Raw genomic sequence first — 204,132 nt, forward strand, 5'->3', positions numbered from 1 at the left:
TGCCCTCTATATGGAACATATCGACAAGGCCAGCGTCTTTCCCAAGATGTGGGAACTGGTCAGGCACTATCACGGCAAGGTCAAGATGGGGATTGGCACCGGCTCACCGCGCAATCAGGCGGACTCCATCCTGAAAAGTACTGGGCTCGATGCCTATATCTCTGTGGTGGTCAGTGCCGATGATGTCACCAACCACAAACCGCACCCCGACACCTTTTTGCGGGTGGCCGAACTGCTCGGCGCCAATCCCGCCAACTGTCTGGTGTTTGAAGATACCCGGATCGGGCTTGAGGCTGGCAAGGCAGCAGGGATGGATACCGTGCTGGTTATCGAAGGTGACCTGCACCAGCGGTAAAGTACTCAGGGCAAGCAGGCAAACCGATAAAATGGTGCCATCACAGTGGCACCATTTTTTATTCACGTGAGCATAGCAGCAGCGTCAGTGCCCGGACAGAGTTGCGATCGCAGCCGGAATAGTGGCAACCGTCAGACAAAGGGCGTTGGCCTGCGCCTCATCCTGTAGTGCCTGATGAGTGCGAAGCAACTCCAGGGCTTCGGCCGGGGTATCTGCAAAGGTGGGGGCGGCGATGGCGGCAAATCCCTGTTCGACCAGTTGACGACGCTCATCGCTATAGCTGGGTGCATTAGCATCTAGATAGGTAAGCGCCTGACCCTGCTTGAAAAAGTGATAGTTAGGCATCGATTGGCCCCGCAAAAATAAAGCGCCATTCTACTCCTTTTTGTTCCGCCGCCAGCGTCAATCTGTGTCGTCTCAAGTGATCTCGTTCACATTTTTATCAACAAATTTTCACCTGTTAGGCTCCGTACAAATCCCCTCTTCACGCAGCGTCAGACAACACCCGATACCGTCACTCTGCGCCAAACAAAACGCCTCCACAAAGGAGGCGTTGCGACTGAAACAGGGTGGTTCCCGTTACATGGCATTCGTCGATTCGAAGATCTTGTCCGCCGAGGCCTCGACAAAGCCCGGATAGAGCACGCCATCGGCCTGCGGATAGCGCAGGGCAAACTCGTAGAAGCAGCTCGGGATGGTACGTACCCCATCGCTGAACGGCACCTCTGCTTTGTCCGCCATGGTGGAGGATTGCTCCAGCATCACCTGCGGATCCCCCTTCACCTCGCCACCCACACTGTTGAGGACAAAACCCGCCGCCTTGAGCGCCGCATTGACCTGATGGATGGTGTCAAAATCCTTCAACTTGTTGATATTGACCGTGAAGTGGTTGGCACGATAACCCCAGGCTGCCATCCAAGCCGCATACTCGCTCTCCGCCAGCAGAGTCTGATAATCGGCATAGGAGACCTGCCAGGGGGCACCGGTGTAGAGAAATGCCGGGGTATCGGTCAGATGATCGGGCACCTGATCGGCCAGCTTGTGGATGATGGCTTGGGCAGCCGGGGAGAGCTCTTCCACCTTCAGCTCACTGATAAACACCTTGGGAGCGTCCGGATCCTGATGCTCAAAGTGCTTGGCATAGAGCTTCTTGGCCTTGAAGACGTACTCGCCCTTCTGCTCGTAACCGAGCGCAAGAAAGTGGGCGGCCAGCTTCTCCAGCCCCAGCTTGGGCAGGTTGTAGGTACGAAACGCCACGTGATCGTTGACGATGGGCTCGCCGCCACCCAGCAGGGTGTGCACCTTGAGGGCGCTCGGCGTCACCTTGATGTAGTTGTCCCACAGATGGCTGAACAGGGTGTCGATATCCTTTTGCATCTCTCTTTCCTTTGATTGCGGGTACAGATGGGGGCACCGCTGGATGCCCCGTGTCGTTATCAGAAGCGCAGGCCGGGCGACAGTTGATCCGGCATGGCGGCTTTGCTGTCTTCGACAGAGGCAACCGGATACGCACAATAGTCAGCGGCGTAGTAGGCGCTCGCCCTGTGGTTGCCAGAAGCACCGATACCACCAAACGGCGCGGCACTGGAGGCGCCGGTGATGGGTTTGTTCCAGTTGACGATACCGGCGCGGATCCGCTTGAAGAAATGGTGCCAGTCCACCTCCTTGTCCCCCAGCAGACCGGCCGAGAGACCATAACGGGTAGCATTGGCCAGATCGATGGCGGCATCGAAATCGTCATAGCGAATGAGTTGCAGCAGCGGGCCAAAGTACTCTTCGTCCGGCAGCGCCTTGACTGCTGTCACGTCGATAATACCCGGGGAGACGAAGCCGGTACCCGCCTCCAGGTGCTTGAGGGTAAGCAGGCTTTCGCCGCCCAGCTGTTGCAGGTTGGCTTGCGCCTCAACCATACCAATCGCAGCCTTCTCGCTTATCATCGAGCCCATGAACGGCTGCTCGGCGGCGTCATAGAGGCCGACCTTGATCTGGCTAACCACCTCGATCAGTCGCTTGACCAGGGCATCGCCACGCTCACCGCGCTCGACAAACAGACGGCGCGAGCAGGTGCAACGTTGACCGGAGGTGATAAATGCCGACTGGACGATGGCATGCACAGCGCCGTCTATGTCGCTCACGTCTTTCACGATCAGCGGGTTGTTGCCGCCCATCTCGAGGGCCAGAATTTTGCCCGGCTGACCGGCAAACTGCTGATGGAGGAAATGACCGGTGCGGGAGGAACCGGTGAAGAAGAGGCCGTCGATGTCGGGATTGCCCGCCAGCGCCTTGCCGGTCTCGACCTCCCCTTGCACCAGATTGAGCACCCCCTTGGGCAGCCCCGCCTCCTGCCACACCTTGACCATGGCTTCGGCCACCATGGGGGTCAGCTCGGAGGGTTTGAACACCACAGCGTTACCCGCAATCAGTGCTGGGACTATATGACCGTTGGGCAGATGGCCCGGGAAGTTGTAGGGGCCGAACACCGCCACCACACCGTGGGGCTTGTGACGGACAAACGCCTTGGCGCCCGGCATGGCATTTTCAACGGTGCCGGTACGCTCGTCGTGGGCACGGATTGAGATGGCAATTTTGCCCTGCATGGCGGCCACTTCGGTGCGGGTCTCCCACAGCGGTTTGCCTGTTTCGCGGGCGATGGTCAGGGCCAGCGCCTCTTTCTGCTCGCCGAGCAGGTCGGCATAACGGCGCACTATGGCCAGACGATCCTCAAGGCTCATATCCGCCCAGTGGTAGAAGGCGGCACGGGCGGCCTTGACGGCGGCATCCACTTGCGCCGCGCTGGCGGCAGCCCCCTGCCAGATCACCTCGTTCTTGGCCGGATCCCGTGACTCGAACGGCTTGCCTTCACCGGCAAGCCACTGACCGTCGATAAATTGCACTAACTGGCTCATCCATTCACTCCCTGTCGCTGGCAGGCAGCCGAGGCTGCCTGTCTGATAATCGGTTTGCTTGTCCTGTTTGCCTCAGTCGAGGTCAACCACCCGCACCATGTCGCCATCCTGCACCTTGAGTGCCGCCGCCATCTTGGGCGGGATGATGGCTTCGTGCTTGTCGAGATCGACCCGGATATTGCCGTAGCAGGCGCGGTAATGTTCGAAACGGCTGTTGCAGATAAGGTGGGTCTTGCCACCGATGGGCTCGCCCACCAGCACCCGCAGCTTCTTGCTGCGGCGCACGCTGCGGATATTCTTCACGTCGCACTCGACGGTGGGGCCCGCATCGAAAATATCGACGTAACCACGGTTCACGAAGCCCTCGTCCTGCAGCATCTTGATGGCCGGGCGGGTCTTCTCGTGGGTCTGGCCGATAACGGCCCGCGCCTCTTTGCTCAGCAAATTGACGTAGATGGGGTACTTGGGCATCAACTCGGCGATAAAGCGCTTCTTGCCGATGCCGGTCAGATAGTCGACGGTGGGAAAATCCATCGAGAAGAAATGGGTTTGCAGCCACTCGTAGAAGGGGCTGTGACCGTTGGCATCGGAGACGCCACGCATCTCGGCGAAGACGGTCTCGTCAAACAGCTCGGGGTGCTCGGCCATAAACAGAAAGCGGTGCTTGGAGAGCAGGCGGCCGTTGAGCCCCTCGCGGGCACATTCACGCAAAAACAGGGTGCAAAGCTCGGAGTTGCCGGTGTAGTCGTTGGAGAGAGTCAGGGTTTCAACGACGTTGTAGATGCCGAGCTTGGGTGATGAGTGCACCACCTTGCCGATGTGGTAGTTGTAAAACGGCTGGGAGAGGCCAACCGCGGCATCGATGGCACAGGTGCCGACCATCTCGCCGGTCTCCAGATCCTCAGCCACGAAGAAGTAGAGGCAGTCTCCCTTGCCGGCGGGCTTGTCGGAAAAAGTCTGGGTAGAGGCGTCAATCTTGCGCTGCAGCAGCTCATCGTTGACGGGCAACGAGGTCATGCCGGTGCCGGACTCGATGGCGCAGGTCTTGAGCCCGGCAAAATCTTTTTGCTCGATGGGACGGATAACCAACATAAATGACAACTCCCTTTCATTGACGACAGGTGGGGTCCCGGCTCCTGCCGGGAGAGCTCCCCACCTCAATTTGGAATCAGGCGTTAACCACCTGGGCAACCGCCTTCTCGAAGCGGGCCAACCCTTCCTTGATGTCCGCTTCCGGGATCACCAGTGAAGGGGCAAAACGAACCACGTTGGTACCAGCCACCAGTGCCATCAGCCCCTGATCGATGGAGGCCAGCAGGAAGTCGCGGGAGCGCCCCTTGTAGGCATCGCTCAGGGCCGCGCCCAGCAGCAGACCCTTGCCGCGGATCTCGCTAAAGCAGTGGTATTTGGCGTTGATTGCTTCAAGGCCATCGCGGAACAGCTGTTCGCGCTGCTTGATGCCAGCCAGCACCTCCGGAGTATTGATCACATCGATCACCGCCTCGGCGACCGCACAGGCCAGCGGGTTGCCGCCGTAGGTAGAGCCGTGAGTGCCCACTTTCAGGTAAGAAGCGATTTCGTTGGTGGTCAGCATGGCGCCGATGGGGAAACCGCCCCCCAGAGCCTTGGCGCTGGTGAGGATGTCCGGCGTGACGCCCAGACCCATATAGGCATAGAGATCACCGGTCCGGCCGACCCCTGACTGCACTTCGTCATACACCAGCAAGGCATTGTGTTTGTCGCACAGCTCGCGCACCCCTTTGGCAAACTCGTCGGTGGGACGAATGATGCCCCCCTCCCCTTGCAGCGGCTCCATCACCACGGCGCAGGTGTTGTCGGAGATCACTTCGGCCAGCGCCGCCAGATCGTTGTAGGGTACGTGGGTAATGTCACCGGGCTTGGGACCGAAGCCATCTGAGTAGGCTGCCTGGCCACCGACGCTGACGGTAAAGAAGGTACGACCGTGGAAACCCTGATTGAAGGCGATGATCTGGGTCTTCTGCTCGCCAAACTTCTCGATGGCGTAGCGGCGAGCCAGCTTGAGAGCGGCTTCGTTCGCTTCGGCGCCGGAGTTGCAGAAGTAGACCTTGTCGGCGAAGGTGGCGGCAACCAGCTTCTTGGCCAGGCGCAGGGCCGGCTCGTTGGTCATGACGTTGGAGAGGTGCCACAGCTTCTCGCCCTGGGTTTTCAGGGCCTCGACCAGCTTGGGATGACAGTGACCCAAACCGTTGACGGCGATGCCACCGGCGAAGTCGACATACTCGCGCCCTTCCTGATCCCAGACACGTGACCCTTCACCACGCACCGGGATGATCTTGGCGGGCGCATAGTTGGGAACCATCACTTCATCAAACACTTCACGTGTCACTGCCAACAACTCTGACATATAGCTCTCCTTCGATTCGGCGACAGAATAATCCACCGCCCAAAAGTTAAATCCGTGTAAACGTGACGGGATTATCACAGAAATAAAGTAAAAAGTCTGTAACAAGACGGCCTATAAGGAACAATGTTCGATTGCTCTTGAGATTTTAGGCAACCGCATTGCATAACGACTCAGGGGGGCTTGGCAAGAGATAATTTGGGCAGGAGAGGGGGTGAATAAAGTGTCAGGGAAATTTTTTTTGCCTTCTCTCGAACTTGAGAAGGCGATCACAACTTTTTATGAGCGCGCCAGAAAGTTGGCCAGCAACTGATGGCCCTGCTCGCTCAAAATACTCTCCGGATGGAACTGAACACCCTCGACAGGGAGCGTCTTGTGGCGCAGCCCCATGATCTCGTCAAACGAGCCATCGGCATGCTCGCTCCAGGCGGTGATCTCGAAGCAGTCGGGCAGCGTGTCGCGCTCCACCACCAGCGAGTGGTAACGGGTCACCCTCAGCGGGTTGTTGAGCCCCTTGAACACCCCCTCATTGCGATGGCGGATGAGCGAGGTTTTGCCGTGCATTACCTGACGGGCACGCACTACGCGGGCGCCGAAGGCCTGCGCCAGCGACTGATGACCGAGACAGACGCCGAGAATGGGCAGCTTGCCAGCAAAGTGGCTGATGGCATCGAGAGAGATCCCCGCCTCATTGGGCGTACAGGGACCGGGAGAGATCACCAGAAAACGGGGGGAGAGCTGCGCTATGGCATCAAGCGTCAGTTCATCATTGCGCTTGACCACAACCTCTTGTCCCAGGGCGCCGAAATATTGCACCAGGTTCCAGGTAAAAGAGTCGTAGTTATCGATCAACAACAGCATGAGATAACCAACAGCGGAGAATTAACGATCGAGATAACGACCCTGTTCCATTTCCCGTTCACGCTGACACTCGGCCAGATAGATGGCGGCAGCAACGGCAGGGGTTTTATGGTGCTTGTCGATGGCATTGGAGACCATCAACTGCAGGGTATTGAGGTTTTTCGCCTTGCGAAATTTACGTAGCCAGTGACCTTTGTCACTCAGCTCTTCAGCAGAAATAGTTGGTTGAACAGGCATGCTTTCTCTTGGGGATATTACCCAGGTTGAAATAAAGAAATGAAACAAAATAGCCGGGCAGAAAATAAAGAAAGCCAGGCAAATACCCAGCTCTCTTCTACTACACCTTCCCAGTATGTCAGGCTCGAGGAACGAAGCCGACTACATCATATACGCTGGTCAGGGTTTTTTCAGCTCTTTCGCGCGCCTTTTGTGCGCCTTCTGCCAGAATCGCGATCAGATGGGCCTCATCCTGACGCAACTCGTGGAAACGGGCCTGGATCGGTTCCAGCAGCGCAACCACGGCTTCGGCGGTTTCGGTCTTGAGGTGACCGTACATCTTGCCTTCGAAGTGCTGCTCCAGCTCGGGGATGGAGCGACCCGTCACCCCGGACATCAGGGTCAGCAGGTTGGAGACACCCGGTTTGTTTTCCGGGTCGAAACGCACCACCGCCGGCTCGTCGGAATCGGTCACCGCACGCTTGATCTTCTTGACGATCTGCTTGGGATCTTCCAGCAGGCCGATGAAGTTGGCTTCGTTGTCATCCGACTTGGACATCTTCTTGGTCGGATCCTGCAGACTCATCACCCGCGCCCCTTCGGTCGGAATGAAGGGCTCCGGCATGGTGAATACCTCACCATAGAGGTTGTTGAAACGGGTGCAGATGTCGCGGGTCAGCTCCAGATGCTGCTTCTGGTCGTTGCCGACCGGCACCTGATTAGCCTGATAGAGCAGGATGTCGGCCGCCATCAGCACCGGATAACCGAACAGGCCGACGTTGACGTTGTTCTCGAAACGAGCGGACTTGTCCTTGAACTGGGTCATGCGCGACAACTCACCCATCTGGGTATAGCAGTTGAGGATCCAGCCCAGCTCGGCGTGCTGCGGCACGTGAGACTGGATGAAGACGGTGCTCTTCTTGGGATCGATACCGACCGCCAGATAGAGGGCTGCCGCGTCCAGACAAGCCTTGCGCAGTGCAGCCGGGTCCTGACGAGTGGTGATGGCGTGCAGATCGACGATGCAGTAGAGGCAGTCGAACTCATCCTGCATGTTGACCCACTGACGCAGGGCCCCCATGTAGTTGCCGATGGTCAGTTGACCGGAGGGTTGCGCTCCGCTCAATACGATTGGTTTAGTCATGAGAGTGTTAATCCTTGTTATTCAGCCAGCCCAGCTGCGCTATTAGACCAAAAGTGCATCGAGCTGGGCAAACTGCTCGAATACCCAGTCTGGATGAGAGTCGGCGATGGGACGGCCATAGTTGTAGCCGTATGTAAGACCCACCACCTTCATGCCAGCCGCCTTGGCCGCCAGCACGTCATTTTCGGAGTCGCCCACCATCAGGGTGCGAGCCGGGCTCACCCCCAACTCCTGGCAAGCGTGCAACAAGGGCTCCGGGCTCGGCTTCTTGACCGGCACGCAGTTGCCGCCAAGCCAGAGTTCGAAACAATCGCTGATGCCAAGGGCATCGAGGATGGGGGCCACGAAATCGCTCGGCTTGTTGGTAACGATCGCCTGCTTGTAGCCCAGGCTTTGCAAGCGACGCAGACTCTGGGCCACCCCGTCATACATCGCCAGCCCTTGCAGCAGGCAAGCGTTGTAGTGCTGGAAAAAAATCGGTCTGGCCTTGGCAAACAGCTCGGGATCGGCCTCGCGATAGGCGAGCGCACGCTGGATCAGCTTGTCGGCTCCGTTGCCGACCCAGGTACGGATCACCGCGTCATCGGCCTGCGCCAGACCGAGGTCTGCCAGAGTCAGATTGACCGCCTGCGCCAGTTGGGCGGCGCTGTCAATCAGGGTGCCGTCCAGATCGAACAGCACCAAATCAAATGCGCGCTCAGCGTGTGACATGAGCCAGCTCCGCACGCATCTGGTCGATCACCGCCTTGTAGTCAGGCTGGCTGAAAATGGCCGAGCCGGCGACAAACATGTCGGCACCCGCTTCGGCGATCTCGCGAATGTTGTCGACCTTCACCCCGCCATCGATCTCGAGGCGGATATCGCGACCGCTCTCGTCGATCAGGCGACGCACCTGACGCAGTTTGTCGAGGGTACCGGGGATGAAGCTCTGACCACCGAAGCCCGGGTTGACCGACATCAGCAGGATCACGTCCAGCTTGTCCATCACATACTCGAGGCAGGAGAGCGAGGTAGCAGGATTCAGCACCAGACCGGCCTGGCAGCCCATCTCCTTGATGAGGCCCAAAGAGCGATCAACGTGATCGGATGCTTCCGGATGGAAGGTGATGAGGGAAGCACCCGCCTTGGCAAAATCGGGAATGATGCGATCCACCGGCTTGACCATCAGGTGCACGTCGATGGGGGCCTCGATACCGTAGTCACGCAGCGCCTGACAGACCATGGGGCCAATGGTCAGGTTGGGGACATAGTGGTTGTCCATCACGTCGAAGTGAACCACGTCGGCACCAGCAGCCAGTACCTTGGCTACATCGTCACCCAGACGGGCAAAATCGGCAGAGAGGATCGAGGGGGCAATCAGAAAGTCTTTCATCAGCATCATCCATTGGCAGCCAGGGAGAAAAAGCGGCGCAATTTTAACGTAAAAGGCGGGCGAAAACGACTCGAATGCGGGGTAAATGGGGCAATCGCCTCCCCTCCCCCAGCCACCCGGGTTTTGGGGCATCGGCACGGGCGCGGACTTGCCCATAAAAAACGGCGCCCCTGGGCGCCGCATGGTCTGTTACGTCAGCGGCAGCAGTTCACTGTCGCTGGGATAGTAGCCCTGCTCGGGTTCGATGCCGGGGGGATAGAGCGCCAGCAACTCGGCCACCTTGTTGCGGGTGCCGCCGTTGCGGCTGATGGTGCGCTTGACCAGGATCTCGTCGAGGCGGGCACCGCGATAAAGCTCACGAGTCAGCTCGATATCGTGGTTGCTGATCAGCACCGGCACCCCTTTGTGAGCGGCTGTGTGACGGGCCAGTCGCGCCAGGATCGCCTGATCATCCAGGGTAAACCCACCGGAGGCATAGGTAGTGAAGCTCGCCGTAGTGGAGAGCGGCGCATAGGGTGGATCACAGTAGATAACCCAATCCTCTTCGGCACGCTTGATGGCGTCGGCGTAGCTCTCGCAGATAAAGGTCGCCTTCTGCGCCTTTTCGGCAAAGGCCCACAGCTCTTTTTCCGGGAAATAGGGTTTCTTGTAGGAACCGAACGGCACGTTGAAGCCGCCCTTCTTGTTGTAGCGGCACAGTCCGTTGAAACCGTGACGGTTGAGAAACAGGAACAAGAGTGCCCGCTCGAAGGTGGTCTCGGTCTGATTGAACTGGGTACGCAGCCGGTAATAGGCCGCCTTGTGGTTGTGCTCTGCCACAAACAGCTTGCGCGCCTCGGCAATGAAACTGTCCGGCGTCAGCTTGAGGTGGTTGTACAGGCAGATCAGATCCGGATTGATGTCGTTGAGCACATACGCGTCGTAGTCGGTGTTGAGAAACACAGACCCGGCCCCGACGAAGGGCTCCAGCAACACACGCCCGGCCGGCAGGCGCTCGGCAATCTCTTCAACCAGGGAGTATTTTCCCCCGGCCCATTTTAAAAAAGCGCGTGTTTTTTTCATGGAAATCCGGTGTGTAAGAAGGCAAGACCCAAAAAGGGGGACGATTCTACCCCCTTATCCGGTATCAAGGCTATTGCTTCAGCTCTTTTTGTACCTGTGCAAACGACTTGGGCCAGGGCTGACCTTTCAGCAAGGCTGGCGGAAGCTTGCGAATGGCACTCTTGGCCTGGGTCAGACCGGCATAATCCCCTTGCAGCACCACGTACCAGGGGCTGCCACGGAATTTGGTCTGATAGACCCATACCTTGCCCGCCAGACCATGCTCGGAGACAAACTGATCCACCGCCTTGGTGTTGCTCGCCCCCATCAGCTGAACGCTGTAGTGGTTGCGCGGCTTCTTGTTCAAGGTGGCGACCGGTGTCAGGGCCACTTTGGGTGCTGGCGCAGCAACCGGCTCGTTGCTGGCGGTTTTGGTGGTGGCAGCAGGCGTTGCGGTTGTCGCCGGATTCAGTGCTTTGGAGGTACTGGCTGGCGCCGTGGTTGCGATTGCACCACTGGGGGCTGTGCCACTCGGGTTCTTGCCGGTCAGCTCGTCCACCACGTCAGTAGGCAGTGCTCCGCTCACCTTGGGTTCGGTCATCAGCTTTTGCACGACCTCGTCAGAGATCACCACCCGACGCCCTTCGTAATTGGTTGATTCGGTGGTCACGGTTTCGCTCTCCACCGATTTGGGCAGCACTTTCGCCTCCGGCTGCCAATCTTTCACAACCCCGTTTGGATTGCTGGCTGCATCGCTGTTTTGCGCGCCTTGTGCAGCGGTATCGGTATTCGAACCGCCTGCGGTGAGGGGATCGCCTCCCGTTACCGGGATCGGCAATGCCGTGTTCTGCGCAGGATCCTGCAGTGCCGGTTTGCTTTCATTGTCAAACAGCGCAGGCAGCAGGTAGCTCAGCGCCAGCAGGCCGCCAGCGACCAGCGCGATAGCGGTGGCAATCTTCTTGACAGGCAACTCCGCCTGACGCTTCTTGGGCCTTCTGTCGGTCATGATATCCTCCAGTAACTGCATGATGGTGGACGGATGTCCGTTCGCCGTTTTCAGGATCTCCTCCACTTGCGGCTTGGGCAAGAGGGTCGCCGGGATCTTGAGCTCTTTGGCTTTCTCATACAAGAAGATGCGCTGCTCGGGCGGGCTCAGTGGCGGCACTTCCAGCTCAAGGGCTGGCATGGCACGCCCTTTGAGCTGCGGTCGTTGCGTACGACACCAGACGTCACTGCCCGAGACGATAATGGCCAGCTGATGGGGCGCCGCCAGGGTATCGTTATGACGGATGATCGCCCACAACTCTCCCAGCAATTCGGCTGGCAACTGATCGGCCCGCTCTATCAGCAGCAGCAGGGTGGCAGGCTTGCTCCCCTCCAGCATGCGAAAGAAGCTCTCCGCCAGCGCATCCTGTGGATTGAACAGCGGGCGCGCCACCACCTGTGGCAGCAACAGCTGACGCACATCCACCATCTTCATGGCAGGCGTACCAATCAGGCTTACCACCCGCACTTTTTCCGGCAACACGCCGAGCAGGGATTCGCACAGGGTACCGCGACCACAACCGGGTTTACCGGAGAGAAAAATGAAAGGGTGATTGAATTCAATCAGATGCAGCAGCCGGTCAACCAGCTGCCGCTGGGAAGGAAGTTTTAGCAGTTTATTCGTCACAACCAGACTCGATCACCGCCAGCAACTCAGCATCGGACACATCCCCCACCACCTGCGCATGGCCGATGCCAACCGGCAATACCAGACGCAGCTTGCCTTCCAGCACCTTCTTGTCACGGCGCATATGGCGAATAAAGGCGGCGAAATCCATCTCGGCAGGCGCATGAATTGGCAAATTGGCGGCCAGCAGCAGAGCGCGCACTCGCGCAACGTCCGCTTCGCTCATATCGCCACGGGCCTGCGCAGTCCAGGCTGCCAGCATGGTGCCGGCGGATACTGCTTCACCGTGCAGCCAGTTGCCATACCCCTGCTCGGCCTCGATGGCATGACCAAAGGTGTGACCCAGATTGAGCAGCGCACGGACGCCGTGCTCGGTCTCATCTTGACCGACCACATCGGCTTTGATCTCGCAGCAGCGTTTGATGGCGTAGGCCAGCGCGGCAGGTTCCAGCTGTTGCAGACGCACCATGTTCTGCTCCAGCCAGCTGAAGAAATCAGCATCCCAAATGATGCCGTACTTGATCACCTCGGCCATCCCTGCGGCAAATTCGCGGGCTGGCAAGGTACTCAGACATTCGGTATCGATAACAACTTGTTTGGGCTGATAAAAAGCCCCAATCATGTTCTTGCCGAGGGGGTGGTTGACAGCGGTTTTACCGCCGACAGAGGAGTCAACTTGGGAGAGCAGAGTGGTCGGGATCTGGATAAAAGGAATGCCACGTTGATAGCTTGCTGCCGCAAAGCCCACCAGATCCCCGATCACGCCGCCCCCCAGAGCGATCAGTGTCGTATCGCGCCCATGGTTGGTTTCAAGCAGAGCAGACATGATCTGCTCAAAGGTCGCCAGGCTCTTGTACGCCTCGCCGTCAGGCAGGATCAGGTGTTCAACCTGAAAACCCGACAGCAGAGCGGTTACCCGTTCAAGATAAAGCGGAGCAACGACCGTGTTGGTCACTATCATCACCCGCTTGCCCTTGATGGTCGATACCAGCGCCTCGGGGCGCTGCAACAACCCAGCAGCTATCTCGATGGGATAGCTGCGTTCACCCAGTTCGACCTTCAACCGTTCCATGGACGTCCTCTAGATTACATACCGATCAGCTTTACAATTTGATTGGCAACGATTTTTGCGCTCTGGTCATCGGTGTGCACAACAAAGTCGGCAACCTCTTCATACAGGGCATTGCGCTCTTGTGCCAGACGTTCCAGCACTTCGCGTGCCGGTTCTTCGGTCTGTAGCAGAGGGCGGCGTTTGTCTCGCTGTGTGCGCGCCAGCTGCTTTTCGATAGTGGTTTCGAGGTAGACCACGATGCCACGAGCAGACAACTTGTTGCGGGTTTCGCGACTCTTGATGGCACCGCCACCCGTCGCCAGCACGATACCCTGCTGCTCTGACAATTCGCCGATCACCTTCTCTTCGCGAATCCGGAAACCTTCTTCGCCTTCAACATCGAACACCCAGCCGATATCAGCACCACTGCGGCGCTCAATCTCATGATCTGAGTCGAAAAACTCCATATGCAGTTGTTCTGCCAGATGTCTACCTATGGTGCTCTTGCCCGCACCCATGGGACCTATCAGGAAAATATTGCGTTTCTCAGCCATGTCTTTTCGTTAGTAATTACAAACTGTACGACCCCGATGAATACTGGATCGGGGTACCTATGAACCTTATCTTGCGATGGATCAGGAGGGGGATTATCTCAATAGATATCGGGACTGGCAACCGCAGCCCTTACGCCCCAGCCTCATTGGGGCGTAAGGTTATATGTGTTTTACCTTCACATGTAAAGCATTCAGAAGGCGTCGGTGACTATCTTGGGCGTCACGAAAATCAGCAACTCCCGCTTTTTGTTCTCGCTGGTGGTCTTGCGGAACAGGGCCCCCAATCCGGGGATATCGCCAAGCAGCGGCACCTTGGTCACATCGCTCTTGATGGTCTGCTGATAGATGCCGCCCAGTACCAGGGTCTCGCCATTGTTCACCAACACCTGAGTGGTGATGGACTGGGCGTTGATGGAAACCGCATCACCGGTACCGGTCGGTACCGTTTCACCCTTGGTATCTTGGGTCACGGTCAGGTCGAGAATCACCCGATTATCAGGGGTGATCTGCGGGGTAACCTTCAGGCTCAATACCGCCTTCTTGAAGGTAACCGAGGTAGCGCCACTGGAAGAGGACTCCACATAGGGGATCTCGGTACCCTGCTCTATCAATGCCGGTTTCTGGTTCGCCGTGGTCACGCGCGGACTGGCGATAATCTCGGCCTTGCTCTCTTTTTCCAGCGCCGACAACTCGAGATCCAGCAAGGTGCCATCAGCCAAACGGGCAACCTGGAAGGCCAAAGTACCGGCCGCATTGGTCACCGGCAGGTTGACGTTCAACCGATCGTCTGCTGATGGCCGAGGGCTGGGATTAATTGCAGAACTGCCGTTGTTGTTACCAGAGCCATCATTCCCCTCGATGGAGCCAGACGTACTGTTGCCATGACCATCGTTTTTGGTCACCCCCCACCGCACCCCGAGCGCTTCATCAAAACCGTCATCAATGGTCACCATCCGCGCCTCGATAACCACCTGCTTGACCGGAATATCGAGGATATCAAGCATCCGTTTGATGCTGCTGATGACATCGGCGGTATCCTTGACCACCAGCACGTTGGTTCGCTCGTCCACGCTCACCGCACCACGGGGTGACAGCAACTTGGTACTTTCGGAAGAGAGCAGGGCAGCCACTTCCGAGGCCTTGGCATAGTTTATCTGCAGATATTCGGTATAGAGCGGAGCCAAATCGGCAACCTGATTGCGGCTCTCCAGCTGTTGCTTCTCGCGTGTTGCGATCTCTTCTGCAGGCGCTACCAGCAAGATGTTGTTATCCAACCGCTTATCCAGACCCCGCACCTTCAAAATAATGTCGAGCGCCTGCTCCCACGGCACCCCATCCAGACGCAGGGTAATATTGCCTGATACCGAATCTGTGGTTACCAAGTTAAGGTTGTTGAAATCGGCAATAAGCTGCAATACGGTACGGACTGGAATATCCTGAAAGTTCAATGAGATGGGCTTTCCCTGATACTGCTTGGATGCCGTGGCCGTCGTCCGCTTTTTCACCTCGATAATGAAGAGCTTGTCTGCCTGATCGTAACGGTAATCAAACTGACCATTGATCGACAATTCAAACAGGGTATCGCTGCCCTGCCGGGAGACTTCAACCTGAGAGACCGGCGTTGCAAAATCCTGCACATTGATCAGATTAAGCAAACCATCCGGCACCCGAGTGCCATGAAACTTGGCCAGTACGGTCTGACCGCGGCTGCTCACATCAACAGCGGCCGAGCTGTTATCCAGCGTGACCAGGAACTCCCCCTGGCCATCTTTGCCACGACGAAAATCCACACCGGTAACCGAGTTGAAATAGGCGCCGCCCCCACTGCTTTGATAGTTGTTGAGCACCGGCTTGCTGGCAGGCTGTGTGGCTACCGGCGTTGTCACGGGCACAACAGGCATAGACCGGGCAACGACCTGAGGATTGAGCAGTGCCGAAGGAGAGGGTGTGGCCGCAGAGGGCGCTGGCACAGGAGTAGCCGAGGTTGCGGGTGCAATCAGGGCGCTCTCACCATTGATGAGCCCGGAAGAGGCCCCCTCGCCCAATGACACCAGTAATTTGTTCCCCTGTTGCTGAACCTGATAGGGGGCCAGCTGATCGAGTGCGATCTTGATATCCAGACCTGCGCCCTTACCCTCAACCTTGATATTATCTACCCCCAGGCGCTGGATCGGCAGCGGGTTCACTTTCAGCGCCCCTACCGCACCGGGAACATGTAACAACAACTGATTGGGTTGGTAAGAGAGACGATCGGTAAAGCCCGTGACCGGCTCACTGAAACTGAGCTCCACCAGCAATTGATCGGCAAGCAGCGGATTGACCTTGATCTCCTGCAGGGTTGCCACTGCCCACGCCTGACTGAGGGCGCTGGCGCAAAACAGCAAAGCCACTTTGGATACACTCTCTATTGTTATTCTCATTGCTGTTCGTCCCTGATTATTGTTTTTCTTGCACATTGGCCATTGCCAACTGGGTTTCTCTTGTTACCCAGCACCCCTTCCCGTCCGGAATGGTTTCCAGCAAATCCACGGCAGTGTCAGTGATCTTGATGACCCGGCCCTGATCAAGCCCCATATACTGGTTGAGCCCGACCCGCATCGATTTGCCATCCGGGGTGCTGATCAAGGCCCACAACTGACCCGCCTTACCCAAAGAACCATGCATCGACAGACTGGCCAGCGAATAATTTTCCAGCACCTCTTTCTCACGATCCATCAGGGTCTGTGCACAATCCGGCTGGGCCTTGGCAGTACTTGTACTTCCGACCGTCGCCTCAGGCTGGGGAACCATGAAGGGGCTGCGCAACTCGCGTTGCTGGTAGTGCATAGGGGCAAAAGGCTTCAGCTCGGGCAAGGGCTCGATAGGTATGGGTGGCCTTGCTTTGGTCTGGGCGACATAGCTATCCATGTCCTCCTGACCACCACAGGCCGCCAGCAAGAGGGCAGGCAATAACCAGCAGATGCGTCTCATTGTTTCGGCTCCACTGTTTTACCGTTGTACTTGTAGGTCTTGGCCAGCATCGACATCGAAATCAGCTCCCCTTCATCCTTGCTCTGACCCAGAGTGAAGGAGTCAAGGATGACGATACGGGGCAAAGCGGCCATGTCAGCGGTAAACTTGCCAATTTCATGGTAAGTGCCCACGACTTCGATACGCATCGGTAGCTCTGTCGAAAACTCGTGCTTGACCTCAGGTTCCCAGTTGATCCTGTTCAATTTCAAGCCGTTGTCGGTAGCAATAAAGCTGATATCGTCCAGCAGCCCGGCGACCTCATGGGTATTGGGCAACTGCTTGAGCTGGGTATCAACCAGTTGCTCAAGCTGAACCATTTGCGCCTTGTATGCCCCCAGATTGGCAGCCAGCATCGCCTTGCTTTCAAACTGGGCTTTCAGCTCGGTCTCCTTTCCTGCTTCCTGAGTCAAACTGGCCAGTGAGTTGGCAATCACGTAGTAGTAGATGGCGCCACCGGTCAACACGCAGCAGAAAAAGATGAAGACCCCTTTTGCCCATTTTGGCCAGCTTGCTATGTCATTGATATCCAGCTCGTTGAGTTGCTGAAGATTCATTGTTGCTCCTTGGCCACATTCCCTGCAGCCGCAGCATTGTTGGCGATCAGGAACATCATGGAAAACTGGCTCAATGACACTGGCGCAACATCAGCCGCAAAAATAGTGCTTATTTTTGCCTGACCCAACCAACCGGAACCATCAATCCGCCGCATCATGCTGGCCACCCGACCATAGGCTTCGGTCTTGCCATTTACATCAATAATATTGTTCTGCATCGAGAGGGTGTTGAGGTAAACCCCATTGGGTACCAATGAAGGCAGCTGATTGAAGAGGCGGACGGGCACATTGCGTCGCATCTGCAATTGCTCGATGAGCTGCATCCGATCGATCAGCTCCTTGCGACGCTCTTTGAGCAGACGGATCTCCCCCAGTTGGGCATCCAGAATAGTCATCTCCTGAACCAGCCGCTGGTTGCGCTGCTGCTGGGCGACGATCTGGCGATCAACCAGCCAGTTGGCAAAAAATCCCAGCGCGACCGTGGCCAACACAAAAATCCCCAGCAAGGCCCCGAACTGTTTCTTTTGGCGCTGGGCCCGGGCTTCACGCCAGGGTAGAAGGTTTATATTTGACATGGTGTGAAACTCCTCAGAGCCAACCCGAATGCCGTCATATATTTAGCACCATGTACCAGCTCGGCCTCCCCTTTCGGTTTGCCAAAGAGAGCGAACAGATCCGGATGCAACACCTCGCAATTGACCTCTTCTTTTACCTGTACCAACAAACCGGGTAGCAGACTGCCTCCCCCCGTCAGCACCAGTTTTGCGATGTCGCGATAACCGGATGAACTGCAAAACAGCTGGATATTGCGCCGCACTTGCTGCAGCAGCGAGTTGATGTGGGGCATCAGCACATCCAGCTCATGGTCAACAGGCAAGGTACCTTTGGTTTTAGCCTGCTCAGCCTCATCCAGCGTCATGCCATAAAAGGAGGAGAGCGCCTGGCTGTACTGATCGCCGCCGAAGTTTTGCAAGCGGGAGTAGATCACCTCTCCCTTGACCAGCGCCGCAAAGGTCATGGCACTGGCACCGATATCTATCACCCCGATCGGCCGTTCACTCTCCTGCAATTCGGGCAGACAGGCCACCACGGCACGGCCCAGCGCATGGGCGCCCACATCCACCACCTTGACGGCAATACCGGCTTCGGCAAGGGCGCTGACCCGGCCGTTGACACTCTCGGTGCGGGCTGCGCTCAGCAGCACATCCTGACGATCTTCACTGTTGTTGGTGCTCAGCACCTCAAAATCGAGACTCACTTCATCGAGGGGGAAGGGAATGATCTGCTCGGCCTCCAGTTGCACCTGACTCTCCAGCTCCTTGTCGCTGAGGCGGGCATCAATCTGGATCACCTTGGTAATCACGTTGGAACCGGTCACCGCAGTGGCGGCATAGTCGCTGTGAGTTGGAATAAGACGCTTGAGGGTCTTGAGAGATTGGCTGACGCGCTCGATATCCTGCAATTGATAGTCAACAAGCGTCCCTTTCGGGGTGGCAATATCGGCGACAGATTCGAGATGAAGCTTGCCGGGTCGGCCACTGAGGGTAACGGCCTTGATGGTCTGGCTGCCAAAATCAATGCCCACCAGAGGGAGGAGGGATCCCTTGTTAAAAAGCCCAAACATATACACATCCATGCGTTATTTGGTTTTATTCCTGAACAGAGTGTAGGACACCCGATCAGAGGAGTGCTTCACTCATCCTAAATGCTCTAACTATCAATGTCATAAAGTTTATGCCGAAAAGTGACCCATCTCGCTTTCTTCATGGCAAGTGGCCCTCCTTGGTTATTGCTCCCCGTAGTGCTAACCTCTCGCATCCTTTTGAGGTGGGTGGCTCGCCACAGGAAAACCTCGAATTCCCGATGGCAAAAGGGCTATACTCTGCGCCCGTTGGCTAATTTTAAGACGATTGGTAGTTCTTCCATGCTGAAATGGCTCGTTCGCCTGTTTATTGTCATGATGCTGGGTGCAGTGCTGGGTGTTGCCAGCCTCATCGGTATCTACTTCTATATCAAACCCCAACTGCCCGATGTCACCGCACTGCGTGACGTCAAGCTGGCAACCCCGATGCGAGTTTACAGCCGGGATGGGGAGTTGATCGCCCAATATGGCGAAATTCGTCGCATTCCGCTGCGTCTGGACGAAATTCCGCAACCCATGATCGATGCCGTACTGGCGACCGAAGATGCACGTTTCTATGAGCACCCGGGCATTGACCCGATAGGTATCATTCGAGCTGCATCCGTCTGGGCTGTTTCCGGCCATGCCCGTCAGGGGGCCAGTACCATCACCCAGCAGGTTGCCCGCAACTTCTTCCTGAGCAATGAGAAGACCATCATCCGCAAGATCAAGGAGGTCTTCCTTGCCTGGCGGATCGAGCAGAATCTCTCAAAAGACGAGATCCTCGAACTCTACCTCAACAAAATCCCCCTCGGTTATCGCTCCTTCGGGATCGGTGCTGCGGCACAGGTTTACTTTGGTAAAGAGGTCAAGGATCTGGGACTGGACGAGATCGCCATCATTGCCGGTCTGCCGAAAGCCCCCTCCATGCTCAACCCCATCCGCTCCCCCGAACGCGCCTTTGCTCGCCGCAACGTGGTGCTGGGCCGGATGCTGGAAACCGGCAAGATCACTCAGGCCCAGTTTGACGAAGCGTCCAAGATGCCGATCAAGGCCCGTTTTCACGGCGCCGAAGTGACCCTGCACGCCCCCTATCTTGGTGAAATGGTGCGCCAGAAGATGGTCGAGCAGTTCGGTGAAGATGCTTACACCATGGGCCTACACGTCTACACTACCGTCTCTGCCGAACGTCAGCGGGCAGCCAGACAGGCGCTGCTGGATGGCGTTTTTGCCTATGATATGCGCCACGGCTATCGCGGCCCGACGGCTCAGTTGTGGAAGGCTGGCGAGACAGCCTGGGATTACGAGCAGATCGTCGCTCACCTTGGCAAGCAGCCCACTTATGATCCGCTGATGGCGGCAGTCGTGACCAAGCTCGGTGATCGCAGCGCCACGCTGGTACTGAAGAATGGCAAGGAAGCAGAGCTCGGCTGGAATGGCATCAAATGGGCTCGCTCCTTTATTACCGACGACCGTCAGAGCTATGCCCCGAAATCGGCGCGCGATGTGCTGAAAGTCGGCGCCCAGATCTGGGTGCGGGAAGAGGGCGAAGAGTTGCTGCTGGCCCAAATCCCGGACGTCAACGCCGCGCTGGTTGCCATGAACCCGAAAAATGGCGCGCTGGAAGCAGTGGTTGGCGGCTTCAGCTTCGAACTCTCCAAATTCAACCGGGTCGATCAGGCGCGTCGCCAGATCGGTTCCAATATCAAGCCCTTCCTCTATGCGACCGCGCTGGAGCATGGCTATACCCTGGCGTCGCTCATCAACGATGCGCCGATCAACCAGTGGGATCCGTCAAAAGGGCCCATGTGGCAGCCCAAGAACTCCCCGGCCGTTTATGATGGCCCCACCCCGCTGCGTCTGGGTCTGGCCAAGTCCAAGAACGTGATGTCGGTTCGACTGATGCGCGCCATCGGTCTGGATACCTATATCGACGGTCTGACCCGCTTTGGCTTCCCCCGCGACTTCATCTCTCCCCATGAGTCGCTGGCACTGGGCGCTGCCGAATTCACTCCCCTCGAGGTAGTGCGTGGTTACTCGGTACTGGCCAACGGTGGCTTCCTGGTGACCCCATACTTCATCGACAAAGTGACCGACAGTCTGGAGAACACCCTCTATCAGGCCAATCCTGCTATTGCTTGCACCACCTGCGAACAGCAGGCCGCCCCCGAGCAGAGCACACTGCCGGAGCCAACTGTTGATGGAGCCGCACAAGATGGCACGCAGCCCCCTCTCGCGCCAACCATCGCCCCGCATACCATCAGTGCCCAGAGTGCATTCCTGATCACCGACACCCTGAGCACAGCCATCTGGGGTGGCAACGGCTGGCGTGGTACCGGCTGGCGTGCAGCCCGCGACCTGAAACGTCACGACATCTCCGGTAAAACCGGTACCACCAACGAATCGCGGGATGCCTGGTTCTCCGGCTACACCCCGGACATCGTTGCTACCTCATGGATCGGTTTTGACAACCACCAGCGTGGCCTTGGCCGTGCCGAGTTTGGCGGTGGCGCCGCACAGCCTATCTGGATCGACTTCATGAAAGTCGCCCTCAAAAAGCTGCCGGAGCACAAGATGCCGGTTCCCGAGGGGATCATGACAGTGAAGATTGATAGCGAAACCGGCCTGCTGGCGACCAGTGGCGGCACCGACGAATACTTCAAGGAAGGGACCGAACCGACCCGCTATGCAGCACCGAGCTCGGATGGCAATCAGGTCTACGGTGGTGACAACCCCGATGTGGAAGGGCCTGTCTCAACCGACGATATCTTCTAAGCTGCTCTCGCGGCAGAAGCAAAACCGGCAGCCTTGGCTGCCGGTTTTTTTATTGGGCCAACTGCTTGCCCATCAGCGTAGCGATCGAGGCGGCCAGCTCGTTGAAACAGGGGCGACGCACCGAGTAGTGGCGATAGAGCAGCGAGATGGTACGCCCCGGCACAGGGTCAACCACGGGCCGATAGCTCACCCCTCCCTCATCATGATCGGCAGGTACGGCCAGCTTTGGCACCAGGGTCATGCCGCTACCGGCGGCCACCATGTTGCGCAGGGTCTCGAGACTAGTTCCCTTGAAGCGTTGATCCTCACCAATCCCGCCGGCAAAACAGAATCCCATCGCCTGATCCCGCAAACAGTGGCCATCGGCCAGCATCAGCAATTTCTTGCCCTTGAGATTGCCGAGTGGCACCTGCCTGGCCTGTGCTTCGGGGTGATGGCAAGGCACCGCCAGCCACATCGGCTCATGATAGAGCTGGATTGAACCAAACCCCTCCATCCCCGGCATCTCGGCCAGAATGACGCAATCCAGCTCCCCCTCTTCCAGCCGTTTGAGCAGGGTTTGAGTCTGCTCCTCGTAGAGGTAGAACTCCAGCTGGGGAAAACGCTCACGCAGGGTCTGGATAATGCGGGGCAACAGGTAGGGGCCCACGGTCGGAATAAAACCGATATGGATCTCCCCGGACATCGGCTCGGAGAAATGCTGACCGATGCTCTTGAGCTCGCGCACCTCCTTGAGCACCCGACGCGCCTGATGGGCCATGGCATCGCCAGCCGGAGTAAACAGCACCTTGCGCGAGGTACGTTCGATCAGAATGACCCCGAGTTCATCCTCCAGCTTGCGCAGCTGGCCGCTCAGGGTGGGTTGACTGACAAAGCAGCGTTCAGCGGCTTTGCGAAAATGTTTTTCCTCATCCAGCGCCACCAGATATTCGAGATCGCGAAGATTCATACAGCAAGAGTCCTGCCTGGAAAATGGGCCATCAGCATGCACAATATCGTCCGGCTGGACAAGTCATCCGCTCGCGGTGAACCTCTCTGGCTACCGCTCCAAAACAGAAAAGCCCGATCACCTTGCGGTAATCGGGCTGTTTGACTCGCCGAGGGATTACACCCTGAAACGGCGCACCATATCCTGCAGCTGGGTAGCCAGATGGTTCAGCTCGTTGCACGCCTGAGCCATCTGGGTGGCACCGGCGGCCACCTCTTCGGAAGCATGGCTGATATTGACCACGTTACGGTTGAGCTCCTCGCTCACCGCCCCCTGCTCTTCGGTGGCTGTCGCAATCTGGATGTTCATGTGGGAGATGCTGCTGACCGAGCCACTGATCTGGGAGATGGACTCGCCCGCTTCCCGTGCGGTAGCAACCGTGGTGTTCATCAGCTCCTGACTCTGTTGCATGGTACTGCCGGCCTGTTCGGCACGCTGCTGCAACTCGGCAATGATGGTATTGATCTGGGAGGTAGAGTCCTGAGTGCGCTTGGCCAGAGTACGCACTTCATCGGCCACCACCGCAAACCCCCGTCCCTGCTCACCGGCACGGGCCGCTTCAATGGCGGCGTTCAATGCCAGCAGGTTGGTCTGTTCGGCAATGCCGCGGATCACCTCCAGCACCATACCGATATTGCGGCTGTCATCGCCCAGTTGGCGGATCACCACCGCGGTACTCTCGATGGCACCGGCGACCCGTTCGATGCGCAGAATGGAGTCATTCACCGTTTGCGCACCAAGTTCGGCCGTCTCACTGGCCGAGGTGGCGGCACTGGCCGCATCGCTGGTGTTGCGAGAGACCTCCTGCACCGTAGCCTGCATCTCGTTCATCGCCGTTGCCAGCTGATTCAACTCATGTTGCTGGGAGTTCATATTGTCTGCCGACTGCCTTGCTACGGCACTGATCTCTTCTACCGCAGAGCTCATCTGTACAACAGAACCGGATACCTCCCCAACCAGTTTGCGCAAATTTTCTTGCATCTGCGCAAAGCCTTTCGCCAGTTGTCCTAATTCATCCTGATTGAACGCGTTCAACTCCACACGATGAGTCAAATCACCAGCCGCGACGCTACCAACAAGTTCCAGCAAGCGATTAACGGGTCGTTTGATTTGCTGACTCAAATACCATGCAATCAACACCACGAAAATGAGAGTCGCTGCGCCAGTCAAGATACTGAGGAATTTGGAGCTGGTGTATGCCTCTTCCCCTTGGGCATCCATCTCCTTGCCAATACGCTCATTTATCTCACGCAAATCCATCGTTAATTTTGTTGCTTGCTCCAGCGTGGTTCTGAGATTCCCTTGCAAAATCTCTCTTGTCTTGTCACTACTCTGTTTCACCGCCTGATATAGCGGGTCATGCGCTGTAAAAAAGGCATTTCCGGCAGTCTTCAACGCGTTAAAGGTTTGCTCTTCATCAGCAGCATTAAAAGCCAATCCGCCGTAATTAGCCGCAGCCTGCTCAAAACGTGCCTTTGAATCCATCACACCTTGTTGGGTTCGTTCAATATCCGCACTGTCGTTGTAGCCCATCGCGATCACCATAGATAATTGGAAACGCCGAGCATCAAGCAGTGCGATATGCATCTGACTTGCATAGCGAACAGAAGGGATAAGGTTCTCTGCCAATACAGTGTTTTGTTGATTGAGATACGACAGTCGTGAGACGCCATACCCGGCAAGCAGGCATACGCAAAGTGCCAGCACCGCAAAGCCAGTACTCAACTTCTGGCCTATGGACATATTCTGGAGCATAGATTCATCCTTAACTGCGTGTCATCGTTTAATGTCGGTTTTGATAGGAGCTATGTGTTCATGTTTTTGTAATTGAGCATAGCCGTAGAGCTGTGCTTTTGTAGTTTGCATAAGCACCATATATCGCTATCGACACGCAGAGAGGGCCACTTTAACTACCGCAGACTATTAACGGTTTACTCTATTGCACGCAACAGTCGTGGGATCAGCAACTCCGGCTCCCCCAGATACTGGTTGATCTCTATCCTTTCGAGTTTCCCCTCTCGCTCTATACCCAAAGTAGGATAACCCTGACCGCCCAGCCGTTTCATCCAGCCCTGGCTATCTGCCAGATGTTGCAGCAAGGGGGCCTGCAGATAGGATTGCTGGAATGCTTCGGCTGCAATCCCCTGCTCTGCCGCCAGCGTGGCGAGAAATGCCGGCTCACCAATCCAGATCCCGTCCCGATAGTGGGATTGCTGGATCCGGTGCAACATGACCAGCCCATCGCCCCCCAAGGCCGTGACGGCCAAAACCGCACGGATCGGCGGCTCGGAGTCCAGCAGACACCCTTCGCGCAGCAGCAGTTCGTTAAAGTAGCGTTCGCCAAAATGCTGGCCGGTCAGCGCTTCGATCCGCTGATCATGGGGGCGCACATAATCACGCAATGCCTCGCCCATCGGCTGACGGCGACTACCCAGCCAGAGACCGCCCGCATGCAGCTCGATCTTGAGTCCGGCCATGGTGGCTGCCGCCTGCAACAGGGGGGCGGCACCGTAGCACCAGCCACAGAGCGGGTCATAGACATAATGGAGGGTGGTTTGTTGTTCGCTCATCTTCATTCTCATTTCGATCTCGGATAAAAAACCGGGCCCTTAGGCCCGGTAAAAAAACACAGGGAAAGCAGGCTCAGTGGCTTACCACTTCATCTCGCCGGTATTGACCTTGGCACCGATGGCCAGACCATCGTCAACCGGCAGTGCCGGATAGGCCTTCTTCAGAGCCTCAATCAGCTCACCGGAGTTTTTCGCCTTGGCCAGCTCCTGTTCGAAACGCTCTACATAGTCACGGGTAAAGCTCACAGCGGCAGTGCCTTTGGGAGCAGTGCCCAAGAAGTGGCCCGGTACCACACGCTCGGGTTTCAGGGCCAGCAGGTTATCCAGCGCCTTGACCCAGTTACTGCGGGCCGCCTTGGTCTGGCTGTCGGCCATCCAGACATGCACCCCGTGGTAAACCGGCACACCACCAAAAGCAGTCTTGATGGAAGGGGCCCAGAGGTAGGCATTCGGGGTATTCATCTCTTTGATTTCAATCTTCTCGCCATCCAGCGTCAGGTGGCTTGCGGTCATCACTTGCGGCACGGTCAAGCTCTTCGGTGCCCCCTTGCCGAGGATCGGGCTCCAGTAGCTCAGCTTGGCATCCTTGGTCTGGTTGATATGGTCAACCACGTGCTGATCGGCCAGCACTTTGACATCCGGGAACGCCGCCATGACAGGCTCCAGACCGAAGTAGAAGTCGGGGTCACCGGCACTGATATAGACAGTGGTCAGCTTCTTGCCGCTCTTCTTGATCATGTCGACCAGCGCCTGACCATTTTGCACGTCGAATTGGGCATCGATCAGGATGGCCTCTTTGTCACCGGTCACCAGTGAGGAGGAGACCGGGAAGATCGCCTTCTCGCCAGGGTTGTAGACGGTCACGCTCAGGGGGGCGGCCAGTGCGGCGCCACTCAGCAGGGTGGTAGCCAGAGTCAGGTTGCGGATCAGGGTGTTGTTCATCATCTATTCCTCATTAAGTATTCGGGGGTTCATTTGATGGACACAGTGTATTGGATCACTTAAGGTGCAAATACAGCATAAAAAGCGCATCACTGTTGCACATATCGAACATATAGAGAGCCATACATGGATCGACTGACCGCATTGCGGGTCTTTGTCAGCGTAGTCGAACAAGGGAGCCTGAGCGGCGCCGGAGAGAAACTGGATATGTCGCGCGCCATGGTGTCGCGCTATCTGGCCGAGCTGGAGAGCTGGATGGGCGCCCGCCTGCTGCACCGCACCACCCGTCGTTTGAGCCTGACAGGGCCAGGAGAGGAGGCGCTGAACCGGGCCCGTGCCATGCTGGCGCTCGGCGAAGAGATGGAGCAGCTCGCCGTGAAGGGGGATGACGCCCCCAAGGGGCAACTGCGGATCACCAGCAGCTACTCCCTGTCAGAAGCACTGCTGGTCGGGGCGGCCAACGACTATCTGGCGCAATACCCGGGGACGGCCATCGACATTCTGCTGCTCGACAGAACCGTCAATCTGGTGGAGGAGCGGATCGATCTGGCGGTGCGCATCACCAACGACCTCGACCCCAATCTGGTGGCGCGCCGTCTCGGCACCTGCCACTCGGTAGTCTGTGCCAGCCCGGCCTATCTGGCCCGTCATCCGATGCCACACAAGGTGCAGGATTTGGCGCTGCACAACTGCCTCACCTACACCTACTTCGGCAAGAGCCTGTGGGAGTTCAATGGACCGGACGGTCCCGAGTCAGTGCCGGTCAGTGGTAACCTGAGCGCCAATATCTCCAACCTGCTGCTGGAAGCAACGCTGGAAGGCGCAGGGATCAGCCTGCAACCCCGCTACTCGGCCCAGCCCTATCTGGAGCGCGGGGAACTGGTGCCCCTGCTGACCGACTGGCAGCCCAAGCGCCTCGGGGTATACGGGGTGTATGCCACCCGCAAGCAGATGTCGCCGCTACTGCGCAGCTTCCTCGATTTTCTGCTAGCCCGCATGGCGGCGGATCCCATCTGGCAGGAGTAAGCACTCCGCACACCCAAACATAACGAAGGGGCCGCTGCGGGCCCCTTCTTCACTCTGATCCCTTGATTAGGCTTCAAATCCGAACGGTTCTGAGTGCGGCGCTTCCGGCTGCGCACTCTCGTCCAGGAAAATATCCCGATAAGCCACATAGATGGAGTAGTTGAGCGCCGGGATCACCACCAGCAGACCTACCAGCAACAGCACAGCGCCAAACAGCAACAAAATGGCTGAGAGCAGCCCCCACCAGAAGAAGGGCCACATATTGCGCCAGCAGCCGAAGAAGCTCAGCCGTACCGCCTGGATGATGCCGATATCGTGGTGGTAGATCAGCGCAGGAGCAAAGGTGACCCCCATCAGCACGGGAATGATGAGCAGCATACCCACCAGCAACACCAGCAGCAGCTGTTGCAACTGGCTGGCTGAGACCACCATGCTCTCGGGATCCTGCGTCAGCAGCGGGAGCAGCCCCCACATGGAGAGCAGACCGAGACAGACGAGGCCAACCAGGCTAAACAGCAGCAACACCAGCAGACCGCCGAGCATCAGCGGGGTCAACTTGTGGCGAAAACCGGCGAAGAGATCGGCAAACTGCAGCGGCTCCCCCCGATAACCCCGAGCGGCGACCGCCACCCAACCCGCGCCCCACACCATGTAGAGCAGTTGGGAGATAAGGCCACCCGCCGGCAGTTGCTCCAGCAGCATGCCCACCATAAACCAGACCAGCACCATGGCCACGCTGATCCCCATCCCCTTGTTGAAGATATCGAACCCGCTGCGAACCCAGAGCCAGCCACGACCTGTCGTGTACCGGGCCGGAGTGGTGCGCAAAGGGGGTAATCCGTTCATATCGTCTCCTCGGAGTGTCGGTGGCATCAGTGCCGGAAGCCGATTCTAGAGCCAGGGCGGGGGGCGACTCAATGGCGAAGCGGCCCGACCACGACATAAAACCTGACGCAGCTATGCACAAAAGGGGCGTCAGCCACGCCCCGCCTCTGGCTGCCCCGACTATAACGAGGCACAATCTGCCCCCTTCCCCAGCCGCGCCTGTCGTGGCCAGCGTGCCGTGATCACCCTCTAGTGATCGACGAATGCCGGACAGGGGGTTGTCATCCCGCCATCCCGGGCGTTTTAACATCGAGTGGTATCGTCATGAGAGTTGTGTATTGTCTGTTGTTGTTACTGGCCAGCCAGTCAGCCCTGGCCGAGGGTTTTATCAGTCGCCTGCTCAACCATCCGGTGCCGGGTGGCGTTGCGGTGATCCCTCTTGGCGCATCTGCCACTGCCCCCACGGCCCGCTTTCATGACAAACCCGTGCTGGTAGTGCGCGAAGACAACCAGTGGATCGCCATCGTCGGCATCTCTCTGAAAAGCACGCCCGGCGCCCAGCAACTGACTACCGGTGATGGCCGCACTCTCGGCTTCACCGTGACCCCCAAGCACTACCGCGAGCAGCACATCAAGCTTAAGAACAGCCGTCAGGTCAATCCGCTCGCCGAGGATATGACACGTATCAACCGCGAGCTGGCGGAGCAGACCCGGGCTTACCAGACCTTCAGCCCCAACCAGCCGAGCAACCTGCTGTTCGACAAGCCGGTCAACGGCCCCCTCTCCAGCCCGTTTGGCCTGCGTCGTTTCTTCAATGGCGAGGAGCGCAATCCCCACTCCGGCCTCGACTTCGCAGTGGGTGCCGGTACCCCGATCAAGTCCCCCGCCGCAGGCAAGGTGATCCTGATCGGCAACTACTTCTTCAATGGCAATACCGTCTTTGTCGACCACGGTCAGGGGCTCATCAGCATGTTCTGCCACATGTCGAAGATCGATGTGAAGCTCGGCCAGAGCCTGCCGCGTGGCGGCATCGTCGGGCGAGTCGGTTCGACCGGCCGCGCTACCGGCCCCCATATGCACTGGAACGTCAGCCTCAACGACACCCGGGTCGATCCCGCCATCTTTATCGGCGCCTTCAAGCCCTGAATCGGCAGAGCCCGTTAACAAAACATCCTCTAACAAAACAGGCAGCCCATGGCTGCCTGTCTGCTATCTGCACGTCGAACCTGATTACCTATCCGGCCAGCGCGTGGGCGCCGGACTCCCGACGCATCGCCCGCCACATCACCAACACCAGCAATGAGCTGCACGTTGGCAATGCCAGCCAGACCCCGGGCACGCCCCACAGGGTCGAGAATCCCCACAAGAAACCGCCTATCAGCACCAGCTTGCCACCGGTGAGCAGGGAGGCGATCCGGGCCCGATTGATGGCTTGGAAGTAGGTGGCCCCCACCAGCAGCAAGCCCTCCATCGGCAGCCCCCAGAAGTAGAGCCAGATCCCGAGGCTCGCCACCGGCAGCAGGGTTGCGTTGTCGCCGGCAAACAGATAGACCGCCGCCTCCGGCCACAGATAAAGCGGGAACATGGCGCACAGGGCGATCCCCAACGTCACTCCAAGTGCCAGATTGCGGATCCTCAGCACCCGCCGCCAGTGACCGGCGCCCGCGTTGAAGCTGGCGATGGGCTGGATACCCATGGCGATCCCCTCGAACACCAGATAGAAGAAGGCCTCGGTGTAACTGATCACCCCGTAGGCCGCCACATGCAGCGAAGTGCCAACCGCCAGCAACGCCTTGTTGTGCAGCGCCAGCACCACAGAGAGATAGAGGTACATCAGAAAACTGGAGATCCCGAGGCGCACCGTTTCGCCCATCAGCCGCAGATCGGGGCGCAGGGTGTCCCAGCTTATCCGCAGCTGGCTACGCGGCGTGAAGAAGTGCCACAGGCAGGCGAGGCCCGTCACCGCCTGGGAGAGCATGGTGGCCGTCGCCACCCCGGCCAGTCCGAACGGAAACACTACCATCAGCAGATAGTCGAGCAGCACATTGAGCAGACCCCCGACTACCATGATGAGAGTGACAAAGCCAGGGCGGCCATCGTTGCGCAGCAGCGAGCTGAACGCCATCGACAGCACCGCAAAGACACCCAGCCAGGCGTAGGCCTGCAGGTAGGAGAGCCCGGCGCTGAAGATCTCCCCCTCCGCCCCCATCCAGGCCAGCATGGGCTCGCCATAACGGATCCCGATAAAACTGAGCAGTGCCGAGGCCAGCAACACCATCACCAGCGCATTGCCGACGATATGGCGGGCTTTGGCCGGATTGCCCTGCCCCAGATAGAAGGAGACCAGCGACGAGGCCCCCATGCCGATCAGCGCCCCCACCGCATAGAGCACGGCGCAGATGGGATAAGCCAGCATCAGACCGGCCATGCCATCCTGACCCAGCACATGGCCAACGAAGATGCCATCGATGGTGACATAGATGCCGGTGATCAGCATGGCCGCAACGGTCGGGGTTACGTAACGCCAGAAAAGGCGAGATAGCGGGGCTGTGCCCAGATCAACAGCTGACATATTCGACTCGGTGGAGAGAAAGCGGCCGGGATCATAGCGAAACGGCAGCACGACTTCCTGTTATTTGTGTTATGAATCATTAATATAGACTGCTTTACCCGCCTCCCTGCCCTGTTTTAGGCTAGGGCCACCTCTTCTGAACGGAAACGAGCCTCATGTTGCAACGCCTGCTCACCCTCTTGCTGCTCTCCCTTCTCTTGTTGCCGCCAGCCGTGCGCGCCGACGATGCCATTGCCCAGGCCGAATCCCTGTTGCAGAGCGTGCCCAAGAGCGATACCCCGGAAAACCAGAAGCTGCGGGAGAGCTACCAGCAGGCGCTGCAATTTGCCAGAGAGGCCGAGCGTTACCGGGAGCAGAGCAAAGCCTATCAGCAGATCCTTATCGATTACCCCAAGGAGTCGGCACGGCTCAAGGAGAGCCTGCACAACTATCAGCCCGCAGCTCGCCCGCCGCTGGCGAGCCTCAAGGAGGAGGCGCTGCGCCAGGCCATAGGCTTGAGCAGCAACCGCCAGCTCAACCTGCGCAAGGAGCGGCAGGGGGTGATGGATAGTCTCAACCAGCTGGAGAGCACCGGGCAGGAGTATCACCTGCGGGTGGATGATCTGCGCAAACAGCTGCAACTGACCCGCAGCCAGCTGGAGCGACTGAGCTTCAGCAGCGAATCGGATCGCCAGCAGGAGGCACAGCTGCTGCTGACCAGAATGAAGGAGCAGAGCCTCTCCGACCGGATCCAGATGCTGGAGCTGGAGCAGCTCTCGGCCCAGCAGCGCAACGATCTCGGCAAGCTGAAACTGCAGGAGCTCAATCTGGCCATCGCCGACGAGGATGAGTGGCAAGCCAGCCTGCTGACCCAACAGAACCAGCTGCGGCGGGAGAAGACCGAGCAGGCGCTGGAGGAGAGCGAGCGGCTGCGCAAACAGCTCACCACCGACATGCCGCTGCTGCTGGAGCAACAACAGCAGAATCAGGCGCTCTCCATCCAGCTCGGCACACTGGAAGATCAAATTGAGCGGGTGCAGGATGAGCAGCGCAGCGTCGACAAGAATCTGTTTGAGCTGAATGAGCTGGTCAACTCGGTACGCGAGCAGCTGGAGTGGTTGCAGATCAGTAATGCCTACGGCGAGAACCTGCGCAGCAAACTCTCCGATCTGCCCCCCCAGTTCCCCCTCGACAAGCTGGAGTCCGCCATCGTCAGCGCCCGTATGGCCAAGTACCAGTACGAGAGCGAGCAGGATGGGCTCAAGGATACCCGCCAGCTGCGCGACAAGCTGATGGCCGAAGAGGAGGTGACGCTGGATCGGCCGCAGCAAGCTGTGCTCGACAACCTGCTCAAGGCCCGGCGCCAGCTGCTGACCCGGCTCAACGACGCCTCCGATACCCTCATTCAGGAGCAGACCCGTCTCAAGCTGCTCTACAGCCGCCAGAACAGCAAGATCGACGAGATCCGCGAAATAAGCGCCAGCCACCTGTTCTGGATGCCCGATGTTCGCCCCTTTACCCCACAGGTGATGCTCGGTATTCCTGCCGCGCTGACCCTGGCCTTCAACCCGGACAACTGGTTGCAACTGCCCTACGCCATCGCCGAAAACAGCCCGCTGAGCCTCACGCTGGCCGGTATTGGGCTGCTGGTGCTGGCCTGGAGCTGGTTCAAACTGGCCCGTCACCTGAACCTCTATTGCGACCATATTGCGCCGCGGATCGGCAAGGTAACTCAGGACAAATTCAGCCTCACCAGCCGCTTGCTGCTGCGCTCCCTGCTTGCCGCCCTCCCCTTGCCCGCCATGGTACTGATGGTGCGCGGCCTGCTCGAAGGGGCCTGGCAATACCCGTTTGCGGTGGCGGTGGCGCGCGGTCTTGGCGAGATCTGGTTTCTGCTGCTGGCGCTGGTGATGGCCCGCCATCTGACACTGGAGCGGGGGATTTTGATCCACCACTTCCGCTGGCCCCGGGAACAGGTGCAAAAGGTATGGGGGCAGTTTCGCACCCTGCTGCTGGTGCTGATCCCGAGTTTCTTCGTGCAGGGGATGGCCAACAGCTATCAGGAGCACGCCTTCTACGACTCCCTCGGCCGGATGGCCTTCATGATCGGCGCACTCTGGCTACTGCTTTTCTTCGCCCGCCTCAACCGGGAGAGATTGCCGCTCACCTGGGGCCAGACCGATATGACCAAGCCCCATCTGCTGCACCACTTCATCTGGAACAGCCTGATGCTGGCGCCGCTGCTGGCGGTGATCGGCGCCCTGTTTGGCTACTTCTATACCTCGCGCACCCTGCTGCGCCAGCTGGAGCTTAGCCTGCTGATGGGGCTGGGTTGCCTGCTGGTCTACTATCTGGCCAGACGCTGGATGCTGATCCAGCGCCGCCGCCTCGCCTTCGAGCGCGCCAAGAGCAAGCGCGCCGAGATCCTGGCTCAGCGCGGCCGGGAAGAGGGGCATGACGAACTCAACTCCGAAACCCCGGACGTGGTGGAAGAGACTGAACTGGATCTCGATACCATCAGCGCCCAGTCGCTGGGACTGGTGCGCACCCTGCTGATGCTGGGCTTCACCATGCTGGTGGTGGTGCAATGGTCGGATCTCAACTCCGCCTTCAGCTTCCTCAGCAATATCGAGGTGTGGCAGGTGAGCAGCAAGATTGGCGGCATCGAGCAGCTCTCGGCCATCACCTTGCAGGATCTGATGCTGACCGCCTTCGTCTTCATACTGACCGTGGTGACTGCCCGCAACCTGCCGGGGCTGATGGAGCTGACCCTGCTGCAACACCTCAGCCTCTCCCCGGGTACCGGCTTTGCCCTCACGACCACCAGCAAGTATCTGGTGATCCTGATCGGTGCCCTCACCGGCTTCTCCATGCTCGGCATCGACTGGTCGAAAACCCAGTGGCTGGTCGCCGCCCTCTCGGTGGGGTTGGGTTTCGGTCTGCAGGAGATCTTCGCCAACTTTGTCTCCGGCCTCATCATCCTGTTTGAGAAGCCAATCCGGCTCGGTGACACCGTCACCATTCGCGATCTCACCGGCACCGTCACCAAGATCAAGACCCGGGCAACCACCATAGTGGATTGGGATCGCAAGGAGATCATCGTGCCCAACAAGGCCTTCATCACCGAGCAGTTCATCAACTGGTCGCTCTCCGATGCCATCACCCGGGTCAAACTGCGGATCCGGATCGGCCTGACCCGGGATCCGAAACTGGTGCAACGCATTCTGGAAGAGTCCATCCAGGCATCGACCCTGGTATTGGAGACGCCGACCCCAGAGGTCTTCCTGATCGAATTCACCGACTCGGCACTGATCTACGAGATCCGCCTCTACGTCAACAACATGGATCACCGGATGCCCATCACTCACGAAGTTCACTCGCTGGTACTGGAGAAGATGCAGCAGCAGGGACTTACCCTGCCCCATCAACAGATCGACATTCACCTGAGCCGCGGCTGATCCGCGAGGTAAAAGGAGCAGAACATGCAGATTATTGCCCACCGTGGCGCCAGCGGTCTGGCACCCGAAAACACTCTCAAGGCGATAGCCAAAGCGCTGGAGCTGGGAGCATCAGCCATCGAGATCGACGTGCAGGCGGCCGATGGCGAGTTGTGGGTCTTCCACGACCGGCGGCTGGAGCGCTGCACCAATGGCAAGGGGGTGCTGACCGAGCATTCCCGCTCCTATCTGGAGCAGCTCGATGCCGGTGAAGGAGAGGTGATCCCGACCCTGTGGCAGGTGATGGAGATCATCGACGGACGCTGCGAGCTGCATATCGAGCTCAAGGGCGCCCATACCGCCGATGCGGTGGCAGCCCTGACCCGACGGGCAGAGGCCGAGCTGGGCTTTACTCCCGGGCAGTGGGTGGTTTCTTCCTTCCATCACCCGGAGCTGGCCCGATTTGCCGCCTTGCGGCCCGATATCCGGCTCGGTGCCCTGACCGCCAACCTGCCGCTCAACCTGGCGCAGTTTGCCGACGAGCTGGGGGCCTGGTCCATCAATTGCGATGTTGATTTCATCGACGCCGCGCTGGTCGATGATGCCCATCGCCGGGGACTCAAAGTTCTGGTTTATACCGTTGATTATCCAGAAGATTATGAAACGCTCTCTAGCATGGGGGTCGATGGAATCTTCACCAATCGACCAGATCGTTTTCTGGCGCAGTGAGGGGGGGATACGCACATGGATAACCACTGATTTAGGCACTAACTTTAAATAGCTGACCGGGATACAAAGAGTTCAACTTCAGCCGATAAACAGAGGCTCATAACAATAACTAGATTCCACACACACTTCAGACTGACGCTCACAAGGATGTAACTATGAACTTATCCATTAAAAACAAGCTTGTTCTGGCTATCGGGGTCATCATTCTGGTGATCACCTGCCTGCAGGTCTGGTACAACACCTCGCAACTGCGCAGCGAGACCCAGCGACTGGTCTGGAACATCATCGACGAAAGCTCCATGGCCAACGTCAAGGGGATCTCCCGCTGGGTCGACTCCCGGATCAGCATGGTTAGCACCACCAAGGAAGCATTCGCCAAAGAAGATGAGCCCATCAGTCATCTGGCCCAGTCCATGAATGCCGGTGGTTTCGACCTGGTCTATGCCGGTACCGCAGACGGCAAGATGATCCAGAGCAAACCAACCGACTTGCCCGCCGGTTATGACCCACGTCAACGCCCCTGGTACAAGGACGCGGCCGCCGCAGGCAAGCTGGTCATCACAGCCCCCTATGCCGATATCTCCACCGGCCAGCTGATTGTCACCATTGCCGAGCCGTTCCAGCGCGGCAATACCCAGGGGGTCATCGCCGGTGACGTCTCCATCAGCTCACTGATTTCGGACATTCTTGCGGTCACCACCGAGGGCACCTACGCCATGCTGGTGGACAGCAATGGCACCATCATCGCGCACCCCGATGCCTCCCTGAGCCTGAAATCCGCTACCGCTCTGGCACCGGAACTGACTGCGGCCTACATCAATCAGGTCGCCCATGACGGCATGATTAACGAGCTGGTGATCAGTGGCAAGAAAGAGGTCTACGACTTTAATGCCATTCCCAATACCAACTGGTATTACGGCATGATGGTGGATGAAGAGATCGCCTACCAGTCGGTACGCCGCATGGTTACCTCCTCCCTCATTCAGGGGCTTATCACCATACTGATCGTGGCAGGCTTCTCCTATGTCGCCATCAATAGCTCGCTGGCCCCTCTGAAAACCCTGGGCGAAGCGATTGCCGATCTCTCCCGTGGCAACGGCGATCTGACCCGCCGCATCAAGATTGAACGTGAGGATGAGGTGGGTGCGGTTGCCAAACACGTCAACACCTTCATCGAGCGGATCCATGTGATGGTGCAGGATATCTCCAACTCCTCCGGCCAACTCAACCAGCAGGCCAAGTCCTCCCACAGCATGGCGGAGAAGGCCAATCAGGGTCTGGCACGCCAGCAAAACGAGATCTCCCAGATCGCCACTGCGGTACACGAGATGTCGGCCACTGCGGTCGAGGTTGCCAGCAACGCGGAGCAGACCGCCGAAGCGGCCCGCAGCTCCTCCAGCAGTTGCGAGCATGGCAAGCAGGTGATCGCCCGCAACCAGCGCTCCATCACCGATCTGGCCACCCAGGTGGAACAGGCCTCCAACATCATTCAGGAACTGGAGAAAAACGCTCAGGAGATCAACACCATCCTCTCCACCATTCAGGGCATCGCCGAGCAGACCAACCTGCTGGCACTCAACGCCGCCATCGAAGCGGCACGTGCCGGTGAACAGGGTCGCGGCTTTGCGGTGGTTGCCGACGAGGTGCGCGTCCTGTCACAGCGTACCCACAGCTCCACCGTCGAGATCCGCAATATGATCGAAACCCTGCAACGCAATACCCAGGGGGCGGTCAGCACCATGCACGAAGGCCAGCTGCTGGCCCAGAACAGCGTGGATGACGCCAACAACGCCACCCATGCGCTGGAGCAGATCACCACCTCGATCAACCAGATCTCCGACATGGCGACCCAGATCTCCAGCGCGGCTGAAGAGCAGCGGGCCGTCACCGATGAGGTAAGCCGCAACATTCAGGCGGTGAAAGATGTCTCGGACGAACTGGCAGTGGATGCAGACAGCTCACGCCATCTCTCTGAACAACTTAAAAATATTTCGGGTGAACTGAGCAATCAGGTCGGTATGTTCCGCATTTGAGCATGAGCAAAAGGGGCCGTACAGGCCCCTTTTATTTTTCTAAATAGCGCTTAATTTTCAGTGAGTAATCTCACATTACCCGCCAAATACCCCGCCTTGAAATCCTTGTAATTCGTCTGGAATTATCAGATCACCGCCGTAGTCACCGCTGCACTTCGGATTACTTATTTCTATCCGAACAAATAAACGCCAATAATTCTCATTAAAAAATTACAATAAAAAACTTAAAATTTTTTTCGCGAGTACCTAAAAAGAGAGGTGATTCGCATTTTATTGAAAGAAAACTACGTACAATCCAGAAGTTAAAGTACTCGTAGCTAGGTGTTCAACTGCTCAGTAACACCAAAAAATGACGATAATAACGACATTTTCATCCAGGGATTTGGGTGTTTTATAGAAAAATAACCAATAAAAAGGGAATAAAACCTAGCAGTTTGACTTGCATCAAGCCTGAATTTTTTTCATAGAGCAAAATCGTGCCCAGCAAATCTATCCCTAAGGAGGCAGATGTGGATATTATCAAGACCGATGTGGCCATCATCGGTGCTGGCGGTACCGGCTTACGCGCCGCTATCGCTATAGCCGAATCACAGCCAGACTTGGACATCGCCCTGATTTCCAAGGTTTACCCGATGCGCAGCCACACGGTTGCTGCCGAAGGCGGCGCCGCCGGTGTCGTCCGTGATGACGACTCCCTCGAAAACCACTTCAACGACACCGTCTCCGGTGGTGACTGGCTGTGCGAGCAGGACGTAGTGGAATACTTCGTCAACAACGCGACCAAAGAGATGATCCAGCTGGAGCACTGGGGTTGCCCCTGGAGCCGCAAGCCGGATGGCAAAGCCAACGTGCGTCCGTTTGGTGGCATGAAGGTTCCGCGTACCTGGTTCGCCGCAGACAAGTCCGGTTTCCATATTCTGCACACCCTGTTCCAGACCTCCGTCAAATACCCGAGCATCAAGCGCTTCGACGAGCATTTCTGTCTTGATCTGATCGTGGACGACGGCCGCGTTCAGGGCGTACTGACCTTCGACATCCAGAACGGTATCACCCGCTTCATCCAGGCCAAATCCGTGATCGTGGCAACCGGCGGCGCTGGCCGTGTCTATCGCTACAACACCAACGGTGGCATCGTCACCGGCGACGGCATGGCACTGGCCTACCGTCACGGCGTACCGCTGCGTGATATGGAGTTTGTCCAGTATCACCCGACTGGTCTGCCGGGCACCGGCATCCTGATGACCGAAGGTTGTCGTGGTGAGGGTGGCGTTCTGCTCAACAAGGATGGCTACCGCTACCTGCAAGACTACGGCTTGGGCCCGGAAACGCCGATCGGCCAGCCGAAGAGCAAATACATGGAACTGGGTCCGCGCGACCGCGTTTCCCAGGCATTCTGGCAAGAGCAGCAGAAAGGCCGCGTCATTCAGGGCCCGATGGGCGATGTGGTTCACCTCGACCTGCGTCACCTTGGCGAGAAGTACCTGAAAGAGCGTCTGCCGTTCATCTGCGAACTGGCCAAAGCCTACGTCAACGTGGATCCGGCCAAAGAGCCTATCCCGGTACGTCCGACTGCCCACTACACCATGGGTGGTATCGAGACTGACAACAAGTGTGCCACCCGTCTGCCCGGCCTCTACGCCGCGGGCGAATGTGCCTCCGTCGGTCTGCACGGTGCCAACCGTCTGGGTTCCAACTCCCTGTCCGAGATCGTGGTATTCGGCAAGCTGGCCGGTGAGCAGGCAGGTGAATTTGCCAAGACTCAGAAGCATGGCAACACCGAAGCGCTGGCCGCCAAGGCCGAGGCGCTCATCAAGCAGCACCTCTCCCTGATGGACGTAGACGGTACTGAAAACCCGGCAGACATCCGCAACGAACTGGGCATGTCCATGGAAGCCGGTGTCGGTATCTACCGTACCGAAGAGCTGATGCAGGGCACCATCGACAAGATCAACGAGCTGAAAGCCCGTTACAAGAAGGTCAAGATCAACGACAAGTCCTCTGTCTTCAACACCGATCTGCTGTACGCCATCGAACTGGGTTACATGCTGGACGTGGCTGAAGCCATGGCGCACTCCGCCATCAATCGTAAAGAGTCCCGCGGTTCCCACCAGCGTCTGGATGGTTACGAAGAGCGTGATGACGTGAACTTCCTCAAGCACACGCTCTCGTTCTACAAAAATGGCGAAACGCCCTCCATCGATTACTCCGATGTGAAGATCACTAAGTCCCAGCCGGCAAAACGCGTGTACGGCTCCGAGGGTGAGAAACAAGACGAGGCTAAGAAGAATGGCTGAGATGATTGAAATTGAGATCCTGCGCTACCGTCCGGAACAGGATAACGAGCCCTGGATGCAAACCTTCCAGGTGCCATACCAAAGAGAGATGTCTCTGCTGGACGCCCTGCAGTACATCAAGGATCACCTGGACTCTACCCTGAGCTTCCGCTGGTCCTGCCGGATGGCGATCTGCGGCTCTTGCGGCATGATGGTCAACGGTGTGCCCAAGCTGGGTTGCAAGGCGTTCCTGCGCGACTATCTGCCGGGCAAGATGACCGTCGAGCCGCTCAACAACTTCCCGATCGAGCGCGATCTGGTGGTCGACATGTCCGACTTCATCGAGAAGCTGGAGAGCATCAAGCCGTACATCATCCCGAGCGAGCCGCGCAGCCTGTGTGATGGCGAGTACATCCAGACTCCGGCCCAGATGGCGCAGTACAAGCAGTTCTCCCAGTGCATCAACTGTGGTCTCTGCTACGCGGCCTGCCCGCAGTACGGCATCAACAAGAAGTTCACCGGCCCGGCGGCACTGGCTCTGGCCTATCGCTACAACGTCGACAACCGTGATGCCGGCGCCAAAGAGCGTATGCGCATCATCAGCCAGGACGAAGGCGTCTGGGGCTGTACCTTCGTGGGCTACTGCTCCGAAGTGTGCCCGAAGGGCGTCGATCCGGCGGCGGCCATCCAGCTTGGCAAGGTCGAAAGCGCCAAGGACTACATGATCGCCATGTTCAAGCCAGATTGAGAGCAGGATTGAGACCATGAACAACACTGATAGCAAACGTAAACCTTACGTCCGCGAAATGAAGAAAGACTGGTGGCTGAAGAACGCCTTCTACACCGGTTACATGATCCGTGAAGGCACCAGTATCTTCGTCTCCATCTATGCCGTTGTGCTGATGTGGGGCCTGATGCGCCTGGTTCAGGGTCAGGAAGCGTTCAACGGCTGGCTGGAATCCCTGCAAAGCCCGATCGCCATCCTGTTCCATGTCGTCGCTCTGGCGGCGTGCCTGTTCCATGCCAAAACCTGGTTCGCCCTGGCGCCGAAAGCCATGCGTATCTTCCGTGGTGAAGACCTGGTACCGGAGAAGCCGATCGTTCTCGCCCAGTATGTGGCGCTGGCGGTGGTGTCCCTGCTTGTCCTGATCATCGTGGCCTGAGGAGAAAACAATGAGACGTTCTGACGAACCAATTTACTGGGGTCTGTTTGGTGCGGGTGGCATGGTCGTTGCCATGCTGCTGCCGGTCATTGTCCTCATCACCGGTCTGCTGGTGCCCATGGGCATCATGGACGTGGAAACCATGAGCTATGACCGCGTGCACGCGTTCGCCAGCTCCTGGTGGGGTGCCTGCATCCTGCTGGTGATCATCGCCCTGCCAGTCTGGCACGGCATGCACCGTATCTACCACGGTCTGCACGATCTGGGGATCCACACCACCAAGCTGCACCACTATGTGTTCTATGGCTTTGCCTTTCTGGTATCTGCCATTACCGTCGGCCTGCTGATGGTGCTGGTACTCCAGTAATCACATCTGACTGATTGACCAAACCGGGCCTTGTGCCCGGTTTTTTTTTGCCCCGCTATCCCGCCCCTGCTTTTTATTCACTCAAAGAATTCGATAAAAACCAGATTATCGTCCAAGCACATGGCGATCACAGTCACATAACCCCAATACATTCGTCATTTGTAGCAAACCATTTTGACCACCATCAATTTAGTGACATCCATATCAATTATAATTATTCAGATTAAATAATTATTCATATGGAGCTAGCTAATGACAGACAAAACACGCTCGGTGAGCATAGGCAGTTACCTGGCACTGGCCTTCGCCGTGGTCTTCTTCTCCGGACTGTTGCAATCCGGCGAGTGGTACGGGGTATTCGATTTCACCACGCTGAACGGCTCGTTCGGTACCATGGTCCAGAGTGTCAGCGAGAATGGTGACGGCATCAAGACCGCCATGACCGACATGCGCGGCAAGGGGGGCAACGGCGCTCGCGATGGCTTCTTGTTTGCCCTGACCCTGATCCCCACCGTGATGTTTGCCCTCGGTATGATCAATGTGCTGGAACACTACGGCGCGCTGGAAGCGGCCCGCAAGTTGCTGACCCCGCTGCTGCGTCCGCTGATGGGGATCCCGGGCAACACCGGCCTCGCCCTTATCGCCTCCCTGCAGAGTACCGATGCCGGTGCCGCCATGACCCGTCAGCTCAAGGATGAAGGGCTCATCACCAAGCGTGAAACCGACGTGTTCACCATGTTCCAGTTCTCCGCAGGTGCCACCATCGTCAACTTCTTCTCCTCCGGTGCCGTGCTGTTCACCCTGACACTGGCGGACGGCAGCCCGGCGGTCAGCTCCTCCATCGGTCTGGCGGTCATTGTGATGTTCGCCTTCAAGTTTGTCGGTGCCAACCTGTTCCGGGTCTATCTCAACATGACCGAAGGCAAACACGTCGATAGCAGCAACACCCCGCAGACTCTCAACACTCAGGAGCAAGCCAAATGAGCCAGGCCAACGTCAAAAAACCCATCGTCACCGACATCTTCGTTGAGGGAGCCAAAAAGGGCTGGGTGATCGCCACTACCTCCACCGTCCCCAACGTGCTGATGGCCTTCGTGATCATCAAGGCGCTGCAGATCACCGGCGCGCTGGATGCCATGGGTGCCATCTTCTCCCCTGTCATGGCCATCTTCGGGTTGCCCGGTGAGGCGGCAGCCGTGCTGATCGGTGCCTGGATGTCGATGGGCGGTGCGGTCGGCGTAGTCATTACCCTGTTCGATCAGGGGCTCCTCAACGGCACCCACATTGCCATTCTGGCGCCAGCCATCTACCTGATGGGCTCCCAGGTGCAGTACATGGGCCGCATCCTCGGCTGCATCGGCACCGAAGGGCGTTACATCCCCATCATGGTCGCCATCTCGGTACTCAACGCCTTCGGCGCCATGCTGGTGATGAACATCCTTCTCTGACCCGAACCTGATAGTGGAGCAAGCAATGACTTTTTCTCTGGATCAATACCTGACCGAACTGGCCCCGCTGATCAATCTGGATTGCGGATCCCTGCACCAGCCGGGCATTGCGGCAGTGGCCGACCTGATGGCCGCCAAATATGAGGCGATGGGCGGCTGGCAGATCAAGCGGGTCGACTGCGGCGCAGCCGGGGTGGGACTGGAGATCCGCAACCAGCCTGATGCAGCACAGATCGATGTAATGCTGATCGGCCATATGGATACCGTCTTCCCCCTCGGCACCGCCGCCGCCCGCCCGATGAGCATCGATGGTGAGCGCGCTTACGGCCCCGGTGTCTCCGACATGAAATCCGGCCTGCTCAACATCGTCTATGCCCTGCGTGAACTGCCCCACGAGGTGCGCGATCGCCTGAGCATCTGCGTCTGCATGAACCCGGATGAGGAGATCGGCTCCCTGCACTCCAGCGACTGGCTGGCAACGGTGGCCAAACAGGCAAAACAGGTGCTGGTGGCCGAAGCGGCCCGCGCCGATGGCTCGCTGGTCAAGGCGCGCAAGGGGATGGCCCGTTATCGCATCGACTTCACCGGCAAGGCGGCTCACGCGGGCAACGAACCGCAGAAGGGGCGCAGCGCCATCACCGAGCTGGGCCACTGGATCCTGGCCATCAACGCCCTGACCAACTTCGAGAGCGGCACCACCCTCAACATCGGCATTGTCGAGGGGGGCAACGGCGCCAACATAGTGCCGGCCCATGCCAGCGCCGTGGTGGATGTCCGTTTCTGGGACAATCAGGAGTACCACCAGATCAACGATCATCTGCTCACCCTGGCCGAGCGGCCCCATCTGGACGGAGTCACCATCCAGCTGACCCGCGAGGCCCACAAACCGGCCATGGTGCCGTTAGAGGGCACCCAGGCACTGATGCAGCTGGTGGAGGAGTGTGGCGCCGAACTGGGGCTGCCGATCAGCTGGCAAGAGGTGGGTGGCGGCTCCGATGCCAACCTGACCGCCGCTCTCGGTATCCCCACTCTGGATGGTCTGGGCCCCATCGGTGCCGGTTTCCACAGTGACGAGGAGTATCTGGATCTGGCCAGCATTGCCCCGCGCATCGAGCTGCTGGTGAAGGTACTGACCCGTCTGGCGGCCTGACAGCCTCTCACGTAAAAAGGGCCAGCCGGTTTGCACCGGCTGGCCCTCTGTTTATCTGCTCCCCCTGAATGACAGCAACCCTTCGCTATTACTCCATTGGCGGCAAGAAGCGGCGCATCACCTCATCCGTATGCCCCCCTTCCTGAAATGCCACCAGCGACTGATTGAGGATGTTCACCAGCTGGTGACCGCGGGGGGAGCCCTTGCTCACCAGCAGATAGAATCCCTTGCGGCTGGGCAGGGCGAGATTGAGCAACCCGCTCTCGCTGCGGTAGATGCCAAGGCTGATGCCTGCCACCAGAGGTTCGATTTCGCTCGGCAGAAAGTCGCAGCGATCCCGCTCCAGCATATCGAGCGCCTGCTGCAACTGCTTGACCCGGCGTGGCTCCTGCGCAAGCCCGTAGGGTGTGTAGTTGTAGCCAATCACCCCGCACACCCGGGAACGATTGACCGTCTGCAGATCCGGCGGTTCGGGGTAGCGGCGCTTGAGATAGAAGAAACCGAGGTGGGTGTAGTAGAGGGGAACGCTGTAGAAGGCAAACTCGGCCCGCTCCGGCTTGTAGCTGGCATCCCAGGTCAGCTCGCACAGACCATTCTGGCGATAATCCGCCAGCTCCTGCTGCACCCGCGCCCAGGGCAGATAGCGGATCTGGTGCGAGAGCCCGCTCTGTTGCAGGGCATCGAGCACCAGCGTCGTCGCAGAACCTGTCAGGCGGCTGGTATCGGGCACCCCGTCCGTGCGCTCCCAATAGGTAAAGGGGGCCCACTCGTTGCCCTCCCCCAGACAGATCTTCACTGGTGGCTCTTGCCCCCATAGCGCGGGGGACAAGATGGCCATCGCCAATCCCGCCCACCATATTGCCGCTCGTCTCATCTCCCGCTCCCGAACTGTTTATCCCTCTTGCAGCTTAGCCCAGAAGGGATAGTGCTCACTTTGCAGGGGCACTTTCATGCCACAACGTCAGCAAATTGGCCGGAATGGCACCATAACGAAGCTGCGGCGTCTGGTGCCAGTCAGCCAGCTTTTGCAGGGCTTTCGCCAGATCCTGTGCAAGCGTACGGGTCACTCTCACACCGGCCTCCAGATAGAGGCTCTTGATCTCGAAGATCCCCTGCTGGCGATGGGCCTTGGCATCCATCCTGCCCACCAGCTTGCCGCGATGGAGCAAGGGCAACACGAAGTAACCGTACTGACGCTTGGGGGCCGGGGTATAGCATTCGATGCGATAGTCGAAGTTGAACAGCTCACTTGCCCGTTTGCGATCCCACACCAGCGGGTCGAACGGCGACAAGGCGGTAGTATGGGTTGCCTTGAGACGGCCTTCCTCTGCCTGCACCAGCTCATCAGCCAGCGAGGCATGCACAAAGGCGCCGTGCTGCCACCCCTCCACCCGTACCGGCAGCAGCTCCCCCTCGTCCGCCAGCTGATGGAGCAGGCCGTCGTATTTGCCACGCCGCAGCCGGTAGTAATCCGCCACCCAGCCGGTTTTGACCAGCCCCAGCGCCCGGCAGCTGGCGCGCACCATATCCCGCTGCGCCTGCTCGACGCTTGGCAGGTCCCGCTGGTCGCTCCACTCGGGGATGACCCGTTCGGCCAGGTCATAGACCCGCTGAAAGTTGCGCCGCTCCCGCACCATCAGCTGACCTGTGGTAAAGAGCACCTCCAGATGGCGCTTCTCCGGCTTCCAGTCCCACCAGCCATTCCCCTTCCCCTCTTTGCGTTCAAAGTCGGCCGCCCGTACCGGGCCATGGTGGCGAATGCGTTCGATAAGCTGGCCAATCTCCTGCTGATGGGTGGCGAGCCAGTTGGCCGAAAACTTCCAGCCCATGGCGACGGGGTCGAGCATCCGATGGCGCAACAGCCGGTAATCTTCGCGGGGCACAAAGCAGGCCTCGTGGGCCCAGTATTCGAAGATCTCGCCGTCAGCCAGCAGCTGCTCCAGCCAGCGCGGTTCGTACTGGCCAAGGCGGCTAAAGAGCACCAGATAGGGGCTGCGTGCCACCACCGAGATGGTATCGATCTGCAGCAGCGCCATGCGGCGGATGGTGGCCAGCAGATCGGCCGGGGTCGCCTTGCTGCGACGGGGGTCAAGCAGCCCCTGCGCCGCCAGTTGCAGATGACGGGCATCTTGCAGTGACAAATGGGTAATCGACATCAACAACCGCTCCCTGGTATCTGACCATCGCGCGCCCGGCGGATAGCCAACAAAACCGGGGGAGGCCCCACGCTGGCATGCCTCCCCTCCCTTGTGTGCCAGCGCCGCTATGAGTGGGCCGGGGGCAAGACCAGCTGATTGACCACCAGCATGATCTCTCGATAAGTGGCCTCTACCGTCTCGGGGGTCGGCTCCAGAATAAGGTCATCGGCATAGCCGTTGATGAGCGAGGTGATCTGGCGCGCCAGTCGCCGGGCATCGCCCGCCACAAACTCGCCGCTGTCGATCCCCTTTTGCAGGATCTGCTCCAGCACCTCGCGCCACGCCAGAATGATTTTGCGGTAGCTCTCGGCAAATACCGGGTCGCGCAGTGACTCGTTCCAGGCATCGAGGTAGATGGCCCAGGAGGCATCCTGACTGGTCGGCAGGTTGTCCCGCACAAAGAGCGGCAACGCTTCGCGGGCTGGCAGCGGCAACAGCCACTTCCGCTGCTCGGCTATCTCCTGATAGGTGAAACGCTCCACGGCGCAGAGGCAGAGCTCCTTCCAATCCTTGAAGTAGTGGTAGACGTGACTGCGCGCCAGACCGGTGCGCTCGGCAATATCACGGGTTGACGATGCCGCCATCCCCTTCTCTCGAAACAGGGCCAGTACGGCCTCGATGATCATCTCTTTGCGCTGTTCTGCTGATGGGCGTGCCATCTGACCTCCTGCGATATCCATCGATCTGCTTGACTTTGAGCAGTCGCTCAAACAAACTTTGAGCACTCGCTCAAAATTAGCGTTTCCGACATCTTAGGAGATAACCCATGACAACACCAACCACTTCGGCAGCCAGTTGCGACGAGCAGGCCACGCCGTTGCCACACTCGGCCGGTCGTTCGCTGGGGGCGATTGCGCGGGCCAATCCCCTCAAGCTGGCGGGCACCTTCTCGCTGGTGGCCCTCGAAAACATCCTGCTGGTGGTCTATCCCCTGTTCGCCGGCTTTGCCATCGACGCCATCGTCAAGGGGCAGTGGCTACAGGCCTCGAGCTACGCCCTGATCGTGCTGCTGTTCTGGCTGATCGGCGCCCTGCGCCGGGCGGTCGATACCCGCACCTTTACCCATATCTATGCGGCGCTGGCGGTGCCGGTGATCCTGACCCAGCGCCAGCAACAAGAGGGCCAATCTACCATAGTGGCGCGGGTCACCCTGGCGCGGGAGTTTGTCGACTTCTTCGAGAAACATATCCCGATCCTGGCCACCAGCCTGATCTCCATCGTCGGGGCGGCCATGATGCTGATGGTGATCGAGTTCTGGGTCGGCATCGCCTGCATGGGGGTATTGCTGCTGTTCGGCCTGCTGCTGCCCGGCTTTTCGCGCAAGAACCAGCTGCTGCACGAGCGGCTCAACGATCGGCTGGAACACGAGGTCAAACTGGTCACTCATGCCCAGTCAACCAGCCTCGCCCGCCACTACCGCGCGCTGGCCTGGCTCCGAATCCGGATTTCGGATCGGGAGGCACTCGCCTTTCTGGCGGTCGGCATCAGCGCCTCCCTGCTGTTCCTGCTGGCCATCACCATGCTAATGGCCCAGCCCCAGGTCTCGGCAGGCCATGTCTATGCTGTGATGACCTACCTCTGGAACTTTGTCACCAGCCTGGATGAGGGGCCCGGTCTTGCCGATCAGCTGGCCCGGCTGCGAGACATAGGTCGCCGGGTCAATACCGCCCAACCCGATGAAATGATTTGATATTTTTTATCTGTAACCGGAGTAGAAGATGAATCCGACCACCCTTTACCAACGAGCGTTGACCATGTGCATCAGCTGTTTTTTCCTCGCGGCCTGCGGCCCCAAGATGAGCGACTTTGAGCCCAACACCAGCTACTGGTTCAAGGAGAAACCGGCAGAGGAGAGCGCCCCGCTGGCGCAAGACATGACGGTGGATATCGCCATCATAGGTGGCGGCTACAGTGGACTCTCCAGTGCTTGGCATCTGGCCAAGGCCAATCCGTCGCTCAAGATTGCTATCTTCGAGGCCAAACAGGTGGGCAGCGGCGCCTCGGGCCGCAACGGCGGCATGGTATTGCCGGGCTCCGAGGTGATGGATCTCTACGAGGAGGGGGAAGCGAGCAAGCGCCACTACGATCTCACCGTCGCCAGCATGCGCAAGCTGCAGGCGCTGGTCGCCTCAACCGGCGTCGAGGCCGACCTCAAGCTAGATGGCTATGTGGAGGCGATCCTCGATGAGGAGGATATCGCCGAGTACCGCGACTACGTGAAAACCGCCAATCGCCTCGGCATCCCGCTCCAGTACTGGAACGCCGATACCACAGAGGCAAAGCTCGGCACCGATCGCTACGTGGGGGCGGTCTACGACCCCAATGGCGGTCAGGTTCACGCCATGAAACTGGTCAATGCCCTGCGCAAGGCGGTGGAGCAGGCGGGCGTCACCATCTATGAGCAGAGCCCGGTAATGGGGATCAAGGAGGGCAAGCAGATCGAGCTCAATGTAGCCGACAAGTACAAGGTGACCGCCGACAGCATAGTGCTGGCGACCAACGGCTATACCTCAAAACTTGGCTACTTCAGCGGGCGAGTATTTCCGGTTCACGCCCAGAGCGCCGTCACCGAGCCGCTCAGCAAAAAACAGCTGGCCGCCATCCAGTGGCAGAGTCGGGTGCCCTACTACGACACCCGCAACATCCTGTTCCATCTGGTATTGACCCCGGATAACCGCATCGTCATCGGTGGCGGCAATGCCGAGTACGTCTTCAACGACGGCCTCAACTACAAGGGCGACCTCAATCGGGTCAGCGAAATGATGATGACCGAGCTGGTGACCCTCTATCCGGCCCTCAAGGGGATCAAATTTGAACAGGTGTGGGACGGGGTGCTCGGCATGACCGGCGACAGCAGCGAAGCGGTGGGGGTAATGGGGGCTCACAAGAACATCTACTACGCCCTCGGCTACAACGGCCACGGCATCAACCTCTCCTTCCTGTTTGGCGACATCGTGGCCAGCCTCTATCAGGGCAAGGAGCATCCCTGGTTCAACCACGCGGAGCAGAGTCTGCCGATGTGGCTGCCGCCAGAGCCGTTCAAGTCAATCGGCGTCAAATCTGCCCTGATGTACTACCAGTGGCAGGACAAGGGCTACAAGGAGTAGCGCCGGACGAACCCGACGAGTAACAGACAAAGGCACGCCTCAGGGCGTGCCTTTCTGCAATACCGCCACATCGGCGTGGGGGAAGCTGAGCTCGGCCTGCCAGCGGGCGGCCAGCACCTGAAACGATGCCTCGGCAAAGAAGACTATGTGGGTCGGGTCGTGGCGATAGCGCCAGTTTTTAAACCGCTCGTCACTGAGCACCCGCTGAGTCTGCAACACCAGCACACCGCCCGGCTTGAGGCAATCCCACAACTGCGCCAGCACCGTGCGCGGCTCGGCAATATGCTCGATCACCTCGGTACTGGTGATGAAGTCATACTGACGCGTCAGCAACTCGGGAAAATCGGCGTAGAACTTGTCATACCCCACCATCTGGTAACCCGCCTCACGCCCCATCGCCACCAGCGCCGGGCCCGGGCCACAGCCAAAATCGAGACCACAGGCAGGCGTTGGCACCCGACTCAGTACCTCGCCAAATGCCCGCATCAGAAAGGTGCGATAACGGGGATCATCAACCTGGTTATCGTGGCCGTCGTAGACCGCCTTCTCCGCCGCCTCATCCAGATGATCCGCCTCATCCAGCCAGACCAGCTCGCACGCGAGGCAGCGATGATAGCGCTTGCCCGCCACCGGCAGGGGATAACTGCGATGGCTGGCACACAGGGGGCAGCTGACGGTGGATGACATGGCGGTTCCTCTTGGGGGCTTCCTGTTGGATAACAGCGGCGCAGATTGCCTGCCCGCTGCCTCGCTGACAACTTTTTTTGCTCCTTAAGGGTTTCTTAAGTTTGCCCTTTTACTCTCAAACCATCGCAAGAGAAGGAGTCACCCATGACCATCGAGATCCAGGCCCCCTACCGATTGTTGCTAGCCAAGTCCCCACAGCAGGTCATGGCGCTACAAACCTATATCCAGGCCGCCTACACCCTCGAGTTCAACGCCCGCATCCCCCATTTTCTCCCCTGTCTGCTGGGGCTCTATCGGGCGGACGGGACGCTGGTCGGTGCCTGTGGTCTCAATCATGCCAGTGAGGGGCCTCTCTATCTGGAACAGTATCTGGAGCAACCCATCGAGGCCGCCATCAATACCCGCCTCGGGGTCTATCCGGCACGCCACCGCATTATCGAAGTGGGCAATCTGGCCTGCAGCGAACCGGGCAATGCCCGCCTGATGTTCGCGGCACTGTGTCGCCTGCTGTGTGAAAACGCCCTCGACTACGTGGTCTTTACCGGCACTGCCAAGCTGCGCAACAGCTTTGCCCGGCTGCAACTCAACCCGGTGGAGCTGGCCCCCGCACAGGCCCATCAGGTGGGGGCCGACGCCGACGCCTGGGGTGAGTACTACCGTTGCCAACCCAAGGTGATGGTGGGCGACATCAATCAGGGGCGCGAGGTGCTGGCCCAGCGCAGCCTGCTGCTCAATCTGCTGGCCCCCATGCCTACCCTGTTTGACGATGCCGGCAAGAGCAGTGATAACCAGCCCCATCAAAAAAGGTGCGCCCAATGAGCCTGTTCGACGCCATCGCCAAACATGCCCACGAGAATCCGCAATCCCTAGCGCTGCTGAGCAGCCAGCAGCGCCTCGATTACCAGACCCTGTGGCAACAGATCCAGCGTCTGGCCAGCCAGCTGCAACAGCTCGACATCAGCCGTCTGGCGCTGCAACTGGACAACGGCCTGCCCTGGGCGCTGCTGGATCTCGCCTGCACCAAAGCCGGGATCGTGGTCATACCGGTGCCCCACTTCTTCAGCCTTGAGCAGCAAGAGTGGCTGCTGGAGAGCAGCGGTGCCGATGCGCTGGTTGGCCCGGCCCATCAGGGATGGCACTCTGCCGAGCAGCTCTTGCTAGTCAGCGGCGAACTGCCGCTCTGGCGCCGCAAACCGGCAAACCTCCCGGCATTGCCACAGGGCACGGCCAAGATCACCTACACCTCCGGCACCACGGGCCAGCCCAAAGGGGTCTGCCTCTCGCTGGCCAGCATGATGGCGGTGTGCGAATCGCTGGCCGAGCGAGTCGCGCCAGCCAAGGTAGAAAAACACCTGACCCTGCTGCCGCTGGCGACCCTGCTTGAGAACATCACCGGCCTCTATGTGCCGCTGCTGACCGGCGCCTGCAGCCGCATTCCGTCCCTCGGGGAGATCGGTTTCAGCGGCTCCAGTTCGCTCAATGCAGCCATGCTGGGGGAAGCGCTGCTGCGCTGGTCGACCCACAGTCTGGTGCTGGTGCCCGAACTGCTGCGTTTGTTGCTAGCGCTCTGCACCAGCACCCCGACGCTGGCCCAGCAGCTCAAGAGCCTGCGCTTTATTGCCGTCGGTGGCGGCAAAGTAGCACCCGACCTGATCAAACATGCCCGCCAGCTCGGCCTGCCGGTATACGAAGGTTATGGCCTCTCGGAGTGTGGCTCCGTGGTGGCGCTCAACAGCCTGGATGCTGACAAGCCCGGCAGCGTCGGCCGCCCCCTGCCCCACTGTCAGGTCACCATCGCCAGCGATGGCGAAATTATGGTGAGCGGCAGTGCCATGCTGGGCTATCTCGGCAGCAACGAACCGACTCCCGAACAGATCGCCACCGGCGATCTGGGTCATCTCGATGAAGAAGGCTACCTCCATATCACCGGGCGCAAGAAGAATGTCCAGATCACCGCTTTTGGCCGCAACTTCTCCCCCGAGTGGGTGGAAGCCGAAGCACTGCTCTGCCCCGCCATCGCCCGCATCGTGGTCTTTGGCGATGGTCAGCCCGCCAACGTGGCGCTGATCCAGCCCCTGCCGGGCAAAGAGGCGGATCTGCCCCGCCAGATCGCCGGTCTGAACCTGCGACTGCCCGATTATGCCCGGCTGCACCACTGGTTGCCGGTGGCACTCGACCAGCATCCCGGCCTGCTGACCGCCAACGGGCGCCCCCGTCGCAACGAGATTTACCAACACTTTTCCCGGCAAATCAGCCAATGCCTTACAGGAGAATCGTCATGAGCTTCTACCAGACTCTGCAACAAGCCACTGCCGAGGAGCGTGAGCATCTGTTCAACGCCCCCATTATCGAAGCCTGTCGCCGTGGCGATATCAGCCGTGATACCTATCTCGCCTTTCTGGCGCAGGCTTACTACCACGTCCGCCACACAGTTCCGCTGCTGATGGCAACCGGCGGCAAGCTGGGTCAGGAGTACGAGTGGGTGCGCGGGGCCATTGCCGAGTACATCGACGAGGAGTATGGCCATCAGGAGTGGATCCTCAACGATATCCGCGCCTGTGGCGGTGATGCCGAGGCGGTGCGCCACGGCCAGCCCGGGCTGCCCATCGAGCTGATGGTCGCCTTCCTCTACGACCAGATCCAGCGCGGCAACCCCATGGGCTTCTTCGGCATGGTGCAGGTACTGGAAGGCACCAGCGTCGCCATCGCCCTCACCGTCGCCGACCAGCTGAAAAAGGGACTCGGCCTGCCACCCCAGGCGATGAGCTACCTGAGCTCCCACGGCGCCCTGGATCAGGAGCACCTCAAATTCTTTGAATCCCTGATGGATCGGGTCGAGAGCCCGGCAGATCAGGCCGCCATCATCCACTCCACCAAGGTGGTCTACCGCCTCTACGGCGAGATGCTCTACAACCTCACCGCCACACCGTAAGTCGGCAGCGGATCAGCAGACAGCAAAAAGGGAATCCATACCATGAACCTTGAAGGGAAACTCGTGCTGCTCACCGGCGCCAGCGGTGGCATAGGTGAGGAGCTGGCGCAGGAGCTGGCGGCCCAGGGGGCACACCTGCTGCTGCACGGTCGTCGCGGCCCGGCACTGGAGCGGCTGTGCAAGTCACTGCCTCATCCCGAGCGCCATCAGGTGGTGCTCGCCGACCTCGGCTCTGCGCAGGAGCGGGCCAAGCTGTTGCAACACCCTGCGCTGGAGGACGGGATCGACATCCTGATCAACAACGCTGGCTGCAACCAGTTTGCCTGGCTGGAAGATCAGAGCTTTGAACAGGTGGAGCGCCAGCTGCAGCTCAATATCGAGGCGCCCATCCAGCTCACACGTGCCCTGCTGCCAACCATGCGCAAGCCGGGGATCATCATGAACATGGGCTCGAGCCTGGGCAGCATCGGCTACCCCGGTTACAGCGTCTACTGCGCCAGCAAATTTGCCCTGCGCGGCTTTAGCGAAGCGCTGGGACGGGAGCTGGAGGGGAGCGGCATCAAGGTGCTGCACTTTGCCCCCCGCGCCACCCGCACCAAGCTCAACTCCGAGGCCGCCTACGAGATGAATGCAGCGCTCGGCACCCAGACCGACAGCCCGCAGGAGGTGGCCGAAGAGGCCGTTATCGCCCTGTGCAACGAAACTCGCCGCAGCTGGCTCGGCTGGCCGGAAAAACTGTTCGTGCGGCTCAATGCCCTGCTGCCCGGCATCGTCGACAAGGCGCTGGCCAGACAGCTGCCGATCATCAAACGTTATGCCCGTCATCTTCAGCCAGGGACGGCTGATGCCGGCGCCAACAGTGCGCCACAACCAGACTTGTCCCGCCCGATCCCGACCAAGAAGGAGCATTAATATGAATTTTTTCCGTCAATCCGTGACCTCTTGTGCCATCGCCATCCTGCTGGGATCCACCTCAGTCATGGCCGCGAGTGATGCCCTCATCCCCATCCAGCAACAGTGGGCCGTCTGCCAGTATCAACAGAGCGGCAAGGCGAAAGAGAGCTGCCTCGAAACACTGAGCACCCAGGCCGAAGCGGCCAGCGCCAAGGAGCCTTTTCGCGCCGACCTGCTGATCTGGTCTGCCATCGTCAAGAGCACCTGGGCGGGGGCCAAAGGGGGGCTGGGGGCACTGGGTCTGGTGAAAGAGGCCAAGGCCAAGCTGGAGCTGGCGCTCAAGCAGGATCCCAAAGCGCTGGACGGCTCTGCCTACACCAGTCTGGGCTCCCTCTACTATCAGGTGCCCGGCTGGCCGGTCGGCTTTGGCGATGACGAAAAGGCAGAACAGCTGCTCAAGCAGGCGCTGGCCATCAATCCGGATGGCATCGACCCCAACTTCTTCTACGGTGACTTCCTGCTGGATCAGGGTCGCAAGGCCGAGGCCAAAACCTACCTCGACAAGGCGCTGGCCGCCCCAGCCCGCCCGGGCCGCGAAGTGGCCGATGAAGGGCGCAGAATGGAGATCCGCGATCGGCTGGCCAAGCTATAAAATCCTGATGGATCAAAGAACTATTTAAACTCTGCCCACCAGCTTGCATACTGGTGGGCAGGGTTGTTTATGCCACGGCACACCCTGGCGCTGAGCCAGATCGCGACACCCAACAAACAGGGAGAAAAGAATGCGGATCCTGCTGGTAGAAGATGATGTGATGCTGGGGGATGGTATGCAGGATGCACTGCGCCATAGCGGCTACACGGTGGACTGGCTGCAACAGGGGTTGCCCGCTCTGGCAGCCCTCAAGAGCGACGAGTTCGCCGCCCTGATCCTCGATCTCAACCTGCCCGACATCGATGGCCTCAGCCTGCTGCGCAAGTTGCGGCGTGAAGGACACCAGCTGCCGGTGCTGATCCTCACCGCCCGCGATGCGCTGGACGATCGGGTGGTTGGCCTCGATGCCGGCTCCGACGACTACATGGTCAAGCCCTTCGCCCTGCAGGAGCTCAACGCCCGCCTGCGCGCCCTGGTTCGCCGCAGCAAGGGGCAGGCTCAGGCGGTACTGGAGTATGGCGACATCCTTATCTATCCAGAATCCCAGCAGGTCACCTATCAGGGGGAGGCGGTCAAACTCACCCCCCACGAATACAAGTTGCTGCAGGAGCTGATCAGCCAGAGCGGCCGGGTGCTGAGCAAGGATCAGCTTCAACAGAGCCTCTACGGCTGGGATGAAGGGGCCGAGAGCAACGCGGTAGAGGTGCATATCCACCATCTGCGCAAGAAGTTCTACAGCGACCTCATCCGCAATATTCGCGGGGTCGGCTACATCATTCCCCAGCTCGAACAGCCAAGCCGGACACCCGCACGATGAAACGTCCCCGCTCCATTCGCCGCTTTCTGCTCACCGGTATCCTGACGCTGGTGAGCCTGAGTCTCACCATCAGTGCCTTTATCGGCTACATGGAGGCGAGCCACGAAATGGAGGAGCTGTTTGATGCCCGCCTCGCCCAGTCGGCCCGCATCACCAATCAGCTGCTGGCTCGCTACATGGCCCAGCAGGGGCAACTGCCCGCCAACGGCACTGTCTATCAGGAGTGGGAGGCGCAAAATCCCGATGAGTGGCAAAAAGACCCCAGCCTCAACCTGACCGGCGAGGATCGGGAGATCACCCCCTACGGCCACGAGTTCGAACGCAATCTCTACTTCCAACTGCTCGATGAAAAGGGCGGCTTACTGCTGCGCGCCCCCAGCGCCCCGGATCAGCCGCTGGTCACCCTGGCTATCGGCTTTGACACGGTCGAAAAAGATAATCACCAGTGGCGCACCTTCACCCTCTACAACCAGCAGGAGCAGACCTGGCTGGTGGTGGCAGAGCGGGACGACGAGCGCAGCGAACTGGCCAGCAAGATGGCCACCCTCACCATGCTGCCGCTGCTGATCACCCTGCCCTTCCTGCTGGCCCTGCTCTGGTGGCTCATCACCCGCGGGCTGGCCCCCCTGCGTCAGCTGGCCCAGGCCATCAGTGAACGTCACCCCGCCAACCTGAGCCAGCTCAGCCTCAAGATAAGCGCTCAGGAGCTGACCCCCCTCACCAACGAGATCAACCGGCTGATGCAGGCGCTGGCAGAGACCATAGAGCGGGAGAAACAGTTCACCAACGAGGCGGCCCACGAGCTGCGCACCCCGTTGGCGGTGCTGCGGATCCACAGTGAAAATGCCCTGGCTGCCGAAGATGAAGTGAGCCGCCAGCAATCTCTACACAAGATGCTGCAGGCCCTAGACCGCAGCGATCGGCTGATCCGCCAACTGCTGACCCAGGCCCGTATCGACAACCAACAGGGACTGGTACTAACCGAGCTGGAGGTGGGCCACCTGCTGCAAGGCACCCTGGCAACGCTGGCTCCCATCGCGCTCAAGAAGGATCAGCAGCTGTCGCTGGAATGTGAAGTGCCGCAACTGGTGATGGGGCAGGCCACCCTGCTCGAACTGCTGTTCAGCAACCTGATCGACAATGCGCTGCGCTATACCCAGCCGGAGGGCGAGATCAGGGTGCGGGTTCAGCGAGAGGGCAACCGGGTGAGGGTGGATGTGAGTGACGACGGCCCTGGCATTCCCGCCAGTGCCTTGCCCCGGCTGTATGAACGCTTCTTCCGGGTCAATCCCCAGCAGGGGGATGGCGTGGGTCTCGGCATGGCCATCGTCTCACGCATCGCCCAGTTGCACGGCGCCGACCTCGATGTCCACAACCGGCCGGAAGGGGGACTGGAGGTGAGCGTGTTACTCCCGCTCCCGCCGGCAAGATAAGCGATAAGTAAAGAGCCCGCGATGCGGGCTCTTTACTTTCAATGACAATCTGGCTGCACGGTAAAGGTTCGACTGGAATCCACCGGGCCCAGCTCCGCCAGCAGACGGCGGCCCAGCAGCACCGGATAGATCATCTTGCTGCGATCCCGCAGGGTGAACCACTCCTCATACACCTTGTCCCCCAGACAGATGGACATGGTCACCGTTGGCCGCTGCTCCATGCCGCCCGCCCCGCGCACCGTCACGCTGCGCTCGACCCGCCGCTCGAACTGCTGTTTGACCAGCTTGCCGCTGTCGGCATCGGTCACCACCAGCATGAAACGCACCCAGGGCTTGCCATCCCGTTTGAATCTGGTGATGGAGCGTGCATCGAGGGAAGAGGTGAGCGCCCCGGTGTCGAGCTTCATCTTCACTGCCACGCCGGTAGGCAAAATAAGCCCCTTCTCGATCCAGCCATAGCTGGTCGGGGTCTCAGCCAGCGCACTGCCACACAGTGCCAGCATCAGGGTGATCCCCACCATCATCTTGCCCATTTTACTGCCCTGCCTTGTCAATCCTGCGCCCAGATCTACCACAGTCCCATTGTGGGTCAATCCGATTTATTTCAGCTACTTGGATAATATCTGGCGGGTCAGGAGAGAGACGACAAAGAGTGGCCGAACGGCGGCCCAAGCGGGCGGGAATATCGTAGGAGAGCAAGGCACCGAACGGTGCTGGATGAAACTGGTGGTTAACCTCAGGTTGTGACGCCAAAGGCTACCACAAGGATTTACAAATTATCAGTCTTGTTCTGAAGGGATTTTTGCCTACACTGTTGTAAACCGGAGGGCCTGAAAACCACCGGTTTTTTTGCGCCTGCCGAAAATTTGCCACTGCAAAAGTGACTTTCAACAAGGCTCAATAAGGAATTTGTAATGCGTATCGAAGAAGACTTGAAGCTCGGTTTCAAGGATGTCCTGTTCCGCCCCAAGCGCTCTACTCTCAAGAGCCGTTCCCAAGTAAGCCTGACCCGTCAGTTCACCTTCAAACACACTCAGACCCAATGGCAAGGCGTACCCGTTATCGCCGCCAACATGGATACCGTCGGCAGCTTTGCCATGGCGCGCACGCTGGCCGGTTTCGAGATGATGACCGCGGTACACAAGCACTACAGCCTTGAGCAGTGGCAAGCTTTCGTCAACGAGACCGACCCGGCGCTGCTGGGCCATGTGATGGTCTCCACCGGCACCTCGGCTGAAGATTTCGCCAAGACCCGCCAGATCCTCGCCATGTCCGAAGCGCTGCGTTTCATCTGTGTCGACGTGGCCAACGGCTACTCCGAACACTTCGTCGAGTTCGTGCGCAAGATTCGTGAAGCCTGCCCCAACCACGTCATTCTGGCGGGCAACGTGGTGACCGGCGAGATGGTCGAAGAGCTGATCCTCTCCGGCGCCGACATCGTCAAGGTCGGCATCGGCCCGGGCTCAGTCTGTACCACTCGCGTCAAGACCGGCGTCGGCTACCCGCAGCTCTCTGCCATCATCGAGTGTGCCGATGCGGCCCACGGCCTCGGCGGCCAGATCGTCGGTGACGGCGGCTGCACCTGCCCGGGCGACGTCGCCAAAGCCTTCGGCGGCGGTGCCGACTTCGTCATGCTGGGCGGTATGCTGGCAGCCCACGAGGAGTGCGGTGGCGAGATCGTCGATGTAGACGGTGAGCCCTTCATGAAGTTCTACGGCATGAGCTCCTCCAGCGCCATGGACAAGCACGCTGGTGGCGTCGCCGAATACCGCGCCTCCGAGGGTAAAACCGTTCTGCTGCCCTACCGCGGCCCGGTCGAGAATGCCGTGCGCGACATTCTGGGCGGCGTGCGCTCCACCTGTACCTACGTGGGTGCCAGCCAGCTGAAAGAGCTCACCAAGCGCACCACCTTTATCCGGGTACGCGAGCAAGAGAACAACGTCTACGGCAAGGAGTAACCTGCCACAGATCGCCGTCACACGCTGACGGTTAGAAGCCAGTCAACCGGTGTGCTACCCTGCGCACCGGTTTTTTTGCATCCGGGATCCTGAGCCATGACAACTCCCCTGCCCCCGTTTGACTGGGACATCTTCTGTTGCGTCGTCGACAACTTCGGTGACATCGGCGTCACCTGGCGACTTGCCCGCCAGCTAAAACGGGAGGGGAATATTGCGGCACATGGCAATGAGGTTCAGGTGCGGCTCTGGGTGGACGATCTGGCAAGTTTCGCCCGCATCTGTCCGGGGCTCGACCCGGCGCAGGATGGCCAGTGGGTCGATGGCATCTATATCCAGCACTGGCATGAGACCCTGCCGACCGACATGACACCGGCCAGGGTGGTGATCGAAGCCTTTGCCTGCGAGCTGCCCGCCCCCTTCATTGAACGAATGGCCGAGCAGATGGCGAGCCAACCCAGCCCCCCATGCTGGCTCAATCTGGAATACCTCTCGGCGGAGAGCTGGGTCGAGGATTGCCACGGCCTCGCCTCGCCCCAGCGGGTTGGCAATAAAAGCCTCAACAAATACTTCTTCTTCCCGGGCTTTACCGCTAAAACCGGCGGCCTTTTGTGCGAACGCGACCTCATCACCGAACGGGAACAGTGGCAGCAAGATGATGCGGGACTTACCGCCTACTGGGCCAGCCTCGGTTTGCCGCCCAAGCAAGAGCACGAACTGCGGGTCAGTCTCTTTACCTACGAGAGCAATGCGCTGAAGAGTCTGGTCGAGAGCTGGTGCCAGAGCGCCACCCCCATCACCCTGCTGCTGCCGCTGGGCCGCTCGCTGCAGGATGTGCTGCGCGGCGCAGGCCTTGAAGAGGCCATCACCACCGCCAAGGCGGAGGATCTGCTCCACGCGGGCAACCTCACCATCAAGCTGCTGCCGATGACCGATCAGGCCGGTTACGATCGGCTGCTGTGGAGCTGCGATCTCAATCTGGTGCGCGGCGAGGACTCCTTCGTGCGGGCCCAGTGGGCAGCACGTCCTTTCCTCTGGCATATCTACCAACAGGAGGAGGAGGCCCATCTGATCAAGCTGGAGCAGTTCCTCGACCACTATCTTGCTGATCTGCCTGCCGATTGCGGCCAATGGCTGCGCCGCTTGAATCTGGCTCTCAACCGTGGCGAAGATTGCGGCGAACTTTGGGCCCAATGGCCCCGATATAGCGCCATTTGGCAGCAACATGGGCGAAGCTGGTCACAGAAGTTGCTCCGGGATGGGGATCTCGTCACACGGTTGGTGAAATTTTTAGAAAGCCGTATATAATCTGGCAGTTTTTATCCGTCCGTTTCACGAACAGGAATTTTTTACATGAAAACCGCACAGGAAATCCGCGCTGGTAACGTAGTCATGATCGGCACCGAGCCGATGGTGGTTCAGAAGGCTGAATTCAACAAATCCGGCCGTAACTCCGCCGTGGTCAAAATGAAGCTGAAGGGCCTGCTGAACGGCAGCGCTACCGAGACCGTCTTCAAGGCCGACGACAAGCTGGACGTTGTTCAGCTGGAACGTAAAGAGTGCACCTACTCCTACTTCTCCGATCCCCTGTATGTCTTTATGGACACCGAGTACAACCAGTACGACGTAGAGAAAGACAACCTGGGTGACGTGCTGAACTACCTGGTAGACGGCATGGAAGACATCTGCGAAGTGACTTTCTACAACGAGAAAGCCATCTCCGTAGAACTGCCGACCACCATCGTGCGCGAAGTTGAGTACACCGAACCGGCAGCCCGTGGCGACACCTCCGGTAAAGTGACCAAGCCTGCCCGTCTGAAAGGCACTACCTACGAGCTGGCTGTTGCCGCTTTCGTAGAGATCGGTGACAAGATCGAAATCGATACCCGCACCGGTGAATTCAAGCGTCGCGTCAACTAATTGACCGCTTTGAATTGATTACAAAAAAGCGAGCCAACGGCTCGCTTTTTTATTGCCTCCGAGTTGCCATCACACCGCCCGCCTTCAGAAAATTCCGCCGCAGCCGCTAACCCAGATAACCGGGGGAGCACACTATGGCCAGATTATCCTTATCACTGCTGTTATTGACCTTGCTGGCTGGCCATGGGGCAGAGGCGAGCGAGGTTGCGCCCCCCATTGCCGAACCAATGCCCCTCGACCATTGGCAAGCGAGCGACTGGAAAGGGTTGCCCGATGTAACCCGGATCGACAAGCAGACGGTGCTGTTCGCCAAACACGACAGTGAAAACTATCTGGGGCTCGCCATTTTACTGCCCGACTGGCAGCGCAGCGGCCAGCTGTGGCAACTGACTCGCGCTCTCGGCCGACTGGGCTTTGATACCCTGCTGCTGCTGCCCTCCCCCCAACAGACCGAACTGGACCCAGCCGCCGAGAAAAAAGCGAAAAACAGCGATGCATTTCGCAAGCAGTTTGCCGAGCGGATCAGCAAGCTGGCCGATGCCAAGCTGCAGGAGGGGGGCTTCAAGCTGATCCTGGCGCAAGGTACCGGCGCCGCCTGGACTGTCAACCTCATCGCCAGCGAACAGTTGCCCGCCCCCGATGCACTGGTGCTGCTCGATGGTTTCTTCCCCAACCAGCAGAGCAACCAGACCCTGGCCAAACAGGTGGCTCAGGCGGCCATCCCCACCCTGGACCTCTATCAGGAGGATGGCGGTCGCTGGCCCCTGCTGGCCGCCGAGGCCCGCAAAAGCGAGAGCCGGCGCAGCAACAAGCTCAACTATCGCCCCTACGCCCTGATGGAGCTGGAGGAGACCCCCACCCGCATTCAGGGCTGGCTCAACCATCTGGGCTGGCTCTAAACCAGCCGCCACCGTGGCGCAATAAAGCGCGCGCCAGCTCACATCTGCCTGATAAAGCCCAACCCTGCCACGGCGACGATCTGGCCCTGACCGCATCCTCTTTGGCATCATGGCCCCTCGACACCAGAAAAATGGCAGGAAGGTCCATGCAGCAGATTGTGTTTCTCGACAGCGATACCCTGGATGCGGGCATCACCCTGCATCACCCCGACTTCCCCCACCACTGGCAGAGTTATCCCAGCACGACCCCGGAACAGGTGGTGGAACGGCTCAAAGATGCCAGCATCGCCATCATCAACAAAGTACGGATCGGCGCCGTCGAACTGGCCCAGCTGCCTGAGCTCAAACTCATCGCCCTGGCCGCCACCGGCAGCGACAACGTGGATCTGGAAGCGTGCCGCGCCGCCAACGTCGGGGTGTGCAACATTCGCAACTACTCGGGCCCCTCGGTGCCGGAGCACGCCATGGCGCTGATGCTGGCCCTGTCGCGCAACCTCTTCTGCTGGCGCCAGTCGCTGCTGGAGGGGCGCTGGCAACAGAGCGGCCAGTTCTGCTTCTTCGACCACAACATCATGGATCTGCACGGCAAGCAGCTTGGCATCATCGGCAAAGGGACGCTCGGACAGGCGCTCGGCGAGCGGGCCAAAGGGATGGGGATGACAGTGCGTTACGCCCAGAGCCAGATCGGCGCCAGTCACGACGAGGACCGCTTGCCCCTCGACGAGTTGCTGCAAAGTTCGGACGTCATCAGCCTGCACTGCCCGCTCACCCCCTACACCCGCAACCTGATTGGCGAGCGGGAGCTGGATCTGATGAAACCGGGCGCCCTGCTGATCAACGTCGGCCGTGGCGGACTGGTGGATGAGGAGGCGCTGCTGCAAGCGCTGGCCAACGGCCGCCTCGGTGGCGCCGGTTTCGATGTGGCGAGCGTCGAACCGCCGCCTCCCGACCATCCCTTGATGAAGGCACTGCAATACCCCCACTTCATTCTGACCCCTCATGTGGCCTGGGCCAGCGAGGAGTCGATGCAGCGCCTCGCCGATCAGCTGATCGACAACATCAACGCCTTTGCCGCCGGTCGCCGCCAGCACCGGCTGGTGTAACCGCACGAGCGAGTAACCGCAAAATCGAGTGACTACACCATGCAAAACGGGGCCAACAGGCCCCGTTTTGCATCTTTCGCACTCACTGCGCGCACATCAATCGTCGTCGTGCCATCTGTGCTTCTTATGCTTTTTGTACTTCTTGTGGTGCTTGTGATGGTGATGATCGTCGTCATCATCGTAATAGCGATCCTGGCTCTTGTGGCCATCGCCGGTCTTGGCACCGATGGCCGAACCGCTCGCCCCGCCGACCCCGGCGCCGATCAGCTGACCGGTATCGCCACCGACACTCTTGCCGATGGCGGCACCGCCCAGCGCCCCCACAGCGCCGCCAAGGGCCGCTTCATTCTTGTTGCCCTTGTTGGCCGTCGCAGCCCCACCGGCAGCACCGCCCAACGCAGCCCCCACCAGCGCACCGGTATCGCCACCCAGCTCCTTGCCAATCATGGTGCCCGCCACACCACCTGCGCCGCCACCCAAAATGGTATTGAGGGTCTCGGAGGAGTGCACGGTCGTGCTGCCAGCCAGCAAGGCGCCCAGCAGTGCCAGTGCGCGAAGAGCACGCGAATTCATCTCCATGGGTACTCCTGTCAAACCTGATTAATATTCAGCGGCACTATACAAAGCGCCACGGGGTTCGCCAGCCAGTAGAAATGAGGGATGCGACAGTCAATGGCCGCACGGCTACTGCCAAAAATGGAAGAGTAAAATCAAGCAATTGAATTTAAAGATTAAAATCACCAAAAAGCCAAACTATTACGGCAGGGTGACCCACAATCTGGTTGTCGTGTCCCGGCACAGGCCCGCCGCGTTGGGACAAAAGCTGTCAGTCAGCAGCCTCATCCGCCAGATGCCAGCAGTCCCGGCCAGCCTCCTTGCTACGATAAAGGGCTGCATCAGCACGCTCGAAGATGGGGTCGGCAACGGGTGAATGGCAGGCGCCGCCGATACTCAAGGTGACCTGTCCCTTGTGCTCACGCCACTGCTGATGTCGCACCACGTCAAGCAGACAATTGAGCTTCTCCGCCAACTCATCCTGCGGCTGTTGCAGCAGAGCGGCAAACTCATCGCCCCCAATCCGGTAAACCGTGCTCACCCCCAGCACATCAGCAAGGCAATTGGCCACCCGACACAGCACCTGATCGCCGAAGGCATGACCCCGACTGTCATTGAGTCCTTTGAAGTGATCAATATCAAACAGCAGCAGCCAGAAGCGCTCCCCCCTCAGCTCCAGCGCGCTCTTGTGCTGCTCGAAGGCTCGCCGGTTCATGATACCGGTCAGAGGGTCCCGCAACAGCGCATCCTGCCCCTTGAGGAAGCTGGCCCTGACCTGATCGATCTCGTTCAGGCTGCGCCGCACAAACCAGGTATTGGCCTTGGAGATGGGGGGAGAACTCTCCAGATTGCGCACGATACCGGTCAGTGAACCCGACACCAGCGCCTGCTCCTGGCGGAAGATCCGCACCAGCAGACTCAGCGTGCAACACCAGATGGCAAACAGAGAGATCAATGGCAAAACCACCATCTGCAGCGCCTCATAGAGGCTGTTGCGAAACAGCACGGGCGGCAGATAGATATTGAGATCCCAGCCAATGTCCGCCAGCTCGCGCTTAAGGAAAGTGCCATGACACAACACATCCAGACCGAGCCACTGCTGGCCCTGATGCTGCTCGATGGGGTGATCTGCCAGCAGATCCATATTGCTGCCCACCACCAGCTGGCCGCTGTCGCGCAAGGTAAGATAAAGTGCAGCCTGATTGCCACCAACCGTCCGCTGTAGCGCCTGCTGCAGCGAGTCGAATGACATGTCGACCATCAGCAGCCCCAGCAGTTGCCCCTGATCGTCCCGCACCCGTTTGATCAGGCTGAGTATTAGTTCATTGGTATTGTATTCAGGGTAGGGGCCAAACCAGACGAGCTCGTCGCCCGGCATGGTGGTCACCTGATACCAGGGTCGCAGCGCCGCCTGATAACCGGGGGGCGGTAGCCAGTCCGGGTAGCTGTCGATACGATCCGCGTTCAGGTTGTAAAAGTAGATGTAGTGGTTACCTGGTTTGATCTTGTGCGCAATGGCCCAGATGGGGGAGTCGGCCAGCCCGCCGCGAGCGATCTTCTCCTTGTCGAGCGAGGCCTCCAACACTGCCAGTTGCCGCTCATTGACCTTCACCATCTCGTGGATCAGGGACGCTTCAACGGAGGATGCCATGTGGCCGAAACCGGATACCGTCATGTCGATATCCCTCAGATAGCTGGCAATAGCCATGATGATCGTCACTATCAGGATCATCAAACCAATCAATGCAGAGAGGGGGACCAGCACATAGTAGCGTTTATTGAGATACGAACGGCTCACATCACATCCGAACCATGAAAACATACGGGGATTGTGGGAGAGAAAGGAGAGTGAATCATTGATTAATATCACTTTCGCGCCCCTTAAATGACACTTCCAACACTAACGAAACGTCAAGGTTCGCAAACGAATATCAACTGACAGGAAAAACGCTAGTTACCCCGGGTTAACCCCGCTCTGCATCGTGGGTGTTATAGTCTATACCTGATTCGGCAGGCGCTGGACAAACCGTCCATCACCGGCTGCAACGCCAAGCAGAACAAGGAGATGTTATGAGCAGTCCGTTTATCGAACAGATCAAAGCACGTCGTACCATCTATGCCCTGGGCGACCAGGTGTCCCACACGCCGGAGCAGCTGACGACCCTGATCCAGGATGCCATCAGGCACAGCCCCTCCTCCTTCAACTCCCAGAGCTCCCGTGCCGTCATCCTGTTTGGCGCCCAGCACCACAAGCTGTGGGATATCGTCAAAGCCGAGCTGAAAAAGATTGTGCCGCCGGAGGCCTACGCCCAGAGCGAGGCCAAGGTAGATGGCAGCTTCCGCGCAGGCTTCGGTACCGTGCTGTTCTTCGAAGACACCGACGTCATCAAGGATCTGCAGCAAAAATTTGCCCTCTATGCCGACAACTTCCCCATCTGGTCGGAACATGCCACCGGCATCGCCCAGTTTGCGGTCTGGACGACGCTGGCGCAGGAGAAAGTCGGTGCCTCCCTGCAGCACTACAACCCGCTGATCGACGAGGCGGTACGCAAGGAGTGGAACCTGCCCGCCAGCTGGCTGCTGCGCGCCCAAATGCCCTTTGGCAGCATCAAGCAACCGGCCGGTGACAAAACCTTTATCGACGACGCTACCCGTTTCCGCGTTTTCAAATAACCGTTGAGAAAGCAAAACGCCCCCGCATCTCGGGGGCGTTTTTATTGCGGCATACAGTGTTGATGGCAATGGCTCATACCGCACGGCCACAACCCATTCTCTCCATCGCTCAGGCGGGCAGCGTCACCAGCAGGGACGTCTCTCCAAGTTCCATCTTAACCTCGCGCCAGTCGCGGATCACCGCCACCACTGCCGGATTAAGCGGCACATCGCCCCCCACCTGTACCACGGCGCAGCCTGCCTTCAGGGCGCTCTCGATACCGGCCGGGGCATCCTCGAACGCCAGACAACGAGCGGGCGAGACACCAAGCCGTTCAGCCCCCAGCAGATAGGGCTCGGGATCGGGTTTGCCATTGACCACAGCTTCAGCCCCCACCAGCAGGTTGGGCAGCGGCAAACCGGCACAATGCAGGCGGTGACGTGCAACCCGCTCACTGGCGGAGGTCACGATGGCCCAGCGCTCTGGCGGCAAGCGGCCCAGCAACTCGCCAGCCCCTGGGATAGCATCGCCGCCGGTATGCAGCATCTCCAGCTCGTCGAGCCGCGCCGCTTCCCGCTCCACATCCAGCTGCGGGGCCAGCGCCCGGATCACCTCACGCGAGCGCATACCGTGGCACATAGCCAGTACCGGCTCTGGGGCAAGCTGATGATGCTGACACCAGAGCCGCCACACCTTCTCCACATCGCCGGTCGAGCAGACTAGGGTGCCATCCATATCGAGCAGCAGGGCGGATACCGACAGGGTGATCGTGTTCATGCCACCACTCATACAGACACTCATACAGGCACCCCGGCCAGCTCGGGCAGAGAGCCAGAGAGCGCATCGGCAAAGGCCTGCTGCTGGGCGGCACGCTCATAACAGGCGAGTGCCTGCTCGGCACTGCCAGCCCACACTTGCAAGGGGCCGACCACAAAACCCTGTTGCAGCAGGCTGGCGAGCAGCTCCCCCGTCTCCGGGGCCGCCAACGGCTGAGCCAGCACCAGCGTGCCCTTGATCAAAAAAAGATAACGTTGGGTAGACATGATATGGCTCCTTGTTCCGGTTCAGAGGAGGGCGATTCCCCCCTTGCCGAGCCATTAGAACAAGGCGATTAGATAATTTATAATCAATAAATGGCCACTTTGGATAACCAATTGGAATGAAATTTGACTTGAGGCAACTACAGGCGTTTGTGACGCTGGCCGAGACCTCCAACTACCGAGAAGCGGCCAGCCGCCTCTTTATCACCCAACCGGCCCTCACCAAGCAGATCCAGGGGCTGGAGCAGACGCTGGGTTGCACCCTATTCAAGCGGGGCCGCCACGGTGCCGAGCTGACGGCGCTCGGCGCCCAGCTGCTCACTCAGGCGAGTGCGCTGGTCGAGCATGGTCGGGAGTTCGAAAGCCATGCGCTGGCGGTGGCGAGCGGGGTAGCCGGTCGGCTCAAGATTGGCTTTGGTCTGTCGAGTTTCGCGCTGGCCCCTGCGCTGGTGGCCCGCTTCAAGCAGCAGGTCCCGGAGGTGATGGTCCATCTGCAGGATATGCCCTCCGCCATCCAGCAGGAGCAGCTGCTCTCCGGCCAGTTACAACTTGGCTTTATGCGCAGACCTCAGGTGCCCCAGTTACAGGAGCACAGACTGCTGATCGACCGGCTGGTGCTGGCGGTGCCGACACGAATGACCGAACCAGACCCGGCCGCATTCGACGTCCAGCAGGCACTGACCAGTCAACCCCTGTTGCAGATGGTGGGCCACCGCTGCCCCGGTCTCAGCCAGCAGATCGCCGGTTTTCTCGGCGCCAATCGGCTGACCGGCATGGTCCAGGAGGCCGAAGATATCCAGACGCTGGTGGCGCTGGTCGCGGCGGGCATCGGCAACGCCATCCTGCCACGCAGCGTCAGCTTTATCGCAGGCCCCGATGTCACCCTCTATCCCCTCTCAGGCCCCAGCTCCGAGTGGGAGGTCAGCATGGTATGGAATCCGGACTTTGCCGACCCCATCAGGGATCACTTCGTCAGGCAGGTGATCGCCAGCCATCCCCTGCCGGTGTCGGCCACACCCGAGCGCTGAAACCAACGCTCGCTGGTAGCTAACATCGTGCCACGTCAAAACAGTGCGCCCCCATCAAGGGGGCGCATGCAGGACAAAAGCGGCAATGCGGCTCAACAGCTGGCGCAGTGGCTACGGTTTTTACCCGCCCCCTTGGCGCAATAAAGCGCCGCATCGGCCGCGGCCAGCAACGCACCTTCCCCCTCCAGCAGTTGCTCTGCCGTGTAGGTGGCAATGCCAATGCTGGCGCTAAGCTGAATATTATTTGCCACCACGATGTCGAGATCGTTGATGGCCTGGCGGATCTCCTCTCCAATCCGCTGGGCCGCATCTCGATCGGTATTGCCGAGGATCAGGGCAAACTCGTCACCACCAAAACGGCAGGGCAGATCCGCCGGACGCTGGCAGAAGGATTGCAAAAGATGGCCCACCAGCTGGAGGGATCCATCCCCCATCTGATGACCAAGATGATCATTACACGCCTTGAAGTTATCCAGATCCAGCATGATGAGGGAGAGCGGGGTATGTTCACGCATGCTGCGCCGCCACTCGTTATGCAAAAAGCTGTTGAACAGCCGCCGATTGGCCAGTCCGGTCAAGGGATCATGTTGGGAGAGGCTGGCAACTTCCAGCTCCAGCAGCTTGCGCTCGGTGATATTGATATGGGCGATGGAAAAAAACTCGGCATCAAGCCCGGGTACCGGCGCTACTCGCATCATAAACCAGCGCTGGGTGTCGGGGCTGTGGCAGGGGTATTCCAGATAGAACTTCTCCTGCTGATGACGGATGACCCGAAGGATCCCCTCCACGGCAGCCAATCCAGAGGGCTCGGATTCAGCGTCACAAGCCCCCATGTAATTGACCCCAATCCAGTTATATCCCTTGGGCATGCCGTTTTGCTCGGCAAACAGATCCCAGGCGAGATTGGTGTAATGGATCACGCCATCCCGATCTATCACCGATATCTGGTCTTCCAGCGAATCCAGCAGCGCAGCCAGATGATGGGCTCGCTCGGCGAAGTGACTCTGCCGCGTCTGTATATCATCCGCCATGGTGGCCATCCTGTGGCAAAAGTGGCATACCGCCATCTATTAACAATTAAGTCAGCAGATAGAGTAAAGCACCCCATTCCCACTTAGCCAACTGAGACCAAATTTCACCATCGAACACTATCCGGCAAAGTTTCAGGCCAGTTTCCCTGTTCCAGATAACAAGAGCGCATCATGAGCATATGTCTCTGATAAGTCACATTTAATGACCACACCACTGATTTTCACAGGGGATGCCATCTCCTTCCCCATCCATCTTGGTACCAGGGCAGTTTTGTAAAAACCAGGTTGCCTCCTCGCAGGAGGTCATCTGGGAGCAATGCTGCCGACCATCACACTGACGAATAAAGGTCGTTGTCTGTGGCGTGCTGACCGAGGTGCTGATCTCCTCCTGATTGAAAGAGGAGACCGGCAATGGCGCCATCGACTCGGCCGAGAAACGGGAATAGATGGAAAAGAGGCCGACGAGCACCAGCAGAGGGATCAATTTGCCACTCCAGCTGCTCTTGCGACGTCGATAGGGGTTACTTCTCTCTCTGGTCAAGGTAGGTCGTGGCGGCTGACTTGCCGCCCGAAACGATGGCGCCGCCGATGATGCGGCCGATCTTGCTGCTGATGATTCGGCCAAGGGCACGGCATCCGCCAACGTGAGCGGGCGATCGGGGAAAAAGACCTGTAACGCCCTTGGCTTGCCATCCTGGCCACTGCCGATCAGATAGGTGACACGCTCCCCCGGCTCTGGCACCCGGCCATCTGATTGCAACGCCGTAACATGCACAAACAGCCCTGCACTGCGTGCTCCATTGATTGCCTGCTCGGCGCCATTTTGCTCCGGCGTAATAAATCCAAAGCCGCGCGCCTCGTTCCAGCTCGCGATCCGTCCCTGATAACGCATCTGTCCATCCTTGTTGTTATCCATGTGAGCACTATCTTGCCCGACAATCATGTTGCCCAAAAGTGCTGCGGCCCGACAGGGGGACGCAGAGTCAATCTCAACACGGTGATCGGGTGCAGCCTGCGTTAAGGATCAAGCCAGCTGGGACACCTTGATGATCTCGGCGATGCGACCCAGCATCCGCAGCGAGGTGTGATGCTCGGTGGCATCTGTGGCGGCGCAGGCATCCTCCAGAATGGTGATGGCGTAGTCGCGATCGTGGCCATCTCGCGCCGCCGCCTGAATAGCCCAGCTGGTGCTCACCCCGCACAGATAGAGGTGGTCGATGTGATTGGCCCGCAGCGCAGGCTCCAGCGCCGTGCCATAGAAGGGGCTGACCCTGGGCTTGGCCAGCACCAGATCACCGGGTTGCACATCCAGATCCGGGTGAAAGTCGGTGCCTGGGTCGGTAAGCGAGAGCGCCCCCAACTGGTGAGCGCGACCAAACATGGGAGACCCCTTGGGTTGCAGCTGATAGCCGCCGTCAAAGCCCACCTTGATCAGCACTACCAGCCAACCGTGGGCGCGGGCCAGCGCCTGATTGGCATGCGCAATGGCATCCTGCTCCACCACGTGGGCTGCCGAGGCGGCAATGCGCCCGTCGGGATGGGCAATATCGTTGATAAAATCGATCACCAGCAGTGCCTTGTTCATCACCTTTGCTCCTTCGCGCATTCAGCCCGTGCTATCTGGTTTCTACCTGTCAAACCAGCCCCAGTGCATAGCGCAGCGCCATCTCCTTTAAGGGGCCAGCTTTATCCGCCAGATTGAGGGCCAGATTACGGGCCAGCTTGAGGGGGCCAATCTCGTTGCTGGACACCCCGTAGAAGAGATCCATCCCCGACTGCATCAGCAGGTTGTCGGGACGACGGCGCCGCTCGTAGCGCTCGGCCAGCACAAGTTGATGCCAGTCAGCGCCAGCACCTTGCAGCAGATCAGCCCAGCAGGCCACATCCTTAAAGCCGAGGTTGACCCCCTGCCCCGCCAGCGGGTTGATGGTGTGGGCAGCATCGCCGAGCAGCACCACCCGACCGGCGTGGTAGTCGTTGGCGTGGCGGCGCACCAGCGGGAAGCTCCCCTTGCCGGTGACGGTGAACCCGCCGAGCCGACTCGGGAAGTGGCGGCGCACTTCGGCGGCAAGCCCTTCGTTGCTCATGGCAGTGAGCACCCGGATACGGGCCGGGCTGTCATACCACACCAGGGAGCCGTGCTGACCGGGCAGCGGCAGGAAGGCGCGCGGGCCGCTCGGGGTGAACTGCTGCCAGGTGATATCTTCCTGCGCAAAGTCGGTGTCGATATTGATCAGCATGCAGTGCTGGCGGTACTCGAAGCGCGATACGCCGATACCCGCCAGCTTGCGGGTGTGGGATTCGGCACCATCGCAAGCCAGCACCCAGCGAGCCGCCAGCTCGGTGCCGTCGTCCAGAGTCAGCACAGCTTCATCTGCACTCTGGCGCAGGCTGGTCACCGCCGCCGGGGTGTGGGTCTGGATGGTGGGAAAATCCTCCATCCGCTTGAGCAGGGCGAGCTGCACCAGCCGGTTTTCGATGATGTAGCCGAGCTGGGGCAGACCGAGATCGGCGGAATTGAAGCGGGTGGCAAAACCGTCCAGCTCCCAGGTCTCCAGTCGGCGGTAGGGGCAGAGCCGCATCTGCTGCAGATGGTGCCAGGCACCGGCCTGCTCCAGCAGCGCCACCGAGGCCTGACTGATGGCGGAGACCCGCAGATCCAGCGGCTGCTCCGGCGCGTAATGCTCCGGCAGTTGGGTCTCGATGACCCGCACCGAGAGACCCTGAGCCGCCAGCAGACAGGCAGTGGCGGCGCCCACCATGCCGGCGCCGACGATGGCGATATCACACTGTTCCATACATTTATTCCTGAAAGGGTGCGTCCGGCGACAGCGCCCGGACGTGAACCGGATGGCTGCATGATAGCGCAAGGGCGGCTGATAAACAGTGAGACAAACAGGGAATTGCTGCGTCAAATCAAGGAGAAAGCTTATTGAGCTTGCTGGCAACAGGTATCGGGTGAGCACCATTGCCAGCTGGATATTAGCTAGGCAGTATCCAGATTGCGGAGTAAAATGCGCGGTCCTTTGACCATGCCGATTTCAAAACAAGTCAAGAGAAGCAATGAGCAAGAAACTTCACATTAAAACCTGGGGTTGCCAGATGAACGAGTATGACTCGTCCAAAATGGCCGACCTGTTGGATGCCAGCAATGGCTACACCCTTACCGAAGAGCCCGAAGAGGCAGATGTCTTGCTGCTCAATACCTGCTCCATCCGCGAAAAGGCGCAGGAGAAGGTGTTCCACCAGCTGGGACGCTGGAAAAAGCTCAAGGCCAACAAGCCCGGTCTGGTGATCGGCGTGGGTGGCTGCGTTGCCTCTCAGGAGGGCGATGCCATCCGCCAGCGCGCTCCCTATGTGGATATCGTGTTCGGCCCGCAGACCCTGCATCGCCTGCCCGCCATGATCAAGGAAGTGCAAGAGGGCCGTGGTGCCCAGGTTGATATCGCCTTCCCCGAGATCGAAAAATTCGACAGCCTGCCCGAACCGCGCGCCGAAGGGGCCACCGCCTTCGTCTCCATCATGGAAGGCTGCTCCAAATACTGTACTTACTGCGTGGTGCCCTACACCCGCGGTGAAGAGGTGAGCCGACCGCTGGACGACGTGCTCTACGAAATCGCCCAGCTCGCCCAGCAGGGCGTGCGCGAAGTGAACCTGCTCGGCCAGAACGTCAACGCCTACCGCGGTCCGACCTTTGATGGCGGCATCTGCACCTTCGCCGAGCTGCTGCGTCTGGTGGCCGCCATCGACGGTATCGATCGCATTCGCTACACCACCAGCCACCCGATCGAGTTCACCGACGACATCATCGAAGTCTACAAAGATACCCCGGAAGTGGTCAGCTTCCTGCACCTGCCGGTGCAGAGCGGCTCCGACCGTATTCTGACCATGATGAAGCGCCCGCACACCATCCTGGAGTACAAATCCAAGATCCGTCGCCTGCGTGCCGCCCGTCCCGACATCACCATCAGCTCCGACTTCATCGTTGGCTTCCCGAACGAGACGGACGAAGACTTTGAAGCGACCATGAAGTTGATCGAGGATGTGGGTTTCGACATGAGCTTCAGCTTCATCTTCAGTCCGCGCCCGGGCACCCCGGCCGCCGACATGCCAGACGATGTCGACATGGAAGTGAAGAAAGCCCGTCTGGCCCGCCTGCAGCACGTCATCAACAACCAGGCGATGCAGATTGGCCGCGCCATGCTGGGCACCACCCAGCGCATCCTTGTGGAAGGGCCCTCCAAGCTCGACCCGATGCAGCTGTGTGGCCGCACCGAGAACAACCGGGTGGTCAACTTCGAAGGCCAGCACACCCTGATCGGCGGCTTTGCCGACGTGGAGATCACCGAGGTGCGTCCCAACTCCCTGCGCGGCAAGTTCATCCGCGGCGAGAGCGAGATGAACCTGCGGATCGCCACCGCCCCGAGCGAAATCCTGGCCCGTCGCCCGGATAACGTACCGGACGAGCTGGGCGTTGCCGCCTTCACTCCCCATTAATCCCCTCCTCCCCATTCGCCCGGCGGATGGGGAGCGCCTTGAGACGAGGATATTTTGAGCCGACACATCTCGACCCTGAATCTGCATCTGGAGCCCGCCGACAACCAGCGCCTTGCCAGCCTGTGCGGCCCCTTCGATGACAACATCAAGCAGCTGGAGCGCCGCCTCGGCGTCGAGATCAGCTACCGTGACAGCCACTTCCAGTTGGTGGGCAAACCGGCCCAGCTGGATGCCGCCGCCGTCATCCTCAAGCACCTCTATGTGGAAACCCAGCCCCTCAAGGGTGGCAAGGTGACCGACATCACTCCCGACATGGTCCATCTGGCCATTCAGGAGTCGCGGGTGCTGGAGCAGGATGACGAACCGGCGCCGAGCATCCCCTATGGCAAGGAGGTGACGGTCAAGACCAAGCGCGGTCTCATCAAGCCACGCAGCCCAAATCAGGCCCAGTACATTGCCAATATCGTGCGCCACGATATCTGCTTCGGCATCGGCCCGGCCGGTACCGGCAAGACCTATCTGGCGGTCGCGGCGGCGGTGGATGCGCTGGAGCGTCAGGAAATTCGCCGCATTCTGCTGACCCGTCCGGCGGTGGAAGCGGGTGAGAAGCTCGGCTTCCTGCCTGGCGATCTCTCCCAGAAGGTGGATCCTTACCTGCGCCCGCTCTACGACGCCCTGTTCGAGATGCTGGGCTTTGAGCGGGTCGAGAAGCTGATGGAGCGCAACATCATCGAGGTGGCGCCGCTCGCCTATATGCGCGGAAGAACCCTCAATGACGCCTTTATCATTCTCGATGAGGCCCAGAACACCACCACCGAGCAGATGAAGATGTTCCTCACCCGGATCGGCTTCAACTCCAAGGCAGTGGTCACCGGCGACATCACCCAGGTAGACCTGCCGCGCAACGCCAAATCCGGCCTGCGCCACGCGCTGGAAGTGCTGCCAGGGGTCGATGGTCTGTCGTTCAACTTCTTCGAGTCCAAAGACGTGGTGCGCCACCCTGTGGTGGCCCGCATCGTGCAGGCTTATGAGGCGTTCGATGCCAAACAGGCAGCCGAGAAGGTGGCCGGCCAAACAAACGCCAGCAAAGAGAGCGAGCAATGAGCGTAACCCTGGATCTGCAGCTGGCCAGTGCCAGCACCGACGGCCTGCCCACCGAAGCCCAGCTGCAAGGCTGGCTCGACGGCACCATTCTCGGCTTCCAGCAGGAGGCAGAAGTGACGGTGCGTATCGTCGATGAGGCGGAGAGCAACGAGCTCAACCTCACCTATCGCGGCAAGGACAAGCCCACCAACGTGCTCTCCTTCCCGTTCGAGGCGCCGCCCGGTCTGGAGCTGCCGCTGCTCGGCGATCTGGTGATCTGCCGTCAGGTGGTAGAGCGCGAGGCCGAGGAGCAGGGCAAGCCCCTCATGGCCCACTGGGCCCACATGGTTGTGCACGGCAGTCTGCATCTGCTAGGTTATGACCATATCGAGGATGAGGAAGCCGAAGAGATGGAAGCGCTTGAGCGCGACATCATGCTGGAGCTAGGTTTTGCCGATCCTTATCTGAACGACGAAGAGTAAAGAACCGGATGGTCATCGTCTTGAAACAGCAGATGGCCATCCTTATATAACCCGAACTATTTCAAGTGTGTTCATACGAGTAACCAAGAGAGAAAATGACCGACGATCACCCTAGTACCGGCTCGCCGAAGAAAACCTGGCTCGACAAACTCAGCCAACTCTTCCAGGGCGAGCCAAAAGACCGCAATGATTTGGTAGACGTGATAGCCGATGCCGAAGAGCGCGACCTCATCGATCAGGACACCAAGGACATGATCGAGGGGGTGCTGGAGATCGCCGATCTTCGCGTGCGCGATATCATGATCCCCCGCTCCCAGATGGTGACCATCGAGAAGTCCCAACCGGTGGATGCAATCCTGCCGGTGATCATCGAGTCCGGCCACTCCCGCTTCCCGGTGATCAACGAGGACAAGGATCATGTGGAGGGCATTCTGCTCGCCAAGGATCTGCTCCCCTTCGGGTTTGGCGGCCATCACGCCAGCGAGCCGCTGCAGCTCGAGAAAATCTTGCGCCCCACGGTGATCGTGCCGGAAAGCAAACGGGTTGACCGTCTGCTCAAGGAGTTCCGTGAAGAGCGCTACCACATGGCCATCGTGGTCGACGAATTTGGTGGCGTCTCCGGTCTGGTGACCATCGAAGACATACTGGAACTGATCGTTGGCGAGATCGACGACGAGTTTGACGACATCGAGGATGAGCCGGACGAGATCCGCCGCCTCAGCAAGCGAGTCTTCTCCATCAGCGCCCTGACCGAGATCGAGGATTTCAACGACTTCTTCGGCACCAAATTCAGCGATGAAGAGGTGGATACGGTAGGCGGTCTGGTGATGCACGCCTTCAGCCACCTGCCCAAGAAGGGCGAGGAGATCGAGCTGGACGGCTACCTGTTCAAGGTGATGCATGCCGACCGGCGTCGTCTGCAGCAGTTGCAGGTGAAGATCCCCGAGCACCACGCGGCGGCGCAATCCGAGCCGCAATAGGCAGATCCGCTCGATGTGTGAAACAACGCCCCGACCTCGGGGCGTTGTGCTCTCTGCCACCGGCATCGAGGCTCGCCGTTGCCCCGCTTACAGGTTAAGATACTGGCCATTCGACCCCAGTTGCACACCAAGACGAGCACCATCGCCCGTGAGATTATCCCCCGTTACTTCCAAAATTCTGTTAAGCCTCAGTGCATTGGCCTCTGGTGCCATCGCCGTGCTGGCCTTCTCCCCCTTCGGCTACTGGCCGCTGGTGATCCCCTCCCTGCTTGGCCTCTACGCCCTGCTGGACAAAGCCACGCCGAAACAGGCCGCCTGGCGCGGCTTTGGCTACGCCATGGGACTCTTTTTGCCGGGGCTGTGGTGGATCCATGTCAGCATGACCGAGTTTGGTGGTATCCCGCTACCGGTCGCCTTTGTGCTGCTGGCCGGGCTCTCCGCCTATCTGGCACTCTACCCGACGCTCGCCTGCTGGGTCTTTGCCCGCTTCTTTGGCGGCCGTCACTGGAGCCGCTGGCTGCTCGCCTTCCCGGCCCTGTGGTTGGTGGCTGACTGGCTACGTGGCTGGGTGATGACCGGCTTCCCCTGGCTCTGGTTTGGTTACAGCCAGATCGACGGCCCGCTCAAGGGCTTTGCACCCATTCTCGGGGTGCAGGGCATCACGCTGGCGCTGTTGTTCTCCGCCTCCGCCATCTGGCTGGTGTGGAAATCCCGCTCCCCGCTCTGGCTGGCGGTGCCTGCCCTGCTGGTTGCCGGTGCCCACGGCCTGATGCAGCTCAACTGGGTCACCCGTGGCGAGCCGGTCAAGGTGGCACTGGTGCAGGGCAATATTGCCCAGTCCCTCAAGTGGGATCCCGAGGCGCTGGCCCCCACGGTGCGCACCTATCAGGATTTGAGCCGCGAGAATCAGGATGCCGACATCATCATCTGGCCGGAATCAGCGATCCCGGCCATCGAGAAGGCGATGGGCCCCTATCTGGAGAATCTGGACAAGGCGATGAAGGTGAACGATACCGGCCTGCTGGCTGGGATTATTCACTACGACGAGCAGCAACAGCGCTTCTACAATACCGTGCTCGGCATGGGTGTGCAGGATGCGGATGGCAAGGAGTCCTACTTCTACAACCACTCCAACCGCTACAACAAGTACCACCTGCTGCCCATCGGCGAGTTCGTGCCCTTTGAAGATCTGTTGCGCCCCATCGCCCCCTTCTTCAACCTGCCGATGTCCTCCTTCAGCCGGGGTGACGAGGTGCAGCCCAACCTGATCGCCAAGGGGCTCAAGTTTGCCGCCGCCATCTGCTACGAGATCATCTTCCCGGAGGAGGTGCGCCGCAACGTCAATGCCGATACCGACTTCCTGCTGACCGTCTCCAACGATGCCTGGTTCGGCACCAGCATCGGCCCCTGGCAGCATATGGAGATCGCCCGGATGCGCGCGCTGGAGCTGGCTCGTCCGCTGCTGCGCGACACCAACACCGGCATCACCATCGTGACCGAGATCGATGGCAGCATCATCGGCCAGATCCCGCAGTTTGAAGCGGGCGTGCTGCGCAGCGAGGTACGTCCCGCCCACGGCGAGACCCCCTACATGCGCTTTGGTAGCTGGCCCCTCTACGGTTTGACCGTGCTGCTGCTGGGTCTGGCGCTGGCGCTGCGTCCCAAGGCGCACCCCTGGGCCCGCGAGCTGTAATGGCCATCCGCAATCCCTGATACACAACGAGGCGCCCGCAGGCGCCTCGTTTTTTTACGACAGCTTATCACGCATCTTTTTGCAGGCAGCAGATCACATAGCCGTAGCTGCCGAGATATTGGCGGTGGATGGCCACTTCCCGGCTCAAGTCCTGCCAGGCAGCACTCTCCCCCAACTCGTCTCGATAGCGCACCAGATTGACCTCGATAGGGTCCAGATAGTTGTTCCAGGCGCTCATCGGCAAGGGAGTGTGTGACAGGCAGCGGTAGCCTGCCGCTTGTACCGTCTCAAGCAGGCCCGCCAGCGTCTGCATGGCGGGATAATCCTGCTGCCAGAATGCCAATGCCTCCTCGGGCGGGTTATCGGTCAGCCAGACCGCATCACTGAGCACGATGCAAGCCTGTGGGCTCGCGAGCAGCGGACGCCACGCCTTCAGTGCATTGGCAACCCCCATCACGTAAGCGCTCCCCTCTGCCCAGATGAGGTCGGCCGGGGCCAGATCGTCCGGCAGTGCCGCCATGTTGGCGCAGAGGGTGGAGACATGCTCAAAGCCCGCTGCACGGGCGGAGTGCGCCACGGCAGCCAGCGCCTCCTCTTCCAGATCGATGGCCACAATGGCGGCATCAGTCACCTGAGCCAGCGCCATGGTCGAGGCACCGCGCCCGCAGCCCATGTCGAGGATCCGGCGCGGCCGGATGGGCAAGGCGGCAAACTGCTGCTGGGTGAAGGCGCGATCCCCCGGCCCCCAGTAACTCATGCCATCCAGCAGCTGGATAAAGTCCTTGATGTAACGCTCATGCTCATTCATATCTTTGCTCAACCATTGCAAGTGGTAGCGATCTTTCTCGCTAAAACCCTGTTTCATCACCCACGCGAAGTAGGCCTCCGGTGCCTCGCGCTGCAGTTGCAGCTGCCAGGCCTTGAATTCCTCACCGGAGCGTGGGCGCAGCCCTGCCAAGTCCGCCAGCAGATCCCGAGCACGCTGCATCCGCACCAGCTCCTCATCCAGCTCCCTGACCCGGGCCTGCAATGCCGCCTGATCTATCTCGCCAGCCAGACAGGCGAGGCACTGCTTGAGGCTGAGACCACCTGCCTGCAGGGCCTGCACCATCTGCAGTCGCTGCAGATCCCCCTCGTCATAGTGGCGATAGCCGTTGGCGGCCCGGGTACCGGCAATCACCCCCAGCTTCTCGTAATAGAGCAAGGTTGAGCGGGCGAGGCCGCAGCGGCGGGCCAGTTCGGATATCTTCATGGCAATCACTCACAGTGCGGGCCCTCAGATGACCCGATAGAGACGAACTTAAACTGTGAAGCTATAGACAGGTCAACGCCCTTTTCCAGAGATCCGCCAACAAAAACGGCCACCCGAGGGTGGCCGTTGTCAGCGCTATCTGTGATAAAGCAACGATGCTACCGGCTCAGAGACCGGCCGCCTCCAGATGTTCCACCAGCAGCTGCACGCTGCGGTTGCCGCGCCACTCGTTGACGTCAAGCCGGTAGACAAGCCGCACCCGCTTCACCGAGGCATCGGGCCAGCGCTTGAGATCGACGCCAAAGGCGATGGCATCCACCGCATGACCGGAATCGGTTGTCAGCATCATCTTGAGGTGCTTCTCCCCCACCAGCCGCTGCTGCACCAGCACGAATTCGCCGTCGAACAGCGGCTCGGGGAAGGCCTGACCCCAGGGGCCGGAGGCGCGAATCAGCTCCGCCAGCTCGAGGTTGAGCTCGTCTGGCAACAACTCGCCATCGGTGAGCAACACCCCGGTCAAAAGCTCCGGTGTCACCAGCTCGCTGATGACCGCCTCAAAGGCCCGACCGAACGCCTCGATGTTGGCCTTGGGCAGGGTCAACCCCGCCGCCATGGCGTGGCCGCCAAACTTGCCCATCAGGCCCGGATGGCGGGTATCGAGCAGTTCCAGCGCATCGCGCAAATGCACGCCGGGTATGGAGCGGCCGGAGCCCTTGAGCTCGGTCTCGCTGCTCTCGGCAAAGGCGATGACCGGGCGGTAGTACTTCTCCTTCACCTTGGAGGCCACCAGCCCCACCACCCCCTGATGCCACTCGTCCCGGTGCAGCACTATGCCCGACGGCACCTCGCCATCGCGAAACCGGATCTGCTCCAGAGTGGCGAGGGCCTCCTGCTGCATCCCCTGCTCGATCTCCTTGCGCTCCTGATTGAGGCTGTCCATCTCGGCCGCAAGCTGGCGCGCCAGATTGAGGTCATCGCAGAGCAGACAGGCGACCCCGAGGGACATGTCATCGAGGCGTCCTACCGCATTGAGGCGTGGCCCCAGTGCAAAACCGAGGTCGGCGGCGGTGAGGCGGCGACCATCGCGGCCCGACACATCCACCAGCGCCTGAATGCCGGGGCGACAGCGCCCGGCCCGGATCCGCTGCAAGCCCTGATGGACCAGAATGCGGTTGTTGCCATCGAGCGCCACCACATCGGCCACCGTGCCAAGCGCCACCAGATCGAGATAATCCGCCACATTGGGGGCGCGCAACCCTTGCCGTTCGTACCAGCCGAGCTGACGCAGATGGGTGTTGAGGGCCGCCATCAGGTAGAAGGCCACCCCCACCCCGGCCAGCGACTTGGAGGGGAAATCGCAACCGCGCTGGTTCGGGTTGACGATGGCATCGGCGTCAGGCAGCTCCTGACCCGGCAAATGGTGATCGGTAACCAGTACCTGCATGCCGGCCGCCTTGGCAGCCGCCACCCCGGCGATGCTGGAGATGCCGTTATCCACCGTGATCAGGAACTCGGCGCCGCGCGCCACCGCCAGCTCGACAATTTCGGGGGTGAGGCCGTAGCCAAACTCGAAGCGGTTGGGCACCAAAAAATCGATGTGGCGACCGCCCATGGCGCGCAGGGCCAGCACACACAGGGCCGAACTGGTGGCACCGTCGCAGTCGAAGTCGCCGACAATCAGGATCCGTTTCTGGGCGGTCAGGGCATCCGCCAGCAGCGGCACCGCCTGCTCCATCCCATAGAGGCGCTGGGGCGGCAACAGCTGGCTGGCGCTGCGCTCCAGCAGGGCGGGATCCTCTACGCCACGGCTGGCGAAGATTTGGCGAAGCAGAGGATGCAAAGTGGCAGGCAGATGGGAATCATCAACTCGCGGACGACGACGGATTTGCAGGGACATCAATATGATCCAGTATCTTGAGCAGCTGTTCGGGGCTCTGATACCCGCGCACCAGATCCCCGTCGGAGGAGACCCAGGCCGGCAGTACCTTGACCCCCAACCATTGGCTCAGGCCAATATTTTGGATAAGGGTCTCACTACATGCCGTTTGAGGCAAATAGGCTTTTAACGGATCATTTTGCAGCAGGGGATCGCTGCACCAGTCGGCGGCCCGCTCGGCGTGATCAATCACCGGATAGAGTGCCACGCTCACCCCGGATGCCTGCAAGTGTTGCAAGGTGCCGGAGAGCTGACGACGTTTGGCATCCTGCTCGCCGAGAAACAGTGCAACCCGGTGACGCTCATCACGGGCCTTGAGCACGATGGGGGCATGAGCCACCTGCGCCAGCCCAAGTCGGCGCTGCTCGCGCATACCCGAGATGGTCAGGTTCTTCATGTCGCGAGTCATATCCAGCATGACCCCCTGCACCACATAATCCCCTTTGGCATCGCTGTAGAGCACCCCCTGTGAGGTGCCCAGCATATACAACCCCGCAATCGGGGTCGGTTCAACCAGATAGACGGGAACCCCCAGCCGGGCCGTGATGGTCTGTTTCAAGGCTTGGGTATCCATCCCCGCTCTGGCAGCAAATGTGCACAAAAGCATCATTCCCAGTAGTAAATACTTCACTTGTTTACTCACGTGGTATGAATGAATCGACCCAGCAAACTACAGCAGCGCAGCTCATCATTCAACCAGCTACTTACCAAAAAATTAATATCACTTTGTACCAAAAAAATGGCTCCCTCCGATTGCCAAGGACTCATAACGCCCGCAAGCTAGTCAGGACGACAGGAACAACGCGGCTTAGCCTCTGTTTTTCCTGACAAGAGTTCGCCCTTTGGCAAGGGTAATCAACGCGCTATCTTGTTTAATTTCGGAGGAAATAATGAGTCTGATTCAAGAGTTCAAAGCCTTTGCCGCCCGCGGCAACGTCATCGACATGGCGGTCGGTATCATCATTGGTGCCGCCTTCGGCAAAATTGTCTCCTCTTTTGTCGGTGACGTGATCATGCCGCCCATCGGCCTGATCCTGGGCGGCGTGGACTTCAGCGACCTGGCGGTCACCCTGAAGGCCGCAGAAGGTGCAACACCCGCCGTGGTCATCGCCTATGGCAAGTTCATCCAGACCATCATCGACTTTCTGATCATCTCTTTTGCCATCTTCATGGGACTGAAAGCCATCAACACCCTGAAGAAAAAGCAGGAAGAGGAAGCCGCCGCCCCGGCAGGCCCGACCAAGGATCAGGAGCTGCTGACCGAGATCCGTGATCTGCTGAAATCTCAACAGGAGCGTTAAGCCGACTCCCCAGACTGGTGTGTATGTGTGTCACGATGCCCATGGGCTATGGTTAGATAGCGTAAAGTTATATAGGCGTCGTGACTATGCAAACCTCCAATGCTGCAAACTCCAATCACAGCTTTATTCTCCGTTTTCTTTTGCTGCTTGCGCTGCCACTTGTTTTGACCACATTGGGTAGTGCGTACCTTTTTTCTGTTATGCAGAAAAACACCTTGCTAAGCACCGCCAGATTTTTTAACGATAGTACTGCGCAGCAATGGGATAACTCACTATCTTCGGTTGAGAGGCAAATAAATATCATCATTGCCGACATTACTGAGAATAATGGAGACCTTCCCCCGGAATTAAAACAACGTTATCGCGACATTTGGCAATACCTTCTTTACCCTGATGGCCCAATAAAAACCGTGTACTACATGCTTCAGGATAACAAGCATATCAATTTCTCTCTTCATCCTACCCCGATTGAGTTCAAAGAGTCGGAACGTCCATGGTACCGCAATGCTATCGAGCATCCCGGCATCAATATCTGGAGTTCCCCTTACATTGACGCGATTGAAAAAATGCCGGTCGTCACCCTTTCCCATGCTGTTTTTAATAACCAGGGGGAATTTCTTGGCGTGATTGGCATCGACCTGAACTTGAAAGTATTTTCAGCACGTATAGGGCGGATTCTGGAGAGTAGTAACAATGTTGTATATATGCTCTTTGACCGAGGCAGTAAGATGATTGTGGCTCACAGCGACCCTCAGGAAAACGGCAGTCGACTTGACCAACCATGGATTTCTGAATTGAAAGGCAGGAATGGTACCTTAATGAGTAAAAATGGTGATCTCATTTCATATCACGCCCTTCACAACAACCCATCGTGGCTGGTTATTACTGTATTTCCATTCGAGAGCGATATTTTGATTGGTGAGATACTGCCTACTATATTTATCACTCTGGTATTATCATTATCGATATTCACACTGGTTGCTATTATTTTCAGGCAACGTCTGGAGCATACAATCAGCACATTGGTACAAGTTGTTAGACAATTGCGTATCACCCCTCCAGGGCAACAAATTATTATCCCCAAGCTGGCAGGCATAGAGGAACTGGAGGATGAAATTGTAATGATTTCAGACAAAATGCAGGCCGAAACAGAAAAATCGCTGCGTGATGCATTAACCGGCGTGTACAACCGCCGTCATTTGGAAGAGGTGCTCGCAACTCTACATAAAGAAAATAGCCAATATATATTGGCGATTATCGACATTGATAACTTCAAAAAAATAAATGATACCTATGGTCATCCCATCGGTGATGCCGTTTTGAAGCGCACCGCTCAGCTCGGTAGCCAATTGCTGGAGGAACAGGCAACCCTGTGCCGCTTTGGGGGGGAAGAGCTGGTCGCTATTTTTGAACAGACGGATATTGCCAGTGCACAGCAGTTGATGGAGCAGTGGCGTATCAGCATGGGGCAACAGGATTGGCGTGAAAAGGGCTTAAGCGTCTCCTTTAGCGGTGGCATTGCCGAATCCCTGAATGATGCGCCAGACAGTGTGATGGCCCGCGCCGATGCAGCCCTTTATCAGGCTAAACAAGCGGGCAAAAATCGGCTGCAACGGGCTTAAGCGCGGGGGTGGTGCTCCCCGTGCAGCGCCTTGAGTCGCTCGTTGGCCACATGGGTGTAGATCTGGGTGGTGGAGAGATCCGCGTGACCCAGCAGCATCTGCACAACCCGCAGGTCAGCGCCATGATTGAGCAGATGGGTGGCGAAGGCGTGGCGCAAGGTATGGGGGGATAGCTCACCGTTGATCCCGGCCCGCAGGGCATAGAGCTTGATGCGGTGCCAGAAGGTCTGGCGGGTCATCATACGGGCCTGCTTGGAGGGAAACACCACATCCGAGCTGGTGCCCCCCAGCTGCAGGGTACGGGCCTCGCGGTAGTAACGCTCCAGCCAGTGCATCGCCTCCTCGCCCATCGGCACCAACCGCTCCTTGTTGCCCTTGCCCACTACGCGCACCAAGCCCTGACGCAAACTGACATGCTCGGCGGTGAGCCCCACCAGCTCGGAAACCCGCAAGCCGGTAGCGTAGAGCAGCTCCAGCATTGCCTTGTCCCGCAACTCCAGCGGGTCATCCACCAGCGGCGCACTCAAGAGTGCCTCCACTTCCGCTTCGCTTAAATCGGAGGGGAGTTTTTTCGGCAGCTTGGGCCCCTCCAGCAGCACGGTCGGATCATCGCTGCGCAGCTTCTCGCGGTTAAGATACTGGTAAAAGCGGCGCAGGGCCGAGAGAAAACGGGCGGTGCTGCTGGCCGCAAACTGGTGATCGACCCGCCAGGCAAGGTAGTGCTGGATCTCGTCCATCCCCGCCAGCAGCAGCGAGCTCCCCTGCTCGTCGAGCCAGAGGGAGAACTTCTCCAGATCGCTGCGATAGGAGCTGACCGTGTTGTCAGACAATCCCCGCTCCAGCCAGAGGGCGTCGAGGAAGGGTTCAATCAGGGGATGTGGGTCAGGCTTGCTCATGGTGCGCTGCAATCAGGGGATCGATGGCCCATTGTAACGCGCCAACTCCTTGGAAAGACAAGGCACTTTCATTGGAAAGATAAGGCACGTTTGCCACACCCCTTGCCGGGCGGTGAAGGTCGAATGGCAATCTGCTAGACTGGCGCCCTCCCCTTGCGTTACCCATCGTGTTGCCAACATGGCGCAGCCCACACGAGCATGCGAGAACGCGCCAACAGAGAGAAGAGCAATGAAGATTGGTCTGTTTTACGGTTCCACCACCTGCTACACCGAGATGGCAGCCGAGAAGATCCGCGCCCTCATCGGCCCCGAGCTGGTGGATATTCACAATATCAAGGATGTCTCCCTGCGCCGGATGGAGGATTACGAGATCCTGATCCTCGGCATCTCCACCTGGGATTTTGGCGAACTGCAGGAGGACTGGGAGTCCCGCTGGGAAGATATCGCCGACCTCCATCTGGAGGGGCGCATCGTGGCCCTGTTTGGCCTCGGCGATCAGCTCGGTTATGGCGAATGGTTCCAGGACGCCCTCGGCATGCTGCACGATCAGCTGGTGCCAAAAGGGGTCAAGCTGGTGGGCTACTGGCCCAACGAAGGGTACGAATTCGATGCCTCCAAGGCACTGATCGACGATGGCCGTCACTTCGTCGGGCTGGCCCTCGATGATGCCAACCAATATGACCAGACCGATCCGCGCATCGAGCAGTGGGTCGAGCAGATCCTGAGCGAAATTCACGCCCTGCTCTGATCTTTCCCACGTTTTGGCAAAACGACCCTGAGCGCCTGGCCCTGGCCGCCGGGCGCAGTTATCGCACCGATTCTCTCAATCGGTATCATCGCATGACGCTATAGCGACTTTTTTGTGCTGGTCTGCAACAATGGACTCGACATCCCATAACAATCAGAGCCGGATGTCGGAAGCAAACGGACAGACCAGAAAAGGATATTCTATGACTCCATTCTCCCTGTTGGCCCCCGCCATCGCCCGTGACGTGCTCGATCACGCGCTGGCGCTGGGTGCCGATTTTGCCGAGCTGTTTGTCGAGCGCAAGCGCCGCAGCCAGCTCAGCCTGCTCTCCAGCCAGATAGAGAACATCAGCGGCGGCCTCGATTTCGGTATCGGCGTGCGCCTCTGTTACGGCCACAAGGTGCTCTACGGCTACACCAATCTGGCCAGCCGCGACGAACTGCTGCGCATCGTCACTCTGCTGGCGGCCAAAGACCGCCGCGACCCCGTGGTGACCGCCACCGCCTTCGATTTCACCCGCCTGAGCGATCGCAACCCGGTGGCGCTGCCGCTCTCGGCAGACAAGCTGCTGGAGCAGAAGATCGCCTATCTGCACGCCATGGATGCGGCGGCCCGCGCCGAGAGCGACAAGGTGAGCCAGTTCTCCGGCAACGTGCTGGGCTGGGAGCAGGAGGTGGAGATCTTCAACAGCGAAGGGGTGCAAGTGGCCGATCGCCGCCACTACAACCGCATCATGGCCCAGACCATCGCCATGGAAGGAAGCGAGCAGAGCGTCGGTTACGAGGCCCCCGGCGCCCTGATGGGCTGGGAGCATGCCGATCGCATCGATCCGCGCGAGCTGGCCCTCACCGCCACCCGTCAGGCACTGGTGAAACTGGGCGCGGCTCCCTGCCCGAGCGGTACCCTGCCGGTCATCATGGAGAACGGCTTTGGCGGCGTCATCTTCCACGAGGCGTGCGGCCACCTGCTGGAGACCACCTCGGTGGCTAAGAAGGCGTCGGTATTCCACGACAAGATGGACCAGCTTATCGCCAATCCGGTGGTCAATGCGGTGGACGAGGGACTGCAAGGCAATGCCTGGGGCTCCATCAACGTCGATGACGAGGGGATGGCGACCCAGCATACCCAGCTCATCAAGGACGGCGTCTTGACCGGCTTTCTGGTGGACAGAATGGGGGCCCTCAAGACCGGTTATGCCCGCACCGGCTCCGGGCGGCGCGAATCCTACAAGTACGCCCCCACCTCGCGCATGCGCAACACCTATATCGAACCAGGCAACCACAGCCTCGACGATATGCTGGCCACCGTCGAACATGGCATCTACGCCAAGAAGATGGGGGGCGGCTCGGTACAGCCCGGCACCGGTGAATTCAACTTCAATGTGCAGGAGGCCTACCTCATCGAGCACGGCAAAATCACCAAACCGCTCAAGTCGGCCACCCTGATCGGCACCGGCCCGCAGGTGCTGAAAGAGATCTCCATGGTGGGCCGCAATCTGGCACTGGCCGCCGGCATGTGCGGCTCGGTCTCGGGCTCGGTCCCCACCTCGGTGGGCCAGCCGGCGCTGAAAGTGGACAATATCCTGGTGGGAGGGAACGCCTGATGAGCCAACTCGACATGAACCAACTGCTCACCCGCCTGCTAGGCAAGGTGGCCGACCTCGGCGCCGAGGCGGATATCATCGCCAATCAGGATAAAGCCTTCTCCCTCAAGTCAGACAAGGGCGAACTCGGTGAATACAAGGTCACCAGCAGCCAGCAACTCGGTATTCGCCTGATAAAAGAGGGTCGGGTCGGCATCGCCTACTCGGAATCCCTCGATGAGCTGGCGCTGGATGCCATGCTGCAGGATGCGCTCGATGCCAGCCGCTTTGCCAAGGTGGATCCGGATCAGCGCATCTCGGTGGCCAATAGCCGGATCACCACAGATTGCGCCGAGATCAACCAGCCCGATACCACGCCGGTTGAGGAGAAGATCGCCCTGGCCCTGCGCCTCGAATCAGACATGCTGGCCATGCCCGATGTGAGCGGCGCCCCCTACAACAGCTTCTTTGAAGGGGAGAGCCAGCTCTGGCTCGCCAACAGTCAGGGCACCCTCTGCCAGCACGGCGAGTTCAGCGTCGGCTGCTACACCTCGGCGCTGGTGGAACGGGATGGCCGCCAGTCGATGCACTCGCAGGGGCAGTATGGCCGTCGCTTCGACGAGCTGGATAGCCAGGCCCTGATCGAGCAGATCTACGCCATCGCCGATGGTCTGCTGCCCGGTGAAGCGGTGCCGAGCGGTCGCTACAGCGCCATCTTCAGTACCAACTGCTTTGCCAGCCTGTTTGGCTGCTTTCAAGGCGTGCTGTCGGGCAAGTGGGCCCAACAAGGGATCAACCCCTGGCGCAGCAAGGTCGGCCAGAGCGTAGCGTCACGCTGGCTTACTCTGGAAAGCCGGGTCTATATGCCGGGCGGCATGAACATCAAGGCGTTTGATGGCGAGGGGGCGGCCAGCTCGGATCTGCTGCTGATTGGCGAAGGGGAGCTGAAAACCCTGCTCCACAACAGCGCCACCGCCCGCCACTTTGGCGTCGCCAGCAACGGCTCGGCCGCTCGCGGTGCCCGTAGTGCCCTCGATGTGACCGCTCGCCATCTGGTGTTTGGCGCGGGCCCCCACTGCGAAGCGGAGGTGCAGAGCGGCGACTATCTGGAGCTGGTCAAGCTGGACGGCCTGCATTCGGGTGCCGATGCGGTGAGCGGCGACTTCTCCTTTGGCGCGTCAGGGTTCCTCTGTCGCGATGGAGTTCGCCTGCGGCCGGTGCGCGGCATCACGGTAGCAGGCAACTTCTACCGCCTGCTGGGCGAGCTGGAAGCGGTCGGCGATACCCTGCACCACAACGACGGCAAGGGCTTCTACGCCCCGCAGATCCGTTTTGGCGGCCTCTCCGTCGCGGGCAAGTAAACGCCCCGACGAAACCTGCAAGTAAGAAAAAGGCGCCTGATGGCGCCTTTTTGCTCGTTATCTCGTCCGCCTTGATGGCATGACTCAGGGCGAGAGCGGCTCGCGGTGATACTCGGCGCAGCCGCATTCGGGGCAGGTATCAAGCTGTTGTGGGTGTAGCACGGTATGGCGCCAGCCACACTGGTCGCACACCATGACCCCGAGCCCTACCCAATCACCCGCTTCGTAAACCCCCTTGTGCTCCAGCTCGTCGGCCAGCTCGCGCCACTCCACCTGGGCGCGGTCGGTCACATCCGCCAGCCAGGACCACACGGTGTCTTTGAGGGCCAACATAAAGGCAGACTCTTCCACCTGCGCACTATCGTCATGGCGCCCCTCGTCATAGTTGCCCAGATCCCGCTTCACGTACTCGGCGATGAGCGCCAGTTCGTCTTGGGTCAGGTCGCTGGCAGCCTCCAGATAGGCCTGCACCTTGGCAATCATCCGGTTGAGGCGCTCCCCCTGGAACTCTTCAGTCTCTTGCCACTGTTTTTGCAGCTCGGCAATGAAGGCTTCGTACCCTTTTTGACGTTTGTCCATGGCTCTAACTCCTCTACTAAACCCTGATCTGGCCCGGCTTAAGGCCCAAGGGACGCTGGCGGTTGTTGCCGCCGCAGGATATGGGTATTCTATTGCGATTTCCCAGCTGATTTATCTATTCATTTCACAGATCCGGATGTCACCAATGCAAGAGCAATACGTTCCCCAATCAATCGAACCAGCAGTGCAAAAGCACTGGGATGCCAAGAAAACCTTCAAGGCCGTGGAGAAGGTAGACAAGGAGAAGTTCTACTGCCTGTCCATGTTCCCCTATCCGTCTGGTCGACTACACATGGGGCACGTTCGTAACTACACCATAGGTGATGTGATCTCCCGTTATCAACGCCTCAATGGCAAGAACGTGCTGCAACCCATAGGTTGGGATGCATTCGGTCTGCCGGCCGAGAACGCCGCGATCAAAAACAATACCGCACCGGCGCCCTGGACCTACGAAAACATCGAATACATGAAGAACCAGCTGAAGATGCTGGGGCTGGGTTATGACTGGGATCGTGAAGTCGCCACCTGCAAGCCGGATTACTACCGCTGGGAGCAGTGGTTCTTCACCAAGCTCTACGAGAAGGGTCTGGTCTACAAGAAGACCTCTTCCGTCAACTGGTGCCCGAACGACATGACAGTGCTGGCCAACGAGCAGGTGGTCGACAACTGCTGCTGGCGCTGTGACACCCCGGTGGAGCAGAAAGAGATCCCCCAGTGGTTCATCAAGATCACCGACTACGCCGAAGAGCTGCTCAACGACATCAACAATCTGGAAGGCTGGCCAGAGATGGTCAAGACCATGCAGCGCAACTGGATTGGCCGCTCCGAAGGGGTCAACATCAGCTTCGCTATCGAAGGTCAGGCTGAGCAGCTGGAGGTCTACACCACCCGTCCGGACACCTTCATGGGCGTCACCTATGTCGGTATCGCTGCCGGTCACCCGCTGGCGCTACAAGCAGCCCAGAACAATCCGGAGCTGGCCGCCTTTATCGAAGAGTGCAAGAACACCAAGGTAGCCGAAGCAGAACTGGCCACCATGGAGAAGAAGGGCATGGCCACCGGCCTCTATGCCATTCACCCGCTGGATGGCCGCAAGGTACCGGTTTGGGTCGCCAACTTCGTGCTGATGAACTACGGCACCGGCGCCGTAATGGCGGTTCCGGCCCACGATCAGCGTGACTTCGAATTCGCCACCAAATATGGCCTCGACATCAAGGCGGTGATCAAGCCGGTTGATGGCGACGTCGACGTGAGCGAAGCCGCTTATACCGAGAAAGGTGTGCTGTTCAACTCCGGCGAGTTCGACGGTCTCGACTTCCAGGGCGCCTTCGATGCCATCGCCAGCAAGCTGGAAGGGCTGGGCAAAGGCAAGCGCACCGTCAACTACCGTCTGCGCGACTGGGGTGTCTCCCGTCAGCGCTACTGGGGTGCCCCCATCCCGATGCTGACCCTGGCTGACGGCTCCGTGGTGCCGACGCCGGAAGACCAGCTGCCGGTACTGCTGCCGGAAGATGTGGTGATGGATGGTATCCAGAGCCCAATCAAGGCTGACGCAGAGTGGGCCAAGACCACTTACAACGGTCAGGAAGCGTTCCGCGAGACCGATACCTTCGACACCTTTATGGAGTCCTCCTGGTACTACGCGCGCTACTGCTCTCCGGACTACGACAAGGGCATGCTGGATCCGGCGGCTGCCAACCACTGGCTGCCGGTGGATCAGTACATCGGCGGTATCGAACACGCCTGTATGCACCTGCTCTATGCCCGCTTCTTCCACAAGCTGCTGCGTGACGCTGGCCTCGTGAACAGTGACGAACCGTTCAAGCGCCTGCTCTGCCAGGGCATGGTGCTGGCCGACGCCTTCTACTACAAAGACGAGAAGGGCGGCAACGTCTGGGTCAGCCCGACTGACGTCAAGGTAGAGCGTGACGAGAAGGGTCGCATCACCAAGGCCATCGACAACGAAGGCCGTGAGGTAATGCACTCCGGCATGACCAAGATGTCCAAGTCCAAGAACAACGGCATCGACCCGCAGCTGATGGTCGAGCGTTACGGCGCCGATACCGTCCGTCTGTTCATGATGTTCGCCTCTCCGGCCGAGATGACCCTGGAGTGGTCCGACTCCGGCGTAGAGGGGGCCCAGCGCTTCCTGCGTCGCCTGTGGCGCGTCACCTTCGAACACGTTTCCGGTGGCGCCGTTGCCGCACTCGATGTAGCTGCTCTCACCAACGAGCAGAAAGCGGTACGCCGTGAACTGCACAAGACCATCGCCAAGGTGAGCGATGACGTGGGTCGCCGTCAGACCTTCAACACCGCCATCGCCGCCATCATGGAGCTGATGAACAATCTGGCCAAGCTCGGCAACGACGAGCAGGACCGCGCCCTGATGCAGGAAGCGCTGGAAGCTGTCGTTGTTATGCTCTACCCCATCACCCCGCACATCGGCTTCGAGCTGTGGAAGATGCTGGGCAAGGGCGACGACATCGATCACGCAGCCTGGCCGGTGGCCGATGAAGCGGCCATGGTCGAGACCGAGAAGCTGGTGGTGGTACAGATCAACGGCAAGATGCGCGGCAAGCTGACCGTACCGGCCGAGATCAGCCAGGCCGACGTCGAGAAGCTGGCGATGGCCGATGCCTCGGTACAGAAGTTCACCGACGGGCTGACCGTGCGCAAGGTGATCTATGTACCTGGCAAGCTGCTCAATATTGTCGCTAACTAATTGGCTGCCAACTGATTGGTTACCAACTGATCATTGCCAATCTGTGACAGCAAACGGATGATAACGGCGGGCCCTGCGCCCGCCGCTTTCCCTTAATGCAAAGAGGATTTTCTATGGGCACCATCTTCACCCGCTGGATGGCCATCGTGCTGGCTGGTCTGCTGCTGCAAGGCTGCGGCTTTCACATGCGCGGCAACGGCATTCCGAGCGAGCTGATGACCATGAAGGTCGTGGGCGACAACAAGAGCGACTTCTACCGGATGGTTACCACCCGTCTGAAGGCCTCTGGCGTGACCCTGGCCGACAAGGAGGGCATTCCGGTGCTCACTCTGGGCGGCGTAGGCAGCACCAGTCAGGTCGCCTCGGTCAACGCGCTGGGGACGGACACCGAATATGTGCTGGGCTTTGGTACCCAGTTCACCATCTCGGTACCGGGCAAGCCGACTCAGGTCTTCCCCATCAACTTCAACCGCAGCTTCCTCAACAAGCCGGATGCAGCGCTCGCCTCCTCCCGTGAGCAGGAGCAGCTTAACCGCGAAATGCAGGAGCAGGCGGCCAATCAGGTGATCCGGCAGTTGAGTCAGGTCAGCTTCTGATGCGGATCTACCCGGAACAATTTGGTGACCACCTCAAAGCAGGGCTTCGGCCCTGCTATCTCGTTTTTGGCGACGAGCCCCTGTTGCGACTGGAGGCCATCGATGCCATCCGTCAGGTCGCCCGCAAGCAGGGTTTCGATGAGCGCCACACCTTCGTGGTGGAACAGGGGCTGGACTGGAATCAGGTCTACGATGCCTGTCAGGCCATGAGCCTCTTCTCCGCCCGCCAGATCATCGAGCTGGAGCTGCCCGCCAAGGTGGACAAGGATCTCGCAGCCCGCATCAGCGAAATCGGCAAACAGCTTCATCCCGACCTGCTGTTGGTGCTGAGTGGCGGTCGCCTCAACCAGACCCAGATGAAGGCGGCCTGGTTCGACAAGCTCTACCAGATTGGCACCTATGTGCCGGTCAACCATCCGGAGCCCAAGTTCTTCCCGCGCTGGATGAGCGCCCGTTTTGCGCGTTTCGGCCTCAAGGCGCTGCCGGATGCCATCAACTTCATGTGCCACTCCTACGAGGGCAACCTGCTGGCCGCCAGTCAGGAGATCGAGAAGCTGACCCTGCTCTCGCCGCCCCAGCCCATCAGCGTCACCTATCTGCAAGAGACCATTATCCGCCACGCCCACTTCACCCCGTTCCAGCTGGTCGATACCCTGCTGGAGGGCAAGGTGAACCGGGCCCAGCGCATTCTGGCCGCCCTGCGGGCCGAAGGTACCGAGCCGGGGATGCTGGCCTGGACCCTCTGCCGCGAGCTGGAGCAGCTGACCGAGCTGTCGTTGACGATGCGCAACGGCCAGCCGCTGGGTGAGCACTTCAGCCGCCTGCGTATCTGGCAGAGCCGCCAACAGCTCATTCAGCAAGCACTGACCCGCCTGCCGTTTGCCAAGTTGCAGCAACTGTGGCAACTGATGGCCCAGCTGGACGATGCCCAGCGCCGCTTCGATACCGAGCAGGCCTGGCTGATGCTGCAGACCATTGCCCTCGGCTTTCGTGATGGCACCCCGCTGCCGCTGGTGATGGAGAGCAGCCCGTGCTGAAGGCGCCCATTGGTCTGCTGGGGGGCACGTTCGATCCTATCCATATCGGTCATCTTCGCCCGGCCATCGAGGCGCGCGATGCCCTCGGGCTGGCCGAAATGCGGCTGATCCCGAACCATATCCCGCCCCACCGCGCCAATCCGTTCTGCTCGAGCGAACAGCGCCTTGCCATGGTCAGACTAGCGGCAGCAGAGAACCTCCACTTTGTGGTAGATGAGCGGGAGCTGAGACGGGACAAGCCCTCTTACACCATCGATACCCTGATCGAGCTGCGTCATGAACTGCCCGATACGCCGCTCTGTTTTCTGATGGGGATGGATTCCCTGCTGAGCCTACCAAGCTGGCACCGCTGGCAGGAGCTGCTCGACCATGCCCATCTGGTGGTGAGCGTGCGGCCGGGCTGGCAACCGGATTATCCAGCCGAGGTGGCGCAGCTGCTGGCGCGCCATCACACCACAGATGCCAACGCGCTGCATCAGCGTCTGGCCGGTCATATCTGGCTGGCGGACAACCAGCCCATCGAACTGTCAGCCACCCGACTGCGAGCCTTGCTGGATGAGGGGCAAGACACCCGCTACCTCTTGCCCGAGTCGGTTGCGCACTATATTGATCAACAGGGGCTCTACCGCGCCAACCGCCGCTAGCCCCTGTCGTAATCCTGCCCCACCCGATGGGAAACGGGAGTGACCATGATATAATCCGCCGCCCTGACGCAAACGCTGCGCGCCGGAATACAGGAGAGACTCATTGCAAGGCCAAGAATTGCATGCCTTTATCATCGACAAGATCGATGACATGAAAGGCCGCGACATTATCACCCTCGATGTACGCGGCAAATCCAGCATTACTGACACCATGATCATCTGTTCCGGCAACTCAAGTCGTCACGTCAGCGCCATTGCCCACCATCTGGCCAGCGAGGCCCGCCACGCGGGTCTGGATCTGCTGAGCGTGGAAGGGCAACTGAGCGGTGAATGGGTGCTGGTAGATATGGGCTCGGTGATCGTGCATGTGATGCAGGATGAACATCGTGACTTCTACCAACTGGAAAAGCTGTGGAGCGGTGCCGCTCAAATGAATACGCAATAAGAGCACAAGTGTAACGACCATGAAGATCCAGTTGATTGCGGTGGGCACCAAGATGCCCGCCTGGGTAGAGCATGGCTTCGAAGAGTATCGTCGCCGCTTCCCCAAAGACATGCCGTTTGAACTCGTCGAGATCGGCGCAGGCAAACGGGGCAAAAATGCCGACATTCCCCGCATCCTGCAGAAGGAAGGGGAAGCCATGCTGGCAGCTGCGGGGCGCTCGCGCATCGTCACCCTCGACATTCCGGGCAAGCCCTGGACCACGGAGCAGCTGGCGACCCAGCTGGAGGCGTGGAAACTCGATGGCCGCGATGTGGCCCTGCTGGTAGGCGGGCCGGAAGGCTTGTCCCCCGAGTGCAAGGCTGCCGCCGAACAGAGCTGGTCACTGTCACCGCTCACCCTGCCCCATCCGCTGGTGCGGGTGCTGGTGGCCGAGAGCCTCTATCGGGCCTGGAGCATCACCACCAATCATCCGTATCATAGAGAGTGAGCCATGCGTCTCTGGAGTCTCACCTCTCATATTCACCCCTATCACAGAGAGTGAACAATGCAGTTCCTGCTCTTATTGCCCCCAAGGGTCTTGAGGTAAAGGCATGCTGAAACAACGCATCGAAATGCGCGATCACAGTGCCGAGGGCAATCTGTTCTTCCGGCGCACCCTGGTAGCCTACATCGGTATCGTCGTGCTGATGCTGGTGCTGCTGGGCAATCTCTATTATCTGCAGGTCGAGTCCTACGACACCTACCAGACTCGCTCCAACTCCAACCGTATCCGCGTGGTACCGGTGGCGCCGCCACGGGGCCTCATCTATGACGCCAACGGCGTGCTGCTGGCGGAAAACCGCCCGGTCTACAGTCTGGAAATTGTGCCGGAAGAGACCAAAGATCTCGAAAAAACCGCCGACCAGCTGATCACCCTGCTGGGTCTGCCAGAGGGCACCAAGGAGAAGTTCCTCGCCGAAGTGAAGCGCCAGCGCCGCTTCAAGCCGGTCCCCCTCTACGAGAAACTGACCGAATATCAGGTGGCCCTCTTCTCGGTCAACCAGCATAACTACCCGGGCGCCAGCATCGAGGCCTACCTCAAACGCTACTACCCGTTTGGTGACACTCTCACCCACGCTTTGGGCTATGTGGCCAAGATCAATACCCGTGACGTGGAGCGCCTCGAGAAGGAAGAAAAACTCGCCAACTATGCGGCCACCAAGGATATCGGCAAGCAGGGGGTGGAGAAGTATTACGAGGATGAGCTGCACGGCGTGGCGGGCTATCAGGAGGTCGAGGTGAACAACCGCGGCCGGATTGTCCGCACCCTCAAGTTCCAGCCACCTATTCCCGGCAAGGATATTTACCTCAATATCGACGTCCGGATGCAGCTCAAGGCCCAGCAACTGCTGGCCGGCCAGCGCGGCGCCATCGTGATGATGGACCCGAGAACCGGTGCCATCATCGCCATGGAGTCGAGCCCGAGCTACGACCCCAACCTGTTCGTGACCGGCATCTCCAGCGCCAACTACTCGGCGCTGCTCAACGATCCGGCGCGGCCGCTGGTGAACCGCACCACTCAGGGCATTTATGCCCCCGCCTCCACGGTCAAACCCATGATGTCGGTAATGGGGCTCAACGAGGGGGCCATTACCCCGGGCTACCGCTATTTCGGCGGCCCGAGCTTCTCCATTCCCGGTACCACCAAGAAGTTTCGCGACTGGCGCCGCTGGGGTCACGGCTGGCTCGATGTCTATCGCGCCATCGAGGTCTCGGCAGATACCTATTTCTACGATCTCGCCTATCGGGTCGGCATCGACAAGATCCACAGCTACATGACCAAGTTCGGCTTCGGTCAGTACAGTGGCGTCGACCTCTATGAAGAGACCAAGGGGGTCATGCCGTCCCGTGACTGGAAAATGGCCCGCTGGCGTCAGCCCTGGTATCAGGGGGACACCATCTCCATCGGTATCGGTCAGGGTTACTGGAGCGCCACGCCAATCCAGCTGGCCAAAGCGATCAGCATCCTGACCCAGAATGGTCACGATGTGACCCCACACCTGCTCAAGAGCACCGCCTCCCAGGCGGGAGTGGTCGATGCACCGATCAACCCGAACATGGCGCTCAAAACCAAGAGCGACAGCTACTGGCAGGTGGCTCGGGAGGGGATGTGGCGAGTGATCAACGGCCACGAAGGTACCGGCCGTCGCGCTTTTGCCAACACCCCCTATGTGGCGGCAGGCAAGTCCGGCACCGCCCAGGTGGTCAACATGAAAGAAAATCAGGTCTACAACGCCAAAACCATGAAAGTGGAGCACCGCGACAATGCCCTGTTTGTCGCCTTTGCCCCCTATGAAACACCCAAGGCAGTCGTGGCACTGGTGCTGGAGAACGCCGGTGGTGGCAGTACCAATGCGGCACCCGTTGCTCGCCAGATGCTGGATGCCTATCTGCTGCCCCCTGATCCGCAACTGCCACCGGCACCGGAAAAGCCGTCCCAACCGAGTGAGGTCGCTCCCAATGAGTAATTCTGCCCGCCAGCAGAGCATCTGGTACAAGCTGCATATCGACTTGCCCCTGCTGCTCGGTCTGCTGGCCGTGATGACCCTCTCCATGGTGGTGCTCTACTCCGCCTCCGGTCAGGATATGGACTCCATCGTGCGCCAGCTGGTGCGCGGCGGTCTCGCCTTTGCTCTGATGATCGGCCTGGCCCAGCTGCCCCCCTCCCTCTACGCCCGCTGGTCGGTGCCGCTGTTCGCCGTGGTGGTGCTGATGCTGATTGCGGTGGACGTATTCGGCCATATCGGCAAGGGGGCCCAGCGCTGGCTCGATCTGGGCTTTATGAAGTTCCAGCCCTCCGAGGTAATGAAGCTCTCCATGCCGATCATGGTGGCCGCCTGGCTCAGTCGCCACTCGCTGCCCCCCAAGTTCAGCCATGTGGTGATCGCCCTCATCATGGTGCTGCTGCCCACCCTGCTGATCGCCGCCCAGCCTGACCTTGGCACCTCAATTCTGGTGGCCGCCTCCGGCTTCTTCGTCATCTTCCTGGCGGGGCTCAGCTGGTGGCTGATCGGCTTGGCGGTCCTGCTGATGCTGGCCTTTATGCCAGTGCTCTGGTTCTTCCTGATGCACGACTACCAGCGCCAGCGGGTGCTGATGCTGCTCGACCCGGAGAAAGACCCGCTCGGCCGCGGCTATCACATCATCCAGTCCAAGATTGCCATCGGCTCCGGCGGCGTCTTCGGCAAGGGGTGGCTGCAAGGGACCCAATCCCAGCTGGAGTTCCTGCCCGAGCGCCACACCGACTTCATCTTCGCGGTATTCAGTGAGGAGTTCGGTCTGGTGGGGGTTGCCCTGCTGCTGGTGCTCTACCTCTACGTCATCAGCCGCTGTCTGTTTATCTCGATGCAGGCCCAGAACAGCTTCGAGCGACTGCTGGGTGGCGCCATCACCCTCACCTTCTTCGTCTATGTGTTCGTCAATATGGGCATGGTGAGTGGCATCTTGCCGGTGGTGGGGGTGCCCCTGCCGCTGGTGAGCTATGGCGGCACCTCCATGGTGACCCTGATGGCCGGATTCGGTATCCTGATGTCCATCCAGACTCATAGAAGACTACTCGCCTGATGAGACGGGTTGGATTGCTGCTCTCGCTCGCCACCACGATGGCGACCGCCGCCGTGGCGCCGGATCGGTTGGCCCTGCTCGCCGACCAGCAGCAGGTGCCGCTGGCGGAGCTGCAGGCCGCGGTCGCCCGCGCCCAATTACGGCAGGAGGTGCTCGACACCATCAGCAAGCCGTGGGAGGCCAAACCCTGGCATCGCTACCGGCCGCTGTTTGTTACCCCGGATCGCATCCGTGATGGCCAGCAGTTCTGGCAACAACATGCCGAGACGCTGGCCCGCGCAGAGCAGACCTATCGGGTGCCCGCCTCGCTCATCGTGGCCATCATAGGGGTAGAAACCTTCTACGGTCGCCAGATGGGCCGCCATCCGGTGCTCGATAGCCTCTACACCCTGGGGTTTCACTACCCCGAGCGGGCCGACTTCTTTGCCAAGGAGTTTGCCCAGCTGGTGTTGCTGGCAAGGGAAGAGGGGTGGTCGCTGGAGCACCTCAAGGGCTCCTATGCCGGCGCCATGGGGATGGGGCAGTTCATGCCCTCCAGCTATCGCCACTATGCCGTCGACTTTGACGGGGATGGCAAGCGGGATCTGTTTGCCAACCCGGTCGATGCCATCGGCAGCGTGGCCAACTATTTTGCCAGCCACCAGTGGCGCTGGGGCGAATCCGTGGTGGAACCGGCCCAGATCGGGTTGATGGCAGTCGAACCTCTACTCAGGCCTGAGCCCGAGTTAACACAACAGTGGTCAGAACTGGCGGCGGCAGGGATTGAGCTCGCCACGCCGCTGGCCCCACAGACGCCGGTCAAGTTGCTGGCGTTTGCCCAAGCCGATGGACCGGAATACTGGGTCGCACGGCATAACTTTTATGTGATCACCCGTTACAATCGCAGCCCACTCTATGCGATGGCGGTGTATCAACTTAGCCAAGCCATTCAGGAAGCGTATGCATCTTCGTCACAAACTCCTCCCGCTCAGCCTGAGCTTGTTGCTGGCCGCCTGTAGCAGCCAGCCGGAACAGAGCGCCCCCGTCGAGCCGCAAGCACCGGTCAGCAAGCCACCCGTTATCGAGATCCCGCAAGCCACCGGCGCCATTCCGCGCCCCGAGCCCCTGAGTGCCAGCGGCAACCGGGACTACTGGATCGGCAAGCAGAAGCACGAGGTGTGGCGCGACATCAAACACTACAGCGAAGAAGGCACCGCCAGCTGGCTGTCGCCGGATCTGGACGGCCAGAAGACCGCCAACGGCGATGTGCTGGACAGCAAGCTGTTCAGTGCTGCCCACCGCAACCTGCCCATCCCGAGCTATGTGCGGGTTACCAATCTGGACAACGGGCTGGAGACCATAGTGCGGGTCAACGATCGCGGCCCCTTCAACAGCCCGCGCCTGATCGACCTCTCCTACGCAGCGGCCAAGCAGCTGGAGATGGTCGATAGCGGTGAGGCCCGAGTTCGGCTGGAGCTGATCAGCGACACCCCGGATCAGATGGTGATCATGGAGCCGATGAAGCCCATCGAAATGACTCCGACCACTCCGGCTGCGGCCTCCAACACGCTGTCGCAAGATGGCTTCCTGGGTGAACCAACCGCACTGGCGATGGCCACTCCCGCTGCCGAACCCGCTCCCGTCAAGACGCCCGCCGCCAAGCCCGCCAAAGCGGCACCTGTCAAACCAGCGCCAGCCAAGGCTGCAGCGCCCGCCAGCAGTGGTGATGGCAAGATGATCCAGGTACTGGCCAGCGGCTCCCGGGATCGGGCCGAGGCGATGGGCAAGGTGATGACCCAGCGTTACGGCGTGCCCTACCGGATCGATGCCCATGGCGCCATTTTCCGGGTGCTGATTGGCCCGGTCGCCGCCGACCAGCAGGCAAGTGTGCTGGAAAAAGTACGTCAGGGCGGGCTGGAACAGGCCTTTATCGTGCCCTGAACGCCCCACTTTGCCGCGGATGTGACTAACCGCTTACTCACTGTCATCACGTCGTTTTATGGCGTGATGACAGGGAGTGATGGATAAAAAACCAGTTCTGATCGCCATCTCGGGCTATAACCTGCGGGCGCATCTGGTATAGTTAGGCCCGCATTTTATCCCCATCTGGCTCGCAGGAATTTCAAGATGTCCAAATTTGCCCGTTCAGTTCTTCTGGCCTCACTGATCAGCGTAACCGCCCAGGCCAATACGCCGGTGCCGACACCGACCCCGAATGCCATGCCCATGGTGGTTCCCGCCGCGCCGGAGATCTCCGCCAAGGCCCATATTCTGATCGACTACTACTCAGGTCAGGTGCTGGCCGAGCAGAACGCCGAAGAGCGTCTGCCGCCCGCCAGTCTGACCAAGATGATGACCTCCTACATCATCGGCCAGGAGCTGCTGAAGGGGAACATCAAGCGCACCGACATGGTGACCATCAGCCAGAACGCCTGGTCCAAGAACTACTCCGACTCCTCCAAGATGTTTATCGAGGTGGGCAAGCAGGTCTCCGTCGATGATCTCAACAAGGGCATCATCATCCAGTCCGGCAACGACGCCTGTGTCGCCATGGCTGAGTTCCTGGCAGGCAGCACCGACTCCTTCGCCAGCCTGATGAACAGCTGGGCCGCCAAGCTCGGCATGAACGACAGCCACTTCATGAACCCGCACGGTCTGGATGCGGAAGGTCACTACAGTACCGCTCACGACATGGCCCGTCTGGGTCAGGCGCTGATCCGCGACCTGCCGGAGGAGTACAAGATCTACTCCCAGAAATCCTTCGTGTTCAACGGCATCACCCAGCACAACCGCAACCGCCTGCTGTGGGATCAATCCCTGCAAGTGGATGGCATCAAGACCGGCCACGTCAGCCAGGTCGGCTATAACCTGGTCTCCTCTGCCACCAACAACGAAGGCATGCGCCTGATCGCCGTGGTACTGGGCGCCAGCAGCGAAGCCTCCCGCGCCGCCGAGAGCAAAAAACTGCTCACCTATGGCTTCCGCTTCTTCCAGAGCCTGACCCCGTACAAGGCAGGCACCGAGCTGGTCACCCAGAAGATCTGGATGGGCGACAAACCGGAAGTGAAACTGGGCGTCGACAAGGATGTCTCCGTGCTGGTCACCCGCGGTCAGGGCAACAACCTGAAGGCTGACTTCCAGCTCGACAGCGAGCTGAAAGCGCCGCTGGCCAAGGGTCAGCGCGTCGGTACCGTGTTCCTGAAACAGGGCGACAAAGAGATCAAGCAGGTGCCGCTGGTTGCCCTGGAAGAGGTGCAGGAAGGTGGCTTGATGAGCCGTCTGTGGGACTACCTGGTACTGCTGGTCACCAGCTGGTTCAAGTAATCCAACGCACGATCCTCACCATACAGCGGCGCCAACAGGCGCCGCTGCTGTCTGTGACCGGCAAAGGCAGTGAATAACCCTGTAAACTGCAGGTTCCGCCTTACCCTGATTTGTGGTAAAAAGCAGCACTTCCATCCTTGTCTGACCGATCCTGGCCTTGATCCCGGTCCGGGCTGCGCCCATATAGTTATGAGCCGTGCCCATATAGACTTGAAATGGCGGCCTCCACGGGCCATCGGCCACTAGCCATCCAAGATGAAGTCATCCCGGTGATGACGCAAAAGGTGAGTAAATGAATACCAAGTTTGATGAACTGCTGGAGTTTCCCTGCAAATTCCCGTTCAAGGTACTCGGCGTTGCCGACCCGGCACTGCCGGAAATGGTGGTTGAAGTGCTGCAGCAGCACGCCCCCGGCACCTACAGCCCGACAGTCCAGCCCAGCTCCAAGGGCAACTACCACTCGGTTCGCGTGACCGTGACTGCCCAGAGCAAAGAGCACATCGAAGCGATGTACCACGCCCTTGGCAAGATCGAGCTGGTGAAATACGTACTGTAATTTCTCTCTCGCCCCGTTCTGCGGGGCGACTGTTTTTGGCCGCAGCACGCCGCGAGGACGCCATGTCATCCCAGATCCCCGCCCAGTCCAGCCTGATTGTCAGGCAGCTGGGTCGCCGCCCCTACCAGCCGGTATGGGACGCCATGAAAGCCTTCACCGACAACCGCACCAGCGACACCCCGGACGAGTTCTGGGTGGTCGAGCACGATCCCGTCTACACCCAGGGTCAGGCCGGCAAGGCCGAACACCTGCTCAATCCGGGCAATATCCCGGTGGTGCAGAGCGATCGCGGCGGTCAGGTGACCTATCACGGCCCGGGCCAGCTGGTGCTCTACGTACTGGTGGATGTCCGCCGCTGCAAATTCTCGGTTCGCGAGCTGGTGACCGCGCTGGAGACAGCCATCATCAATACCCTCGCCAAAAGCGATATCCAGGCCTATGCCAAGGCCGATGCCCCCGGGGTCTATGTGAAAAATGACCTTGGCATGGAGGCAAAACTGGCCTCGCTGGGTCTGCGCATCCGCAAGGGGTGCTCGTTCCACGGGCTGGCCCTCAACATCAACATGGACATGACCCCCTTCCTGCACATCAATCCGTGCGGCTATGCGGGCATGGCCATGACCCAGACCAGCGCTCTGGGCGGCCCGCAAAGCGTGGCCGAGGCGCAATCCATTCTGGTGGCCGAACTGGCCCGCCTGATTGGCTATCAAACAATAACAAACACCGAGAGTGAATCATGAGCAAACCCGTTCGTATGGAGCCGGGCGTCAAGCTGCGCGATGGCGACAAGATGGCCCTGATCCCGGTGAAATTCATGCCGGATCCCAACGAAGAACTCCTTCGCAAGCCGGACTGGATGCGGATCAAGCTGCCCCCCTCCAGCCAGAAGATCGAACACATCAAGAGCACCTTGCGCAAAAACAAGCTGCACTCGGTCTGTGAAGAGGCCTCCTGCCCCAACCTGGCGGAGTGCTTCAACCACGGCACCGCCACCTTCATGATCATGGGCGCCATCTGCACCCGTCGCTGCCCCTTCTGCGACGTGGCCCACGGCCGCCCGCTGGCACTCGATCCGGAAGAGCCGAAGAAGCTGGCGCTGACCATCAAGGAGATGAACCTCAAGTATGTGGTGATCACCTCGGTGGACCGCGACGATCTGCGCGACGGCGGTGCCCAGCACTTCGCCGACTGCATCCGCGAGATCCGCGAGCACAGCCCGCAGACCCGCATCGAGATCCTGACTCCGGATTTCCGTGGCCGGATGGAGCAGGCGCTGGAGGTGTTCCGCGAAACCCCGCCGGACGTCTTCAACCACAACCTGGAAACCGCGCCGCGCATGTATCGCGTCGCCCGCCCGGGTGCCGACTACAAGTGGTCGCTGGAGCTGCTGCGCCGCATCAAGGAGATGCACCCCCACGTGCCGACCAAATCCGGTCTGATGATGGGTCTTGGCGAGACCAACGAAGAGATCGTCGAGGTGCTGAAAGATCTGCGCGCCCACGGCGTCAACATGCTGACCCTGGGTCAGTATCTGCAGCCGAGCCGCCACCACCTGCCGGTCAAGCGCTACGTGCCGCCTGCAGAGTTTGACGAGCTGAAAGATGTCGCCATGGAGCTGGGCTTTACCCACGCCGCCTGTGGTCCTTTCGTTCGCTCCTCCTACCATGCTGATCTGCAAGCCAAGGGCGAAGAGGTCAAATGATCTCGCACGACAGGGAGGCCAAATAACCGCCTCCATCTCAATTAAAAAGAGCGCCTATTGGCGCTCTTTTTGTTGGTATCACTGACAGTTGCAGCTTGATCTACTTCAGTAGCCGTGGTCGAAGATCCCCTGCTGATGCCAGCGTTGCAGCTGGGCCAGCACCCGGGTCTCTCGCGCCGTCCACTGGGGACAGGGCCCCGCCAGCTGGGTCTTGTTGGTCTGCAGCGCCTCGTCGAGGGCAAACCAGCCGGGCACGAAGCCAAGCCGGATCTCGTAGGGCTGCGGCTGCGGGGCCACCAGCTGATCGCCAATCCGGCACCAGTAGTAGAGCGAGCGGATGCAGTAGGCATCGAACCCCGGCTCGCGGGCGGCGCGATATTCACGGGTCTCGCCAAGCAGGCCCCCCACTTCCCGCAGCTCGGCACCGCACTCCTCCAGCAGCTCGCGAGCGAGCGCCACATGGTGGCTCTCCCCCGCTTCAATGCCGCCCCCGGGGAACATCAGATCGCCGTTGACCCGGGAGTGGACCAGCAGCAGCTCGTCGCCACGGGGCACCACGGCACGCACCGTGAGGCGCTCCAGGGTGCGGCCATCGGTACGTACCTCGCCATGAACGAAAGAGAGATCGAACGGATTGGGCCAGCAGCTGGCCGGGGAGAGCGTCGTCATCACTGCCTCAGGGCCGGTAGTTGCCATGCTTGAGCTGCTCGACAATTTCGGCAGCCCGCACATCGTAACCATCCTGCTCTGTCTTGCTCAGGGTGTGGTAGATGCCAAAACGCTTGGCTGAGACCTCGGGGCTATCCTGAAACGATTCGCTCACCTTGCCCCACAGATAGGCCAGCCCATACTGTTTCTGGCCCATATAGAGGGTGCTGAGGGAGGTGAATATACGGCTGTTTACCTTGTCCCCCTCCTGATAGAGGGAGAGGCCGTGCTGCAGGGTGGCGATGGCCTTTTCCGGGTCGCTCTTGGCGTAGATACCGCCGAGCGCCAGTTGCAGCTCGGGTTCATCCAGCGCCTTGGTGCCTTCCAGCGCCATAAACTGCTGGCGAGCCAGCTCGTTGGTGTTGTTGGTCCAGTGCCAGAGCAGCAGGTAGGGATCTTGCGAATTGCGGGTCGCGGCATCGAGCTGAGCCAACTGATCCCCGGCCGCCAGCATGCCCTCGACCCGTGGACTCTTCTGCTCGCGGGCATTCTTGTATTCAATGCTGGTGGAACGCTCGGCACATTTGAGATAGCGCTCAAGGTTACGCATCAGCTCATACTTGCGCCGATCCGTCCCCTCCTCCTTGAGATAGAAGCGACTGCGGATCACATCGGTACGCTCGTAGCGACACCAGCCATCGTCCACCAGATCCTGGCAGAGCTCGGGATGATTGCCACAGATGTTGTGGATCCGGTCGTCATTGCAGCCAGCCACGGCAAGGCCGACTGAAAGCATGATGAAGGTCTGTCGCAGGGGGAAATTGGCCATGGTTCACATCTTGTTGGTAACGCGGGTTGGTAACAACTGGCGCCTTTACGGGCCACCTCCGGCTAGCAAACCGGTTACATATCCATTACAATGCGCGCGCCATATAAGGCCGCGATTGCAGAATAATATAACGAAATATACACCCCTACACTGATCTGCATTCGACGAATTTTCTATTTACACCAACAACGTGAAATAAAGGATCTGGTCAATGACCCACGAGCACTACTTGCAAGCGTGGCAGGAGAGCCAGGAGCTCGCCGAAGCCATGCAGCCCTTGATTGGTCGCCTCTACCGACAACAAGGGGTCGAGATCACCCTCTACGGCCGCCCGCTGCAAAACGCCTCCACCATCGATATCCTCAAGGCCCATCGGGTCGTCCGCCGCCACCAGGGCGCTCCCCTCCCCATCCAGCAAAGCTTCCCCCTGCTTCAGGCCATCGTTGCCCTCAAACCCACCGCCGCCGAGGTTGACCTTGGCAAGCTGGCAGTCGGCTACTGGCAGGATCATCAGGATGAAGCGGGGATCGAGGACTATCTGCAAGCGCGACTGGCACCGGCCCTTGGCCGCAGCCAGATGCCGCAGCCGACCGACGTGGTGCTCTACGGCTTTGGCCGTATCGGCCGCCTGCTGGCCCGGCTGCTCATCGAGCGCACCGGCGCTGCCAATCCGCTGCGTCTGCGCGCCATCGTGGTACGCGGTGGTCGTGACGGGGATCTGGAAAAACGCGCCAGCCTGCTGCGCCGCGACTCGGTGCATGGCCCCTTCAACGGCTCCATCGAGGTGGATGTGGAACGCAGCGCCATCATCGCCAACGGCACCTTCATTCAGGTGATCTACGCCAATAGCCCGGCCGACATCGACTACACCGCCTACGGCATTCACGATGCGCTGATCGTCGACAACACCGGCGTCTGGCGTGACGAAGCAGGCCTCTCCGAGCACTTGAAAGCGCGCGGTGCCGGCAAGGTGTTGCTGACTGCCCCCGGCAAAGGGGAGATGAAGAACGTGGTGTTTGGGGTCAACCATGAGGTGATAGGCCCGGGTGACAGGATCATCTCCGCCGCCTCCTGTACCACCAACGCCATCACCCCGGTGCTCAAGGTAATGCAGGAGCGGTTCGGCATCCGCCACGGCCACGTGGAGACGGTCCACTCCTACACCAACGATCAGAACCTCATCGATAACTATCACAAAGGCGAGCGCCGCGGTCGCAGCGCCGCCCTCAATATGGTGATGACCAGCACCGGCGCCGCCAAGGCGGTGGCCAAGGCGCTGCCGGAACTCAAGGGCAAGCTGACCGGCAACGCCATCCGGGTGCCGACCCCCAACGTCTCGCTGGCGATTATCAATCTGTCGCTGGAGCAGGCCACCGATCGGGAGAGCCTCAACGCCTATCTGCAGCAGATGGCGCTAAGCTCGGCCCTGCACCGCCAGATCGACTTCAGCGCCAGTACCGAGCTGGTCTCCTCCGACATGGTAGGTTCCCGTTATGCGGGCATCGTCGACTCCCAGGCGACCATCGCCGAGGGGGATCACTGCGTGCTCTACGTATGGTATGACAACGAGTTCGGGTACAGTTGTCAGGTAGTGCGGGTGATGGAGCAGATGGCTGGCGTAGTCCGCCAGGATCTGCCGGCATAGACCGATAGGGTCTACCTGCATGGCCCATCAGATCCCGCTGTTTATGGCTCAATAGTTCAAGGAGAGGCCGGATGTCGTTTCAACAGGGTGAGTTTTTACAAGCTATCAGGCAGATGCCCGAAGAGGTGTACGAGCGGCTCAAGACCGCAGTCGAGCTGGGCAAGTGGCCCGATGGCAAGCCCCTCACCGACGAGCAGAAGGCCACCTCCCTACAAGCCGTGATGGCCTGGCAGGCGATGCATCTCGACAACCCCGAGCACATGAACATAGGTCGTGACGGCGAGATCGTGATGAAGAGCAAGAGCGAGCTCAAGCGTCAGTATCGCGACGAGGAAGAGATAGTACGGGTCGACCTCAACCACTGAACCTGACCCGGCAGGCCGCTCGCGGCGGCCACAACAGAGAGGGGAGCCATGATGGCTCCCCTCTTTTTTCTTAACTTATCACCCCTCGTCACCGGTGCAATGCGCTGCGCTTATTGCACCCTACCGCGAGGGTTATCAGGGAGTCAGCTCCCCACGCAGGGACTGCTGCATCAGCTCGCGAATGCGGTGGGAGGGCAAGTCCTGACTCAGCAGGAAGTGCAGCTTGGTGAGTGCTGCCTCGGCGGTCATGTCAAAGCCCGAGATCACCCCGGCCCGCGACAGGGCGTTGCCGGTAGCATAGCCCCCCATATTGACCTTGCCGTGCAGGCACTGGCTCAAGTTGACGATGATGACGCCGCGGGCCGAGGCCTCGGAGAGCAGCGCCAGCATGGCCGGGTTCTGCGGCGCATTGCCGACCCCGAATGACAGCAGGATCAGCGCCTTCACCGGCTGTTGTAGGATGTTGGCGATCACCTCGCTGGAGATCCCCGGATAGAGGGTTACCACGCCGATGGGCTGGGGAGTGATGTCGTGCAGCACCAGCGGCCGCTCGGAGGGCACGCCCAGCTCGCCCGCTTCCAGCGAGATGGCGATCCCGGCATTGAGCAGCGGTGGATAGTTGGGGGAGTCGAAGGCGTGGAAGCCGTCGGCGTGCACCTTCTTGCTGCGGTTGCCGCGATAGAGCTGGTTGTTGAAGAACAGCGTCACCTCGTGGATCGGGTAGTTGGCCGCGATATAGAGGGCGTTGAGCAGGTTCTGCTGACCGTCGGAGCGCAGCTCGGCCAGCGGGATCTGGGAACCAGTGATGATGACCGGCTTGTGCAGATCTTCCAGCATGAAAGAGAGCGCCGAGGCGGTGAACGACATGGTGTCGGTGCCATGCAGGATCACGAAGCCATCGTATTTCTCGTAGTTGTCTCGAATGTCCTCGGCGATACGCTGCCAATCCGCCGGGGTCATGTCGGAGGAGTCGATGAGGGGCGCATATTCGTGGATATGGTAATCCGGCATCTCGGGGCGGTGGAACTCGGGCATCCGCGCCAGGCAGTCTTCCATAAAGCCCGCCATCGGCACGTAGCCGTGATCGGAACGCTGCATCCCAATGGTGCCGCCTGTGTAGGCAATGTAGATAGACTTCTTCACACCCTCTCCTCTTGATGAAGTGAACACCGCCAAAACATGAACCATGTCGGGGTGAACCACAATGTCAACGCCCGCCAGCGCCTCTGCGTGCAGCGGAAACCGGCGAATTATAGAGACTGGCGCCCCAAATGACAGCCGTTCCATGCACCCTTTTCGGCTTTTCTGCCCTCTACCTACATAGTGTTAAATGTCACAATAAACCACTAAAACGAGCATTAATACGACAAAGATGGAATTAAACGATGCTTTTTGCTACAATCCGCCGGATTTTACTAAAATCTCATCTGGATGCCTGAGCATTTCAGGCCCGCACAAGCCCCATCTTTCCTGGGGCGGGGAGATGTTTCCCCTTCTTTGCTGGCACATAAGCCACACTGTTTTCATCCCGGCTGAATCTGTAAGTCTTTTGCTATGAAAGACACAGCCAATCAACATGGGAGTACTGAATGTTACAACTTGATTCCTACGCAACGCTGGTCGCTGCCACTCTGGTATTGCTGCTTGGCCGGGTGTTGGTTACCCGAGTCGGGCTGCTGCGTACCTTCAACATCCCCAAACCGGTAGCCGGCGGCCTGGTGGTCGCGCTGGTACTGCTACTGCTGCGCTCCACCCTGCAGATGGAGCTGCAATTTGATACCAGCCTGCAAACCCCGCTGATGCTGGCCTTCTTCGCCTCCATCGGTCTATCCGCCGATCTCGCCAGCCTGAAACGCGGCGGCAAGGCGGTGGTTACCTTCCTGATGGTGGTCACCGGCCTGCTGCTGGTGCAGAACAGTCTGGGTGTCGGTCTGGCGACCCTGCTCGGTCTGGACCCCCACATGGGGCTGCTGGCCGGCTCCATCACTCTTTCCGGCGGCCACGGCACCGGGGCGGCCTGGAGCGCCACCTTCTCCGAGAAATATGGCGTGCAATCCGCTGCCGAACTCGCCATCGCCTGTGCCACCTTCGGTCTGGTGCTGGGCGGCCTGATCGGTGGTCCGGTGGCTCGCTATCTGGTGAAGAAAGTGCAGGTGCCCGGTGAGGAGCACAATCAGGATGAGGCCCCCCAGGGCTTCGAAATGCCGGATATGGAGCGCCCCCTCACCACTTTCAGCGTTATCGAAACGCTGGCGCTGATCGCCATCAGCCTCAAGGGTGGCGAGCTGCTCTCTGCTTCCCTCAAAGGGGGCGCCTTCGAGCTGCCGATCTTTGTCTGCGTGCTGTTTGTCGGCGTGCTGCTGCGCAACGTCCTGACCCTGCTGAACTGGCATGAGGTGAGCGATCGCGAGGTCTCCCTGCTGGGCAACGTCAGCCTGTCGCTGTTCCTCGCCATGGCACTGATGAGCCTGAAATTGTGGGATCTGGCCAGCCTGGCGCTGCCCATCTTCATTCTGCTGGCCGCCCAGACCGTGGCGATGGCGCTCTACGCCATCTTCGTCACCTTCCGGGTCATGGGCAAAAATTACGATGCGGCCGTGCTGGCGGCGGGTCACTGTGGCTTTGGCCTCGGGGCCACCCCGACCGCGATTGCCAACATGCAGGCCATCACCCAGCGCTTCGGTCCCTCCCACCTGGCGTTTCTGGTGGTGCCCATGGTGGGCGCCTTCTTTATCGACATCATCAACGCCATGGTGATCAAGCTGTTTATGGCGATGCCATTCCTGTAATTCCCTTTCCGTCAGACGTATACGATCAGAGCCCACCTTTCGGTGGGCTCTTTGTTTGTTCTCTACTCGCCAGCTGACGCAGGCAGAGCCGGGGCTCGTATCCGCCACCTGGGTGACCCGCAAGCAACCCGGAACCCCCACATCCCGCACTCCCCCGAACAACAAAAAGCCCCGCACTCGACAGAGTGCGGGGCTTGTTTATCTCAGCCGGAACAGGCCGTGAGTTGCACCTTACAGGATAAAGGTCGACACCTGCTGATTCAGGTCAGCAGCACGCCCTTTAAGGCTGTGGGCCTGATCCAGATCGCGCATGGCAGATGCGGTGATCTCGTCACTCACATCCTTGATGGCGGTGGTGTTCTGGGTGATCTCGCCGGTCACCTGAGTCTGCTCCTCGGCGGCAGTGGCGATCTGACCCGCCATGTCGGAGATGAGGGAGATGGCGCTGGTGATCTCTTCCAGTGCGCGCACCGCCTGATCCGCATCCTGCACGCTGTTGTCCGCCAGCCCCTGACTGGTCTGCATCAGGCTCACCGCACGGGCAGTGGTCTGCTGCAGGGTCTCGATGGTGGACTGGATCTGCTGGGTGGAGTCCTGGGTACGGCGCGAGAGCACCCGCACCTCGTCAGCGACCACCGCAAAACCACGACCCTGCTCACCGGCACGGGCCGCTTCGATGGCGGCGTTCAACGCCAGCAGGTTGGTCTGTTCGGCAATCCCCTGAATGGTGGAGAGAATGCTGGTGATGGCCTGCGCGTGGCGGCTCAGCTCGCCGATCACCTCGGTCGCCTGCCCCACCTCTTCGGCCAGACCATTGATGGACTGGCGGGTCTTGTTGACCAGCATCTTGCCCTGCTCACTGCTCTGGGCAGATTGCTGGGCAGCGGCGGCGGTGTTCTCGGCGTTGCCGGCGATCTCCATGGTGGCGCTCGCCATCTCGGTGACTGCCGTGGCGACCATGGTCACCTCCTGCTGCTGACGCTGCAGCTCGTCCACCGCGGCCTGGTTGGTCACCAGACTGCGCTCGGCATCGGCGTTCAACTCGTTGGCCAGCTGACGGATATTGCCGATCAGCTGATGCTGGCTACCGACGAAACGGTTGAAGCTGTTGGCCAGTTGGCCTACTTCGTCGTTGGCGTCGATCTTGATGCGCTGGGTCAGATCACCGTTACCATCGGCAATGCGGGCCAGTGCCTGAGAGACCTTGGTGAGCGGGCCAAGCAGCATGCTGACCAGCCAGGAGATAGCGAGGATACTACCCACCAGCACCAGCAGCGCCATCCCCAGCTGGGTCATCAGCAGGGAAGAGAGCGGCGCTTCCAGCGCGGCCTTGTCCAGCACCAGCACCAGTTCCCAATCCGTGTCGGGGATATCAGCCGCCCACAGCAGCTTGTCACGACCTTCGTTGTCGAAGTAGGCCGGCACCAGTTCCTTGCTCGACTTGCTCTGCTCGATCAGCGCGTTGGTCAGATCGTTGTCGATCTCGCTGGCCGGTTTCATCGCCTTGGCAGCATCCTTGTAGGCGATGATGGTGCCATCCTTGTGCATCATGATGGCGAAACCGTCGGCAGGCAGCTGCATCTTGGTCACGTCTTCCACCAGCGAGGCGATGGAGAGGTCACCACCGACGACCCCGCCAGCAACCGGCTGGGCCAGGGTCACCACCATGATGTTGTAAGCCACATCGAGATAGGGTTTGGTGACAATCAGGCCACCTTTGCTCATCGCCTCCTGATACCAGCCACGAGAGCGCGGGTCGTAGCCATCGCGGTTGATGGAAGGATCGGAGTCATTCATCTTGCCACTGCTCTCACCGAAATAGGTGAGCTGGAAACGGCCGGAAACTTGTGCCTGTTGCAAGGCATTGAGGGGTTCGGCACCGGCCTTGTTGCCGAGCGCCTGGATCACGTCGCGACGGGCTGCGAGCCAGTCGCTGACACGCTCGGCCTGCTGGGTACCCAGCCGTTGCAACTGCTCCTGGCTGCCTTGCAGCAACAGGGACTTCTGGCTGCTATAGCTCTGCCAGGAGAGCAACAAAATCACCAACGAAAGGGCGATCACCACTGACAACAGTATCTTCTGCTTGAGTGACAGGTTTTTCATCATGTGTTCTTCTTATTGAGGTGAGGAGCGGGTTTTCCCTAAATTGCACAACACTACACGTAGTCATTAGCGACCCGAATGGCCAAAACTGAACCTGAAAATGGGTCTGCGGGCGATATTTTCTACCGAGGTGGAGAAAAGTGCACCAGAAATTGACGGCATGAGCCGCACAAGCCAAGGCAACCCTGTTTATTCCTTCCACAATTGGCTAGAATATCCCGTTTTTAAATCACATCGACCCTGAGAGTTTTCACGATGTTCGAAGTTAATCCCGTATTAAATAAACTTAAGGAGCTGTCTGAGCGGACCGAGCTTCTTAGGGGGTACCTTTGACTATGACGCCAAGAAAGAGCGTCTAGAAGAGGTCAACGCCGAGCTGGAACAGCCGGACGTATGGAATGAACCCGAGCGCGCACAGGCGCTGGGCAAAGAGCGCGTCGCGCTGGAAAACGTGGTCGGCACCATCGACACCCTGACCCAGGGCGTGGATGACGTCGAGATGCTGGTGAGCCTGGCCGTGGAAGGGGAAGACGAAGAGACCTTCAACGAAGCCATCGCCGAATCCGAACAGCTGGAAGCCAAGCTGGTGGATCTCGAATTCCGCCGCATGTTCTCCGGTCAGCACGACGGCTCCGACTGCTATATCGACATCCAGTCCGGCTCCGGTGGTACCGAAGCACAGGATTGGGCCAACATGGTACTGCGCATGTATCTGCGCTGGGGCGATGCCCACGGCTACAAGCCCGAGCTGATTGAATGCTCCGAAGGCGACGTGGCAGGTATCAAATCCGCCACCATCAAGTTCACCGGCGAATATGCGTTCGGCTGGCTGCGTACTGAAACCGGCGTGCACCGTCTGGTTCGCAAGTCCCCGTTCGATTCCGGTGGCCGCCGTCACACCTCCTTCTGTTCTGTGTTCGTCTACCCCGAGATCGATGACGATATCGATATCGAGATCAACCCGGCGGATCTGCGGATCGACGTCTACCGCGCCTCCGGTGCCGGTGGTCAGCACGTTAACCGAACCGAATCTGCGGTGCGTATTACCCACGTTCCGACCGGTGTCGTGGTACAGTGCCAGAACGACCGTTCCCAGCACAAAAACAAAGACCAGTGTATGAAGCAACTGAAAGCCAAGCTCTACGAGCTGGAAATTCAGAAGCAGAACGCTGAGAAACAAGCCCTGGAAGAGACCAAGTCTGATATCGGTTGGGGCAGCCAGATCCGTTCCTATGTGCTGGATGACTCCCGTATCAAGGATCTGCGCACCGGCGTCGAAACCCGTAATACCCAATCGGTGCTCGACGGTGACTTGGACAAGTTTATCGAAGCCAGCCTGAAATCAGGTCTGTAAACAAGCAGGAATCACCATGTCTGAACAAACCATCACTCCGGAAGTCGACCAAACTCTCGAACTCAACAACGAGATGACCGAGCGTCGTTCCAAGCTGGCCGCCCTGCGCGCCCAGGGTAATCCTTTCCCCAACGACTTCCGTCGCGACAGCCTCTCTGGCGATCTGCACGCAGAGTTCGACGACAAAAGCGCCGAGGAGCTGACGAGCCTGGGTAAACGGGTGAAGATTGCCGGTCGCATCATGACCCGCCGGATCATGGGCAAGGCTTCTTTCGCCACCCTGCAGGACATGGCCGGCAAGATCCAGGTCTACGTCACCCGTGACGACCTGCCGGAAGGTTTCTACAACGAGCAGTTCAAGAAGTGGGATCTGGGCGACATCGTGGGTGTCGAAGGTACCCTGTTCAAGACCCAGACCGGTGAGCTCTCCGTTCACGTTTCCGATATCCGCCTGCTGACCAAGGCACTGCGTCCGCTGCCCGAGAAGCACAAAGGCCTGACCGACCAGGAAGCGCGCTGCCGCCAGCGCTACCTGGATCTGATCGCCAACGAAGAGTCCCGCAAGACCTTCATGATCCGCACCCAGGTGGTTGCCGGTATTCGTAAATTCTTCAATGAAAAGCGCTTCATGGAAGTGGAAACCCCGATGATGCAAGTCATCCCGGGTGGTGCCTCCGCGCGTCCGTTCGTCACTCACCACAATGCGCTGAACATCGATATGTACCTGCGTATCGCTCCGGAGCTCTATCTGAAGCGTCTGGTGGTTGGTGGTTTCGAGCGTGTCTACGAGATCAACCGCAACTTCCGTAACGAAGGTATCTCGGTTCGTCACAACCCCGAGTTCACCATGATCGAGTTCTACATGGCCTACGCCGACTACATCGATCTGATGGACCTGACCGAAGAGCTGCTGCGCACCCTAGCGCAGGACATTCTGGGCGACACCAAGATCCGTTACGCCAAAGAGGGCGAAGAGGGCCTGACCATCGATTTCGGTCAGCCGTTCCAGCGCCTCACCATGGTCGAGTCCATCCTGAAGTTCAATCCGGATGTAACTCTGGACGATCTGGCTACCCTCGAGAGCGCCAAGGCCGTTGCCAAGCGTCTGCACATCGAGCTGATGAAGGGCTGGGAGCTGGGCCACGTGATCACCGCGATCTTCGAAGAGACCGTGGAGCACATGCTGCTGCAACCGACCTTCATCACCGAGTACCCGGCTGCCGTTTCTCCGCTGGCCCGCCGCAACGACGTGAACCCGGACGTAACCGACCGCTTCGAATTCTTCATCGGTGGCCGCGAGCTGGCCAACGGCTTCTCCGAGCTGAACGATGCAGAAGACCAGGCCAAGCGCTTCCAGGATCAGGTTGATCAGAAAGAAGCTGGCGACGACGAAGCCATGTTCTACGACGCAGACTTCGTCACCGCGCTGGAGCACGGCCTGCCGCCGACTGCCGGTCAGGGTATCGGTATCGACCGTCTGGTGATGCTGTTCACCAACAGCCACACCATCCGTGACGTCATTCTGTTCCCGGCCCTGCGTCCGCAGAAGTAAGGCCCACAGAAGCCAGCTAAATCCCTTGGGTCAATCCCAAGCGTGATAGCCCATAAAAACGCCCCGCAACAGCGGGGCGTTTTTTTATAATGCTCACAACAATTGACGAATGCTTACCGCTTATGAGGCTGGCGGTAGCAGCCACTCCCCCTGCCACAATGTGACGGCCTGACCGGCAATCAGTACCCGATCCTCCTGCAGTTCAAGCCGCAACTCACCACCACGGGCCGAAATCTGACGGGCCCGCAGTTGCCGTTTACCAAACCGTTCGGCCCAAAAGGGCACCAGAGCGCAGTGGTTGGAACCAGTAACCGGATCCTCATCGACGCCCACCCAAGGGGCGAAATAGCGGGAGACAAAATCATGGTTAGAGTCGTTTGAGGGCGCCGTCACTATCACCCCCCGTCCCGGCAGAGCGCGCAGTGCATGGAAATCAGGCGAAAGCGCGAGGATCTCCTCTTCACTTGCCAGCTCCAGCAAGAACTTGGCCCCGGCCGACAGAGTCTGTCGTGGCTGGCAACCAAGCGCGGCTGCATAGGCGGGATCCAGCATCAGTGGCGTCACTTCGATACGCGGAAAATCGAGCCAAATCCACTCATCTTCGCGCCGGGCCAGCAGCTCACCACTACGGGTCTCGAAGCGGATAGTCTCGTGTGCAGCTACCGCTCCTGTCTGCCACAACACATGAGCAGCCGCCAAGGTGCCATGACCGCAGAGATCAACCTCGACTTTCGGCGTGAACCAGCGTAACTGGTAATGGGCCCTGCCAAGTTGCACCAGAAAGGCTGTCTCGGAGAGATTGAACTCGGCCGCCATCGCCAACTGGCTGGCATCAGGCAGGGCTGCTCCCAATACGACCACCGCGGGATTGCCACCAAGGGGCTGCTGACTGAACGCATTGACATGAAACAATCGGATATTCGACATGGCACTTCCTGTGTTATCAAGTGGCTCTCATTTAACGCGCTTTATACCACGCCCCTCTTTTGCTGCGGGAACAGGCGTACCTCTGCCCCTTTAATGCATTAATAGAATAAAGAATACATTTTTATTCTTTGTTGTTATCCAACACGCCCTTTAATCTGGCCAAAAATCAGACCATGGAAGACGCGTGTGATGCAATTGAAGGATTCCCCATTCAACCTCTCCCCCCTCTCTGACGAGCAGCAACGTCTGCTGGGTCAGGTACTCTCGACCCTCAATACCCAGCAACTGGCCTGGGTGAGCGGATATCTCTACGGCCTCTCCCAGAGCGGTCACCAGAACGTTGCTTCCAGCGCCGCCGTGGCAGCGCCCAGCGGCAGCCTGACCATTCTCTACGGCTCCCAGACAGGCAACGCCAAAGGCGTCGCCACTGCCATCAAGGCGCAGGCCGAGGCCCGCGGTCTACCGGTCACCCTAGCGTCGATGGCCGACTACAAACCCAAGCAGCTCAAGAAAGAGAGCTACCTGCTGGTGGTAGTGAGCACTTACGGGGAGGGTGAACCGCCGGAGAGCGCCGTCGATCTGTTCGAGCAGCTTAAAAAAGGCAAGCTTGGCAAGCTGGACGGGCTCAAGTTCGCAGTGCTGGGGCTGGGTGACAGCTCCTACGAATTTTTCTGCCAGACCGGCAAAGATTTTGACGACTTCCTCGCCAAAGCAGGGGCCGAGCGCATTTATGAGCTAGCCAGCCTCGATGTGGATTATCAGGATGCCGCCAAGAGCTGGGGCGAACAGGCGCTCAACGCCATCACCGCGACCCTCTCTACCGGAGCGGCCAGCAGCAGCGTAGCCAGCGCGGTGCAGCAGGCGGTTGGCCACAGCCAGTACAGCAAGGAGAACCCCTTCCCTGCCCGCCTGTCGGTCAATCAGAAGATCACCGGCCGGGATTCCACCAAGGATATCCGCCATATCGAAATCAATCTGGCCGACTCCGGCCTCACCTATCAGCCGGGGGATGCCCTCGGGGTCTGGTTCGACAATGACGCCGAACTGGTGGGCGAAGTGCTGGCCCTGACCGGCCTCTCTGGCGATGAAGCCACGGCCCACGGCACCTTGCGCGCTGCCCTGACAAGTCACTTCGAACTTACCCGGCTGCACGGCGGCTTTATCACAGGGCTCGCTGACATATCGGAGAACGCAGCGCTGAAAGACTTGGCTGGCGACAAGGCCCAGGTCAATGCGCTGGTGGCCTCCGCCCAGATTGTGGATGTACTGAAGCGATTCCCGACCGCCCTCACTGCCGAGCAGCTGATCGGGCTGCTGCGCCCCCTCACCCCGCGCCTCTACTCCATCGCCTCCGCCCAGAGCGAGGTGGAAGAGGAGGTGCACCTGACCGTCGGCGTGGTGCGTTACCCGCAGGAAGATGGCACTGTGCGCTCTGGCGCCGCCTCCTCCTATCTGGCGGATCGGCTGATTGAGGATGGCGAGGTGCGGGTGTTTGTCGAGCACAACGACAACTTCCGCCTGCCGCAAAACCCCGACACCCCCGTCATCATGGTGGGCCCGGGCACCGGCATCGCCCCGTTCCGCGCCTTTATGCAGGAGCGGGAAGCGCAGGGGGACGAGGGCAAGAACTGGCTCTTCTTCGGCAACCCCCACTTTACCCAGGATTTCCTCTATCAGGTGGAGTGGCAGCGTTATGTGAAATCGGGGCTGCTGTCGAAGATCTCGCTAGCCTTCAGCCGGGATCAGGCCAACAAGATTTATGTGCAGGACCGCCTGCGCGAGGCAGGGCTTGAGCTCTACCAGTGGCTGGAAGCAGGCGCTCACTTCTATGTGTGTGGCGACGCCAACAAGATGGCCAAGGATGTACAGGAGGCCCTGCTGGATGTAATTGCCGAACACGGTCACAAGAGCCGTGAGGAAGCAGAAGAGTATTTGAGCGAATTGCGTCGTGCCAAACGTTATCAAAGGGATGTCTATTGATGAGCAAACAACCTCTTTCTCACCCAAAAGCGGGACCGGTCGAAGGGCCGCTGGCCGACAACGAGCGCCTCAAGCGCGAGAGCAACTTCCTGCGCGGCACCATAGAGCAGGATCTGCAAGACCCGCTCACCGGCGGCTTTAACGGCGACAACTTCCAGCTGATCCGCTTTCACGGCATGTACCAGCAGGATGACCGAGACATCCGCCCGGAGCGCGCCGCCCAGAAGCTGGAGCCGCTGCACAACGTCATGCTGCGTGCCCGCCTGCCGGGTGGGATCATCACCCCGGCCCAGTGGCAGATCATCGACAAGTTCGCCGAAGAGCACAGCCTCTACGGCAGCATCCGCCTGACCACCCGTCAGACCTTCCAGTTCCACGGGGTATTGAAGCGCGACATCAAGCTGATGCACCAGACCCTCAACAGCACCGGCATCGACAGCATAGCCACCGCCGGCGATGTGAACCGCAACGTGCTCTGCACCAGCAACCCGGTGGAGTCCGAGCTGCATCAGGAGGCCTACGAGTGGGCCAAGAAGATATCCGAACACCTGCTACCCAAGACCCGCGCCTACGTGGAGATCTGGCTGGACGGTGAAAAACTGGGGCAGGACGAGGAGCCGATCCTGGGCTCCAACTACCTGCCGCGCAAATTCAAGACCACTGTGGTGATCCCGCCCCACAACGACGTGGATATCCACGCCAACGATCTCAACTTCGTGGCGATTGCCGAACACGGCAAGCTGGTAGGCTTCAACGTGCTGGTGGGCGGCGGGCTGGCCATGACCCACGGCGACACCAGCACCTACCCGCGCAAGGCGAGCGACTTTGGCTTTATTCCGCTCTCCCACGTACTGGAGGTGGCAGCCGCCGTGGTCAGCACCCAGCGCGACTGGGGCAACCGGGTCAACCGCAAGAACGCCAAGACCAAGTACACCCTTGAGCGTGTCGGCGTCGAAGCCTTCAAGGCCGAGGTGGAGAGCCGCGCTGGCATCCAGTTCGGGCCGGTTCGCCCCTATGAGTTCACCAGCCGTGGCGATCGCTTCGGTTGGGTCGAGGGGATCGACGGCAAGCATCACCTCACCCTGTTTATCGAGAATGGCCGCCTGCTGGACTTCCCGGGCAAGCCGCTCAAAACCGGCATGCTGGAGATCGCCAAGGTGCATCAGGGGGATTTTCGCCTGACCGCCAACCAGAACCTGATCATCGCAGGGGTGCCTGCCAGCGAGAAAGCCCGCATCGAAGGGCTGGCGCGCCAGTACGGCCTGCTGGATGACGGCGTGAGCGAGCAGCGCAAGCAGTCCATGGCTTGTGTGGCACTGCCCACCTGCCCGCTGGCGATGGCCGAGGCTGAGCGCATGCTGCCCGCCTTTGTCACCGACATCGAAGGGCTGCTAGCCAAGCACGGCCTGGCGGATGACGCCATCATCTTCCGGGTCACCGGTTGCCCCAACGGCTGCGGCCGCGCCATGCTGGCGGAAGTGGGTCTGGTGGGCAAGGCGCCCGGCCGCTACAACCTCCATCTGGGGGGCAACCTGGAGGGCACCCGCATTCCGCGCCTCTATCAGGAGAACATCACCGAGCCGCAGATCCTGGCCGAACTGGACGCGCTGATCGGCCGCTGGGCCACCGAGCGCAATCAGGGTGAGTGCTTCGGCGACTTCATGATCCGGGTTGGGGTAATTGCGCCCGTTATCGATTCTGCGAGGGACTTCTATGCCGCTTAATCTGCCGCTTAATGTCACTGAAGATGGCCGCCTTGGCCTGCAGGCACTGCTGGCCCTCGGCCGTGAGGAGCAAGTCGAGGCTCTGGCCCCCCTCAACCGGGAGCTGGATACCATGAGTGCCCCCGAGCGGGTGCGCTGGGCCCTGGCAAATCTGCCGGGGGAGCATGTGCTCTCATCCAGCTTCGGCATTCAGGCGGCGCTGATGCTCCATCTGGTAAGCCGCGAGCGGGCCGACGTGCCGGTAGTGCTGACCGATACCGGTTATCTCTTCCCGGAGACCTACCGCTTTATCGACGAGCTGACCGAGCGCCTCGCGCTCAACTTGAAGATCTACCGGGCCGAGCTCAGCCCTGCCTGGCAGGAGGCTCGATTTGGTCTCTTGTGGGAGCAGGGGGTGGAGGGGATCACCCGCTACAACCAGCTCAACAAAGTGGAGCCGATGGACCGCGCCCTGCGGGAGCTGGGGGCGCAGACCTGGTTCTCCGGCCTGCGCCGGGAGCAGTCCGGCAGCCGTGGCAAGCTGCCGGTACTCGGCATCCAGCGCGGCCGCTTCAAGTTCCTGCCGGTGATCGACTGGAGCAACAAGGATGTCTTCTACTACTTCAAGGAGTTCGACCTCCCCTACCACCCGCTGTGGGAGCAGGGTTATCTCTCGGTGGGCGATGTCCACACCACCGCCAAGTGGGAGCCGGGCATGAGCGAGGAGCAGACACGCTTCTTCGGCCTCAAGCGCGAGTGCGGTTTGCACGAGGAAAATGGCGAGAACGACGGCTCAGGCATCTAATCCAGTCTTGAAATCCATCAGAACAACAAGGGCATCCGAAGATGCCCTTGTTGTTATTTGCCCATTAGCATTCGCCCGTCAGCGGCGCTGCCAGGTCTCGAAGCTATAGGGATGCGGGTTCTTCTCATCGGCAGGGTGGCTCTCGCACGCAATGCGTTGCCACTGGCCATCGTCAAAAGCAGGGAAACGGGTATCTCCCTCCACCGCCAGATCGATTTGCGTCAGATAGAGACAATCCGCGCTCGGCAACATCTCGGCATAGAGATGACCACCACCGATCACCATCAACTCCTCCACCGAGCTGCCTGCCAACAGCGCCAGCGCCGCCTCGACGGAGCCCACCACCTCAATGCCCTCAGCCTGATAGCCGGGATTGCGGCTGATCACCAGATTGCGCCGTCCGGGCAGCGGTCGACCAATGGATTCGAAGGTTTTGCGCCCCATCAATACCGGTTTGCCGAGGGTGACACGCTTGAAGTGAGCCAGATCGGCAGGTAGATGCCAGGGCATCTGGTTGTCCTTGCCGATCACCCTGTCGTGGGCCATGGCGGCAATCATGGAAATCTTCATGGGGCCTCTCACCGTCTGTCAAATTATGGGGCGGTTACGGTACACGACCAGAGAGGGGATCGCCAAACCGAAACTGAGGGCACCGACGATAAAGAGGGCCTTGAGGCCGTTCTCCACCGCACTCTGGATCAACTCCATGGTCACGCCATTGATATTGAGCTCCACCACCGCAATCATGGTCTTGAACGCATAACTGCCCGGGATCATCGGAATGATGGAGGCAACGCTGAACACCGGACGCGGTGCCAGCAGACGGCGCGACCAGTAGACGCAGACAAAGCCGACCGTGGTCGCCGCCGCCAGCGTCGCCCACTCAATGGGCATGCCGTAGTGGATCAGCAGGGTACGCAAGCTGTGAGCCAGCGCGCCGCCCATGGCACAATACTTCAGCATCCGTGGCGGCACGTTGAACAGCATGGCAAACCCCACCGCCGGGATGGAGGACCAGAAGGCATCCTTGGCCAGTAGCCAGAGCAAATCCATCATACTTTCCACCCCCAGATCCCCGTGACCGACATGGCCAAAATGATACCTATGGCGGCGCTGATGGTCAGCAGGGTCGCTGTCCCCCAGCGGGCCAGCCCCATGTTGAAGTAGCCCTTCACCATGTCGGAGACGGCATTGATCAGCGGAAAGCCCGGCACCAGCAGCAGCACGCTGGCCGCCATGGCGAGATAGGGCTGGTCACCCCAGTTGAAGAAGGTGGCGCTGGAGGAGAGCAAGGTGGCAATAAAGCCGGTGGCGGCAAAGTTGATGAGCGGGCTATGGTGATGGCGGGCCATCAGCTGGCGCACCCGCATCGCCACGGCAGACGAGAAACAGGTCACCAGGAAGATGGGCCAGTCACCGCCAAACAGCAGGCTAAAGGCACCACAGGAGAGCCCCACCATGGGGACCACCAGCCAGGGGTGATAGTGAAAGGGGACGATGGCCTCGAGGCGCTGGCGCACTTCACGGGCACCGATCAGCTCTTTCTCCGCCATGATGCAGATCCGCTGGATCTCGCACACCACCTGCATATTGATGCCATGTTCACGCACCCGCCGGGTAGTGGTAACGCAACCCCCCTGATAGAGGCTGGTGAGCACGATGGCACTGGAAGAGATAGCCATTTCGACACTCTCCAGCCCCAGCGCCATCCCCAGCCGCACCGTGGTCTGCTCGATGATGCGGCTCTCCGCCCCGAACTGGGCCAACATCTGACCCACCTTGACGATAATGCGGGTGATCTCTGTCTGTTGCTCCCGCGACAACACCCGTCTTGGTGTGATACTTCTCATAATCCCTTCGAGTCGTAGCAATAAAAATTTCGGCCATATTAGCCTAACTTTTACTGTTATTCATCCACCCCTATCACAACCTGAATAATTAGTTATTACAAGAAGGAGAAAAGAAGTTACATCACAAATACATTACGACTAACATTAAAAACCATAACAATCAGGTCGCCAGCAATTCCCTTTATCATGGCCTCACCGATTTGGCTGAAATATCAACCAAGGGGGTTATTGCAGATTATTTGCGACGTCGATAGTCCGTCAGATGGATTATTTTACCACTGCCATCGCTTTCAGGCGGAGGGTCCCCCTCTTCTCTGAACTGGCTCATTTCGCTGCGCATCAAATAAAAAGATTCCCGCATCATGTTGGTAATCCGGATACAGCTATCAAGATTGTTTTTCGCCAGCCGGCGCTGACCATCAATCTTGAACTGCAACCCGCGCAGACGGCGCTGCTGATCGGGGCTCGCACGGGACATCAACTGGTCGATCTGCTGCTCCAGAATCGCATCCAGCCGGGAGGGCTCACTCGCAGCCAACTCCTTCAGGGTGTCAAAATCAGGCAACTCCATATGCCCTCCTTGGCGACTATTGCTGGCAACACACTGCGGTACCACACCATCACGTCCCAGCCATATAAATCTGTATATACGACGCGGCTAAAAAGGGTTCAATCCATCCACTGGCGACTAAACCGGATAATGGTCACTACGATGGTGTCTATCTATTTTAATTGTGTTTGGAAACAAGCGATTGTTTTTAATTCAGGCGAGATAAAACACTTATACATTTTAGGTTGTGATTTTCTGTTTTTTATTGCAAATAAAAATCCGGGTGGCCTTATTTTGCTTCATTCGACACTTTATTCTTCCCTCACCGACCCGCGTCATCTCCTGACGGTTTAACATATCTCACTGATTATGTTATTTTAATTGCCACTTTTATCGGACATTCAAGAGCAGACCATGAGCAAGGCAAAAATCGGTATCGTCACCGTCAGCGATCGCGCCAGCGCGGGCATCTATGAAGACCTCTCCGGCAAGGCCATCATCGACACCCTGAACGCCTATCTGACCTCGGAGTGGGAACCTGTCTATCAGGTGATCCCCGATGAGCAGGAGCAGATTGAAGCGACCCTGATCCGGCTGGCGGATGAGGAGCAGTGTTGTCTCATCGTCACCACAGGCGGCACCGGTCCGGCCAAGCGGGATGTCACGCCGGAAGCGACCGAAGCGGTATGTGATCGCATGATGCCGGGCTTTGGCGAGCTGATGCGGGCCGAATCCCTCAAGTTTGTGCCGACTGCCATTCTATCGCGCCAGACTGCCGGACTGCGCGACGATACCCTGATCGTCAATCTGCCGGGCAAGCCCAAATCAATCCGCGAATGTCTGGATGCAGTCTTCCCCGCCATCCCCTACTGTATCGATTTGATGGAAGGGCCGTATCTTGAGTGCGATGAAACTGTCATCAAGCCGTTTCGGCCGAAAAAATAGCGAACCCGACCATAAAAAATAATGGCGAGCCACGGCTCGCCATTATTTTTAACTCATCTGTCTGCGCAGAAAAACCGCATCACTTATTTGCGGCCGAATACTTTTACGCCCGCTTTGCTGCGCTCTGAATTACCGTACACTTCGATTTTTTTCACACAGCGACGCGAGCCCAGTGATTTCCACTCGGTCTCTTTATCACTGCTCATTTCCCGATCGAAACGAATGGTCTTGGTACGATCACCACCATAGGTCACCACCACCTGATCCAGGGTCAAATCACGCTCCGCCTTCACCTTGATATATTTGGTCTGACGGCAAACCACCAAAGGAATTGTCGCACCATGATCACCGGCTCCCAGTAAAATAGTCCGCCCCAGCGTGAACTGATCGTCACCGGCATGGCTGGCTGACGCCACCACCAGCAAGACACCACCCAGCAAGCTGCGTGCAGAAAAACGGGAATTCCAGATAGACATCAAGGACATAACACCTCCAATAAAAAATGGAGTGTGATGATAAGGGTTAAACCATAACGGAAGCTGTATCACAGCTGAATTTGCTGCGAATGTGCGGGGATCGACAGAGAAAACAGCGCGACTTTTCGGCAAAAAGAGAAGAGCCGCAGATAGCGGCCCTTGCGGCAAGAGAGCGCTTAGCGCTCCATGATTTGGGTCACGTCATCTTTCTTGATCATTACCTCGCGCCCTTCATGATCGTAATAGCGATACATGCCGGTACTCTCGTCCAGCTTGGGCTTGCTCTCTGTGGTGATCATCTTGCCATCCTTGGTGCTCATGATGTATTGGGAGCTGCATGCCATCAGCCCCAGGGCACACACCAGGATCATCATCAGTTTTTTCATTGCGGCCTCTTCTGCGATCATCCTCACCACGAGGATGTTTCTTGAAGCCTAGTTCAATCGCACGGCACGGGATGGCGCGATGAGCAAAGCGGGATCGCCGTCAATAATCAGCGAGTTAGCCTCGCTATCTGGCCGGGTGGCGAGCGCAATGAAAAAGGCCGGACATCTGTCCGGCCTCTTCTTTTCAGCGCAAGAGCGCAATCATGACTTGGCAGGCTGACGCTCACCGGTCACGGTCGGGTTCTTGGGATCGGAACTCCACTCGTACCAACCGCCGTCGTAGACGCTGATCTGTTTCCAGTCCATCAGCCAGGCGTAGAAGAAGGCCTCGGAGGCGCGCCAGCCGGTACCGCAGTAGAACGCAGCCTGCTGGGTCGGCTCGATATTCCACTGGTCCCACATGGCGAGGATCTCGCGGGCCGGCTTCATGGTGCCGTCCGGGTTGTGGAAGTCGCTCATGCTGTTGGCATCCACCCCGCCGTGACCCCACTTGGCCCCCGGGATATCGCCCTTCGGCTTGATGTAACTGTAACCTGAGGTGTTGCCGACAAACTCGTCCCAGGTACGCACGCTGACCAGTGCGCTATCGGGCTGCTTGAGCAGCTCTTTCGCCTGACTTAGCGTGGTGTAGTACTCGGGGTGAGCGGGAATGGCCACGCCAAACTCCTTCACCGGCTCATATTTGTTGGGCAGGCCGGTTTCGGTGCGCAGGTGCTGGATAAACCAGGCATCCAGACCACCGTCCAGCAGGCGTACATCTTCCACCCCCGCATACATCATCAGGTGCGCGGCACGGGCAGCCGCCATGGTGTTGCGACCATAGAGGATAACGGTGGTGTCGTGACGGATGCCGTTATCCAGCAGCAGCTTCTTGAGCGCTTCGTCAGAGACCTTGTTCCACAGCGGCTCCTCCTCGAGGCTGTTGGTATCGATATAACCGGCCCCCGGGATGTGGCTGATGAGGTAGGCCTTGGGTGAACCCCAATCCACTTCAAACAGCTTCCAGTCTCCCTTGGGCGCCGCCGCAACCGGCTTGCCCTCTTGCAGATCCGCCAACCAGCGCGGATAGACCAGCTGCTGCCAGCGTGCCAGCGACTCGCGCGGTGCGGCTTGCCACCCTTGCAGCTCGAACAGCTGCTTGATCCCCTGCTTGCGCAGCAGACGGGCCACCTCGGCCACTTCGCGGGACGCACCGTAGAGGGCAACCGGACGATCGGCCTTCAGCCCCTTGATCTCGAGCGCCTTTGGCCACTCTTCATCGCTGTATTTCCACTCGGCAGAGAGGTTCTCGGCGCCCGCCACATGACCGCCCTGCTTCTCCCCTTCCATCGGCCACCCCTGATAGAAGTAGCTGGCGCGGGTATCCAGGATGACAGCCTGTTTGGCCTTGGCATCGGCCAGCGAGAGCGGTGGCAACTCCCCTGCCACGGCGGGCAGGGCACACCAGAGCAGTAAGGTCGCCAGCGCGGCCTGCAGGAAGCGAAGATGTCGTTTCATGGTGATTTCTCGATTCATAGTGAACAAGGTTAAAAAATGGAGCGACCCAGCCGCTCGGCCAGCAGCTCCAGCGCCGCCGTGCCCGCCAGCGAGTTGCCGGCTTTGTTGAGCTCGGGCGACCAGACACAGACGCAGAGCTCACCCGGGATCAGGGCGATGATACCGCCGCCGACCCCCGATTTGCCCGGCATGCCGACCCGATAGGCAAAATCGCCCGCCTCGTCATAGAGGCCACAGGTGGCGAGCAGGGCGTTGACCTGCTTGGTGGTGCGGGCGGGCAGCAGCGGCACGCTCTCGCCCAATGGCACACCACGGTTGGCCAGATAGATGAATGCCCGCGCCAGATCGACGCAGCTCATGCGAATGGCACAGGCATTGAAGTAGCTTTGCAGCACCTTGTCCACTTCGTTTTCGAAGTTGCCATAGGCCTTCATCAGATAGGCGATGGCGGCATTGCGGGCAGAGTGCTGATATTCGGAGCGAGCGACCACCTGATCCGCCATGATGGCTGGGTTACCGGAAAGGCGGCGCACCAGCTCGAGGGTACGCTGACGGGGCGCAGTGAGGCGGGTCTCCAGCAGGTCGCTCACTACCAGCGCCCCGGCATTGATAAAGGGGTTGCGGGGGATCCCCTGCTCGAACTCGAGCTGAACCAGCGAGTTGAAGGGCTGGCCGGAGGGCTCCTTGCCAACCCGGGCCCAGATCTCCTCCTCCTGATAGAGGGTGAGTGCCAGGGTCAGGCTCAGGGCCTTGGAGATACTCTGGATGGAGAAGGGTTCAAAAGCGTCACCGGCGGTGAACAGCTCCCCCTCGACGGTACAGACTGCGATACCCAGCCGATCGGCCGGTACCTGAGCCAGTGCCGGAATGTAGTCGGCCACCTTGCCTTGTCCCAGCAACGGGCGCACCTCTTCAAGGATGCTGGCCAGTAATTCGGATGACAACACCATAAGCAATAAGCGATTCCATGACTAAAACAGCGGTGGAGATCCCATCCCCACTGACAAAAATCCCGCCAGCGGCGGGATTTTTCAGTTACCCACAACAAGGCGCCAGATGCGGCAGCCTTGTATCAGGCCGGTTCACCGTACCAGAGGTCGAACAGCTCGGTAACGACCACGGCTTCCATCCCCTTGCCTTCCAGCCAGGATTTGACGGCAGCGCGGTCTTCTTCGGTACACTTGCCCAGTTGCTGGGTGCAGATCATCCCTTCCCAGGCCAGGTGACCGGAGCCGGCAAAAGCCAGTTTACGGGGTTCAACAACCTCATCGATCATCGCATCGACTACCGCATCGATGGTCTCTTCGGCAGTGCCGACCGGGAAGTTGAAACTGATGTCGAAACCCATTTCCTGGAATTCATCGACGCGCAGTTTCTTGCGCAGGCGGCGGCTACGATTGGCCATGATAGCTCCTCAAATTAGTTGATACGCTAGGTGTGTTGACGTGCCAGCTTAGCTGACACGCTTGAAAATCAGATCCCAAACCCCGTGCCCCAGACGATGGCCACGTTGCTCGAATTTGGTCAGCGGGCGCCAGTCAGGGCGCGGCACCCAGTTGCCGGTGGCAGAGGTGTTCTCGTAACCCTCGGCGGCGCTCATCACTTCCAACATGTGCTCGGCATAGTTTTCCCAGTCGGTCGCCATGTGGAACACGCCACCGATGGCCAGCTTCTGGCGAATATCCTGCGCAAACGCAGGCTGTACAATGCGGCGCTTGTGGTGACGGCTCTTGTGCCAGGGATCCGGGAAGAAGAGCTGCAGGCAGGAGAGTGAACCGTTCGGGATCATGTGCTCCAGCACCTCGACCGCATCGTGGCAGATCACCTTCAGATTGGTGACCCCCGCTTCCTGAGCGGTACCCAGACAGGCGCCTACGCCCGGGGAGTGCACTTCAATGCCGATGAAGTTCTTCTCGGGGGCATTCTTGGCCATCTCCACCAGAGAGGCGCCCATGCCAAAACCGATCTCCAGCACCACAGGTGCTTCACGGCCAAACAGTGCGACCAGATCGAGCTGCTTTGGCTCAAAATCGATGCCCATGACCGGCCAGAGCTCTTCCAGGGCCTTCTCCTGCCCTTTGGTCAGGCGGCCTTCGCGACGGACAAAGCTGCGGATCTTGCGCATGAACTTGCCGTCTTCGTTAAATACATCTTGGGTCACAGGCATAATGGTCTCGTTATTTCATCAATCCGGGTAATACATCTTGTGTTCGATCCCGAGCGGGACCGCTCGCGGCTCGGCATTTCATCGACCCGCGAAAACAGGGGAGCGAATTATCCCAAGATAGGCCCAAGGCGCAAGTGTTTCGCGCAACAAATATTCCGGCCATCCACTTCCCTGCTCCCTCACGGGCATCACCACACCGACTAACCGTCCAATATAATCCGCAGTAGAGTCGTTCCAGCCCTTTTTTGGCGATTTTTGTGACAATCATTGCCTCATTTCTGAAATCTGATACAAACGGATAACCTGGCGGTCGAATGGAGCGACCGCCCACATGCCGAGAGAATTGTCTATGCAGCCGTTTTTTGCCCAGCGCTTCGAGAAGGTTGAACCTTCTTTTATCCGTGAAATCCTCAAAGTTGCCGCCAATCCGGAGATCATCTCCTTCGCCGGTGGCCTGCCCAATCCCCACCTGTTTCCGGTCAAGGCGATCGATCAGGCCTGTCAGGATGTGCTGCGCGAACAGGGGGCTGCCGCCCTGCAATATGCGGCGACCGAGGGCTTCGCCCCGCTGCGCCAATATATTGCCGACCGCTATCTGACCCGCCACTGCATGCAGGTCAATCCGGACAACATCCTCATCACCAGCGGCTCCCAGCAGGCGCTGGATCTGCTGGGCAAGGTGCTGATCGACGAGGGTCAGGATCTCATCATCGAAGAGCCGGGTTACCTTGGCGCCATTCAGGCCTTTTCTGTCTACCAGCCCACCTTCAAGCCGATCACCCTTGAAGAAGAGGGGCTGGACCTGGCGGCGCTGGATGCGCTGCTGGCAAGCGGATCCAGTGCCAAGCTGCTCTACGGTGTGCCCAACTTCCAGAACCCGAGCGGTGTCTCCTATAGCCGTGCCAACCGCGAGGCAGTGGCGGAGCGACTGGTGCGCCACGAGCTGTTGATGGTGGAAGATGATCCCTACGGCGAGCTGCGCTTCGAAGGGGAGCATCTCCCCCCGATTGCCAAGCTGGCGCCAAACAATACCGTGCTGCTCGGCTCTTTCTCGAAAACCGTGGTGCCCGCCTTCCGGCTGGGCTGGATGGTAATGCCGGAGTGGCTGCGCAAGAAGGTGACCATCGCCAAGCAGGCGACCGATCTGCACAGCAACGCCTTCAGCCAGCAGGTGCTGCACCGCTTCCTGACCGACAACTCCCTCGACGCTCACCTGGAGAAGATCAAGGAGGTCTATGGCCGCCAGCGCGCTGCCATGGAGGCCGCGCTGGCCCGTCACTGCCCGCCCGGCGTCAGCTACACCCGACCGGAAGGGGGCATGTTCCTCTGGCTGACTCTGCCAGCACACATCAGTGCCATGGCGCTGTTTGACGAGGCGATCAAGGAGAAGGTGGCCTTCGTACCTGGGGCCCCCTTCTACGTGCGCCCCGAGATCAAAAACACCCTGCGCCTGAGCTTCTCCTGCGTCGATGAAGCGACCATCGAGGAGGGGGTCAAACGCTTGGCCCGCGCCCTCCAGCGCATGCTCTGATCGCCCAAGCCAAACCGTACCAACAAAAAACCAGCGAGCGATCGCTGGTTTTTTTATGCTCCCCATTCAACCGTTCAGCCAAACAAGGTCTTGCAAAACTGCTTCATCGGGATGGGGCGGCTGTAACGATACCCTTGCAGATAGTCAACGTGGCGCGCCCGCAGGTAGTCCGCCTGCGACTGCTTCTCGACCCCCTCCGCGATCAGGATCAATTCAAGTCGCTTCGCCAGATCAATCACGTTTTCAACGATATGGCTTGAGAGTGCATCCGTGCCGATCATCTCTACAAAGCTCCGATCAATCTTGAGTGCATCGACCTGAAACTGTTGCAGATAGGTGAGACTGGAGTGACCGGTACCAAAATCATCGATAGAGATCAACACGCCCAGTTTGCGCAACTCAGCAAACATCTGAGCGGTTGTCTCATCAGCTACCAGCAGTTCACGCTCGGTCAGCTCCAGCCCCAAATCAACGGGATTGTCTTTAAATGCGTCAAGAAACGCCTTGCAGTCAGCCAACAGGTCGAGATCCTGAAAGTGTTTGGCGCTGATATTGAAGCAAAAATGAAACTTTGCCGGCAGCTTGCGGGCATAAGGGGAGAAGTGGTCGCGCACCTGCGCCATCAACAGGCTGGTCATGGGCACGATCAACCCGCTATCTTCCGCCAGCGGAATAAAGCGATCCGGCGAGATCATCCCTTGCTTGGGATGCTGCCAGCGCATCAGCACCTCACAGCCACGCCACTGCTCATCCTCACCGGAGACCACCGGCTGCAGGTAGGGGATAAACTCCTCTTCGATCAACGCCCGTTTGAGCTCTTCCGCTGGTGAGCTACTACGCCCCATCAGCCTGAAGGTGCCGAATCCAATCAGCAGCGCCAGCAGCGGAGAGAGGATCAAGGTATATCTGGAGTATCGCCATGCGTGGCTCCAGTAGTCATGCACCGTGACCCGGGTGACGACCTGATAGGGGAAATCAGCCGAAGCGAGGGCAATATAACCCTCTTCTGTCGGAGAGGGCGCCGCCCCGACCTGACCTGAGCCAAACAGTGCCCTCTGCCCCACCACCAGAGCCATCGGGGAGTTCTTGCTGGAGATCTCCAGGGTATTGCGCAGGTAGTAGCCATCTACACCGATCAGCACACTCCCCTTGTCCGTTTCATGACGCAGCACGATCAAGGGGCGATCCGGTGTGACCTCATTGCCAGGCAGCAGTTGCAACCTGCCATCCACATAGCGGTCGGGATTGAAGGGGCCATCGTAGTCACCATAGAGCGAGGTGCAATAGATGTGGCTGCCGACAGCCAGATTGGCGGAACGGACATAAGGCACCGTGGCCACCTGTTCGCGCAGCAGTTGTGCCGCCTCCTTGCAGGAGTGACCAAGCATCCCCTCCACATTGATGGCCGCCTGCCGGGCATGGCCGATGGAGCGCTCAAACATCACACGGGCATGCTGCAACCGTGAATCGGCATCACGCTCTGTCTCCGTCACCGTCTGCCAGATAACGGCAACAACCCCCAGCAGCAGGATCCCGCCCCCCATCAGCAGCGCCAACAGAATCCTCGAGTAAAGCTGGCGAAGTTTCAAACGACGAAATGGCATGGCGGCCTCTTTGATGCTCGGATAATGGGTGACAGCCTCGGTGGACAGGCGAAAAGGGTCGCCATAATAGCGATTGTTCAACAAATGTCCACCCAACAAAAATCAATCAATTCAAACTATTGTTCAACAATATGTCGTAAGAAGAGGATAGAGTTAACAAACGTCAAACAGAAAACTCCCGAAGCACGTCTCACTTGTTGAAGGGAAGCCACACCATTAAAGTTGAGCAAACGGCAGCAGGAGCATGCAGCGATGAAGATTCTTATTACCGGAGGGACCGGCTTTATCGGCCGCAAGCTGGTTGCCCATCTCAAGGTCAATCACGAGGTCGTGGTATTGAGCAGGCAGGGGAGCCGCGCTTACTCCCTGCTCGGCCACGATATCAAGGTATTGGATAACCTCGACCGGCTTGATGACCTCAATGACGTGGACGCGGTGATCAATTTGGCCGGTGAACCCATCGCCGCCGGACGCTGGAGCGAGTCGCGCAAACAGCTGCTCTGCGATAGCCGCTGGCTGTTGACCGAGCAGCTGGTGGATCTCATCAAGCTATCCAGCACGCCGCCCAAGGTGCTGCTCAACGCCTCCGCCATCGGCTGGTATGGCAGACAAGGCACCGAAACCCTCGACGAGCAGTGCCGCTCTCCCAACGACGAGTTTACCCACCAGCTCTGCCAGCAGTGGGAAACCCTGGCGCAGGAGGCCCAGAGCCGCCAAACCCGGGTCTGTATCGTGCGGATCGGGCTGGTGCTTGGCATGGATGGCGGCGCCCTGCCCAAAATGCTCCCCCCCTACCGACTCGGACTCGGCGGCCCCATGGGATCGGGCAGCCAGATGATGAGCTGGATCCATGTGCAGGATCTGGTACGCGCCATGCTCTTCCTGCTGGAACACGAGGAGTGCAGCGGCATCTTCAACGGCACTGCGCCCCATCCGGTCAGTAACCGGGAGTTCAGCCAGACCCTTGCCACCACGCTGCACCGTCCACACCTCTTCTTCGTCCCGGCGCCGCTGTTGCAACTGGTGATGGGGGAGGCGGCAGATCTGCTGCTGACCGGACAAAAGGTGATACCAGCACGGCTGCAACAGGCCGGTTTTCACTTCAGCTATCCCGAGCTGCCGAGCGCCCTCACCAATCTGCTGCGTGAGCCCCGCTAACTCACACCCGCTCGCTGCGTCTGCTCGTCAGCACCTCGCATAACAAGCAGCCCGGCCAATGGCCGGGCTGCTTGTTTATGGTGGCTGCGCTATTGCACCTTGTGTGCATCGGCTCGCGCTGGCGGGATTACAACAACCCCTGACCCAGCCCTCGCAACCGATCGCTCAGGGTGCCAGCCAGCAGCTGGCGCTGCATCCCCTGCCCCGCCAAAGTCACCAACAAGGCCCCCAGCGTCGGCAGGCCGAGCCAGATGGCCCAGTGGAACTGCCACTGCCCCTCGAACCACCACCACTGCAGGCCAAAGGAGCAGAGCTCCACCACCATGGCGGCACAGAGCCCCGCCAGCGCACCACTGGCCACCAGCTCCCAGCGCAGCATCTTCCTGAGCAGATCGCTGCTGGCACCCAGAGTGCGCATCAGCAGCAGCTCGCGCCGACGCTGAGCCATGCTGGCCTGAGTCTGGGTCAGCAGCACCAAGAGCGCCGCCACTGTCACCAGCCCCAGCATCAGCGCCAGCGCCCGGCTCACCTGCTCCGATACCTGCGTAAGCCGCGCAATCAGGTCATCCACATCGATAAGACTCACCGTGGGGTGGCGGCGGATCAACTCCACCTCGGCACTGCGCCCCGCCTCAGGCAGCCGGTAGCTGCCAAGCCAGGTTCGGGAGAAGGGTGCCAGCAGATCCTCGGAGAAGATCATGTAGAAGTTGGGCCGCATATTGTCCCACTTGATGCTGCGCAAACTGGTGACCCTGGCGCCGAAGCTGCGCCCCTCGATGGTAAAGGCGAGCATGTCCCCCAGCTTGATATCGAGTCGCTTGGCCAACTCGCTATCCACCGACACCTCGCCGGGGCCAGCGAGCCATTTACCGGCCACCAGCTTGTTGTCTATTGGCAGGGTTGTTGTGGTAGTGAAGTTGAGCTCCCGATCGACCCCTTCACGACCACTGCTGGCCCCCTCGCCCACCGCCTCACCGGCGATATGGGTCAGCCTGCCACGCACCATGGGATAGAAATCGGAAGTGGTGGCCCCGGCTGCCGCCAGCTCGCTCAGGATCCCCTCCCGCTCGTTCTCGGCCACATTGACCAGAAAACGGTTGGGCGCATCGACGGGGAGACGTGCCGAAAACTCATCCAGCAGATCGACCCGGGCCGCCCAGAGCAAGCCAAACAGCATCAGCGCCAACGCAAAGCCCGCCAGCTGAAACAGGCCACTGCTGCGCTCGCGCGACAGGTGGGCCAGCGCCAGCCGCAAGGCATGAGGCCCGCTCACTTTCGTCCCCAGCCGCAACATCAGGGCCGCCAGCAGGGCCAGCAGACCCATCAGCAAGCCCATGCCACCCACCAGACCCAGCGCCAGCCGTACATCGGCGGTAAAGCCCCAGACCAGCGCAAACAGCCCGAGCAGGCCGACCGGCAGGGCCAGCCAGGCGGGAATACCCGCCTCCAGCTCCCGGCGCAATACCCGCAGCGGCGGCACTTTCAGCAGCCGCAAGAAGGGCACAAAAGCGAGCAGCAGGGTGATAAAGAGCGCCACCGCCACCCCCAGCGCAAAGGGGCGCCAGGAGGGGGGCGGCAGATCCGGCGGCAGCAGGTCCCCCAGCAGTTGCAAGGTGATCCACTGCATGGCTGTGCCCGCCACCAGACCCAGCAACGCACCGATCAGCGTCAGCGACAACAGCAGGGTTCCCATCAGTTGCCAGAGCGAGCGACGGGATGCCCCCAGGGTTTTGAGCAGCGCCACCATATTGGTCTGGCGCTCGGCAAAGTGGCGCACCGCAATCCCCATCGCCAACGCCCCCAGCAACACCCCGCTTAGCGAGGCGAGCCGGAAGAAACGTTCGGCATTGGCCAGCGAGCGGCCCACTTGGGATTCGCTGTCATCCGGTTTGATCCACTTCTGTCCGGCCTGCAATTGCGGCAGCAGCCATTGCTCGTACCGGGCCAGCGACTCTCTCGGCCCCTTGAACAGATAGCGCCACTGCTGGCGGCTGCCGGGAAGCAGGGCGCCGGTCGCCTCGATATCGGCACTGTGGATCAGCGCCCGCGGCGCCAACAGGAAGGGGCTGAAGCCCTGATCCGGCTCCTCGCCAAGCAGGCCTGCCACCTTGAGCACCGCATTGCCTACCTCCAGCTCATCCCCCGTTTTGGCCTTGAGCAGCTGCATCACCCGGGCGGAGAGCCAGATCTCGCCGGGAGCCGGGGCGCGGGCAGGTTCCAGAGTGAGCTTGCCGTAGAAGGGAAAACCGTCGGGCACTGCCCGAATGGAGGCGAGCTGCAACGCATCACCGTGAAACAGCATGCTGTTGAAGCTGACGGTGGTCTGCACCGCCAAGCCATCCTGTTTCGCTCGTTCCAGCCAACCATCCGGCAGAGCGGCGGCGGTGCGCAGCACCCGATCCGCCCCGATAAAGTCGCGGCCCGACGCCTTGAGTCCGGCATCGAGCCGATCCGCCACCAATGCCACACTCAAGACACACGCCACGCTAAGCGCCAGCGCCAGCACAAACCAGCGCAGCTCGCCGCTGAAACCTTCCCGGCGCAGCAGTCGCCATCCCAATCGCCACTGCATCATCCCTTGCATCTCCCGCCTGACCCGCAGCTCACCCCGTTACACCACATCATGGGCCACCTCGCGCTCCAGCCGACCCGCCGTCATGACCACTTGCCGCTGGCAGCGTTCGGCCAACTGATGGTCATGAGTCACTACCACTAGCGTGGTGCCGTGCTTGCGATTGAGTTCAAACAGCAGCTCGATCACTTTCTCGCCGGTCTTGCTGTCGAGGTTGCCGGTCGGCTCGTCCGCCAACAGCAGGCTGGGACGAGTCATAAAAGCGCGGGCGATGGCCACCCGCTGCTGCTCACCGCCGGAGAGCCGTGGCGGCAGATGGTGCAACCGCTCGCCAAGCCCGACCGCGGCCAGCAGCTCGCGAGCTCTTGGTTCGCAATCACGCTCGCCGCGCAGCTCGGCGGGCAGCATCACATTCTCCAGCGCCGTCATGGTCGGGAGCAGCAGGAACGACTGGAACACAAAGCCGAGCTGCTCGGCGCGCAATCGGGCCCGCCCCTCCTCATCCAGCTCGCCAAGGGATTTGCCGAGGATTTCGATGTCTCCCTGACTCGGCAGATCGAGCCCGGCCAGCAATCCCAGCAGGGTGGACTTGCCGGAACCGGAGGCACCGACCAGGGCCACCGTCTCGCCGCTATTGACTTGCAGATCGATCCCTTCAAGGATGGTGAGGCTTTCCTGGCCGAGGCGAACCGATTTGCCGAGGCCCTTGACGACAATAATGGGGGTTGAACTCATGCTCTGTATCCTTTGTTCCAATCCCTTGATGACAATCCATAGCGGGAGTTGAATTGATGGTGCGTATTCTGTTTGCCTTGTTCGTTGGCCTCGGCAGCCTGCTCTCGTCGGCTCAGGCCCAGACCCTGCTGGTGCTGGGAGACAGCCTGAGCGCCGGCTATCAAATGCAGGTTGAGCAGAGCTGGCCAGCCCTGCTCAACCAGAAATGGCAGGAGGAGGGGGGCAAACACACCCTGCTCAATGCCAGCATCAGCGGTGAAACGACCCAGGGGGCGCTGGCCCGTCTGCCCGCTCTGCTGAAGGAGCACAAACCGGACTGGCTGCTGATCGAACTGGGAGGCAACGACGGCCTGCGCGGCTTCGCACCGACCATTACCCGCCAGAATCTGGCCAGCATGATCGCGCTCGCCAAGGAGCAGCAGACCCGTGTGGTGTTGACCCAAATCCAGCTGCCCCGCAACTACGGTGCCCGCTATCTGCGCCAGTTCGAACAGATCTTTCCCGAGTTGGCCCAGGCTAACGATCTGCCCCTGCTGCCCTTCTTTATGGATGATATTGCGCTGCGCCCTGAACTTATGATGAACGATGGTATTCATCCCACCCCGGCGGCCCAGCCCCAAATCCGCGATAAAGTCGCCCGCTTTATGGAGCCGCTGCTCAGCCAATAAGCCCGCCGTCTATCACCAATATCCCATAACAAAATATCCCGCCAAAATCGGATGTTTTGAATGGTCGACGATCTCTGCTTGGCACCTTGATTCACCCAATCCATCGCCAATACCCAATAACAACACATCCCGCCGAAGCGGGATGTGTTGTTATTGATTTAGCATAACCGACAGGCAGTTTCTCAGCTTTCCAGCACCTGACGCAGCCGCTCCTGGGCCACGCCGACCAGCAAGTCGGGCTGGAATTTGGAGATAAAGCGGTCACACCCCACCTTCTTGACCATGGCTTCGTTGAAGTTGCCGCTCAGGGAGGTGTTGAGGGTGATAAAGAGATCAGACATGCGCGGATCGCTGCGCACCTCGTGGGTCAGGCGGTAGCCGTCCATCTCCGGCATTTCGGCATCGGTGATCATCAGCAGGATCTCGTCGGTCACCTTCTTGCCAGCATCGCACCACCCCTTGAGCAGGGTCAGCGCCTGCAAACCATCCTGACACTCGATCACCTCAAGCCCAAGCTGGCCCAGGGTCTCGCGCACCAGATTGCGGGCGGTGCTGGAGTCATCGACGATCAGCACTTTGCGGCCATGCATCTCGGGCAGGATCTCCCGATCCAGCACCTCTTCAGAGATCCGGATGTCATAGGTGATGATCTCCGCCAGCACCTTCTCCACATCGATGATCTCGACGATCTGATCCACTCCATCTTCGGGAATGCGGGTGATGGCGGTGAGGTAGTTGGCGCGCCCAGCAGAGCGCGGCGGTGGCAGGATATCCTTCCAGGTCATGTTGACGATGTTGGCCACCTGCCCCACCAGAAAGCCCTGAATGGTACGGTTGTACTCGGTGATGATGAGGTTGGATTCACTGTCGATGGGCATGGGGCGCATACCGATGGCGCTGCGCAGGTTGATCACCGGGATCGAGGTACCGCGGATATTGGCCACCCCGCTGATATTGTGATGGGAGCCCGGCATCTTGCTCAGATGGGGCAACTTGACCACTTCCCGAACCTTGAAGACGTTGATGGCGAACATCTGACGGGTGCCGAGACGAAACATCAACAACTCGAGGCGGTTTTCACCCACCAGTTGAGTTCGTTGATCAACGGAATCCAATATACTCGCCATACGCTGATATCCATCTGATTATTAATCGACTCTATTATAGAGGCTGCCCGCCAGGAAAGGCAGGCGCATTTTCAACCAGAGCGACCAACCAGACAAAAAAAGTGAGGCCGAAGCCTCACTTATCTCATTGATTTTAAAATCAATAGCTACAGACAGACTTCCAGCTGCCATCGGTTGCCTTGGGTTCGCTGCTGGTCCACCAGTTTGCTTGCCACACTACCTTGTTATGGGTGATGCGATCGCCGCCATTGGCATGGTCTCCCTGCGGCCAGCTCGGATAGGCCTTGTAGGCTGCCGGATTGACGTTCTGGCTGCTGCAGCTGGAGCCCGGATTCTCACCGCCACCCGAGCCCAGCACGGCCTCCGGCAGGGTCGGGAACTCGGCCTTGAGACCAATGGTCTGGCTGCCGCTGATGATGCGCATACCGCTCGGCACGCCAGCGGCGGGCAGGTAGTAGGTCATGGCGACTTCAATCTCGGCCCCCGGCGCCAGAGTCTGCCAACCCGGCAGGTTCATGGCGACCTTGTGGAAATCCTTCTCATTGGCAATGCCTTCCGAGTTGTCGTTGCCACCGCTCTCCACCACTTTCAGGCCCATGCCACTCTGATCCGTGATGGTGTCAGAGGTGGAGGTGGGCACCAGAAACTCGATGCGCGCGCCGCCCGGAATGGTCTGGGTCGACTTGTTGACCAGCTTGAGTTTCGGGTTGATCGGGTAGTTGGAGTCCCCTTCCTTGAAGCCGGAGAGGCTGACCTGGATGTCGAGCTGGGCGCTCGGCGCGGCCAGATCGTTTTGCTTGGTGTTGTACGGAGTTGCCTTGGCAAACTTCTCGTAAGCCAAGGTGGTCAGGGTGCTGCCCATGCCGTACTCGTTCTTGGCCGGATCGAAGGCGTAGTCACCCGCCATCTCCCAGAACATCACGCCACCCAGACCGCGCTTGATGATGTAGTCGAGCTTGTGGCCCATGGACTCTTCATCTTCGGTTGAGAGGAACACCTTCTTCTCTTCATTCCACAGCCAGGGCGCGTGAGCCTTGTCATCGTAGTAACGCACATACTTGCCCTGCATCACGTGAGCCGGATTGTTGGGATCCAGACCCCAGGCAGTGCCATAACTTGGCAATGTGGTGATGCCGAGGCTGGCCGCATGCTCCAGGTTCTTGGCATGCCACATGGGCACGGCGCCACCGCCGATCTCTTTGCCGTTCTTGTCGAGATCATGCCAGATGTTGTCGATGCCGACCGCCCCGTTGCCGCACGGAATGGTGCTGCCACCTGTGCCCGGCTGGCACTCGTTCTGGCTCGGCAGGGCTGCCTTGCCACCCAGCCCGTGACTGCCACCGCTCACCCCCTGCCAACCGCGGGTGTAATAGGGCACGCCAACGTTGATCTTGCCAGCCGCCAGCGCACCGCGGAAGTAGTGGGCAGACCAGGCCGCGTTGAGGTAACCGATACCGCCAAACTGGGTCTGGGTATAGACGCCCCAATGGGAGAGCTCGGGGTCGGCATTGTTGTCGAACAGGGCCGCGTTGTGACCGACAAAGTGGTTCCAGGCACCGTGGAAGTCATAGGTCATCAGGTTGACGTAGTCGAGGTACTGGGTGACCTGGAAGTTCTCCATCCCCCGCAGCAGATAGGCAGAAGCCGGTGAGGCGATGGTCAGCATATACTTGCGGCCATCTTCGTTACCGGCGTTGTCGAGCCGCGCCCGCAAGGTCTTCATCAGCACCTCGTAGTTGGCAAACAGCTTGGCCCGGCACTGGTTGGAGAGCGGGAAATCGTTGGGGTTGCCCGCATCCTTCATCGAGGTGGGGTATTCGTAGTCGATATCGACCCCGTCAAAACCGTACTGGCGGATAAAACTCACCGCCGAGTCAGCCAGGGTGTTGATACCGGCAGTATTGACCGAGCAGTCACCCTTGGTAGTAGCGGTGTAGAAGCCGCGGGTATCGGCCCAGCCCCCGACCGAGATCAGGGTCTTCACGTCCGGATACTGCTTCTTGTACTTCGACAGCAGGTTGAAGTGGCCCTTGTAGGCGAATTCAGGATCCATCTCGGCACCCGGCACGCCATCCCAGGTCATCTTGGTGGCTGCATCGTCCACCTTGATGGTGTGGCTCTGCTCATCCACCGCCGCGAAGGCATAGTTGATGTGGGTGATCTTGTTCCATGGAATATCGCTCACCAGATAGGCGGGCAGGCCGTTCTTGCCGGTGCGCCAGGAGGTGAAGTAGCCGATGACCCGGCGGGCATGATCATCCCCCATGCACTCGTAGCCATCCGGGCGATAGACCTGGCGAATGTCACAAGAGAGGTTGCCACCGGTGGGCGGCAGCGCGGCCTCCTCGACATTGACGGTCACCGCCGCCGACTCGCCGCTCAGATTGCTCTTGTCAGTGGCCACCAGCTTGAGGGCGGCACTGCCTTTGGCATCCGGCGTCCAGTTCACCTGCCAGGGGGCTGTGGTATCTTCGCCCACCTTCTTGCCGTCGACATAGAGCTCGACTTTGGCCACATCGTTGTTGGCATCGGTGACGTTACCGCTCACCGCCACACTGCGACCCAGCGTCACCTTGGCGCCATTGGCCGGGCTGCTAATGTTCGCCTTGGGCGCCTCTGGCGCGACCACGGCGGCGACGTTGAAGCTCGAATCCGCCTCGCTCAGCACCTTGCCATCTTTATCCAGCGCGCGAGCTTTGAGGGTATGGGCCCCCACTCCGGCGGCGCTCCAGCTGGCACTCCAGGGGGAGGCGCTCGCCGTGGCGACCAGCTTGCCGTCGACAAGATATTCCACCCGGGCCAAGGCCGTTACCGGGCCGCTCAGGCTCACCGCCAGCGCCACGCTGGTACCTTCGTTGAAGCTGGAACCGGCAGCCGGTGAGCTGATGGCTACGCCGAGTGCAGGAGGAGGCACATCGCCACCATAGGGCTTCCAGGCATCTGCCCAGACCACCCCTACCCCCGGCTCATAGTGATAGGGGGATGCCCCGCACCACCCTGAATAGGGAAATTCTTTGCATTCATAGAGGGCGCCGACGTTGCTGACGATATCGCCAGCCTTGTAGGCAGTACCGGATTTATAGGCGGGATAAGCGGCCTGAGCCCAGGCGGGCGCAGCCGCAAGGGCGACCAGCATGGCAAGCCTGCTGGGTCTGAAGAGCTGTTGCATATTGTTATCTTCCTTGTTTTGTCTTGGCTTGGTCACCAAGGCAAAGAACAATCGCAACCTGCATGATGGGCGCAGACAACTGGCAATGGACCTGCCACAAAAACAACCCCTCACCCAGGGAAACCCCGCTATCTGGATCCACGATCGAGACCGGAAGCATTGCGCCCCGACATCACTGCCGGTTTGCCCTTTACCTGGGTTCCGTGAGGAACGAACCCAGTATAGGAAGGCGACAAGATCCCCTCAATCTTTATTCTCAAAGAGAATTATCCCCTGCCACGAAAGCGTCATGATCACAGGGTTAAAATTGATTGAATTATCAAAAAAATCATATCGTTACTGGGATCATAAAAACGCTTTCCCACACCTTCCCAGATTCATTTAATGTGCGTTGGCTCACTGGTATGACATGCCAGAAATGTGACAATGCGCGCCCTTGGTCAACGAGCCAAGGCTATGGAATCACTGGCAAAAATAAAAAAGGAACACCTATGAAAGGTACTCGTACCCTGCTGTCGCTGGCCGTGGGGCTGGCACTTGCATCCTCAGGCGCCCATGCGGCATTTGTCTGCCCGTCCGATCCGGCTCAACTCACCCCCATCCCGACCATTCAGGGCACAGGCTCCGCCAGCGCGCTGGCCACCCAGACCGTGACCGACAAAAACGGTAACGTGACCGGCAAAATCAGCCCGGGCACCTTCAACGTTCGCGGTATCGTGACGACTCTGGGCCAAAGTCTGACCAAGGGTTTCTATCTGACCGACCCGGTGGGCGATGGCAACCCAGCCACCTCTGATGGCATCTTTGTCTATCTGAACGACAAGGACTTCGCGACCAAATATAAAGACATCAAACCGGGGGCTGAACTCTGCCTTGAAGCCAAGGTCGAGGAGTATTACGGCGGCACCCAGCTCAAACCCACCTTCGAATCCAGCAAAGCCCGCCTGCAAGTCACCGCACAAGGGCTGAATGTGCCGACCAACGTACTGCTGGTCAATGAAGGGGAGACGCTGGCGCAAGCGCTCAATCGCCACGAAGGGATGCGGGTACGTCTCGACAGCAGCAGTGACCTGCACCTGACCCGCAACTACGGCTTCGACTACAAGGTTTATCGCAACAACGTAGAGTTGACCCACAAAACCCCGCTGATCAAACCGACCCAACTTCATGTTGCCAACAGTGCGGACGCTGTCGCACTGGCCACCAAAAATGGCAGCAACCGTCTGGTGGTCGAGTCTGATTACAAAGCACCGGATGGCGTACTGCCCTGGTTCCCAAGCTGGGATGCCGATCAGGGATATCTGCGTATCGGCGATCAACTGACCGGGCTGGAGGGGGTGATCGTATACAACAAGGATGCCTTCCGTCTGGTGGTACCGAGCGATGTCACCCTGACTGCTGGCGCCCTGCTGCGCAGCCCTGAAGAGGATCGTCAAGACGCGCCGGCTCGCCTCGCTGGCAGCGATCTGCGGATCGGCAGCTTCAACGTACTCAACTACTTCACCAGCCACTCCAGCATTGGCGGCGCACTCAATATCCTGTGCAAGGATCAGGCGGATGCCGACAACGCCAAAGGTTGCAACCGGGGTGCCAAGAGCCAGCCCGAGTTCGAGAAGCAGCGCACCAAGATCGTCAATGCCATCACCGCAATGGATGCCGATCTGCTCGGCCTGATGGAGATGGAGAACAACGGCTTCGAGGATAACTCTGCCCTCCACAATCTGGTGACCCGCCTCAACGAACAGCAAAAGGATGCGAGCAAACACTACGCCTATGTGCGTCTGCCGGTCACTGCTCTTACCGATGGCAAGTTCTTCGGCGGTGACGCCATCATGGTGGCAATGATCTACCGTCCTGCCCTGCTCACCCCCAGCGGGGATGCCAGCGTCATCAAGCTGCCGGAGCAGCGCTACACCACAGGTGGTGTGGCCAAGACAGCCGGTCAGCGCGACTCGCTGGTTCAGACCTTCACCCTCGCCAAGAGCAAGGAGCCGCTGACACTGGTGGTCAACCACCTCAAATCCAAGGGGTCAGGCTGCTACGAAAATGGCGATGGCAAGACAGAACCGGCCGACCTGCAGGGCAAGTGCACCGAGTTCCGGGTCTCTGCCGCCAAGGTGCTGGGTGAAGCGGTCAGCAAACTGCCGGGCCAGGTGCTGCTGGTTGGCGACTTCAACTCCTACGCCAAGGAAGATCCGATCCGGGTGCTGACCGACTACAACCCGGCCACCAGCGAGCGGAAGATCGTATCGGCCTCCCACACCTTTATCGGTGAGCAGCCCTATGAACAGCTCGGTCGCGAAGTGACTCGCAGCTACGGCCTGATCGATCTCAACGTCAAATTCAACAAGGAGAAAGCCATCTCCTACAGCTACGACGGGGAGCTGGGCACCCTGGACTATGCCCTCGCCAACCCGGCGCTGGCCAGCAAGGTGGCAGGTGTCGCCGACTGGCACATCAACTCCTTCGAGAGCTCCCTGTTCGAATACGGCAGCCAGTACACCGGCACATTGCTCAAGTCTGACAACCCCTTCAGTGCCTCCGACCATGATCCCATCATCGTCGACCTGAGACTGGAGAGCGATGCCACCAAACCGGACACCTCCTCAGGCGGTGGTGCACTGGGACTCGGCCTGCTGGCCCTGTTACCGCTGGCCTGGCGACGTCGCCGTTAACCACAAGCGCATCTGAATAGTGCAAGCAAAGCCCGCGAGTCTCGCGGGCTTTTTCATTCAGGTCATTGGATTTACAAATGAAAGGCGCGGACGTATGGAGAAAATAAATGATGGAGAAAACAAAAAGGCCACCGCGATGCGGTGGCCTTTTGCTTCTTGTAACAAGAATTTGGTGGAGCTACGCGGGATCGAACCGCGGACCTCTTGCATGCCATGCAAGCGCTCTCCCAGCTGAGCTATAACCCCGATTTTTGTGAATGACCGGCAGTCACTCTGAATTTGGTGGAGCTACGCGGGATCGAACCGCGGACCTCTTGCATGCCATGCAAGCGCTCTCCCAGCTGAGCTATAACCCCAAATTCGGTACTGAATGAATGGTTCTGGCGGCCATTCATCCTAAATAATGGTGGAGCTACGCGGGATCGAACCGCGGACCTCTTGCATGCCATGCAAGCGCTCTCCCAGCTGAGCTATAACCCCACAAAGGTCGGCTTGGGTGATACACACCACATTGCCCTGGGTATTCACTACAACAATCAGGAACCTGGTGGAGCTACGCGGGATCGAACCGCGGACCTCTTGCATGCCATGCAAGCGCTCTCCCAGCTGAGCTATAACCCCTTTGATTCCAGATTGTTCGAGGAGAATTTGGTGGAGCTACGCGGGATCGAACCGCGGACCTCTTGCATGCCATGCAAGCGCTCTCCCAGCTGAGCTATAACCCCAACTCACCTCGGCGCTGACGAAGTTATCTCCGGCAACGGAGGCGCATGATAGGCATCACCCGCTTTGCTGTCAACCCTAAAATAACCGCGACTGATTCGTTTAGTCAAAATTGCAGCAGTTCGCTGTTTTTACCAGCAAGACGCGTGCTATCTCTCTGTTTTATGTCATAAATCGGCTCAAGCACCTATAAAGGAGAGGCCGTGCAGCGAGCCTCTTTCCCCGTGCAACGCCCCCGCTCTCAGGCCTCTTGTGCTGGCTGATCATCAGCTTCTCCCCCGTCACCTCGGGAAAGCCTTTCCATAAAGGGCATTGCATTTGAAAACCCTCTCCATGATTTTTGTAAATTTACAACACAGAAAGTTGATCTGGCTCACAAATGACCATAGGATCAAACCGTGACCCAGGTCACACACCATAACCATAAATGACAGAGCGATGAGGTAAACCATGTTTGAGAATCTGGCAGTCCTGTTCCACCTGCGCGGTGCAACCACCAAGAACGGCGTTGTAGAGAAAGATGCCTATGCCCCCTCCACCCGTGAATACTACTTCCGCTACGGCAAGTAATTGCTGAAAGCCTTTCACGGAAAATGTAATAAAAAAACAACACACATCATCACACAGCCCTTTCGAGGCGCTGTCCTGTCCGGGCCAGATGTTCCACGGCCAAACCTGAACTCCACCAAACAAGAATGGGGCCCGCAGGCCCCATCTTTTATTGCTCCGGATTGTCATTGCACTGGATAGTGCGCTGGCTAATCGGCAAGCCTTGTAACCCTGAAACGGCTCAGAGTTTGATCCAGGCATCGGCCCAAGCCGTACCCTTGCCCGGCTCATAGGCCCAGGCGGCACCTGCACACCAGCCGGTGTAGGGATGCGGTTTGCACTCGTAGCTGGCACCGCCATTGCTGACCCGCTCGCCCGCCTTGTAGGGAGTCCCCTCTTTATAGACCGGATAGTCAGGCGGCGTTACGCCCCCCTCCTCCCCTTTCACCAGCAGGCTATGGGTGGCGCTACGGCTCAAGCTCCCTTCATCGGTCACCGTCAGTTTGATGTCCAGCCTGGTATCGCTGGCCGGCTTGGGCAGGGTCAACTCCAGCGTTACCTGATCCAGTGCTGGGGCAGAGGCTCCAGCCGGGATAGTCCAGGCATAAGAGAGTGGCTTGCCTTCCGGATCGCTGGAGTGCTGGCCGGAGAGGGTCACCTTGCTGCCACCTTCGGCCTGCGCCGGGCCGGTGATATTGGCCACCGGCGGCAGGTTCGTGCCACCGCCGTTATCCTCGATCACCACCTCCGGATAGAAGTGCTGAACGCAGCGGCTGTAATCCCCTGCCTTGAAAGCGCTGAAGCGGGTCTGGTAGCCCACCAGCTTGCACGCGTAACTCTTGCCGCCGTTGGGGTTCTCTGCCACATAGCTCCAGTCCTGCTCCCAATAGATGGGCAAGGCACCGGCGCCCTTGTCGTCAAACACCTTCATGTTCTTGCAACCCAGCACCTCGTCGGATGGCACCGCCACTCCGAGGTAGTTGGCAAACTCGCGGTAGTAGTTGATGCGGTTCTGGGACTGGGCGTGCTCGACCGGGCCGCCGCACTCCACCCCACCGTTGATGATCTGGGTGGTGACCCCGAAGCCCGGCACCAGACCGTTCTGCTTGTCATGGTCATTCGGCTGCCAGGTGCCATCGATGACATGGAGCATGGAGGGCTTGGGCGGCTGCGGATAGGTATAGAAGAACACCGCACTGGCGAGGTTCAGCCAGGTGTCGGCCACCAGATCGGGGCGGTCGAGCAGGGTGCGCACCGTGCCGAACATCGCCTCGGAGAAGGGGCCGTAGTTGTAGTTGTAGGAGAGCTGCTTGGCACCGCGGCCAAAGTAGCTCTTGAACTCGCCATTGTCGAACGTACCGCACGGCCACTGCTGACCCTGCCACACATCGGGGCGGCACTCGGCGTTGTAACCACCGCGCATGGTCTCATTCCATCCCATCTCGCGCACGTAGACCAGCGCCTGACGCCACTCGGCTTCTGGGCGCCAGTTTTCATGGCCACCGGTCTCCTGGGCGAAGTGGGCGAACATGGTCGCCAGGGTCTTGCGGCAGATGGCATCGGCATCGCGGCCATCGCTGTAGTCGCCGCACAGGCCCGGGAACTTGGCCGCCGCCTGCAGCAGGCCGCGATAGGTGTACTCGGGGGCGCGTAGCGGGAAGAGGTAGTTGAACTGACCCTCGCTCAGCAGGCTTTCGACCCGCTTGACGTTGCCCGGGTTGTCGGCACGGCCCGGCTGCACCGCCTCGACCACCAGATTGTCTCGGGTAGCGATGGATGCTTTGACCGCTTCCATCGCCGGGAAGTCGGTCAGCGCCTTCTCTTTGGCATCCAGCTCGGCCTGGCTCATATAGACGGGGGTGGTGCTGCCATCCGGCGGGGTTGGCGTCGGCGGATTGGGCTTGTCATCACCGCCAGTGTCCGGCGGGGTCACTTCCCCTTCGCCAATCAGCTTCCACGGGGTATCCCACTCATTGGCGGCCGCCATGCCGGGAGTCTGACCCGGGTTGACCCACCACTTGGCCTCGAAAACCTGGCCGTTGTAATTGACCTGGCTGCCGCCCGGGTAGGATTTGTTGATGTCGTATGCCTCGGCCGCCCACAGGTGGCCGCTCAGCATCATGCCGGCAAGCAGAAGGGTGATGCGGTTTTTTTTCATTATTGTTGCTCTCTATGGTTTTGTGGCAAAAGGCGGAGCCCACCTGAACAGGCTCTGCCATCTTCATCATGGACTCAACCTAGGGGCAGCTTGCCGCCCCGACATCCAGCCAGACATCGTGCTTGCCCGGCTCGTTGCCTTGAGTCCACCACTTGGCCTTCCACTGACGGCCGTTGTGGTTGGTCAGCTCCCCGCCGTTGTAGGCAACGGTCGCGCTCCAGCCCAGCTCAACCTGACTCGCCAGCGCCCACTGATCGGCGGCGCGGCCCGGTTCATTGCCCTGAGTCCAGTACTTGGCACGCCATACCAGCTGGTTGTGGCTCACCTTGTCGCCACCGTTGTAGACCTTGCTGGCCTGCCATGCGGGAACATTCGCCGCTTCCGGATCTGTGGTGTTGCAAGAGCCGTCGACCACGGGCTCCAGCGTCAGCACGATGCGCCCTTCGCTCTGATGTACCCCGTCCGAGACGCTCACACTCAGCTCATGCTGCTCGCTGGTGGTGACAACCGGCGGTAACAGACGCAGGTTGGCACTGGTCTCGCCCTCCGCCTGCCAGCCCGCCGGGAAGTGCCAGCGGTAGCTGAGCGCATCCCCCTCGGGATCGTTCGCCTCGGCGGTGATGGTCAGCCACTCACCACCGATGCCGCCGAGCTGCGCCGGCACTGTCACCACCGGAGGCTGGTTTTCCACCACGCCCTGCTCCAGCGGCCGCCCGTTGACGGTAAAGGAGAGCACCTGCTGCGGTGGCAACAAGCTCTGCTGTACCAGTGTCTGGCCACGGCACTGGATAGTGGCGCGACCGGGCTCGCTGGCGGTAGGCAGGTTGATGTGGAACTTGTTCATGACGCTGCTCGCCGCTCTGTGATTGGCCAGCCTGAAGCGCTGCAGACCATCGCGGGTCTCCACCTGCAACTGGCAGTCATTGCCGGACAGGGTGTTGCTGTCATCCGGGTAGGTGAAGCCATAGGCGCCGTGCAGTGCCGGATAGATGTAGCTGCGCAGGGCTCCTTGCGGATCGTAATAGCCCACCAAAGTGGTCACCGGCACGCCGAACTGCTCGGGCTTGCGCGCAACCTTGGTATCGATGGGGGAGACCTCCACCCAGCTCTGGCCATCCGAGGTGAAGCTCTTCTTGAAGCCCCGGTTCACCACAATTTCCTTGCCGTTGATAAAGAGGCGACTGTTGTAACCGGCCCCGTGATCGATGGTCAGACTGCGCCCACGGTTGTCCGCAGAGGCAATCGGTACCCGGATATCACGGGTCCAGCGACCATCCCACATGGCGACCCTGACCAAGTCGTAATCCGCCAGCAGGGCACTCAGTCCTGCCTCGCTCAGGGCATCCATGGGGGCATCGACCTTCTCGATCCCCTCGATTGTGTGCTGATAGGACTCCATCCTGGCCGTCGCACTGTTCCACTTGCTAAAGCCGGTGGCCGAGTTGGCATCGAACACTGCCTTGCTCTCCAGGAAGCGCTGAATGATGGCGGCGGAATTGGGGGTATAGAGGGTGAAACGGTTGGCACCGGAGAGGGGGCGGCCGCCCGCCATCGCATCGTGGCCAAACTTGCGGCCATCGAACGGTGGCTGGCACTGGTCATCCAGACAGGCATCCTCATTGGTGCGGGTCGGCGAGAAGTTGGGGATGAAACGGTGTTTGTCACTGTCCCAGCCCCAGCTGGAGTTGAGCTGATCGGCACTGCGATGAACCGAGCCGCGGAAACCATCCACATAGTGGCCAAGGCCGAAGTTATGGCCCACTTCGTGGCTGAACTCGTTGCCCAGCGAATCATCCAGCGTGACGATGCCACCGCCACCGGAACCTCCGTGCACCTGAACCCCATTGGCATACTTGCCGCGACTGTTGTGCGCCGTAAGCTGGGCCGCAACAAAGGGATGGCTTCCCTCCCCTTCACCGGCACTGCTGTTGATGCCGTAGTTGGCATTGTCGATACCGTGGGAGATAAGCTCCTTGCCGATGCGCTGACGCATGGTGCCGCCATGCCAGCCCCCTTCGCTCGGGTCAAAATCAGTCAGCAATGTGCCGTTGGGCAGCATCACCTCAGGCAGGGAGAGCGGTGCATACTGACTGACAATCATCCGGCTGGCCGGAATGGTCTGGAAGTATTCGCGATGGGCTTCCTTGTCATTGGCAAAGGCAAAGCGATCCCGTGGTGTAGTGAGCATGCCGATGTCGATAGTGTGCAGCAGCAGCTCACCGGGGGCGCCGACCTTGATGTCACGCAGTTCACCACTGAGATTGCCCTGACGAACGGAGAGGTTCAGTCCGGGCTGGATCCACTCGGCAGGCAGCTCGCCGCTCCAGGTATCCGCTGCATAGGTGATGCGGTTGTTCTCCAGCTCCCCCTCGCGAAACCACTGCCCATTGGCAAACTTGAACTGCAGGGTCTGGCCACGGGAGACGGTCACCTGTCGCTCACCATAAAAGGCCGTCGAGTTATAACCGGCACTGGAGCGGATCCGCATCATCTTGCCCTCCAGCTCCGGGCTCACGGGCAGGTAGATATCCCGAACCCAGCGGCCGTCGGCAGTCTGGATCTCCACCAGCGCACGCCCGGTCAACCGATCCTTGAGGAAGGCGCCGCTCTTGTCGTTCAGTTTGGCCAAATCAGCACTGCTGCTGATGACGGCAGTGGTGCCGCTCTCCGGGACGAAGCTCACTCCCCCTTCGGGAACCCCCGCGAGGTGGTAGACCGTCTCTGGCAGCGCCGATGGCGGCGACAAGGTCAGGGTGCCCAGCAGCTTGCCGCTGCCGTCACGAGCCTCCACCGTCATGGGGGTCACCCCGTCGGCCTGGAGCGGTTTCACCAGCAGCAGGCTCTTGCGCAGGCTGGTCAGGATGGGTTGGCGATCCCCCTCTTTGGGATGGGACGGCAGGATCTGGCTCTGGGCAAACTGCACGCTGGCAGCCAGGCTACCCGCCAGATCGCTTTGCGGTGTCGTCTCATTGAATATCAGGGGCGAGGTGGCGGCAGACAGGGGGCCAGCCGCCAGGGTTGCCATGATGAGGGCAGCGATTCGGGTCACATTTGTGGTCATTGTCGGGTTCTCGTTCATATTGCTATCGGGAATGAGGGGCATGTCGCCATGCCCCGTCATCGGTGAGGAGGCCTCAGTTACAGCTTGCTGCCCCGATATCCAGCCAGACATCGTGCTTGCCCGGCTCATTGCCTTGAGTCCACCACTTGGCCTTCCACTGACGGCCATTGTGGTTGGTGAGATCCCCGCCGTTGTAGGCCACGGCTGCGTTCCAGCCCAGCTCAACCTGACTCAGCAGCGCCCACTGATCGGCAGCGCGGCTCGGCTCATTGCCCTGAGTCCAGTACTTGGCACGCCATACCAGCTGGTTGTGGCTCACCTTGTCACCGCCGTTGTAGACCTTGCTGGCCTGCCATGCGGGAACGTTGGCCGCTTCCGGGTCGGTGGTGTTGCAAGAGCCACCCTCACCGCCTTCGTTGATCGGGGTAACGGTGAGGCGGGTTGCCGCGTTGGCGTCGAGCGCACCGTCAGAGACGGTCACTGAGAGGTCATAACCTGTTTCGACATCCACCGCCGGGCCGGTGACCACCAGGGTGGAGCTATTCTGGCCGGTCGCCGTGATACCGGCAGGCACCCGCCATTGATAGATCAGCTCGTCGCCATTGGGGTCGGATGCCTTGGCAGTGATGCTCACTTGATTGCCCTCTTCCACCTTGACGCTGACGGGCAGGGTGACCACCGGAGGCAGGTTGGGTTGCGGCGCCTTGTTGGTCACCACCACCTGATCCCTGGCGGTCAGTTGATGGTCATCGGTCACCGTCAGCTCGAATACCAGATTGATGTCGGCGGACACCGCATCGAGTACAACACGGGCCTTGGCCTGAGTGGCATCTAGCAGGGCTGCCTGCGGGCCGGAGACCTGCTTCCAGCTATAGGTGAGGGTGCCATTTTCCGGGTCGTGGGAGGCGGAGCCGTTCAGCGTCACCTCGGTCGGACCGGTGACACTCAGATCGCTGCCCGCGTTGGCTACTGGCGGCTTGTTGGCTGGCGGAGTAACCCCTTCACCGTGACCGAGACCTTCATGCATGGCGTTAAGGATGTCGCCGTTGTCGGCATCGATCTCCCAGGAGAAGAGCCCGCCCAGCTTGTTGGCCAGCACGTATTGGCCTTTCGCCTTGACCGAGCGCTCGTCGTCATAGGTGATCAGCTCGCCGGTGGATGGCTTGAACAGGGTGGCCGCTTCGGCAGTCTCGTCGTAGTTGTACTCCCAGCCTGCGCCCATATGGCTGTTGACGATGTGACGATAGTCCAGCACGCCATCTTCCCAGGTGCCCTTGATCTTGCCGGTGGCGGTGCCGGTGAAGGGGTCATTGCCCTGATAACCGCTCACCCCTTTCCAGCCGCGACCGTAGGCGGCGGCACCGATCACCAGCTTCCCGGAGTCGACCCCCTGCGCTAGCAGTTGCTGCACCGCTGCATCAGTGTTGTAGCGCTTGTTGGCCGAGCCGTTGGTAGCCTGATAGAGGTTGGCCTGATGACCCAGGGAGGTATTGCTCCAGGCACCGTTGTAGTCGTAACTCATCACGAAGAGGTGGTCCATGTACTGCTGGGCAGCCTTGTAATCCACATCCTCAATCTTGTCGTAACCGGCACCGATGGCGGAGGTGAGCTGATAGGTGCGACCGGTCTCGGCCTCCAGCTCGTCGAGCATGGCGCGCAGATCCTTCATGATCAGCACATAGGTTTCACCATCTTTGGTCTTGTCCCCCAGATTGGGGTTGGCACCGTCGCCGCCCGGGAACTCATAGTCGATATCGACACCGTCGAAGAACTTCCAGGTCTGCAGGAACTCTTTGACCGAGGCGACGAACACGTCACGCTTGGCCTTGTCATGCATGAAGAAGAAGGGGTCGGAGAGGGTCCAGCCACCGACGGAGGGGAGGATCTTCAGGTCCGGATAAGCCTGCTTGAGGGCCATCAGGTTGCCGAAGTTGCCCTTGTAGGGCTCATCCCAGGCAACCAGTGACCCCTGCCCTTTTTGCAGCGCGGCCCAGGGATCGTGAATGGCGACCTGGAAATCCTTGCGCCCTGCACAGGCACGTTGCAGCGCCTGGAAGCTACCGGCAATCTCTTTGAGGCTGTCGTTGAGGCCATCACCGCCACAAATCGGGGTGAAGCCATAGAGGATATGGGTCAGGTTCTGGGCCGGCAGCTTGTCCACAGTGAAGTTGCGATCATAGACCCCCCACTCCACATAGTAGGTGCCGACCACCTTGCCGGATTTGTTGACGTAAGGCTTGTTGTGCTCCTGCAGAGCTGGCTTGAGCGGCGCAAGGTGGCTGCCGTCGGTGTCGGCGACCACGATCTCCTTGGCATCAGACAGGGTACAGCCATCGCCGTTGCATAGCGCGACCTGCATCTGATAGCGGCCCCCCTTGTGCACCTTGAAGGTGGCAGTGCCAGCGGCGGAAGAGGGACCGGACCAGACTTCCTTGCCATCCAGCAGCACCTTGGCACTCTGGCCGATATCGCCGTTCCAGAGATTCCAGGTGACGGTCACATCGGCGCCATCCTTCACCTTGACCAGCTCGTTATAAGCGGTCGCGGACTGGTTGACTTCGACGATGGCAAACTTGGTGGGGCCCCAACCGATAGCGGGTTTGCCGGGAGCTGCCGCATAAGCGGCGGAGGAGGCGAGCAGGGTACCGACCATCATGGCCAGCAGTGCGGGTTTTGGACTTAGCATATTGCTTTCCTTTTCGTTTCGTTATGGGAAAAACGAAAGGGCAACGCAACACGACAGGTGACACAAAAACGACCACCCCTTGGCAAAGGCAGCCTGCATACTACTGTGGTGGCCCCGCTATCCTAAGTCGTCTTGACCCTTAGACCGGAAGCTTTGCGTCCCGACTTTTCAATCGGTTTGCCCTTGTCACAACGTTATTTCTGGCGATAAATGATCGCAAAATAATCGCCGATTGACTGTAGGGAAATTCTGATAAGTAAGCAAATCGGACCATTGCCAGCCCACCGGTTTCCAACCCCGACAATTACCTACTTTCAAGAAATTAATGTTTAAAAAACAGCCGGATATGCAGACCTAATCACATCACCTCCAACCAGATACCTCACACCATTTTTTTGATCTACATCACACCAAATTGAGAAAAATCAATGAGTAAGAACAATATGCGACAAAAGACCCATCTGTATCGCAACTAATGAATTTATAATCGCCGCTTTGCATGGCCAGCAGGTGTCTTCATGCCCAGCGAACTGCCCTCACGCACCCGGTTATCCAGATACGACAAATTTGTTCGTTTGACGATTTATGCCTTGCCACTGGCCGGGATGATCTGGCTTATCAACAGCCTCAATGGCTGGCAAAGGGCGCCGCTTGCCAGCACCTTGCTAGTCCAGAGCTACCTTATCTGCACCTTCTGGCTCTATCGCCACTACCGCTACCATCTGCACCGCCAGTGGCAGCATCTGAGTGAGGCGCTCAAGATCAACGAAACCACCGCCGAACTGGCCCGCAACTCGGCGCAATACCAGACCGAAGAGGCCTTTCTGGAGGATCTGCTCAGACGAGCCGTAATGTTGATCCCGGGAGCCGAGATGGGCTGCCTGATCAAGCTGCTGCCGGGCACAGGCATGTTGAGATATGAAGCGGCCATCGGCATGGATCTGGTGAAACTGCGGCGGATCAATCTGCCGCTGGAGCACACCTTTCAGTACAAGCTGACTCAGGGGCGCTGCAACAAAACACTGCTGATCAACGACCTGTCGAAGATAAATGCCACCATGCCCCTGTCCGAACAGGACAGAGAGCTGCTGGTCAACTGCACCGACCTGCCCATCCAGGCCACGCTGGCGACCCCGATCCATATCGATGGTCAGCTCTACGGCATGATCAATATGGACAGCAGCAAACGTAATGCCTTTACCCGCTACGACAGCCACCTGATGGCGATCCTGGCGCGGGATATTCGCCACGCCATCACCATCTATCAGCAGTCCCGCCGCATCTATCAGCTGGCCAATACCGACCAGCTGACCGGGCTCGCCAATCGCCAGCAATTCGAACTCGCTCTGCAGGGGCAGCCGGAAGGCACCCTGCTGCTGATCGACATGGATAATCTCAAACAGCTCAATGACAGCAGTGGCCATTTGGCCGGTGATCAGGCCCTGCGCCTTATCGCTGCAGGGATACGCCAGCACTTTGGTCAGGGGGTGATTGCCGCCCGCTTCGGCGGGGATGAGTTTGTACTGCTCACTACTCTGACACCGACCGAGCTGCGACAGGCGATGGCTGGGCTGACGACCATGCTGGCCAGCGCCTCCCCCACTATCTCGTGCAGCATGGGGATAGCCCCCTATCGCGGCGACTTTGCCGCCGCGTTTGCCAGAGCCGATGCCGACATGTACCAACACAAGCGCTACCACAAAGAGCAACGTGCGGCACAGATGCCAGCTATCGGGGAGAGCATTAATCACTAGCCCGGAAGGGCTGCTTTGCAGGCACAAAAGAGAAGCTGGGTGGAGAAACCGATTGGCAGACCCGCCAGAATGTGGCGAAGCGGGGAGAAAAAACGGGGCATGACTGGCATGCCCCGCCACCATTCAATGCTTATTTACAGCTGGCGGCCCCCACATCCTGCCAGACGTCGTGTTTGCCGGGCTCATTGCCCTTGGTCCAGTACTGCGCCTTCCACTGACGGCCGTTATGGGTGGTGATCTCGCCACCGTTGTAGGCCACATTGGCATCCCAACCCAGTTGCACCTTACTCACCAGCAGCCACTGATCCGCGGTGCGGCTCGGCTCGTTGCCCTGGGTCCAGTACTTGGCCTGCCACACCAGCTGGTTGTGGCTCACCTTGTCGCCGCTGTTATAGGTGCTGGCCGCTTTCCAGACTGGCCAATTGGCCGCATCCGGATCGGTCGCCGTGCAACCACTACCGTTGCTGACCGGTTTAACCGTCAGACGGGTTGCCGCGCTGGCATCCAGCCCGCCGTCGGAGACGGTGACGCTCAGGTCATAGCCGGTGTCGCTGGTGACGTTCGGGCCAGTCACTACCAGGGTGGCGCTGTTCTGACCCGTTGCGGTGATGCCTGCCGGGACGCGCCACTGATAGGTCAACGGATCACCGTTCGGATCAGAGGCGGTCGCCTTGATGGTCACCTGCTTGCCCGCCTCCACAGAGGCCGTGGCAGGTACACTCACCACCGGCGCCAGATTGGCCTGCGGCGCCTTGTTGGTCACCACCACCTGATCCTTGGCACTCAACTGCTGGTCATCGGTCACCGTCAACTCGAACACCAGACTGATGTCGGCGGACACGGCATCCAGCACCACGCGGGCCTTGGCCTGAGTGGCATCGAGCAAGCCAACCTGCGGCCCGGAGATCTGCTTCCAGCTATAACTGAGAGCGCTATTTTCCGGATCGTGGGAGGCCGACCCATCCAGCGTCACCTCGGTCGGGCCGGTCACCTTGAGGTCACTGCCCGCGTTGGCCAGCGGCGGCTTGTTGGCTGGTGGAGTCGTCCCCTCGCCGTGGCCCAGCCCCTCGTGCATGGCGTTGAGGATGTCGCCGTTGTCGGCATCGATCTCCCAGGAGAAGAGGCCACCGAGCTTGTTGGCCAGCACATACTGCCCCTTGGCCTTGACCGAGCGCTCGTTGTCATAGGTGATGAGGTCGCCGGTCGCCGCCTTGAACAGATAGGGCGCCTCGGCCACCTCGTCGTAGCCCTTCTCCCAGCCAGCCCCCATCCGGTTGTTGACGATGTCGCGGTAATCTACCACCCCGTCCTCCCAGGTGCCTTTCACCTTGCCGGTCGCCTTGCCGGTGAAGGGGTTGTTGCCCTGATAACCGCTCACCCCGGTCCAGCCACGGCCATACATGGCGGCACCGACCACCAGCTTGCCCGGTTCAACCCCCTGCGCCAGCAGCTGATTCACCGCCTTGTCGGTGGTGTACTTGGTTGCGGGGTCCCAGCTCGCTGCATAGAGGTTGGTCTGGTGGCCCAGTTCGGTATTGCTCCATGCGCCGTTGTAGTCGTAGGTCATCATGAAGATGTGGTCCATGTAGGGCTGGGCCGCCTTGTAGTCCACATCCTGGATCTTGTCACCCCCCGCGCCAATGGCGGAAGTGAGCTCATACTGGCGACCGGTCTCGGCCTCCAGCTCGTCGAGCATGGCCCGCAGCTCCTTCATCAGGGCCACATAGGTGGCACCATCACTCGGGCTGCCCAGTTTCGGGTTGGCGCCCTGTCCGCCCGGGTACTCCCAGTCGATATCCACACCGTCGAAGAACTTCCAGGTCTGCAGGAACTCTTTCACCGAGCCGACAAACACATCGCGCTTGGTTTTGTCACCGAGGAAGTAGAAGGGGTCAGAGAGGGTCCAGCCGCCGACCGAGGGGAGGATCTTGAGGTTCGGATAGGCCTGCTTGAGCGCCATCAGGGCGCCAAAGTTGCCCTTGTAGGGCTCGTCATGGGCAGTGAGGTTGCCTTGCGGCATCTGGATGGCGGCCCAGGGATCGTGCATCGCCACCTTGAAGTCAGCCCGGCCGGCACACGCCCGTTGCAGCGCCTGGAAGCTCCCTTCGATCTCCTTGAGGCTGTCGTTGAGGCCATCCCCGCCGCAGATGGGGGTGAAACCATAGAGGATATGGGTCAGGTTCTGGGCCGGGATCTTGTCCACCGTAAACTTGCGGCCATAGACCCCCCACTCCACGTAGTAAGTACCGACCACCTTGCCGGACTTGTTGGCGTAGGGCTTGTTGTTCTCCTGCAGCGGCGCCTTGAGTGGCGCCAGATGGCTGCCATCGGTATCGGCAACCACGATCGCCTTGGCATCAGAGAGGGTACAACCATCGGCGTTGCACAGCGCCACCTGCATCTGGTAGCGCCCCCCTTTCTTCACCTTGAATTTGGCGCTGCCCGCCGCGGCCGAGGGGCCGGACCACACCTCCTGACCATTGAGCAGTACCTTGGCACTCTGGCCCAGATCGCCGCTCCAGAGGTTCCAGTTCACCTCCACATCGGCGGCATCCTTTACCTTGACCAGATTGTTGTAGGCAGTGGCCGCCTGATCGACTTCAACGATGGAAAACTTGGTGGGGCCCCATCCGATGGTGGGCTTGCCGGGCGCCGCAGCATAAGCGGACGAGGCGCAGCACAGACCGACCGCGAGGGCCAGCATGGTAGGCTTTGGACTTAGCATTATTTTATTTCCCTATTTCGTTATGTTGGCAACGAAAAGGGCTACGCCCTGACAGGTAACGCAGACGGCAGTGCGGCCTCTTGGCAAAGGTGCACAACAACCTGTGGTGGCCCCGCTATCTCAAGTACGGCTCATCCCTGGACCGGAAGCTTTGCGTCCCGACCTTGCGATCGGTTTGCCCTTCGGTTACTTCATTTGCGATGCAAAAAATCGCATCCCGACTATAGAGTGAGCCAATCCGGTCTGCCACTGTCGGCGTTCACCGACAGTGGCAGACCAATGTTGTAACTAGCGACCATTACGCAGGAAGATGAATAGATCTTCGCCAATAAATCTCTGTTTTCGGCATTGATCCATGACCAGGGTCCACAGGATCATTGCGCGGTTTTGTGAGCCGGTTCACGGCTAGCCGCCCCGGATGCGGCTAGCGCAGCAGCAGGCTGTTCATCAGGGCCCGCAGTTTGAGTGGTTTGACCGGCTTGCTGATGTAGCCATACCCCCGCTCGCGGATCTGCGCCTGCAGCTCGCTCTTGCGATCGGCACTGATGATGATGCCCCCCAGCTCGTCGCCACACACCCGTTGCAGGGCAGCGAGCGCCTCCAACCCGGTCTTGCCGTCGTCGAGGTGGTAGTCAGAGAGCACCAGTCTCGGCACAAACCCCTCTGCCACCAGCGCCTCGGCTTCGGCCAGATCGACGGCGCAGCGCACCTCGCAGCCCCAACGGCCGAGCAGGGTGCTCATGGCGGTCAGAATGTCCCGCTCGTTGTCGATACAGAGCACGGCTACCCCCTCCAGCTGGCTGTCACGCACCACCGGCGCCGCCAGCTGATGGGCCGTGACCGGCCGGGTCGCCAGATTGAGGGTCACCGCAAAGACCGATCCCTTGCCCGGCCAGCTCTGCAATGTGAGCTGATGACCGAGCACCTGCGAGATGCCGCGGGCGATGGCAAGCCCCAGACCCAGCCCCTGCTCCTTGGCGGTGCGGGAGTGATCGAGGCGGGAGAACTCGTCAAAAATAGCCTCCTGCTTGTCCTGCGGGATGCCGGGGCCGTTGTCCCATACCTCGATGCGGATCTTATCCCCCATCCGGCGACAACCGAGCAGCACCCGGCCACCCGGGTTGTAGCGAAACGCATTGGTGAGGAAGTTCTGCAGCACCCGGCGCAGCAGCCGCACATCGCTGTGTACCGCGTGCTTGCTCTCCACCACCGAGAAGTGGATCCCCCCCGCCTGTGCCAGTACGCCAAACTCCGCCTTGAGGTTGTCGAGCAGATCGCGCAGGGCAAAGTCGAGCTTCTTGGCCTTGAACTTGCCCGCTTCGAGCCGCGAGATATCGAGCAGATCGGTGATGAGATCCTCGGTCGCCCCCAGCGCATCATCGATATGGCGGGCGATGCGGGCCTGCTCGCCAGCATCGGGCAACATCTCCAGCAGGGAGGAGGTAAACAGCTTGGCGGCATTGAGGGGCTGGGTCAGATCGTGGCTGACCGCCGCCAGAAAACGGCTCTTGGATTGATTGGCCCGCTCCACCTGCTGGTTCACCAACAGCAGCTGGCGGTTGAGTTCGGAGAGCTCACGGGTGCGCTCGGCCACCCGCGCCTCCAGATGTTCGTTCGCTTCGCGCAGCACCCGCTCGGCGTCGCGAAACGGCGTGATGTCGGTAAAGGTCATGACGAAACCACCGGCTGGCATGGGGTTGCCCTGCATCTCGATCACCCGCCCGTCCGGGCGCTCCCGCGCCGAGATATGGGCGCTGCCGCGCTTCATAAAGGCGACCCGCCGCGCCACGTGATCCTCGATATCGCCGGGGCCACAGAGCCCCTGCTGGGCGTTATAGCGGATGATCTCTTCAATGGGGCGCCCTGCCTGAATAAGCCCGGGCGGATAGTGGAACAGCTCGATGTAACGGCGGTTCCAGGCCACCAGCCGAAGCTCCCTGTCCACCACCGAGATCCCCTGTCCGATATGCTCGATCGCCCCCTGCAGCAGGCCGCGGTTGAAGCGAAACACGTCGGAGGCCTCATCGACTATGGTGGCGATCTCCTCGAGCTGCATATTGCGCCCCTGCAGGGCCGAGGCGAGCACCAGCCGGGCCGACGAAGTGCCAAATACCCCCGCCAGCAGCCGCTCGGTGTGGGCAATCAGCTCGGCCGAAGCCTGCATCTGGGGCGCCAGGGTGCCGCCCCGCTCACCGGCGAAACGACCAAAGGCGCGTTTGACCCGGCTTGAACCGACAAAGCGGGCCGCCAGCATCTCCAGCTCCTTGACCGAGACCCGCGCCTGATAGAGGGCAGCGGTATCGCGGCTCGGCTTGCCGACAAAGTTGGCCGCCTGCAGCCGCTCGCTCACCGCAGGGCGCGACAACAAGGAACCGGCCACATAACCTAGCAAGTTGAAGAGCAGGCTCAGGAAGATGCACCAGGCTCCGAGACTCAGCTCGCGAAACGCAGGCCAGTCCGGCGGCGCCAGCAGTTCGGCCAGCGGTGAACCGGCCAGCAAGCCACTCTCCACCAGCAGGGTAACGAACCAGAGGCTCACTCCGAGGCTCAACCCAAGATAAACCCCCTTGCGATTGCCATGACGCCAGTAGAGGCCGAGCAGCAGGGCCGGCGCAAACTGGGCCACCGCGCCAAAGGAGAGATAGCCGATGCGCGACAAGCTGGTGAGATCCCCGAGCCACAGATAGAGCCCCCAGGCCGCCAGCAAGATCAGCAGGATGGCGCCACGGCGCACCTGCAACAGCAGCCGCACCAGCCGCTCGTCGCGCCCCTGCCGCCAGAAGCGGCGCAGCAGCACCGGCAGTACCAGATCGTTGCTCACCATGATCGCCAGTGCGATGGTGCAGACGATTACCATGCCGGTGGCCGCCGAGGTGCCGCCGAGAAACGCCAGCATCGCCATGCCATCGAACCCGAGGGCCATCGGCAGACTGATCACATAGGTGTCGGAGGCCATGTCGGCCCCGACCCACTGCTTGCCCGCCAGTGCCAGCGGCCAGATAAAGAGCCCCATCACGAACAGGTAGAGCGGGAAGATCCAGCGCGCCCAGTGCAGATCCTGCCCCTGATTGTTCTCCACCACAGTCACATGAAACTGGCGCGGCAGGCAGATGACGGCGCACATCGCCAGCACCGTATAGATGGCAAGCTCCAGCAGGTTGCCGGGGCTCACTGCCACCACCTGTGCAAAGAAGTCGCGGGTCACCTGCTCGTGAGCCTCGCCGGGTTTGCTCAGGATCAGCCAGAGGGCGAAGCCCCCCACCGCGATAAAGGCCAGCAATTTGACCACCGACTCGAAAGCAATGGCCACCACCATCCCCCTGTGGTGCTCGGTGGCATCGAGATGGCGGGTGCCGAACAGGATGCTGAACAGCGCCAGCAGCAGAGTAACCCCGAGCGCCAACTCGCTGGTGTTGCTGGTCGGGCTGATGCCGCCGCTGTTGACCATCAGCAGATCCAGCCCGGTGACGATGGCTTTGAGCTGCAATACCAGATAGGGGAGGATCCCCATGATGGCGATGAGGGCGATCACCATGGCGAGCCGCTGGGATTTGCCGTAACGGGCGGCGATAAAGTCGGCGATGGAGGTGATGTGCTCGCGCTTGGCCACCAGAATAAGGCGCGCCAGCAGCCGCCAGCCAAACAGAAAGACCAGCATGGGGCCAAGGTAGATGGGCACCGGCGACCAGGGGGATTCACTCGCCTGCCCCACGGTGCCGAAGAAGGTCCAGGAGGTGCAGTAGACAGCCAGCGACAGGCTGTAGAGCAGCGGTTGCCCCTTGAGACGGTGCCGTTTGTGCTTGTCTGCCACGAAGGCGATCAGAAACAGCAGCCCCAGATAGGTGAGCGACAATCCGATCAGCAGCCATCCCTGGTGCATAGATAACTCCTTGTCCATGTTGAGTTTTTGTATACAGCCTCGCCAGTCTAGAGAGGCAGCAGCCAAAAGTCATCCCCTTCGGACAGATTGAAATTATCGTTTTTCAATAAGTTTTATCTTGACTGCATATCGTAAAACAATAAACATTACCGGTGTGAATATTGATAAACGATAAACTTTACCTTTCAGATAAAACCATCACAGTGAGGAATGAGATGATCTCCAACAAACTCGAACGCTCGAGCATGCTGATCGAATGGCTGCTACTGCTGGCACTGCTGGCGACCCCTTTGATCACCTTGCTGGAGGTGTGGACCCCCTTCGGTGGTGCCGATTTTCTGCAGGAAAAGCTCAACACCATCTTGAGCCGCCCCGGCATCAATCCTGCCGACTATCCCCTTCACTTCTCCACCCGGCTGCTCGGCACCCTGGTACAGCTGTTGCCGGATCTGGTCTTTATGATGATGCTCTGGCAACTGCGCCAGCTGTTTCGTGGCTACCGCGCCGGTCTGCTCTTCACCTTCGAGCAGATCCGCCGCTATCGGCAGATCGGACTGCTGCTCTGTACAACCTTCCTGGTCGAATTGATCCTGACCCCCTTGCTGGATACGGTGCTCACCATGAGAGGCCCGGAAGTACTCGGTACCATAGCGCTGAGTACCTCAGATTTCCGGGTACTGCTGGCGGGACTGATCGTACTGGCGCTGGCGCTGGTCATGCGCGAGGCCAAACTGCTGGCCGATGAACAGCAACTGACGGTGTGAGGAACGTATGCCCATTATCATCCGCCTCGATGCCCTGCTGGCCGAGCGCAAAATGACCGCCCGCGAGCTGGCCCAGCGCATCGACATCACCGAGGCCAACCTCTCGATCCTCAAAAATGGCCACGCCAAGGCGGTGCGCTTCTCCACTCTGGAGGCCATCTGCCGTGAACTCAATTGCCAGCCCGGCGATCTGCTGGGCTACGAGCAGGAGCGCTAACCCTCTTATGAGTCGTCATATCAACCTGTTTGCCCTGTGGCTGCTGCCGCTGTGGGCCTGCGCTGGCAATGACGCGAACGGCCCCCGCTACCTTATCGAGCAGGGCGCCAGCGCCAATGTGCTGCAAGTGCGCCTCACCATGCAGGGCAAGCCCCCTTTTACCCTGCTCCCCGCCCGTCAGTTGCCGGGTAGTGCCACGCCGGTTTCCCCCGCACTGGTCTGCCTTGCAAACAACCAGCCGGTTGCCCTCAACCAGCCCTTCTCCTGCAAGGAGATCGGCTGGCAGATCACGCTCACACCGGCTCCGGCAGAGGGTGCTGATGCCTCGGCCCAACAGTCGCTTCTGTTCGCACCCAATCAGTGGCTATTGACCGAGTGGGGTAACTTTGTGCGCCAGATGGGGAGTCGCCAAGGAAAGGTTTGTCTGCCGGATGGCAGCTGCCAACCACTGCCGGATGTCAACCAGCCGCCGCTGATCCTGCCGTTTGGTCTGGACACTGTGCCCGTTACCAAGCCGGATCCGCGGCTGGTGCTGAGCCATGACGAGACCGCCAACCAGTTCGATCTGCCGGCCTTGCAGCAGCAACTGAATGAGATCATCGACTATCTGGCCTTCCAGCTCGATGTGGATCCGCCCACTCACCCGTGGCAACTGGTGTGGCTGGGGCGGGATGTGGCGACCCGCTCCCTTGGCGGCGCAGCCGGAGATCAGGTGTTTGTCGCCAACTACCCCACCGAGGCTGGCAAGCCGACGCCACAGGCCCCCTTGCGCCTGCTGCGCACCTCGGCCCACGAGGCGGTGCATATCCTCAGCGCTCGCCACTCTGCTCCACAACCCACCTGGGTCAACGAGAGCCTCGCCGAATACCTTGCCATCAAAGCGCTGCGCCGCTTTCGGCTGCATCAGGTCTCGGCGCTCAACGAACTGGCCGAGCGAGGCAAACAACTGCCTCATAGCGAGAGCGGCCTCTATCGGGCTGCCCGCGAAGTGATGGCTGGCGATCGCTCCTACTACCCGCTCTTTTACGTCAAGGGGAGCGCCTTCTGGGAGGCACTGGAGCGGGAGCTGCAACACAATGACGCCACTCTGGCCCGACTGCTGCCCCAACTGGGCTGGCTACCGGATGGCCGCTTTGATGCCGCCTCCAATGAACTGCTTGCCGGCACCATCGGCTCGGATACCTGGCGCCGCCTCAGCCGCCACTATCTTGGCGAGCAGCAGTAACGCAGCAAACCGCAGCAACGAAAAAGGGAGAGCCATGGCTCTCCCTTTTTCCAGATGATGATTCAGATAGAGCTGTATCAGGCCGTAGCACCCTCCTGCGCAGAGGGGGCAAAGGGTCGCAACCGCAGGAAGAAAACCGGCAAGACCACCAACACCATCAGGAAGAAGATGCCGCCGCCCAGTGGCTCGAACAGCACGCCACAGAGTGCCATCAGAGCCGCCACCGTCATGCCAAGACCCAGCGCTGCGTAAAGGGACTGGGTCGGGATCAACTGCTCGGCCGGTAGCTGGCGGGTCATGAAGCGCACCGCCCCCAGATGGCTCATGCCAAAGGTGACCGAGTGGAGCAGTTGCCCCAGCACCAGTACCCACAACTCGGTCGAGGCACCCAGCAATACCCAGCGCACCACGCAACCGATGGCACCGGCGATAAAGAGGCTCTGGGCGCCAAAGCGCTGCAAGAACCGCTTGTCAGCGGCGAACATGCAGATCTCCGCTACCACCCCGAGCGCCCAGAGATAGCCGATGATGGTGCCGCTATACCCTTGCGCCTTCCAGTAGATGGCGCTGAAACCGTAATAGGCGGCGTGGCTCCCCTGCAGCAAAGCGGTCAGCAGCAAGAAACGACGTACCGGTGCGCTGCGCAGGGTTGCCAACAAAGAGGCCTTGGCCCGCTCGCCCTGACTATCCTGTGGCGCCGGATAGAGCGGCAGCCAGCTGAGCAGCAGCATCAGCACCAGCCCCGCCACCATGGTGTGCAAAATCCAGTCACTACCGAAGTTGCCCACCAGCGCCCCCACCAGGGTAGAAGCGACGATAAAGGCAAAGGAGCCGCACAGCCGCACCTTGCCGTAATCGAGGTGCGCCTGCACCACCATTCGGGTCGCCAGCGCCTCTCCCACCGGCATCAGGGTCGGATAGATAAAGTTCGCCAGCAGGGTCAAGCCCACCAGCCACCAGAGGTTATGACTGAGATAGAAGCCGAGAAAGGCCAGCAGACTGAGCAGGGAGAGCAAGCGGGTAACCGGCAGCAGATGGCCCGCCCCCTTGATCTGCCCCATCACCATCAGGTTGCCGGCAAAGCGGATCGCCATCCCCGCCCCCAGCAGGAGACCAATCATCTCGGCGCTGACGCCCACCCCCTCCAGCCAGAGCGACCAGAACGGCAAGTAAGCGCCGTAGACAAAATAGAAGGCGCCGAAAAAGAGCGCTAACCAGGAAAACGCGGGCATAGATCCTCTGCAACCGGATGACGGGAGCAGAATGATAACCCATCCTCCCCCGCAGATCCCGATGGAAACCCCGCGAAGAAAACGAAAAAACTTCAATAAAATTGAACTATTACCGAAGAGGTGGGGTCTACTTGGTAACACCTCCTCCTGGTTAGTGTTGCAATCCTTCCACCCGCCCATGGCGGGTTTCTTTTTTGTCCCCTAATCACTTTTTTCATTACCTGGATCTGCAGAACGTATTCAAACTTAAATCCATCTTCTCAACAAGAGATCATCTGGATACAGCACATCTTCGAGCTATCCTGCACCAAAACTATTTGTAGCGATAAAAACACCGGCGTTAAGCCGGTGTCAGGTGATAACTATATCTGTACATATAAAAAAATAAAAGAAGCTGCTTTTGAACTAAGTTTCCATAATGAAGAAAGAAGAGTCTCTACCAGAGACTCTTCTTTAACTTACTGTAAAAATTAACAACTCACTGTAACTTTCAAATAATGAAATGCATTTTAATTAACAAGATTCATCGCAAATAATCAACTGAAATCTGTCCAAGATTGCTATAAAAATCTTCGTTAGAAAGACTCAACTTGGATTTTTTTACTAGCACGCCATTTCGATCAATTTCAATCACATTGGTTGTTGAACTACTAATTTTATAAAGATCTTGATAGCCATCTATTTTTTTTGCGACGTTGTATTGTTCTTCTTCATTGTATGACACATTATCCAATTTCATGAAAATAGCTGAAAACGAATCATAGTCTATTTTGGCTTCACTATGTAAAGCCCAAAATATTTTTTCACCACCCCTTTTAAAAACATTGCACTCAACTCTCTTTATTGCAGAGGCAAGATACTCTGTGCATACAGAGAATTTATTCTCACCATAAATTAAAGTTGAGAATGTTGTACCTCCTTGTGGTGCTACATCTTTAATAACAAGACGTTGGCCACTCAATGTTACAACAACGTTTGGTGGTGACAATACAACATTTAACTTAGCATTTGCCTTGTCATGTAAAAACTTAATTCGTTTTTCATACATTGAAATCAAGCAGTTGTTATCGGTGCATTTTTTCCTTTCACGCAACCAGGTCCTTTGTTCATCCTTTATTGAAGATGCCGAGCTAGGGTAGGTCTTCAGCACATATTTATATTGAGTGGACAGAGAGCTATCTAATTCTGACAAAACCTTATCAGAGCATATCATGTTCTCAATTGATGACTCTGCTTTTCCACAATCAAAACTAGGTGAGGCAAACACTGAGAGCGAGACCACAAATACACATAAATATAACATAATCCGTGAATAAAACATCTGTTCACCTTGAAATTAAAATACATGAGGATATATTCTTAGCATAATCCGCTATATCTTGCGCCCTATCTAACCCATTTATTATTTTGCGAGCATTATAATAGTCCGCTTTACTAGCTGAAAAATAGTGGTCTAGCTTTCTGCCGGTAAAAATTCCGTTTTCCATGCCCCAGCACATAATTTTACCTGCAATAACTTGGTCTTTGGCCAACTCTGGAGCATTCAGCAAATCAACACCTAAATAGTTACCAGCTTTATCGTAATTTGAACGACCTGTTAACTGAACAAAACCACGGCCATGATATTTGACACCATCGCCAGGCTGAAGATTGCCAAGCGCGATTGCTACTTTTTTTCTATCTTCATTTTTAGCAAGAAAATAATCATACATACCTTCAAAGTAATTCCTCCCCCCAATCTCTGATATTGGAGCAAAAGTATCACCAGTTTCTAACTTTGCAGTGGCCAACATATATGCAACTTTTTGTTCGTTACAAGAGCCTACATCATCAGAATAATACTGTTCGATTGCATCAAACATCAATGATATATTTTTTCTTTGGCTCTCGCTTAGAGGGTAAAAATCTTTATATTTTTCAAAAAAATACAGGCGATTAATATTAAAGCCATTCTGATTTCTAACCAATAATATCATCCCAGCCGGATGAATAAACCAAGGTTTGGTATCACCCAATATCTTACTGGCGTCTTCCATCCATGCCATATTATTGTGTACCTGCATGGCATATTCATAGAGCTTTGGCTGCTTAGCCAACTCCTGTTTTAAGCGCGGCCACTCCTGGCCTGGCTTTACCCATTCGCTTTTGTGCTTGATAAACAACATCCGCAACTTGCCCGCCAACTCCTCATCGGCCAGCGCGGCCTTGATTTCATTGCCGCTCAGGGTGCCATCGTTGTCTCCGTCTGTCACCAGCTTGTCATAGAGGGTACTAAAAAATTTGCTCGCCTCTTTCTGGTGCGGCTCTTCACTCTCGGTATCAGCCTTGTCCAAAAATCCATCGTCATCGCTGCTGCCATCGACCAGCTTGACGCCCAGCTTGTGCCAGTCGTGCTGACTGATGACTTCGACATCACCGCCCTTCAATACGAACTCGCCAGGCAACTCCCCGTCCGCAGCAGTCCGCTCACGCACTTTCACAAAATTGTTGGCACCATGAGTGACAATATCAGACTCTTTCACCGCCAACGGTAAGACCAGCGGCCCAAAATTGGCAACCTCGTGAAAACCATGCTGGCTATCGCTGGTGAGACGATAGGTAGTGACCTCTTTCTTTACCAGCAGGTAGCCTTGGCCACCGGTTACTCGCGCCTTGTTATTGATGCAATCTTCAAGCGCCTGTTTGTCGCTCTCTGCCACAAACACCTCAAAGTGCACGGCTTTGCTATCTGCGTCTTTCTCGAAACCGCTGGCACCGGCAGTGACTAGCTCATGCTCACCCCAATGACCGATGATCTCTCCGGCCTGCACCGGTATCGGATTTGCGCTGCGGTCAACGACCGCATCGTCTTTGAATTCGACAGGGATACTCGGTTCTGCGGTCAGTCCGGCCCCCATCTTGCTTTTTGCCAGCCAGCCAACGGCACCTTTGCTGGCATTGGTCATCACCTGATTGGCACTGTCTTTGACAGTGCCGCTGCCCACCTTGAAAACCTGTACTTTACGAAACTCAGTCGTGCCGCCATTGAGGTTCACCATCTGTGGTGGCTCAGTGGATACCACCACCTCACTGCCAGCAGGCAACCCCATGCTACCCACTGTGGTGTCAGCAGTTTTACGTAGCCATGTATTACCAGGGACCTTATGGCGAGCCGGTTTGCCTTCTGGTGGTGTCATCCACGTCGGCTTTTGTGGAAATTCCTGATGCAATTGGCTTGCCGCAATATGGAACAGGCTGTCAGGGTCATCAACGTAGTGCACCAAATAGTAATCGTGGGGCTCATCGTTGTGGTTAAACAGGTTCTTCACTTCCTGGCCGACCAACTTCACTTCGGCCCCCCTTTTCGCATAGACAGGTTTATCGCCAGACAGCCGACGTGTCAGCTTGGGAGGATGTCCCTCGACCACCGGTTCATAGGTGGACACACCTGTCCCCTTGACCATTACTCGCGCAGCCTCGGAACTGTTGTAGCTGTTCTCACAGGCGATGTGCATGTAGAGGCTGTAGAAAGTCAGACGATTCTTGTTCTGCTCACCGGCTTCGTAGCGATGACGTACCAGACAAAACGAAGGGGATGTATACAAGTCAATCTTTCCCTCTGGCTTGCCCTCTTCGGTGCTACGGGTCGCCTTGGCTGGTTTGGTCGCCAGTCGGTAGGCCACGATCTCCCCGTCAGCAATCGCGCGCACAGCGCCGCTCGGGTGCCAGCCTCCGCTTTGACTGAAGTGGATACCACCGTGCCAAATGCGGTTGCGGCCTATCGGGAAGGTACCGCTCTTGAGACCATTGATCTTCTTGATAAATTCATCGAGGGATGCAATCTCGCTAGAGCCTTTTTCACCCGCCAGTTGCATGGGATAGACGATTTTCATCTTTGTCATTCAATCCTAAGTTATTCGTCGAACATCAAGCAGAGGGCTGATAATCGCTATCGGGCTCCAGCGCCTTGAGCAACGCCTCCATAGCCTTCTCGGTGGCAATCGCCTTGACCAGTTCAACCAGTTCCGGTGCTTTGACCACCTCGACCCCTTTGGGAGTAACAGGAGCCTGACCCGCCCAGCCAGAGCCTGCTCCCGGGCTGCCGCCGGCATTGAGTTTGATGGCGGGGCCCACCAGCTTGATGCCGCTCGGGTCAACTTTCACAAAGCTGCCCCCCCCCTTGAGGGTGATCTCGGAGCCCGCCTCTAGCACCAGCTTGTCACCCACCTTGATATGCACCTCTTCACCCGCTTCCACCAACAGGGATTGACCCAGTTTCTGGTGCAGGGAGGTATCCACCGTCAGCGAATAGTCCGCCTTGATGTGATCCCGTTTCTCGCCTTCAACTGTCAGGTGGTCATTACCGAGGCTGGGCAGAGCGCCATCCTTGCCCGGCACTTTTCTGATGCGAGTGACTCGCTCGTTATCGATGTCGATGTGTTGGTCGTGCTTGATGTGCCATGCCGTATCATTTTCGATAAGTACGTTCAGGTCTTTCTGACCGTGGATGTAAATCTCTTCCTGTCCCGCCTGGTCTTCAAAACGCAGCTCGTTAAAGCCCTCGCCCTTGTGGGTTTCGGTGCGCAGCACGGTGCGAGTCTTGTTGGCTGGCAGCTCATACGGCGGCCGGTTGGTGGCGTGGTAGGTACGACCGGTCACGATAGGCTGGTCGGGGTCCCCCTCCAGAAATGAGACGATGACCTCGTGGCCGATGCGCGGGATGGCCATCATGCCATATTGGCCACCGGCCCAACCCTGGCTCACCCGCACCCAGCAGGAGCTCTGGTCGTTAGAGCTGCCGTAGCGGTCCCACGGGAACTGCAGCTTCACCCGACCGTGTTCGTCGCAGTAAATCTCCTCCCCATCGGGCCCCACCACCATGGCGATTTGCGGACCATCCACCATCGGCTTGCAAGGTGCCTCGGGGCTGCCGATGCGGGCGCGCCAGGTGGTACTGGCTTTGACCACGCCAAATTCGTTGTGGTAGACGGTCGGGCCGCTGCCCCCCTCTTCTTCCAGGGCTTGCGGCTGCTCACCGGTGTGACGGATATGAACGATTTGCCAGTCGGTGTTGAGGCTGCCGTTAGGATGCTCGGTCAGTGAAAAGTGCTGACCCGGCAAGAGCGCCGCGCTGTTGGACTTGCCACTGCCCGCCACCGCGTCATTGCGCAGCGCATCGAGCCGATGTTGGGCAAAGGCCTTGCCGCTCGGGTCCAGCTTGTAGCGACCCGGATAGTCAAAATGCTGGTAGGTATCCCGTTGGTGCTCGAGCTCTGCACCCTGCTTTTTGTGGGAGAGGCCATAAGCCGGCGTCTTGAAACTGTAGTCTTTCAGCTCTACATCCGAGGGGCGCACCGCCTCGCGGTAGTGGAACTGGCGCACGTAAGGCCCCTGTTCCAGCGAGCGGTTGCCGAGGTTGAAGAAAAGCTCGGGGCCGGCAGTCAGTGCTGCCGCGTCGTCGGCAAACACAATGCGGTGCTTGCCTGCTTCAAACTCGTGGAAGTAGAACAAGCCCTCTTCAGCAGCGAGGCGGTTCACGAAATCGAGGTCGGTCTCCCGATACTGCACGCAGTATTCGCGCTGGGCGTGCTCATTCTTGAGCGCAAAGGCGTAATCGGTGATGCCATGCTCTTGCAGCAAAATAGAGAGGATTTCATCGGGCTTTTGCGCCTGAAAAATGCGGGAGTTCTGGCGCAGGCCCAGTCGCCACAGGGCCGGTTTGACTTGCAGGCTGTAACGGGTACGGCGAAAGCCGCTGTCCCCTTGGGCAAACTCGCTCACAACCCCGCAGACACGGCGTTGCAGCTCGCCGTTGTACCACACCATCAGCTCGCATGGCTGGTCCAGTACGGCGCCAAAGTCGACATCGGGCTGGCTGCTGGCCAACTCCAGCTGCAGATTGAACGGCCGGTTCAGCCCCTCATCCAGCTGGAAACTGGCCACCACGAAGGTGCTCTCGGGCAGCGCCCCCACCTTGACGGTAAATTGCAATCCGGTTTGATTAGCCATGGCTTTCCCCTCTTGTCACGGCCAAGCAGTGCCTGAGCCCTTGCCAACTCTCGCGCCCAGACACGCCCTCACCGCGCAGCCACGCTACCGCCCTCTCCGGTGCCGCAAGGGCCACCAAAGATAAAGGGGTTAACAGGTTACGAGCGGTTCGGGTCTGCATCACAGGACACCCTTTAGTGCTTTGCCATCCCTCCGCACTCACCAGCAGGGCATCAAACCCCGGCAGGGGGATGGCAAAACAGAAAAGCTCCAGCCAACCCGTTGGCCTGGTTGGAGAAAATGCACAGTACAAGAAGCCGGTTGAACAACCGGCTCAAAGACACATTACTACTTACAAGGAATACCAAAGTACCGAAGCAAGGCTTACGCCTCGATGGGCGCGCGCCAGTCGTCCGCACCGGAAGTACCGGCAACGGTGTGCTCCCAGTCAATCTTGCGGTAAGCCATGGAGACCTGGATAAGCTGGGTGAAGTCAGACTTCGCCGGGTCCTGGCAGTGGGGCATCTGGCAGTCGATGTCAACGATGGTGGCATCGGTCAGCACGGTAGAGAAGAAGTGCTCCTGCTTGCCTTCAACGGAGGTGCGGTACCACTTCAGGGTCACTTTCGGCAGCATTTCACCGGAAGCCAGAGAGTTGTACATCAGCGGCACGGCTTTGTTCAGCGCAACGGTGAACTTGAACGGCTTGTGGACACGCTGACCAGCTGGCTGACCGGATTGCGGGTCGGTCGGGACGGTGACAACGTGCTGGAACTCTTGTACCAGCATCTCGTCTTCGTGGCCTTGCACGAAGATGTTGCCGACGGAATCGGAAGTGAAGGCACCAGCGGTGATATTGCCCTGGGTTTTACCTTCGATGCTGATATAACATGGAGTTGGCATGGGTATGCTCCTAAATAGATTGGTTAAACGAGATAGCACTCGACCAACCTTTAGCAGCGTCCATGCCACTTTTTTATTCCTTATTTATCAAACAGTTACATTCCGCAAGTTCTCGCTCAACGCACATGGGTGCAATAAGTTGCGCAATGTCATCACACTCACTGGCAAAACTGACCTTTTCAGTAATTTCATCTACGTAATGAGCAAGCTTTTGCGTTAGACAGCATCATGCACTGTTATCATCCACATTTTCGATTTGTGCCGTGTCAATGTTCAGCCTGACAATCCCCTGCATCAGTGCCCAGGATATCGCCTGATTTTTGCTGCTTGCCCCCAGCTTCTCTGCGATCCGCTCAAGATGGAAAGTGACGGTTCTGGGCTTGATCCCCAGGATCTGGGCAATATCGCTCACTTGCTTGCCTTCGGCGGCCCATTGGCACACCTCCCGCTCCCGTAGCGTCAGATCTTCCTGAGGAAGCTGCACGGCAAGACAAACACGGGCCACCGCCTCGAAGACATGCACCGCCAGCCAGCTTAAAAAGGGAATAGCCGTCAACCACTGATGTTTGGTTCATGGCGTACGAGTGATCAATGACAGCAAGCCAACATGGCCATTCGGCCCGTGCCAGGGAATCGTGATCCCGTCGCGCAGCCCCATCTCTTGTGCCTGCAGCATCACTTCCAACCCAGCGACGTCCTGCAGATCGCAACACTCGGTGATCAGGTTGGCCCAGAGGATGGGGGTGCTCTGCTTCATTCCTTTGCGCACTACGGGATCTACCGCAAAGAAACGCTGTTTGTCATAGGCCTGCACCCACTCGGCAGGACAGCCGTTGAAAATCCTCACATCAGGACGCTGAATTGAACTGTGAAAGATGAATCCCAGCCGGAAGTGGTCAAATCCCATCTGCTGGCTCAGAGTTCGCAACAGAGTCACTATGGTCTGCTCGTCAGGGGCCTCATTGAAGCGGGTAATCAGCTCAAGTGCATCGGCGGTGTCGAGAAAATAGTTCGATGTCGAAGTCAAAGGCGAGTCGCACCCATTGTAAAGAATTACTAAATATCATTAACAATGAATCAAATAGCATAATATCTCGCCAACACAAAGAAAAGGCGAAGCCAACGAATAACATAGGGTGAGCGGGTCACCTCACGCCTAGCTACATGTATAAAAAATCCCCGCCTGTCAGGGCGGGGATCCGATGCGGGCAACAGCCCTCGATCACTGCGTGTATTGTCTTTTTAGAATACGTATTTGACCCGTGCACTAAGGTTGCGGCCCTGTTCGGTCATCATGCTGTTATCGGAGCCCTCGGCACGACCGGCGATGCGCTCGTAGCTGGTGTACTCCTTGTCAAACAGGTTGAAGACCCCGACGTTGAGCTGCAGGTCGGTCATCGGGTTGAACTGGGCGTACATATCAACCACACCCCAACCGGCGCTCTTCACGTAATCGTTGCCTTTGCTGTCTTTACGGACTTTGTCCATGTTGTCAGCAAAGCGCAGCGCGGTGTTGAAGTTCCACTGGGACTGTTCCAGACGCACACCGACGGAGCCGTTCAGCGGGCTCAGGCTGTTGATGTAGTTGCCATCCCCATCCTTGCCTTCGATGTAGGCGAGGTTGCCCCAGACATTGACGATGTCGTTGAGCCAGTAATCCGCCTTGGCTTCGACCCCTTTGGTGGTCGCCTTGCTCAGGTTCTGGTACTGGTAGACGGCGGTGCGCCCCTCTTTGCCCACTTCCACCATCTCGATGAAGTCTTCAAACTTGTTGTAGAAGCTGGCTACTTCATAGCTGAAGCCGTGGCTGTTGCCACGCACGCCGAGATCGATGCCGTCGCTGCTCTCCGGATTGAGGTTCGGGTTGGGCTCGATGCGATAGCCGTACGCCTGATGGTTCAGGGTGGAGAAGGCGCTGTCATACATGGGGGCCTTGAAGCCGTGGCTGTACTGGGCGAACAGGTTGGCCGCCTCGTGGGCCTTGAACACCAGACCCAGCTTGGGTGACAACTCCCCTTCGGAGAACTTGTGCAGCTTGTCGCCTGTGTAGGCCGGATCGTTGTCCGGGGTCATCCGGTAGTAGTCATAACGGGCACCCGGGGTCAGCACCCAGCGCTCGCCAAACTTGATTTCGTCAAAGGCCCACAGGGCGCTGCGCTCGCTGGTGGTAGCCGGGAAACTCAGCTCGTTGTAGCCGACAAAATCACCGGGGGTCGTCGGCCCCTTGTAACGGGTACGTTCGTTGTCGGTATGCTCGTATTCAGCCCCCCAGGCCAGACGGTGGTTGGCGACCGCCTTGTGGAACTGCAGCTGGGCGCCGATGTTCTTCTGATCGAACACGTTGTGATCCAGCGAGTTTTTGGTCACATAGGGGTTGCCGGGGCTGACCGGATACTTGGATGAGGCGTACTGATCCAGCGTCTGCTTGGTGCGGGCGAAGTAAACCTTGCTATCCATCCGATCAGCCCAGCCTTGATTCAGCGCGATGCCGTGATCCAGCACCACAGAGAGGTTGTCGGTCTGCTTGTCGGTGATGGGCTGATCAAAGACACGGGCAGTACCGGTACCGACCTTATTGAGCTTGACCGCATCCGGCTCCTCGCCATCGGTCAGGTAGTCAACGGTCAGCTTGAGGAACTGCTCATCGGAGAGGTTCCACTTGCTCTTGAGCAGCAGAGCGTGGGTACCGATATCGAAGTCGTTCTTGGTGGAGTCGAAATTCTGGGTCACACCGCCATCGCGCCAGGTGTAGCGCAGCAGGTTCTCCACTTCACCAGTGCGCAGGGCGCCGGTAAAGCCCGCCATCTTCTGGTGGCTGCTGGAGGCGTAACCGCTGGTCACGTCCAGATAACTATCCTTGCCCTTGAGGAAATCGCTGGCATCCTTTGTGGTGATGGCAATCACGCCACCCAGCGCATCGGAGCCGTAGGCGGCAGAAGCAGGCCCCTTGGCCACTTCCACCTGCTTGATCATGTCGGTATCGAAGTAGCTCTGGCCAACCCCGCCCTTGCTGTAGGCATCGTTCTGGCGCACACCGTCGCGCACCACCTTGACCCGGTTTTCCCCCATGCCGCGGATGATGAAGGTCTGCGCATCCCCCTGACCGCCGAGCACGGTCACACCGGGTTCGTAGCGGAACAGGTCGGCGACGTTGGTGACGACCTGTTCTTCAATCTGCTTGGCGGTGATCACCGAGATGGGGCCGGAGACATCTTCCAGTTTTTGCTCCATCCGTGAGCCGCTGACGACCACGACTTCATCCGCCTTCTGGGTGGCAGCAAAGACCTGGGAAGAGAGACCAGCCGCCACGGCGAGGGCAACCAGAGAGAGTGCGTTATGATGGGTCACAGCGAATCCTTATTGAGAACTGTTATCAAACAGGCCGCATATTACCCGGCTCTCGATAAAGATCAACAAGAAACGAAATCATTCTCATTTGTTTTGAACCAAATTGGTTTTACACTGTCGCCCTGTGTTGCCCTTATTCTCTATTAGCCCCCCGAGATGCACCGGCATCCGGGCATATCAGCCGTGAGATCCCATGATTAGACGACTTCCCCTGCTCGCCCTGCCGCTGCTGCTGGCAGCCTGTGCCACCCCCACCCAACCGACCCAGTCATCACAGTTGCAGACGCTCTATGACTACCGGCTAAGCAGCGAGGGAGACGCAGACCTGACGCTGGAGCAGGCGATCGCGCGCATTGCCGACGCCGACATCATTCTGGTGGGTGAGCTGCACAGCCATCCCGCCGTGCATCTGTTGCAATCGCGCCTGCTGAGCGAGCTCTACACCGCTGGTCAGCAGCACGGTCGGCCATTGGCCCTCTCCATGGAGCAGTTCAGCCGCGCCGATCAGAAGACGCTGGATGCCTATCTGGCGAACCAGATTGGTGAAGCGGCCTTGATCCGCGAAGGCAACGCCTGGCCCAACTATCCGAGCGACTACCGCCCGCTGGTGGAGTTTGCCAAGGCTCACCAGATGCCGGTGATCGCCGCCAACGCCCCCAAGCCGCTGGTGAGCTGTGTCGGTCAGGAGGGGGCTGAGTGGCTCGACAAACTGCCCGCCACACGTCGCAGCCAGCTGGCCCGCCAGCTGACGCTGGGGGATGACCCCTATCGCCAGAAATTTATGGCCTCCATGCACCACGGCGATGCCGACAGCAACGCCCGCCGCTTCGCCGCCCAGACCAGTTGGGATGACACCATGGCCGAGAGCATGGTGGATTATCTCGCCAAGCACCCGGGCCAGCAGATCATGCATATCGCCGGCAATTTCCACGTCGAGGGGGGGCTTGGGCTCGCCAGTCGCATCGCCAGCCGCAATCCTGCCCTCAAGGTGGCGCTGGTCGTGCCCCGCACAGATGAGACCTCTGTTGCAGATCCCGCAGCCGATGTGCAGGTAACCATCATGCCGCTGCCTAAGCGCTGGCAAAACAGTGACGAGATGAAGCAAGATATGGGCGCGCTGCATCAATCCCGCAGTCGTGACTGCAGCCAGTGGCTGCAACCCTAATCGTCAAGGAAACGGCGGGTAAAATATGGATGTGTTACTGATCATCGATGTGCAGCAAGGCTTGTTCAACGAGCCCCGTTACCGCCAGGAGCAGGTGCTGGCCAATATCAATCGGGCTGCGGCCCATGTCAGGCAGCAACAGGGACGGGTCATCTATATCCAGCATGACTCGCCCCCCGGTACCGAACTGGAACCGGGCACCCCGGGTTGGCAGTTGCACAGTGCGCTGCAACCGGCCAAGGGGGAGAGCCGGGTACGCAAAACGGCCTGTGACAGCTTTCTCGACACCGAGCTCGCCTTCCTGCTGGCCGAGCAGCCGGTCGATCGACTCATTCTCTGTGGCTGTGCCACCGATTTTTGCGTCGACACCACGGTGCGCAGTGCCGCCTCCCATGGGTACGAGGTGCTGGTGTTGAGCGATGGTCACACCACCGCCGATCGCCCCCACCTGAGCGCGGCCCAGATCACCGAGCACCATCACTGGATGTGGCGCCACCTCAGCCTGCCGGAGGGGCGCAGTGTGACCCTGCTCACCACCGACGAGCTGCTGGCAGTAACACCCGCCCTGCAGCCGTGCTAATCTGCGAGCCTCGCTTCGTTTCTCACTGGAGTCTGTCGTGCGCCTGTTGTCTGCCACCCTGTTGTTGATTGTTCCCTTGCTGTCGGCCTGCTCCAGCTTGCCCGGACAGAAGTATGACGGGCCGGAACCTCTGTTTCTGACCCACATCAACGAGGAGGGGAGCAAGCGGTTCACCTTTGAAGCTGCGCCCAACGACACCTTGCCGCGCGGCCTCTCGGCGGCCCAGAGCCAGCGGCTGCTGGAACAGCGGGAGGCGTTACAGGAGAATCTGCTGACCGAAACCCTGGCGACCAAGCAGTATTGCCGCCAGGGCTACATAGTGCTGAGCCAGACCTCCTGGAAGGTGCGGGGAGAGTGCAACGAAACGGCCACCGACGCCGATCGTCGCGCTTTTCCCAACAAGGCCAGCTGGCAGGATTGAACAGGCCGGATGAGATAACGCAATAAAAACGGGCAGCCAATTGGCTGCCCGTTTTGTTATGACGGCTGTCGTGGTCGACAGGGATCCTCAGACCGGCGCATCGGCAGGGCTGGTGAGCTCGGCACCGTTGTCGATGCGCTTGTGCCCTTCCACCAGATGGACGAAATCCACCAGCTCGTCACCGGAGACCGCGAACGCCTGACCGAAGCCCTTGACGAACAGCCCCTGCTCCGGCTTGAGGCGGAACAGTTTGAAATCCTTGAGGTTGGAGAGACCCTTGATGATCTCGCCAAAACGCCCCTCCAGCGCAGCGACCGCCTTGCTCCAGCGGGCGTCATCACGGGCCACCACTTCAGCCACCGCATCGAAGGTCAAGCGCTTGCGGGCAAACAGCTCGCGGGCACCGCTCTCATCCTCGATCAGCATCAGGGATACCCGGGGCACCTGTTGCAGGTTGCGGGCGTGGCGGGCGATCTCGGAGATCAGCACATAGTAGCCATCTTCCTGCAGCACGAACGGGGCATAGCTGGCGTTGGGATTGCCTTCGCCATCGACGGTGGCAAGCTGCAGGGTACGGCAACTGTCGCGAAACTCGCGGATCTCCGGTTGCAGGCGGTTCTGCAGACGCTCCTGACGTTCACTCATGCTTTGACTTCCTCTTGAGAGTTGTGGCGCAGCGCCATGAAACGGGTGACCTGATCGGCCAGCAGCTGGCGTTTCTCGTCGCGACCCAGATAGACCTTGAACATGCAGCGGCCGGAGTGACCGAAGAACTGGAAGGAGTGCCCCTCCTTGCCCATGAACAGCTTGCTGACCAGCGCAATCCCCGCCACGTTGTCGAGCTTGAGGTGACCATGCAGCTCACCGTCGCGGCCCATCAGGTTGTAGTAACCGCGTGCGTCCTTGCCTTTCGGGAAGGGGGCTTTTACCTCGAAGATGGAACCTTCTGATTCGACGATGGTGGTCACCGGGCCCCAGTCGGCCAGATCTTCCAGCAGACCTTGTGCGCGATCGGCGGGCAGCAGGGTCACCAGCTCGGCGGGCAGATGGCGAACCACCTCCCATTCGCTGATGGCGAGCTGGGCCGCCAGGGTGGACGGATGAGCGCCGGGATCCTGCTCCAGCAGCGCGTGAATGCGTTGTGCAATGCTCATGTTTTCTCCCTCTGCGGGACCATCTTGTCCCGCTGTTTATCATGGCGGCTACTCTAATAAAGCACCGAAACCAATGCAATTGATAATTGCTATCATTATCAGTGCATTTTTTCCAAAGCCTTGATATTCTCGGCGGCACACCCGTTTCATTCACCCCTTCGGAGGTTAGCATGGGCCGTCGTCTTGCCCTCGCCATCACCCTGCTCTGCAGTTCACTCTCTCCCTTCTCTGCCGTTGCCGCCGCCGACGGACAGAAAGAGCGTATCGTCAGTATCGGCCCGGCCACCACAGAACTCATTCTGGCCCTTGGCGGTGAATCGAGTCTGATCGCCACCGATGTCAGCAGTCCCTTGCCAAAAGGGTTGCCCAAGGTGGGTTATCACCGGGCGCTGGCCGCCGAAGGGATCCTGAGCCTCTCCCCCACCCGACTGGTGGGCAGCGACGAGATGGGCCCGGCCCCGACCCTGGATCAGCTGCGCCGCGCCGGGGTCAAGGTGGAGGTGCTGGATACCGCGCCGACCCTCGCCAACCTCAACCAGCGTATCGACACCCTCGCCAGCCTGCTGGGCGATAAAGCCGCTGGCGATCGCCTGAAGGCAGAGATCCAGGCTCAGACCGATCAGCTGGCGGCGCAAGCCAACCAGAACAAACCGCTCAAGGTCGCCTTCCTGCTGCTGCACAAGGGGCAACCCACCAGCATCGCCGGGGGGGACACCACCGCCAGCGCGCTGATCTCGCTGGCAGGTGGCATCAATCCGGTCGCCGAATTGCGCAACTACAAGCCGGTATCCGCCGAATCCCTCATCGAGATGCAGCCCGACCTGGTGCTGGTTAGCGGTCGTGACTGGCAGCAGTATGCCGATCCGGCCAAGGTGCTGGCCGAAGTGCCCGCACTGGCCGCCACCCCGGCTGGCAAGCGCAACGCCATTCACGCCATCGACGGTCACGCCCTGCAAGGGGGCCTGAGCCTCAACTCCCTGCAACAGGCGAACCAGATCGCCCAATGGATCAAGCAGGGGTCATGATGCGGTTACCCCTCTCCTGGCTGCTGGCCTTTACCACGGCCGCACTGGCACTGTTGCTGCTCGGTTCGCTGGCAACCGGCCCCATGACTCTCACCCTGGGCGAGAGCCTGCGGGCGCTGTTTGCCGGGCAGGAGAGCGGGATAGAGTCGCACAAGCTGCTGATCGTGCAGGAAATTCGCCTTCCGAGAACCCTGCTCTGCATCGCAGTGGGGGGGATTCTCGGTCTCTGTGGCGCCGTGATGCAGGGACTGTTTCGCAACCCACTGGCTGACCCTGGCATCATAGGTGTCTCCGGCGGCGCGGCGCTCGGTGCGGCGCTAGCCATCGTGCTGCTGGCCCCCCTCGGCCAGCAGCTGCAAGCCACCATCGGGGTTGGTCTGCTGCCGCTGCTCGCCTTTCTCGGCGGCGCGCTCACCACCACCCTGGTCTATCTGCTCGGCACCCGCGAGGGGGGCACCTCGGTCACCGTCATGCTGCTGGCCGGGGTCGCCATCACTGCGCTCTCCGGTGCGGTGATCGGCCTGCTCACCTATCTGGCGGACGATCAGATGCTGCGCAACCTGAGCCTGTGGCAGATGGGAACGCTGGCTGCAGGCAAACCGGCCGATGTGGCGCTGGCCCTGCTCACCCTGGCGGCCCTGCTGTGGCTCTTTATGCGCGATGCCAATCCCCTCAATGCCCTGCTGCTGGGTGAAGGGGAGGCCCGTCATCTGGGGGTCAATGTGCAATCCCTCAAACGCCGCCTGATCCTGCTCACCGCGGCGGGCGTCGGGGTGGCGGTGGCGGTATCGGGGATGATCGGCTTCGTCGGGCTGGTGGTACCCCATCTGGTGCGCCTGCTGGCAGGCCCCAACCACGTCAGGTTGCTGCCGCTCTCGGCCCTGCTTGGTGCCGCCCTGCTGCTGGCGGCCGATATGCTGGCGCGCACCCTGCTGGCCCCTGCCGAGCTGCCGGTGGGCATCATCACCGCCCTGCTCGGCGCCCCCTTCTTCATCTGGCTGCTGGTAAAAGGCCGCCGCGCCCTGTGATACGGACTTTTATGCAACCACTCTCATCCTCACTCTCCTCCCCCCTGTTGAGCTGCACCCGACTCAGCCTGCGCCGTGGCCAGCGCCAGATCCTGGATGGGCTCAATCTCGACCTCGAGAGCGGCACCCTCACCGCTCTGCTCGGCCCCAACGGGGCGGGCAAGAGCTCGCTGCTCAAGTGCCTGACCGGCGAGCTGGAATATGAGGGCTCCATCACCCTGTTTGGCGCGGATCGCCAGCAGTGGGACAGCAGCCAGCTGGCCCACCGACTCGGGGTATTGCCGCAAAGCTCCTCACTCAACTTCCCCTTTCTCTGTGAAGAAGTGGTCGCCATGGGGCGTTTGCCCCACAGTGAACCGGCGGCGCGGCGTGACGAGATTGTGGCGGCGGCCATGACCCATGCCGGGGTCGAGCATCTGGCCAAGCGGCTCTATCCCGGGCTCTCCGGCGGCGAGCGGCAGCGGGTGCAGTTTGCCCGGGTGCTGGCGCAGATTTGGCAGGCCCCCTCCCCGACCGAGCAGGCCGAGCAACCCCGCTTGCTGCTGCTCGACGAACCCACCTCGGCGCTGGATCTGAAATACCAGCATCAGCTGCTCACCATGGCGCGCGCCCTCGCCAGCCGCAATACAGCGGTACTGGTGGTGCTGCACGACCTCAATCTGGCGGCGCGCTATGCCGATCGGCTGGTGATGCTGGAGCGGGGCAAGCTGATGGCCGATGGCACGCCTGCCGAAGTGCTCACCCCAACGCTCATCGCCCGTCTCTATGACTATCCGGCACAGGTGATCCATCACCCCGAGAGCGGCCTGCCGATGGTGGTGTGACAAATTCAGAGTGCGGTAACGGCAGGAAATGCGCCATTCATCCCGGAAACTGCAGCGTATAAACCGGTTTTTCACACCCCATATCGCCCTGCTAACATTCATCATCGCCAGATATGTGGTGTGAATATCCTCACACTTTGCTCAGGCAAAATCCCCGCAGCATCACCGTCTACTTATAATGACGCCGCCTCACAGAAGGCATAACTCATTGATGCTACGGAACAATTACAATGAAAAATATCAACAAGACCCTACTGGCCGCCGCCATCGCCCTCGGGATGCTGGCTGGCTGCAACAGCGACAACGACTCAAAGGCAGCTGATCCCATGGTTCGTTTTGCCACCTTCAACCTCTCTTTTGACCGCACTGCCGCCGGTATGCTGACCGGTGAGCTGGCGCTGACCCGCACCGAGCAGGATGCCCTGCTGGCCCGCCTCGCCGAAGGGAGCCTGAGCGGCGCCACTGAAACCAAAGCCAAGAACGTGCAGCAGATCCGCAACGTGGCGGAGATCATCCAGCGCACCCGCCCGGATGTGTTCCTGCTCAACGAGTTCGACAACGACGGCAAAGGCGAGAGCACCGCCGATCTGAAAGCCTTCAACGACAACTATCTGGCCCACGCCCAGCATGCCGAAGTGACCGCCATCAGCTATCCGGTGATGCAGAACTTCGCCACCAACACCGGCCTGATGAGCGGTTATGACCTCAATCTGGATGGCAAGGTCAACAGCGGCCCCGACGATGCCTGGGGCTTTGGCAACTACCACGGCCAGTACGCCTTTGCGGTGATGTCCAAATACCCCATCGACACCAAGCAGATCCGCACCTTCCAGAACTTCAAGTGGAAGGATATGCCGGGCGAGCAGAACCCCATCATCGATGACTGCAACAATCCCAAGGTCAAGATCCCGGCCAGCCGCCAGTGTGGTGATGCCTGGTATTCAGACGCAGCCTGGCAGCAGTACCCGCTCTCCTCCAAGAACCACGCCGATGTGCCGGTACGGATCAAGACCGAGAAGGGTGAAGAGGTGATCCACTTCCTGATCTCCCACCCGACCCCGCCAATCTTTGCCAATGCGGCGCGCCACACCGTCAAACACAACCGCGCCGAGATCGCCTTCTGGAACGACTACGTCAAGGGTCTCAACTACATGACCGATGACAAGGGCACCAAGGGTGGGCTGGCCAAAAACGCCAAGTTCGTCATCGCCGGGGATCTCAACGCCGATCCCCTCACTGGCGATGGCGATCTGAGCGCCATTCAGGATCTGCTTAACAATCCGCTGATGAATCAAGCCATCACCAATGGCACCCTGATCCCGGTCAGCGAAGGGGGCCCGGAGTGCGTCAGCAAGGGGGCCGACTGCAAACGCAACCTCACTCGCCCCAACCCGGAACGCATCACCAACTCCAGCGTGCTGCAGCTGGATCACGTCATCCCCTCCGCCAACCTCAACGCGGTCAAGAGCGGCGTCTTCTGGCCAGCCAGCTTCGAGGCCGGTTATCACTTGGTCTATGATGCGAAACTCGGCATCGCCAAGGGAGTCAGCTCGGATCACCGCATGGTTTGGGTCGATCTCAAACTCGACTAACTCTGCCATGACCCCGCTGCGGCGGGGTCTTTTATTGGCGACGGGTGACAAGTTGACCACGGTTCATTAATCCACCGTTTGGAATTGAGTTACTCATCCATAGCCGTTGAATGGGACCCCCGATCACAGAACCGCCTCGCCAATGGTGGTAGCATGCCTCCTCTTGCCATCCGGCCGCACGGCGGATCCGGTGGCCCTCCCTCCTCCGCTTTCACTTTTTGAGGACGTATCTGATGGAACTGCTTCTGCTTAGCAATGGTAAAGCCAACGAATTTCCGGGTCTGCTCGGCTGGGCCCGCGACCGGGTTCAAAGCCTGCTGGCCCGCAAACCGGTCAAGCGCATCCTGCTCATCCCCTACGCGGTGATCCGCAGCGACTGGGATGCCCGCGCCAACGAACTTACCGAGAGCCTCGGGATCGAGACCATCAGCATTCACCACTTTGATGATCCGGTCGCGGCCGTCAATCAGGCCGACGCCATCTTTATCAGCGGCGGCAACACCTGGCGCCTGAATCAGCTGCTGCATGAAAACGGCCTGATCGTGCCGATCCAGCGTGCCGTGCGCGAGCGGGGCGTCCCCTATGTGGGCTGGAGCGCCGGTTGCAACGTGGCGACCCCGAGCATACGCACCACCAACGACATGCCGGTCTGCAACGCCGCCGTGCTGCCCGCGCTGGGCCTGTTCCCGCTGCAGATCAACCCGCACTATCTGGACGCCAGCATCAGCGGCCACATGGGCGAGACCCGCGACGAGCGTCTGGCCGAGTTCTGCGCCATCAACCCGAGCGAATATGTGGTGGCCCTGCGCGAAGCGAGTCTGCTGCAAATCACCGGAGAAAACGGCAGCGAGCGTCTGGAGTACTGGAGCGCCCGCGAGCAGGACTTCAAGATCTTCAAACAGGGTCAGGAGCCGCAAGCCTTTATGGACGCCGCCCCGCTGGCTGAGCTGACCCCCTTCAAGGTCGCCTGAGCCAAGCAGAGCGCTTCACTACTGGCAAACAAAAGAGGGATGGCTCGGCGCCATCCCTCTTTTTTATCTTCATCTTTCAGCTGGTTGCAGTCTGATTACTCACCCTGCAGGGTCACCAGCACCTTACGGGCGCCACCATCGACGCGATGTTCGCCAAGCCAGATCCCCTGCCAGGTGCCGAGCGCCAGCTGACCGTCACGGATCGGCAGCAGCAGGCTCACCCCGAGCAGGGAGGATTTAATATGGGCGGGCATGTCATCCGCCCCCTCATAGGTGTGGCGATAGTAGGGGGCATCTTCCGGCGCCAGCCGGTGCAGATGGGCCTCCATATCGCTGCGCACGCTGGGGTCGCAATTCTCGTTGAGGGTGAGCGAGGCGGAGGTGTGTTGCAGCAGCAGGTGCGCCATGCCAATCCGGTAATCCGCCAGCATTGGCAGCTTGGCCACCAGCTCGTCCGTCACCAGATGAAAGCCCCGCGAACGGGGCTTCAACGTCAGCAGGCACTGCTGCCACATCAGACGTACTCCATAAAGACGCGGGAGGTGAGCTTGGTGATGAGCTCGTAGGGGATGGTGCCAATCTCGTCGGCCACCCGCTCCACCGGCAGCCCCTCGCCCCACAGCACCGCCTCGTCACCGGCCTTGTCGGTGGCGCTGGGCCCAAGATCCACCGTGCTCATATCCATGGAGACACGCCCCACCAGCGGCACGATGCGGCCGTTGATCAGCACGGAAGTGCCATTGGGCGCCATGCGCGGATAACCGTCACCGTAGCCGATGGCGATCACCCCGAGCCGAGTATCGCGATCCGACACCCAGTTGGCGCCATAGCCCACCGGCTCGCCCGCCTTGTGATCCCGCACCGCAATCAGCTGGGTTTTCAAGGTCATCACCGGCTGCAGGTCATAATCGGCCGCCACCGTGTTGGGGAACGGGGAGACGCCATAGAGGATGACACCGGGGCGAACCCAGTCGCAGTGGGAGTCTGGCCAGGCCAGAATGCCCGCCGAGTTGGCCATGGCACGCTCGCCCGCCAGCGGCGCGGTCAACTTGCTGAACAAATCGATCTGCTCGCGGGTGGTGGGCTGCTCCAGCTCATCGGAGCGGCTGAAGTGGGTCATGATGTTGAACGGCTGTACCACGTTCTTGCACTTGCCGAGGCGCTCGATAAAGGCGGGCATCTCGTCGGCACGCACCCCGAGGCGGTGCATGCCGGTGTCGAGCTTGAGCCAGGCCACCACGGGCGCTGGCAGCTCGACCTGTTCCAGCGCTTCGAGCTGCTCCCAGGTGTGAACCGCCGTTTGCAGGTTGTTGGCCGCCAGCACCGGCAGATCGTCGGCGGAGAAGAAGCCCTCCAGCAGCACAATGGGCTTGACCACAGCGCAGGAGCGCAGCATCAGCGCCTCTTCGATACGGGCCACCGCATAGGCATCCGCATCCACCAGGGTGCGGGCGACCGGCAGCAGTCCGTGGCCATAGGCGTTGGCCTTGACCACAGCGATGATCTTGCAAGCGGGTGCGTGGCGCTTGACCACGGCGAGGTTGTGGCGCAAGGCCGCAGTGTTGATTTGGGCAGTAGCCGCTTTCATGGTTTTCCCTTACGAGGGCACAAATGGTCTCCCCCTCATCGGGCAGAAGACCGCCACTCACTTATCGTCGTCGAAGGCCGGACCGGCATAATTGTCGAACCGGGAAAACAGGCTCTGGCTGCCTCTCAATAAATGGCAAGCGAGTCAGAGCGATGGTGGCAATCCTGACCACAGGATTGCCATGATTGTTACTTATCAATAATCGTCATCAAACGCAGGACCGGCGTAGTTGTCGAACCGGGAGAACTGACCCTGGAAGGTGAGGCGCACACGGCCGATAGGGCCGTTACGCTGCTTGCCGATGATAATCTCGGCAATCCCCTTGTCCGGGCTGTCATCGTGATAAACCTCATCACGATAGATAAACATGATCAAATCCGCATCCTGCTCGATGGAGCCCGATTCACGAAGATCCGAGTTGACCGGGCGCTTGTCGGCCCGCTGTTCCAGGCTTCGGTTCAGCTGGGAGAGCGCCACCACCGGGCACTGCAGCTCTTTCGCCAAGGCCTTGAGGGAGCGGGAGATCTCGCCGATCTCCAGGGTACGGTTGTCAGAGAGCGCCGGCACCCGCATCAGCTGCAGGTAGTCCACCATGATCATGGATAGGCCGCCATGCTCGCGCGCCACCCGACGGGCACGGGAGCGCACATCGGTCGGGGTGAGGCCGGAGGCGTCATCGATATACATCTTGCCCTTCTCCAGCAGCAATCCCATGGTGGAGGAGAGGCGCGCCCAATCCTCGTCATCGAGCTGACCGGTACGCACCTTGGTCTGATCGATACGCCCCACCGAGGCGAGCATACGCATGATGATCTGCTCCGAGGGCATCTCCAGCGAGAAGATAAGCACCGGCTTGTCGGCGGTGAGGGCCGCATGCTCGCAGAGGTTCATGGCAAAGGTGGTCTTGCCCATGGAGGGACGGGCCGCCACGATGATCAAGTCCGAACGCTGCAAACCGGCGGTCATCTTGTCGAGATCGTTGTAACCGCTCGATACCCCGGTAACACCGTTGTGCGGCGTCTTGAACAGCTCTTCAATCTTGTCGACGGTCTGCTCGAGGATGAGCTTCAGGGGCTGGGGCCCCTCGTTGGCGCTGGTGCGCTGCTCGGCAATCTTGAATACCTTGCTCTCGGCAAGATCCAGCAGATCGCCGGAGGTACGGCCCTGTGGCTCGTAGCCTGCTTCGACTATCTCGTTGGCGACCGAGATCATCTCCCGCACCACCGCCCGCTCACGCACGATTTCGGCGTAGGCGTTGATGTTGGCGGCACTCGGGGTGTTCTTGGCGATCTCCACCAGATAGGCGAAACCGCCCGCCTCTTCCAGCTGTTCGGAGCGTTCCAGCTCCTCCTGCAGGGTGATGAGGTCGATGGGGTTGCCCGCGTTGGAGAGGCGGGTCATGGCCTGGAAGATCAACCGGTGCGGACGGCTGTAGAAATCCTGATCGATAACCCGCTCGGCAACCCGATCCCAGGCATCGTTATCCAGCATCAGGCCGCCCAGTACGGACTGTTCAGCCTCAAAAGAGTGGGGAGGAACTTTCAGCTGTTGTGTCTTGGCGTCTTTTTTCGCCGTCACTTGCTCTGCCATACACATAAAAACCGCAGCGGGAAGGGGACGGGAATTTTACAAAAGAAAGCCAACTACGGCGAGCCCTATCTGGCGGCTCATACCATCATAAAGGGCCAAACCAGAGTCTGCTCTACCTTGACCATTTTGATTTTGCTTCGCATTTTGCGCTCCTTGCGACTCAATCTTCTGCTTTTCATCCGGTTTACTCCTCTTGTTTGACGCCGCATCGCGGCAACCTCGTTCATGAATAATTCATGCCAGAGGTGATATTGATGAATACAAGCTGCGACACAATTAGGGACAGGCAGCCTGCCATGCGCCTTGCTGAGCTTGCCAAAGCGGAGCATGCCCCACCCACAGACGAGAGTGAAAAGAGTCAAAATGAAAAAGATGCTGACCCTGTTTGCCGTGATCCTGGCCATTGGCCTGGGGGCACCTCACGCCGAAGCCAAGAAATTTGGCGGCGGCAAATCCTTTGGTAAAAGTTACAAAACTGCGCCGGCCCAGCCTGCGGCCAAACCGGTCGACAACAAGAATCCGACACTGAATGCCCAGACTCCGCCGAAAAAGAGCGGCATGATGGGCGGCCTGCTGGGCGGCCTGCTGGCTGGCGGCCTGTTTGCCTACCTGCTGGGCAGCGGTGCCTTTGAAGGTCTGCAAGGAATGGACTTCCTGCTGATCGCCCTGCTGGCGCTGGGTGCCGTCTTCCTGATCCGTACCCTGCGCAAGGGCAAGGTCGCGACGCCACAGCCACAACAAGCGGCCTATGCGGGCTATCAGCCACCGCAATCCGCGGCCCCGCAGCAGTTTGAGCAGAGCAACAGCGCACCGCAAGCCACCGGCTTTGCCGACAGCGACGTGCCGTTCCGCCTGCCGCCGGGCTTTGACATGAACAGCTTCCTGGCCGGTGCCCGCGATCACTATCGCACCCTGCAAGAGGCGTGGAACAAGAACGATCTGGAAAAAGTGCGCGAGTACGTCAGCCCCGAGCTGTTTGAGCAGCTCAAAGTCGAGCGCGCCGAACTGACTGGCGACCAGCACACAGAAGTAATGTATGTGGATACCCAACTGGTACGCGCTGACTACGGCAGCGACTGGGCTCAGGTGAGCGTGCGCTTCAGCGGCCGCTACATGGACCGTCAGGAGCAGGTCGAAGAAGACATCAAGGAGGTGTGGCACCTCGAGCGCGATCTGGCCAAGAACAATGCCCCCTGGCATATCGTCGGTATCGAGCAGCTGTAAGGTTCAGATTGTCACTACGCAAGAGGCGGCCCATTGGCCGCCTCTTTTCATTTCATCCCCTCACCTGACCTCATACAGGCGATGGCTATCGTCATTGATGATTGAAGAGTTGTAACCGCTACCCAACCAACGACAAAGGGCAGCCACTGGCTGCCCTTTCGGATCACATCTGGAGCTAAACGCACCGCTGACGAATCAGTTACACCCTTCGGTAGAGGCTGAGTTCAGATAGCTCACCTCATTGCCTGGCTGATAATCGGCCACGTTGATGGTCTTCTTGAGCTCGATGTACTCCTTCAGCACGGCAGCATCCACCAAACCGGCGTTGATGGTATCGATCTTCGGATAGCCATCACCACCGGAGGCGCTGAAGCTCGGGATCGCGAAGCTGTAAGTTGCTGCCGGATCAAACGCCTTGCCACCGATACTGGTGATATTGACGCTCTTGGCTTGGCAATCCACCGCCATGTTGATACCGCCAAACTGGGCATAACCACCGGTATTGCGGGTCTTGCTTGCCACCTGGCCCAGATAGGTCGCCAGCTCGCTTCCCTTCATGACAGCCTTGTTGACCGTGTTGCCAAACGGGTGCACCAGCAGCACGCTGCGGTAAGTGATATCACCGGCCGGGATGCTGTCACGCACGCCGCCTGAGTTGACGATACCAAAGTCGACCCCCAGCTTGCTGCTGGTCGCCGTGGTGATGAGGCGACCCAGGTTGGTCTGCTTGTTGCGAACCGAGTTGCGATCACCAACCAGCAAGCCATCTGCCGAGCCAATGACAACATTCAGCTCTTGCTGACCTTTCTCCTGATAACCCAGCAGGGTGTTATACAGCTCGGGATCCTTGGTGATCTCGTCCTGTACGAACTGCATCTTGGTCGGGTCCTTGGTTACGGCGCCGTTGGCATCGATCGCCTCGCCCTTAGCGTTGCGCTTGATCAGGTTGACCGGGATCAGGTCATAGCTGGTCAGGGTCAACTTGCCATTCTGGTACTCAAACTGGGCACGGCCCACATACTTGCCCCACTCGTGGGCCTGCATGATCCAGGTGCCGTTTTGCTGGTCCGGTTGGCAGTTATCACCCGGTTTGAAATTGGCGTACTTGTTGGTGGTACCCGGTTCCATACAGACCGGATTCTGGGAGTGGCCACCAATGATGGCATCCAGAGTCCCTGCTGGCAGTGCGCGAGCCATCTCTACATCGCCCGGCGCATTGCTGCCGTGCTGACCATTCTCGTAATGGCCCATGTGAGTGATGGCGAAGACCAGATTGGCCTCCTTGTTACTGCGGATCTGCTGGCCCAGTTTGGCCGCCTCGCTGGTCGGATCGCGGAACTCCAGGGTCTGCACGTTGTTGGGATCAACCAGCTGGGCGGTATCCTCGGTGGTCAGACCCAGTACGGCGACCTTGAGACCGCTCTCCAACTTGAACACCTTGTAGGGGTCAAAGTAGTGTTTGCCACTGGCCTTGTCGTAGATGTTGGCCGAGAGCATGGGGAACTGGGCCCACTTGCGCTGCTTCTCCAGCACGCTGAGGGGGTTGTCGAATTCATGGTTGCCCACCGCCATGGCATCGTAGCGAATGTTGTTCATCGCCATGAAGTCAGGCTCGGCATCCTGCAGATCGGACTCCGGCACGCCGGTATTCACATCACCACCGGAAAGAACCAGCACGTCACTGCCAGCAGCCTTGGCATCGGCACGCAGCTGCTCGACCAGAGTCTTCTGGGCAGCCATACCATACTCATTTTCGGCGTTGTGCCAGAAACGGCCGTGGGTATCGTTGGTGTGCAGGATGGTCAGTTTGCAGACATTTTCGGTGCAGGGTGCAACGGTGTCATTGGTCGAGGTATTACAGCCAGTCAGTGCAGCAAGCACGGCCAGTGCCACGCCGCCTTTGATAAAGTTATTATTCATTTCCATATCACCTTGATTGTTTTGTTATTTATCAACCCTGTCCAGCGGGTCGGGCGCCAATATAACAAACAACAGATGACCGTTTTTCATCGATGACTCACAAATTCTGCTAATTGTGATCTTCGGCCCAACATCCGGCTTCCTGCTGATTTATCAGATTTTTTGTTGAGCAGTCACTCACTTGCTCCCCTCCCGCACCAAGGAGGCGCCACCCGACGCGCCTTTATGGCATACTCCCCAGCCAGCCATGCCCGAGGAGATGATTTGATGGCCAAGTACGACAAGATTTCCCCCGAGACCCAGCAGGAGGCGATGAAAATTGCCCGTGCCAACCAGAAGCCGGGGCAGACCAAGGAACAGACCCAGCTTATCGCGCAAGGGATCCAGAAAGGCATCGACGAGTACAAGAAGCAGATGAAGGCGCGGGCCCGTGAAGCGAGCCGCCAGAAAAAATTGCAGGCCAAAGCCAGGCAGCCACAGGGCGCGCCCCAAACCGAAGAACAAGACGATCAGCTGGAGCTGGTTGAAGTAAGCCATCAGCATCCCCTGCCCTGGATATTGCTGGTGCTGAGCTGGCTGGGATTTGCTGCAGCCTGGTTCTGGTTGCACTAAAAGTGCGCTAGCAAACGTTTATCCGGGATCCTCTTCACAGCCCGGACCCGGGCTGCTGGTGATTACCTACGAAGAGTGATTAAATCCCGCGCCTCTTGCACCGGACTCCCTGTTTTTTGACGATCAGTTTTCAGGAAAGATGTTATGAACCCCGCTCCGCTCTATCTGCTGGCCCCTTTTGTTCTGTTCCTTGTGACCATGCTGCTCTATCGCATTTCGCCGCTGCGGGCGGTCGCCGCCGGCGGGGTACGCTGGTTTATCCTCCCCGCCTTCACCCTGTTTATTTTGCTGATCATCATCAATGGAGCCGCCGATCCCACCCTGCGCGATCCGGCATTCCACTGGTTGATGCCGGGCCTTGGCTTTGCCCTGAGCCTGTTTCCGGCCCTGCCCAAGGCGCTGGTGCCAAGGCTCGCCATCAAGGAGGGGGCCTTTGCCGCCCTCGGTCTGATGCTGATGAGCCTGGCTATGGTCTACTGAGCAACTGGCCACAGCCGTTAACATGACTCAAGGGGCGCTCTGTGACGGGCCCCCCTTGTACAAACAATGGCCTGCAGGCATCTTGGTGACAGGATAACCAGCAAGGAGGCCAGATGGACAATCCGCCCGATTTCATGGCGTTGTGGGATTATCAGGATCCCGCCGCCAGCGCCCTGCGTTTTCACACCCTTCTTCCCGAAGCGCGTGCCGCCGCCGACCTGCAACTCGAACTGGAGTTGCTGACCCAAATTGCCCGCACCCACTCGCTGCAGCGCCAGTTTGCCGAAGCCCATCAGCTGCTCGACGAGATAGAGCCCCGCCTCACCGACACAACCCCCAGAGCGCGGATCAGGGCCCTGCTGGAACGAGGCCGCACCTTTAACTCGGCGGGCGACAAAGCCAGTGCCAAACCGCTGTTTGAACAAGCCTGGCAATGGGGGCTCAAGGAGAAAGAAACCTATCTCGCCATCGACGCTGCTCACATGATCGCCATCGCCGCACAACTGGAAGAGCAGAGCCGCTGGCATCAACTGGCGATGGAGCTGGCGGAACGCAGCAGTGACGAGAAGGTGCGTGGCTGGCTGGCCCCCCTTTACAACAATCAGGGCTGGACCCTGTTTGAATTGGGCCGCTTTGATGAGGCGAAAATCCAGCAACAGAAGTGCCTGGCCTGGCATCTGCAGCATAACCAGCCGGCCAAGGCGTTTATCGCCCGCTGGAGTCTGGCTCGCCTGACCCGGGCCCAGGGTCAGCACCAGCAGGCGCTGGCAGAGCTGCACCAGCTCAAGGCCGATATGGCCGAGGCAGGCGAACCTGAGGATGGTTATCTGTTCGAGGAGCTGGGGGAGAATGCCTTGGTACTGGACGATCCGCTGGCTGCGGAATACTTCTCCCGCGCCTGGTTTCTGCTGTCGCAGGACCGCTGGTTCAGCGCCAACGAGGGGGAGCGACTGGCCCGCCTCAAGCGCCTCGCCAAACTCTGATATCTCCCAAAATAGCAAGGGCGGCACGCTAGCCGCCCTTTCTGCTGGCAATATGGTTCAGGCCCGATTGGACTCTTCCCACCCCTGCTTTTTACGGTAAATGGTGGAGGGGCTGATCTCGAGCAAAGCCGCCGCCTTGGGAATATTGCCGTCACAGCTGGCGATGGCCTGCTCAATCACCTCTTTCTCCACCAGCCAGAGCGGACGAATTGGCCCGTTGGCCACCCCGGTGGCTGCCGGAGCCGATGCCACCGCTGCCGCAATCGCAGCCGGCAGCTGGGGGCGAACCCCATTGAGCGGTGGCGGCAGAATATCCGGGCTCACCAGCTCCTTGTCATTGAGCACCACGATATTGCGCACCACGTTCTGCAGCTCGCGTACGTTGCCAGGCCAGGGGTAGTCGAGCAGCACTCGCGCCGCCTCGACATCAAAATCCTTGAAGCGTTTGTTCTCCTCCTTGGCGTAGCTCTGCAGCAGGGTACGCGCCAGCAGCAGGATATCCTCGCCCCGCTCCCGCAGCGGCGGCAGGGTGAGGGGAATGACGTGGAGCCGATAGTAGAGATCCTCGCGAAAACGGCCCGCTTTCACCTCCACCAGCGGATCCCGGTTGGTGGCGCAGATAAAGCGCACATCCACCGTCTCCAGCTTGCCGCTGCCGACCCGCTGCACTGTGCCGGTCTGGATGAAGCGCAGCAGCTTGCTCTGCAGGTCGAGATCCATCTCGCAGATCTCGTCGAGAAACAGGGTACCGCCATCGGCCAGACTGGCCGCCCCCTTGCGATCCCCTTGGGCACCCGTAAAAGAGCCCTTCACATGACCGAAGATCTCGCTCTCCATCAAATCGTGGGGAATGGCGGCGCAGTTGAGGGCTATAAAGGGCTGTTCGCTGCGGGGGCTACACTGGTGAATCGCCTCGGCACACACCTCTTTGCCGGTGCCGCTCTCGCCAGTGATAAAGACGGTCGCCTTGCTGGGCGCCGCGCTCTCGATGATGCGATAGACCGCCTGCATCGACATGGAGGCACCGATAAAACCGAAGAAGGAGCTGCGCTCGAAATTCTCCCGATAATGGGCAACCAGCGAGCTCAACTGCTGGTGTTTCAAGGCATTGCGAACGGTGGCGCAGAGCCGCTTGCTGTCAAACGGCTTGGTCAGAAAATCGAAGGCACCGAGGCGCATCGCCTCCACCGCCACATCCACCGAGCCGTGAGCGGTGATCACCACCACAGAGCAGGGCAACTGCTGTTCGGTAATCATTTGCAGAATATCCATACCGGACATATCCGGCAGCTCCAGATCCAGCAGCACCACGGGGGGAGGACTTGCCAGCAACTGCGCCAACGCCTGCTGACCACAGTCGGCCAACACCACCTCGTACCCCTCCTGGCGCAGGTACTGTTCATAGACCACCGCCAGACTACGGGTATCTTCCACCAGCAGGACACGCGATTTATTTTCAGCCACTGGACTCATCCTTGTATTTGATTCTGCGATCTATTTTGCCTTATTTTCGCGCGCAAACCCAACGCCAAGACAGCTCTGTTATCCCGCGATTGCAGGGAATACACAAGTAAAAACGGCTCCTTAAGGAGCCGTTTTTAACTACAAGAAGGGATTACTTCTTGGCGTCGTCTGCAGTCGGCTTCTCGATAGCCAGCAGCTCAACGTCAAACACCAGCACGGCGTTCGCCGGGATGGAGCCTGCACCGTGCTCGCCATAGGCCAGCTTGGACGGCAGGAAGAACTTGAACTTGGAGCCAACCGGCATCAGCTGAACGCCTTCGGTCCAACCCGGGATAACCTGGTTGAGCGGGAAGGTAGCCGGCTCGCCGCGATCGACGGAGCTGTCGAACTTGGTGCCGTCGGTCAGGGTACCGGTGTAGTGCACCTTGACGATATCGGTAGATTTCGGCTTGGCGCCAGTGCCCATCTTCTCGACCACGTATTGCAGGCCGGATTCAGTGCTCTTCACACCCTCTTTCTTGGCGTTGGCAGCCAGGAACTCTTCGCCCTTCTTCAGATTCTCAACGGCGTCTTTCTCGGCCTTGGCCTTGGTCAGCTCGTTGATCTTGGCATCGTAATCCTGCAGTACCTTCTGGATCTCTTCATCAGTCATCTTGGCTTCTTTGCCCAGACCGTCAGTCACCCCTTTCAGGATCACGGCGTTGTCCAGTTTGATGCCCAGTTCCTGCTGACGCTCCAGGGTATTGGCGATGTAACGACCCATGGAGAGGCCAATTGCGTAGCCAGATTGCTCTTCAAAGCTCTTGGCTTCGGCCTTGGTCGCCTCTGCCGGCTTGCTGGCTTCTGCCTTCACTTCGGCGGTATTGGCCGCAGCAGGCTTCTCGTCTTTTTGGCAAGCAGTCAGACCGACGGCAACGGCCGCCGCCAACAGGGACACCTTCAGAAATTTGTTCATCAGTTTCTCCAAACTCCAAATACCGCTCTCGGTTCCATCGTGAAATGAGAGGTTTATCGTGATAAGCGCCTTATACTAACGCCGTGATCGCAGGTAACAAAAGCGTGAGACCGCAAAAATGATAAAAAGTGCCATTTATCTGGTGAGCCTCTGTTTAATGCTCACCGGTTGCGAGCAAAGCTCCCAACCCAACCAGCAAATGACCCTCGCCAGCACGGGTCTGCTGACCGCAGATCTCTCCAGTGATGGCAAGCAGGCCATCGTCTCCAGCATCAGCCAGGGCATCATCGTCTGGGATCTGGAACAGAACCGTCAACGCTGGCGCTGGAAGCAATCCGACTCTGCGGAAGATCTGGTATTCATTACCCGCTTTTCCGAAGGCAACAGCCATGCCGTCACCGCCACCCCAGACACCTTTGCTACCTGGCGGCTGAACGACGGGCAATCACAAGGCTACTACTCACTTCCTGAATCCAGGCTGAGGGACATCGCGCTCTCTGCAGATGCTCGTTATGTGCTGATCGGGCGAGAAGATGGCAAGGCCGAGTGGCTCGATACCCGAAGCGGTCGTCGCCTGCAGTTTCTGGGGCACACCGAACAGGTCAATACCGTGGATCTCTCCGCCAACGGTCGCTACGCCCTGACCGGCGGCAACGACTACAGCGCCTATCTGTGGGATACCCGTAGCGGGCAGGTAATTTGGCGCTTCAACCATGGTGGCCGGGTGATCATGGCCAGACTGGAGCCGAGCGGCCGCTACGCCTTCACCGCCGACAGCAGCCGGGCCAGCATCTGGGATCTGAAAACTGGCAAGGAGGTGAGTCAGCTGCAATATGATCACCGCTTCGAGGTCTACACCAGCGCCCGCTTTGCCAACGATGGCAAGTGGCTCATCACCGGCGCCCCTTCCCGTCAGCTCTCCCTGTGGCAAGTGAGCGATGGTGCCCTGCTGCAGAGCTGGCGCGTCTCGCCGCAACCCAAGGTGAAACCGCCCAGCGCAGTGGTCTACGGCGTCGCTTTGCGCGACAATAGCCACCTTGTCAGTGCCAGCTCCAGTGGTCTGGCCGAAATCTGGACAATCAAGTAAGGACCCGAAGGCCCATGAGTCAGCAACTTAACGATCGAATCGAAACCCTGGAAACCCGTCTCGCCTATGCGGAGTACACCATAGAGCAGCTCAACGACGAGGTAACCACCCAGGGCCGTGAACTCGATCGGCTCAAATACCAGATCCAGCTGCTGATCGACAAACTACAAAGTGTACAGCCCAGCCAGATTGCCAGCATGGCCGAAGAGACCCCGCCGCCGCACTACTGAACCAGCGCTATCTCCGCTCAGGCAATATGGTTCGGCATCACTGTCAGCCAATAAAAAAACCCGCGATAATCGCGGGTTTTTTTATCATCGGCATGGCCATGATCAGTGGTGATGGCCCTTGCCACCACAACCGCCGCCACCGCAGCAGCCGCCGTGACCATGGTCGTCACCGTGGTCGTGGCCATGATCGTGACCGTGGCCAGCACCGCCGCAGCAACCGCCCTGGCCGTGATCTTCATCATGGTCGTGACCATGACCGCCACAGCAGCCGCCGTGATCGTGGTCATGACCGTGATCGTGACCGCAACCACCGGCACCGTGAACGTGGCCGTGAGCCAGCTCTTCGGCAGTGGCAGCACGCACGTCCTTGATCTCGACCTTGAAGCCCAGAGTCACGCCAGCCAGCGGATGGTTGCCATCCACCTTGACGAACTCTTCGGACACTTCAACCACGGTCACCGGACGGTGGCCATCGTCGGTTTCAGCCACAAAAGTATCCCCTTCGGAGACTTCCATGCCGTCGAACAGCTCGCCCGGTACTTCTTGTACCAGGGTCTCATCATATTCGCCGTAGGCCTGGCTCGGTGCCAGAGTCACTTCGAAGGCTTCACCTACCGCGCGACCTTCCAACTCGGCTTCCAGGCCTGAGACCAGGTAACGGGTGCCGTGCAGATAGACCAGCGGCTCTTTGCCGACAGTGCTGTCGATGACTTCACCGTGCTCGTCGGTGACTGTGTATTCCAGCGTAACCACGCTCAGAGGAGCTACTTTCATGTCAGGATCCTGCGGATAGAAAAAAACGGGCTCAGAATACCCTAAAAAGCGGGCCGCGCATATGCCGTGCGGCGCCACGGCGTGACGAAAAAAACGGCAACAGCGTCAGCGAGGAGACCCGCATTCCACCCGCTGTTGCCTTATCAGGGGCGAAACACCCCGATCACCTCTTCCGCCTCGCGAGTCTGCTTGTCGACCTCGGCAGGCGTTTGTACCTGGGTATCGCCACAGGCGACGCAGGTCACCTTCTCGACTCCATGCTCCAGATACAGCATCATGTTGTCCAATTTGCCGCACGCCGGGCAGACTGCACCGGCAATGAAGCGCTTTTTACGTCTGGTTTCCATATTTGTTACCTCCAGGCAGCATCATATCAGGGTTTTTACATGCATCACGCCATCGAGTATCACCATTTTTCCTGCCAGGGCCTGCACGCCGGCAACCGCAAACGAACTCCGGTCGGGCAGCTGTTGCGGATCACCCGGGGCGCCGCGCTGCTGAGACTGGGCCAACATGAGCTGTTGCTGCCGGCAGGCAGCAGCTTCTGGCTCTGCGCCGATGCCCTCGCGGCCTTCAGCCCCCTCAGCGGTTGCGAGTACGATCAGCTGAATGTCTCTTTGCGCGTGGCTCAGCCGCAGCAGGCAGGCTGGCTGCAGACCACGCCTCTGCTCGATGCCCTGCTCGACTCGCTGGCTCTGTGGCAACGTCCGAAAGAGTGGCAAGGGGCCTACGGTCAGCGACTGCAGGTGATCCTGGATGAGCTGCAACAGAGTGCCATCAGCCAGCAGGGTCACGGTGAGCTGCAAGCCTGCTGGCAAGCGCTGGCCAATGGCCAACCGGAGTCTCTGCAACTGTGGGCACAACAAGCCGATGCGCCGGTGGAAGGGAGTGAATTGCAACAACAGTGGCAGCTACTGCAGGCGCTCAGATTGCTCAAGGGCGGCAGCAAACCCGCGCAGGTGGCCAGCAAGCTGGGTTATGCCGATGAGGCCGCATTGCAAGCGGCCTGCCAGCAGTGGAGCGTTGGCGAAGATGGTGATCAATAACCGGACGCCGGTGTGAGTGTGCCAACGAAATTGGCTGAATGAGTCCAGTTTTTTGCCAGATGGTCGTTAACAAGGAAGGGCCATTCCACCCGTAATCCTTTATGCTAGAGGCCTGAAGTGACTGCCAACGTTTCGACCAACAGGACATCTGCCATGACGAGCAAAGCCAATCAATCCCAGGGCATGTTGCTGTTTCACCTTTCAGCCAAACAATCCTTTGCCATCGGTACCCTCAAGGTGAAGGAGATAGTGCCCTACACCCAGCTGACGGCAATGCCCCACTCGCACCCGACCGTGTTGGGGGCTGCCAATATGCGCGGCTCCACCATTCCGGTGATCGACATGGCGATGGCGGTGGGCTATCGCCCCATCAGCAAGGAGGAGATGCCCCACTGCTTCATCATCATTACCGACTGCCGCCGCACCCTGGTGGGCTTTCTGGTACGGGGCATCGACAAGATCACCGAGTGCAACTGGCGCGATATCGAATCGCCCCCCGCCTCCCTCGGTCACAATGTGTTCGTAACCGGCGTGACTCGGGTCAATGACCAGCTGATCCAGCTGCTGGATGTGGAGCTGATCCTCTCCCGGGTCTATCCGGATGATCCGAGCCACCTCTATCCGGTACTGACCGATGTGCAGCGGGAACGGATCAAGCCGATGCGGATCCTGCTGGTTGATGACTCTTCGGTCGCCCGCCGTCAGCTGATGGCCGCCCTCGACTACATCAATATCCCCTATGAAGTCTGCACCAATGGCAAGGATGCACTGACCCTGATGCAGATGCGGGCGAGCCAGAAGACCCCAATCGACATTCTGGTGAGCGATATCGAGATGCCCGGGCTCGATGGCTATGAGCTGGCCTTCGAGGTACAGAGCGACAGCAAACTGGCGGGTGCCTACATCATCCTGCACACCTCGCTCTCCAGCGAGATCAGTGTGGAGCGAGCCCATCAGGTGGGTGCTCATGAGGCGCTGACCAAGTTCGAAGCCAACGAGCTGATCCAGGCCATGCTGCGCGGTGCCGAACATCACGATCGCCTGCTGAAATAAGCCAATGACTGGCGGGAGGAACACGCCTCCCGTCCTCCTTATCTTCGACCCAGACCGACTGACCCCATGCTGACCGAGAGCCACTTCCACGCCCCCTGGTGGGCACGCAATCCTCATCTGCAGACCATATTGCCCAAATGGCTGCGCCGCCCCCCTGCCCGTTTTGTGGCGGAGCGGTTTGAACTGCAGGATGGGGACTTTGTCGACCTCGCCTGGAGCGGGGAGATCAGCCTTGATGAACGGCCGCTGATAGTGGTGTTTCACGGGCTGGAGGGAAGCATCCACTCCCACTACGCCAAGGGATTGTTCGCCCACCTGCAGCAAGAGGGCAGAGAGGCCGTGCTGATGCACTTTCGCGGTTGCAGTGGCGAGCCCAATCGCCATCTGCAGGCCTATCACTCCGGCGCCATCGGTGATGCGCAGGAGCTGATTGCCGAGCTGAGCCAGCGCTTCCCGGGCAAACCGCTGATCGCCATCGGCTTTTCACTGGGTGGCAATATGCTGGTCAATCTGCTGGCGCGGGGCTGTCCTGCGGCATTGAAAGCGGCGGTGGTGGTCTCGGCCCCGCTGCAACTGGCGAGCTGCGCCGAGCGGGTCAATCAGGGCTTCTCGAAGGTTTATCAGAACTATCTGCTGCGCACCATGCGTCGCAATTTGCTCAACAAAATCAGCCAGCAGCAGAAAGCGAGTGAACGCTGGCAACCTCGACAAGTGGAGCAGATTGCCACCCTGCGTGATTTTGACGAGCAGGTCACCGCGCCGCTGCACGGCTTTCACAGCGCCAGCCACTACTACCAGAGCTGCTCGGGGCTACCACTGCTGGGCCAGATCCCCATCCCCACCCTTATCCTGCACGCCGCCGACGATCCCTTTATGTCCGATGCCGTTATCCCACGCCCCGAGCAGCTCTCGCCCACGGTGCGCTATGAGCTGAGCCAGCGTGGCGGCCATGTCGGCTTTCTGCACGGCACGCCCTGGCGGCCACGATTTTGGCTGGATGAGCGGATCAGTCGCTGGATTGCCGAGCAGAATTACTCTGCAACACAGAACTGATTACGCCCTAGCTCCTTGGCCCGATAGAGCGCCTGATCGGCACGCTCCAGCAACTGGCTTGCACTTTCACCGGGCTGTAGCGTGGCAATCCCCTGGCTCACCGTCACCCAAGAGGCGACATCGGACGCCAGATGTTCCAGCTGCAGGCTGGCCAGGCCATCTTGCAGCCGCTGTGCAACACTGGACGCAGTCTGACGGTCGGTATTGGGCAGCAGCAGCACAAACTCCTCCCCGCCATAGCGGGCCACCAGATCAGATGGCGTGCGTACCGCACGGTTGAGCGCTTGTGCCACCTCCTTGAGGCACATATCCCCCACCTGATGGCCATAGTGGTCGTTAAAGCACTTGAAATAGTCCACATCGATCAGGATGAGCGAGAGCGGGGCGCCGTTTTGCTGGCTATGGGCCAACGCGCGCTCCAACTCGATATTGAAATGCCGCCGGTTGGCGACACCGGTCAGAGGATCTTGCTTGGCGAGCTGATCAAGTTGGCGAAGCAGCGTCAGATTTTCATGCTCCCGCACGATCGCCAGCTCAAACCAGCGGTGCAGCATGCGGCGGCCAACCTCCAGCACCACCAGACCACAACCCAATCCCAACATGTATAACTGCGGAAAATCTACCCGCAGGTAAAGCTCATTCCATATCCCTAACAGCAATGAGCCGAACACGTATCCATAAAATACCTTCCACGAAGGATAGAAAGCGATCATCGCGGCTAACAGGTTGAGGCGCATGATACCGTTGGAAAAGCTGAGCCCACCTCGCAGCTCGACCTGTCCCAACGTATAAAGATGAACAGCCCACACACAGCCCCAGACCAGGGTGACCAGAGAGGCAGCCCTCAGCCAGGCCCTGTCATTGAGATAATCGCAGAACAGTCCGATAACAGGCAGCAGCAACAGCGCCACCATGACAAAGCCCAACTCACTCTGAAAACGCCATGGAAGAGAGCTGTCACTGGCCAGACCGGCCTGTCGATAGACTTCGTAGCGTATTGCAAGAAACAACACCATCAGCCATTGCAGTAACCAGAACCACACCATGCCGCGACTAATCGCGCGGCGACTGGCCTGAGCCAAATGCTCCACCAGGGTTATTGGCGCGCAGCGTTGCGCTTCAGACAACATCTCTCAGACTCCGGTGAAAAGGTAAAAAGTGATTGCATTCGCGGGATTCAACACAACAATAGCCTGACGATCACCTCTTTTGCTGTGAGACCTTTAAATGATCATTCCCTGGCAAGAACTGGACGGCGACACCCTGACCAACCTGATCGAACACTTTGTGTTGCAGGAAGGTACCGAGTATGGGGAGCAGGATGTGCCGCTTGGCGTCAAAGTGGACGCGGTAAGAGAGCAATTACAGCAAGGCAAGGCAGTCATCGTCTATAGCGAGCTGCACGAATCGGTGAATATCGTGATGAAAGACCGCTTCATCGAGCAGTCTTGACCCAACCGCAATCCGGACCTTATAACGGAATTCCCAAGGAAGAGAGAATCCCATGTCGGCCAAGCACCCCATTATTGCCGTTACCGGTTCGTCCGGTGCCGGCACCTCCACCTCCACCAACGCCTTTCGCTCCATGTTCCATCAACTGGGATATACCGCGGCTGTGGTGGAAGGTGACAGTTTTCACCGCTACACCCGACCGGAAATGGATGTAGCAATCCGCAAGGCGCGCGAACAGGGGCGCCATATCAGCTATTTTGGCCCTGAGGCCAATGACTTCGGGCTGCTGGAGAGCTTTTTTCAGGGCTATGGCCAGGATGGCAATGGCCAGTATCGCCGCTATCTGCACAGCTTTGACGAGGCAGTGCCCTTCAACCAGATGCCCGGTACCTTCACCCCCTGGCAGCATCTGCCCAGCAGTACCGATCTGCTGTTTTATGAAGGGCTGCACGGCGGTGTGGTCACCGAGGATCACAATGTGGCGCGCCACGTGGATTTTCTGATAGGCGTAGTGCCCATCGTCAACCTGGAGTGGATCCAAAAGCTCATTCGCGATACCTCGGAGCGAGGGCATTCCCGCGAGGCTGTGACCGACTCCATCGTTCGCTCCATGGATGACTACATCAACTTCATCACCCCGCAGTTCTCGCGCACCCATATCAACTTCCAGCGAGTACCGACGGTGGACACCTCCAACCCCTTCAGTGCCAAGGTGATCCCGAGTCTGGACGAGAGTATGCTGGTGATCCGGTTTCGCGGCATCAAGCAGGTGGATTTCCCCTACCTGCTGTCGATGATCGATGGCTCATTCATGTCGCGGATGAACACCATAGTGGTGCCGGGTGGCAAGATGGGCTTTGCGATGGAGCTGATCCTGCGCCCGCTTATCCAGCAATTGATCGAAACCGGCAAAATCACTTAAGCCAAGGAGTTCACAATGCGGTTAGCGTTTATCTCTGTGGTATTGGCCGCCCTGCTTGGCGGCTGCAGTAGCGGGCCGACGGCCCCCACGCTGGAGTCCGGCACCATGCTGGTTCGCCCGATGGGCAACTGGACCTATGGCGCAACCCCGCGCTACGCCCTGGCCGAGCAGTATCAATTTGCCGGTGAGTTGGCGGAAGGGTGGCTGGAGCCAATGCAGCAGGCGGTAAGCCGGGAGCTCAATGGCAAGGGGTGGCAGGGTGCACCGCTTGACGAGGCGGATCTGTGGGTCGCCATCGGCGTCGCGGGCGGCAAGGATATGAGTGACGGCGAGATATTCGCGCGCCTTGGCATGACGCCCGGGGTATATGCCTCGGCCAACCAGCGCAAAGGGTCGCTGGCCATCGTGCTGCTCGATCGCAAAACCCAGAAAGCGGTCTGGAGCAGCATCATCCAGCTCACCAGCGATGTGAGCATTGCAGACAGCCAGCGTCAGGCACTCAGCCAGCAGCTCGCGGCCGAGCTGCTCAATCGCGCCCCCACCAACTAGCGCTTGTTTAGTGATAACGGATGGATAGAAAAACGGCTTGCCTCCCGGCAAGCCGTTTTTTGTGGTCACAACCTCCTGACCCAATCAGGCCTAGGCCAGACCCGGGCACAAAGCTGCACACCTTCAGCTATCTGTGGTCACTTATTTGAGCGTACAGGTCAGCAGTGTGACCCCTTTCTGGGTGAGGAGAGCTTGTTTCTCCTGATTCCAGAAGGTGGTGACACTGTCGGAATATTTGGCGCCAGATTCAGACTCAACGCGCGCCAGCTTGTGATAAACCCCGGCATAGGGGAACTGCACCATGTCAGCCTGGGCATCATAGGTAACGGCCAGCATCTCTTCGCCGCACTGGTATTGGCTGTATTGATACTGGGTAGGTTGCGGGCTGCTGCACGCCGCCAGACCCAAAAGGGGAAGCAGAGCGATCAATTTTTTCATTGCACTTTCCTTATGTAATGGCTTTATGTCATGGCCTTGTGCAGTGGCCTTACGTAACGGCCTTATGCCAGGGTACCAACGAAACAATCGTTATCAAGCTTCAACAATTTGATAACTATGGGTAATTTGTACCGCTTTTTCCAACATCAGGGAAACAGAACAGTATTTTTCCATCGACAGATCGACCGCTCTGGCCACCTGCTTCTCCGCCAATCCCTTGCCTGTCACCACGAAGTGCAGATTAATCTTCTCGAAAACCCGGGGCACGCTATCGACCCGTTCGCCACTGACATCAACATAACAGGCGGTCACCGACTGGCGCGCTTTTTCGAGGATGGAGACCACATCAATGGAGCTGCAACCACCGACCGCCAGCAGGATCATCTCCATCGGGCTGGCCCCCTCACCGGGGTTGGCACCATCCAGGATCACCTTGTGACCGGATTCACTCTCACCCACAAACTTCATCCCTTCCACCCAGCTGACCTTGGCTTTCATCTCGCACTCTCTCCTGTTAATCATGATGATGGATCCCTAGCATAACCCAGTCGCTTATCTCTGCCGAACAGGGGGAGTTGGGATGGAAATAGATCAAAATCAACATCTCCGACCTCTATCTTCCCTAGAATGGCCGAAGCGGCGCAGCAGGCATTACTCAAAGGGCTCTGTCAAAAGCCCGCAAAGCCTTGTCAGCACAGGCAAAGGCTCTTATCCTACTGCGACCAATACAAGGAATGGCAAGATTGGCAGCTTGCCCGGACGCACAAGTCCATAAAAAGACACTACAGAGGAATTCTCATGGTCATTGGCAAACCGCAAAGCGATCCCACCCTGGAATGGTTCTTGTCGCACTGCCACATTCATAAGTATCCCGCCAAGAGCACCCTGATCCATGCGGGTGAAAAAGCGGAGACCCTCTACTACATCGTCAAGGGCACTGTGGCCGTCTTGATCAAGGACGATGAGGGCAAAGAGATGATCCTCTCCTATCTGAACCAGGGGGATTTCCTGGGCGAGATGGGGATGTTCGAGGAGAACGAGAACCCCGAGCGCTCCGCTTGGGTTCGCGCGAAAGGCTCTTGCGAAGTGGCAGAGATCTCCTACAAGAAGTTCCGCCAGCTGATCCAGGTCAACCCGGACATTCTGATGCGTCTCTCTGGCCAGATGGCCAAGCGCCTGCAACACACCAGCCAGAAAGTGGGTAACCTCGCCTTCCTGGATGTGACAGGCCGGATCGCCCAGACCCTGCTCAACCTGGCCAAACAGCCGGATGCCATGACCCACCCGGATGGCATGCAGATCAAGATCACCCGTCAGGAGATCGGCCAGATCGTCGGCTGCTCTCGTGAAACCGTGGGCCGCATCCTGAAGATGCTGGAAGAGCAGGAGCTCATCTCTGCCCACGGCAAGACCATTGTGGTATTTGGCACTCGCTGATGACCCGTCCGCAGGCCTGACTGAGGCCTTGGGATAAAAAAGGCTGCTACGGCAGCCTTTTTTGATCCTCTCCCCTATAATCCCGAACGCCCTTCACTTTTCCGGCATTCGCCCAGAGAGTTACTATGCACCTTCAATGTCCCCGCTGCCGCAGTCCGCTCCATCTTCATGAAGCCTCCCAGGGGCGCTATTGCGACAACAAGCATCACTTCGATCCGGCACCGGAAGGCTATCTGGATCTCATCCCCGGCAAGAAAAACCCCAAAGACAGCGACAGCCGTGCCCTGATGCGCGCCAAGCACCATTTCCTGGAAGCCGGCCACCAATTGCCGCTGGTTGAGGCCATGGCCGGCCTGCTCGCTCCGCTGGCCCCACAAGAGCTGATCCATCTTGGGTGCGGTGAAGGCTACTACTGCCGCGCGCTGGCAGAGCGCCTGCCCGGCTGGCAGTTTGCTGGGGTTGATATCGCCAAGAACACCATCTTTGCCGCCAAAAAAGCGCAGCCGGACGGCCAGTTTGTCATTGCCGATCCCGCCCGTGCACCGCTGCAACCGGGCTCTGCTCAGGTGCTGCTGGTCAACGATCTCAAGGTCAAGACCGAGCAGCTGGTCAGCTGGCTGGCCCCCGGTGGCTATCTGCTCTATCTGCAGCCGGGCCCGCGCCATCAGTGGCAACTGCGGGTCAGCCTCAATCCGGTGAGCATGGAACACCCCCTTAGCTGGCCAACCCTCGGCGGCCTCAATCCGATGGCTCAACAGCGCTGCCAGTTCAGCCTCACCATGGATCAGGCCATGCGCAGCTTTATTCTGGAGACCAGCCGTCTTGGCTGGCGGGCAACCGGTGAGCAGCGTCACGCTTTCGCTCAACAGGGCCCGAATGAACTGGAACAGGATCTGCTGCTGACCCTGTGGCAAAAGCCCATCTGATCACTGGGGGGAGCCTTGCAAGGCTCCCCCCCCCCCCCCCCCCC

The 204,132-nt window shown here is 59.3% G+C and carries 182 protein-coding genes, 5 tRNA genes and 3 riboswitches (1 of these 190 only partly in view); of the genes, 93 read left to right on the forward strand and 94 right to left on the reverse strand.

Annotated features, from left to right (window positions below):
• Positions 1–355 carry the 3' portion of an HAD family hydrolase gene (locus AACT07_RS01500; RefSeq protein ID WP_069526390.1) on the forward strand. It extends 248 nt beyond the left edge of the window, so only the last 355 of its 603 coding nucleotides appear in the window; its start codon lies off the left edge, out of view; its stop codon occupies positions 353–355.
• An 84-nt stretch (positions 356–439) separates the two neighbouring features.
• On the opposite strand, the gene AACT07_RS01505 is transcribed toward AACT07_RS01500, so the two are convergent.
• The 19 genes from AACT07_RS01505 to tapM all read right to left on the reverse strand — a co-directional run bounded on the left by AACT07_RS01505 (position 440) and on the right by tapM (position 18,745).
• The gene (locus AACT07_RS01505; protein ID WP_043822322.1) at positions 440–700 is read right to left on the reverse strand and encodes a hypothetical protein; all 261 of its coding nucleotides are present in this window, start codon (positions 698–700) and stop codon (positions 440–442) included.
• Between the two features lie 234 nt (positions 701–934).
• On the reverse strand, positions 935–1,732 hold the full coding sequence (locus AACT07_RS01510; protein ID WP_021229798.1) for a DUF1338 domain-containing protein: 798 nt from the start codon (positions 1,730–1,732) through the stop codon (positions 935–937).
• Positions 1,733–1,791: 59 nt separating this feature from the next.
• Positions 1,792–3,261, reverse strand: coding sequence for a succinylglutamate-semialdehyde dehydrogenase (gene astD / locus AACT07_RS01515; protein ID WP_069526391.1), 1,470 nt, complete (start codon positions 3,259–3,261; stop codon positions 1,792–1,794).
• Positions 3,262–3,333: 72 nt separating this feature from the next.
• Positions 3,334–4,353, reverse strand: coding sequence for an arginine N-succinyltransferase (astA, locus tag AACT07_RS01520; protein WP_005334994.1), 1,020 nt, complete (start codon positions 4,351–4,353; stop codon positions 3,334–3,336).
• 76 nt (positions 4,354–4,429) lie between these two features.
• Positions 4,430–5,647, reverse strand: a complete 1,218-nt coding sequence (locus AACT07_RS01525) for an aspartate aminotransferase family protein (RefSeq protein ID WP_058055649.1) — start codon at positions 5,645–5,647, stop codon at positions 4,430–4,432.
• A gap of 276 nt (positions 5,648–5,923) precedes the next feature.
• Positions 5,924–6,505 carry an aminodeoxychorismate synthase component II gene (locus AACT07_RS01530; RefSeq protein ID WP_069526392.1) on the reverse strand — a complete coding sequence of 194 codons (582 nt, stop codon included), beginning with the start codon at positions 6,503–6,505 and terminating at the stop codon, positions 5,924–5,926.
• A gap of 21 nt (positions 6,506–6,526) precedes the next feature.
• Positions 6,527–6,742, reverse strand: coding sequence for a hypothetical protein (locus AACT07_RS01535; protein ID WP_005334997.1), 216 nt, complete (start codon positions 6,740–6,742; stop codon positions 6,527–6,529).
• 118 nt (positions 6,743–6,860) lie between these two features.
• Positions 6,861–7,865: a tryptophan--tRNA ligase gene (trpS, locus tag AACT07_RS01540; RefSeq protein ID WP_005362251.1), complete on the reverse strand. Its 1,005-nt coding sequence runs from the start codon at positions 7,863–7,865 to the stop codon at positions 6,861–6,863.
• A 42-nt stretch (positions 7,866–7,907) separates the two neighbouring features.
• A complete protein-coding gene (locus AACT07_RS01545) occupies positions 7,908–8,576 on the reverse strand; it encodes a phosphoglycolate phosphatase (RefSeq protein ID WP_069526393.1) in 669 nt (222 codons plus the stop codon).
• Positions 8,563–9,237 (reverse strand): ribulose-phosphate 3-epimerase, encoded by a 675-nt coding sequence (rpe, locus tag AACT07_RS01550; protein ID WP_040098116.1) that lies wholly within the window; start codon positions 9,235–9,237, stop codon positions 8,563–8,565. Before rpe ends, AACT07_RS01545 begins: the two co-directional genes overlap by 14 nt.
• A gap of 189 nt (positions 9,238–9,426) precedes the next feature.
• A complete protein-coding gene (locus AACT07_RS01555) occupies positions 9,427–10,299 on the reverse strand; it encodes a Dam family site-specific DNA-(adenine-N6)-methyltransferase (RefSeq protein WP_005335008.1) in 873 nt (290 codons plus the stop codon).
• Between the two features lie 70 nt (positions 10,300–10,369).
• Positions 10,370–11,950, reverse strand: a complete 1,581-nt coding sequence (locus AACT07_RS01560; protein WP_069526394.1) for an SPOR domain-containing protein — start codon at positions 11,948–11,950, stop codon at positions 10,370–10,372.
• A complete protein-coding gene (gene aroB / locus AACT07_RS01565; protein ID WP_069526395.1) occupies positions 11,940–13,022 on the reverse strand; it encodes a 3-dehydroquinate synthase in 1,083 nt (360 codons plus the stop codon). The genes AACT07_RS01560 and aroB overlap by 11 nt, the downstream gene beginning before the upstream one ends.
• A 14-nt stretch (positions 13,023–13,036) precedes the next feature.
• Positions 13,037–13,555: a shikimate kinase AroK gene (gene aroK / locus AACT07_RS01570; protein WP_005335014.1), complete on the reverse strand. Its 519-nt coding sequence runs from the start codon at positions 13,553–13,555 to the stop codon at positions 13,037–13,039.
• Between the two features lie 191 nt (positions 13,556–13,746).
• On the reverse strand, positions 13,747–15,975 hold the full coding sequence (locus tag AACT07_RS01575) for a type IV pilus secretin PilQ (protein WP_069526396.1): 2,229 nt from the start codon (positions 15,973–15,975) through the stop codon (positions 13,747–13,749).
• Between the two features lie 16 nt (positions 15,976–15,991).
• Positions 15,992–16,525, reverse strand: a complete 534-nt coding sequence (locus AACT07_RS01580) for a pilus assembly protein PilP (RefSeq protein WP_005335020.1) — start codon at positions 16,523–16,525, stop codon at positions 15,992–15,994.
• Positions 16,522–17,121, reverse strand: coding sequence for a PilO family type IV pilus biogenesis protein TapO (gene tapO, locus AACT07_RS01585; protein ID WP_069526397.1), 600 nt, complete (start codon positions 17,119–17,121; stop codon positions 16,522–16,524). Before tapO ends, AACT07_RS01580 begins: the two co-directional genes overlap by 4 nt.
• Positions 17,118–17,696, reverse strand: coding sequence for a PilN family type IV pilus biogenesis protein TapN (tapN, locus tag AACT07_RS01590; RefSeq protein WP_005353997.1), 579 nt, complete (start codon positions 17,694–17,696; stop codon positions 17,118–17,120). The genes tapO and tapN overlap by 4 nt, the downstream gene beginning before the upstream one ends.
• Positions 17,684–18,745, reverse strand: a complete 1,062-nt coding sequence (gene tapM, locus AACT07_RS01595) for a PilM family type IVa pilus assembly protein TapM (protein WP_040066887.1) — start codon at positions 18,743–18,745, stop codon at positions 17,684–17,686. The genes tapN and tapM overlap by 13 nt, the downstream gene beginning before the upstream one ends.
• A 300-nt stretch (positions 18,746–19,045) precedes the next feature.
• Between tapM and AACT07_RS01600 the strand changes: the two genes are divergently transcribed.
• Positions 19,046–21,517, forward strand: coding sequence for a penicillin-binding protein 1A (locus tag AACT07_RS01600; protein WP_069526398.1), 2,472 nt, complete (start codon positions 19,046–19,048; stop codon positions 21,515–21,517).
• A 49-nt stretch (positions 21,518–21,566) separates the two neighbouring features.
• Here the strand turns inward: AACT07_RS01600 and oxyR are convergent, their stop codons facing one another.
• The 4 genes from oxyR to AACT07_RS01620 all read right to left on the reverse strand — a co-directional run bounded on the left by oxyR (position 21,567) and on the right by AACT07_RS01620 (position 26,017).
• On the reverse strand, positions 21,567–22,466 hold the full coding sequence (gene oxyR, locus AACT07_RS01605; RefSeq protein WP_069526399.1) for a DNA-binding transcriptional regulator OxyR: 900 nt from the start codon (positions 22,464–22,466) through the stop codon (positions 21,567–21,569).
• Positions 22,467–22,622: 156 nt separating this feature from the next.
• Positions 22,623–24,260 carry a methyl-accepting chemotaxis protein gene (locus AACT07_RS01610; protein WP_069526400.1) on the reverse strand — a complete coding sequence of 546 codons (1,638 nt, stop codon included), beginning with the start codon at positions 24,258–24,260 and terminating at the stop codon, positions 22,623–22,625.
• Between the two features lie 176 nt (positions 24,261–24,436).
• Complete coding sequence (locus AACT07_RS01615) at positions 24,437–25,081, reverse strand: DsbA family protein (protein ID WP_069526401.1); 645 nt, start codon at positions 25,079–25,081, stop codon at positions 24,437–24,439.
• Between the two features lie 75 nt (positions 25,082–25,156).
• Positions 25,157–26,017 (reverse strand): Vmh family MBL fold metallo-hydrolase, encoded by an 861-nt coding sequence (locus tag AACT07_RS01620; protein ID WP_058055949.1) that lies wholly within the window; start codon positions 26,015–26,017, stop codon positions 25,157–25,159.
• Between the two features lie 126 nt (positions 26,018–26,143).
• On the opposite strand from AACT07_RS01620, the gene AACT07_RS01625 reads away from it, so the two are divergent.
• Positions 26,144–27,043: a LysR family transcriptional regulator gene (locus AACT07_RS01625; RefSeq protein ID WP_005335037.1), complete on the forward strand. Its 900-nt coding sequence runs from the start codon at positions 26,144–26,146 to the stop codon at positions 27,041–27,043.
• Positions 27,044–27,109: 66 nt separating this feature from the next.
• Here the strand turns inward: AACT07_RS01625 and AACT07_RS01630 are convergent, their stop codons facing one another.
• Positions 27,110–27,889: a BPSS1780 family membrane protein gene (locus AACT07_RS01630; protein ID WP_021229782.1), complete on the reverse strand. Its 780-nt coding sequence runs from the start codon at positions 27,887–27,889 to the stop codon at positions 27,110–27,112.
• Between the two features lie 303 nt (positions 27,890–28,192).
• On the opposite strand from AACT07_RS01630, the gene AACT07_RS01635 reads away from it, so the two are divergent.
• Positions 28,193–29,014 carry a peptidoglycan DD-metalloendopeptidase family protein gene (locus AACT07_RS01635; protein ID WP_069526402.1) on the forward strand — a complete coding sequence of 274 codons (822 nt, stop codon included), beginning with the start codon at positions 28,193–28,195 and terminating at the stop codon, positions 29,012–29,014.
• An 88-nt stretch (positions 29,015–29,102) separates the two neighbouring features.
• Here the strand turns inward: AACT07_RS01635 and AACT07_RS01640 are convergent, their stop codons facing one another.
• A complete protein-coding gene (locus AACT07_RS01640; protein ID WP_069526488.1) occupies positions 29,103–30,440 on the reverse strand; it encodes an MATE family efflux transporter in 1,338 nt (445 codons plus the stop codon).
• 155 nt (positions 30,441–30,595) lie between these two features.
• Here AACT07_RS01640 and mscM point away from each other — a divergent pair, with 155 nt between their 5' ends.
• The 10 genes from mscM (at position 30,596) to AACT07_RS01690 (ending at position 43,019) form a co-directional block, all read left to right on the forward strand.
• The gene (mscM, locus tag AACT07_RS01645; RefSeq protein WP_069526403.1) at positions 30,596–33,877 is read left to right on the forward strand and encodes a miniconductance mechanosensitive channel MscM; all 3,282 of its coding nucleotides are present in this window, start codon (positions 30,596–30,598) and stop codon (positions 33,875–33,877) included.
• Between the two features lie 24 nt (positions 33,878–33,901).
• Entirely contained in the window at positions 33,902–34,585 is a 684-nt protein-coding gene (locus AACT07_RS01650) for a glycerophosphodiester phosphodiesterase (RefSeq protein ID WP_069526404.1), read from the forward strand.
• A gap of 155 nt (positions 34,586–34,740) precedes the next feature.
• A complete protein-coding gene (locus AACT07_RS01655) occupies positions 34,741–36,618 on the forward strand; it encodes a methyl-accepting chemotaxis protein (RefSeq protein WP_005354019.1) in 1,878 nt (625 codons plus the stop codon).
• Between the two features lie 509 nt (positions 36,619–37,127).
• Positions 37,128–38,912 (forward strand): fumarate reductase (quinol) flavoprotein subunit, encoded by a 1,785-nt coding sequence (gene frdA / locus AACT07_RS01660; RefSeq protein ID WP_005335056.1) that lies wholly within the window; start codon positions 37,128–37,130, stop codon positions 38,910–38,912.
• Positions 38,905–39,639 carry a succinate dehydrogenase/fumarate reductase iron-sulfur subunit gene (locus AACT07_RS01665; protein ID WP_005335057.1) on the forward strand — a complete coding sequence of 245 codons (735 nt, stop codon included), beginning with the start codon at positions 38,905–38,907 and terminating at the stop codon, positions 39,637–39,639. Before frdA ends, AACT07_RS01665 begins: the two co-directional genes overlap by 8 nt.
• A gap of 16 nt (positions 39,640–39,655) precedes the next feature.
• On the forward strand, positions 39,656–40,054 hold the full coding sequence (locus AACT07_RS01670; RefSeq protein WP_005335058.1) for a hypothetical protein: 399 nt from the start codon (positions 39,656–39,658) through the stop codon (positions 40,052–40,054).
• Between the two features lie 10 nt (positions 40,055–40,064).
• Positions 40,065–40,421, forward strand: coding sequence for a fumarate reductase subunit FrdD (gene frdD / locus AACT07_RS01675; protein ID WP_040066869.1), 357 nt, complete (start codon positions 40,065–40,067; stop codon positions 40,419–40,421).
• 252 nt (positions 40,422–40,673) lie between these two features.
• Positions 40,674–41,405 (forward strand): nucleoside recognition domain-containing protein, encoded by a 732-nt coding sequence (locus AACT07_RS01680; protein ID WP_069526405.1) that lies wholly within the window; start codon positions 40,674–40,676, stop codon positions 41,403–41,405.
• The gene (locus AACT07_RS01685) at positions 41,402–41,869 is read left to right on the forward strand and encodes a YjiG family protein (protein WP_069526406.1); all 468 of its coding nucleotides are present in this window, start codon (positions 41,402–41,404) and stop codon (positions 41,867–41,869) included. The genes AACT07_RS01680 and AACT07_RS01685 overlap by 4 nt, the downstream gene beginning before the upstream one ends.
• 25 nt (positions 41,870–41,894) lie before the next feature.
• Positions 41,895–43,019, forward strand: a complete 1,125-nt coding sequence (locus AACT07_RS01690) for a M20 family metallopeptidase (RefSeq protein WP_069526407.1) — start codon at positions 41,895–41,897, stop codon at positions 43,017–43,019.
• A gap of 88 nt (positions 43,020–43,107) precedes the next feature.
• Here the strand turns inward: AACT07_RS01690 and AACT07_RS01695 are convergent, their stop codons facing one another.
• From AACT07_RS01695 to AACT07_RS01705, 3 genes are all read right to left on the reverse strand, one after another.
• Complete coding sequence (locus tag AACT07_RS01695; protein ID WP_069526408.1) at positions 43,108–43,893, reverse strand: substrate-binding periplasmic protein; 786 nt, start codon at positions 43,891–43,893, stop codon at positions 43,108–43,110.
• Between the two features lie 55 nt (positions 43,894–43,948).
• A complete protein-coding gene (locus AACT07_RS01700) occupies positions 43,949–45,175 on the reverse strand; it encodes a winged helix-turn-helix domain-containing protein (RefSeq protein ID WP_069526409.1) in 1,227 nt (408 codons plus the stop codon).
• Between the two features lie 107 nt (positions 45,176–45,282).
• The gene (locus AACT07_RS01705) at positions 45,283–45,876 is read right to left on the reverse strand and encodes a TetR/AcrR family transcriptional regulator (protein WP_069526410.1); all 594 of its coding nucleotides are present in this window, start codon (positions 45,874–45,876) and stop codon (positions 45,283–45,285) included.
• A gap of 107 nt (positions 45,877–45,983) precedes the next feature.
• On the opposite strand from AACT07_RS01705, the gene AACT07_RS01710 reads away from it, so the two are divergent.
• Together AACT07_RS01710 and AACT07_RS01715 are read left to right on the forward strand one after the other, a co-directional pair.
• A complete protein-coding gene (locus AACT07_RS01710; protein ID WP_069526411.1) occupies positions 45,984–46,907 on the forward strand; it encodes an ABC transporter six-transmembrane domain-containing protein in 924 nt (307 codons plus the stop codon).
• Positions 46,908–46,935: 28 nt separating this feature from the next.
• On the forward strand, positions 46,936–48,324 hold the full coding sequence (locus AACT07_RS01715) for an NAD(P)/FAD-dependent oxidoreductase (RefSeq protein ID WP_069526412.1): 1,389 nt from the start codon (positions 46,936–46,938) through the stop codon (positions 48,322–48,324).
• A 39-nt stretch (positions 48,325–48,363) separates the two neighbouring features.
• Here AACT07_RS01715 and AACT07_RS01720 read toward each other — a convergent pair whose 3' ends face one another.
• Positions 48,364–49,011: a class I SAM-dependent methyltransferase gene (locus tag AACT07_RS01720; protein WP_069526413.1), complete on the reverse strand. Its 648-nt coding sequence runs from the start codon at positions 49,009–49,011 to the stop codon at positions 48,364–48,366.
• 144 nt (positions 49,012–49,155) lie between these two features.
• On the opposite strand from AACT07_RS01720, the gene AACT07_RS01725 reads away from it, so the two are divergent.
• The 7 genes from AACT07_RS01725 to AACT07_RS01755 all read left to right on the forward strand — a co-directional run bounded on the left by AACT07_RS01725 (position 49,156) and on the right by AACT07_RS01755 (position 55,739).
• Positions 49,156–49,830, forward strand: coding sequence for a thermostable hemolysin (locus AACT07_RS01725; RefSeq protein WP_069526414.1), 675 nt, complete (start codon positions 49,156–49,158; stop codon positions 49,828–49,830).
• Positions 49,827–51,293, forward strand: a complete 1,467-nt coding sequence (locus AACT07_RS01730) for an AMP-dependent synthetase/ligase (RefSeq protein ID WP_069526415.1) — start codon at positions 49,827–49,829, stop codon at positions 51,291–51,293. The genes AACT07_RS01725 and AACT07_RS01730 overlap by 4 nt, the downstream gene beginning before the upstream one ends.
• On the forward strand, positions 51,290–51,943 hold the full coding sequence (locus tag AACT07_RS01735) for a TenA family transcriptional regulator (RefSeq protein ID WP_069526416.1): 654 nt from the start codon (positions 51,290–51,292) through the stop codon (positions 51,941–51,943). Before AACT07_RS01730 ends, AACT07_RS01735 begins: the two co-directional genes overlap by 4 nt.
• 42 nt (positions 51,944–51,985) lie before the next feature.
• On the forward strand, positions 51,986–52,855 hold the full coding sequence (locus AACT07_RS01740; protein WP_069526417.1) for an SDR family oxidoreductase: 870 nt from the start codon (positions 51,986–51,988) through the stop codon (positions 52,853–52,855).
• Between the two features lies 1 nt (position 52,856).
• Entirely contained in the window at positions 52,857–53,489 is a 633-nt protein-coding gene (locus AACT07_RS01745; protein ID WP_042082684.1) for a tetratricopeptide repeat protein, read from the forward strand.
• A gap of 130 nt (positions 53,490–53,619) precedes the next feature.
• Entirely contained in the window at positions 53,620–54,306 is a 687-nt protein-coding gene (locus AACT07_RS01750; protein ID WP_005335091.1) for a response regulator, read from the forward strand.
• Positions 54,303–55,739: an ATP-binding protein gene (locus AACT07_RS01755; protein ID WP_069526418.1), complete on the forward strand. Its 1,437-nt coding sequence runs from the start codon at positions 54,303–54,305 to the stop codon at positions 55,737–55,739. Before AACT07_RS01750 ends, AACT07_RS01755 begins: the two co-directional genes overlap by 4 nt.
• Positions 55,740–55,777: 38 nt before the next feature.
• Here AACT07_RS01755 and rloA3 read toward each other — a convergent pair whose 3' ends face one another.
• Entirely contained in the window at positions 55,778–56,272 is a 495-nt protein-coding gene (rloA3, locus tag AACT07_RS01760; protein WP_081990717.1) for a retropepsin-like aspartic peptidase RloA3, read from the reverse strand.
• 381 nt (positions 56,273–56,653) lie between these two features.
• Here rloA3 and AACT07_RS01765 point away from each other — a divergent pair, with 381 nt between their 5' ends.
• The 5 genes from AACT07_RS01765 to AACT07_RS01785 all read left to right on the forward strand — a co-directional run bounded on the left by AACT07_RS01765 (position 56,654) and on the right by AACT07_RS01785 (position 61,616).
• The gene (locus AACT07_RS01765) at positions 56,654–57,697 is read left to right on the forward strand and encodes a GMP reductase (RefSeq protein ID WP_005348017.1); all 1,044 of its coding nucleotides are present in this window, start codon (positions 56,654–56,656) and stop codon (positions 57,695–57,697) included.
• Between the two features lie 96 nt (positions 57,698–57,793).
• Positions 57,794–59,002 (forward strand): elongation factor P maturation arginine rhamnosyltransferase EarP, encoded by a 1,209-nt coding sequence (gene earP, locus AACT07_RS01770; protein ID WP_069526419.1) that lies wholly within the window; start codon positions 57,794–57,796, stop codon positions 59,000–59,002.
• 45 nt (positions 59,003–59,047) lie between these two features.
• The gene (efp, locus tag AACT07_RS01775) at positions 59,048–59,614 is read left to right on the forward strand and encodes an elongation factor P (RefSeq protein ID WP_005362323.1); all 567 of its coding nucleotides are present in this window, start codon (positions 59,048–59,050) and stop codon (positions 59,612–59,614) included.
• 134 nt (positions 59,615–59,748) lie between these two features.
• The gene (locus AACT07_RS01780) at positions 59,749–60,513 is read left to right on the forward strand and encodes a DUF3530 family protein (RefSeq protein WP_069526420.1); all 765 of its coding nucleotides are present in this window, start codon (positions 59,749–59,751) and stop codon (positions 60,511–60,513) included.
• Positions 60,514–60,659: 146 nt separating this feature from the next.
• Complete coding sequence (locus AACT07_RS01785) at positions 60,660–61,616, forward strand: D-2-hydroxyacid dehydrogenase (RefSeq protein WP_069526421.1); 957 nt, start codon at positions 60,660–60,662, stop codon at positions 61,614–61,616.
• A 96-nt stretch (positions 61,617–61,712) separates the two neighbouring features.
• On the opposite strand, the gene AACT07_RS01790 is transcribed toward AACT07_RS01785, so the two are convergent.
• Both AACT07_RS01790 and AACT07_RS01795 read right to left on the reverse strand, forming a co-directional pair.
• Positions 61,713–62,195, reverse strand: a complete 483-nt coding sequence (locus AACT07_RS01790; protein WP_069526422.1) for a YMGG-like glycine zipper-containing protein — start codon at positions 62,193–62,195, stop codon at positions 61,713–61,715.
• A 247-nt stretch (positions 62,196–62,442) separates the two neighbouring features.
• On the reverse strand, positions 62,443–63,993 hold the full coding sequence (locus tag AACT07_RS01795) for a sensor domain-containing diguanylate cyclase (RefSeq protein ID WP_069526423.1): 1,551 nt from the start codon (positions 63,991–63,993) through the stop codon (positions 62,443–62,445).
• Between the two features lie 248 nt (positions 63,994–64,241).
• On the opposite strand from AACT07_RS01795, the gene AACT07_RS01800 reads away from it, so the two are divergent.
• Positions 64,242–64,844, forward strand: a complete 603-nt coding sequence (locus tag AACT07_RS01800; protein WP_042082707.1) for a nitroreductase family protein — start codon at positions 64,242–64,244, stop codon at positions 64,842–64,844.
• Between the two features lie 109 nt (positions 64,845–64,953).
• Here AACT07_RS01800 and AACT07_RS01805 read toward each other — a convergent pair whose 3' ends face one another.
• Both AACT07_RS01805 and AACT07_RS01810 read right to left on the reverse strand, forming a co-directional pair.
• The gene (locus AACT07_RS01805; protein ID WP_069526489.1) at positions 64,954–65,601 is read right to left on the reverse strand and encodes an HAD-IA family hydrolase; all 648 of its coding nucleotides are present in this window, start codon (positions 65,599–65,601) and stop codon (positions 64,954–64,956) included.
• A gap of 20 nt (positions 65,602–65,621) precedes the next feature.
• On the reverse strand, positions 65,622–65,867 hold the full coding sequence (locus AACT07_RS01810; protein WP_040066840.1) for a hypothetical protein: 246 nt from the start codon (positions 65,865–65,867) through the stop codon (positions 65,622–65,624).
• A gap of 116 nt (positions 65,868–65,983) precedes the next feature.
• Here AACT07_RS01810 and AACT07_RS01815 point away from each other — a divergent pair, with 116 nt between their 5' ends.
• The gene (locus AACT07_RS01815) at positions 65,984–66,892 is read left to right on the forward strand and encodes a LysR family transcriptional regulator (protein WP_069526424.1); all 909 of its coding nucleotides are present in this window, start codon (positions 65,984–65,986) and stop codon (positions 66,890–66,892) included.
• Positions 66,893–66,984: 92 nt separating this feature from the next.
• On the opposite strand, the gene AACT07_RS01820 is transcribed toward AACT07_RS01815, so the two are convergent.
• The 4 genes from AACT07_RS01820 to AACT07_RS01835 form a co-directional block, all read right to left on the reverse strand.
• Positions 66,985–67,923, reverse strand: coding sequence for a sensor domain-containing diguanylate cyclase (locus AACT07_RS01820; RefSeq protein ID WP_069526425.1), 939 nt, complete (start codon positions 67,921–67,923; stop codon positions 66,985–66,987).
• A 199-nt stretch (positions 67,924–68,122) separates the two neighbouring features.
• The gene (locus AACT07_RS01825; RefSeq protein WP_069526426.1) at positions 68,123–68,815 is read right to left on the reverse strand and encodes a cold shock domain-containing protein; all 693 of its coding nucleotides are present in this window, start codon (positions 68,813–68,815) and stop codon (positions 68,123–68,125) included.
• Positions 68,816–68,947: 132 nt separating this feature from the next.
• A complete protein-coding gene (locus AACT07_RS01830) occupies positions 68,948–69,508 on the reverse strand; it encodes a cysteine hydrolase family protein (RefSeq protein WP_069526427.1) in 561 nt (186 codons plus the stop codon).
• A gap of 49 nt (positions 69,509–69,557) precedes the next feature.
• On the reverse strand, positions 69,558–70,721 hold the full coding sequence (locus AACT07_RS01835; protein WP_069526428.1) for an FAD-dependent oxidoreductase: 1,164 nt from the start codon (positions 70,719–70,721) through the stop codon (positions 69,558–69,560).
• Between the two features lie 265 nt (positions 70,722–70,986).
• Here AACT07_RS01835 and miaB point away from each other — a divergent pair, with 265 nt between their 5' ends.
• From miaB to lnt, 5 genes are all read left to right on the forward strand, one after another.
• Positions 70,987–72,420: a tRNA (N6-isopentenyl adenosine(37)-C2)-methylthiotransferase MiaB gene (gene miaB, locus AACT07_RS01840; RefSeq protein WP_005335132.1), complete on the forward strand. Its 1,434-nt coding sequence runs from the start codon at positions 70,987–70,989 to the stop codon at positions 72,418–72,420.
• A gap of 54 nt (positions 72,421–72,474) precedes the next feature.
• Positions 72,475–73,524, forward strand: coding sequence for a PhoH family protein (locus AACT07_RS01845; protein ID WP_005362369.1), 1,050 nt, complete (start codon positions 72,475–72,477; stop codon positions 73,522–73,524).
• Positions 73,521–73,985, forward strand: a complete 465-nt coding sequence (ybeY, locus tag AACT07_RS01850; RefSeq protein ID WP_069526429.1) for an rRNA maturation RNase YbeY — start codon at positions 73,521–73,523, stop codon at positions 73,983–73,985. Before AACT07_RS01845 ends, ybeY begins: the two co-directional genes overlap by 4 nt.
• Positions 73,986–74,080: 95 nt before the next feature.
• On the forward strand, positions 74,081–74,965 hold the full coding sequence (corC, locus tag AACT07_RS01855) for a CNNM family magnesium/cobalt transport protein CorC (protein ID WP_005354092.1): 885 nt from the start codon (positions 74,081–74,083) through the stop codon (positions 74,963–74,965).
• A gap of 148 nt (positions 74,966–75,113) precedes the next feature.
• Entirely contained in the window at positions 75,114–76,658 is a 1,545-nt protein-coding gene (gene lnt / locus AACT07_RS01860) for an apolipoprotein N-acyltransferase (RefSeq protein WP_069526430.1), read from the forward strand.
• A gap of 67 nt (positions 76,659–76,725) precedes the next feature.
• Here lnt and AACT07_RS01865 read toward each other — a convergent pair whose 3' ends face one another.
• From AACT07_RS01865 to AACT07_RS01875, 3 genes are all read right to left on the reverse strand, one after another.
• Positions 76,726–77,910 carry a MerR family transcriptional regulator gene (locus AACT07_RS01865; RefSeq protein WP_069526431.1) on the reverse strand — a complete coding sequence of 395 codons (1,185 nt, stop codon included), beginning with the start codon at positions 77,908–77,910 and terminating at the stop codon, positions 76,726–76,728.
• A 166-nt stretch (positions 77,911–78,076) separates the two neighbouring features.
• On the reverse strand, positions 78,077–79,807 hold the full coding sequence (gene recJ, locus AACT07_RS01870; RefSeq protein WP_069526432.1) for a single-stranded-DNA-specific exonuclease RecJ: 1,731 nt from the start codon (positions 79,805–79,807) through the stop codon (positions 78,077–78,079).
• Complete coding sequence (locus tag AACT07_RS01875; RefSeq protein WP_005335146.1) at positions 79,773–80,420, reverse strand: disulfide isomerase DsbC N-terminal domain-containing protein; 648 nt, start codon at positions 80,418–80,420, stop codon at positions 79,773–79,775. The genes recJ and AACT07_RS01875 overlap by 35 nt, the downstream gene beginning before the upstream one ends.
• A gap of 316 nt (positions 80,421–80,736) precedes the next feature.
• Here AACT07_RS01875 and mscL point away from each other — a divergent pair, with 316 nt between their 5' ends.
• Both mscL and AACT07_RS01885 read left to right on the forward strand, forming a co-directional pair.
• Positions 80,737–81,147: a large-conductance mechanosensitive channel protein MscL gene (mscL, locus tag AACT07_RS01880; protein ID WP_005335147.1), complete on the forward strand. Its 411-nt coding sequence runs from the start codon at positions 80,737–80,739 to the stop codon at positions 81,145–81,147.
• Positions 81,148–81,233: 86 nt separating this feature from the next.
• Positions 81,234–82,769 (forward strand): sensor domain-containing diguanylate cyclase, encoded by a 1,536-nt coding sequence (locus tag AACT07_RS01885; RefSeq protein WP_069526433.1) that lies wholly within the window; start codon positions 81,234–81,236, stop codon positions 82,767–82,769.
• On the opposite strand, the gene xerD is transcribed toward AACT07_RS01885, so the two are convergent.
• Entirely contained in the window at positions 82,766–83,665 is a 900-nt protein-coding gene (gene xerD, locus AACT07_RS01890; RefSeq protein ID WP_069526490.1) for a site-specific tyrosine recombinase XerD, read from the reverse strand. The genes AACT07_RS01885 and xerD overlap by 4 nt on opposite strands.
• A gap of 229 nt (positions 83,666–83,894) precedes the next feature.
• On the opposite strand from xerD, the gene fldB reads away from it, so the two are divergent.
• The 3 genes from fldB (at position 83,895) to AACT07_RS01905 (ending at position 87,356) form a co-directional block, all read left to right on the forward strand.
• The gene (gene fldB, locus AACT07_RS01895; RefSeq protein WP_005335151.1) at positions 83,895–84,413 is read left to right on the forward strand and encodes a flavodoxin FldB; all 519 of its coding nucleotides are present in this window, start codon (positions 83,895–83,897) and stop codon (positions 84,411–84,413) included.
• 202 nt (positions 84,414–84,615) lie between these two features.
• Positions 84,616–86,016: a TldD/PmbA family protein gene (locus AACT07_RS01900; protein ID WP_069526434.1), complete on the forward strand. Its 1,401-nt coding sequence runs from the start codon at positions 84,616–84,618 to the stop codon at positions 86,014–86,016.
• Positions 86,016–87,356 carry a TldD/PmbA family protein gene (locus AACT07_RS01905; protein ID WP_069526435.1) on the forward strand — a complete coding sequence of 447 codons (1,341 nt, stop codon included), beginning with the start codon at positions 86,016–86,018 and terminating at the stop codon, positions 87,354–87,356. Before AACT07_RS01900 ends, AACT07_RS01905 begins: the two co-directional genes overlap by 1 nt.
• Before the next feature lie 84 nt (positions 87,357–87,440).
• On the opposite strand, the gene AACT07_RS01910 is transcribed toward AACT07_RS01905, so the two are convergent.
• Positions 87,441–87,935 carry a zinc ribbon-containing protein gene (locus tag AACT07_RS01910; protein WP_069526436.1) on the reverse strand — a complete coding sequence of 165 codons (495 nt, stop codon included), beginning with the start codon at positions 87,933–87,935 and terminating at the stop codon, positions 87,441–87,443.
• Between the two features lie 145 nt (positions 87,936–88,080).
• Here AACT07_RS01910 and leuS point away from each other — a divergent pair, with 145 nt between their 5' ends.
• From leuS to lipA, 14 genes are all read left to right on the forward strand, one after another.
• Positions 88,081–90,657: a leucine--tRNA ligase gene (gene leuS, locus AACT07_RS01915; RefSeq protein ID WP_069526437.1), complete on the forward strand. Its 2,577-nt coding sequence runs from the start codon at positions 88,081–88,083 to the stop codon at positions 90,655–90,657.
• A gap of 113 nt (positions 90,658–90,770) precedes the next feature.
• A complete protein-coding gene (locus tag AACT07_RS01920) occupies positions 90,771–91,253 on the forward strand; it encodes an LPS-assembly lipoprotein LptE (RefSeq protein ID WP_005335160.1) in 483 nt (160 codons plus the stop codon).
• The gene (gene holA / locus AACT07_RS01925; protein WP_069526438.1) at positions 91,253–92,290 is read left to right on the forward strand and encodes a DNA polymerase III subunit delta; all 1,038 of its coding nucleotides are present in this window, start codon (positions 91,253–91,255) and stop codon (positions 92,288–92,290) included. Before AACT07_RS01920 ends, holA begins: the two co-directional genes overlap by 1 nt.
• On the forward strand, positions 92,284–92,934 hold the full coding sequence (gene nadD, locus AACT07_RS01930; RefSeq protein ID WP_069526439.1) for a nicotinate-nucleotide adenylyltransferase: 651 nt from the start codon (positions 92,284–92,286) through the stop codon (positions 92,932–92,934). Before holA ends, nadD begins: the two co-directional genes overlap by 7 nt.
• A 103-nt stretch (positions 92,935–93,037) precedes the next feature.
• Positions 93,038–93,379, forward strand: coding sequence for a ribosome silencing factor (rsfS, locus tag AACT07_RS01935; protein ID WP_005335165.1), 342 nt, complete (start codon positions 93,038–93,040; stop codon positions 93,377–93,379).
• Between the two features lie 19 nt (positions 93,380–93,398).
• Positions 93,399–93,866, forward strand: coding sequence for a 23S rRNA (pseudouridine(1915)-N(3))-methyltransferase RlmH (rlmH, locus tag AACT07_RS01940; protein WP_005335166.1), 468 nt, complete (start codon positions 93,399–93,401; stop codon positions 93,864–93,866).
• Positions 93,867–93,969: 103 nt separating this feature from the next.
• Positions 93,970–95,886: a penicillin-binding protein 2 gene (gene mrdA, locus AACT07_RS01945; protein WP_040066816.1), complete on the forward strand. Its 1,917-nt coding sequence runs from the start codon at positions 93,970–93,972 to the stop codon at positions 95,884–95,886.
• Positions 95,879–96,982, forward strand: a complete 1,104-nt coding sequence (gene rodA, locus AACT07_RS01950) for a rod shape-determining protein RodA (protein WP_005335170.1) — start codon at positions 95,879–95,881, stop codon at positions 96,980–96,982. The genes mrdA and rodA overlap by 8 nt, the downstream gene beginning before the upstream one ends.
• The gene (gene mltB / locus AACT07_RS01955; protein ID WP_040066814.1) at positions 96,982–97,980 is read left to right on the forward strand and encodes a lytic murein transglycosylase B; all 999 of its coding nucleotides are present in this window, start codon (positions 96,982–96,984) and stop codon (positions 97,978–97,980) included. Before rodA ends, mltB begins: the two co-directional genes overlap by 1 nt.
• Positions 97,922–98,902 carry a septal ring lytic transglycosylase RlpA family protein gene (locus tag AACT07_RS01960; protein ID WP_069526440.1) on the forward strand — a complete coding sequence of 327 codons (981 nt, stop codon included), beginning with the start codon at positions 97,922–97,924 and terminating at the stop codon, positions 98,900–98,902. Before mltB ends, AACT07_RS01960 begins: the two co-directional genes overlap by 59 nt.
• Before the next feature lie 186 nt (positions 98,903–99,088).
• Entirely contained in the window at positions 99,089–100,285 is a 1,197-nt protein-coding gene (locus AACT07_RS01965; protein WP_005335176.1) for a D-alanyl-D-alanine carboxypeptidase family protein, read from the forward strand.
• A gap of 292 nt (positions 100,286–100,577) precedes the next feature.
• A complete protein-coding gene (gene ybeD / locus AACT07_RS01970; protein WP_005335178.1) occupies positions 100,578–100,841 on the forward strand; it encodes a DUF493 family protein YbeD in 264 nt (87 codons plus the stop codon).
• A 62-nt stretch (positions 100,842–100,903) separates the two neighbouring features.
• Positions 100,904–101,581 carry a lipoyl(octanoyl) transferase LipB gene (gene lipB, locus AACT07_RS01975; protein WP_040066806.1) on the forward strand — a complete coding sequence of 226 codons (678 nt, stop codon included), beginning with the start codon at positions 100,904–100,906 and terminating at the stop codon, positions 101,579–101,581.
• Positions 101,578–102,543, forward strand: a complete 966-nt coding sequence (gene lipA, locus AACT07_RS01980) for a lipoyl synthase (RefSeq protein ID WP_005335190.1) — start codon at positions 101,578–101,580, stop codon at positions 102,541–102,543. The genes lipB and lipA overlap by 4 nt, the downstream gene beginning before the upstream one ends.
• Positions 102,544–102,648: 105 nt before the next feature.
• On the opposite strand, the gene AACT07_RS01985 is transcribed toward lipA, so the two are convergent.
• On the reverse strand, positions 102,649–103,212 hold the full coding sequence (locus AACT07_RS01985) for an NUDIX domain-containing protein (RefSeq protein WP_069526441.1): 564 nt from the start codon (positions 103,210–103,212) through the stop codon (positions 102,649–102,651).
• A gap of 7 nt (positions 103,213–103,219) precedes the next feature.
• The gene (locus AACT07_RS01990) at positions 103,220–104,020 is read right to left on the reverse strand and encodes a DUF2989 domain-containing protein (RefSeq protein WP_005335192.1); all 801 of its coding nucleotides are present in this window, start codon (positions 104,018–104,020) and stop codon (positions 103,220–103,222) included.
• A 211-nt stretch (positions 104,021–104,231) separates the two neighbouring features.
• Between AACT07_RS01990 and AACT07_RS01995 the strand changes: the two genes are divergently transcribed.
• Both AACT07_RS01995 and AACT07_RS02000 read left to right on the forward strand, forming a co-directional pair.
• Positions 104,232–105,665: a glyceraldehyde-3-phosphate dehydrogenase gene (locus AACT07_RS01995; protein WP_064335641.1), complete on the forward strand. Its 1,434-nt coding sequence runs from the start codon at positions 104,232–104,234 to the stop codon at positions 105,663–105,665.
• 71 nt (positions 105,666–105,736) lie between these two features.
• Positions 105,737–106,030: a YeaC family protein gene (locus AACT07_RS02000; RefSeq protein ID WP_005335194.1), complete on the forward strand. Its 294-nt coding sequence runs from the start codon at positions 105,737–105,739 to the stop codon at positions 106,028–106,030.
• Between the two features lie 135 nt (positions 106,031–106,165).
• Here the strand turns inward: AACT07_RS02000 and ansA are convergent, their stop codons facing one another.
• Positions 106,166–107,173, reverse strand: coding sequence for an asparaginase (ansA, locus tag AACT07_RS02005; RefSeq protein ID WP_005335195.1), 1,008 nt, complete (start codon positions 107,171–107,173; stop codon positions 106,166–106,168).
• A 446-nt stretch (positions 107,174–107,619) separates the two neighbouring features.
• Here ansA and gltS point away from each other — a divergent pair, with 446 nt between their 5' ends.
• Positions 107,620–108,819, forward strand: coding sequence for a sodium/glutamate symporter (gene gltS, locus AACT07_RS02010; RefSeq protein WP_005348115.1), 1,200 nt, complete (start codon positions 107,620–107,622; stop codon positions 108,817–108,819).
• A 231-nt stretch (positions 108,820–109,050) separates the two neighbouring features.
• Here the strand turns inward: gltS and AACT07_RS02015 are convergent, their stop codons facing one another.
• Positions 109,051–110,922, reverse strand: a complete 1,872-nt coding sequence (locus AACT07_RS02015; protein WP_069526442.1) for a methyl-accepting chemotaxis protein — start codon at positions 110,920–110,922, stop codon at positions 109,051–109,053.
• A gap of 255 nt (positions 110,923–111,177) precedes the next feature.
• Between AACT07_RS02015 and prfB the strand changes: the two genes are divergently transcribed.
• Together prfB and lysS are read left to right on the forward strand one after the other, a co-directional pair.
• A protein-coding gene (gene prfB, locus AACT07_RS02020; protein ID WP_100645262.1) for a peptide chain release factor 2 occupies positions 111,178–112,276 on the forward strand; the annotation gives its coding sequence in 2 pieces (ribosomal slippage) (positions 111,178–111,252 and positions 111,254–112,276; 1,098 coding nt in all).
• Positions 112,277–112,292: 16 nt separating this feature from the next.
• The gene (lysS, locus tag AACT07_RS02025) at positions 112,293–113,828 is read left to right on the forward strand and encodes a lysine--tRNA ligase (protein WP_069526443.1); all 1,536 of its coding nucleotides are present in this window, start codon (positions 112,293–112,295) and stop codon (positions 113,826–113,828) included.
• A 120-nt stretch (positions 113,829–113,948) separates the two neighbouring features.
• Here the strand turns inward: lysS and AACT07_RS02030 are convergent, their stop codons facing one another.
• Complete coding sequence (locus AACT07_RS02030) at positions 113,949–114,755, reverse strand: PhzF family phenazine biosynthesis protein (protein ID WP_069526444.1); 807 nt, start codon at positions 114,753–114,755, stop codon at positions 113,949–113,951.
• A gap of 189 nt (positions 114,756–114,944) precedes the next feature.
• Here AACT07_RS02030 and AACT07_RS02035 point away from each other — a divergent pair, with 189 nt between their 5' ends.
• From AACT07_RS02035 to AACT07_RS02045, 3 genes are read left to right on the forward strand one after another with little or no spacing between them, the layout of a single operon-like run.
• The gene (locus tag AACT07_RS02035; RefSeq protein WP_069526445.1) at positions 114,945–116,735 is read left to right on the forward strand and encodes an assimilatory sulfite reductase (NADPH) flavoprotein subunit; all 1,791 of its coding nucleotides are present in this window, start codon (positions 114,945–114,947) and stop codon (positions 116,733–116,735) included.
• Complete coding sequence (cysI, locus tag AACT07_RS02040; protein ID WP_069526446.1) at positions 116,735–118,459, forward strand: assimilatory sulfite reductase (NADPH) hemoprotein subunit; 1,725 nt, start codon at positions 116,735–116,737, stop codon at positions 118,457–118,459. The genes AACT07_RS02035 and cysI overlap by 1 nt, the downstream gene beginning before the upstream one ends.
• Positions 118,449–119,243, forward strand: coding sequence for a phosphoadenylyl-sulfate reductase (locus tag AACT07_RS02045; protein WP_069526447.1), 795 nt, complete (start codon positions 118,449–118,451; stop codon positions 119,241–119,243). Before cysI ends, AACT07_RS02045 begins: the two co-directional genes overlap by 11 nt.
• Positions 119,244–119,321: 78 nt before the next feature.
• Here AACT07_RS02045 and folA read toward each other — a convergent pair whose 3' ends face one another.
• The 4 genes from folA to AACT07_RS02065 all read right to left on the reverse strand — a co-directional run bounded on the left by folA (position 119,322) and on the right by AACT07_RS02065 (position 121,664).
• On the reverse strand, positions 119,322–119,813 hold the full coding sequence (folA, locus tag AACT07_RS02050; RefSeq protein WP_069526448.1) for a type 3 dihydrofolate reductase: 492 nt from the start codon (positions 119,811–119,813) through the stop codon (positions 119,322–119,324).
• Positions 119,814–119,831: 18 nt separating this feature from the next.
• Positions 119,832–120,299, reverse strand: a complete 468-nt coding sequence (locus AACT07_RS02055) for a threonine/serine exporter family protein (protein ID WP_026035076.1) — start codon at positions 120,297–120,299, stop codon at positions 119,832–119,834.
• Positions 120,296–121,093, reverse strand: coding sequence for a threonine/serine exporter family protein (locus AACT07_RS02060; RefSeq protein ID WP_005348133.1), 798 nt, complete (start codon positions 121,091–121,093; stop codon positions 120,296–120,298). Before AACT07_RS02060 ends, AACT07_RS02055 begins: the two co-directional genes overlap by 4 nt.
• Positions 121,094–121,328: 235 nt before the next feature.
• Positions 121,329–121,664: a DUF3135 domain-containing protein gene (locus tag AACT07_RS02065; protein WP_069526449.1), complete on the reverse strand. Its 336-nt coding sequence runs from the start codon at positions 121,662–121,664 to the stop codon at positions 121,329–121,331.
• 393 nt (positions 121,665–122,057) lie between these two features.
• On the opposite strand from AACT07_RS02065, the gene mog reads away from it, so the two are divergent.
• Positions 122,058–122,588: a molybdopterin adenylyltransferase gene (mog, locus tag AACT07_RS02070; RefSeq protein ID WP_005348144.1), complete on the forward strand. Its 531-nt coding sequence runs from the start codon at positions 122,058–122,060 to the stop codon at positions 122,586–122,588.
• Between the two features lie 83 nt (positions 122,589–122,671).
• On the opposite strand, the gene AACT07_RS02075 is transcribed toward mog, so the two are convergent.
• The 6 genes from AACT07_RS02075 to trmB all read right to left on the reverse strand — a co-directional run bounded on the left by AACT07_RS02075 (position 122,672) and on the right by trmB (position 127,114).
• Complete coding sequence (locus AACT07_RS02075; RefSeq protein ID WP_069526450.1) at positions 122,672–123,073, reverse strand: DUF2541 family protein; 402 nt, start codon at positions 123,071–123,073, stop codon at positions 122,672–122,674.
• A 167-nt stretch (positions 123,074–123,240) separates the two neighbouring features.
• Complete coding sequence (locus AACT07_RS02080) at positions 123,241–123,450, reverse strand: YgdI/YgdR family lipoprotein (RefSeq protein ID WP_069526451.1); 210 nt, start codon at positions 123,448–123,450, stop codon at positions 123,241–123,243.
• Between the two features lie 201 nt (positions 123,451–123,651).
• Positions 123,652–124,947, reverse strand: a complete 1,296-nt coding sequence (locus tag AACT07_RS02085; RefSeq protein WP_005335221.1) for a sulfurtransferase — start codon at positions 124,945–124,947, stop codon at positions 123,652–123,654.
• Positions 124,948–124,976: 29 nt separating this feature from the next.
• Positions 124,977–125,897, reverse strand: coding sequence for a glutaminase B (glsB, locus tag AACT07_RS02090; RefSeq protein ID WP_005348151.1), 921 nt, complete (start codon positions 125,895–125,897; stop codon positions 124,977–124,979).
• A 122-nt stretch (positions 125,898–126,019) separates the two neighbouring features.
• Entirely contained in the window at positions 126,020–126,352 is a 333-nt protein-coding gene (locus AACT07_RS02095; RefSeq protein ID WP_005348158.1) for a YggL family protein, read from the reverse strand.
• 48 nt (positions 126,353–126,400) lie between these two features.
• A complete protein-coding gene (gene trmB / locus AACT07_RS02100; RefSeq protein WP_005335228.1) occupies positions 126,401–127,114 on the reverse strand; it encodes a tRNA (guanosine(46)-N7)-methyltransferase TrmB in 714 nt (237 codons plus the stop codon).
• A 349-nt stretch (positions 127,115–127,463) separates the two neighbouring features.
• Between trmB and AACT07_RS02105 the strand changes: the two genes are divergently transcribed.
• Complete coding sequence (locus tag AACT07_RS02105; protein WP_069526452.1) at positions 127,464–128,645, forward strand: aminotransferase-like domain-containing protein; 1,182 nt, start codon at positions 127,464–127,466, stop codon at positions 128,643–128,645.
• A 74-nt stretch (positions 128,646–128,719) separates the two neighbouring features.
• Here the strand turns inward: AACT07_RS02105 and AACT07_RS02110 are convergent, their stop codons facing one another.
• On the reverse strand, positions 128,720–130,249 hold the full coding sequence (locus AACT07_RS02110) for an EAL domain-containing protein (protein WP_069526491.1): 1,530 nt from the start codon (positions 130,247–130,249) through the stop codon (positions 128,720–128,722).
• Between the two features lie 252 nt (positions 130,250–130,501).
• On the opposite strand from AACT07_RS02110, the gene AACT07_RS02115 reads away from it, so the two are divergent.
• Positions 130,502–131,407 (forward strand): TIGR01777 family oxidoreductase, encoded by a 906-nt coding sequence (locus AACT07_RS02115; RefSeq protein WP_069526453.1) that lies wholly within the window; start codon positions 130,502–130,504, stop codon positions 131,405–131,407.
• Positions 131,408–131,534: 127 nt separating this feature from the next.
• Here AACT07_RS02115 and AACT07_RS02120 read toward each other — a convergent pair whose 3' ends face one another.
• Both AACT07_RS02120 and AACT07_RS02125 read right to left on the reverse strand, forming a co-directional pair.
• Positions 131,535–133,982: an ABC transporter permease gene (locus AACT07_RS02120; RefSeq protein WP_069526454.1), complete on the reverse strand. Its 2,448-nt coding sequence runs from the start codon at positions 133,980–133,982 to the stop codon at positions 131,535–131,537.
• A gap of 36 nt (positions 133,983–134,018) precedes the next feature.
• Positions 134,019–134,714 (reverse strand): ABC transporter ATP-binding protein, encoded by a 696-nt coding sequence (locus AACT07_RS02125; RefSeq protein WP_069526455.1) that lies wholly within the window; start codon positions 134,712–134,714, stop codon positions 134,019–134,021.
• Positions 134,715–134,770: 56 nt separating this feature from the next.
• Here AACT07_RS02125 and AACT07_RS02130 point away from each other — a divergent pair, with 56 nt between their 5' ends.
• Positions 134,771–135,382: an arylesterase gene (locus tag AACT07_RS02130; RefSeq protein WP_005335237.1), complete on the forward strand. Its 612-nt coding sequence runs from the start codon at positions 134,771–134,773 to the stop codon at positions 135,380–135,382.
• Positions 135,383–135,564: 182 nt separating this feature from the next.
• Here AACT07_RS02130 and AACT07_RS02135 read toward each other — a convergent pair whose 3' ends face one another.
• Together AACT07_RS02135 and AACT07_RS02140 are read right to left on the reverse strand one after the other, a co-directional pair.
• Complete coding sequence (locus AACT07_RS02135; protein WP_005335238.1) at positions 135,565–136,509, reverse strand: chemotaxis protein CheV; 945 nt, start codon at positions 136,507–136,509, stop codon at positions 135,565–135,567.
• 139 nt (positions 136,510–136,648) lie between these two features.
• Complete coding sequence (locus AACT07_RS02140; RefSeq protein WP_069526456.1) at positions 136,649–139,678, reverse strand: glycosyl hydrolase family 18 protein; 3,030 nt, start codon at positions 139,676–139,678, stop codon at positions 136,649–136,651.
• A 115-nt stretch (positions 139,679–139,793) separates the two neighbouring features.
• Positions 139,794–139,876, reverse strand: a riboswitch (cyclic di-GMP riboswitch).
• A gap of 293 nt (positions 139,877–140,169) precedes the next feature.
• Here AACT07_RS02140 and AACT07_RS02145 point away from each other — a divergent pair.
• Positions 140,170–142,353 (forward strand): ExeM/NucH family extracellular endonuclease, encoded by a 2,184-nt coding sequence (locus AACT07_RS02145; RefSeq protein WP_069526457.1) that lies wholly within the window; start codon positions 140,170–140,172, stop codon positions 142,351–142,353.
• A 170-nt stretch (positions 142,354–142,523) separates the two neighbouring features.
• Here the strand turns inward: AACT07_RS02145 and AACT07_RS02150 are convergent.
• The 8 genes from AACT07_RS02150 to AACT07_RS02185 form a co-directional block, all read right to left on the reverse strand.
• A tRNA-Ala gene (locus AACT07_RS02150) sits at positions 142,524–142,599 on the reverse strand.
• 34 nt (positions 142,600–142,633) lie between these two features.
• Positions 142,634–142,709, reverse strand: a tRNA-Ala gene (locus AACT07_RS02155).
• Positions 142,710–142,757: 48 nt separating this feature from the next.
• Positions 142,758–142,833: transfer RNA gene (locus AACT07_RS02160), tRNA-Ala, on the reverse strand.
• Positions 142,834–142,898: 65 nt separating this feature from the next.
• Positions 142,899–142,974: transfer RNA gene (locus tag AACT07_RS02165), tRNA-Ala, on the reverse strand.
• Positions 142,975–143,002: 28 nt separating this feature from the next.
• A tRNA-Ala gene (locus tag AACT07_RS02170) sits at positions 143,003–143,078 on the reverse strand.
• A 788-nt stretch (positions 143,079–143,866) separates the two neighbouring features.
• A complete protein-coding gene (locus AACT07_RS02175) occupies positions 143,867–145,783 on the reverse strand; it encodes a glycoside hydrolase family 19 protein (RefSeq protein ID WP_069526458.1) in 1,917 nt (638 codons plus the stop codon).
• A 79-nt stretch (positions 145,784–145,862) separates the two neighbouring features.
• Complete coding sequence (locus tag AACT07_RS02180; RefSeq protein ID WP_253182214.1) at positions 145,863–148,844, reverse strand: M66 family metalloprotease; 2,982 nt, start codon at positions 148,842–148,844, stop codon at positions 145,863–145,865.
• A gap of 73 nt (positions 148,845–148,917) precedes the next feature.
• Positions 148,918–151,530: a glycosyl hydrolase family 18 protein gene (locus AACT07_RS02185; protein ID WP_069526460.1), complete on the reverse strand. Its 2,613-nt coding sequence runs from the start codon at positions 151,528–151,530 to the stop codon at positions 148,918–148,920.
• Between the two features lie 104 nt (positions 151,531–151,634).
• Positions 151,635–151,722: riboswitch (cyclic di-GMP riboswitch) on the reverse strand.
• Between the two features lie 326 nt (positions 151,723–152,048).
• Here AACT07_RS02185 and AACT07_RS02190 point away from each other — a divergent pair.
• Complete coding sequence (locus AACT07_RS02190) at positions 152,049–153,284, forward strand: sensor domain-containing diguanylate cyclase (RefSeq protein WP_069526461.1); 1,236 nt, start codon at positions 152,049–152,051, stop codon at positions 153,282–153,284.
• Between the two features lie 130 nt (positions 153,285–153,414).
• Here AACT07_RS02190 and AACT07_RS02195 read toward each other — a convergent pair whose 3' ends face one another.
• Together AACT07_RS02195 and AACT07_RS02200 are read right to left on the reverse strand one after the other, a co-directional pair.
• Positions 153,415–156,009, reverse strand: coding sequence for a glycosyl hydrolase family 18 protein (locus AACT07_RS02195; protein WP_069526462.1), 2,595 nt, complete (start codon positions 156,007–156,009; stop codon positions 153,415–153,417).
• 102 nt (positions 156,010–156,111) lie between these two features.
• Positions 156,112–156,199: riboswitch (cyclic di-GMP riboswitch) on the reverse strand.
• Positions 156,200–156,433: 234 nt separating this feature from the next.
• Positions 156,434–159,889 carry a hybrid sensor histidine kinase/response regulator gene (locus AACT07_RS02200; protein ID WP_069526463.1) on the reverse strand — a complete coding sequence of 1,152 codons (3,456 nt, stop codon included), beginning with the start codon at positions 159,887–159,889 and terminating at the stop codon, positions 156,434–156,436.
• A gap of 215 nt (positions 159,890–160,104) precedes the next feature.
• On the opposite strand from AACT07_RS02200, the gene AACT07_RS02205 reads away from it, so the two are divergent.
• Genes AACT07_RS02205 through AACT07_RS02215 form a run of 3 tightly spaced genes read left to right on the forward strand, consistent with a single transcriptional unit; the run spans position 160,105 to position 162,095 of the window.
• Positions 160,105–160,653, forward strand: coding sequence for a DUF2975 domain-containing protein (locus AACT07_RS02205; RefSeq protein ID WP_021229702.1), 549 nt, complete (start codon positions 160,105–160,107; stop codon positions 160,651–160,653).
• A gap of 7 nt (positions 160,654–160,660) precedes the next feature.
• Positions 160,661–160,870 (forward strand): helix-turn-helix domain-containing protein, encoded by a 210-nt coding sequence (locus tag AACT07_RS02210; RefSeq protein ID WP_005348179.1) that lies wholly within the window; start codon positions 160,661–160,663, stop codon positions 160,868–160,870.
• 7 nt (positions 160,871–160,877) lie between these two features.
• Positions 160,878–162,095, forward strand: a complete 1,218-nt coding sequence (locus tag AACT07_RS02215) for a hypothetical protein (protein WP_069526464.1) — start codon at positions 160,878–160,880, stop codon at positions 162,093–162,095.
• A gap of 77 nt (positions 162,096–162,172) precedes the next feature.
• Here the strand turns inward: AACT07_RS02215 and AACT07_RS02220 are convergent, their stop codons facing one another.
• The 8 genes from AACT07_RS02220 to AACT07_RS02255 all read right to left on the reverse strand — a co-directional run bounded on the left by AACT07_RS02220 (position 162,173) and on the right by AACT07_RS02255 (position 173,545).
• Positions 162,173–163,327, reverse strand: coding sequence for a 3-phenylpropionate MFS transporter (locus AACT07_RS02220; protein WP_069526465.1), 1,155 nt, complete (start codon positions 163,325–163,327; stop codon positions 162,173–162,175).
• A 523-nt stretch (positions 163,328–163,850) separates the two neighbouring features.
• Positions 163,851–164,648: a lysozyme inhibitor LprI family protein gene (locus AACT07_RS02225; protein WP_083249900.1), complete on the reverse strand. Its 798-nt coding sequence runs from the start codon at positions 164,646–164,648 to the stop codon at positions 163,851–163,853.
• A gap of 4 nt (positions 164,649–164,652) precedes the next feature.
• Positions 164,653–167,199 (reverse strand): glycoside hydrolase family 19 protein, encoded by a 2,547-nt coding sequence (locus tag AACT07_RS02230; protein WP_253182215.1) that lies wholly within the window; start codon positions 167,197–167,199, stop codon positions 164,653–164,655.
• A 34-nt stretch (positions 167,200–167,233) separates the two neighbouring features.
• Positions 167,234–169,315, reverse strand: coding sequence for a type VI secretion system Vgr family protein (gene tssI / locus AACT07_RS02235; protein WP_069526466.1), 2,082 nt, complete (start codon positions 169,313–169,315; stop codon positions 167,234–167,236).
• A gap of 363 nt (positions 169,316–169,678) precedes the next feature.
• Positions 169,679–170,197, reverse strand: a complete 519-nt coding sequence (gene hcp1 / locus AACT07_RS02240) for a type VI secretion system effector Hcp1 (RefSeq protein ID WP_005332563.1) — start codon at positions 170,195–170,197, stop codon at positions 169,679–169,681.
• 226 nt (positions 170,198–170,423) lie between these two features.
• On the reverse strand, positions 170,424–170,753 hold the full coding sequence (locus AACT07_RS02245; RefSeq protein ID WP_253182216.1) for a helix-turn-helix domain-containing protein: 330 nt from the start codon (positions 170,751–170,753) through the stop codon (positions 170,424–170,426).
• A gap of 15 nt (positions 170,754–170,768) precedes the next feature.
• Positions 170,769–171,224, reverse strand: coding sequence for an autoinducer binding domain-containing protein (locus tag AACT07_RS02250; RefSeq protein WP_253182217.1), 456 nt, complete (start codon positions 171,222–171,224; stop codon positions 170,769–170,771).
• Positions 171,225–171,439: 215 nt separating this feature from the next.
• Positions 171,440–173,545 (reverse strand): TonB-dependent hemoglobin/transferrin/lactoferrin family receptor, encoded by a 2,106-nt coding sequence (locus AACT07_RS02255; RefSeq protein ID WP_069526468.1) that lies wholly within the window; start codon positions 173,543–173,545, stop codon positions 171,440–171,442.
• A gap of 193 nt (positions 173,546–173,738) precedes the next feature.
• Here AACT07_RS02255 and AACT07_RS02260 point away from each other — a divergent pair, with 193 nt between their 5' ends.
• The 3 genes from AACT07_RS02260 to AACT07_RS02270 are packed head-to-tail and all read left to right on the forward strand — an operon-like array spanning position 173,739 to position 175,711.
• A complete protein-coding gene (locus AACT07_RS02260) occupies positions 173,739–174,710 on the forward strand; it encodes a ChaN family lipoprotein (RefSeq protein WP_069526469.1) in 972 nt (323 codons plus the stop codon).
• A gap of 25 nt (positions 174,711–174,735) precedes the next feature.
• Positions 174,736–175,290 carry a cysteine hydrolase family protein gene (locus tag AACT07_RS02265; RefSeq protein WP_005348211.1) on the forward strand — a complete coding sequence of 185 codons (555 nt, stop codon included), beginning with the start codon at positions 174,736–174,738 and terminating at the stop codon, positions 175,288–175,290.
• Between the two features lie 37 nt (positions 175,291–175,327).
• Complete coding sequence (locus tag AACT07_RS02270; protein WP_005335256.1) at positions 175,328–175,711, forward strand: hypothetical protein; 384 nt, start codon at positions 175,328–175,330, stop codon at positions 175,709–175,711.
• A gap of 87 nt (positions 175,712–175,798) precedes the next feature.
• Here AACT07_RS02270 and hutZ read toward each other — a convergent pair whose 3' ends face one another.
• On the reverse strand, positions 175,799–176,356 hold the full coding sequence (gene hutZ / locus AACT07_RS02275) for a heme utilization protein HutZ (protein ID WP_005335257.1): 558 nt from the start codon (positions 176,354–176,356) through the stop codon (positions 175,799–175,801).
• Positions 176,353–176,865, reverse strand: coding sequence for a heme utilization cystosolic carrier protein HutX (gene hutX / locus AACT07_RS02280; RefSeq protein WP_042080089.1), 513 nt, complete (start codon positions 176,863–176,865; stop codon positions 176,353–176,355). Before hutX ends, hutZ begins: the two co-directional genes overlap by 4 nt.
• A 170-nt stretch (positions 176,866–177,035) precedes the next feature.
• Here hutX and AACT07_RS02285 point away from each other — a divergent pair, with 170 nt between their 5' ends.
• From AACT07_RS02285 to pepE, 5 genes are all read left to right on the forward strand, one after another.
• Positions 177,036–177,890, forward strand: coding sequence for a heme/hemin ABC transporter substrate-binding protein (locus AACT07_RS02285; RefSeq protein WP_069526470.1), 855 nt, complete (start codon positions 177,036–177,038; stop codon positions 177,888–177,890).
• Positions 177,887–178,918 carry a FecCD family ABC transporter permease gene (locus tag AACT07_RS02290; protein ID WP_005335261.1) on the forward strand — a complete coding sequence of 344 codons (1,032 nt, stop codon included), beginning with the start codon at positions 177,887–177,889 and terminating at the stop codon, positions 178,916–178,918. Before AACT07_RS02285 ends, AACT07_RS02290 begins: the two co-directional genes overlap by 4 nt.
• 11 nt (positions 178,919–178,929) lie before the next feature.
• A complete protein-coding gene (locus AACT07_RS02295; RefSeq protein ID WP_069526471.1) occupies positions 178,930–179,742 on the forward strand; it encodes a heme ABC transporter ATP-binding protein in 813 nt (270 codons plus the stop codon).
• A 230-nt stretch (positions 179,743–179,972) separates the two neighbouring features.
• The gene (locus AACT07_RS02300; RefSeq protein WP_069526472.1) at positions 179,973–181,334 is read left to right on the forward strand and encodes an endonuclease/exonuclease/phosphatase family protein; all 1,362 of its coding nucleotides are present in this window, start codon (positions 179,973–179,975) and stop codon (positions 181,332–181,334) included.
• A gap of 233 nt (positions 181,335–181,567) precedes the next feature.
• On the forward strand, positions 181,568–182,305 hold the full coding sequence (gene pepE, locus AACT07_RS02305) for a dipeptidase PepE (protein WP_069526473.1): 738 nt from the start codon (positions 181,568–181,570) through the stop codon (positions 182,303–182,305).
• A 95-nt stretch (positions 182,306–182,400) separates the two neighbouring features.
• Here the strand turns inward: pepE and AACT07_RS02310 are convergent, their stop codons facing one another.
• From AACT07_RS02310 to dnaB, 3 genes are all read right to left on the reverse strand, one after another.
• Positions 182,401–182,820 carry a secondary thiamine-phosphate synthase enzyme YjbQ gene (locus tag AACT07_RS02310; RefSeq protein ID WP_033114624.1) on the reverse strand — a complete coding sequence of 140 codons (420 nt, stop codon included), beginning with the start codon at positions 182,818–182,820 and terminating at the stop codon, positions 182,401–182,403.
• Entirely contained in the window at positions 182,820–183,893 is a 1,074-nt protein-coding gene (alr, locus tag AACT07_RS02315) for an alanine racemase (protein ID WP_069526474.1), read from the reverse strand. The genes AACT07_RS02310 and alr overlap by 1 nt, the downstream gene beginning before the upstream one ends.
• A 195-nt stretch (positions 183,894–184,088) precedes the next feature.
• Positions 184,089–185,483 carry a replicative DNA helicase gene (gene dnaB / locus AACT07_RS02320; RefSeq protein ID WP_026035132.1) on the reverse strand — a complete coding sequence of 465 codons (1,395 nt, stop codon included), beginning with the start codon at positions 185,481–185,483 and terminating at the stop codon, positions 184,089–184,091.
• A gap of 363 nt (positions 185,484–185,846) precedes the next feature.
• Here dnaB and AACT07_RS02325 point away from each other — a divergent pair, with 363 nt between their 5' ends.
• Positions 185,847–186,707, forward strand: coding sequence for a Tim44 domain-containing protein (locus tag AACT07_RS02325; protein ID WP_069526475.1), 861 nt, complete (start codon positions 185,847–185,849; stop codon positions 186,705–186,707).
• A 195-nt stretch (positions 186,708–186,902) separates the two neighbouring features.
• On the opposite strand, the gene ushA is transcribed toward AACT07_RS02325, so the two are convergent.
• Entirely contained in the window at positions 186,903–188,627 is a 1,725-nt protein-coding gene (gene ushA, locus AACT07_RS02330; RefSeq protein ID WP_069526476.1) for a bifunctional UDP-sugar hydrolase/5'-nucleotidase UshA, read from the reverse strand.
• Positions 188,628–188,894: 267 nt separating this feature from the next.
• Here ushA and AACT07_RS02335 point away from each other — a divergent pair, with 267 nt between their 5' ends.
• The 3 genes from AACT07_RS02335 to AACT07_RS02345 all read left to right on the forward strand — a co-directional run bounded on the left by AACT07_RS02335 (position 188,895) and on the right by AACT07_RS02345 (position 190,702).
• The gene (locus AACT07_RS02335; RefSeq protein WP_005349520.1) at positions 188,895–189,239 is read left to right on the forward strand and encodes a DUF2956 domain-containing protein; all 345 of its coding nucleotides are present in this window, start codon (positions 188,895–188,897) and stop codon (positions 189,237–189,239) included.
• A gap of 144 nt (positions 189,240–189,383) precedes the next feature.
• Positions 189,384–189,719, forward strand: coding sequence for a hypothetical protein (locus AACT07_RS02340; RefSeq protein WP_005335280.1), 336 nt, complete (start codon positions 189,384–189,386; stop codon positions 189,717–189,719).
• A 113-nt stretch (positions 189,720–189,832) separates the two neighbouring features.
• Entirely contained in the window at positions 189,833–190,702 is an 870-nt protein-coding gene (locus AACT07_RS02345) for a tetratricopeptide repeat protein (protein WP_069526477.1), read from the forward strand.
• Between the two features lie 57 nt (positions 190,703–190,759).
• Here the strand turns inward: AACT07_RS02345 and AACT07_RS02350 are convergent, their stop codons facing one another.
• Complete coding sequence (locus tag AACT07_RS02350) at positions 190,760–192,166, reverse strand: sigma-54-dependent transcriptional regulator (protein ID WP_005348258.1); 1,407 nt, start codon at positions 192,164–192,166, stop codon at positions 190,760–190,762.
• Between the two features lie 151 nt (positions 192,167–192,317).
• Positions 192,318–193,121 (reverse strand): FKBP-type peptidyl-prolyl cis-trans isomerase, encoded by an 804-nt coding sequence (fkpA, locus tag AACT07_RS02355; protein ID WP_005335283.1) that lies wholly within the window; start codon positions 193,119–193,121, stop codon positions 192,318–192,320.
• Between the two features lie 118 nt (positions 193,122–193,239).
• On the opposite strand from fkpA, the gene AACT07_RS02360 reads away from it, so the two are divergent.
• Together AACT07_RS02360 and AACT07_RS02365 are read left to right on the forward strand one after the other, a co-directional pair.
• Entirely contained in the window at positions 193,240–194,208 is a 969-nt protein-coding gene (locus tag AACT07_RS02360; protein WP_069526478.1) for a hypothetical protein, read from the forward strand.
• A 14-nt stretch (positions 194,209–194,222) separates the two neighbouring features.
• The gene (locus tag AACT07_RS02365; RefSeq protein WP_005335285.1) at positions 194,223–194,438 is read left to right on the forward strand and encodes a SlyX family protein; all 216 of its coding nucleotides are present in this window, start codon (positions 194,223–194,225) and stop codon (positions 194,436–194,438) included.
• A gap of 102 nt (positions 194,439–194,540) precedes the next feature.
• Here AACT07_RS02365 and slyD read toward each other — a convergent pair whose 3' ends face one another.
• Positions 194,541–195,212, reverse strand: coding sequence for a peptidylprolyl isomerase (gene slyD, locus AACT07_RS02370; protein WP_005348264.1), 672 nt, complete (start codon positions 195,210–195,212; stop codon positions 194,541–194,543).
• Positions 195,213–195,355: 143 nt separating this feature from the next.
• Positions 195,356–195,559, reverse strand: coding sequence for a YheV family putative zinc ribbon protein (locus tag AACT07_RS02375; protein ID WP_005335287.1), 204 nt, complete (start codon positions 195,557–195,559; stop codon positions 195,356–195,358).
• A 39-nt stretch (positions 195,560–195,598) separates the two neighbouring features.
• Between AACT07_RS02375 and AACT07_RS02380 the strand changes: the two genes are divergently transcribed.
• The 3 genes from AACT07_RS02380 (at position 195,599) to AACT07_RS02390 (ending at position 198,364) form a co-directional block, all read left to right on the forward strand.
• Positions 195,599–196,258, forward strand: a complete 660-nt coding sequence (locus AACT07_RS02380; RefSeq protein ID WP_069526479.1) for a hypothetical protein — start codon at positions 195,599–195,601, stop codon at positions 196,256–196,258.
• Between the two features lie 153 nt (positions 196,259–196,411).
• Positions 196,412–197,311: a chemotaxis protein gene (locus AACT07_RS02385; RefSeq protein WP_069526480.1), complete on the forward strand. Its 900-nt coding sequence runs from the start codon at positions 196,412–196,414 to the stop codon at positions 197,309–197,311.
• Positions 197,312–197,377: 66 nt separating this feature from the next.
• The gene (locus tag AACT07_RS02390; RefSeq protein WP_069526481.1) at positions 197,378–198,364 is read left to right on the forward strand and encodes a hydrolase; all 987 of its coding nucleotides are present in this window, start codon (positions 197,378–197,380) and stop codon (positions 198,362–198,364) included.
• Here AACT07_RS02390 and AACT07_RS02395 read toward each other — a convergent pair.
• On the reverse strand, positions 198,343–199,494 hold the full coding sequence (locus AACT07_RS02395; RefSeq protein WP_069526482.1) for a GGDEF domain-containing protein: 1,152 nt from the start codon (positions 199,492–199,494) through the stop codon (positions 198,343–198,345). The two genes, AACT07_RS02390 and AACT07_RS02395, sit on opposite strands and share 22 nt — an antisense overlap.
• 97 nt (positions 199,495–199,591) lie before the next feature.
• Between AACT07_RS02395 and AACT07_RS02400 the strand changes: the two genes are divergently transcribed.
• Genes AACT07_RS02400 through AACT07_RS02410 form a run of 3 tightly spaced genes read left to right on the forward strand, consistent with a single transcriptional unit; the run spans position 199,592 to position 201,287 of the window.
• The gene (locus AACT07_RS02400) at positions 199,592–199,816 is read left to right on the forward strand and encodes a YheU family protein (RefSeq protein ID WP_005335298.1); all 225 of its coding nucleotides are present in this window, start codon (positions 199,592–199,594) and stop codon (positions 199,814–199,816) included.
• 52 nt (positions 199,817–199,868) lie between these two features.
• Positions 199,869–200,738 carry a phosphoribulokinase gene (locus AACT07_RS02405; RefSeq protein WP_069526483.1) on the forward strand — a complete coding sequence of 290 codons (870 nt, stop codon included), beginning with the start codon at positions 199,869–199,871 and terminating at the stop codon, positions 200,736–200,738.
• A 15-nt stretch (positions 200,739–200,753) separates the two neighbouring features.
• The gene (locus tag AACT07_RS02410) at positions 200,754–201,287 is read left to right on the forward strand and encodes a DUF4136 domain-containing protein (RefSeq protein ID WP_069526484.1); all 534 of its coding nucleotides are present in this window, start codon (positions 200,754–200,756) and stop codon (positions 201,285–201,287) included.
• 141 nt (positions 201,288–201,428) lie between these two features.
• On the opposite strand, the gene AACT07_RS02415 is transcribed toward AACT07_RS02410, so the two are convergent.
• The gene (locus AACT07_RS02415; RefSeq protein ID WP_043820839.1) at positions 201,429–201,725 is read right to left on the reverse strand and encodes an MliC family protein; all 297 of its coding nucleotides are present in this window, start codon (positions 201,723–201,725) and stop codon (positions 201,429–201,431) included.
• 93 nt (positions 201,726–201,818) lie between these two features.
• The gene (locus tag AACT07_RS02420; RefSeq protein WP_069526485.1) at positions 201,819–202,223 is read right to left on the reverse strand and encodes an OsmC family protein; all 405 of its coding nucleotides are present in this window, start codon (positions 202,221–202,223) and stop codon (positions 201,819–201,821) included.
• 300 nt (positions 202,224–202,523) lie between these two features.
• Between AACT07_RS02420 and crp the strand changes: the two genes are divergently transcribed.
• Together crp and AACT07_RS02430 are read left to right on the forward strand one after the other, a co-directional pair.
• Positions 202,524–203,162, forward strand: a complete 639-nt coding sequence (crp, locus tag AACT07_RS02425; RefSeq protein WP_005335304.1) for a cAMP-activated global transcriptional regulator CRP — start codon at positions 202,524–202,526, stop codon at positions 203,160–203,162.
• Positions 203,163–203,287: 125 nt separating this feature from the next.
• Positions 203,288–204,088 (forward strand): putative RNA methyltransferase, encoded by an 801-nt coding sequence (locus tag AACT07_RS02430; protein WP_005354241.1) that lies wholly within the window; start codon positions 203,288–203,290, stop codon positions 204,086–204,088.
• Positions 204,089–204,132: the final 44 nt, after the last annotated feature.

The organism is Aeromonas sp. ANP5 (assembly GCF_963870295.1).
GTDB classification, from domain to species: Bacteria; Pseudomonadota; Gammaproteobacteria; order Enterobacterales; family Aeromonadaceae; genus Aeromonas; species Aeromonas veronii.

Excerpts from the sequence above, each read along its gene's own strand:
- AACT07_RS01505 (WP_043822322.1), bottom strand. The coding sequence starts at position 700 with ATGCCTAACTATCACTTTTTCAAGCAGGGTCAGGCGCTTACCTATCTA.
- AACT07_RS01510 (WP_021229798.1), bottom strand. The coding sequence starts at position 1,732 with ATGCAAAAGGATATCGACACCCTGTTCAGCCATCTGTGGGACAACTAC.
- astD (WP_069526391.1), bottom strand. The coding sequence starts at position 3,261 with ATGAGCCAGTTAGTGCAATTTATCGACGGTCAGTGGCTTGCCGGTGAA.
- astA (WP_005334994.1), bottom strand. The coding sequence starts at position 4,353 with ATGTTGGTTATCCGTCCCATCGAGCAAAAAGATTTTGCCGGGCTCAAG.
- AACT07_RS01525 (WP_058055649.1), bottom strand. The coding sequence starts at position 5,647 with ATGTCAGAGTTGTTGGCAGTGACACGTGAAGTGTTTGATGAAGTGATG.
- AACT07_RS01530 (WP_069526392.1), bottom strand. The coding sequence starts at position 6,505 with ATGCTGTTGTTGATCGATAACTACGACTCTTTTACCTGGAACCTGGTG.
- AACT07_RS01535 (WP_005334997.1), bottom strand. The coding sequence starts at position 6,742 with ATGCCTGTTCAACCAACTATTTCTGCTGAAGAGCTGAGTGACAAAGGT.
- trpS (WP_005362251.1), bottom strand. The coding sequence starts at position 7,865 with ATGACTAAACCAATCGTATTGAGCGGAGCGCAACCCTCCGGTCAACTG.
- AACT07_RS01545 (WP_069526393.1), bottom strand. The coding sequence starts at position 8,576 with ATGTCACACGCTGAGCGCGCATTTGATTTGGTGCTGTTCGATCTGGAC.
- rpe (WP_040098116.1), bottom strand. The coding sequence starts at position 9,237 with ATGAAAGACTTTCTGATTGCCCCCTCGATCCTCTCTGCCGATTTTGCC.
- AACT07_RS01555 (WP_005335008.1), bottom strand. The coding sequence starts at position 10,299 with ATGAAAAAAACACGCGCTTTTTTAAAATGGGCCGGGGGAAAATACTCC.
- aroB (WP_069526395.1), bottom strand. The coding sequence starts at position 13,022 with ATGGAACGGTTGAAGGTCGAACTGGGTGAACGCAGCTATCCCATCGAG.
- aroK (WP_005335014.1), bottom strand. The coding sequence starts at position 13,555 with ATGGCTGAGAAACGCAATATTTTCCTGATAGGTCCCATGGGTGCGGGC.
- AACT07_RS01575 (WP_069526396.1), bottom strand. The coding sequence starts at position 15,975 with ATGAGAATAACAATAGAGAGTGTATCCAAAGTGGCTTTGCTGTTTTGC.
- AACT07_RS01580 (WP_005335020.1), bottom strand. The coding sequence starts at position 16,525 with ATGAGACGCATCTGCTGGTTATTGCCTGCCCTCTTGCTGGCGGCCTGT.
- tapO (WP_069526397.1), bottom strand. The coding sequence starts at position 17,121 with ATGAATCTTCAGCAACTCAACGAGCTGGATATCAATGACATAGCAAGC.
- tapN (WP_005353997.1), bottom strand. The coding sequence starts at position 17,696 with ATGTCAAATATAAACCTTCTACCCTGGCGTGAAGCCCGGGCCCAGCGC.
- tapM (WP_040066887.1), bottom strand. The coding sequence starts at position 18,745 with ATGTTTGGGCTTTTTAACAAGGGATCCCTCCTCCCTCTGGTGGGCATT.
- AACT07_RS01600 (WP_069526398.1), top strand. The coding sequence starts at position 19,046 with ATGCTGAAATGGCTCGTTCGCCTGTTTATTGTCATGATGCTGGGTGCA.
- oxyR (WP_069526399.1), bottom strand. The coding sequence starts at position 22,466 with ATGAATCTTCGCGATCTCGAATATCTGGTGGCGCTGGATGAGGAAAAA.
- AACT07_RS01610 (WP_069526400.1), bottom strand. The coding sequence starts at position 24,260 with ATGCTCCAGAATATGTCCATAGGCCAGAAGTTGAGTACTGGCTTTGCG.
- AACT07_RS01615 (WP_069526401.1), bottom strand. The coding sequence starts at position 25,081 with ATGAAGATGAGCGAACAACAAACCACCCTCCATTATGTCTATGACCCG.
- AACT07_RS01620 (WP_058055949.1), bottom strand. The coding sequence starts at position 26,017 with ATGAACAACACCCTGATCCGCAACCTGACTCTGGCTACCACCCTGCTG.
- AACT07_RS01625 (WP_005335037.1), top strand. The coding sequence starts at position 26,144 with ATGGATCGACTGACCGCATTGCGGGTCTTTGTCAGCGTAGTCGAACAA.
- AACT07_RS01630 (WP_021229782.1), bottom strand. The coding sequence starts at position 27,889 with ATGAACGGATTACCCCCTTTGCGCACCACTCCGGCCCGGTACACGACA.
- AACT07_RS01635 (WP_069526402.1), top strand. The coding sequence starts at position 28,193 with ATGAGAGTTGTGTATTGTCTGTTGTTGTTACTGGCCAGCCAGTCAGCC.
- AACT07_RS01640 (WP_069526488.1), bottom strand. The coding sequence starts at position 30,440 with ATGTCAGCTGTTGATCTGGGCACAGCCCCGCTATCTCGCCTTTTCTGG.
- mscM (WP_069526403.1), top strand. The coding sequence starts at position 30,596 with ATGTTGCAACGCCTGCTCACCCTCTTGCTGCTCTCCCTTCTCTTGTTG.
- AACT07_RS01650 (WP_069526404.1), top strand. The coding sequence starts at position 33,902 with ATGCAGATTATTGCCCACCGTGGCGCCAGCGGTCTGGCACCCGAAAAC.
- AACT07_RS01655 (WP_005354019.1), top strand. The coding sequence starts at position 34,741 with ATGAACTTATCCATTAAAAACAAGCTTGTTCTGGCTATCGGGGTCATC.
- AACT07_RS01665 (WP_005335057.1), top strand. The coding sequence starts at position 38,905 with ATGGCTGAGATGATTGAAATTGAGATCCTGCGCTACCGTCCGGAACAG.
- AACT07_RS01670 (WP_005335058.1), top strand. The coding sequence starts at position 39,656 with ATGAACAACACTGATAGCAAACGTAAACCTTACGTCCGCGAAATGAAG.
- frdD (WP_040066869.1), top strand. The coding sequence starts at position 40,065 with ATGAGACGTTCTGACGAACCAATTTACTGGGGTCTGTTTGGTGCGGGT.
- AACT07_RS01680 (WP_069526405.1), top strand. The coding sequence starts at position 40,674 with ATGACAGACAAAACACGCTCGGTGAGCATAGGCAGTTACCTGGCACTG.
- AACT07_RS01685 (WP_069526406.1), top strand. The coding sequence starts at position 41,402 with ATGAGCCAGGCCAACGTCAAAAAACCCATCGTCACCGACATCTTCGTT.
- AACT07_RS01690 (WP_069526407.1), top strand. The coding sequence starts at position 41,895 with ATGACTTTTTCTCTGGATCAATACCTGACCGAACTGGCCCCGCTGATC.
- AACT07_RS01695 (WP_069526408.1), bottom strand. The coding sequence starts at position 43,893 with ATGAGACGAGCGGCAATATGGTGGGCGGGATTGGCGATGGCCATCTTG.
- AACT07_RS01700 (WP_069526409.1), bottom strand. The coding sequence starts at position 45,175 with ATGTCGATTACCCATTTGTCACTGCAAGATGCCCGTCATCTGCAACTG.
- AACT07_RS01705 (WP_069526410.1), bottom strand. The coding sequence starts at position 45,876 with ATGGCACGCCCATCAGCAGAACAGCGCAAAGAGATGATCATCGAGGCC.
- AACT07_RS01710 (WP_069526411.1), top strand. The coding sequence starts at position 45,984 with ATGACAACACCAACCACTTCGGCAGCCAGTTGCGACGAGCAGGCCACG.
- AACT07_RS01715 (WP_069526412.1), top strand. The coding sequence starts at position 46,936 with ATGAATCCGACCACCCTTTACCAACGAGCGTTGACCATGTGCATCAGC.
- AACT07_RS01720 (WP_069526413.1), bottom strand. The coding sequence starts at position 49,011 with ATGTCATCCACCGTCAGCTGCCCCCTGTGTGCCAGCCATCGCAGTTAT.
- AACT07_RS01725 (WP_069526414.1), top strand. The coding sequence starts at position 49,156 with ATGACCATCGAGATCCAGGCCCCCTACCGATTGTTGCTAGCCAAGTCC.
- AACT07_RS01730 (WP_069526415.1), top strand. The coding sequence starts at position 49,827 with ATGAGCCTGTTCGACGCCATCGCCAAACATGCCCACGAGAATCCGCAA.
- AACT07_RS01735 (WP_069526416.1), top strand. The coding sequence starts at position 51,290 with ATGAGCTTCTACCAGACTCTGCAACAAGCCACTGCCGAGGAGCGTGAG.
- AACT07_RS01740 (WP_069526417.1), top strand. The coding sequence starts at position 51,986 with ATGAACCTTGAAGGGAAACTCGTGCTGCTCACCGGCGCCAGCGGTGGC.
- AACT07_RS01745 (WP_042082684.1), top strand. The coding sequence starts at position 52,857 with ATGAATTTTTTCCGTCAATCCGTGACCTCTTGTGCCATCGCCATCCTG.
- AACT07_RS01750 (WP_005335091.1), top strand. The coding sequence starts at position 53,620 with ATGCGGATCCTGCTGGTAGAAGATGATGTGATGCTGGGGGATGGTATG.
- AACT07_RS01755 (WP_069526418.1), top strand. The coding sequence starts at position 54,303 with ATGAAACGTCCCCGCTCCATTCGCCGCTTTCTGCTCACCGGTATCCTG.
- rloA3 (WP_081990717.1), bottom strand. The coding sequence starts at position 56,272 with ATGGGCAAGATGATGGTGGGGATCACCCTGATGCTGGCACTGTGTGGC.
- AACT07_RS01765 (WP_005348017.1), top strand. The coding sequence starts at position 56,654 with ATGCGTATCGAAGAAGACTTGAAGCTCGGTTTCAAGGATGTCCTGTTC.
- earP (WP_069526419.1), top strand. The coding sequence starts at position 57,794 with ATGACAACTCCCCTGCCCCCGTTTGACTGGGACATCTTCTGTTGCGTC.
- efp (WP_005362323.1), top strand. The coding sequence starts at position 59,048 with ATGAAAACCGCACAGGAAATCCGCGCTGGTAACGTAGTCATGATCGGC.
- AACT07_RS01780 (WP_069526420.1), top strand. The coding sequence starts at position 59,749 with ATGGCCAGATTATCCTTATCACTGCTGTTATTGACCTTGCTGGCTGGC.
- AACT07_RS01785 (WP_069526421.1), top strand. The coding sequence starts at position 60,660 with ATGCAGCAGATTGTGTTTCTCGACAGCGATACCCTGGATGCGGGCATC.
- AACT07_RS01790 (WP_069526422.1), bottom strand. The coding sequence starts at position 62,195 with ATGGAGATGAATTCGCGTGCTCTTCGCGCACTGGCACTGCTGGGCGCC.
- AACT07_RS01795 (WP_069526423.1), bottom strand. The coding sequence starts at position 63,993 with ATGTTTTCATGGTTCGGATGTGATGTGAGCCGTTCGTATCTCAATAAA.
- AACT07_RS01800 (WP_042082707.1), top strand. The coding sequence starts at position 64,242 with ATGAGCAGTCCGTTTATCGAACAGATCAAAGCACGTCGTACCATCTAT.
- AACT07_RS01805 (WP_069526489.1), bottom strand. The coding sequence starts at position 65,601 with ATGAACACGATCACCCTGTCGGTATCCGCCCTGCTGCTCGATATGGAT.
- AACT07_RS01810 (WP_040066840.1), bottom strand. The coding sequence starts at position 65,867 with ATGTCTACCCAACGTTATCTTTTTTTGATCAAGGGCACGCTGGTGCTG.
- AACT07_RS01815 (WP_069526424.1), top strand. The coding sequence starts at position 65,984 with ATGAAATTTGACTTGAGGCAACTACAGGCGTTTGTGACGCTGGCCGAG.
- AACT07_RS01820 (WP_069526425.1), bottom strand. The coding sequence starts at position 67,923 with ATGGCGGATGATATACAGACGCGGCAGAGTCACTTCGCCGAGCGAGCC.
- AACT07_RS01825 (WP_069526426.1), bottom strand. The coding sequence starts at position 68,815 with ATGCGTTATCAGGGACGGATCGCGAGCTGGAACGAGGCGCGCGGCTTT.
- AACT07_RS01830 (WP_069526427.1), bottom strand. The coding sequence starts at position 69,508 with ATGAACAAGGCACTGCTGGTGATCGATTTTATCAACGATATTGCCCAT.
- AACT07_RS01835 (WP_069526428.1), bottom strand. The coding sequence starts at position 70,721 with ATGGAACAGTGTGATATCGCCATCGTCGGCGCCGGCATGGTGGGCGCC.
- miaB (WP_005335132.1), top strand. The coding sequence starts at position 70,987 with ATGAGCAAGAAACTTCACATTAAAACCTGGGGTTGCCAGATGAACGAG.
- ybeY (WP_069526429.1), top strand. The coding sequence starts at position 73,521 with ATGAGCGTAACCCTGGATCTGCAGCTGGCCAGTGCCAGCACCGACGGC.
- corC (WP_005354092.1), top strand. The coding sequence starts at position 74,081 with ATGACCGACGATCACCCTAGTACCGGCTCGCCGAAGAAAACCTGGCTC.
- AACT07_RS01865 (WP_069526431.1), bottom strand. The coding sequence starts at position 77,910 with ATGAAGATATCCGAACTGGCCCGCCGCTGCGGCCTCGCCCGCTCAACC.
- recJ (WP_069526432.1), bottom strand. The coding sequence starts at position 79,807 with ATGTCCCTGCAAATCCGTCGTCGTCCGCGAGTTGATGATTCCCATCTG.
- AACT07_RS01875 (WP_005335146.1), bottom strand. The coding sequence starts at position 80,420 with ATGGATACCCAAGCCTTGAAACAGACCATCACGGCCCGGCTGGGGGTT.
- mscL (WP_005335147.1), top strand. The coding sequence starts at position 80,737 with ATGAGTCTGATTCAAGAGTTCAAAGCCTTTGCCGCCCGCGGCAACGTC.
- AACT07_RS01885 (WP_069526433.1), top strand. The coding sequence starts at position 81,234 with ATGCAAACCTCCAATGCTGCAAACTCCAATCACAGCTTTATTCTCCGT.
- xerD (WP_069526490.1), bottom strand. The coding sequence starts at position 83,665 with ATGAGCAAGCCTGACCCACATCCCCTGATTGAACCCTTCCTCGACGCC.
- fldB (WP_005335151.1), top strand. The coding sequence starts at position 83,895 with ATGAAGATTGGTCTGTTTTACGGTTCCACCACCTGCTACACCGAGATG.
- AACT07_RS01900 (WP_069526434.1), top strand. The coding sequence starts at position 84,616 with ATGACTCCATTCTCCCTGTTGGCCCCCGCCATCGCCCGTGACGTGCTC.
- AACT07_RS01905 (WP_069526435.1), top strand. The coding sequence starts at position 86,016 with ATGAGCCAACTCGACATGAACCAACTGCTCACCCGCCTGCTAGGCAAG.
- AACT07_RS01910 (WP_069526436.1), bottom strand. The coding sequence starts at position 87,935 with ATGGACAAACGTCAAAAAGGGTACGAAGCCTTCATTGCCGAGCTGCAA.
- leuS (WP_069526437.1), top strand. The coding sequence starts at position 88,081 with ATGCAAGAGCAATACGTTCCCCAATCAATCGAACCAGCAGTGCAAAAG.
- AACT07_RS01920 (WP_005335160.1), top strand. The coding sequence starts at position 90,771 with ATGGGCACCATCTTCACCCGCTGGATGGCCATCGTGCTGGCTGGTCTG.
- holA (WP_069526438.1), top strand. The coding sequence starts at position 91,253 with ATGCGGATCTACCCGGAACAATTTGGTGACCACCTCAAAGCAGGGCTT.
- rlmH (WP_005335166.1), top strand. The coding sequence starts at position 93,399 with ATGAAGATCCAGTTGATTGCGGTGGGCACCAAGATGCCCGCCTGGGTA.
- mrdA (WP_040066816.1), top strand. The coding sequence starts at position 93,970 with ATGCTGAAACAACGCATCGAAATGCGCGATCACAGTGCCGAGGGCAAT.
- rodA (WP_005335170.1), top strand. The coding sequence starts at position 95,879 with ATGAGTAATTCTGCCCGCCAGCAGAGCATCTGGTACAAGCTGCATATC.
- mltB (WP_040066814.1), top strand. The coding sequence starts at position 96,982 with ATGAGACGGGTTGGATTGCTGCTCTCGCTCGCCACCACGATGGCGACC.
- AACT07_RS01960 (WP_069526440.1), top strand. The coding sequence starts at position 97,922 with ATGCATCTTCGTCACAAACTCCTCCCGCTCAGCCTGAGCTTGTTGCTG.
- AACT07_RS01965 (WP_005335176.1), top strand. The coding sequence starts at position 99,089 with ATGTCCAAATTTGCCCGTTCAGTTCTTCTGGCCTCACTGATCAGCGTA.
- ybeD (WP_005335178.1), top strand. The coding sequence starts at position 100,578 with ATGAATACCAAGTTTGATGAACTGCTGGAGTTTCCCTGCAAATTCCCG.
- lipB (WP_040066806.1), top strand. The coding sequence starts at position 100,904 with ATGTCATCCCAGATCCCCGCCCAGTCCAGCCTGATTGTCAGGCAGCTG.
- lipA (WP_005335190.1), top strand. The coding sequence starts at position 101,578 with ATGAGCAAACCCGTTCGTATGGAGCCGGGCGTCAAGCTGCGCGATGGC.
- AACT07_RS01985 (WP_069526441.1), bottom strand. The coding sequence starts at position 103,212 with ATGACGACGCTCTCCCCGGCCAGCTGCTGGCCCAATCCGTTCGATCTC.
- AACT07_RS01990 (WP_005335192.1), bottom strand. The coding sequence starts at position 104,020 with ATGGCCAATTTCCCCCTGCGACAGACCTTCATCATGCTTTCAGTCGGC.
- AACT07_RS01995 (WP_064335641.1), top strand. The coding sequence starts at position 104,232 with ATGACCCACGAGCACTACTTGCAAGCGTGGCAGGAGAGCCAGGAGCTC.
- AACT07_RS02000 (WP_005335194.1), top strand. The coding sequence starts at position 105,737 with ATGTCGTTTCAACAGGGTGAGTTTTTACAAGCTATCAGGCAGATGCCC.
- gltS (WP_005348115.1), top strand. The coding sequence starts at position 107,620 with ATGTTACAACTTGATTCCTACGCAACGCTGGTCGCTGCCACTCTGGTA.
- AACT07_RS02015 (WP_069526442.1), bottom strand. The coding sequence starts at position 110,922 with ATGAAAAACCTGTCACTCAAGCAGAAGATACTGTTGTCAGTGGTGATC.
- lysS (WP_069526443.1), top strand. The coding sequence starts at position 112,293 with ATGTCTGAACAAACCATCACTCCGGAAGTCGACCAAACTCTCGAACTC.
- AACT07_RS02030 (WP_069526444.1), bottom strand. The coding sequence starts at position 114,755 with ATGTCGAATATCCGATTGTTTCATGTCAATGCGTTCAGTCAGCAGCCC.
- AACT07_RS02035 (WP_069526445.1), top strand. The coding sequence starts at position 114,945 with ATGCAATTGAAGGATTCCCCATTCAACCTCTCCCCCCTCTCTGACGAG.
- cysI (WP_069526446.1), top strand. The coding sequence starts at position 116,735 with ATGAGCAAACAACCTCTTTCTCACCCAAAAGCGGGACCGGTCGAAGGG.
- AACT07_RS02045 (WP_069526447.1), top strand. The coding sequence starts at position 118,449 with ATGCCGCTTAATCTGCCGCTTAATGTCACTGAAGATGGCCGCCTTGGC.
- folA (WP_069526448.1), bottom strand. The coding sequence starts at position 119,813 with ATGAAGATTTCCATGATTGCCGCCATGGCCCACGACAGGGTGATCGGC.
- AACT07_RS02055 (WP_026035076.1), bottom strand. The coding sequence starts at position 120,299 with ATGATGGATTTGCTCTGGCTACTGGCCAAGGATGCCTTCTGGTCCTCC.
- AACT07_RS02060 (WP_005348133.1), bottom strand. The coding sequence starts at position 121,093 with ATGAGAAGTATCACACCAAGACGGGTGTTGTCGCGGGAGCAACAGACA.
- AACT07_RS02065 (WP_069526449.1), bottom strand. The coding sequence starts at position 121,664 with ATGGAGTTGCCTGATTTTGACACCCTGAAGGAGTTGGCTGCGAGTGAG.
- mog (WP_005348144.1), top strand. The coding sequence starts at position 122,058 with ATGAGCAAGGCAAAAATCGGTATCGTCACCGTCAGCGATCGCGCCAGC.
- AACT07_RS02075 (WP_069526450.1), bottom strand. The coding sequence starts at position 123,073 with ATGTCCTTGATGTCTATCTGGAATTCCCGTTTTTCTGCACGCAGCTTG.
- AACT07_RS02080 (WP_069526451.1), bottom strand. The coding sequence starts at position 123,450 with ATGAAAAAACTGATGATGATCCTGGTGTGTGCCCTGGGGCTGATGGCA.
- AACT07_RS02085 (WP_005335221.1), bottom strand. The coding sequence starts at position 124,947 with ATGAAACGACATCTTCGCTTCCTGCAGGCCGCGCTGGCGACCTTACTG.
- glsB (WP_005348151.1), bottom strand. The coding sequence starts at position 125,897 with ATGGTGTTGTCATCCGAATTACTGGCCAGCATCCTTGAAGAGGTGCGC.
- AACT07_RS02095 (WP_005348158.1), bottom strand. The coding sequence starts at position 126,352 with ATGGCCAATCGTAGCCGCCGCCTGCGCAAGAAACTGCGCGTCGATGAA.
- trmB (WP_005335228.1), bottom strand. The coding sequence starts at position 127,114 with ATGCCTGTGACCCAAGATGTATTTAACGAAGACGGCAAGTTCATGCGC.
- AACT07_RS02105 (WP_069526452.1), top strand. The coding sequence starts at position 127,464 with ATGCAGCCGTTTTTTGCCCAGCGCTTCGAGAAGGTTGAACCTTCTTTT.
- AACT07_RS02110 (WP_069526491.1), bottom strand. The coding sequence starts at position 130,249 with ATGCCATTTCGTCGTTTGAAACTTCGCCAGCTTTACTCGAGGATTCTG.
- AACT07_RS02115 (WP_069526453.1), top strand. The coding sequence starts at position 130,502 with ATGAAGATTCTTATTACCGGAGGGACCGGCTTTATCGGCCGCAAGCTG.
- AACT07_RS02120 (WP_069526454.1), bottom strand. The coding sequence starts at position 133,982 with ATGATGCAGTGGCGATTGGGATGGCGACTGCTGCGCCGGGAAGGTTTC.
- AACT07_RS02125 (WP_069526455.1), bottom strand. The coding sequence starts at position 134,714 with ATGAGTTCAACCCCCATTATTGTCGTCAAGGGCCTCGGCAAATCGGTT.
- AACT07_RS02130 (WP_005335237.1), top strand. The coding sequence starts at position 134,771 with ATGGTGCGTATTCTGTTTGCCTTGTTCGTTGGCCTCGGCAGCCTGCTC.
- AACT07_RS02135 (WP_005335238.1), bottom strand. The coding sequence starts at position 136,509 with ATGGCGAGTATATTGGATTCCGTTGATCAACGAACTCAACTGGTGGGT.
- AACT07_RS02140 (WP_069526456.1), bottom strand. The coding sequence starts at position 139,678 with ATGCAACAGCTCTTCAGACCCAGCAGGCTTGCCATGCTGGTCGCCCTT.
- AACT07_RS02145 (WP_069526457.1), top strand. The coding sequence starts at position 140,170 with ATGAAAGGTACTCGTACCCTGCTGTCGCTGGCCGTGGGGCTGGCACTT.
- AACT07_RS02175 (WP_069526458.1), bottom strand. The coding sequence starts at position 145,783 with ATGAAAAAAAACCGCATCACCCTTCTGCTTGCCGGCATGATGCTGAGC.
- AACT07_RS02180 (WP_253182214.1), bottom strand. The coding sequence starts at position 148,844 with ATGACCACAAATGTGACCCGAATCGCTGCCCTCATCATGGCAACCCTG.
- AACT07_RS02185 (WP_069526460.1), bottom strand. The coding sequence starts at position 151,530 with ATGCTAAGTCCAAAACCCGCACTGCTGGCCATGATGGTCGGTACCCTG.
- AACT07_RS02190 (WP_069526461.1), top strand. The coding sequence starts at position 152,049 with ATGCCCAGCGAACTGCCCTCACGCACCCGGTTATCCAGATACGACAAA.
- AACT07_RS02195 (WP_069526462.1), bottom strand. The coding sequence starts at position 156,009 with ATGCTAAGTCCAAAGCCTACCATGCTGGCCCTCGCGGTCGGTCTGTGC.
- AACT07_RS02200 (WP_069526463.1), bottom strand. The coding sequence starts at position 159,889 with ATGCACCAGGGATGGCTGCTGATCGGATTGTCGCTCACCTATCTGGGG.
- AACT07_RS02205 (WP_021229702.1), top strand. The coding sequence starts at position 160,105 with ATGATCTCCAACAAACTCGAACGCTCGAGCATGCTGATCGAATGGCTG.
- AACT07_RS02210 (WP_005348179.1), top strand. The coding sequence starts at position 160,661 with ATGCCCATTATCATCCGCCTCGATGCCCTGCTGGCCGAGCGCAAAATG.
- AACT07_RS02215 (WP_069526464.1), top strand. The coding sequence starts at position 160,878 with ATGAGTCGTCATATCAACCTGTTTGCCCTGTGGCTGCTGCCGCTGTGG.
- AACT07_RS02220 (WP_069526465.1), bottom strand. The coding sequence starts at position 163,327 with ATGCCCGCGTTTTCCTGGTTAGCGCTCTTTTTCGGCGCCTTCTATTTT.
- AACT07_RS02225 (WP_083249900.1), bottom strand. The coding sequence starts at position 164,648 with ATGTTTTATTCACGGATTATGTTATATTTATGTGTATTTGTGGTCTCG.
- AACT07_RS02230 (WP_253182215.1), bottom strand. The coding sequence starts at position 167,199 with ATGAAAATCGTCTATCCCATGCAACTGGCGGGTGAAAAAGGCTCTAGC.
- tssI (WP_069526466.1), bottom strand. The coding sequence starts at position 169,315 with ATGGCTAATCAAACCGGATTGCAATTTACCGTCAAGGTGGGGGCGCTG.
- hcp1 (WP_005332563.1), bottom strand. The coding sequence starts at position 170,197 with ATGCCAACTCCATGTTATATCAGCATCGAAGGTAAAACCCAGGGCAAT.
- AACT07_RS02260 (WP_069526469.1), top strand. The coding sequence starts at position 173,739 with ATGATTAGACGACTTCCCCTGCTCGCCCTGCCGCTGCTGCTGGCAGCC.
- AACT07_RS02265 (WP_005348211.1), top strand. The coding sequence starts at position 174,736 with ATGGATGTGTTACTGATCATCGATGTGCAGCAAGGCTTGTTCAACGAG.
- hutZ (WP_005335257.1), bottom strand. The coding sequence starts at position 176,356 with ATGAGTGAACGTCAGGAGCGTCTGCAGAACCGCCTGCAACCGGAGATC.
- hutX (WP_042080089.1), bottom strand. The coding sequence starts at position 176,865 with ATGAGCATTGCACAACGCATTCACGCGCTGCTGGAGCAGGATCCCGGC.
- AACT07_RS02285 (WP_069526470.1), top strand. The coding sequence starts at position 177,036 with ATGGGCCGTCGTCTTGCCCTCGCCATCACCCTGCTCTGCAGTTCACTC.
- AACT07_RS02290 (WP_005335261.1), top strand. The coding sequence starts at position 177,887 with ATGATGCGGTTACCCCTCTCCTGGCTGCTGGCCTTTACCACGGCCGCA.
- AACT07_RS02295 (WP_069526471.1), top strand. The coding sequence starts at position 178,930 with ATGCAACCACTCTCATCCTCACTCTCCTCCCCCCTGTTGAGCTGCACC.
- AACT07_RS02300 (WP_069526472.1), top strand. The coding sequence starts at position 179,973 with ATGAAAAATATCAACAAGACCCTACTGGCCGCCGCCATCGCCCTCGGG.
- pepE (WP_069526473.1), top strand. The coding sequence starts at position 181,568 with ATGGAACTGCTTCTGCTTAGCAATGGTAAAGCCAACGAATTTCCGGGT.
- AACT07_RS02310 (WP_033114624.1), bottom strand. The coding sequence starts at position 182,820 with ATGTGGCAGCAGTGCCTGCTGACGTTGAAGCCCCGTTCGCGGGGCTTT.
- alr (WP_069526474.1), bottom strand. The coding sequence starts at position 183,893 with ATGAAAGCGGCTACTGCCCAAATCAACACTGCGGCCTTGCGCCACAAC.
- dnaB (WP_026035132.1), bottom strand. The coding sequence starts at position 185,483 with ATGGCAGAGCAAGTGACGGCGAAAAAAGACGCCAAGACACAACAGCTG.
- AACT07_RS02325 (WP_069526475.1), top strand. The coding sequence starts at position 185,847 with ATGAAAAAGATGCTGACCCTGTTTGCCGTGATCCTGGCCATTGGCCTG.
- ushA (WP_069526476.1), bottom strand. The coding sequence starts at position 188,627 with ATGAATAATAACTTTATCAAAGGCGGCGTGGCACTGGCCGTGCTTGCT.
- AACT07_RS02335 (WP_005349520.1), top strand. The coding sequence starts at position 188,895 with ATGGCCAAGTACGACAAGATTTCCCCCGAGACCCAGCAGGAGGCGATG.
- AACT07_RS02340 (WP_005335280.1), top strand. The coding sequence starts at position 189,384 with ATGAACCCCGCTCCGCTCTATCTGCTGGCCCCTTTTGTTCTGTTCCTT.
- AACT07_RS02345 (WP_069526477.1), top strand. The coding sequence starts at position 189,833 with ATGGACAATCCGCCCGATTTCATGGCGTTGTGGGATTATCAGGATCCC.
- fkpA (WP_005335283.1), bottom strand. The coding sequence starts at position 193,121 with ATGAACAAATTTCTGAAGGTGTCCCTGTTGGCGGCGGCCGTTGCCGTC.
- AACT07_RS02360 (WP_069526478.1), top strand. The coding sequence starts at position 193,240 with ATGATAAAAAGTGCCATTTATCTGGTGAGCCTCTGTTTAATGCTCACC.
- AACT07_RS02365 (WP_005335285.1), top strand. The coding sequence starts at position 194,223 with ATGAGTCAGCAACTTAACGATCGAATCGAAACCCTGGAAACCCGTCTC.
- slyD (WP_005348264.1), bottom strand. The coding sequence starts at position 195,212 with ATGAAAGTAGCTCCTCTGAGCGTGGTTACGCTGGAATACACAGTCACC.
- AACT07_RS02375 (WP_005335287.1), bottom strand. The coding sequence starts at position 195,559 with ATGGAAACCAGACGTAAAAAGCGCTTCATTGCCGGTGCAGTCTGCCCG.
- AACT07_RS02380 (WP_069526479.1), top strand. The coding sequence starts at position 195,599 with ATGCATCACGCCATCGAGTATCACCATTTTTCCTGCCAGGGCCTGCAC.
- AACT07_RS02385 (WP_069526480.1), top strand. The coding sequence starts at position 196,412 with ATGACGAGCAAAGCCAATCAATCCCAGGGCATGTTGCTGTTTCACCTT.
- AACT07_RS02390 (WP_069526481.1), top strand. The coding sequence starts at position 197,378 with ATGCTGACCGAGAGCCACTTCCACGCCCCCTGGTGGGCACGCAATCCT.
- AACT07_RS02395 (WP_069526482.1), bottom strand. The coding sequence starts at position 199,494 with ATGTTGTCTGAAGCGCAACGCTGCGCGCCAATAACCCTGGTGGAGCAT.
- AACT07_RS02400 (WP_005335298.1), top strand. The coding sequence starts at position 199,592 with ATGATCATTCCCTGGCAAGAACTGGACGGCGACACCCTGACCAACCTG.
- AACT07_RS02405 (WP_069526483.1), top strand. The coding sequence starts at position 199,869 with ATGTCGGCCAAGCACCCCATTATTGCCGTTACCGGTTCGTCCGGTGCC.
- AACT07_RS02410 (WP_069526484.1), top strand. The coding sequence starts at position 200,754 with ATGCGGTTAGCGTTTATCTCTGTGGTATTGGCCGCCCTGCTTGGCGGC.
- AACT07_RS02415 (WP_043820839.1), bottom strand. The coding sequence starts at position 201,725 with ATGAAAAAATTGATCGCTCTGCTTCCCCTTTTGGGTCTGGCGGCGTGC.
- AACT07_RS02420 (WP_069526485.1), bottom strand. The coding sequence starts at position 202,223 with ATGAAAGCCAAGGTCAGCTGGGTGGAAGGGATGAAGTTTGTGGGTGAG.
- crp (WP_005335304.1), top strand. The coding sequence starts at position 202,524 with ATGGTCATTGGCAAACCGCAAAGCGATCCCACCCTGGAATGGTTCTTG.
- AACT07_RS02430 (WP_005354241.1), top strand. The coding sequence starts at position 203,288 with ATGCACCTTCAATGTCCCCGCTGCCGCAGTCCGCTCCATCTTCATGAA.